This window comes from Cognatishimia sp., assembly GCF_049116455.1.
GTDB lineage: Bacteria > Pseudomonadota > Alphaproteobacteria > Rhodobacterales > Rhodobacteraceae > Cognatishimia.
Genome location: NZ_JAGDYW010000003.1, coordinates 1 through 225090, shown reverse-complemented (window position 1 = coordinate 225090; position 225090 = coordinate 1). Strand labels below are relative to the sequence as shown.

General features: G+C 52.6%; 238 protein-coding genes, 8 tRNA genes and 1 other RNA gene (1 of these 247 only partly in view). 120 read left to right on the top strand and 127 right to left on the bottom strand.

The genetic code is table 11. The features are described from left to right. The 8 genes from JXQ85_RS05965 to JXQ85_RS05930 all read right to left on the bottom strand — a co-directional run. Positions 1–238, bottom strand: the 5' portion of a protein-coding gene (locus JXQ85_RS05965; RefSeq protein WP_421747969.1) for a hypothetical protein. Its footprint begins 137 nt before the window's first position; only the first 238 of its 375 coding nucleotides appear in the window; its start codon is at positions 236–238; its stop codon lies off the left edge, out of view. Positions 239–259: 21 nt separating this feature from the next. Continuing rightward, the gene (locus tag JXQ85_RS05960) at positions 260–1240 is read right to left on the bottom strand and encodes a hypothetical protein (protein WP_421747968.1); all 981 of its coding nucleotides are present in this window, start codon (positions 1238–1240) and stop codon (positions 260–262) included. After that, on the bottom strand, positions 1240–2745 hold the full coding sequence (locus JXQ85_RS05955; protein WP_421747967.1) for a replicative DNA helicase: 1506 nt from the start codon (positions 2743–2745) through the stop codon (positions 1240–1242). Before JXQ85_RS05955 ends, JXQ85_RS05960 begins: the two co-directional genes overlap by 1 nt. Positions 2746–3022: 277 nt before the next feature. Beyond that, positions 3023–3703, bottom strand: coding sequence for an orotate phosphoribosyltransferase (locus JXQ85_RS05950; protein ID WP_421747966.1), 681 nt, complete (start codon positions 3701–3703; stop codon positions 3023–3025). Positions 3704–3773: 70 nt separating this feature from the next. Beyond that, the gene (gene pyrC / locus JXQ85_RS05945) at positions 3774–4814 is read right to left on the bottom strand and encodes a dihydroorotase (RefSeq protein ID WP_421747965.1); all 1041 of its coding nucleotides are present in this window, start codon (positions 4812–4814) and stop codon (positions 3774–3776) included. Positions 4815–4921: 107 nt separating this feature from the next. Further along, the gene (locus JXQ85_RS05940; protein ID WP_421747964.1) at positions 4922–5302 is read right to left on the bottom strand and encodes a DUF1761 family protein; all 381 of its coding nucleotides are present in this window, start codon (positions 5300–5302) and stop codon (positions 4922–4924) included. 21 nt (positions 5303–5323) lie between these two features. Then, positions 5324–5767, bottom strand: coding sequence for an SRPBCC family protein (locus tag JXQ85_RS05935; protein WP_421747963.1), 444 nt, complete (start codon positions 5765–5767; stop codon positions 5324–5326). Next, positions 5754–6092, bottom strand: a complete 339-nt coding sequence (locus tag JXQ85_RS05930) for an ArsR/SmtB family transcription factor (RefSeq protein WP_421747962.1) — start codon at positions 6090–6092, stop codon at positions 5754–5756. Before JXQ85_RS05930 ends, JXQ85_RS05935 begins: the two co-directional genes overlap by 14 nt. A gap of 146 nt (positions 6093–6238) precedes the next feature. Between JXQ85_RS05930 and JXQ85_RS05925 the strand changes: the two genes are divergently transcribed. Next, on the top strand, positions 6239–6622 hold the full coding sequence (locus tag JXQ85_RS05925; RefSeq protein WP_421747961.1) for a GFA family protein: 384 nt from the start codon (positions 6239–6241) through the stop codon (positions 6620–6622). Positions 6623–6989: 367 nt separating this feature from the next. Next, entirely contained in the window at positions 6990–8096 is a 1107-nt protein-coding gene (locus JXQ85_RS05920; protein ID WP_421747960.1) for a dimethylsulfoniopropionate demethylase, read from the top strand. An 82-nt stretch (positions 8097–8178) separates the two neighbouring features. Here the strand turns inward: JXQ85_RS05920 and infC are convergent, their stop codons facing one another. After that, positions 8179–8724: a translation initiation factor IF-3 gene (gene infC / locus JXQ85_RS05915; protein ID WP_421749034.1), complete on the bottom strand. Its 546-nt coding sequence runs from the start codon at positions 8722–8724 to the stop codon at positions 8179–8181. Positions 8725–8922: 198 nt separating this feature from the next. Between infC and JXQ85_RS05910 the strand changes: the two genes are divergently transcribed. Then, positions 8923–9789, top strand: a complete 867-nt coding sequence (locus JXQ85_RS05910; RefSeq protein WP_421747959.1) for a translation initiation factor 3 — start codon at positions 8923–8925, stop codon at positions 9787–9789. Positions 9790–9973: 184 nt separating this feature from the next. Then, the gene (locus tag JXQ85_RS05905) at positions 9974–11068 is read left to right on the top strand and encodes a Hint domain-containing protein (RefSeq protein ID WP_421747958.1); all 1095 of its coding nucleotides are present in this window, start codon (positions 9974–9976) and stop codon (positions 11066–11068) included. A gap of 83 nt (positions 11069–11151) precedes the next feature. On the opposite strand, the gene JXQ85_RS05900 is transcribed toward JXQ85_RS05905, so the two are convergent. The 6 genes from JXQ85_RS05900 to cysG form a co-directional block, all read right to left on the bottom strand. Then, positions 11152–12009: a ferredoxin--NADP reductase gene (locus JXQ85_RS05900; protein ID WP_421747957.1), complete on the bottom strand. Its 858-nt coding sequence runs from the start codon at positions 12007–12009 to the stop codon at positions 11152–11154. 118 nt (positions 12010–12127) lie between these two features. After that, positions 12128–12556 carry a DUF934 domain-containing protein gene (locus JXQ85_RS05895; protein ID WP_421747956.1) on the bottom strand — a complete coding sequence of 143 codons (429 nt, stop codon included), beginning with the start codon at positions 12554–12556 and terminating at the stop codon, positions 12128–12130. Next, positions 12553–13347: a phosphoadenylyl-sulfate reductase gene (locus JXQ85_RS05890; RefSeq protein ID WP_421747955.1), complete on the bottom strand. Its 795-nt coding sequence runs from the start codon at positions 13345–13347 to the stop codon at positions 12553–12555. Before JXQ85_RS05890 ends, JXQ85_RS05895 begins: the two co-directional genes overlap by 4 nt. Next, positions 13337–15007 (bottom strand): nitrite/sulfite reductase, encoded by a 1671-nt coding sequence (locus JXQ85_RS05885; RefSeq protein WP_421747954.1) that lies wholly within the window; start codon positions 15005–15007, stop codon positions 13337–13339. Before JXQ85_RS05885 ends, JXQ85_RS05890 begins: the two co-directional genes overlap by 11 nt. A gap of 2 nt (positions 15008–15009) precedes the next feature. After that, the gene (locus tag JXQ85_RS05880) at positions 15010–15312 is read right to left on the bottom strand and encodes a DUF2849 domain-containing protein (protein ID WP_421747953.1); all 303 of its coding nucleotides are present in this window, start codon (positions 15310–15312) and stop codon (positions 15010–15012) included. A 1-nt stretch (position 15313) separates the two neighbouring features. Further along, entirely contained in the window at positions 15314–16708 is a 1395-nt protein-coding gene (gene cysG, locus JXQ85_RS05875) for a siroheme synthase CysG (RefSeq protein WP_421747952.1), read from the bottom strand. Positions 16709–16851: 143 nt separating this feature from the next. Here cysG and JXQ85_RS05870 point away from each other — a divergent pair, with 143 nt between their 5' ends. Continuing rightward, the gene (locus tag JXQ85_RS05870; RefSeq protein WP_421747951.1) at positions 16852–17313 is read left to right on the top strand and encodes an Lrp/AsnC family transcriptional regulator; all 462 of its coding nucleotides are present in this window, start codon (positions 16852–16854) and stop codon (positions 17311–17313) included. Positions 17314–17327: 14 nt separating this feature from the next. Here JXQ85_RS05870 and JXQ85_RS05865 read toward each other — a convergent pair whose 3' ends face one another. Next, on the bottom strand, positions 17328–18509 hold the full coding sequence (locus JXQ85_RS05865; protein ID WP_421747950.1) for a cytochrome P450: 1182 nt from the start codon (positions 18507–18509) through the stop codon (positions 17328–17330). Between the two features lie 129 nt (positions 18510–18638). Between JXQ85_RS05865 and JXQ85_RS05860 the strand changes: the two genes are divergently transcribed. Continuing rightward, positions 18639–20522: an SLC13 family permease gene (locus tag JXQ85_RS05860; RefSeq protein ID WP_421747949.1), complete on the top strand. Its 1884-nt coding sequence runs from the start codon at positions 18639–18641 to the stop codon at positions 20520–20522. 70 nt (positions 20523–20592) lie between these two features. On the opposite strand, the gene JXQ85_RS05855 is transcribed toward JXQ85_RS05860, so the two are convergent. The 3 genes from JXQ85_RS05855 to JXQ85_RS05845 all read right to left on the bottom strand — a co-directional run bounded on the left by JXQ85_RS05855 (position 20593) and on the right by JXQ85_RS05845 (position 22450). Continuing rightward, entirely contained in the window at positions 20593–20925 is a 333-nt protein-coding gene (locus tag JXQ85_RS05855; RefSeq protein WP_421747948.1) for a putative quinol monooxygenase, read from the bottom strand. Positions 20926–20956: 31 nt separating this feature from the next. After that, positions 20957–21700 (bottom strand): triose-phosphate isomerase, encoded by a 744-nt coding sequence (gene tpiA, locus JXQ85_RS05850; protein WP_421747947.1) that lies wholly within the window; start codon positions 21698–21700, stop codon positions 20957–20959. A 93-nt stretch (positions 21701–21793) separates the two neighbouring features. Then, positions 21794–22450, bottom strand: coding sequence for a helix-turn-helix domain-containing protein (locus JXQ85_RS05845; RefSeq protein ID WP_421747946.1), 657 nt, complete (start codon positions 22448–22450; stop codon positions 21794–21796). Positions 22451–22618: 168 nt separating this feature from the next. Here JXQ85_RS05845 and JXQ85_RS05840 point away from each other — a divergent pair, with 168 nt between their 5' ends. Next, a complete protein-coding gene (locus tag JXQ85_RS05840) occupies positions 22619–23140 on the top strand; it encodes a fasciclin domain-containing protein (protein WP_421747945.1) in 522 nt (173 codons plus the stop codon). A gap of 64 nt (positions 23141–23204) precedes the next feature. Here JXQ85_RS05840 and JXQ85_RS05835 read toward each other — a convergent pair whose 3' ends face one another. From JXQ85_RS05835 to JXQ85_RS05805, 7 genes are all read right to left on the bottom strand, one after another. After that, a complete protein-coding gene (locus JXQ85_RS05835) occupies positions 23205–23555 on the bottom strand; it encodes a HesB/IscA family protein (RefSeq protein WP_421747944.1) in 351 nt (116 codons plus the stop codon). A gap of 22 nt (positions 23556–23577) precedes the next feature. After that, a complete protein-coding gene (locus JXQ85_RS05830) occupies positions 23578–24309 on the bottom strand; it encodes a DUF3307 domain-containing protein (protein ID WP_421747943.1) in 732 nt (243 codons plus the stop codon). Then, positions 24302–24943 carry a hypothetical protein gene (locus tag JXQ85_RS05825; RefSeq protein WP_421747942.1) on the bottom strand — a complete coding sequence of 214 codons (642 nt, stop codon included), beginning with the start codon at positions 24941–24943 and terminating at the stop codon, positions 24302–24304. The genes JXQ85_RS05830 and JXQ85_RS05825 overlap by 8 nt, the downstream gene beginning before the upstream one ends. Positions 24944–25126: 183 nt before the next feature. Beyond that, complete coding sequence (locus tag JXQ85_RS05820) at positions 25127–26332, bottom strand: glycerophosphodiester phosphodiesterase family protein (RefSeq protein WP_421747941.1); 1206 nt, start codon at positions 26330–26332, stop codon at positions 25127–25129. 97 nt (positions 26333–26429) lie between these two features. Next, entirely contained in the window at positions 26430–26792 is a 363-nt protein-coding gene (locus JXQ85_RS05815) for an SUF system Fe-S cluster assembly protein (protein WP_421747940.1), read from the bottom strand. 163 nt (positions 26793–26955) lie between these two features. Next, positions 26956–27231, bottom strand: a complete 276-nt coding sequence (locus JXQ85_RS05810; protein ID WP_421747939.1) for an NfeD family protein — start codon at positions 27229–27231, stop codon at positions 26956–26958. Next, a complete protein-coding gene (locus tag JXQ85_RS05805) occupies positions 27231–28109 on the bottom strand; it encodes an SPFH domain-containing protein (protein WP_421747938.1) in 879 nt (292 codons plus the stop codon). The genes JXQ85_RS05810 and JXQ85_RS05805 overlap by 1 nt, the downstream gene beginning before the upstream one ends. A gap of 107 nt (positions 28110–28216) precedes the next feature. On the opposite strand from JXQ85_RS05805, the gene tgt reads away from it, so the two are divergent. Further along, on the top strand, positions 28217–29347 hold the full coding sequence (gene tgt / locus JXQ85_RS05800; RefSeq protein ID WP_421747937.1) for a tRNA guanosine(34) transglycosylase Tgt: 1131 nt from the start codon (positions 28217–28219) through the stop codon (positions 29345–29347). 51 nt (positions 29348–29398) lie between these two features. On the opposite strand, the gene JXQ85_RS05795 is transcribed toward tgt, so the two are convergent. Then, complete coding sequence (locus JXQ85_RS05795; RefSeq protein WP_421747936.1) at positions 29399–30025, bottom strand: outer membrane protein; 627 nt, start codon at positions 30023–30025, stop codon at positions 29399–29401. A gap of 363 nt (positions 30026–30388) precedes the next feature. On the opposite strand from JXQ85_RS05795, the gene lon reads away from it, so the two are divergent. Next, positions 30389–32791, top strand: a complete 2403-nt coding sequence (gene lon / locus JXQ85_RS05790) for an endopeptidase La (RefSeq protein WP_421747935.1) — start codon at positions 30389–30391, stop codon at positions 32789–32791. Between the two features lie 91 nt (positions 32792–32882). On the opposite strand, the gene JXQ85_RS05785 is transcribed toward lon, so the two are convergent. Further along, positions 32883–33065, bottom strand: a complete 183-nt coding sequence (locus JXQ85_RS05785; RefSeq protein ID WP_421747934.1) for a hypothetical protein — start codon at positions 33063–33065, stop codon at positions 32883–32885. 172 nt (positions 33066–33237) lie between these two features. Here JXQ85_RS05785 and JXQ85_RS05780 point away from each other — a divergent pair, with 172 nt between their 5' ends. The 4 genes from JXQ85_RS05780 to JXQ85_RS05765 all read left to right on the top strand — a co-directional run bounded on the left by JXQ85_RS05780 (position 33238) and on the right by JXQ85_RS05765 (position 38111). Next, a complete protein-coding gene (locus JXQ85_RS05780) occupies positions 33238–36045 on the top strand; it encodes a glutamine-synthetase adenylyltransferase (RefSeq protein ID WP_421747933.1) in 2808 nt (935 codons plus the stop codon). Then, a complete protein-coding gene (locus JXQ85_RS05775) occupies positions 36038–36310 on the top strand; it encodes a hypothetical protein (protein WP_421747932.1) in 273 nt (90 codons plus the stop codon). The genes JXQ85_RS05780 and JXQ85_RS05775 overlap by 8 nt, the downstream gene beginning before the upstream one ends. A gap of 71 nt (positions 36311–36381) precedes the next feature. Next, positions 36382–37572, top strand: coding sequence for an RSP_2647 family RNA methyltransferase (locus JXQ85_RS05770; protein WP_421747931.1), 1191 nt, complete (start codon positions 36382–36384; stop codon positions 37570–37572). Beyond that, complete coding sequence (locus JXQ85_RS05765; protein WP_421747930.1) at positions 37569–38111, top strand: RSP_2648 family PIN domain-containing protein; 543 nt, start codon at positions 37569–37571, stop codon at positions 38109–38111. Before JXQ85_RS05770 ends, JXQ85_RS05765 begins: the two co-directional genes overlap by 4 nt. 35 nt (positions 38112–38146) lie before the next feature. Here JXQ85_RS05765 and JXQ85_RS05760 read toward each other — a convergent pair whose 3' ends face one another. The 7 genes from JXQ85_RS05760 to JXQ85_RS05730 are packed head-to-tail and all read right to left on the bottom strand — an operon-like array spanning position 38147 to position 43415. Further along, positions 38147–38833, bottom strand: coding sequence for a M48 family metallopeptidase (locus JXQ85_RS05760; RefSeq protein WP_421747929.1), 687 nt, complete (start codon positions 38831–38833; stop codon positions 38147–38149). 32 nt (positions 38834–38865) lie between these two features. Beyond that, positions 38866–39474 (bottom strand): DedA family protein, encoded by a 609-nt coding sequence (locus JXQ85_RS05755; protein WP_421747928.1) that lies wholly within the window; start codon positions 39472–39474, stop codon positions 38866–38868. Next, a complete protein-coding gene (locus JXQ85_RS05750; RefSeq protein ID WP_421747927.1) occupies positions 39471–39800 on the bottom strand; it encodes a hypothetical protein in 330 nt (109 codons plus the stop codon). Before JXQ85_RS05750 ends, JXQ85_RS05755 begins: the two co-directional genes overlap by 4 nt. A 28-nt stretch (positions 39801–39828) precedes the next feature. Beyond that, on the bottom strand, positions 39829–41013 hold the full coding sequence (locus JXQ85_RS05745; protein WP_421747926.1) for a vWA domain-containing protein: 1185 nt from the start codon (positions 41011–41013) through the stop codon (positions 39829–39831). 4 nt (positions 41014–41017) lie between these two features. Next, complete coding sequence (locus tag JXQ85_RS05740; RefSeq protein WP_421747925.1) at positions 41018–41182, bottom strand: hypothetical protein; 165 nt, start codon at positions 41180–41182, stop codon at positions 41018–41020. Positions 41183–41202: 20 nt separating this feature from the next. Further along, the gene (locus JXQ85_RS05735; protein WP_421747924.1) at positions 41203–42579 is read right to left on the bottom strand and encodes a DUF2927 domain-containing protein; all 1377 of its coding nucleotides are present in this window, start codon (positions 42577–42579) and stop codon (positions 41203–41205) included. Then, complete coding sequence (locus tag JXQ85_RS05730; RefSeq protein ID WP_421747923.1) at positions 42576–43415, bottom strand: AAA family ATPase; 840 nt, start codon at positions 43413–43415, stop codon at positions 42576–42578. The genes JXQ85_RS05735 and JXQ85_RS05730 overlap by 4 nt, the downstream gene beginning before the upstream one ends. A gap of 193 nt (positions 43416–43608) precedes the next feature. Between JXQ85_RS05730 and dksA the strand changes: the two genes are divergently transcribed. Both dksA and JXQ85_RS05720 read left to right on the top strand, forming a co-directional pair. Further along, a complete protein-coding gene (gene dksA / locus JXQ85_RS05725; RefSeq protein WP_421747922.1) occupies positions 43609–44031 on the top strand; it encodes an RNA polymerase-binding protein DksA in 423 nt (140 codons plus the stop codon). A gap of 97 nt (positions 44032–44128) precedes the next feature. After that, the gene (locus tag JXQ85_RS05720; protein ID WP_421747921.1) at positions 44129–45322 is read left to right on the top strand and encodes an FAD-dependent monooxygenase; all 1194 of its coding nucleotides are present in this window, start codon (positions 44129–44131) and stop codon (positions 45320–45322) included. A 392-nt stretch (positions 45323–45714) separates the two neighbouring features. Here JXQ85_RS05720 and xth read toward each other — a convergent pair whose 3' ends face one another. Then, positions 45715–46494: an exodeoxyribonuclease III gene (gene xth, locus JXQ85_RS05715; protein ID WP_421747920.1), complete on the bottom strand. Its 780-nt coding sequence runs from the start codon at positions 46492–46494 to the stop codon at positions 45715–45717. A gap of 54 nt (positions 46495–46548) precedes the next feature. Between xth and JXQ85_RS05710 the strand changes: the two genes are divergently transcribed. Beyond that, a complete protein-coding gene (locus tag JXQ85_RS05710; RefSeq protein WP_421747919.1) occupies positions 46549–46980 on the top strand; it encodes an SRPBCC family protein in 432 nt (143 codons plus the stop codon). A gap of 20 nt (positions 46981–47000) precedes the next feature. Here the strand turns inward: JXQ85_RS05710 and JXQ85_RS05705 are convergent, their stop codons facing one another. Then, positions 47001–47324, bottom strand: coding sequence for a HesB/IscA family protein (locus JXQ85_RS05705; RefSeq protein WP_421747918.1), 324 nt, complete (start codon positions 47322–47324; stop codon positions 47001–47003). A gap of 100 nt (positions 47325–47424) precedes the next feature. Between JXQ85_RS05705 and JXQ85_RS05700 the strand changes: the two genes are divergently transcribed. The 8 genes from JXQ85_RS05700 to JXQ85_RS05665 all read left to right on the top strand — a co-directional run bounded on the left by JXQ85_RS05700 (position 47425) and on the right by JXQ85_RS05665 (position 54811). After that, positions 47425–48576, top strand: a complete 1152-nt coding sequence (locus tag JXQ85_RS05700) for a deoxyguanosinetriphosphate triphosphohydrolase (RefSeq protein ID WP_421747917.1) — start codon at positions 47425–47427, stop codon at positions 48574–48576. Positions 48577–48645: 69 nt separating this feature from the next. Further along, positions 48646–49248 (top strand): hypothetical protein, encoded by a 603-nt coding sequence (locus JXQ85_RS05695; RefSeq protein ID WP_421747916.1) that lies wholly within the window; start codon positions 48646–48648, stop codon positions 49246–49248. Between the two features lie 50 nt (positions 49249–49298). Beyond that, positions 49299–51044 carry an arginine--tRNA ligase gene (gene argS / locus JXQ85_RS05690; RefSeq protein WP_421747915.1) on the top strand — a complete coding sequence of 582 codons (1746 nt, stop codon included), beginning with the start codon at positions 49299–49301 and terminating at the stop codon, positions 51042–51044. A 119-nt stretch (positions 51045–51163) separates the two neighbouring features. Beyond that, complete coding sequence (locus tag JXQ85_RS05685) at positions 51164–52081, top strand: SPOR domain-containing protein (RefSeq protein ID WP_421747914.1); 918 nt, start codon at positions 51164–51166, stop codon at positions 52079–52081. A 7-nt stretch (positions 52082–52088) separates the two neighbouring features. Next, complete coding sequence (locus JXQ85_RS05680; RefSeq protein ID WP_421747913.1) at positions 52089–53081, top strand: glycoside hydrolase family 3 N-terminal domain-containing protein; 993 nt, start codon at positions 52089–52091, stop codon at positions 53079–53081. A 3-nt stretch (positions 53082–53084) separates the two neighbouring features. Then, a complete protein-coding gene (locus JXQ85_RS05675) occupies positions 53085–53882 on the top strand; it encodes a segregation and condensation protein A (RefSeq protein ID WP_421747912.1) in 798 nt (265 codons plus the stop codon). Next, complete coding sequence (gene scpB, locus JXQ85_RS05670; RefSeq protein WP_421747911.1) at positions 53875–54543, top strand: SMC-Scp complex subunit ScpB; 669 nt, start codon at positions 53875–53877, stop codon at positions 54541–54543. Before JXQ85_RS05675 ends, scpB begins: the two co-directional genes overlap by 8 nt. 85 nt (positions 54544–54628) lie before the next feature. Further along, complete coding sequence (locus JXQ85_RS05665; protein WP_421747910.1) at positions 54629–54811, top strand: hypothetical protein; 183 nt, start codon at positions 54629–54631, stop codon at positions 54809–54811. Here the strand turns inward: JXQ85_RS05665 and JXQ85_RS05660 are convergent. Further along, positions 54808–55953, bottom strand: coding sequence for an MFS transporter (locus JXQ85_RS05660; RefSeq protein ID WP_421747909.1), 1146 nt, complete (start codon positions 55951–55953; stop codon positions 54808–54810). The two genes, JXQ85_RS05665 and JXQ85_RS05660, sit on opposite strands and share 4 nt — an antisense overlap. An 82-nt stretch (positions 55954–56035) precedes the next feature. On the opposite strand from JXQ85_RS05660, the gene JXQ85_RS05655 reads away from it, so the two are divergent. After that, complete coding sequence (locus JXQ85_RS05655) at positions 56036–56560, top strand: Lrp/AsnC family transcriptional regulator (protein ID WP_421747908.1); 525 nt, start codon at positions 56036–56038, stop codon at positions 56558–56560. Here JXQ85_RS05655 and JXQ85_RS05650 read toward each other — a convergent pair whose 3' ends face one another. The 8 genes from JXQ85_RS05650 to JXQ85_RS05615 form a co-directional block, all read right to left on the bottom strand. Further along, the gene (locus JXQ85_RS05650) at positions 56561–57640 is read right to left on the bottom strand and encodes a 2'-deoxycytidine 5'-triphosphate deaminase (protein ID WP_421747907.1); all 1080 of its coding nucleotides are present in this window, start codon (positions 57638–57640) and stop codon (positions 56561–56563) included. Positions 57641–57716: 76 nt separating this feature from the next. Further along, positions 57717–57793 (bottom strand) — tRNA-Pro (locus tag JXQ85_RS05645). 62 nt (positions 57794–57855) lie between these two features. Continuing rightward, on the bottom strand, positions 57856–58551 hold the full coding sequence (locus JXQ85_RS05640; protein WP_421747906.1) for a MerR family transcriptional regulator: 696 nt from the start codon (positions 58549–58551) through the stop codon (positions 57856–57858). Positions 58552–58560: 9 nt separating this feature from the next. Continuing rightward, positions 58561–58863: an integration host factor subunit alpha gene (ihfA, locus tag JXQ85_RS05635; protein ID WP_421747905.1), complete on the bottom strand. Its 303-nt coding sequence runs from the start codon at positions 58861–58863 to the stop codon at positions 58561–58563. A 113-nt stretch (positions 58864–58976) separates the two neighbouring features. After that, on the bottom strand, positions 58977–59951 hold the full coding sequence (locus tag JXQ85_RS05630; protein WP_421747904.1) for a beta-ketoacyl-ACP synthase III: 975 nt from the start codon (positions 59949–59951) through the stop codon (positions 58977–58979). After that, positions 59948–61054 carry a phosphate acyltransferase PlsX gene (gene plsX / locus JXQ85_RS05625; protein WP_421747903.1) on the bottom strand — a complete coding sequence of 369 codons (1107 nt, stop codon included), beginning with the start codon at positions 61052–61054 and terminating at the stop codon, positions 59948–59950. Before plsX ends, JXQ85_RS05630 begins: the two co-directional genes overlap by 4 nt. 21 nt (positions 61055–61075) lie before the next feature. Then, entirely contained in the window at positions 61076–61282 is a 207-nt protein-coding gene (rpmF, locus tag JXQ85_RS05620) for a 50S ribosomal protein L32 (RefSeq protein WP_421747902.1), read from the bottom strand. A 139-nt stretch (positions 61283–61421) separates the two neighbouring features. Further along, positions 61422–61976, bottom strand: a complete 555-nt coding sequence (locus tag JXQ85_RS05615; protein WP_421747901.1) for a YceD family protein — start codon at positions 61974–61976, stop codon at positions 61422–61424. Between the two features lie 122 nt (positions 61977–62098). On the opposite strand from JXQ85_RS05615, the gene JXQ85_RS05610 reads away from it, so the two are divergent. The 3 genes from JXQ85_RS05610 to JXQ85_RS05600 all read left to right on the top strand — a co-directional run bounded on the left by JXQ85_RS05610 (position 62099) and on the right by JXQ85_RS05600 (position 65221). Further along, positions 62099–62551 (top strand): outer membrane protein assembly factor BamE, encoded by a 453-nt coding sequence (locus JXQ85_RS05610; RefSeq protein WP_421747900.1) that lies wholly within the window; start codon positions 62099–62101, stop codon positions 62549–62551. A gap of 67 nt (positions 62552–62618) precedes the next feature. Then, positions 62619–63350 carry a GNAT family N-acetyltransferase gene (locus JXQ85_RS05605; protein ID WP_421747899.1) on the top strand — a complete coding sequence of 244 codons (732 nt, stop codon included), beginning with the start codon at positions 62619–62621 and terminating at the stop codon, positions 63348–63350. 47 nt (positions 63351–63397) lie between these two features. After that, positions 63398–65221, top strand: a complete 1824-nt coding sequence (locus JXQ85_RS05600) for an ABC-F family ATP-binding cassette domain-containing protein (protein ID WP_421747898.1) — start codon at positions 63398–63400, stop codon at positions 65219–65221. A 21-nt stretch (positions 65222–65242) separates the two neighbouring features. Here the strand turns inward: JXQ85_RS05600 and JXQ85_RS05595 are convergent, their stop codons facing one another. Continuing rightward, positions 65243–65998, bottom strand: coding sequence for an SDR family NAD(P)-dependent oxidoreductase (locus JXQ85_RS05595; RefSeq protein ID WP_421747897.1), 756 nt, complete (start codon positions 65996–65998; stop codon positions 65243–65245). 149 nt (positions 65999–66147) lie between these two features. Further along, positions 66148–67398 carry a tyrosine--tRNA ligase gene (tyrS, locus tag JXQ85_RS05590; protein WP_421747896.1) on the bottom strand — a complete coding sequence of 417 codons (1251 nt, stop codon included), beginning with the start codon at positions 67396–67398 and terminating at the stop codon, positions 66148–66150. Between the two features lie 61 nt (positions 67399–67459). On the opposite strand from tyrS, the gene JXQ85_RS05585 reads away from it, so the two are divergent. Continuing rightward, positions 67460–68569 carry an anhydro-N-acetylmuramic acid kinase gene (locus JXQ85_RS05585; RefSeq protein WP_421747895.1) on the top strand — a complete coding sequence of 370 codons (1110 nt, stop codon included), beginning with the start codon at positions 67460–67462 and terminating at the stop codon, positions 68567–68569. Positions 68570–68635: 66 nt separating this feature from the next. Here JXQ85_RS05585 and JXQ85_RS05580 read toward each other — a convergent pair whose 3' ends face one another. The 3 genes from JXQ85_RS05580 to eno all read right to left on the bottom strand — a co-directional run bounded on the left by JXQ85_RS05580 (position 68636) and on the right by eno (position 70850). After that, positions 68636–69058: a cupin domain-containing protein gene (locus JXQ85_RS05580; RefSeq protein WP_421747894.1), complete on the bottom strand. Its 423-nt coding sequence runs from the start codon at positions 69056–69058 to the stop codon at positions 68636–68638. Next, on the bottom strand, positions 69055–69507 hold the full coding sequence (locus JXQ85_RS05575) for an MEKHLA domain-containing protein (RefSeq protein WP_421747893.1): 453 nt from the start codon (positions 69505–69507) through the stop codon (positions 69055–69057). Before JXQ85_RS05575 ends, JXQ85_RS05580 begins: the two co-directional genes overlap by 4 nt. 65 nt (positions 69508–69572) lie before the next feature. After that, the gene (eno, locus tag JXQ85_RS05570) at positions 69573–70850 is read right to left on the bottom strand and encodes a phosphopyruvate hydratase (RefSeq protein ID WP_421747892.1); all 1278 of its coding nucleotides are present in this window, start codon (positions 70848–70850) and stop codon (positions 69573–69575) included. Between the two features lie 305 nt (positions 70851–71155). On the opposite strand from eno, the gene JXQ85_RS05565 reads away from it, so the two are divergent. Beyond that, positions 71156–72271, top strand: coding sequence for a PAS domain-containing sensor histidine kinase (locus tag JXQ85_RS05565; protein ID WP_421747891.1), 1116 nt, complete (start codon positions 71156–71158; stop codon positions 72269–72271). On the opposite strand, the gene JXQ85_RS05560 is transcribed toward JXQ85_RS05565, so the two are convergent. Together JXQ85_RS05560 and JXQ85_RS05555 are read right to left on the bottom strand one after the other, a co-directional pair. After that, entirely contained in the window at positions 72246–73121 is an 876-nt protein-coding gene (locus JXQ85_RS05560) for a DMT family transporter (RefSeq protein WP_421747890.1), read from the bottom strand. The two genes, JXQ85_RS05565 and JXQ85_RS05560, sit on opposite strands and share 26 nt — an antisense overlap. Beyond that, a complete protein-coding gene (locus JXQ85_RS05555; protein ID WP_421747889.1) occupies positions 73121–73540 on the bottom strand; it encodes a Fur family transcriptional regulator in 420 nt (139 codons plus the stop codon). Before JXQ85_RS05555 ends, JXQ85_RS05560 begins: the two co-directional genes overlap by 1 nt. Before the next feature lie 200 nt (positions 73541–73740). On the opposite strand from JXQ85_RS05555, the gene JXQ85_RS05550 reads away from it, so the two are divergent. Beyond that, on the top strand, positions 73741–75189 hold the full coding sequence (locus JXQ85_RS05550) for a DEAD/DEAH box helicase (protein ID WP_421747888.1): 1449 nt from the start codon (positions 73741–73743) through the stop codon (positions 75187–75189). A 21-nt stretch (positions 75190–75210) separates the two neighbouring features. Here JXQ85_RS05550 and JXQ85_RS05545 read toward each other — a convergent pair whose 3' ends face one another. The 10 genes from JXQ85_RS05545 to JXQ85_RS05500 form a co-directional block, all read right to left on the bottom strand. After that, positions 75211–76053 carry a PhzF family phenazine biosynthesis protein gene (locus JXQ85_RS05545; RefSeq protein WP_421747887.1) on the bottom strand — a complete coding sequence of 281 codons (843 nt, stop codon included), beginning with the start codon at positions 76051–76053 and terminating at the stop codon, positions 75211–75213. A gap of 9 nt (positions 76054–76062) precedes the next feature. Further along, positions 76063–77310: a cation:proton antiporter gene (locus JXQ85_RS05540; protein ID WP_421747886.1), complete on the bottom strand. Its 1248-nt coding sequence runs from the start codon at positions 77308–77310 to the stop codon at positions 76063–76065. 43 nt (positions 77311–77353) lie between these two features. Then, positions 77354–78772, bottom strand: a complete 1419-nt coding sequence (locus tag JXQ85_RS05535; protein ID WP_421747885.1) for a protein adenylyltransferase SelO — start codon at positions 78770–78772, stop codon at positions 77354–77356. 16 nt (positions 78773–78788) lie between these two features. Then, positions 78789–79238, bottom strand: coding sequence for a GNAT family N-acetyltransferase (locus JXQ85_RS05530; protein ID WP_421747884.1), 450 nt, complete (start codon positions 79236–79238; stop codon positions 78789–78791). Beyond that, a complete protein-coding gene (locus JXQ85_RS05525) occupies positions 79235–80182 on the bottom strand; it encodes a nucleoside hydrolase (RefSeq protein WP_421747883.1) in 948 nt (315 codons plus the stop codon). Before JXQ85_RS05525 ends, JXQ85_RS05530 begins: the two co-directional genes overlap by 4 nt. Positions 80183–80356: 174 nt before the next feature. Then, positions 80357–81370: a Fe(3+) ABC transporter substrate-binding protein gene (locus JXQ85_RS05520; RefSeq protein WP_421747882.1), complete on the bottom strand. Its 1014-nt coding sequence runs from the start codon at positions 81368–81370 to the stop codon at positions 80357–80359. 89 nt (positions 81371–81459) lie between these two features. Continuing rightward, positions 81460–82251, bottom strand: a complete 792-nt coding sequence (gene mazG, locus JXQ85_RS05515) for a nucleoside triphosphate pyrophosphohydrolase (protein WP_421749033.1) — start codon at positions 82249–82251, stop codon at positions 81460–81462. A 136-nt stretch (positions 82252–82387) separates the two neighbouring features. Continuing rightward, positions 82388–83017, bottom strand: coding sequence for an outer membrane protein (locus JXQ85_RS05510; protein ID WP_421747881.1), 630 nt, complete (start codon positions 83015–83017; stop codon positions 82388–82390). A 294-nt stretch (positions 83018–83311) separates the two neighbouring features. Then, positions 83312–83899 carry an outer membrane protein gene (locus JXQ85_RS05505; RefSeq protein ID WP_421747880.1) on the bottom strand — a complete coding sequence of 196 codons (588 nt, stop codon included), beginning with the start codon at positions 83897–83899 and terminating at the stop codon, positions 83312–83314. A 182-nt stretch (positions 83900–84081) separates the two neighbouring features. After that, positions 84082–84369 (bottom strand): hypothetical protein, encoded by a 288-nt coding sequence (locus JXQ85_RS05500; protein ID WP_421747879.1) that lies wholly within the window; start codon positions 84367–84369, stop codon positions 84082–84084. Between the two features lie 61 nt (positions 84370–84430). On the opposite strand from JXQ85_RS05500, the gene prfA reads away from it, so the two are divergent. The 3 genes from prfA to JXQ85_RS05485 all read left to right on the top strand — a co-directional run bounded on the left by prfA (position 84431) and on the right by JXQ85_RS05485 (position 87191). After that, positions 84431–85486 carry a peptide chain release factor 1 gene (gene prfA, locus JXQ85_RS05495; protein ID WP_421747878.1) on the top strand — a complete coding sequence of 352 codons (1056 nt, stop codon included), beginning with the start codon at positions 84431–84433 and terminating at the stop codon, positions 85484–85486. Further along, positions 85483–86322 (top strand): peptide chain release factor N(5)-glutamine methyltransferase, encoded by an 840-nt coding sequence (gene prmC / locus JXQ85_RS05490; RefSeq protein ID WP_421747877.1) that lies wholly within the window; start codon positions 85483–85485, stop codon positions 86320–86322. Before prfA ends, prmC begins: the two co-directional genes overlap by 4 nt. Before the next feature lie 218 nt (positions 86323–86540). Continuing rightward, positions 86541–87191, top strand: a complete 651-nt coding sequence (locus JXQ85_RS05485) for a DUF4167 domain-containing protein (RefSeq protein WP_421747876.1) — start codon at positions 86541–86543, stop codon at positions 87189–87191. 32 nt (positions 87192–87223) lie between these two features. Here JXQ85_RS05485 and rsmA read toward each other — a convergent pair whose 3' ends face one another. The 6 genes from rsmA to lptF are packed head-to-tail and all read right to left on the bottom strand — an operon-like array spanning position 87224 to position 94693. Beyond that, positions 87224–88066: a 16S rRNA (adenine(1518)-N(6)/adenine(1519)-N(6))-dimethyltransferase RsmA gene (gene rsmA, locus JXQ85_RS05480; protein ID WP_421747875.1), complete on the bottom strand. Its 843-nt coding sequence runs from the start codon at positions 88064–88066 to the stop codon at positions 87224–87226. A 23-nt stretch (positions 88067–88089) separates the two neighbouring features. Then, entirely contained in the window at positions 88090–89076 is a 987-nt protein-coding gene (gene pdxA, locus JXQ85_RS05475) for a 4-hydroxythreonine-4-phosphate dehydrogenase PdxA (RefSeq protein WP_421747874.1), read from the bottom strand. Next, entirely contained in the window at positions 89073–90290 is a 1218-nt protein-coding gene (locus tag JXQ85_RS05470; RefSeq protein ID WP_421747873.1) for a peptidylprolyl isomerase, read from the bottom strand. Before JXQ85_RS05470 ends, pdxA begins: the two co-directional genes overlap by 4 nt. A gap of 7 nt (positions 90291–90297) precedes the next feature. Next, on the bottom strand, positions 90298–92484 hold the full coding sequence (locus JXQ85_RS05465) for an LPS-assembly protein LptD (RefSeq protein WP_421747872.1): 2187 nt from the start codon (positions 92482–92484) through the stop codon (positions 90298–90300). Further along, positions 92481–93578, bottom strand: a complete 1098-nt coding sequence (gene lptG, locus JXQ85_RS05460) for an LPS export ABC transporter permease LptG (RefSeq protein WP_421747871.1) — start codon at positions 93576–93578, stop codon at positions 92481–92483. Before lptG ends, JXQ85_RS05465 begins: the two co-directional genes overlap by 4 nt. Continuing rightward, a complete protein-coding gene (gene lptF, locus JXQ85_RS05455; RefSeq protein ID WP_421747870.1) occupies positions 93575–94693 on the bottom strand; it encodes an LPS export ABC transporter permease LptF in 1119 nt (372 codons plus the stop codon). The genes lptG and lptF overlap by 4 nt, the downstream gene beginning before the upstream one ends. Positions 94694–94822: 129 nt before the next feature. Here lptF and JXQ85_RS05450 point away from each other — a divergent pair, with 129 nt between their 5' ends. Both JXQ85_RS05450 and JXQ85_RS05445 read left to right on the top strand, forming a co-directional pair. Then, positions 94823–96292, top strand: a complete 1470-nt coding sequence (locus JXQ85_RS05450; protein ID WP_421747869.1) for a leucyl aminopeptidase — start codon at positions 94823–94825, stop codon at positions 96290–96292. A 3-nt stretch (positions 96293–96295) separates the two neighbouring features. Continuing rightward, a complete protein-coding gene (locus tag JXQ85_RS05445) occupies positions 96296–96763 on the top strand; it encodes a DNA polymerase III subunit chi (protein ID WP_421747868.1) in 468 nt (155 codons plus the stop codon). Positions 96764–96789: 26 nt separating this feature from the next. Here the strand turns inward: JXQ85_RS05445 and JXQ85_RS05440 are convergent, their stop codons facing one another. The 4 genes from JXQ85_RS05440 to JXQ85_RS05425 are packed head-to-tail and all read right to left on the bottom strand — an operon-like array spanning position 96790 to position 100244. Next, positions 96790–97377 carry a retropepsin-like aspartic protease family protein gene (locus tag JXQ85_RS05440; RefSeq protein WP_421747867.1) on the bottom strand — a complete coding sequence of 196 codons (588 nt, stop codon included), beginning with the start codon at positions 97375–97377 and terminating at the stop codon, positions 96790–96792. A gap of 50 nt (positions 97378–97427) precedes the next feature. Next, positions 97428–98057 (bottom strand): MarC family protein, encoded by a 630-nt coding sequence (locus JXQ85_RS05435; protein ID WP_421747866.1) that lies wholly within the window; start codon positions 98055–98057, stop codon positions 97428–97430. Between the two features lie 11 nt (positions 98058–98068). Further along, positions 98069–99916, bottom strand: coding sequence for an ABC-F family ATP-binding cassette domain-containing protein (locus JXQ85_RS05430; protein WP_421747865.1), 1848 nt, complete (start codon positions 99914–99916; stop codon positions 98069–98071). Positions 99917–99959: 43 nt separating this feature from the next. Next, positions 99960–100244: a hypothetical protein gene (locus tag JXQ85_RS05425; RefSeq protein WP_421747864.1), complete on the bottom strand. Its 285-nt coding sequence runs from the start codon at positions 100242–100244 to the stop codon at positions 99960–99962. A gap of 199 nt (positions 100245–100443) precedes the next feature. Here JXQ85_RS05425 and ndk point away from each other — a divergent pair, with 199 nt between their 5' ends. Together ndk and rpiB are read left to right on the top strand one after the other, a co-directional pair. Beyond that, positions 100444–100866 carry a nucleoside-diphosphate kinase gene (gene ndk, locus JXQ85_RS05420; protein WP_421747863.1) on the top strand — a complete coding sequence of 141 codons (423 nt, stop codon included), beginning with the start codon at positions 100444–100446 and terminating at the stop codon, positions 100864–100866. A 78-nt stretch (positions 100867–100944) separates the two neighbouring features. Next, on the top strand, positions 100945–101385 hold the full coding sequence (gene rpiB / locus JXQ85_RS05415) for a ribose 5-phosphate isomerase B (protein ID WP_421747862.1): 441 nt from the start codon (positions 100945–100947) through the stop codon (positions 101383–101385). 3 nt (positions 101386–101388) lie between these two features. Here rpiB and JXQ85_RS05410 read toward each other — a convergent pair whose 3' ends face one another. After that, positions 101389–101724, bottom strand: coding sequence for a TfoX/Sxy family protein (locus JXQ85_RS05410; protein ID WP_421747861.1), 336 nt, complete (start codon positions 101722–101724; stop codon positions 101389–101391). A gap of 70 nt (positions 101725–101794) precedes the next feature. Further along, positions 101795–101923, bottom strand: a complete 129-nt coding sequence (locus JXQ85_RS05405; RefSeq protein WP_421747860.1) for a hypothetical protein — start codon at positions 101921–101923, stop codon at positions 101795–101797. Positions 101924–102169: 246 nt separating this feature from the next. On the opposite strand from JXQ85_RS05405, the gene JXQ85_RS05400 reads away from it, so the two are divergent. Then, positions 102170–103264 (top strand): PQQ-dependent sugar dehydrogenase, encoded by a 1095-nt coding sequence (locus tag JXQ85_RS05400; protein ID WP_421747859.1) that lies wholly within the window; start codon positions 102170–102172, stop codon positions 103262–103264. Here the strand turns inward: JXQ85_RS05400 and JXQ85_RS05395 are convergent. Beyond that, entirely contained in the window at positions 103261–104265 is a 1005-nt protein-coding gene (locus JXQ85_RS05395; RefSeq protein ID WP_421747858.1) for a GlxA family transcriptional regulator, read from the bottom strand. The genes JXQ85_RS05400 and JXQ85_RS05395 overlap by 4 nt on opposite strands. A gap of 145 nt (positions 104266–104410) precedes the next feature. Between JXQ85_RS05395 and JXQ85_RS05390 the strand changes: the two genes are divergently transcribed. Beyond that, complete coding sequence (locus JXQ85_RS05390; protein ID WP_421747857.1) at positions 104411–105781, top strand: class II 3-deoxy-7-phosphoheptulonate synthase; 1371 nt, start codon at positions 104411–104413, stop codon at positions 105779–105781. An 88-nt stretch (positions 105782–105869) separates the two neighbouring features. Here JXQ85_RS05390 and JXQ85_RS05385 read toward each other — a convergent pair whose 3' ends face one another. Next, complete coding sequence (locus JXQ85_RS05385; RefSeq protein ID WP_421747856.1) at positions 105870–106580, bottom strand: PAS domain-containing protein; 711 nt, start codon at positions 106578–106580, stop codon at positions 105870–105872. Between the two features lie 265 nt (positions 106581–106845). On the opposite strand from JXQ85_RS05385, the gene JXQ85_RS05380 reads away from it, so the two are divergent. The 11 genes from JXQ85_RS05380 (at position 106846) to JXQ85_RS05330 (ending at position 116825) form a co-directional block, all read left to right on the top strand. Beyond that, positions 106846–107736 carry a YicC/YloC family endoribonuclease gene (locus tag JXQ85_RS05380; protein WP_421747855.1) on the top strand — a complete coding sequence of 297 codons (891 nt, stop codon included), beginning with the start codon at positions 106846–106848 and terminating at the stop codon, positions 107734–107736. A gap of 2 nt (positions 107737–107738) precedes the next feature. After that, positions 107739–108392, top strand: coding sequence for a guanylate kinase (gene gmk, locus JXQ85_RS05375; protein ID WP_421747854.1), 654 nt, complete (start codon positions 107739–107741; stop codon positions 108390–108392). After that, entirely contained in the window at positions 108389–108913 is a 525-nt protein-coding gene (locus tag JXQ85_RS05370) for a gamma carbonic anhydrase family protein (protein WP_421747853.1), read from the top strand. Before gmk ends, JXQ85_RS05370 begins: the two co-directional genes overlap by 4 nt. Before the next feature lie 74 nt (positions 108914–108987). Next, the gene (locus tag JXQ85_RS05365) at positions 108988–110016 is read left to right on the top strand and encodes a sensor histidine kinase (protein ID WP_421747852.1); all 1029 of its coding nucleotides are present in this window, start codon (positions 108988–108990) and stop codon (positions 110014–110016) included. Positions 110017–110146: 130 nt separating this feature from the next. After that, positions 110147–111199 carry a substrate-binding domain-containing protein gene (locus tag JXQ85_RS05360; RefSeq protein WP_421747851.1) on the top strand — a complete coding sequence of 351 codons (1053 nt, stop codon included), beginning with the start codon at positions 110147–110149 and terminating at the stop codon, positions 111197–111199. Between the two features lie 86 nt (positions 111200–111285). Further along, positions 111286–112758 carry a phosphate ABC transporter permease subunit PstC gene (gene pstC, locus JXQ85_RS05355; RefSeq protein ID WP_421747850.1) on the top strand — a complete coding sequence of 491 codons (1473 nt, stop codon included), beginning with the start codon at positions 111286–111288 and terminating at the stop codon, positions 112756–112758. Then, a complete protein-coding gene (pstA, locus tag JXQ85_RS05350; RefSeq protein WP_421747849.1) occupies positions 112755–114107 on the top strand; it encodes a phosphate ABC transporter permease PstA in 1353 nt (450 codons plus the stop codon). Before pstC ends, pstA begins: the two co-directional genes overlap by 4 nt. Before the next feature lie 22 nt (positions 114108–114129). Beyond that, complete coding sequence (gene pstB / locus JXQ85_RS05345) at positions 114130–114927, top strand: phosphate ABC transporter ATP-binding protein PstB (RefSeq protein WP_421747848.1); 798 nt, start codon at positions 114130–114132, stop codon at positions 114925–114927. Positions 114928–114938: 11 nt separating this feature from the next. After that, positions 114939–115661, top strand: coding sequence for a phosphate signaling complex protein PhoU (phoU, locus tag JXQ85_RS05340; RefSeq protein WP_421747847.1), 723 nt, complete (start codon positions 114939–114941; stop codon positions 115659–115661). A 12-nt stretch (positions 115662–115673) separates the two neighbouring features. Then, the gene (gene phoB, locus JXQ85_RS05335) at positions 115674–116360 is read left to right on the top strand and encodes a phosphate regulon transcriptional regulator PhoB (protein ID WP_421747846.1); all 687 of its coding nucleotides are present in this window, start codon (positions 115674–115676) and stop codon (positions 116358–116360) included. A gap of 207 nt (positions 116361–116567) precedes the next feature. Beyond that, on the top strand, positions 116568–116825 hold the full coding sequence (locus JXQ85_RS05330) for a hypothetical protein (RefSeq protein WP_421747845.1): 258 nt from the start codon (positions 116568–116570) through the stop codon (positions 116823–116825). A 59-nt stretch (positions 116826–116884) separates the two neighbouring features. On the opposite strand, the gene JXQ85_RS05325 is transcribed toward JXQ85_RS05330, so the two are convergent. From JXQ85_RS05325 to JXQ85_RS05315, 3 genes are all read right to left on the bottom strand, one after another. Continuing rightward, a tRNA-Gly gene (locus tag JXQ85_RS05325) sits at positions 116885–116958 on the bottom strand. Positions 116959–116993: 35 nt separating this feature from the next. Next, on the bottom strand, positions 116994–117410 hold the full coding sequence (locus tag JXQ85_RS05320) for a hypothetical protein (protein WP_421747844.1): 417 nt from the start codon (positions 117408–117410) through the stop codon (positions 116994–116996). 112 nt (positions 117411–117522) lie between these two features. Next, positions 117523–119559 (bottom strand): ASKHA domain-containing protein, encoded by a 2037-nt coding sequence (locus JXQ85_RS05315; protein WP_421747843.1) that lies wholly within the window; start codon positions 119557–119559, stop codon positions 117523–117525. Between the two features lie 180 nt (positions 119560–119739). Between JXQ85_RS05315 and guaB the strand changes: the two genes are divergently transcribed. The 3 genes from guaB (at position 119740) to JXQ85_RS05300 (ending at position 124730) form a co-directional block, all read left to right on the top strand. Then, positions 119740–121188 carry an IMP dehydrogenase gene (gene guaB, locus JXQ85_RS05310; protein WP_421747842.1) on the top strand — a complete coding sequence of 483 codons (1449 nt, stop codon included), beginning with the start codon at positions 119740–119742 and terminating at the stop codon, positions 121186–121188. Next, positions 121188–122342 carry an RsmB/NOP family class I SAM-dependent RNA methyltransferase gene (locus JXQ85_RS05305; protein ID WP_421747841.1) on the top strand — a complete coding sequence of 385 codons (1155 nt, stop codon included), beginning with the start codon at positions 121188–121190 and terminating at the stop codon, positions 122340–122342. Before guaB ends, JXQ85_RS05305 begins: the two co-directional genes overlap by 1 nt. A gap of 108 nt (positions 122343–122450) precedes the next feature. Then, the gene (locus tag JXQ85_RS05300; protein ID WP_421749032.1) at positions 122451–124730 is read left to right on the top strand and encodes an ATP-binding protein; all 2280 of its coding nucleotides are present in this window, start codon (positions 122451–122453) and stop codon (positions 124728–124730) included. Here the strand turns inward: JXQ85_RS05300 and JXQ85_RS05295 are convergent. After that, the gene (locus JXQ85_RS05295) at positions 124727–125161 is read right to left on the bottom strand and encodes a gamma-glutamyl kinase (RefSeq protein ID WP_421747840.1); all 435 of its coding nucleotides are present in this window, start codon (positions 125159–125161) and stop codon (positions 124727–124729) included. The two genes, JXQ85_RS05300 and JXQ85_RS05295, sit on opposite strands and share 4 nt — an antisense overlap. A 365-nt stretch (positions 125162–125526) precedes the next feature. On the opposite strand from JXQ85_RS05295, the gene recA reads away from it, so the two are divergent. From recA to JXQ85_RS05270, 5 genes are all read left to right on the top strand, one after another. Further along, positions 125527–126606: a recombinase RecA gene (recA, locus tag JXQ85_RS05290; RefSeq protein ID WP_421747839.1), complete on the top strand. Its 1080-nt coding sequence runs from the start codon at positions 125527–125529 to the stop codon at positions 126604–126606. 132 nt (positions 126607–126738) lie between these two features. Next, complete coding sequence (alaS, locus tag JXQ85_RS05285; RefSeq protein WP_421747838.1) at positions 126739–129390, top strand: alanine--tRNA ligase; 2652 nt, start codon at positions 126739–126741, stop codon at positions 129388–129390. Positions 129391–129399: 9 nt separating this feature from the next. Next, on the top strand, positions 129400–129684 hold the full coding sequence (locus JXQ85_RS05280) for a DUF1330 domain-containing protein (protein WP_421747837.1): 285 nt from the start codon (positions 129400–129402) through the stop codon (positions 129682–129684). Beyond that, positions 129684–129971, top strand: coding sequence for a DUF1330 domain-containing protein (locus JXQ85_RS05275; protein WP_421747836.1), 288 nt, complete (start codon positions 129684–129686; stop codon positions 129969–129971). The genes JXQ85_RS05280 and JXQ85_RS05275 overlap by 1 nt, the downstream gene beginning before the upstream one ends. A gap of 59 nt (positions 129972–130030) precedes the next feature. Next, complete coding sequence (locus JXQ85_RS05270; protein WP_421747835.1) at positions 130031–130414, top strand: VOC family protein; 384 nt, start codon at positions 130031–130033, stop codon at positions 130412–130414. Between the two features lie 67 nt (positions 130415–130481). Here JXQ85_RS05270 and typA read toward each other — a convergent pair whose 3' ends face one another. Beyond that, positions 130482–132305 carry a translational GTPase TypA gene (gene typA / locus JXQ85_RS05265; RefSeq protein WP_421747834.1) on the bottom strand — a complete coding sequence of 608 codons (1824 nt, stop codon included), beginning with the start codon at positions 132303–132305 and terminating at the stop codon, positions 130482–130484. A 179-nt stretch (positions 132306–132484) separates the two neighbouring features. Between typA and JXQ85_RS05260 the strand changes: the two genes are divergently transcribed. Next, a complete protein-coding gene (locus JXQ85_RS05260) occupies positions 132485–133261 on the top strand; it encodes a class II glutamine amidotransferase (RefSeq protein ID WP_421747833.1) in 777 nt (258 codons plus the stop codon). Here the strand turns inward: JXQ85_RS05260 and JXQ85_RS05255 are convergent. From JXQ85_RS05255 to JXQ85_RS05245, 3 genes are read right to left on the bottom strand one after another with little or no spacing between them, the layout of a single operon-like run. Further along, the gene (locus JXQ85_RS05255; protein ID WP_421747832.1) at positions 133258–134430 is read right to left on the bottom strand and encodes an HD domain-containing protein; all 1173 of its coding nucleotides are present in this window, start codon (positions 134428–134430) and stop codon (positions 133258–133260) included. The two genes, JXQ85_RS05260 and JXQ85_RS05255, sit on opposite strands and share 4 nt — an antisense overlap. Beyond that, the gene (locus JXQ85_RS05250) at positions 134423–134665 is read right to left on the bottom strand and encodes a hypothetical protein (protein ID WP_421747831.1); all 243 of its coding nucleotides are present in this window, start codon (positions 134663–134665) and stop codon (positions 134423–134425) included. Before JXQ85_RS05250 ends, JXQ85_RS05255 begins: the two co-directional genes overlap by 8 nt. 4 nt (positions 134666–134669) lie before the next feature. After that, a complete protein-coding gene (locus tag JXQ85_RS05245; RefSeq protein WP_421747830.1) occupies positions 134670–135323 on the bottom strand; it encodes an alpha/beta hydrolase in 654 nt (217 codons plus the stop codon). Positions 135324–135492: 169 nt separating this feature from the next. Between JXQ85_RS05245 and JXQ85_RS05240 the strand changes: the two genes are divergently transcribed. From JXQ85_RS05240 to JXQ85_RS05110, 27 genes are all read left to right on the top strand, one after another. Continuing rightward, positions 135493–135957 carry an Rrf2 family transcriptional regulator gene (locus JXQ85_RS05240; RefSeq protein ID WP_421747829.1) on the top strand — a complete coding sequence of 155 codons (465 nt, stop codon included), beginning with the start codon at positions 135493–135495 and terminating at the stop codon, positions 135955–135957. Continuing rightward, positions 135954–136994, top strand: coding sequence for a cysteine desulfurase family protein (locus JXQ85_RS05235; protein ID WP_421747828.1), 1041 nt, complete (start codon positions 135954–135956; stop codon positions 136992–136994). The genes JXQ85_RS05240 and JXQ85_RS05235 overlap by 4 nt, the downstream gene beginning before the upstream one ends. Before the next feature lie 16 nt (positions 136995–137010). Further along, a complete protein-coding gene (gene sufB / locus JXQ85_RS05230) occupies positions 137011–138522 on the top strand; it encodes a Fe-S cluster assembly protein SufB (protein ID WP_421747827.1) in 1512 nt (503 codons plus the stop codon). Between the two features lie 20 nt (positions 138523–138542). Next, positions 138543–138773 carry a hypothetical protein gene (locus JXQ85_RS05225; protein ID WP_421747826.1) on the top strand — a complete coding sequence of 77 codons (231 nt, stop codon included), beginning with the start codon at positions 138543–138545 and terminating at the stop codon, positions 138771–138773. 1 nt (position 138774) lies between these two features. Further along, the gene (locus JXQ85_RS05220; protein WP_421747825.1) at positions 138775–139089 is read left to right on the top strand and encodes a heavy metal-binding domain-containing protein; all 315 of its coding nucleotides are present in this window, start codon (positions 138775–138777) and stop codon (positions 139087–139089) included. Positions 139090–139290: 201 nt separating this feature from the next. Beyond that, positions 139291–140046, top strand: a complete 756-nt coding sequence (gene sufC, locus JXQ85_RS05215; RefSeq protein WP_265020662.1) for a Fe-S cluster assembly ATPase SufC — start codon at positions 139291–139293, stop codon at positions 140044–140046. After that, complete coding sequence (locus tag JXQ85_RS05210; protein WP_421747824.1) at positions 140046–141332, top strand: SufB/SufD family protein; 1287 nt, start codon at positions 140046–140048, stop codon at positions 141330–141332. The genes sufC and JXQ85_RS05210 overlap by 1 nt, the downstream gene beginning before the upstream one ends. Beyond that, complete coding sequence (locus tag JXQ85_RS05205; RefSeq protein ID WP_421747823.1) at positions 141332–141814, top strand: YIP1 family protein; 483 nt, start codon at positions 141332–141334, stop codon at positions 141812–141814. Before JXQ85_RS05210 ends, JXQ85_RS05205 begins: the two co-directional genes overlap by 1 nt. 3 nt (positions 141815–141817) lie before the next feature. After that, the gene (locus JXQ85_RS05200; protein ID WP_421747822.1) at positions 141818–142387 is read left to right on the top strand and encodes a YIP1 family protein; all 570 of its coding nucleotides are present in this window, start codon (positions 141818–141820) and stop codon (positions 142385–142387) included. Then, the gene (locus tag JXQ85_RS05195) at positions 142387–143607 is read left to right on the top strand and encodes a cysteine desulfurase (RefSeq protein WP_421747821.1); all 1221 of its coding nucleotides are present in this window, start codon (positions 142387–142389) and stop codon (positions 143605–143607) included. The genes JXQ85_RS05200 and JXQ85_RS05195 overlap by 1 nt, the downstream gene beginning before the upstream one ends. A gap of 200 nt (positions 143608–143807) precedes the next feature. Next, positions 143808–143884, top strand: a tRNA-Arg gene (locus JXQ85_RS05190). Positions 143885–144104: 220 nt separating this feature from the next. Next, positions 144105–144299 carry a hypothetical protein gene (locus JXQ85_RS05185; RefSeq protein WP_421747820.1) on the top strand — a complete coding sequence of 65 codons (195 nt, stop codon included), beginning with the start codon at positions 144105–144107 and terminating at the stop codon, positions 144297–144299. A 40-nt stretch (positions 144300–144339) separates the two neighbouring features. Continuing rightward, a complete protein-coding gene (locus tag JXQ85_RS05180) occupies positions 144340–144945 on the top strand; it encodes a recombinase family protein (protein WP_421747819.1) in 606 nt (201 codons plus the stop codon). Between the two features lie 3 nt (positions 144946–144948). Then, entirely contained in the window at positions 144949–145473 is a 525-nt protein-coding gene (locus tag JXQ85_RS05175) for a hypothetical protein (protein WP_421747818.1), read from the top strand. Between the two features lie 11 nt (positions 145474–145484). Further along, positions 145485–145610, top strand: coding sequence for a hypothetical protein (locus JXQ85_RS05170; RefSeq protein ID WP_421747817.1), 126 nt, complete (start codon positions 145485–145487; stop codon positions 145608–145610). Between the two features lie 11 nt (positions 145611–145621). Beyond that, positions 145622–145837, top strand: a complete 216-nt coding sequence (locus JXQ85_RS05165; protein ID WP_421747816.1) for a hypothetical protein — start codon at positions 145622–145624, stop codon at positions 145835–145837. A gap of 515 nt (positions 145838–146352) precedes the next feature. Further along, positions 146353–146553, top strand: coding sequence for a hypothetical protein (locus JXQ85_RS05160; protein ID WP_421747815.1), 201 nt, complete (start codon positions 146353–146355; stop codon positions 146551–146553). Between the two features lie 487 nt (positions 146554–147040). Next, entirely contained in the window at positions 147041–147241 is a 201-nt protein-coding gene (locus JXQ85_RS05155; RefSeq protein WP_421747814.1) for a hypothetical protein, read from the top strand. 161 nt (positions 147242–147402) lie between these two features. Then, complete coding sequence (locus JXQ85_RS05150) at positions 147403–147822, top strand: hypothetical protein (RefSeq protein WP_421747813.1); 420 nt, start codon at positions 147403–147405, stop codon at positions 147820–147822. Positions 147823–147834: 12 nt separating this feature from the next. Further along, on the top strand, positions 147835–148389 hold the full coding sequence (locus tag JXQ85_RS05145; protein ID WP_421747812.1) for a hypothetical protein: 555 nt from the start codon (positions 147835–147837) through the stop codon (positions 148387–148389). A 69-nt stretch (positions 148390–148458) separates the two neighbouring features. Then, positions 148459–148671: a hypothetical protein gene (locus JXQ85_RS05140; protein ID WP_421747811.1), complete on the top strand. Its 213-nt coding sequence runs from the start codon at positions 148459–148461 to the stop codon at positions 148669–148671. 21 nt (positions 148672–148692) lie between these two features. Continuing rightward, entirely contained in the window at positions 148693–148890 is a 198-nt protein-coding gene (locus JXQ85_RS05135) for a hypothetical protein (RefSeq protein ID WP_421747810.1), read from the top strand. Between the two features lie 20 nt (positions 148891–148910). After that, positions 148911–149156, top strand: a complete 246-nt coding sequence (locus JXQ85_RS05130; protein ID WP_421747809.1) for a hypothetical protein — start codon at positions 148911–148913, stop codon at positions 149154–149156. Between the two features lie 13 nt (positions 149157–149169). Beyond that, a complete protein-coding gene (locus JXQ85_RS05125) occupies positions 149170–149718 on the top strand; it encodes a hypothetical protein (protein WP_421747808.1) in 549 nt (182 codons plus the stop codon). Between the two features lie 247 nt (positions 149719–149965). Beyond that, entirely contained in the window at positions 149966–150247 is a 282-nt protein-coding gene (locus JXQ85_RS05120; RefSeq protein WP_421747807.1) for a hypothetical protein, read from the top strand. Between the two features lie 18 nt (positions 150248–150265). After that, complete coding sequence (locus JXQ85_RS05115; protein WP_421747806.1) at positions 150266–150664, top strand: thermonuclease family protein; 399 nt, start codon at positions 150266–150268, stop codon at positions 150662–150664. A 21-nt stretch (positions 150665–150685) separates the two neighbouring features. Further along, positions 150686–151291 carry a hypothetical protein gene (locus JXQ85_RS05110; protein ID WP_421747805.1) on the top strand — a complete coding sequence of 202 codons (606 nt, stop codon included), beginning with the start codon at positions 150686–150688 and terminating at the stop codon, positions 151289–151291. Positions 151292–151895: 604 nt separating this feature from the next. On the opposite strand, the gene JXQ85_RS05105 is transcribed toward JXQ85_RS05110, so the two are convergent. Then, positions 151896–152465 carry a YcbK family protein gene (locus tag JXQ85_RS05105; RefSeq protein WP_421747804.1) on the bottom strand — a complete coding sequence of 190 codons (570 nt, stop codon included), beginning with the start codon at positions 152463–152465 and terminating at the stop codon, positions 151896–151898. 314 nt (positions 152466–152779) lie between these two features. Between JXQ85_RS05105 and JXQ85_RS05100 the strand changes: the two genes are divergently transcribed. Genes JXQ85_RS05100 through JXQ85_RS05085 form a run of 4 tightly spaced genes read left to right on the top strand, consistent with a single transcriptional unit; the run spans position 152780 to position 157039 of the window. Continuing rightward, positions 152780–154390 carry a L,D-transpeptidase family protein gene (locus JXQ85_RS05100; RefSeq protein WP_421747803.1) on the top strand — a complete coding sequence of 537 codons (1611 nt, stop codon included), beginning with the start codon at positions 152780–152782 and terminating at the stop codon, positions 154388–154390. 25 nt (positions 154391–154415) lie between these two features. After that, positions 154416–155507: a UDP-3-O-(3-hydroxymyristoyl)glucosamine N-acyltransferase gene (locus JXQ85_RS05095; RefSeq protein WP_421747802.1), complete on the top strand. Its 1092-nt coding sequence runs from the start codon at positions 154416–154418 to the stop codon at positions 155505–155507. Positions 155508–155539: 32 nt separating this feature from the next. After that, positions 155540–155797 (top strand): acyl carrier protein, encoded by a 258-nt coding sequence (locus JXQ85_RS05090; protein ID WP_421747801.1) that lies wholly within the window; start codon positions 155540–155542, stop codon positions 155795–155797. 33 nt (positions 155798–155830) lie between these two features. Further along, entirely contained in the window at positions 155831–157039 is a 1209-nt protein-coding gene (locus tag JXQ85_RS05085; RefSeq protein WP_421747800.1) for a beta-ketoacyl-[acyl-carrier-protein] synthase family protein, read from the top strand. A gap of 91 nt (positions 157040–157130) precedes the next feature. Here the strand turns inward: JXQ85_RS05085 and JXQ85_RS05080 are convergent, their stop codons facing one another. Then, positions 157131–157694 (bottom strand): invasion associated locus B family protein, encoded by a 564-nt coding sequence (locus JXQ85_RS05080; protein ID WP_421747799.1) that lies wholly within the window; start codon positions 157692–157694, stop codon positions 157131–157133. 437 nt (positions 157695–158131) lie between these two features. On the opposite strand from JXQ85_RS05080, the gene JXQ85_RS05075 reads away from it, so the two are divergent. Continuing rightward, a complete protein-coding gene (locus JXQ85_RS05075; RefSeq protein WP_421747798.1) occupies positions 158132–159691 on the top strand; it encodes a helicase HerA-like domain-containing protein in 1560 nt (519 codons plus the stop codon). Positions 159692–159778: 87 nt separating this feature from the next. Here JXQ85_RS05075 and JXQ85_RS05070 read toward each other — a convergent pair. From JXQ85_RS05070 to JXQ85_RS05060, 3 genes are all read right to left on the bottom strand, one after another. Continuing rightward, positions 159779–159853, bottom strand: a tRNA-Asn gene (locus tag JXQ85_RS05070). Between the two features lie 22 nt (positions 159854–159875). Next, positions 159876–159950, bottom strand: a tRNA-Asn gene (locus tag JXQ85_RS05065). Positions 159951–160030: 80 nt separating this feature from the next. Beyond that, entirely contained in the window at positions 160031–160945 is a 915-nt protein-coding gene (locus JXQ85_RS05060; protein WP_421747797.1) for an MBL fold metallo-hydrolase, read from the bottom strand. Positions 160946–160985: 40 nt separating this feature from the next. Here JXQ85_RS05060 and JXQ85_RS05055 point away from each other — a divergent pair, with 40 nt between their 5' ends. After that, on the top strand, positions 160986–162299 hold the full coding sequence (locus tag JXQ85_RS05055; RefSeq protein ID WP_421747796.1) for an ATP-binding protein: 1314 nt from the start codon (positions 160986–160988) through the stop codon (positions 162297–162299). 51 nt (positions 162300–162350) lie between these two features. Here the strand turns inward: JXQ85_RS05055 and JXQ85_RS05050 are convergent. Next, positions 162351–162427 (bottom strand) — tRNA-Ile (locus JXQ85_RS05050). Positions 162428–162565: 138 nt separating this feature from the next. Between JXQ85_RS05050 and purM the strand changes: the two genes are divergently transcribed. From purM to rnd, 3 genes are all read left to right on the top strand, one after another. Then, positions 162566–163624 (top strand): phosphoribosylformylglycinamidine cyclo-ligase, encoded by a 1059-nt coding sequence (gene purM, locus JXQ85_RS05045; RefSeq protein WP_421747795.1) that lies wholly within the window; start codon positions 162566–162568, stop codon positions 163622–163624. Next, entirely contained in the window at positions 163621–164214 is a 594-nt protein-coding gene (purN, locus tag JXQ85_RS05040) for a phosphoribosylglycinamide formyltransferase (RefSeq protein ID WP_421747794.1), read from the top strand. The genes purM and purN overlap by 4 nt, the downstream gene beginning before the upstream one ends. A 94-nt stretch (positions 164215–164308) precedes the next feature. After that, complete coding sequence (rnd, locus tag JXQ85_RS05035) at positions 164309–165469, top strand: ribonuclease D (RefSeq protein WP_421747793.1); 1161 nt, start codon at positions 164309–164311, stop codon at positions 165467–165469. A 20-nt stretch (positions 165470–165489) separates the two neighbouring features. Here the strand turns inward: rnd and JXQ85_RS05030 are convergent, their stop codons facing one another. Continuing rightward, a complete protein-coding gene (locus tag JXQ85_RS05030) occupies positions 165490–166002 on the bottom strand; it encodes a hypothetical protein (RefSeq protein WP_421747792.1) in 513 nt (170 codons plus the stop codon). A 126-nt stretch (positions 166003–166128) separates the two neighbouring features. Between JXQ85_RS05030 and JXQ85_RS05025 the strand changes: the two genes are divergently transcribed. Continuing rightward, a complete protein-coding gene (locus JXQ85_RS05025; RefSeq protein ID WP_421747791.1) occupies positions 166129–166536 on the top strand; it encodes a SufE family protein in 408 nt (135 codons plus the stop codon). A gap of 51 nt (positions 166537–166587) precedes the next feature. Here JXQ85_RS05025 and JXQ85_RS05020 read toward each other — a convergent pair whose 3' ends face one another. Genes JXQ85_RS05020 through fumC form a run of 3 tightly spaced genes read right to left on the bottom strand, consistent with a single transcriptional unit; the run spans position 166588 to position 168376 of the window. Further along, positions 166588–166806, bottom strand: coding sequence for a ribbon-helix-helix domain-containing protein (locus JXQ85_RS05020; RefSeq protein WP_421747790.1), 219 nt, complete (start codon positions 166804–166806; stop codon positions 166588–166590). Beyond that, positions 166803–166982: a DUF4169 family protein gene (locus tag JXQ85_RS05015; protein ID WP_421747789.1), complete on the bottom strand. Its 180-nt coding sequence runs from the start codon at positions 166980–166982 to the stop codon at positions 166803–166805. The genes JXQ85_RS05020 and JXQ85_RS05015 overlap by 4 nt, the downstream gene beginning before the upstream one ends. Beyond that, complete coding sequence (gene fumC / locus JXQ85_RS05010; protein ID WP_421747788.1) at positions 166982–168376, bottom strand: class II fumarate hydratase; 1395 nt, start codon at positions 168374–168376, stop codon at positions 166982–166984. Before fumC ends, JXQ85_RS05015 begins: the two co-directional genes overlap by 1 nt. Positions 168377–168597: 221 nt before the next feature. Here fumC and JXQ85_RS05005 point away from each other — a divergent pair, with 221 nt between their 5' ends. Continuing rightward, positions 168598–169785 (top strand): glycosyltransferase family 4 protein, encoded by a 1188-nt coding sequence (locus tag JXQ85_RS05005; RefSeq protein ID WP_421747787.1) that lies wholly within the window; start codon positions 168598–168600, stop codon positions 169783–169785. Positions 169786–169796: 11 nt separating this feature from the next. Here JXQ85_RS05005 and JXQ85_RS05000 read toward each other — a convergent pair whose 3' ends face one another. The 6 genes from JXQ85_RS05000 to ssrA all read right to left on the bottom strand — a co-directional run bounded on the left by JXQ85_RS05000 (position 169797) and on the right by ssrA (position 174129). After that, entirely contained in the window at positions 169797–170354 is a 558-nt protein-coding gene (locus tag JXQ85_RS05000) for a class I SAM-dependent methyltransferase (RefSeq protein ID WP_421747786.1), read from the bottom strand. Between the two features lie 129 nt (positions 170355–170483). Further along, entirely contained in the window at positions 170484–170963 is a 480-nt protein-coding gene (locus JXQ85_RS04995; RefSeq protein ID WP_421747785.1) for an SspB family protein, read from the bottom strand. Positions 170964–171040: 77 nt separating this feature from the next. After that, entirely contained in the window at positions 171041–172282 is a 1242-nt protein-coding gene (gene chrA, locus JXQ85_RS04990) for a chromate efflux transporter (RefSeq protein ID WP_421747784.1), read from the bottom strand. Then, positions 172279–173094 (bottom strand): chromate resistance protein ChrB domain-containing protein, encoded by an 816-nt coding sequence (locus tag JXQ85_RS04985; protein ID WP_421747783.1) that lies wholly within the window; start codon positions 173092–173094, stop codon positions 172279–172281. Before JXQ85_RS04985 ends, chrA begins: the two co-directional genes overlap by 4 nt. A 145-nt stretch (positions 173095–173239) precedes the next feature. Then, complete coding sequence (locus JXQ85_RS04980) at positions 173240–173668, bottom strand: ester cyclase (protein ID WP_421747782.1); 429 nt, start codon at positions 173666–173668, stop codon at positions 173240–173242. A gap of 90 nt (positions 173669–173758) precedes the next feature. Next, positions 173759–174129: a transfer-messenger RNA gene (gene ssrA / locus JXQ85_RS04975) on the bottom strand. A gap of 137 nt (positions 174130–174266) precedes the next feature. On the opposite strand from ssrA, the gene JXQ85_RS04970 reads away from it, so the two are divergent. The 7 genes from JXQ85_RS04970 to JXQ85_RS04940 all read left to right on the top strand — a co-directional run bounded on the left by JXQ85_RS04970 (position 174267) and on the right by JXQ85_RS04940 (position 181737). Beyond that, positions 174267–174680: an HIT family protein gene (locus JXQ85_RS04970; RefSeq protein ID WP_421747781.1), complete on the top strand. Its 414-nt coding sequence runs from the start codon at positions 174267–174269 to the stop codon at positions 174678–174680. Positions 174681–174720: 40 nt separating this feature from the next. Further along, a complete protein-coding gene (locus JXQ85_RS04965; protein WP_421747780.1) occupies positions 174721–175941 on the top strand; it encodes an aminotransferase class V-fold PLP-dependent enzyme in 1221 nt (406 codons plus the stop codon). Between the two features lie 87 nt (positions 175942–176028). Continuing rightward, positions 176029–176469, top strand: coding sequence for a TrgA family protein (locus JXQ85_RS04960; protein ID WP_421747779.1), 441 nt, complete (start codon positions 176029–176031; stop codon positions 176467–176469). A 2-nt stretch (positions 176470–176471) separates the two neighbouring features. Further along, positions 176472–177596 carry an NUDIX domain-containing protein gene (locus JXQ85_RS04955; RefSeq protein ID WP_421747778.1) on the top strand — a complete coding sequence of 375 codons (1125 nt, stop codon included), beginning with the start codon at positions 176472–176474 and terminating at the stop codon, positions 177594–177596. A gap of 66 nt (positions 177597–177662) precedes the next feature. Further along, complete coding sequence (locus JXQ85_RS04950; RefSeq protein WP_421747777.1) at positions 177663–178697, top strand: cysteine synthase A; 1035 nt, start codon at positions 177663–177665, stop codon at positions 178695–178697. 8 nt (positions 178698–178705) lie between these two features. Beyond that, positions 178706–181021 (top strand): DUF3772 domain-containing protein, encoded by a 2316-nt coding sequence (locus JXQ85_RS04945; protein WP_421747776.1) that lies wholly within the window; start codon positions 178706–178708, stop codon positions 181019–181021. After that, the gene (locus tag JXQ85_RS04940) at positions 181018–181737 is read left to right on the top strand and encodes an alanyl-tRNA editing protein (RefSeq protein WP_421747775.1); all 720 of its coding nucleotides are present in this window, start codon (positions 181018–181020) and stop codon (positions 181735–181737) included. The genes JXQ85_RS04945 and JXQ85_RS04940 overlap by 4 nt, the downstream gene beginning before the upstream one ends. Positions 181738–181777: 40 nt before the next feature. Here JXQ85_RS04940 and JXQ85_RS04935 read toward each other — a convergent pair whose 3' ends face one another. From JXQ85_RS04935 to JXQ85_RS04925, 3 genes are all read right to left on the bottom strand, one after another. After that, on the bottom strand, positions 181778–182086 hold the full coding sequence (locus JXQ85_RS04935) for a diacylglycerol kinase (protein ID WP_421747774.1): 309 nt from the start codon (positions 182084–182086) through the stop codon (positions 181778–181780). Between the two features lie 185 nt (positions 182087–182271). Next, positions 182272–182361, bottom strand: a tRNA-Ser gene (locus JXQ85_RS04930). Between the two features lie 164 nt (positions 182362–182525). Then, a complete protein-coding gene (locus tag JXQ85_RS04925) occupies positions 182526–183914 on the bottom strand; it encodes a M20/M25/M40 family metallo-hydrolase (protein WP_421747773.1) in 1389 nt (462 codons plus the stop codon). Positions 183915–184141: 227 nt separating this feature from the next. Here JXQ85_RS04925 and hemA point away from each other — a divergent pair, with 227 nt between their 5' ends. Next, positions 184142–185365, top strand: a complete 1224-nt coding sequence (hemA, locus tag JXQ85_RS04920) for a 5-aminolevulinate synthase (RefSeq protein WP_421747772.1) — start codon at positions 184142–184144, stop codon at positions 185363–185365. Between the two features lie 109 nt (positions 185366–185474). After that, the gene (locus JXQ85_RS04915) at positions 185475–186659 is read left to right on the top strand and encodes a helix-turn-helix domain-containing protein (RefSeq protein ID WP_421747771.1); all 1185 of its coding nucleotides are present in this window, start codon (positions 185475–185477) and stop codon (positions 186657–186659) included. 92 nt (positions 186660–186751) lie between these two features. On the opposite strand, the gene JXQ85_RS04910 is transcribed toward JXQ85_RS04915, so the two are convergent. Both JXQ85_RS04910 and JXQ85_RS04905 read right to left on the bottom strand, forming a co-directional pair. Then, positions 186752–187492, bottom strand: coding sequence for a DsbA family protein (locus JXQ85_RS04910; RefSeq protein WP_421747770.1), 741 nt, complete (start codon positions 187490–187492; stop codon positions 186752–186754). Positions 187493–187506: 14 nt separating this feature from the next. After that, complete coding sequence (locus JXQ85_RS04905; protein WP_421747769.1) at positions 187507–188862, bottom strand: M48 family metalloprotease; 1356 nt, start codon at positions 188860–188862, stop codon at positions 187507–187509. A gap of 164 nt (positions 188863–189026) precedes the next feature. Here JXQ85_RS04905 and JXQ85_RS04900 point away from each other — a divergent pair, with 164 nt between their 5' ends. The 4 genes from JXQ85_RS04900 to JXQ85_RS04885 all read left to right on the top strand — a co-directional run bounded on the left by JXQ85_RS04900 (position 189027) and on the right by JXQ85_RS04885 (position 195098). Further along, complete coding sequence (locus tag JXQ85_RS04900) at positions 189027–190292, top strand: N-acetylmuramoyl-L-alanine amidase (protein WP_421747768.1); 1266 nt, start codon at positions 189027–189029, stop codon at positions 190290–190292. A 118-nt stretch (positions 190293–190410) separates the two neighbouring features. After that, positions 190411–192957 (top strand): penicillin-binding protein 1A, encoded by a 2547-nt coding sequence (locus JXQ85_RS04895; protein WP_421747767.1) that lies wholly within the window; start codon positions 190411–190413, stop codon positions 192955–192957. A gap of 108 nt (positions 192958–193065) precedes the next feature. Continuing rightward, positions 193066–194190 (top strand): peptide chain release factor 2, encoded by a 1125-nt coding sequence (gene prfB, locus JXQ85_RS04890; RefSeq protein WP_421747766.1) that lies wholly within the window; start codon positions 193066–193068, stop codon positions 194188–194190. Positions 194191–194300: 110 nt separating this feature from the next. After that, positions 194301–195098, top strand: a complete 798-nt coding sequence (locus JXQ85_RS04885; RefSeq protein ID WP_421747765.1) for a DUF2189 domain-containing protein — start codon at positions 194301–194303, stop codon at positions 195096–195098. Positions 195099–195143: 45 nt separating this feature from the next. Here the strand turns inward: JXQ85_RS04885 and ilvN are convergent, their stop codons facing one another. The 4 genes from ilvN to JXQ85_RS04865 form a co-directional block, all read right to left on the bottom strand. Next, positions 195144–195707 (bottom strand): acetolactate synthase small subunit, encoded by a 564-nt coding sequence (gene ilvN / locus JXQ85_RS04880; protein WP_421747764.1) that lies wholly within the window; start codon positions 195705–195707, stop codon positions 195144–195146. A gap of 11 nt (positions 195708–195718) precedes the next feature. Next, on the bottom strand, positions 195719–197473 hold the full coding sequence (locus tag JXQ85_RS04875; protein WP_421747763.1) for an acetolactate synthase 3 large subunit: 1755 nt from the start codon (positions 197471–197473) through the stop codon (positions 195719–195721). A 292-nt stretch (positions 197474–197765) separates the two neighbouring features. Next, positions 197766–198410, bottom strand: a complete 645-nt coding sequence (locus JXQ85_RS04870; RefSeq protein ID WP_421747762.1) for a response regulator — start codon at positions 198408–198410, stop codon at positions 197766–197768. Next, on the bottom strand, positions 198407–199834 hold the full coding sequence (locus JXQ85_RS04865) for a cache domain-containing protein (protein ID WP_421747761.1): 1428 nt from the start codon (positions 199832–199834) through the stop codon (positions 198407–198409). Before JXQ85_RS04865 ends, JXQ85_RS04870 begins: the two co-directional genes overlap by 4 nt. 255 nt (positions 199835–200089) lie before the next feature. Between JXQ85_RS04865 and JXQ85_RS04860 the strand changes: the two genes are divergently transcribed. The 4 genes from JXQ85_RS04860 to JXQ85_RS04845 all read left to right on the top strand — a co-directional run bounded on the left by JXQ85_RS04860 (position 200090) and on the right by JXQ85_RS04845 (position 205206). Further along, positions 200090–201169 carry a TRAP transporter substrate-binding protein gene (locus JXQ85_RS04860; protein WP_421747760.1) on the top strand — a complete coding sequence of 360 codons (1080 nt, stop codon included), beginning with the start codon at positions 200090–200092 and terminating at the stop codon, positions 201167–201169. Between the two features lie 143 nt (positions 201170–201312). Beyond that, the gene (locus tag JXQ85_RS04855; protein ID WP_421749031.1) at positions 201313–202212 is read left to right on the top strand and encodes a TRAP transporter small permease subunit; all 900 of its coding nucleotides are present in this window, start codon (positions 201313–201315) and stop codon (positions 202210–202212) included. A gap of 17 nt (positions 202213–202229) precedes the next feature. Continuing rightward, positions 202230–204584 (top strand): TRAP transporter large permease, encoded by a 2355-nt coding sequence (locus JXQ85_RS04850; RefSeq protein WP_421747759.1) that lies wholly within the window; start codon positions 202230–202232, stop codon positions 204582–204584. A gap of 166 nt (positions 204585–204750) precedes the next feature. Beyond that, positions 204751–205206, top strand: a complete 456-nt coding sequence (locus JXQ85_RS04845; protein WP_421747758.1) for a YHS domain-containing (seleno)protein — start codon at positions 204751–204753, stop codon at positions 205204–205206. A 24-nt stretch (positions 205207–205230) separates the two neighbouring features. On the opposite strand, the gene JXQ85_RS04840 is transcribed toward JXQ85_RS04845, so the two are convergent. The 3 genes from JXQ85_RS04840 to JXQ85_RS04830 form a co-directional block, all read right to left on the bottom strand. Continuing rightward, complete coding sequence (locus tag JXQ85_RS04840; RefSeq protein WP_421747757.1) at positions 205231–206049, bottom strand: arginyltransferase; 819 nt, start codon at positions 206047–206049, stop codon at positions 205231–205233. A gap of 88 nt (positions 206050–206137) precedes the next feature. Further along, entirely contained in the window at positions 206138–206587 is a 450-nt protein-coding gene (locus JXQ85_RS04835; protein WP_421747756.1) for an RDD family protein, read from the bottom strand. 95 nt (positions 206588–206682) lie between these two features. Continuing rightward, a complete protein-coding gene (locus tag JXQ85_RS04830) occupies positions 206683–207111 on the bottom strand; it encodes a DUF2852 domain-containing protein (protein ID WP_421747755.1) in 429 nt (142 codons plus the stop codon). A gap of 583 nt (positions 207112–207694) precedes the next feature. Here JXQ85_RS04830 and JXQ85_RS04825 point away from each other — a divergent pair. After that, positions 207695–210130, top strand: coding sequence for a GcvT family protein (locus JXQ85_RS04825; protein WP_421747754.1), 2436 nt, complete (start codon positions 207695–207697; stop codon positions 210128–210130). 156 nt (positions 210131–210286) lie between these two features. On the opposite strand, the gene JXQ85_RS04820 is transcribed toward JXQ85_RS04825, so the two are convergent. Beyond that, a complete protein-coding gene (locus JXQ85_RS04820) occupies positions 210287–210928 on the bottom strand; it encodes a queuosine precursor transporter (RefSeq protein WP_421747753.1) in 642 nt (213 codons plus the stop codon). Positions 210929–211173: 245 nt separating this feature from the next. On the opposite strand from JXQ85_RS04820, the gene aroQ reads away from it, so the two are divergent. Continuing rightward, the gene (aroQ, locus tag JXQ85_RS04815; protein WP_421747752.1) at positions 211174–211608 is read left to right on the top strand and encodes a type II 3-dehydroquinate dehydratase; all 435 of its coding nucleotides are present in this window, start codon (positions 211174–211176) and stop codon (positions 211606–211608) included. Positions 211609–211632: 24 nt separating this feature from the next. Here the strand turns inward: aroQ and JXQ85_RS04810 are convergent, their stop codons facing one another. The 6 genes from JXQ85_RS04810 to JXQ85_RS04785 all read right to left on the bottom strand — a co-directional run bounded on the left by JXQ85_RS04810 (position 211633) and on the right by JXQ85_RS04785 (position 216327). Next, positions 211633–212259: a LysE family translocator gene (locus JXQ85_RS04810; protein WP_421747751.1), complete on the bottom strand. Its 627-nt coding sequence runs from the start codon at positions 212257–212259 to the stop codon at positions 211633–211635. A 162-nt stretch (positions 212260–212421) separates the two neighbouring features. Then, complete coding sequence (gene tsf, locus JXQ85_RS04805) at positions 212422–213297, bottom strand: translation elongation factor Ts (protein ID WP_421747750.1); 876 nt, start codon at positions 213295–213297, stop codon at positions 212422–212424. Between the two features lie 80 nt (positions 213298–213377). Next, the gene (gene rpsB, locus JXQ85_RS04800; protein WP_421747749.1) at positions 213378–214163 is read right to left on the bottom strand and encodes a 30S ribosomal protein S2; all 786 of its coding nucleotides are present in this window, start codon (positions 214161–214163) and stop codon (positions 213378–213380) included. A gap of 230 nt (positions 214164–214393) precedes the next feature. Beyond that, complete coding sequence (locus tag JXQ85_RS04795) at positions 214394–215233, bottom strand: lysophospholipid acyltransferase family protein (RefSeq protein ID WP_421747748.1); 840 nt, start codon at positions 215231–215233, stop codon at positions 214394–214396. Position 215234: 1 nt separating this feature from the next. Further along, positions 215235–216008, bottom strand: a complete 774-nt coding sequence (locus tag JXQ85_RS04790; protein WP_421747747.1) for a GNAT family N-acetyltransferase — start codon at positions 216006–216008, stop codon at positions 215235–215237. A 136-nt stretch (positions 216009–216144) separates the two neighbouring features. Then, positions 216145–216327, bottom strand: a complete 183-nt coding sequence (locus JXQ85_RS04785; protein WP_421747746.1) for a DUF3553 domain-containing protein — start codon at positions 216325–216327, stop codon at positions 216145–216147. A 27-nt stretch (positions 216328–216354) separates the two neighbouring features. Here JXQ85_RS04785 and JXQ85_RS04780 point away from each other — a divergent pair, with 27 nt between their 5' ends. Beyond that, the gene (locus tag JXQ85_RS04780) at positions 216355–216939 is read left to right on the top strand and encodes a histidine phosphotransferase family protein (RefSeq protein WP_421747745.1); all 585 of its coding nucleotides are present in this window, start codon (positions 216355–216357) and stop codon (positions 216937–216939) included. On the opposite strand, the gene JXQ85_RS04775 is transcribed toward JXQ85_RS04780, so the two are convergent. From JXQ85_RS04775 to JXQ85_RS04745, 7 genes are all read right to left on the bottom strand, one after another. Continuing rightward, on the bottom strand, positions 216940–218205 hold the full coding sequence (locus JXQ85_RS04775; protein WP_421747744.1) for a glutamate-5-semialdehyde dehydrogenase: 1266 nt from the start codon (positions 218203–218205) through the stop codon (positions 216940–216942). A gap of 72 nt (positions 218206–218277) precedes the next feature. Next, positions 218278–219384 carry a glutamate 5-kinase gene (gene proB, locus JXQ85_RS04770; protein ID WP_421747743.1) on the bottom strand — a complete coding sequence of 369 codons (1107 nt, stop codon included), beginning with the start codon at positions 219382–219384 and terminating at the stop codon, positions 218278–218280. After that, on the bottom strand, positions 219372–220418 hold the full coding sequence (gene obgE / locus JXQ85_RS04765) for a GTPase ObgE (RefSeq protein ID WP_421747742.1): 1047 nt from the start codon (positions 220416–220418) through the stop codon (positions 219372–219374). The genes proB and obgE overlap by 13 nt, the downstream gene beginning before the upstream one ends. Before the next feature lie 58 nt (positions 220419–220476). Then, the gene (locus tag JXQ85_RS04760; RefSeq protein ID WP_421747741.1) at positions 220477–221016 is read right to left on the bottom strand and encodes a GNAT family N-acetyltransferase; all 540 of its coding nucleotides are present in this window, start codon (positions 221014–221016) and stop codon (positions 220477–220479) included. A 339-nt stretch (positions 221017–221355) separates the two neighbouring features. After that, positions 221356–221625 (bottom strand): 50S ribosomal protein L27, encoded by a 270-nt coding sequence (gene rpmA / locus JXQ85_RS04755; protein WP_421747740.1) that lies wholly within the window; start codon positions 221623–221625, stop codon positions 221356–221358. Between the two features lie 23 nt (positions 221626–221648). After that, positions 221649–222293 carry a 50S ribosomal protein L21 gene (locus tag JXQ85_RS04750; RefSeq protein WP_421747739.1) on the bottom strand — a complete coding sequence of 215 codons (645 nt, stop codon included), beginning with the start codon at positions 222291–222293 and terminating at the stop codon, positions 221649–221651. Positions 222294–222529: 236 nt separating this feature from the next. Further along, entirely contained in the window at positions 222530–223348 is an 819-nt protein-coding gene (locus JXQ85_RS04745) for a DUF2059 domain-containing protein (protein ID WP_421747738.1), read from the bottom strand. Between the two features lie 143 nt (positions 223349–223491). Between JXQ85_RS04745 and JXQ85_RS04740 the strand changes: the two genes are divergently transcribed. Together JXQ85_RS04740 and JXQ85_RS04735 are read left to right on the top strand one after the other, a co-directional pair. Next, positions 223492–223581 (top strand) — tRNA-Ser (locus JXQ85_RS04740). A 112-nt stretch (positions 223582–223693) separates the two neighbouring features. Beyond that, positions 223694–224713 carry an NAD-dependent epimerase/dehydratase family protein gene (locus JXQ85_RS04735; protein WP_421747737.1) on the top strand — a complete coding sequence of 340 codons (1020 nt, stop codon included), beginning with the start codon at positions 223694–223696 and terminating at the stop codon, positions 224711–224713. Positions 224714–225090 lie beyond the last annotated feature (377 nt).

The following is a 225090-nucleotide window of genomic DNA, read 5'->3' as shown; positions in this document are numbered from 1 at the left end:
TCGCGTGTGAGATACTTCGCCGCAATTCAGATGGGGCGGCTTTGCGAATGCTCCAGCTGAGAACAACGTAGCCAAGAAAAAGGCCTGCGGCGCGTTTGGCCATGAGATCGGTTGCGTCATTCGTCGTAAGTCCGAACAGCCAGTAGATCACGGATGGGGCAAAAACCAATAGTGTCGCAAGGCAAAGAGCGAGGGCGGCCGTGAATGTCGAAAGCTGTTGGAACGTAATCTTTGACATGTCGGGAAATCCTGACCGTGGTTAGTCTGCGTTTAACTCTGCAATCGCGAGATCGATGGCCGCTCGAGCCTGCGCCTGATGTAGGGCCAAAACTGACGGGTTCAATTCCGGATAAGAGGCATCGTCATCTAGATCATCGGTGTCAAAAAGACGGTCCAGTTCTGGGCAGTAGGTTGCACGGATGTCTTCGTTGATTTCGGCGAACCCGGCCATAACATCTCGGCGGGTTTCAAGATCGTAGCAATCCCCACTTCGGATCGCGCCTTCAGGCTTAAGGCGGCTTAGGATGCGGATCAATTGACGTGTGTTGATGCCTGACTTGTCACGGTTGAGCTGCCCAAGCCCTTCGGAGACCTCTTTGCTCAGGGTCGCATTCGAAGATGGCAGATCATAGGCTTTGGCGAGTTCAACCGGCACGTGACAATGTTGAGCAAAGTCCAGTAGCACATCGCCGTCGGGGAAATGTGGGCGTTCAAAAGGGCGCACGATCAGGTTTTCACGACCAAAGACATCGGCGTAGTAATTCAGTGTAGGCAGATAGTTCAGGTTTTTGTTTTGCGACAGGTAATCCATCGGGGTTCCAGTGTAACGCCCGTTCTTAACCCGTTGTTTCCACATGGCTTCTGCGAATTTGTCTTGCCGGCGCAGATAGACCACGACCTTGGAATGGGCGCGCAGGTCCTGCGGGAAATACTTGGCAAAATAGTCTGCCATATCCGGGCGAAAGAACATTTCGGATGAGATCACGCAGGTTTTGCCACGATTGCGGCCCATCTCTTTGATCATCCGCTTGGCCATACCGGGGCCGCGCCCGTTGCGGATCATTTTGATCATAATATTATGGGCGATATTGGTGCGGCCGGTGTTGAGATAATGCACACCGGCCTCTGACAAAGACTCGGTCGAGTTCTTTAGGAAACCCTGAATGGTCGTGGTGCCCGTTTTCTGGGAGCCCACGTGGATGATTAATTTTGGTCGTTCGGAGCTTTCCGTCGAAACCATTAGAATTCTGGTTCCTGCTGCCATGGTTTGGCGAGGTTGCCAAAGCGCGTAAATCTGCTTTCAAACGACAGATCTACGGTGCCAATCGGGCCGTGACGCTGTTTGCCGATGATGACTTCGGCGCGGGCGTGCAGGCGTTCCATCTCCTCTTGCCAGGCTGCCATACGTTCCAGATCGTGCTCGCCGGGTTTTTCACGTTCTTTGTAGTATTCCTCGCGGAACACGAACATGACCACGTCGGCATCCTGTTCGATCGAACCCGATTCCCGCAGGTCAGACAGCTGTGGGCGTTTATCGTCACGGCTTTCAACCCCACGAGACAACTGGGAGAGGGCGATCACCGGGATGTTCAGCTCCTTGGCGATGGCTTTCATACCCATGGAAATTTCGCCGATTTCCTGCACCCGGTTTTCAGCGGTACCGCGGCAGAGCTGCAGGTAGTCGATGATCAAAAGATCCAGACCATGTGTTCGTTTCAGACGACGCGCACGCGCGGCAAGCTGTGCAATCGGCAGGGCCGGGGTGTCATCAATAAAGAGTGGGCAGGCTTCCAAAGACTTCGCAGCATCCACAAAGCGGCGGAACTCTTCTTCGGTCATGTCGCCAGAGCGGATCTGCTGTGACGGTACTTGAGCAGCCTCAGAGAGAATACGCGCGGCAAGCTGCTCAGAGCTCATTTCAAGTGAGTAAAACCCAACAACGCCACCTTCGACTGTGCCTTCAGTGCCATCAGGACGAATGCCCTTTTTATAGGCTTTGGCCACGTTAAAGGCGATGTTGGTCGCAAGCGAGGTTTTCCCCATCGACGGACGACCCGCAAGGATCAACAAGTCAGACGGGTGCAAACCACCAAGCTTTTTGTCCATATCAATGAGGCCGGTCGAGACACCGGCAAGACCACCGTCGCGTTGATAGGCGGCGTTCGCGGTGTTCACCGCTTCGGTAACCGCCTTAAGGAAGGATACAAAACCGCTGTCGGTCTTGCCTTGTTCCGAGAGCTTATAAAGCGCTTGTTCGGCCTGAACGATCTGTTCGCGAGGCTCTTCGGCCACATCCATGGTTTGGGCGCGGCTTGAGATTTCATTGCCAAGGCCAATCAGCTCGCGCCGGATCGCCATGTCATAGATCATCTGCGCATAGTCTTTGGCCGCATAGGCCGAGATCGCAGAGGCGGCCAGACGGGCCAGATAGGCTGGCCCGCCAAGCTCCTTGAGCCCCTCGTCATCCTCAAGGAAGGCTTTCAGCGTCACAGGGGACGCCAGGTTGTTCTTCGCAATGCGCGCATGGGCGACTTCGTAGATGCGGGCATGAACCGGATCATAGAAGTGCGAGGAATTGATCACCGATGCGACGCGATCAAAGATATCGTTATTGGTCAGAATCGCGCCCAGAAGCTGTTGTTCAGCTTCAATGGAATGCGGCATCGGATCACCGTCCTGCGCAGATGCGGCCTGTGTATTAAGCGCCTCGGGGACACCGGAGTTTATTGTCGTTAGCTCGTTCATACTGCTCCCCGGATTTTATAGCGCGGGTCTTGTTTTATCCGCGTGCCCCCACTTTGGTGGTGTGAGGTTTTGATAGCGGAATTTTGGCTGTCCTCAAATCTGGAAAGGTCCGAGGATAACCTTGGGAATTTGATGTGGATAAATCCGCGCCTTAGTGGCGCGAATTTTGCTGTCACCTAGATATAGTGGCACAGGCGGGGCCATATGCCAAATCTATCGTGAAATGAGACTTCGAATCGGCGAACCTGCGCATTTTGTGCACAGGCTTTCCACAGGCTTAATCTTGTTTATTTGCATCCTGCCAGGCGCGCGGGTCCTTTAGGAAGCTTTCAACCTCATTCAGGGTTTCGGCGTCAAAGGCCTCTTGCGCGCGCGCTTCAGCCAAGACGTCCCACCATGTGCAAAGGTAATGCAACTCGACACCGTGATCGCCCAGTGTTTTGGTCGTTTCAGGGAAGATATCGTAGTAGAAAATCACGGCTGTGTGGCCGCAGGTCGCGCCGGTCTCGCGGATCGCGTCCACGAAGGACAGCTTAGAGCCGCCATCGGTTGTCAGGTCTTCAACAAGAAGAACGCGCTGACCTTCGCTCATGTCGCCTTCAATACGCGCGTTACGGCCGTATCCCTTTGGCTTCTTGCGCACATAGGTCATGGGCAGCGCCATACGTTCCGCCACCAGCGCTGAGAACGGAATACCAGCCGTTTCGCCGCCAGCAATATTGTCAAAGGCCTCAAAGCCGGCGTTGCGCATGACTGTGACGGTCATGAAATCCATCAATGTGCTGCGGATGCGCGGGTAAGAGATCAGCTTGCGACAATCAATATAGCTTGGGCTCGGCAGACCAGAGGCCAGAATGAACGGCTCTTTGGTGTTGAAGTTAACGGCTTTGATCTCAAGCAGCATGCGCGCGGTGAGGCGGGCCATTTCTTCGGCGGTTGGGAAGCTGGTTGGGATCATAGTGTGTTCCTTTGGCGGTGTGGGCGTGGCAGCGTTGGTGAATTGAGTATTTTGAGAAAGGTGAATGGACTTAGGTCACATTCCAATAGACTGGGTAGCCGGGGTCAAAGACAGTGACCGGGCCGTCGTCGCATTCGATTTTTTCAGGAAAGACCGTTGCTGTGTCGGATTTGGTCAGTGTGATCGTGTCGCTGTTGATGGGCAGGCCATAGAAGGCAGGACCGTTTTGCGAAGCAAAGCCTTCGAGCTTATCAAGCGCACCTTCTTCTTCGAAGACATGGGCGAGCAGAGGCATGGTGTTGGTCGCGGTGAAACAACCGGCGCAGCCACAGGGCAGGAATTTGTTTTCATCCGTGTGTGGCGCTGAATCCGTGCCAAGGAAGAAGGTTTTGTCGCCAGAGGTTGCCGCTTCGCGCAGGGCGAGGCGATGGTTTTCGCGTTTCGCGACCGGTAGGCAATAATAATGCGGTTTGATGCCACCTGCGAGGATATGGTTGCGGTTGATGATCAGGTGGTGCGTGGTGATGGTGGCACCAAGGTTGTCACCGCCGGACTTGGCATAATCGACGCCATCTTTGGTGGTGATATGCTCCATGATGACGCGCAGATCTGGTGTGGCCTTGCGGATTGGATCCAGCACGCGATCAATAAAGACTGCCTCGCGATCAAAGATATCAACGTCGTGGTTGGTGACTTCACCATGCACACACAGCGGCAGGCCGATCTCAGCCATTTTTTCCAGAACCGGACGGACGTTGTCAAAGTTCTGAACACCGGAGGCTGAGTTGGTTGTCGCGCCTGCGGGGTACAGCTTCACAGCTTTCACGAGACCGGATGCATGTGCCGCGGCAACATCTTCTGGATCTGTGTCCTCAGTTAGGTAAAGAACCATCAGCGGATCAAAAGTCATCCCATCAGGTAGCGCCGCCATAATGCGCTCTTTATAAGCCGCAGCCATGGCGCCTGTGGTAACGGGTGGGACCAAGTTTGGCATGATGATCGCACGGGCGAAATGGCGGGCGGTCTCTGGCAGAACGGCTTTCAGCATTGCGCCATCGCGCAGGTGAAGGTGCCAATCGTCGGGGCGGGCAATCGTCAGGCTTTGGGTCATAACAGCCGATTACACCGGTTGGCGCATCGGTGCTAGAGGCTTTGCAGCGTCTTTTAAAGAAAAAGCCCGCCGAGTTGGGCGGGCTTTGTATGGATTTGATTGGGTGGTCAAAAAACGCCCTGACAGACAATCATGATCACACCGGCGAGCACGACAAATATTCCGTCAATGACGATGGCTGCCGTCGATTTCTGAGAAAAGGTATCCTGTGCCATGACCATGACAGCGGTGGCCAGAATGGCGGCGATGGCGGTGAAAAGCGCGTTGGTTTTCGCCGTCATGACTATGACCAATGCCAAGAGGAATAGCCCAGCAACTTGCAAGCCCATCGCCATCATCGGCATTTTTTCCGGTGGCTCACTGCTGATCCGCGAGCCTTCGGCCCATGTGATGCGGATTGGCTTCACGCTGTAGTAAATCCAGCCTGCAATGAAGGCCACGACAGTGCCGACCAATACTGCTGTTAGGTTGAGTGCTTCACTTTCCATGATTGTCCTTCCGGTTTCAGATTAAGCCGTTAAAGCGCTGTCCAAGGTCGCTAGGATCTGTGTCCATCCGCCCTGGTGATTGTCGCGCGTTTCTTCATCGTAGAACGTGACATGGGTGAGGCGGATATGACTGCCTTCGCCTTCGGGGCGGATGTCGAGTGTGACTTCGCTTTCTGCAGGGGAAAAGGCGCTTTCCCAGGTAAAGATGATCTGGCTGTGCGGGGCGATCTTTTTATAGGTGCCCTTGTGAGGGATCTCCTGATCACCGGCTTTCATGATGATTTCATAGGTGCCGCCTTCTTGGGCATCAGTGGTGCAGCGGGCTTCATCCATGTCAGGCCCCGGGCGCATGAACTTTCCAAGCAGCGCAGGGTTCAGCCAGGCATTGAACACCTTCTCAGGTGTCGCCGCGATTACGCGATCGACTGATAGGCTTAGGTCGGTTCTGATGTCAGTTGTCGTCATTGGCAGTCTCCATTGTCAAAATATCGTCCAGCGCCTCAAGGCGCATGGCCCAGATCGAACGCAACTCAGCAAACCACATGTCGATGAGGCGCAGGGGCTCCATCTGCACTTCGATGATGTGCTCGCGCCATTCGGTGCGGCGCACCACAAGCCCAGCCTTCTCCAGCACTTTGATGTGTTTGGAGACAGAGTTGAGGCTCATGTCAAAATGCGTGGCCAGGGCAGTCACACGGCTGGGTCCGTGCTGAGCGAGCAGCGTCAGCAGGGCGCGGCGCGTGGGATCGCTTGCGGCCTTCATGATCTCTGTGAGTTGGGTTTGATCCATTCGTTCAACCATATGGGTGAATAACATGATGACTTAAGTCAGTCAACCTTTTGGGTGAATGATATGTCTCATCACATTAATTGACTTGAGTGGTGCGAAGAATGCGCAGAAGGTCAGAGGGGTCGTAACGAAGGAGATGACAGCCAATGCACACAGGCGGATGTGAATGCGGGTCGGTTCGATTTGAAGTGAAAAACCTAAGGGATACGGTGACGGGCTGCCATTGTGGCCAATGCCGACGGGTTAGCGGCCATTTTTGGGCCTCCACCATGGCAAACAAAGAAGATTACCGGTTCCTTAAAGACGACGGGCTAACCTGGTTTAAGTCGTCAGACTGGGCGGAACGCGGGTTCTGTGCCAATTGCGGCTCAAGTCTGTTTTACCGCATGTTTGACGAAAACCACATGTCCGTTGGGGCAGGGTGTCTTGATGATGCCAGTGGATTTACGATGGGCCGGCATATCTTTGTGAAAGACAAAGGAGATTATTATGACATTGCCGATGATGCGCCGCAGATTCAGAAATACTGAATTGCGGTAATTCTTAAGCCATTCTTTTTTGAATTTAACTGGGGCAAGTCGTGCTCCGAAGCGTTTGTTCGCGCCTGGTAGCATCGAGGTCATTCTTCAAGCTTATTGGTGGAAAATTGGGCGCGGCGGGCAGGCATACCTATGCAGTCGGTTCAAAACCCGTTTGGACACCATCGATTGTTACGCAGCGTAAAAATTTCCGACAAGATTAAATTGCTTGCCGCATAAAAAGAACGCCGCAAAGGTAATCTTTGTTAAGCAGAATTTACAGCATCGACTGTCGCCAGTTCTGCCAAACTTTAGATGACCACCGGTACATTCCTGACGCTGTAGCAAAAGGATCACCCCATAATTAGGTAGTTAGAACATGAGCTTGCTGTCGAAATCTCGTCGTCTACGGGAAACGCCATTTACGCCAGGAGTGAAGCGCAATGGTGTGAAAGCGTATACTGTCTACAACCGGATGTTGCTGCCAACGGTTTTTGAAAGTGTAGAAGCCGATTACCACCATCTGAAAAATCATGTGCAGGTCTGGGATGTTTCCTGTGAGCGGCAGGTGGAATTGTGGGGACCGGATGCCTCAAAGTTAATGAAGCGTTTGACGCCTCGAAACTTGGATAAAATGCAGGATGACCAGTGCTATTATGTTCCGGTCGTCGATGAAAACGGCGGGATGTTGAATGATCCCGTGGCCATTAAACATAGTGACGATCGTTGGTGGATTTCGATTGCGGATAGTGATCTTCTGTTCTGGGTCAAAGGATTGGCCATTGGCGCAGGTTTGAATGTTCGCGTGATTGAGCCTGATGTTTACCCGCTTGCGGTTCAGGGTCCAAAAGCTGACGATCTTATGGCGCGTGTTTTCGGTGATGAAGTTCGAAGCATTGGATTTTTCAGATATAAATGGATGCGATTTAAGGACACCAAATTCATTGTCGCCCGATCAGGTTATTCCAAGCAAGGTGGCTATGAAATTTACGTGGAGAATGAAATTTACGCGATGCCGCTTTGGGATGCATTGTTTGATGCCGGCGCTGATCTGAACGTAAGGGCAGGCTGCCCAAATCTGATCGAACGCGTAGAGGGTGGATTGTTAAGCTACGGAAACGACATGACCATGGCAAATACACCGCTGGAATGTGACCTGGGTCGCTTTTGTAAACCTGCTGAAAACAATGATTTCATTGGGCGCGAAATCTTAGAACAAGAGATCGCTAACGGCCCTTCACGTGAAGTTCGACCGATTACCATTAGTGGAGACGCCGTGACGCCACCGACAGCCCCATGGCCGCTGTTTAAAGAGGGCAAGCAAGTCGGCTCTGTAACATCCGCGGCTTGGTCGCCAGATTTTCAGGAAAACATTGCGATTGGAATGGTGGAAACGGGCAGTTGGGATGCTGGAACCATTCTTGACATCGATACATCAAATGGCCCCCGACAGGCAGAGGTAAAAGCTGAATTTTGGAGCAAGTGAGGTAAAGCACTGTCCTTATTCAAATTGAGAAAACAAAAAACCCGGCGCTGAGGCCGGGTTTTTCAAATTTAATACCGTTGGCTTACTTCGGCAGCGGACCGATCAACATGATCATCTGACGGCCTTCCATTTTTGGCCAGTTTTCGACCTTGCCGAGCTCTTTGGTGTCTTCTGCGACACGCTCAAGCAGCTCGCGACCCAAGTTCTGGTGGGCCATTTCGCGGCCACGGAAACGAAGCGTCACTTTGACCTTGTCGCCTTTTTCCAGGAACTTCACCACGTTGCGCATTTTTACGCCGTAGTCGTGGGTGTCGGTGTTTGGGCGGAACTTAACTTCTTTCACCTGAATGGTGGTTTGTTTTTTCCGTGCCTCGGATTCGCGTTTCTGCTGTTCGTATTTGAACTTACCATAGTCCATGATTTTGCAGACAGGCGGGTTGGCGTTTGGCGAGATTTCAACCAGATCCAATTCAGCATCACGCGCCATTTGCATGGCTTTCGCGGGATGGATAACGCCGACATTTTCACCCTCAGCGCCAATCAGGCGGATTTCAGGTGCGCGAATGCGGTCGTTGATACGTGGGCCAGTGTCGCGCTGTGGGGGCGCATTGTGCGGTCTGCGGGCTATGGTTTTCTTCCTTCAATAATTAGCAGATTTGGTCATGCAAACTATATGCGAGACCTTGCCGATACAAGCGGTTAATCAGCGGTTTTGCGCTAAAAGGCAAGTCTTTCCCCCTTGTTGTCCCGCGCTGCGCGGTTCATTTGATGCGTGTAGAAATTAGGCCACCCGAGTCGGTGGCGATAAGGATATGGGAGAACGTCCATGAAAAATTTGATTTGGATCGTTATTGCAGCAGGTCTTGCTGTCGCGGGTTACGTCTTCTTCGGAAAAGGCGATCAAAAAGACGCGATGGAAGAGGCCGCACCAGCTGCTGCCATCGAAGCGCCTGCTGAAGTTGCAGAAGAAGCTGCTGAAGAAACAGCCGACACCGTGACTGGTGCGTTGGAAGGCCTGGCTGAAAAAGCTGAGGACGCTGTTGAAGGCGCAATGGAAGAGGCCAAAGAAAAGGCCGAAGATGCTGTTGAAGCCGTTAAAGAAGAAGCAGCGGAAGCTGTGACCGAAGCGGTTGAAGGTGCCACAGAGGCCGTTGAAGGCGCTGGCGAAATGGCAAAAGACGTAGCTGAAGGCGCAACAGAAATGGCGGATGATGCCGTAGATGCTGCAACTGAAACTGCTTCAGACGCCACTGAGGCCGCTACTGAAATGGCGAGCGATGCTGCTGACGCAACGACTGAGGCTGCAGGCGAAGCGACCGAAGCAGCGACTGAAATGGCCACCGATACAGCTGAAACTGCAGCAGAGGCCACAAGTGACGCTGTTGAAGCAACAACCGAAGCTGTGACCGAGACAGTGACTGAAACCGCTGAAACCACAACTGAGGTCGCAACTGAAGCAGCAACAGAAACAGCCGTGGAAGCAACAGAAGCCGCCGTTGATGCAGGCATGTCCGCAACTGATCTGCTGAACCCAGCAAACTTCAGCATGGACAAAGTGGCTGAGCTGATCGATGGATCTGATCTGGATGGTCTGCAGAAAGTGGCCCTGACCAAAGCCGTAGAAGCCGCTCAGGACAATCCTGAATTGCTGGCAGCTGCGCTGGAAAAAGTGAAGGCAGCGATGGGGCTTTAAGCCTCACTGCCAAAACATCAAAGACCGCGGTTTCCAACAGAGGCCGCGGTTTTTTTATGCCAAATTCGCTGCATTCATTGGCTAAATGCAACATTTCCTCCTGTTTGACGCCTAAATTCTGCCTGAAATGTCGGCTATTTGAAGCGTTGAATGAGGGCCAACAATCAGTTGGAAGGTGTAGATCATGCCCGTTGAAACCGTTTATGCGCTTGGTGAAAGCAACATCACTGTATCTGGTGGCGAACAGCTGTCTGGGATTTCTCAAGGTGATGGTTCACACCTCATGGGCCATACGATCACCATGAATAGCAATGATTGGGAAGCTATCGATATCAATGATTCTGAAGCCTTTTTTCAAGATTCAGATAACTCTCAGAGCCTGGCTGGGGATCAGGCGTTTGATGGTGAGGCCTATACGGGAGGTCGTCGTGTCGAAGCTGAATATCGCCTCGTTTTGCAAGATCCAGATGGCAACACTTATGAGGTGTTGGGATTCAACATCAATGAACCCGGCGTGACCAGCTATTCCACTGTCGAAGGCTTGGCTTTCGTAGGGGGTGTTGGAGGCTTTCCGCCCATTGGTGTGCCTCTGACTGTAATCTCAACGCATGAAGGCCCATCAGAACGTTATGATGATCTGGCAACACCACCATGTTTTACCACAGGCTGCATGATCGATACGCCGGATGGTCCGCGCGCGATTGAAACACTAAAGGCTGGCGATTTGATTGTGACACGTGATCATGGGGCGCAGCCGATCAAATGGATCGGCGTGACCCATCTGCCAAAGGCCGCGCTGGAAAAGAACCCGAAACTGCGCCCAGTACGCATTGTGTCAGGTGCTTTGGGGCAGGGACTGCCTAGCCGCGATTTAACCGTGTCACGTCAACACCGCTTTATGGTGGCATCCCCAATTGTCGAGCGCATGTTTGAACGCGACGCTGTTTTGACGGCTGCGCATAGCCTCTGTGTTTTGCCGGGGATCGATGAGGTCGAAGATGTGACCTCTGTCACCTATTACCACATGCTGTTTGAACATCATGAAATCGTCTTTGCTGAAGGGGCGCCGACAGAAAGCCTCTATGTGGGGCCAGAAACCGTACGCTCTATTCCGAAAGCCGCATTGGAAGAGATTTACACGCTTTTCCCGAAGCTTAAATCGCCCGAGCATGCAGCAACGTCAGCCTTGCTGATGTTGGACGGAAAGAAAACCAAACCTTTGATGGCCCGGCATATGAAAAATGGAAAGCCGGTTTTGGAAAGTTACACAACGCATTGATATTGAGTTGAAATATTGTCTATCAACTGAAAAAGCCGCCCAGAGAACTGAGCGGCTTTTCTTATTCTGAGTTTCCTCGAACCTTAATCCAAGAAGGCTTTCTCAACCACGTAGTGCGCAGGCTTAGAGTTTGCGCCTTCTTCCAGACCATATTCGTTTTCAAAGAGGTCTTTTAGTTCCAGGTTAAACGCCAGGTTGCCGCAGATCATCGCGCGGTCTGTGTCTGGGTTCAGAGGTTCAACACCCAAGTCTTTGAACGCTTCGCCAGAGCGCATCAGGTCAGTGATACGGCCCATCTTTGGGCTCTCTTCGCGTGTGGTGGTTGGGTAGTATTTGATCTTCTTCCAGAAGCCTTCGCCGATCACTTCGTTCAGTAGCTCGTCGTGCTTCAGGCTTTCAATCAGCTCAGCACCGTACACCAGTTCTCCGGCTTCGCGGCAGGTGTGCGTGATGACGATCTCGTCGAATTTTTCGTAGGTTTCTGGCTCACGCAGCAGGGATGCGAAAGGTGCAAAACCTGTACCAGTTGCAAAGAACCAGATGCGTTTGCCCGGAACCAATGCATCATGCACCAAAGTCCCAACAGGTTTTGGACGCAAGATGATCTCATCACCTTTTTTGATATGCTGAAGCTTAGATGTCAGCGGGCCGTCCTGCACTTTGATAGAGTAGAACTCCATTTCTTCGTCCCAAGATGGGGAGGCGATAGAATAGGCGCGCAGCAGAGGTTTCTGCTTGCCGGTCTCTGGATGCGGATCCCCCATCAGGCCGATCATGACGAATTCGCCAGAGCGGAAACGCAGGGACGCTGGACGTGTGCATTTGAAAGAGAACAGGCGATCTGTCCAATGTTTCACTACGGTCACGGTCTGCGCGTCAGGCAGGACGGGTTTTTTTGCTTCTACAGCGGTTGATTCAGTCACTTTGGTCAGCTCGTTCATCGTGCAAATGGGCGGAATAATCCGCCCTCCATCTATCAGTTTCTATGGGGTTTGACAGGTCCAATCTGGGTATAGCTGACATGTCCAGTTTGCACATGTCGGCCTCAGACTGGGCGTGTCAGCTTGTTACTTTGGCGCGCAGACGGTTTTGATAGTCATGCGCTTTCCAGTCCGCGCGGAACTGCCATTGGTCTTCTGGCTGGCGTGCTGCTAGCTCGTCGGAAATTTCGATTTCGTCAAAGCCAGAGCGGCGGGCCATGGCGTATTGGTCAGCCAGAACGTGGCCCTTAGCACGAAGGCGGCCTTTGAAACCCATCAAACGCAGCTGGCGTGCAATCGTGAAACCACGGCCATCCGCCGCACCTGGGAAGTCAATGCGAATGAAATCCACATTGGTAATCACATTGCCAAGGGTTTCTGGAAATACATCAGATGCAAGGTCCAATGCTTTGATATCATTCGCAGCTTCGTTGTCAGTAGAAAGCGCTACGAAGCCTTCGGTCCAGTCATCGGCAGCAAAGCCGTTATCGGTGATGATCACAGTCATGCGTTTACTCCTTTGCGCACCATTTTACCGTTTTCAAAATGGATGCCGCATTCGGTTTTATCTTGTCCGCGCCAACGGCCGGAGCGTGGGTCTTCACCCGGTTTCACAGGGCTGGTGCAAGGCGCACAGCCAATCGATGGGTAGCCTTTGGCCACCAGTGGGTGACGTGGCAGGTTGTTTTCTTCCATGTAGGACTTCACGTCCTCAGGAGCCCAATGGGCCAGCGGGTTCACTTTGATGCGGCCTGTGAAGTCTTCGACTTCAAAGAACTCAAGTGCTGCGCGTGTGCCCGCTTGAAAGCGTTTGCGACCGGTGATCCAGCCATCGTATCCGCGCAGGGCTTTTTGCAAAGGACGCGTCTTGCGCAAAGAACAGCAAGCATCAGTGTCGCGCTGGTGCAGAGTGCCATCTGGGTCTTCGACCTCAAGTGAAACCTGACTTGCGCGAATGATCTGCAGGTTTTGCAGGTTCAGACGTTCCGCCACTTCGATCTGATATTCCAGCGTTTCGGTGAACAACATTTCTGTGTCCACAAACAGCACTGGAATGGTGCGATCTACCATGGCCGCAAGGTGCAAAAGCGCAACGCTTTCCGCCCCAAAGGAGCTAACCATGGTGAGCTTGCCCACGTCTTCGTCTTTCAACGCGCGTTCCAGCACGGCTGTCGCCGAGTGGTGCTTGTAACGTGCATTCAGCTGCGCCACCTTTTCCTTTAGCGGGTCAGCCGAAGCGTCCCCACCAAAGGATAAAGGCGAGACCGCCGATTGGTTTATGTCCTGATCATGCGGCATTGGCTTGTTTCTCAGGGTAAATATAGCCTTTGAACGCTTCTAGGCCGACACGACGGTAGGTCTCGATGAAGGTTTCCTCAGAGCTGTCACGCAGTTCCAAATAGCCTTCGATGATGCGTTCAATCGCTGGAACGATCTCGTCATAGGCAAAGCCCGGACCAACACGTTGACCAACAGCGGCTGTCGCAGTTGCATCACCTCCCAGAGTGATCTGGTAGTTTTCAACGCCTGCACGGTCGAGACCCAGAATGCCGATGTGACCCACGTGGTGGTGACCACATGCGTTGATGCAGCCAGAGATCTTGATCTGAACGTGACCGATGTCATGCTCGATTTTCAGCTCGTCAAAACGAGACGCGATTTGCTCTGCCACTGGGATAGAGCGCGCGGTTGCCAGCGCACAGTAGTCCATGCCCGGGCATGCGATGATGTCAGAGATCAGACCAATGTTTGCGGTGTGCAGCTCTGCTTCTTTCAGCGCGGCGTAGATATCTGGCAGGTCCGCTTTGTGAACATGCGGCAGGATCACGTTTTGCTCGTGGCTGATGCGCAGTTCATTGTGCGCATAGTTGCGTGCAATATCCGCCATCACACGCATCTGCGCAGCAGAAGCGTCACCCGGTGTCGCGCCGTGTTTCTTCAGCGAGATGGTGACAATCGCGTAATCGTCCTGCTTGTGTGCGGCGAGGTTGGTATCAACCCAGCTGCGGAACAGTGGGTCCGCGTTGTACGCTGCTTCATAAGCATCTGTCGGTGCGCTGCGGAACTGAGGCGCAGCAAAATGCGCCTCGATTTCTTTCAGCAGCTCAACGTCAAAGCCTTCAAACGTCGGGCGGATCAGCGCAAAACGCTCTTCCACGCGGCGTTGTATTTCTTCGATACCGTGCTCGTGCACAGTAATCTTGATACGCGCTTTGTATTTGTTGTCGCGGCGACCCAGCAGGTTCCAGACAGAGACTGTCGCTTCAAGGTAGGAGAGCAGGTCTTCCTGTTTTACGAAGTCTTTCAGAATCTTACCGATCATCGGTGTCCGGCCAAGGCCGCCACCCACAACGATCTGATAGCCGATCTCACCCGCATCGTTCTTTACGATGTAGAGGCCAATGTCGTGTGCTTTGATCACCGCACGGTCGTTTTCAATCGCGCCGGAGACAGCGATTTTGAATTTACGTGGCAGCGCCTGGAATTCCGGATGATCTGTGGACCACTGGCGGATCAATTCAGCCACTGGACGTGGGTCAGCCACTTCATCCGCAGCCGCACCAGAGAAATGGTCAGCAGTCACGTTCCGGATGGTGTTCCCGGATGTCTGGATGGCGTGCATATTCACCTTCGCCAGCTCGTCCAGCATATCAGGCACATCGTTCAGTTTTGGCCAGTTGTATTGGATGTTCTGACGTGTGGTGAAGTGGCCATAGCCCTTGTCCCACTTTTCAGCCAGCACAGCCAATGTGTCCATCTGATCAGAGGACAGGGTTCCGTAGGGAATGGCGACGCGCAGCATGTATGCGTGCAGCTGCAGGTAAAGGCCGTTCATCAGGCGCAGTGGACGGAATTCGTCTTCTGTCAGGGAGCCGTCGATGCGGCGTTCTACCTGTGCGCGGAACTGGCGGTTGCGTTCTGCGAGAAAGGCGCTGTCAAAGTCGTTGTACTGATACATGATTATGCCTCTGCCTGTTTGCCGTGGAAGTAGTTGCTTGGGCCGGTGCGGCGGAACTCTTCGCGGAAGTGGGTTGGAGCGGGACGACCATCGTCGCCCTCAGCCGCGTCAGCAAGATAGGCGCCAACGGTGACTGCGGTTTGCTGTTGTGCTGTGATCAGACGTTCGTCTGCCACGGCTTCGTCGGTCAGAAGCTCTGCGTCCGCGAGGGTGCGGGTCCATTCGCCAGAGTCTGTCATATAGATCACGTCACCTTCCAGAAGGTGGTTTGCGGTGACGACTTTAGGTGTGAAAGCGCGGGCCATATCAGGCGAGCTCCTGTTGTTGAAACTTTGTCAGGGTGGCAGTTGCACGACGCGGGGAGAGGCCAACAAATGTCAGCGCTGGTCCGGTCAGGTCGGCCTTGGCCAAGTCCAGTGGAAGAGTTGAAAGTGTGGAGGCAATCACGCGCTGATCTGCGCGGGATGCGTTTTCCACGATGGTGATAGGGGTGGCTGGATCAGCGCCATGCATGATCAAGCGACCCTGAATGAAACGAGCGGCTTTTTTGCCCATATAGATGGCGGCAACTGCACCCGGTTGTGCCAGTTCGCGCCAGTCATGATCCGCGAAACCATCGATGGCATGGCCAGTCAGAAAACGTACGCTGGTATTGCGGCCACGTTTGGTCAGGCTTTGACCCACTGAGGCCACAGCTGCAGAGGCGGCCGTGATGCCGGGCACAACAGTGTAAGCCACGCGAGCATCATCGCAGGCGTCGAGTTCTTCATCCAGACGACCAAAGACAGTAGGGTCGCCAGATTTTAGGCGCACCACCAAATGGCCGCGCAGAGCGTGATCGACGATCAAGCCGTTGATGTGTTTTTGCGGTGTGTGCTGACCGTAAGGCGTTTTGCCCGCATCGATCAGTTTCGCTTCGCGACGGGCCAGTTCCAGAATTTCTGGGGCGACCAAACGATCGTAAATCACGACGTCTGCCGCATCCAAGGCTTTGCGCGCTTTCAGGGTCAGCAGTTCTGGATCACCCGGACCTGCGCCTACAAAAGCCACGTGGCCTTGTTGCTTGTCTGCATAGAGATGTTGGAACAGCAGCTCATCAAGTTCCTGCTGTGCCGCGGCCTCGCCTTGGGTTTCCACCCGTGGGCCGGCTTTGAAATAGTAATCCGCCCAGAAATCACGGCGCGGACGGCCAAAGGGCAGGGCGTCGACCGCTTTGCGGAAAGACTTCCCAACACGCGCCAGCATGCCAAGGTTTGGCGACAGGCGTTCTTCGAGGTCAGCTTTGATTGCGCGGGCCAACACGGGTGCTGCGCCTTCGGTGCCGATGGCGACGGTGACCGGATCGCGATCCACAATCGCTGGGGTGATGAATTGGCTGTCTTCCAGATTGTCGACGATATTCACCAGAACGCCAGCATCACGGGCAATGGATGAGGTGCGGGCGTCCTCGTCTTCATCCTCATCTGCTGCATAGAAGAGAACTTCATCAGACAAGTCACCCGCCTCAAGAGCGCGCGCAACCAGGGAGAGTTTGCCTTGCGCGGCCCAGTTTTGAATTTCCGCAACCGCATCCGCCGCGTAAACGGTGATCTCAGCCTCGGTTTTCAACAGAAGACGCAGCTTGGCCACAGCCGCCTCATCACCGCCGGAAAGGGCGATGCGCTGTCCTTGAACGGACAAAAAGACGGGGTAGTGTTTCATTCGGTCTTCTCGTGATCTTGTGTTTTCGAGTGCAATATAGGAAATTATTCCGGTTCTACGCTAGATGTCTGGTAAAATAGAAACGTTTGTTCTATGTGTCTGCGCGGATCGGCAGAATGTTCCTGAAAAGCGAGGAAATTGGAATGGCGTTGCGAATAGATGATATGGATCGGAAAATCCTCAATGAGTTGCAGCAGGATGCGGCGCTGTCATTGGATGAAATTGCCAAACGTGTCGGGTCCTCAAAGACCCCGGTTTGGAACCGGATTCGCAAGCTGCGCGAAGGTGGCGTGATCAAAAATCAAACTGCGGTTTTAGACGCCGAAGCCCTTGGATTTGAGGCCTGTTTCTTTGTACTTATCCGAACCAGTGAACATGAGGCGGATTGGCAGGCTAAGTTTCTGAAAGCATTGCATGATCGCCCTGAAGTGCAAGAGGCACACCGGTTGGCTGGCGACATTGATTACATCCTGAAAGTCCGTGTCGAAAACGCCCGCGCTTACGATGTGTTTTATCAGGCGCTGATTTCCGAAGTGCGTGTCTACAATGTGACCGCACTGTTATCGATGGAAGAGTTGAAATCTTCCACCTTGCTGCCGCTATAAATTTGAGTGATCCGCTAGACGCGGATCATCAGTTTTTCGAGGCCATGGAAATGATAGCTATTTGCGTAGCTTGGCTTTTCTGCCAGTTTCATTTGTGGACAACGGGCAAATAGGATTGGCAACGCGATGCGCAATTCCAACCGAGCGAGCGGGGCACCAACGCAGAAATGACGTCCTGCACCAAAGGCCATGTTGGTTTTGATCGGACGCAGCGCATTAAAGCGCTCTGCATCTTCCCAAACGCCCGGGTCACGGTTTGCCGCCGCCAGCATCAGCGCCACTTGATCCCCACGTTTTAAAGTTACACTGCCAACTTCGACATCTTCGTAGGCATAACGTGTGAACATATGCAGAGGTGGATCGATGCGGATCAATTCTTCGATGGTACGATCCACGTTCTCCTCGGCAAACCACGCAGGATCAAACCCTTTCTCAAGCAAGGTTTTTACTGCGTTTCCAATGGTATGGACAGTGGCTTCGTGCCCCGCATTCAACAACAAAATACAGGTCGTGATCAGCTCATCAGTCGAAAGTTTCTCGCCATCTTCTTCCGCTGCGATCAATTCCGTCAACAAATCATCGCCCGGGGTGTCGCGTTTTTCATCCACATAGCTGCGAATGAAATCAGCAAATTCTTTGGCGGATTGGGCGGCCCGAACTTCGGTCTCATGGGTGCGCGCGGCCATATACATCGCCACCATATCATTGGACCATTTCAGCAATTTATCTGACATGGCTTCCGGGACCCCAAGCAGGCGCGCGATGATGATCACCGGAATATGGGTGGCAAAGGCGGGCAATAGATCAAAATCTTGGTCAGGAAAGCCATCGATCAACTGATGCGTCAGCTCTGTGATGTCTTTGTCCAGCGTCTGAATGCGCCGTGACGTGAAGGCGCGCATCACCAGTCCACGCAAACGCGTGTGACGTGGTGGTTCTAATTCCAGCATGGAATGAGCCTCAACGTCATAAAAGGCCTTGGTGTGCAGGGCCGGGGTCTTTGCCAGCTCTGGCGGCACTTCGCGGCCCAAACGGCGATCTTTGAACAGCATCGAAACTGTCGCATGTGAGAAGGCGGCATACATGCCGTAGTCTTCCCAGAAATGCATACTGCCGTCTTTGCGTGTTTCTTCGTAAAACCGATAGGGGTTTTGGACGAAGACCGGATCCGTTGGGGATTGTGTCAGATTCTTCATTTGCTCAGATTTCCGGACTTTACCGTAAAGGCAACCGGTTTTTTTGTTACTCCGCGTCAATTTACCCCGACTGACCCGTTGCTCGATGTTGCGCGGGCTTGTAATAAAATTGCTAGGAGGACGTGCACTTTGGAATCTATTACCCTCACGTTGGAAATGTCTGTTGTCCTTGGATTGTTGGCATTTACCGTATTTTTATTTGTATCTGAAATCGTTCGGATCGACCTGGCCGCGATCTTGGTCATGGTGCTTTTGGGGCTGATCTCTCAGATCCCCGCAACGTCGAATGTTGCAAATGTGTCTAATCTGTTTGATGGCTTTGCTTCAAACGCGGTGATCTCGATTATCGCGGTGATGATTATTGGCGCAGGTCTGGATAAGACTGGGATCATGAGTAAAGTGGCCGCTATCATCTTGAAAAGAGGTGGTAAAACCGAAGGTCGTATCATCCCGATTATCTCAGGTACAGTGGGTGTTATCTCCTCCTTTATGCAGAACGTTGGGGCAGCGGCGCTGTTTTTGCCAGTGGTCAGCCGGATCTCTGTGCGAACCGAAATTCCAATGTCACGTCTTTTAATGCCTATGGGTTTCTGCGCCATTTTGGGTGGTACGATGACCATGGTGGGCTCGTCCCCATTGATCTTGCTGAACGATTTGATCCTGACTTCCAATGCCAGCCTGCCTGAAGGGCAGAAGATGGAGTTGTTCGATCTTTTCGCGGTGACACCGATTGGGATCTGTTTGGTTCTGACCGGGATTATCTATTTTGTGGTTTTTGGTCGCTGGGTTTTACCGAAGGGCGCTAAAACCGGAGACGGGACAAGTGCACAGTCTTTGAAAGAATTCCTTAAGAATATCTACGGCTTACGTACTGATATTCACGAAATCTCCATCCCAGCGGGCCATCCTTGTGAAGGCAAAACCTTTGATGAGTTGATGCAGCAGTATCATGTCTACATCATTGGTTCGGCCTTGCATGGTAAGCGCTGGTTTGCGCCGGTAATTTCAACACCAATTGAAACGCCTTGCCGTTTGGCGATCCTAGGTGCGCGCAAAGAAGTGCGTGAAATGGTGCTGAACGAAGGCTTCACGATGCACACCGAGCTGGATGTGTTTGCCGAAGATTATGCTGCAACTAAATCGGGTGTGGCTGAATTGGTGATCCCTCCGGGTTCTGGCCTGATCGGCAAATGTGCGCATGATCTAATGTTTCGTAAAACCTACGGCGCGTCTTTGCTGGCGATTCACCGCGATGAAAACACGCTTAGCTACATGCAGACCGAGGATCACGAACCAACAGCAGTGGGTGAAGAACCCTTCCATGCGGGTGATACGCTGGTGATCCACTCCACTTGGGAGTCCCTGACGCGCTTGACCCGTGATCGTGACTTTGTGGTTGTGACACAGGATTTCCCACGTGAAGAGCTGCGTCCTCGTAAGCTGGGCTTTGCGGTTCTGTTCTTTGCGATCGCACTTAGCATGATCCTTTTTACCGACATTCGTCTGTCGCTCTGTCTGCTGACCGGTGCTGTAGGTATGATCCTAACGGGGGTTCTGGATATTGACGAAGCCTATGAGGCCGTCAGTTGGACCACCGTCTTCCTCTTAGCCAGCCTCATTCCATTAGGTATGGCTGTGCAAAGTACGGGCACGGCTGAGTGGATTGCCCATCAGATTCTATCCTTATTGGATGGCTGGCCGATCTGGTCACTGCAGGTTGGTGTGGCTGTCTTGGCAACGATCTTCACTTTGGTGATGTCCAACGTGGGTGCAACGGTTCTGCTGGTGCCTTTGGCGGTCTCTATCGCTATCGCGGCGGGTGGCGATCCTGCGATCTTTGCACTGACCGTTGCGATCTCAACCTCTAACAGTTTCTTGATCCCGACCCACCAGGTGAACGCACTGATTATGGGGCCTGCGGGTTATAAGGTGATCGACTTTGTGAAGTCCGGTGGCATCATGACGATCCTGTTCTTGATTGTCTCGATGACAATGATGAACGTTGTGTTCTGATCTAAGATCGAATTGAATTGAAAAAGGCGCGTCCTGCCGGGCGCGCCTTTTTTGTATCTGTTTTCAAACTTTAGAGTTTGGCTCCACCTGAGAAGCTCTCAAAGCCATTAGTCGTTTCCGTTACTTCGGCCTCGTAGTGCGCGATCATCGACATGGCCTTTGGTTCAATCTTTTTGTGCCAGACAGGTCCATCGTAGAATTCATTCTTGATCCGATCACGATCTTCGAGTGTTGAAAATGCTCTGATCCAGTGAACTTTGTTTGGATCTTCCAAATCTCGAAGAGGACCGAACACCAACATGCCGGCATCACGTAAAGCCTGACGGTTTTCACGTTCAAAAAACTCAATGAAGTTTTCCCGATGACCAGGCTTAAGTGTGTAGTGTCTGATTTCTAGGATCATTGCATGGTCCTGTGACTCGACAACTGAGGGATTAGGCCTCGTCGAGCGCCGTAATAATGGCGTTGAAATCACTGGCCTTCAGGCTTGCACCGCCCACCAGAGCGCCGTCAACGTTAGAAACCGCGAAGATCTCATTTGCATTGGAAGGCTTCACAGAGCCGCCGTACAGAAGGCGGAAGGCATTGCCGTCTTCACCAAAACGTTCGACAAGCTGGCTGCGCATAAAATCATGAACTTCGGCGATTTGCTCCAGAGTTGGAACTTTGCCAGTGCCAATTGCCCAAACAGGTTCATAAGCGATTACAGTATTGGCCCCGGTCGCTGCAGCAGGGGTTGAGCCCGCAAGCTGTGTGCCAATGACATCCAATGTCTGACCGGCTTCGCGTTCTTCTAAGCTTTCGCCGATGCAGATCACTGCGGTCAGATCATTGGCATAACCAGCTTCGGATTTTGCAGCGACGATGGCGTCGGTTTCGCCGTGATCCACACGCCGTTCTGAGTGGCCAGTGATCACGTGGCTTGCCCCTGCATCCGCCAGCATAGACGCTGAAATATCGCCAGTATGTGCGCCGGACGCATTGGTGTGACAGTCTTGGCCGCCAATGGCGATTGCATCGCCTGCGGTCGCTACAGCGCGGCTGATAAGCGTTGCGGGGGTGCCGATTAATACATCCGTCTGTTTTGTTGCTGCGGCCGCTTTCATGGCCTCTAATTCTGCCAAATCGGCAGCGGTGCCATTCATTTTCCAGTTTCCGGCAGCAAGTTTACGGCGCATGAAATTTCCCATCTTAGCAACGATTGTTTCACACGTTGTGCGAAGAATGCCGCGCAGGGTCAAGGTCGTATGATGGCTTCGCGCGCGTCAATGCTAAGTATTTGCGGCGATCGGTGCCCGATAGGGAGCAGAAGCGTCCTGCATTGTCTTGGGATCAACGGGCCAGATCCGATTTTCAACGGCCACAACGATGGCCTTTGCTCTGTCCTGACCTGCACATTTGTAGGAATGCGGATACTGCGCTTCGAAATACATCGAGTCGCTTGGGCCAAGCGCGTGGGTCTGCCCATGGATCGTAATGTCGACGTGGCCAGATAAGACGTAGATCAGTTCGAAGCCTGCGTGTTCATGCGGATCGCTTGCTGGGGTTCGAGGCAGAAATTCCGCCAAATAGGCGTTGGTAGGGCGGTCGTTCACAGCAAAATCGAGGCTTTCAAAAAAGAAACTGGGCATTGCGTCTGTGGTGTTTGGCAGACGAATTCGGTTTTTGGCACGGATGACTTCAAGTATCGGCGCGTCATTTTCTTTAAAGAAGTGTTCTAAGCCGACCCCGAAAACCATCGCGATTTTAAGTAAAGTCGGCAAAGTGGGGACAACTTGGCCCCTTTCAATCTTGGATAACATACCTGCTGATAGGCCAGTGTGATCGCCCAACTGCGCCAATCCCAGTGATTTTGACGTGCGCAAAGACCGAATCTTTGGGCCGATTTGATAGATTTCCAATCCTTCAGACAGTGCGTCGCTAATCATTTGGTCTCGCCTTTTTCCTGTGCTTCAATTTTTGAACGTATCATTTCATCAAATGAAAATATCTTTCATATTATGCAAATTTGCATTGTGTGAATTTTTTTTTCACTACATGACATTCATATCGCAGCACATCCGCTGCATGCAACAGTTATGAGAAGGAACTTCGAAATGCGTAAAGGATCATTCATCAAAGCAACACTGGCAGCCGCTACGTTGTCGTTGGTTGGAACCACTGTATCTGCAAAAAATATCGTTGAGATTGCCGTTGGCGACGACCGTTTTTCAACTCTCGTAGCGGCGGTGACTGCGGCAGGTTTGGCTGAAACGCTATCGGGCGAAGGCCCCTTTACAGTCTATGCGCCGGTTAACGACGCCTTTGCAGCTCTTCCAGAAGGCACCGTCGACACATTGCTTAAGCCAGAAAATAAAGGTCAGTTGACCAATGTTCTTCTGTATCATGTCGATGATCGCAACTTGCCTGCTGCAGGCATTCCTGCAGGATCCAACTACTTTAAGCCGGTTCTGGCGGATGCACGTCTGTGCATTTCAAAATCATCAGCCGGTGTCACAATTGCGGATGGATCTGGTCAGATGGCAAATGTGATCATCGCCGACATTCAAGCCGACAATGGTGTGATCCACGTGATTGATAAAGTCCTGCTGCCAGGCACACGCCCAGACTGCCACTAAAACCGAGCGGTCAAAGCAAGCGCTGCTTTGCACGCCCTCGAGAACAATCTCGGGGGCGTTTTACTTATTGCTCGGCAAACTTAATGCTTTCACCGCAGCCACAGGCCTCGGTGACATTCGGGTTTTTGAACTTAAAGCTCGCTTCCAGCAGAGAGACTTCATAGTCGATCTCGGTGCCAAAAAGGAACATCTGCGCCATAGGAGCGATCATCACGCGCGCGCCATCTTGTTCGACGGTCTCATCCATAGGATTGACGTCATCAACGTATTCCATGGTGTATTCCATGCCCGCACAGCCGCCTTTTTTGACGCCAATGCGCAGCCCCTGATGGCCTTCACGTTCCATCAGTTTCACGATTTGCTTTGTTGCCGCCGGGGTCAGAGTGACCGCCTGTTTGCCTGGAATGCCGAACATAAGATGCTCCTTTGATGCTTATTTAGGGCTTGGGCAGTGCAATGCCAAGGTCTGGCAGTTGGGCAAAGAGTAACAAAATCACGAGGCTGACCAAAATTGCCCAGCCAAAAGACGCCAGCGTGCCGATAATAATATATTCGGATCGCTTTCGGTTTTCGGCGATGTCACCGTCTTTTGCAGTTTCAAAGCGCAGTACAGATTTTGCCGCGACGAGAAAGCCGATGCCAATGGGCAGGCCTGCCAGAACAAGCACGTAGATCAAGCCGCGCTCGAGCATGCCGATGGTCTTCCCACCATTTTTCAGGCTGTCTTTGGAAAACTCGGGGCCGTAGGGAGCCATGAGGATGCCCACGGCAAAGCCGCCGGCACGGGTTGCAAAGACGGCGCCTGAGGCCAGTAGAAGCATATAAGGTACAAAGTCAGGCGCATGGGTCCACACGCCTGTGTGCCAAAGCTCGGGGGCATAGGTCGCGATGGCGGTGAGGGCCACAAGGTGCACGGCCTGATCTGCCAGATGGGCGCCAATACCGTCTTTTGTTTGTGCTTTGATCCAGTCGGTCAGGATATGAAACAGAGTTAAGGCAACAATGGGCGCCCCCATGGTGCCAGTGAGCAGAACCGCTGTGCCAAAGACGACCGCGCCATGGTAGATCAGATAGAGCGGTTCTTTCTTACGCTGCACCATTTTGTTGGATTGAAACACATAATCGGCCAGTACATGGGCTGTGAAAAGGGCGATGAGGGTTTCAATCATTGTTTTGTTCCAAATGACGTAGGGCGAGGAAAATGCTTTGAAATCCGGCTGCGTTCAGGGTCTTTGTCACAGTCTGCCGCGATTTGTTTAAGATTTTCGCTAAATCTGTGTAGCTAAGATCTTGGTCCGGATGAAGCATATGTGACACCGCTTCTGACTGTGCTGGCGTCCAGTCCGAACAGATGTGATCTGCAAGGGTAATTGCCCCAGACACTGGTCCTGTTTTTGCACAGGCCAATTTTGGTGCAAAGCTGGTCATTGTTTTCAGTGTTTCTAAGGCGCGTCCGGATTCGACAAAAACCGGATCGCTCTGGTTGTTGAGGTCTGTGTCTTTCTCAATCACTGCAGTACCTGTTGCGATGCCGATATAGCTGTCAAACTGGATGCCCAGCGCTTTTAATGTCGTACGAAACAGCAGTGCGGCGCGCAGTGCATATCGCGGCTGCGATAAGATGACTTGCCAACCATCTCCACGGTGACGCGTAAAATTGAGCGGTGTGCCTTGCCAGGTTGCAATACGCTGTGCGCATGTCTCGAGTGTATCAATTGCGGTTGAAAGCTCGGCCTTTGACAGTTGTGTCGACTTCACGAGGTCACCGGTGATAACGGTGATGGATGATGGTTTTGCACTCATGCACCCAATTTAGGCTGCAAAGTGCAATATGCAACCTAAAAGGGTTGCGAAATACAGTATGCACCCAAAAAAGGATGCGTTTTGCGATGTGCCCCTAAATAGGTTGCGTTTATGTAACAGTCCCTAAATGAAAAAATGGCCCCAAAGAGGGACCATCTCTCGATTATCTTTAGGCCATTTGCCTTAAGAGTTTTGGTTTCCCATGCAGTTTGCATAGTAGGTTGTGGTCGCTGGCCAGTCAGAGAAAACACCTTCGACACCAACTTCTTGTGCCAGAACATCCAGCACCTCGAAGTACATGGCGTCGTTGTTGGTTGCCTCGGTGATGGACTTGAAATACCAGCCGCCGCCGTTTGCCAATGGGCCAGAGCGTTCCAACGTCCAAGTGATCAGCTTCAGGCCAGCCGATTTTGCTTCTTTGGCATAGGCAGATGGTACGATTTCACCGTCTTCCATAGTGACCAACATCCACATAGGTGGAGCAATGTAGTTCACACCTTGCTCTTTCAGAGACGCCATGGTGCGGCGGAAGGTGGTTGGATCGTTGTGATCAAAGCCTTCTCCGTTATAGCTGTCGTCTAGGAACACAGCCTGTTTGCCAAACTCTGGCTCGGCTTTGATCCAGTAAAGCACGTCGTCGAGGTTGAACGACTGTGCAAAGACGTCTGAGGCTGGAACGCCCGCCGCTTTGTATTCGTCGATCATAGCCTGAGCGTAGTCTTCTTGCGTGTAGCCATCAAAAGGCATTTCAACAGACGGGGATTTCAGTTCAGGTGTGAACTTTGCGCCCAGGTCTTTGAACAACGCGATGGACTCAGCGTGGGTCATCACGGTGCCTTTGGTCGCATAGAGGTCCGTGCGCCAGCCTGCTGTACCGTCCAGATATTCTTCAACAGTAGACGCTTGAGCGTTGGCAGCATCCATCTTGGCGTTCAGAGTTTTATACTCTGATAGGGTGATTTCAGAGGTCCGGCATTCGGCAACGGCTTTTTCGCCGTCTTTTGCAGGCGTGAAGCCTTTAACGCAGGTGTTTGCCAGCTCGGAGGCCAGGATATTGGTTGTGGTGTGCAGATCGTTTTGCGCGTGACGGCAGACCAGTTGCTTGTCTTTGGTGAAGGTCACGTCGCATTCCAGAATGCCTGCGCCCATACGCGCAGCGGCGCGGTTGGATTCAACAGTGTGTTCTGGGAACATCATCGGCGCACCACGGTGACCGATGGAAAAGTCAGACGGTTTCATCGCCATATCTTGGCAAGACTGAAGTTTGCTCTTCAGCGGGCCGTCAGCCATCTGATCAATCAGATAAAACGGGCGAGGGCCCAATTCAACTTCGGCCGCTGTTGCAGCCAGAGGAAGGAAAAGGGCCGCGCCCAAAGCAGTGCGAAACATCGCTGGTCTCCTGAAAATTAAGGTGACCGGTGTCTCGCAACTCAGTGCGACAGAGAGTTGATGGTTTTATATCAATACAACTGCGAAATGATGAAGCTTACATGAACCCAAGTTCAAGACGCGCTTCGTCGCTCATCATTTCCATGCCCCATGGCGGTTCCCACACAAGGGCAACATCAACGGTCTTGATGCCCGCAACGCCCGAGATGGCCTCTTGCACCCAACCTGGCATCTCTCCGGCCACTGGGCAGCCCGGTGCGGTAAGGGTCATGACCACGTTCACCTCGTTCTCACCATTGATCTCGATGGTGTAGATCAGGCCAAGGTCATAGATGTTCACAGGGATCTCAGGGTCATAGACACTGCGCACAGCCTCAACTGTGGCATCAAACAGCGGATGTTCAATGCTGGAGGGGGCGATCAGAGGGGTGCCCTCGATTGGGTCGTTTTCCTGAGTCATTTGCTTACCTGTTTATTCCTGAGCGCTGATATAGGGAATAAGGGGAGGGGCGTCCAGAGGTGGGCATGCAAAAGGCGTTCACGATCTGGCAAAACAGGGATGCCTTCGGCGAGGATATTTGAGCCAAAAAGAAAATAGGAAGGGCGCCTAATTCGCCCTAACTTTAATCGTTGATGTCGTGATCAAAAGTTTTGACCTGACCTTTGGGAAGCGCGAAATGTCTGCGCAGACCGAGCCATGCCACCAATGATATTACCGCAAAGATCAAAAGGATCGCTGGTACCGACATCAGGCTGAGCGGGCCGAGTAGGGCGACGCCCACCACTGCCGCACCGATGGCAAACCCCAGAAAAATAAATCCAGGGATCAGCATTTCAACGATGCCCAGCACCAGCGCGGCCGCAAGCCAGACCCACCAAGTTGTCAGCAGCGTTTCCATTATGAACCGCCTTTCAGCAATTTAAACGCATCGCCAAAAGCTTCGAGTGCAGCAGCCGGTAGCACGATGGTCTGTTTCCCATCACCATTGCCCAGCGCATTCAATGCCTCGACCTGTTTCAGCGCCACTTGGTATTGCGCTGCTTCAATGCCGTTTTCTTTGATGGCTTTGGCCACAACTTCGGTTGCATAGGCTTCTGCTTCGGCCGAAATGCGGCGCGCTTTGGCCTTTTGCTCGGCCTCGTAGAGTTCCGCATCCGCCTGAAGTTCGACGGAACGCTTTTGACCTTCGGCCTCTGTCACCTGCGCGCGGCGCGCGCGTTCAGCGTTTAACTGCTGCAACATCGCTTGGCGGGTTTGCTGATCAAGGTTCACATCAAGGATCTCTGCCCGTGTGACTTCGATACCCCAATCATCCACCGCGTCTTCGACAGACAATTTGATGGTTTCAATCAGGTGCGCACGATTGGCCTGAACCTCGTCGAGGTCCATTTTACCGATATGCGCACGTACAATACCGGCCACTGTGGTTTTGATCGCGCCATCGACGTCGCGGATACGGTACACGGTCTTTTCCGGCTCTGTGATGCGGTAAAAGACAGAGGTGTCCACCTGAACCAAAACGTTGTCTTTTGTGATCGCATCTTGGCTGGCTGTGGGCAGCTGACGTTCCAGAATCGAGATTTTGTGGCGCACGACATCTAGGAAAGGCACAACAAAGTTGATCCCAGGCCCAAGCACGGAATGCAGCCGGCCAAAGCGTTCAACTACGTGTTTCTCGGATTGAGATACAATCCTAACACCCTTGAAAATAACGATAATAACAAACGCTGCCGCAACGAGCAGCACGAGATTTTCCGACAAGAGTTCTTCGATCATAAATGTCCCTTTTAACGCTAAACGCGTCATTTACATGGTCGTGAGCGAGTTATTTTACAACCTTGATAAGTCAGCGTAAGGAGTGCGCAAAGCTAAAAAGGTGACCTATGACCAGTCGTTTCTCGTTTGAACTGAAAGCCACGGATGGCAAGGCCCGCACGGGGGTGATCTCCACACCGCGTGGAGAGATCCGTACGCCTGCTTTCATGCCGGTCGGAACGGCTGCAACCGTTAAAGCGATGATGCCGGAAAGCGTGCGCGCGACGGGGGCGGATATTCTGCTGGGCAATACCTATCACCTGATGCTGCGTCCGACGGCAGAACGGATCAACAATCTGGGGGGCCTGCATAAGTTCATGAACTGGGAACGCCCGATCCTGACGGACTCTGGCGGCTTTCAGGTGATGTCCCTCGCAGGCCTGCGAAAGCTAACCGAGAAAGGCGTGACTTTTCAAAGTCATATTGATGGATCCAAACATGAGTTAACGCCCGAACGGTCCATGGAAATCCAAAAGCTGCTCGGTTCTGATATAGTCATGTGCTTTGACGAATGCCCGGCGCTGCCTGCCGATCGCGATCGCATTGTGGAATCGATGCGCATGTCCATGCGGTGGGCTCAGCGTTCAAAAGATGCCTTTGGGGATCGTCCGGGCCACGCTTTGTTTGGCATCCAGCAGGGCGGTCTAGAGAAGGATTTTCGAGAAGAAAGTGCTGAGGCGCTAAAAGAAATCGGATTTGACGGTTACGCGGTTGGCGGTCTCGCTGTGGGAGAGGGGCAAGAGGCCATGTTCTCTACGCTCAATTTCGCGCCGGATCAGTTGCCTGTTGATAAACCGCGTTACCTGATGGGCGTTGGCAAGCCTGACGATATCGTGGGCGCTGTGAAACGCGGTATTGATATGATGGATTGCGTTTTGCCGTCCCGCTCTGGCCGCACTGGGCAGGTCTTTACCCGCCATGGCGTGGTGAACATCAAAAATGCGCGCCATTCGGATGATCCGCGGCCGCTTGATGAAAAATGTGGCTGCCCGGCCTGCCAGAACTATTCACGCGCCTATTTGCATCATGTGTTCCGTTCAAACGAGATGATTTCAGGAATGCTGCTGACCTGGCACAACCTGCATTACTTCCAGGATATCATGCAGGGCATGCGCGACGCCATTGCGGCAGGTGCCTTTGACGCTTGGGAAAAAGACTTCCACGAGGGACGTGCGCAAGGCGATATTGAGCCGCTGTAAGAAAAATGCGAACAAAATGCACGCCTTTGCGCTATCAACTATTTGCCTAGCCTAGAACTTCATACCAAAGCCGATCCGGGCTTCGGTTCGGCTAAATTCAATGTCAGCAGGGCAACCAAGACCACAAAAAACGGACCGCTCGGACCGCAGTTTGGTTTGACCTATTTCTGCGCGCATGAAAGCGTTTCTCCAGATCTTTACGTCGACACCGGCTCCGTAGGTGATGCCAGTATGTGTTTGGGCTTGCGTTGAGAAACCAACGGCTTCTACTTCAGCTTTACCCGTCGCAGCTCCAAGGAAGAAGTATGGTAAAACCGATCCCGATGAATATCCAATGCGCCCTCGCACACTTGAGATCCGATTTAATTGTGCATTGACGTCACCGGGACCTGGGACACCTGTAAATGCCTCGGTTCCATTCAGGGTAAGCGTATCTATTTCAACACCATATATGAGGTCATTTCGTTGGATGTTATATCCTGCAAAAGCACCGATTCCGGTGTTGCTGAAATCTCCAGAGAAAGCTCCGAGGCTTGGTGCGCCTCCTTCAACCCAGTCAAAGGTCGTCGATCCTGAGCTTCCAAGCGCTCCGGCGTAAAATCCATTCCAGTCTTGGCCTGATGCTGTGGACCCCAACACACAAATAGCTGCTGAAGCCATTTTTAAAAAGTGTTTCATACGATTAACTCCATCCCATTTGGCTGCATAATATAAAAATTATGTGAAATTACAAAGGGGTTCTTCGCGTGACGCAACTATAATTCGCTGAGTTTCGCGTGGTTGGATTTTACGGGTTGCACTGGAGCAGAGGCTAGATCAGTGCTCCTCCGCTGAGGCGATTAACATAGCGTAAATTCCATCGATTCTACTCTTGTGATCCTGCGTCCCAAAAGGCATGCTGGCGGTAACAACAGAGGTGATGGGAAGATAGCCGCCTTGAAACCCATGCAGAGCCGTACCAGATAGAAAACTCGAAAGAGGAGACAGCAAGCGTTGCCGCGAAGCGGGGCCAGCCTGTCTTGCCAAGAATAAGGACCGAGTATGCTAGAGCCACTCAATTCATCCTATCCCGTCCTGCCGCTGCGCGACATTGTGGTCTTCCCACATATGATTGTGCCGCTGTTTGTGGGCCGTGAGAAATCCGTTCGTGCCCTCGAAGAGGTGATGCAAGACGACAAACAAATCCTTCTGGCAAGCCAGATCGATCCAGCAGAGGACGATCCAGAAGCAGAAGGTATCTACCGCACAGGTGTAATCGCCAATGTTCTGCAGCTTCTAAAGCTGCCAGATGGCACTGTGAAAGTATTGGTTGAAGGTCAGGCCCGTGTGCAGATCAATGACTTCCTAGAAAACGATGTTTTCTTTGAAGCCACAGCAGAATATCTGACAGAAATGCCAGGTGATGCGACCACCATCGAAGCGCTGTTGCGTTCGGTTGGTGACGAATTTGAACGCTACGCCAAGATCAAGAAAAACATTCCAGAAGAAGCGCTTAGCGCGGTTTCTGAAACCGAAGAGCCTGCGCGCTTGGCCGATCTTGTATCTGGCCATCTGGGGGTCGAAGTGGACCAGAAGCAAGAGCTTTTGGAAACGCTGTCTGTTTCTGAACGTCTGGAAAAGGTCTATGGCCTGATGCAGGGCGAAATGTCTGTGCTGCAGGTCGAGAAAAAGATCAAAACCCGCGTAAAATCACAGATGGAGAAAACCCAGCGCGAGTACTATCTGAATGAGCAGATGAAGGCCATTCAGAAGGAGCTGGGTGACGGCGAGGATGGTTCTGGTGAAATCCAAGAGCTGGAAGACAAGATCGCTGCGACAAAGCTTTCTAATGAGGCCAAGGAAAAGGCTGACGCTGAGCTGAAAAAGCTTAAGAACATGTCGCCAATGTCCGCGGAAGCCACAGTTGTGCGCAACTATCTGGATTGGATGCTGTCTATTCCGTGGGGCACAAAATCCCGCGTGAAAAAAGACCTGAACAAAGCGCAGGAAACGCTTGATGCGGATCACTTTGGTCTTGAAAAGGTCAAAGAACGCATTGTGGAATATCTTGCGGTTCAGCAGCGCTCCAAAAAGCTTAAAGGCCCGATCATGTGTCTTGTAGGGCCTCCGGGTGTTGGTAAAACCTCTTTGGGTAAATCTGTTGCCCGGGCGACAGGGCGTGAATTCATCCGCATCTCCCTTGGTGGTGTGCGGGATGAATCTGAAATCCGCGGTCACCGCCGGACTTACATTGGCTCCATGCCGGGTAAGATCATTCAGGCGTTGAAAAAAGCAAAAACCACGAACCCACTGATCTTGCTCGATGAAATTGATAAGATGGGTCAGGACTTCCGTGGCGATCCGGCGTCTGCGATGCTTGAGGTACTGGACCCAGAACAGAATGCGACCTTCGTAGATCACTACCTTGAGGTGGAATATGATCTCTCGAACGTCATGTTCCTGACCACATCCAACAGCTACAATATGCCGGGACCTTTGCTGGACCGGATGGAGATCATCCCTCTGGCGGGCTACACCGAGGACGAAAAGGCTGAGATCGCGCATCGTCACCTCATTCCTAAGCAGGTGAAGAACCATGGTCTGAAAGCGAAAGAGTTCTCGTTGGAGCCAGAAGCGCTGCAGGAAATCGTGCGGACGTACACACGTGAAGCTGGTGTGCGGAACCTTGAGCGTGAGATTGGTAAAATCGCCCGTAAGGCCGTGACCAAGATTGTGCGTAAAGAGGCTGAAAGCGTTGTTGTCACAGATGAAAATCTGGACGAGTTCCTTGGCGTGAAAAAATACCGCTATGGTCTGGCTGAAAGCAAAGATCAGATCGGTGTTGTTACTGGGTTGGCTTATACCAGCGTGGGTGGCGATCTGCTTCATATCGAGGCGCTAAAGCTGCCGGGTAAAGGTCGCATGAAGACCACAGGTAAGCTGGGCGATGTGATGAAAGAATCCATCGATGCGGCAAGCTCTTATGTGCGTTCGATTGCACCGCAAATCGGGGTGAAGCCTACCAAGTTCGACAAGATTGATATCCACGTGCACGTTCCAGATGGGGCGACACCAAAGGATGGTCCATCTGCGGGCCTTGCGATGGTGACATCGATTGTCTCTGTGCTGACCGGTATTCCGATCCACAAGGACATTGCCATGACAGGCGAGGTGTCTTTGCGTGGTAATGCGATGCCAATTGGTGGCTTGAAAGAAAAGCTGCTGGCAGCGCTGCGGGGCGGAATCAAAACCGTGCTGATCCCGGAAGAGAATGAAAAGGATCTCGCTGAGATCCCGGACAATGTGAAAGAAGGGCTGGAAATCATTCCAGTGTCTCACGTGTCCGAAGTTCTTGAACGTGCTTTGATCAGCAAACCTGAGCCGATCGAATGGGATGAAGCCGCTGAAGAAGCCGCTGCTGCGGCGTTGAAATCTTCTGAAAATCCAGGAGCTGTTGCGCACTGATTGGTGACATAGCTCAAATAAAAAGGCGCTCTAAATTGAGCGCCTTTTTAATGCCTGGCTTTGACCAGATCTGCTTCAAAGACTGATTTAATCAGTCCAAAGCAGCCCAAAGAATAGCGATTGTCATGATGGCCATAACGGTCGCGGCTTCATTTGCGCTGGATGCAGCATCTGCAGCAATAACAGGTGCCTCAACAACTGGATCTTCCATGCCGCCGGCAAAGGCTGGTGCCGTTGCTGCCCAAAATGCAGCAGCGATTGCGAATTTTTTCATTTGTGTCCCCCACAGGATTGATAAATTCAATGCCAAGGTTTTTGTGCCGTCACCCAAGCTGGGTCAAGTTGCGCGATAATCCCTGTGAAATGTTGATTTGTTTTGTTGCGAAAAAAACGCGAAATCCCGTTCTGTTATTGACGATCCCGCCTGCTGCGCCCATCCTGATGCCATGAATTTCTCTAAGCAGATCAAGCGCCTACCACGCGCATTTGACGCTGAAATAGCGTCTGACTTGATGTCCTCCGTTTCCTTCGCCAGTGGGGAGGTTCAAAAGCTCTTATTGGGTGTTGGGGCCAGCAGCCCATACCTGCGCGGCTTAATGTTGAAAGAACACGCTTGGTTACCGACAGCGCTTGAGGATCCAAGCCAAGCTTTGTCTCTGGTTTATGAACAGCTTGGCAATGACGCAGCTGAAACTCTGGGACCATCCTTGCGGCAAGCCAAACGCCGCGTTGCCTTGATGACGGCACTGGCTGACGTTGCCGGTGTTTGGTCGCTGGAAGAGGTGACTGGAGAGCTTACCAAATTCGCTGACTTAGCAACGCAATTGGCCTTGCAGGCCATGGTCGGTAAAGAAATCAGTCGCGGAAAGCTCCCCGGAGCCACCGAAGCGGACATTACCACTGCCGGGGGGCTTGTCGCCCTTGCCATGGGGAAAATGGGCGCGTTTGAGCTCAATTATTCTAGCGATATCGATTTGATCTGTGTCTTTGATGAAACGCGGTACGAGCGCACAGATTTTCAGGACGCCCGGGCGTCTTTGGTGCGCGCAACCCGCCGTGCGATGGGGTTGATCAGCGATATTACCGGCGAAGGCTATGTGTTCCGCACGGACCTTCGCCTGCGACCTGACCCCGCGGTCACTCCGGTCTGCTTAGCGATGGAAGCGGCAGAGCGGTATTACGAAAGCCTTGGTCGCACTTGGGAGCGCGCAGCCTATATCAAAGCGCGCCCTGCCGCTGGTGATATTGCAGCCGGAGGGCGTTTCTTGGAAACCCTTCGGCCTTTTGTCTGGCGCAAGCACCTTGATTTTGCGGCCATTCACGAAGCCCATGATATGCGGTTGCGGATCAGGGAACATAAGGGGCTGGGGCGCAAAAGGGATCTTGCCGGTCACAATATGAAATTGGGCCGTGGTGGCATTCGCGAAATTGAGTTTTTCACACAAACCAGACAGTTGATCGCCGGCGGTCGTGATCCTGATCTACGGGTAAATGGCACGGTACCTGCTTTGGCCAAATTGGCTGAAAAAGGCTGGGTTGAGCCAGACATTGCACAAAAGTTGACCGATCATTACCGCGCCCATCGCGAAGTCGAACATCGCATCCAAATGGTGAACGATGCCCAGACCCACGATCTGCCAAAAACGGAAGAAGGTCTGGAGCGCATTGCTTGTCTGATGGGGCAGGACTTAGAGGCTTTGAAAGCTGAATGGCGCGACCGGATTGAAGAGGTCCACGCACTCACAGAAGATTTCTTTGCTCCGGATATGATTGCAGCAGAACCGGTCAAACAATCTTATAAGTTCGATGAGGACATCATCGATCGATGGAAAACCTATCCGGCGCTCAGGTCATCGCGCGCGATCGAGATTTTTGATCGTCTGAAACCCGAGCTTTTGCATCGTTTATCAGAAGCCGCCAAACCCAGCGAAGCCTTGATTGCATTGGACGGTTTTTTGTCTGGACTGCCATCCGGTGTGCAGGTCTTTTCTTTATTCGAAGCCAACTTGCAACTTGTTGATTTGCTTGTTGATATTTTGGGAACTTCGCCAGTCTTGGCGCGCTATCTCTCTCGCAACTCATCGGTGTTGGACGGGGTGTTGGGCGGCGCATTTTTTGCCGATTGGCCGGATCTGCAAATCCTGAGAACAGAATTGAAGTCGCGGCTATTTGCTGATGATGATTATGAACGACGACTGGATGCAGCCAGGCGTTGGATGAAAGAATATCATTTCCGGATTGGGGTTCATCACCTGAGAGGATTAATCAGTGCCACTCAAGCAGGGCGGCAATATGCGGATCTGGCTGAGGTGCTATTGGTTGAGCTTTGGCCAGTGGTTGAACAGCAGTTTGCGTTAAAACACGGGCCTATGCCGGGTCGAGGCGCGATGGTGTTGGGTATGGGATCGCTTGGGGCACAGCGATTGAATGCCACCTCTGATCTGGATCTGATTGTGATATATGACGCTGATGGTGTCGATTTTTCAGATGGGCGGCGCCCTTTGGCGTCGCGCGCCTACTATGCGCGGCTCACGCAGGCTCTGGTGACGGCGATGACAGCGCCAATGGCCGAAGGGCGGCTTTATGAGGTGGATATGCGTTTGCGGCCTTCAGGCACGCAAGGGCCAGTTGCGACCTCCATTACATCGTTCAAAGACTATCAGAAAAATCAGGCTTGGACCTGGGAACATCTTGCTTTGACACGCGCGCGGCCGGTGGCTGGAACTCCAGATTTGATGGATGACATTGAAATCTTCCGACAAGAGCTGATCGCGCGCCCTTCTGCCGAAGATAAGCTGCGTCAGGATGTGGCTGAGATGCGGATTAAAATTGCAGACTCCAAATCACCAGAAGGTGTTTGGGATGCTAAAATCGGTGCGGGACGGTTGCAGGATATCGAGCTAACGGCTCAGGCAGCGGTGCTATTAGCGGGAGGGAAAACCCGAGATGTCGCTGAAAGTTTGAAAAAGGGCGTTTCCCTAGGCTGGATATCTGAAGCTGAATGTAAAACCTTGACGCAAACCTACGATCTGCACCGCACCCTTCAAGTCGCAACCCGTTTGCTTGGGGAAAAAGCGCTTGATCCGGATACTATTGGCGCAGGCGGCGTGGCTTTTATGCTCAGAGAGACGGAAGCGGCATCGTTTGAAGCGCTGGAAGCGCGCTTGAATGAGGCAGCGCTGCAGGCTGGGGCCATAATTGAAACGGTGCTGTCGCGCCCAGTTAAGACCATCAAAGGAGAGGCCCATGGCTGATCTCAAAACACTCGATCCGCGGGAATTGATCAAAGAATCCTATAATATCGAGGGCATCACCCTAAGTCAGTGCCGCACGATCTTTATGGATTGGGCCTTGGGAGGTGATCTTTCGACCGCGACAGATCACATAGGTCAGTTGTTGGCGCATTATGGGCCACTGCATCCCGATCATCCAATGACGGCTGTTCTGCGTGAAGGCGTCGATGGAACGCAAGGTAAAGCTGATGGCAAACGGCGCACGGGTCGCCGCCCACGCAGCTAAGCGCGCGGTTAAGCTTGATTGGGACGCCAATTGGTCTTTTCACGGCCCATCAGAGCGCGTAGGAGGGCGTTATGACTGATCTTCCTATTGTCCGCCTCAAACCCAAAGCCAATGCCCGCGCTGTGCGCCATGGATTCCCTTGGGTTTATGAAAATGAACTTGTCACTGACCGCCGCACGAAAAATATCGAGCCTGGGGCCTTGGCCGTGCTTGAAGATTCCGAGCGCCGTCCAATGGGATTGGTGACTGTCAATCCAAACAGCAAAATCATTTGCCGGATGCTGGATCGCAATCCTGAGGCGGTGATTGATCAGGCATGGTTTGAAACGCGCTTTGCCAAGGCGCTCGATATGCGTGCGCGACTTTATGATCAGCCGTTCTATCGTCTTGTGCATGCAGAATCTGATGGCTTGCCGGGTGTTGTGATTGATCGGTTTGGCGATACCTGCGTGATTCAGCCCAATGCGGTCTGGGCAGATCAATTGATTGCGCCACTGACAGCGGCTTTGGCCAAGGTCACAGGCGTTGCGAATATTCTGAAAAATGCCTCTGGTCGCGCGCGCGTGCTTGAAGGGTTGGATGCTGAAAATACGGTCCTTCTAGGGGATGCGCCAAGCGCACCAGTGCCAGTCACAATGAACGACGCAACCTATATGGCTGATTTGACCGGCGGTCAGAAAACCGGTCTGTTTTTTGACCAGCGCGCCAATCATGCTTTCGGAGCGCGACTGAGTTCCGGGGCACGTGTTCTGGATGTGTTTTCGCATGTTGGTGGTTTTTCATTGGCGGCTTTGGCGAATGGTGCTTCTTCAGCGATTGCCGTGGATGGCTCTGCTGCCGCTTTGGAATTGGCAGCACAGGGTGCTGATGCAGCTGGATTTTCGGATCGGTTTGAAACCCGCAAGGGGGATGCCTTTGCGGTGCTTGAGGCATTGGCAGAAGAGGGTGCTCAGTTTGACGTGGTAATCTGTGATCCACCCGCATTTGCCCCCAATAAGCCTGCTTTGGAAAAAGGTCTGCGCGCCTATGAACGTGTCGCGCGCATGGCGGCTCCTCTGGTGGCTGAAGGCGGTTATCTGGGGCTATGTTCCTGTTCTCATGCGGCAGAGCTTTCGTTGTTTAGAAATGCATCAGCGCGTGGCATAGGCCGGGCAGGGCGCCGGGGTCAATTGATCCACACGGGCTTTGCTGGTCCAGACCATCCTTTGATGCCGCAATTGGCGGAAAGCGGATATCTAAAGGCCTTGTTCTTCCGCCTATGAAGCTATTGCTCGACACCTGCGTGATCTATCCAACGGTGATGCGTGAAATGCTGTTGGGTGTCGCGAAAGAAGGTGCGTTTGAACCGCTGTGGTCCGAACGCATCTTAGAGGAATGGGCGCGTGCGGCACGTAAGATTGGCCCAACCGGTGAAGTACAGGCACGAGGCGAAATTGCCCTTGTGCGTGCGGCTTGGCCAAGAGCCGAGGTTTCTTATCGCCCCAGCACAGAGGCTCGGCTTTATTTGCCGGATGAGGCAGATATTCACGTTTTGGCCGCCGCGATTGACGGGCATGCGGACGCGATTGTCACGAAGAATTCTAAGGACTTTCCAAAGCACTTTCTGGCCGAAGAAGACCTGCAGCGGTTTGAACCTGATGGATTTCTGCGGAACTTATGGGGCGAAGCGCCAGAGATGGTATCAGCTGTTGCCGAAAACGTACGGCAAGAGGCCTGTCGGTTGTCTGGAAAAGACTGGGATATGCGCGGGTTGTTGAAAAAGGCCCGCTTACCAAGACTCGCAAAGGCCTTGAGCCATTAAATGTATGCCGGACTTTAGCCTGGCCGGCGGATGCCTCACGCAATGCCCCATTTATTTTCAAGTTTTTCAATGGCTTTGATACGCTCATCGGTTTTTGGATGGCTCATTAGCCAGGCAGGCATCACACCCGCACGCCCACTGGTCAGCGCTTCTAATTTGGTAAAGAGCGTTTTTTGAGGCGCCGTGCCAATACCAGCTTTGGTCAACAATGCTGCGGCGTATTCATCCGCTTCATATTCATCCCCTCGGGACAGACGCGCAGCCAACAGCGTGGTCAAAGTGTTGGCAATCCAAACGCCAATTCCCGGTAAAAACCGAGACAGCACCATGGCTAGGGCCGTGCGTAGCGCATTTTGGCCAGAGAAATCGATCATACGACGGCGCGAATGCCCCAGTGCGACATGCCCCAATTCATGGGCAATGACGCTGGCGAGCTCTTCTTTGCTGACCTCTCCATTGGCATATTTGCGATAAAAGCCACGGGTGATGAAGATGCGCCCATCGGAGGCGGCCAAGCCATTCACCGGGTCAATTTCATAGATGTGCACACGAATGCGCGGCAGCTCTAAAGCCCCGGCCATTTGATCGATGAGTTTTTTCAACTCTGGATCTGCCAGTTCAGTGGATTGCTCATCCAAAGTACGCGCGGTCCGCCATGCGGAAAAGCGATACATGACAAGGCCATAGACAATCGCAAGCAAGATTGGTGCAAACTTTAACATGCCCTATGATATGGGGCCGCATGTTGATTTGATCAACCTCTTACGAGGGCGGATTGCTTGCGGTGATTGTGAAAAAGCCAAGCGCCAGTTCCGATCATCACGACGATGCCCGCCAGAATGCCGAGCACATCGCTGGCGAGATTTGCGGCGATCGTAAGATTGTCAGCAAAGGCATATCCAAGGCCGACATAGATGCTGACCCAAGTGGCTTCTCCTAAAGCACCGGCAATGGCAAACGGGGCCCAGCGCATTGCGGTCGTGCCAGCTGCAAAATTGACATAGGGGCCAAGTGGCGAAAACAGCCAGCGGCTGAGATATACCCCGATCGCGCCGCGGTTCTGCAGGGTGCTTTCCGCATTGTTCAGAAGCTTCTCGCGCTTGGACTGTACTTTCATAAAGCGATAGATTTTTGCTCTGGAATGGGTGCCAAGTAAATACCCGATGTTGTCGCCCAGAATGGCACCCGAAAAAGCTGCGCCCACCACCTGTATCGCCTGCATGTCACCTGTCGCCACAAAGGCGCCTGCGGTCAGCATCAGCAAAGATGAGGGCACGGGCACCGCCAGACAGCTAAAGAGCGTAACAAAAAACAAAAGGGCGGCCCCGTAGTCAGCCAAATATTGGATCAGGGTTTCCGTCATTTCTGGCTTTCCAGAAAGAGGGTGAGTTCCGCGATCAATTGCTCAAGAGGGATGCCCTGATATTGCGCGATACGTTTTAGGGTGGGACGTCCTTTGATCTCGTCCTTTTGCAGATCCAGATGCGCCCGCAGATCGCGCGGATTGATGTTCCATGAATGGGCAACATAGGCGGGGGTCATCCAAGGCGCCGGCGTTTGATCACGATGTGCTGGGTCAGCCCAATAGATCGCATCCAGCACCAGCCGCACCAGAAAAAACAAGGTCACTGCGCAGGCCAAGACAAACCCTGTGCCAGCGATCGGATGACGTTTGAAAAGCGCGCGCATAATTGTCCTTACGAGTGCGAATATAGCTTTAACGTAGCAGTAGCCGCATTCCGTCGTCCAAACCAGATAAAGTCATTGGCACCATGCGGTCTTCAAAGATCTCGCGGATCATGCCGATGGAATGGGTGTATTCCCAGTGGGCATCGGGCACTGGATTGATCCAAAGGTGATCGGGCCATTGTTCGCGTGCCCGCTCAAGCCAGGTCTGGCCGGGTTCTTGGTTCCAATGCTCATTCGCCCCGCCAGCATAGGCAATTTCGTAAGGCGACATCGATGCATCACCAACAAAGATGCATTTGTAGTCAGACCCATAGGTGCGCAGCACATCCCAAGTCGGTGTTTGATCATTCCATCGCCTTGCATTGTCGCGCCAAACACCCTCGTAAAGGCAGTTGTGGAAGTAGAAGTATTCCAGATGTTTGAACTCAGCACGGGCTGCTGAAAACAGCTCTTCAACCACCTGAATATGTGGATCCATGGAGCCGCCGACATCCAGAAACAGCAAGACTTTGACGGCATTGCGCCGCTCAGGGCGGGTTTTTACATCCAGATAGCCATGTTCAGCCGTTGAACGAATGGTGCCATCCAGATCCAATTCATCAGCGGCCCCGTCGCGGGCCCAACGGCGCAGGCGTTTTAGAGCGACTTTGATATTGCGGGTGCCCAGTTCGACATTGTCGTCCAGATTGCGAAATTCGCGCTTGTCCCAGACTTTGACAGCCCGCTGATGTCGGCTTTCTTTCTGACCGATGCGCACGCCTTCTGGATTATAGCCATAGGCACCAAAGGGGCTGGTGCCAGCGGTGCCAATCCATTTATTGCCGCCTTGATGGCGACCTTCCTGTTCTTTCAGACGCTCTTTGAGGGTTTCCATCAGCTTGTCAAAACCACCCAGAGACTCAATCTCGGCCATTTCTTCAGCGCTGAGGTGTTTTTCGGCCATCTTGCGCAGCCACTCTTCGGGGATATCAACAGCGTTCAGCACATCTTGCGAGCTGATCGTATCGAGTCCTTCGAAAGTCGCCGCAAAGGCGCGGTCAAATTTATCCAGATTGCGTTCGTCTTTCACCATCGCTGTACGCGCAAGGTAGTAAAACGCTTCTGAATCATAGGTCGCAAGCCCGGTTTTCAAAGCCGCCAGAAAACTAAGGTATTCGCGCAGCGACACCGGGACACCTGCAGATCTAAGGTTTTCAAAAAGCGGCTGAAACATGGGACTAGAGGAAGTTCTTTTCGATGATCAGCGTGATGATAAACCCAGCAATGGCAAAGGCGATGCCATAGGCCGCTGCATAGTGCAGAATGTCGATTGTTTTGCCGTTACGACGTTTCGCATTGTATGCGCCAAACAAGATGCCGATGAGGCCAGTGATCAGATACATGGGGTTAGGGTGTCCTGTTCCTAGGATTTCGGATCGGGATTAAGGAGCGCCACTTCGCGCAGTTTAGCACGAACGATCCATTCCGGGCCAAACCCGTAACGTGCCCATCCAAGGCTGTCCAGATGTGCTGACTGCGCTGCGCTGGTTTGACCAAGGGCGTTATGGGCTTCGGCTTTGATCATCAAAAGGCTGGAAAGATGTACCGCGTTTTGAAACCGCTGCGCGTCCGGCAGGTGGCGATCGATGATCCGCAGGGCCGTTTGGGGGTCGCCACTGGCCAAGGCATAGGCGGCGCGTGGGGCCGCCACAGAAGCCCGGTGTGGACCTTCAGGAACTGAAGCCTGATAGAATTGATCCGCCAGCTGATAGTGCCGATTGGCCTGATGTGGATTGCGGAATTGCAGCACGCGCGCGTAAGCAAAGTGGCTAAAGGCGCGTCTGTGGTCGCCCCAGCCTTGTGACGTCGCAATATCAAGGGCTGCTTGCGCAGCACTCACGCGTCGGCCAGATGTACCTGTTGGACCCAAAGCTTCTTGAATGGCATTGATCCAAGCGCGCGGTGTTGTGTTGCGCGGCGCAAACCGGCTGTGGTTTCCACGCGGATTGATGCGGTTGAAAATGCCGGGCAGACGCTCTGCGACTTGCCTTTGGGTCATCCCATTGTGCAGCGCCGGGTCATAATAGGCCCTCAGGATCAGCATATCGAAACCGGTCAGCGTGGCATGGACATTGTCGTCATTAAAGACGCTGTCATCCAGTCGATAGAGATCGTTCAGCGGGCCAATGGCTTGAGCCAGCTCTTCGTGCAAACAATCGCGCATATCTTGCGGGCTGGTGTCGTAGGGCAAAAAAATCGCTAATTGCTGGCGGCTTTGCAATCCCACCCAATCGGTGCGCGCACGGCCTCGCGCACGGCGGTATTCATTCAAATCCGAGACATTAGGCACGACAAAACAGGCCGCATGAGGCAGGGCACGTTTGATTTCGCTTTTGCCGACCGCTTGGATGATCACATTTGCGCGTTCATCACGGACCTCGCGAATATCGATGCCTGCTTCTGTTCTGAGCCTGTTGATTAAGACGGATAGATCACTGCGCAATGTCGATGGCGTGCGCCCAACAAGCTTGACGGTGATAGGGCCTTCAAATCGCGTAAAGGCCGGCAACGCGCGTCCGCTTTCCAACGAAAAACTGAGATCGAGAAAATCCCGAGCGATATCTGCGTTAGAACGGCTTGGGCGCGTGACAGTCTGCGCGCGAAACTGTTTGATCGGCGGCAGGCTGGATTCCGCGAGTTTCGCCCGCGTTGGATGCGCGGGCTGCGGTGAGGTCTCAGCGCAGGCCGTTATGATCGTAAAAGCCGCAAGCAGCAGCCACGTGGAATAGGATTTGATCACCGACCCGACCGTGCCATAAAGGCAAGACGTTCAAACAAATGCACATCTTGTTCGTTTTTGAGCAGTGCCCCGTGAAGTTTCGGTAGCGCATTAGCGCCTTCACGCTTCAAATCTTCAGGTGAAAGGTCTTCGGCAAGCAAGAGCTTGAGCCAATCAATAACCTCAGAAGTGGACGGCTTTTTCTTGAGCCCTCGGGTTTCGCGGATTTCATAAAACTGCGTCAAAGCCTCGGTCAAAAGCTGATCTTTGATTCCCGGATGATGCACTTTGACAATGGCCTTCATGGTCTGAGCATCTGGGAAATTAATATAATGAAAGAAACAGCGGCGCAAAAACGCATCCGGCAGTTCTTTTTCATTATTTGAGGTGATGATGATAATCGGGCGGTTCTTGGCCTTGATGGTCTCGCCGGTTTCATAGACGTGAAAGGCCATCTTATCGAGCTCTTGCAACAAGTCGTTCGGAAACTCGATATCTGCCTTGTCGATTTCATCAATCAGTAGGACAACTTTCTCATCCGTTTCAAAGGCTTCCCAAAGTTTGCCTTTGCGAATGTAATTCGCCACATCATGCACGCGCTCCTCACCAAGCTGGCTATCGCGAAGCCGGCTGACCGCATCATATTCATAAAGGCCTTGCTGGGCTTTGGTGGTGGATTTCACGTTCCATTCAATCATGCGCAAACCCAAAGACGTGGCCACTTGTTTGGCCAATTCGGTTTTGCCCGTGCCAGGCTCGCCTTTCACCAACAAAGGGCGTTCCAGCGTCACTGCAGCATTCACAGCCATCGTCAGATCGGCCGTTGCCACATAATCCTGTGTGCCTTCAAATTTCATTTATTCGCGCCTCATTCATGGTTTTGCCAGCTGCTCAACACCGATTAAACTAGCTGCAAGATGAAATCACTTCAATGCGATCACTTGGGGTAGTGACATTCTGCTATCACTGCGATACATCCAGCGCAGTTTAGGGGGTTTTGGGTCTGCTGAGTATAGGACCGCAGGCTTGACCCGCGATGAGGGAGCGGAAATGAAAGCTGAAGTTTTCCTGCCGGAAGATTACCGTCCTGCAGATGACGAACCGTTTATGAACGACCGTCAAATTGAGTATTTTCGACGCAAGCTGACTGATTGGAAAGAAGAACTTCTTGCCGGAAGTCGCGATACAATCGAAGGTTTGCAAGATAACACTCGCAATATTCCTGATGTGGCAGACCGTGCCAGCGAAGAGACCGATCGTGCCTTGGAACTGCGCACGCGGGATCGCCAGCGCAAATTGGTGAATAAAATCGATGCGGCGCTACGCCGGATCGAAGAGGGTGAATACGGCTACTGTGAAAAAACCGGTGACCCGATTTCCCTAAAGCGTCTGGATGCGCGTCCGATTGCGACCATGTCTTTGGAAGCACAGGAACGTCACGAGCGTCGCGAAAAAGTTCACCGTGACGATTAATTTGGACGGCGATTTGAACGATTGATCGTTCAGATAAGATAAATAGAGTAAAACCGCCGGGCGTCTGCTTCGGCGGTTTTCCTTTGGGACGGCAAAGATGACTCTTTTGGGCATGAATATTGGTGTTTTGGGTGGCGGCATTGGCGGGCTGACAGCAGCTTTGGCGCTGGCGCAGCGCGGCGCGCAGGTCACTGTTCTGGAGCAAGCCGAACAACTACGTGAAGTTGGCGCTGGCATTCAAATCAGCCCAAATGGCTTCTGTGTCTTGCGTGCCTTGGGGTTGGACAAGGCCATCCGTGCGTGTGCCGTAAAGGGCGAAGCGGTTGAGCTGCGCGATTACAAGGCAGCGCGACTCGTCACGCGATTGGACCTTGGGTTGTTGGATGAGGATCAAGAGTATTTTCTCCTACATCGCGCTGATCTGATTGATGTTTTGGCAAAGGCCTGCCGTGAATCGGGTGTGGCGATCCGGTTGTTGCAAGAGGCAGAAACCGTTGTCCTAGGGCCCAAGCCACGCGTTGAAATGGTCAATGGGGATCACTTTACGGCCGATTTGATCATAGGGGCAGATGGCCTACATTCCGTGGCACGCAAAGCCCTAAATGGCACTAGCGCTCCGTTTTTCACGCGGCAAACCGCTTGGCGCGCGGTTGTACCAAACACTCTGTCACACCCCAATGTGACGCGGCTTTATATGGGGCCCAAGCGCCATTTGGTCAGCTATCCGCTGCGAGGGGGCGAGTTTGTGAATATCGTTGCCGTGCAGGAGCGCATGGATTGGGTCGACGAGGGCTGGAGCCATAAGGATGATCCCGACAACCTGCGCGCGGCATTTGCGGATTTTGGCGGCGAGGTGCCTGCATTGCTGGCGCAAGTGACCGATGTAAACCTATGGGGCTTGTTCCGTCATCCAGTTGCTCAGAAGTGGTTCGGAGAAGGCGTGGCTATTCTAGGCGATGCGGCGCATCCAACTTTGCCTTTCATGGCGCAGGGGGCTGTGATGGCGATTGAGGATGCTTGGGTATTGGCGGATTGCTTGGCAACGTCAGAAGTTACCAGTGTTGGCTTGGCGATGTACCAGTCCAAACGTCAAGAGCGCTGCACGAAGATCGTCGCGCAAGCATCTGGTAGTGCAAGGAAATACCATATTTCGTTTCCACCGATTAGATGGGCTGCTCATACCGGATTGGGGATGTTTGGGGCAATGTCACCTAAGAAAATGCTTGGTCAGTTTGATTGGATTTATCGGTTTGATGTCACGTCAAATGTCGACGGAAGCATCAAGTCTTAAGGTTGCGTCGGTGTTGTAGATAGAAAGCAAGCACGACTAAAAAGGGGAAAACCAAATAAAGGTAGATGAGGTTTACAGTGTTTGACATCAATAAGCCTTGTGCAAGCGCCGATACAAGGTCGTATTCCGTGCTGGAACCACAATCGAAACTGGTTCCGCCGGTGTTAGTGCATCCATACTCTTCTAGGATTCCCACCGCCCGTCTGCGTGACATCAAAACGGTGATTGCTGCGAGGATGCTGAGGGGCAGTAATTTCGCGATCAACGAGTTTCTTAAGAAGAAATAGCAATAGGCGCCCAATGCGAGCATTGAGAGTGGCCAGAAAAATACAAAAAACATGACGATCATATAAATCAGACTAGAGACGTATCTGGGAGTTCACAAGACGGGTTTAATCCTCCAATTCCACCCAAACCGGGACGTGGTCTGAAGGTTTCTCGCGTCCGCGTACTTCTTTGTCGATTTGACAATCTACCAGCAGGTCCGCGCATTGCGGGGACAGCAGGAAGTGGTCGATCCGAATGCCGTCATCACGGTTCCACGCCCCAGCCTGGTAGTCCCAGAAGGAATAATGTTCTGGTCCAAAGGTCCGGGCGCGGAAGGCTTCGGTGAAACCCAAATTCAGCAACCGACGATAGGCGGCGCGGCTTTCTGGGCGCGCCAATGCATCTTCTTGCCAAGCCTCCGGGCGACGTGCGTCTTCGTCTTGTGGGATGATATTGTAATCCCCCGCCATCAGAAACGGCTCTTCAGCCTCAAGAAGCTTTTCCGCATGGGCCTGCATGCGTTCCATCCAGGCGAGTTTATAGTCGTATTTCGGCCCCGGCACCGGGTTGCCGTTTGGCAGGTACAAGCCACAGACCCGCACAGGGGTTTCACCCATCACTGTCGCTTCGATCCAACGCGCTTGTTCGTCACTGTCATCACCGGGCAACCCGCGTGTGACGTCTTCCAAAGGCAATTTCGAAAGGATCGCCACGCCATTAAAACTTTTTTGCCCGTGGGTTTCGACGCGGTAGCCGCGATCTTCGATGATTTCCCGCGGGAAAGCTTCGTCTACAGACTTGATTTCCTGCAATAAAACCACATCGGGCTGTGCTTCATCTAGCCACTCGGGCAGGGCGTTGATCCGGGCTTTGATGCCGTTGATATTGAAAGTCGCGATTTTCATGCGGCAACTATGCCGTTATCAAGGGTGGCGCTCAACCCGAATTCAGGTGCCCAGATGAAATACTTTGCCGAACAGAAATTGAACCTACACCGCGATCAGGTTGTCCAGATCCTGACCGACCATGCGCAGCGGCGCCATTGGCAGCCAGGGTTTCAAAGCATGGAGCCTTTGGACGGCGAACCGGGCACTGTCGGCGCGACCAGTCTTCTAAATTTCAAGATCGGTGATCGTCCGTTTGAGATGATAGAAACCATCCTCAACAAGGACCTGCCTTATAGCTACACGGTGTCATATGTGTCAGATCAATCGGCCAGTATTTCCAAGAATACCTTCCATGAGGACCCAGATGGTGGAACCCTGTGGCAGGTTGAGCTGGAAATGAAACTGAAGGGACTGGCCGGTGTTTTTGCGATGCTGCGCCCTGCGGCTTTCAAAGCACAGACACAGGCGTTAATGCAGGAGTTTGCTAAATACGCAGACCGCTAAAAGGACTGCGTATCAGATGCTTACATTGAAAAGCTCGTGCCGCAACCGCAGGAGCTTGAAGCATTGGGGTTTTCAATCACAAAGCGCGCGCCGATCAGTTCTTCGCTGAAATCGATCACGGCATCGGTTAGAAACGGCAGCGAAACACTGTCAACCACAACTTTTTCGCCTTGGCCTTCCAGCACCAGATCATCCTCGGCTGGAGCATCAAGTTTGATTTCATATTGAAAACCTGAACAACCGCCGCCTTCAACCGCTATGCGCAAAGCCTGTCCCTGATCGCTTGCACCGATTTCGGCAAGGCGTTCAAAGGCGCGGGTTGTCACTTTAGGTGGCATTTGCATTTTGTCACTCCAGACAGGCATTTAGGCGGTTGCATGGGGCGAATATCCCACGCAGAGTGCAATATAAGTTGCCAAACAGCAGGCCACAAGGACAAGCGTCATGATTGCCGAATTTGCATCAGATCCAAAGGCTGCGCGTGGGCGTCGCGTGACGGAAGAAGAAAGTGTCTTTCGGTCGTGTTTTCAGCGTGATCGAGATCGTATCATTCACTCCAGCGCCTTTCGCCGGCTGAAGCATAAAACACAGGTTTTTGTCGAACATGAGGGCGATTACTTTCGTACGCGTCTGACCCATTCCATTGAAGTTGCGCAGGTCGCGCGTACGATTGCTGGCTCGCTTGGGCTTAATCAGGAACTCACCGAAGCCGTCGCATTGGCACATGATTTGGGCCATACGCCTTTTGGACATACCGGCGAGGACGCGCTGCATGAATTGATGACGCCTTACGGTGGCTTTGATCACAATGCCCAAGCGGTGAAAATCGTGACCTCGTTGGAACGTCACTATGCCGAGTTTGATGGGCTCAATCTGACGTGGGAATGCCTAGAGGGGATCGCCAAACATAATGGCCCGGTCGAAGGCGAGGTGCCCTACGCTTTGGCTGAATACAATACGCTTCATGATTTAGAACTGCACACCCACGCGAGTGCCGAGGCGCAAGTCGCGGCTTTGGCGGATGATATTGCCTATAACAATCACGATCTACAGGACGGATTGCGGGCAGGGCTGTTCACTGAGGCCGACATTGAAGCCTTGCCAATGATTGGACCTGCCTTTGCAGAGGTTGATCAAAAATACCCAAGCCTGAGCCAAAACCGGCGCAAACACGAAGCGCTGAGGCGAGTGTTTGGCGTCATGGTGGCGGATGTGATTGACACGTCGCAGGCGTTGTTAACCCAAAGTGGTGCAAAATCCGTTGTTGATATTCGAGGGTATGGCGCACCGGTCATCGCCTTTTCGGATGGTTTCCTGGAAGACTTGAATGTGATCCGCGAGTTCCTCTTTACCCGCATGTATCGTGCGCCTTCGGTGATGGAAAAGCGCGCTCAGGTCACAAAGGTTGTGAAACAGCTTTTCCCAATGTTCATGGAGCGCACGGATCTATTGCCGTTGGCCTGGCAGGATGATGTCAGTCAATTGCCTGATGAAACCGCGATTGCGCGCAAGGTTTCTGATTATATAGCCGGGATGACAGACCGCTATGCTTTGCTGGAATATGAACGACTTATGGGCGAGAAGCTGCCATTGTAAGCCTTATAACTAAGGTGTTTACGCAATTATCACTGTTCCTTTCAGCCCGCATCGGCTATGGGCGCCAGCATGAGTGTCTTTGAAGATAAAACCATTTTCGTCGCAGGGGCCGCATCAGACGTGGTCTGGCGTTTGTTGCCGGCGTTTGAAAGCGCAAAGGCGCGCGTGGTTTTGATGGATGAAGACGCTGATGAGCTGATGTCAATGGCACGCAAATCGCCTGCGCGATTTGATCCGCTACCAGTCACCCGATTGAATGCCAAAACCTGTGCAGCCATCGGTGGCGTTTGGCAGGATGAGCCGATTGATATCTTTTTGGATTTTCTAGCATTGACCGATGTTGGGCAAAACGAACGCATGTTGGCCGCAAGCCGCGCTTGTGTGCGGGCCTTTGAACCTGCGCTTATGGCGGCGGATGGCTGTGTTGTGTCGGCCATTCCAGCTCCGGCTCGTGAAGATGACCTCGCGGCCAAAATTATCGAGGCCGGACATTTGCAGCTCGCGCGGTCCATGAGTGATCGTTGGGCGCGTTGGCAGGTCTGTTATAACGTGTTGCGACCAGCGGCCGGAGCCTCTGCCAGTGCAATTGCACAGGCTGTAGATATCGCTGTTCAGGCTGGATGGCGCAATTTTACTGGCGTTCACGTCCCAATCCGCTCTGCTGCGCATTGACGGGGGCGCTGGCGGTGGTAAACCGCCTGCAAAGCATAAGGACGTAATCGATGAACCTGTTTTCCGAAATTCGTGGTCTGGTGATTGAGCAATTGACCGCACTGCAGGGCGAAGGCGCGCTGCCGGAAGGTCTGGATTTCACCAATGTCGCTGTGGAGCCCCCACGTGATGCGGCCCATGGCGATATGGCCACCAACGCTGCAATGGTGTTGGCGAAGCCTGCCAAAATGAAACCGCGTGACATCGCAGATGCGCTGGCGGCCAAACTAGCGGCGGATGTACGCGTTGAAACTGCCGAAGTGGCGGGCCCAGGTTTCTTGAACCTGCGTTTGGCACCAGTGCTTTGGCGCGATCTCGTGAAGGCGGTTCTGGAAACAGGCAGTGGCTTTGGTCGCTCTGACATGGGGCAGGGTAAGAAGGTGAACGTAGAATATGTTTCTGCGAACCCAACTGGTCCTTTGCATGTCGGTCACACGCGTGGTGCGGTTTTTGGCGATGCGCTGGCCTCGCTGCTGGACTTCGCAGGCTACGACGTCACCCGTGAATATTACATCAACGATGGCGGCGCCCAGGTCGATGTGCTCGCTCGGTCTGTCTATCTGCGGTACCTCGAAGCGCACGGCCAAGAAGTTGCGTTTGAGGATGGCACCTATCCGGGTGATTATCTGATCCCAGTCGGCGAAGCGCTGAAGGCCAAAGTGGGCGACTCATATGTTGGGCAAGACGAAAGTGTCTGGCTGGCAGAGGTGCGCGAATACGCAACCGAGCAGATGATGGATCTGATCCGGGCGGACCTGAAGCAACTCAACATTGAGATGGATGTCTTCTATTCAGAAAAGTCGCTTTACGGTACTGGCCGGATTGAGGCTGCGCTGAAGTCTTTGGAAGACAAAGGCCTGATCTATGAAGGCGTGCTTGAGCCGCCAAAAGGCAAAAAGCCTGAGGATTGGGAGCCACGCGAGCAAACGCTGTTCCGCTCGACCGATCACGGTGATGATGTTGATCGCCCAGTGAAGAAATCCGACGGCTCCTGGACTTATTTCGCGCCCGATATCGCCTATCACTACGACAAGGTGCAGCGCGACTTTGATCTGCTGATCGACATCTTTGGTGCCGATCACGGTGGTTATGTCAAACGTATGAAGGCAGCTGTGTCTGCTTTGTCTGACGGTCAGACTGCGATCGACATCAAGCTGACTCAGCTGGTGAAGCTCTTTAAGAACGGCGAACCATTCAAGATGTCCAAACGGGCAGGCACCTTTGTGACTCTGCGCGATGTGGTCGACCAAGTAGGCTCTGACGTCACGCGTTTTGTGATGCTGACCCGTAAGAACGATGCGCCACTGGATTTTGATTTCGACAAGGTTCTGGAGCAATCCAAGGACAACCCGGTGTTCTACGTGCAATACGCCCATGCACGGGTGTGTTCAGCCATTCGCAAGGCAGCGGATGCTGGTGTTGATGTATCTGATGCGACCATTGCAGCGGCTGATCTGAACCAACTCTCAGATCCAGCAGAGCTGGCCGTCGCCAAGAAAGTGGCCGAATGGCCTCGCTTGGTCGAGATCGCAGGCCGCACAAATGAGCCACACCGCGTGGCCTTCTACCTCTATGAACTCGCTAGCGAGCTGCACAGCCTTTACCACACCGGGAAAGACAAGCCAGAGCTTCGGTTTGTACAGGAAGATAACGCCGAGACGACACAGGCGAAAATCGCGCTAGCGCGTGCCGTCGCCATTGTTATTTCCGCAGGACTTGGTATCTTGGGGGTAACTCCGGCACAAGAGATGCGCTAAAGCACAAGACGTCGGGGTTGAGGCAATGGCAACAAACCCCGACGATTTCATGCGTCGGACCCGGGTTTTGGTTCTGAGTTTCTTGCGAAGCCAGACCTAAGATCAAGAACGAGGCGAGCATGGCACAAATCCCGATGAACGGCGCTGGTCCAGACGTGGGCTCTCCGCAAATTTCAGGCAATCTGACCAACTGGGCCGGAGCAATAGTTTCGCTTGGCCTGCTGATTGGAGCCGGTGTTTGGGGCTATAAGCTGCTGGTGCGCGATGTGACAGGCGTACCTGTTGTGCGCGCCATTGAGGGCCCGATGCGAGAACAACCGGTGGATCCGGGTGGGCAGCAAGCCGCACACCAGGGCCTATCCGTAAATAGTGTTGCCGCTGAAGGCACAGCTGCCGCACCTGCGGATCGTTTGGTTCTTGCGCCGCCACCCATTGATTTGACCGTGAATGATGAACCGGCAGCAAATGCCGAGATCGCGCCTGTGGTCCCGTCAGTCGAAGAAGAAACAGCAAACACACCTGCAACGATCACCGCACCTGCACCGATTAAGCCCGGTGATGTTGAAAGCCTAGTAGAGCGGCTCGTTGCGACCGCTGCGCCTTTGGCACCGCTTGATCCAGTCGTTGAAGCCGTCAAACCAGAAGTAGATGCAACACCTGTTGTGGCCATAGAAGGTCTTGGCACCTCCTTGCGTCCAAAACTACGCCCTGCAAAACGCGCGCAGCCAATTGCTGCAGCAGCGCCAGAGACAAAACCTTTGGATGTCGCTGCCGACAGCTTGCCTGCAGGTACGCGTTTGGTTCAGCTTGGTGCTTACGCAAGCCCAGAAATTGCGCGGGCGGAATGGGACAAGCTGCAAAGCAAGTTTGGCGACTATCTTGGAGACAAACAGCGGGTTGTGCAAAAGGCGACCAGCGGGGGGCGCACCTTCTATCGCCTGCGTGCGATGGGATTTGCTGACCTGAGCGATGCACGTCGTCTGTGTTCGTCACTGAAGGCTGAAAACGCTGACTGCATCCCAGTCGTCACGCGCTGATCAGACCATGAGCCATTTCGGAGCCACAATACTTGGATGTGAAGGGCTTACGCTATCTGCAGTTGAAAAGGCATTTTTTGCCGAGGCACGTCCATTCGCCTTCATACTATTCAGTCGCAATATCGAAGCAGCGGACCAAATCCGTGCGCTATGCGCGGATTTGCGTGATGCAGTTGGGTATGACTCTCCAATCCTGATCGATCAAGAAGGCGGCCGGGTTCAGCGCCTGCGCCCGCCGCTCGCACAGGAGTGGTTGCCGCCGTTGGAACAGATTGAACGGGCCGGCGAAAATGCGACGCGTTCGATGTATATTCGGTCTCGGATTCAGGCCCACGAATTGCGCGGGCTGGGTATTGATACCAACTGCGCTCCGCTTGTGGATGTAGCGGTTGCAGAGACCCATCCATTCTTGAAGAACCGCTGCTATGGGTTTGATGCAAAACAAGTTTCTGACATCGGTCGCGCCGTTACGGACGGGTTGATGGACGGTGGCGTTCTACCTGTTTTGAAACATATTCCGGGCCATGGGCGTTCTGTTGTGGATAGCCACTTGGCCTTGCCGACCGTGACCGCTGATGTCGATGCGCTGGTGCAGGATTTTGCGCCGTTCAAAACGCTCAATGATCTGCCGCTCGGGATGACGGCGCATTTGGTCTATCAGGCGATTGATCCGCAGCCTGCGACGATTTCCACTAAAATGATGTCCATCATACGTGAAGATATAGGCTTTGACGGTTTGATCATGACCGACGACATTTCAATGGAAGCGTTGGATGGCGATATGACCAAGCGCAGTGCGGCCTCAATCGCGGCAGGCTGTGATGTTGTTTTGCATTGCAACGGGGATCTGGCTGAAATGCGTGACGTGGTTGCGGCCAGCGGCGTTATGACGGATCGCGCTCAACAACGCGCGGAAGCGGCCTTAGAGGCGCGTCAGGCGCCCAAGTCTGTTGACATTGAGGCGCTCAACGCCGAGCTTAAAAGTTACTTAAGCGGGTAGGGTATGACAGACGATTTCATCGAAAAGGCAAAGCGGGACGCCGTCGCAGATCGACTGGCCGCCGAAGCGCTGATCGTTGATGTCGATGGCTTTGAGGGACCGCTAGACCTTTTGCTGACGCTTTCGCGTACTCAGAAGGTTGATCTGCGTAAGATTTCAATCCTGCAATTGGCCCGCCAATACCTGGCCTTTGTTGAAAAAGCCAAAGCGCTGCGTATCGAGCTGGCCGCAGATTATTTGGTGATGGCGGCTTGGCTGGCCTTCCTGAAATCCCGCCTCCTGTTGCCACCTGATCCCGAAGAAGAAGGGCCATCGGGTGAAGAACTTGCCGCGCATCTGGCGTTCCAACTGGAGCGTCTGCAAGCGATGCGCAACTCTGCGGCAAAGTTGATGGCGCGCGACCAGCTGGGCCGTGATTTCTTTGCGCGTGGTATTCCCGAAGATGTCACCAAGACCAAGATCGTGACCTATACGGCCACGCTGCTTGATCTGATGCAGGGCTATGCACGGCTGAAAACCAAGGATGAATTTCGCCCCTTCGTGATGGATCGCGATTCCGTCTACACATTGGAAGAAGCCTTGGACCGCATGCGCGGACTGATTGGTTATGCTGGCAAATGGACCGATATTCTTAGCTATCTGCCAGATGGATGGGAAAAGGATCCTAAGAAGCGTCGCTCTGCGACCGCAGCTACTTTTGCAGCTTCATTGCAATTGGCCAAAGAGGGCAAAGTTAATCTGCGCCAAGACGGGATGTTTGGCCGGATAGAAGTAAGACAAAGAGAGAGCGACCATGGCTGAAGCGTCTGATCAGGTTCAGGAACAGGAAGAAAGCCTGTTTGAAGCCCCGCCAATGGGCGAACAGGAACGCATGGTCGAAGCCATCCTATTTGCTTCTGCCGAGCCTGTGACGGTCAAGGAACTCAATGCGCGTATGCCGCATGGATCTGATGCCGCAGAAGCGTTGGTGTATCTGCGCAAACGGTATGAAGGCCGTGGGGTGCGTGTTGTGAAGGTCGGGGATGCTTACGCTATTCGGACAGCGCCTGATCTGGGCTTTTTAATGCAAAAAGAACAGGTTGAGACACGAAAGCTATCTCGCGCTGCTATCGAAACACTGGCTATTATTGCCTATCACCAGCCAGTCACGCGCGCCGAGATCGAAGAAATCCGTGGCGTGTCGGTGAGCCGCGGCACTGTGGATCAGTTGCTTGATATGGAGTGGATTCGCTTTGGGCGTCGTAAGATGACTCCGGGTCGGCCAGTGACCTTTGTGGTCACTCAGCAATTCCTAGATCAATTCGGGCTTGAAAGCGCGCGTGATCTACCGGGTCTGAAAGAACTGCGGGCCGCAGGGTTGCTCGACAATCGTTTGCCACCTGGCACATTGCCAACATCGGTGGAAGACGAAGATTTAGCCGAGGAAACCAATGAAGGCCAATCCGAATTATTTGAAGATTAATCGGTGTTAACCGGTTTTTAACTCGCCATTAAATCGCCCCAATTTGCAGATAAAATTCGCTGAAATGCAGGAAAAGAGCGGTTAAATGAACCAAATCATCAATATGATCATTCGTCGTGTCATTCGCCAGGTTGTCAATCGTGGTGTGAATGCCGGCATCGATGCCGTCGCAGGCAAAGCGAAAAAAGGTGAGGGGCAAGCGCCTCAGCCAAACGCAAAACACGCCAAACAAGCTATGCGTATGGCGCGCCGTGCGTCCAAGTTTTAAGCCGTAACGCCTGCTGCCTTCGCAGCTTGGCGTGACAGCAACGCTTCGATCAACCCAAAGATCGCCATTCCTGCGGACACAAGAATGCAGGCCTGAAGACCCCATTGTTCAAACAATGGACGGTACCCCACGGTTGCCACAAAGATACACAGATACATCACTGCTGAATTCAGCCCCATGATGGCCCCGCGCTGGCTGTGGTCCAATTTGTTGAGCCGGTTTACAGTCATGTTCAGGCCTAGATGATTAATCATACCCCAGAAGAACATCAGGATCGCAAAAGGCGTGAAAGCGTGGCTGATATAGTAAGCTATCGCAAATAGCCCGAATAGGATCGCGAAGATACCCGCCAAAGCTCGGCGCGGCGCCAGTCTGTCGAGATAGCGGTCAAAAATCATAGCCAGACCAAATCCCAGACCATAGAGCAGCGTAAACTGCCCACCATCTGAAACACTGCGTCCCAGAACTTCGGTGATATGCGTGCCTAAGTAGTTGTATACACCATAAAAACCCGCGCCAAACATGGCGACGCTGAACAGGGCACCAGTGATGCCTGGCACCTTCATCGCGCTGATCGGAGACGTGACCTTGTCACTGCGCGGCGCACTTGGGATGTGCACGAGATACATGAAGACTAGGACTGAAAAGACTGCAATCGACAGGATCGAGAACACTGCACGCCAGCCAAGGAATTCGGCGATATAGGCACTGAAAGTCACGCCGCCGACCATAGCGAGGGTCCATCCTGTTAACACTTTGCCGATGGTCTGCGCTTCCTGACCGGGTTTGGAAATCACTGCGGCCATGGTGTAAATCGCGGGCAGGGCCATGCCCACACCAACGCCAGCCAACATCTGGCCAGCGGTCAGAAAAGCCATATCTGGCGCCGCTGCGGATATGGCCAAGGCGGCGGCCACGAGGATCAGCGCGTGTTTCAACGCGATGTCGGCCCCGATCCGATCCGCAAGTGGTGCCATGACGAGCGCTGATATTGATACTCCAGCGCCGTAAGCCGCTGCCGCCGACATCACATCCGCAGGATTGGCAACACCGAGGCCCAAAGCAACTTCGGAGGCAATCGGAGACAATATCAAAGAGTTCGCGCCAATCAGACCGACGGCGATCATCAGAAGGATAACCATGAGAATTTCACATATTCAGAAGAAAGTATTGATGATATATAGATATGCTGAATGATATTCGGCAATGAGAAAGGATTTCTTTGTGAAAGAAACAGATGATATTCAGCCAAACCCGATCAAACCCAGGGTCTTGGACAAGCTTGACCGAAAAATATTAGGTGCATTGGCAGCAGATGCGACGCGCAGCTATGCAGATTTGGCCAAAGAAGTCGGTTTATCAGCCCCAGCGGTGCATGAACGCGTCAAACGGTTGCGCGCGTCAGGCGCGATCAAATGGACCGTGGCTGAACTCGATGGTCCCAGTGTGGGTAAAAACTTTCTGGCCTTTATTCACGTAGAGGCGTCAGGCTGGGGCAAGACCAAGGATTTGGTGAAACTCGCTGAATATCCGGAAGTCGAAGAGATTCACACGGTGACCGGTGATTCAGGTATGATCCTGAAAGTGCGTGTCGAAAGCGCTGAAGCCATGGAGGGTTTTCTGTGGCAGCTTTATAATTCTACAGGCGTGCGCAGCACGCGTACATATGTTGTACTGTCCACACATCTAGAGCGTGGACCACAGGCGGAAATCACAGCAGAACTATCGCAAGGGGATCATCTAAGGTGATCAGGGCATCTTGAAGTGTTTGGAAAGCTTCAGACCTTGCCCTTGATAGTTCGACGCAATGCCAGACCCATATAGTTGCTCAGGCAGCGACGACATCCGTTCGTATACCAAGCGCCCAACGACTTGGCCGTGCTCCAGAACGAAGGGTGCCTCATGGCAGCGTACTTCCAGAACACCGCGTGATCCTGCGCCACCGGCTTGGTCCCAGCCAAATCCTGGATCGAAAAAGCCCGCATAGTGCACACGGAATTCACCCACCATCGCAAGATAAGGGGCCATTTCGGCGGCGCATTCTGGCGGGATGCAGATCGCTTCACGACTCATCAGAATATAGAAGGCACCGGGGTCTAGAATAATCCTACCCTCTGTCGTGCGAACCTCTTCCCAGTAGTCAGCTGGATTGTAATGTCCGATATTGTTCAGATTGATGACGCCGGTATGACGTTTGGCACGATAGCCGACAAGGTCACCGGTTTCTGGGCGCAGATCAACGCTGAAACCCAAGCCTTCGGAAATCACCGGATCGCCTGAGACGATGGGCGTTTCGGCATGTACGGCTCGAAGTTCGTCGTCGCTGAGGAAGGTACGACCTTGGCGGAAAATGATTTGGTTCAGAAGTTGCCCGGACTGGACTACGACAGAAAAGCTTTGCGGACAGAGTTCCGCGAAGAGGGGGCCATCATAGCCTTCTGGCACGCGGTCAAATTCGATGCCCTGATCGGTGATCACGCGGGTCATCAGATCAAGCCGACCCGTGGAGCTCTTGGCACTGGCAGCAGCTGACATGCCCTCTGGCAGTGAAAGCGCCTCCATCAGGGGCACGACATAGACACAGCCTTTTTCAAGAACGGCGCCATCTGTCAGCGACATCTCGTGCATTTTGAGCGTGTCGAGCATGTCTGAAACGCTGCGGTTCAGACCAGGAAGAAACGAAGCGCGGACCCGGTAAGCCGTTGAACCCAAGCGTAGATCTAGGGAAGCAGGTTGAATTTGACCATTCAGGATTGGGGAGGCTGCCCGAATCTGCCCGGCAGAAATCATCGCTTCGATCTGATGGTCGGCAAGAACGCCAGTCTTCATCTTTGGCTCCTTTGTGCGGCTTTGACCCGCGGATACAAAAACGCCCGCCGCGCAGATGCGCGCGCGGGCTGTTTTTTGGTCGGGCTAGCAGGACTTGAACCTGCGACCTTCCGTCCCCCAGACGGACGCGCTACCAGGCTGCGCTATAGCCCGACGATGAAAATCTTCATAAAGGTTTAGAGTGTAAGGGCAAGTCCTTAAATCCAATTTCTGGCTCAAGGATTTGCAGCCTTTTGGCGGGCTGCCTGAAGCTCTGCAAGAGCCGCAACAGCCGTCGAAATTTCAGCCTTCTTGGACGGTTGTAACGCTGTAATTTCAGTCAAACGTGCGATGATCTTACGGCGTACTTCCCAAGCTGCTGAATCACCCGCGAGTGGGTTTTTAGGCTTGGTATTCTTCGGTTTAACTGGTGCATCTGTTTCCGAAGGGGAAGCAGCTGTCGGCGCAGCATCAATTGGCGCTGTTTCCACAGTCTCAGCCAATGGTGTGTCAACAGCAGGTTCAGGCACTACATCAGCTTGGACTTCAACTTCAGCCGTCTCAGGGGCCTCAGAGGTCGGTAAGTCTCCGATTAGATCAGCCTCGGTGACCGGCGCTGGATCCGCGATATGCTCCACTGCCTTGCTATCTTCATCATCAATTGGGGCGGATAAGGCGCTGATTTCTTTCACACCCTTTTCACGCAGAATCTTTTGCACACCTTTGATGGTCATGCCGTCATCATGCAACAAACGCTTGATCCCACCGATCAGCTGCATATCAGCCGGGCGATAGTAGCGCCGTCCGCCCGCCCGTTTTACCGGGCGCACTTGCGAGAATTTGCTTTCCCAAAACCGCAACACATGAGGCTGAACCTCGAGCCAATCAGCCACTTCACTGATCGTGCGAAACGCATCTTTGGATTTGGGCATGGGGTGGCCTTACTTTTTGTTGCCAGCCGCTACGCGGTCTTTCATCAGATGCGATGGGCGGAAGGTCAGCACGCGGCGCGGATTGATTGGCACTTCTTGACCAGTCTTTGGGTTACGGCCAACTCGAGCCGCCTTATCGCGCACGCTGAAAGTACCGAAGGACGAAATCTTAACCTGTTCACCTTGCACAAGGGAATCCGACATATGCTCTAGAACGCTTTCGACCAGTTGTGCAGAGTCATTGCGAGACAGACCTACCTCGCGAAATACCGCTTCGCTTAGGTCCATTCTTGTCAAAGTCTTTCCGGTCATAGCGTCCCCCTGTGAACATGTTTTGACAAACATAGGGGGTTGGAAAATTGTCTGTCAATATCAATGGTATAAAATCAATGGTTTAACCCGCTTTGGGTCCTATTTATCTGCACTTACCAGCGCAAAACCACCGATCCCCAAGCCAAACCGCCGCCAATGGCCTCGGTGACAAGCAGATCACCCTGTTTGATTTGACCACGTTCGACACCCGTGGACAGTGCCAATGGGATCGACGCCGCAGAGGTATTGCCGTGATCTTGAAGAGTCACAACCACACGATCCATGGACACGCCCAGCTTTTTGGCGGTGCCTTGGATGATGCGAATATTGGCCTGATGCGGCACAATCCAATCGACGTCTTCATGGCCAAGACCAGCCTTATCCAAAGCAGCATCAGCCGTCGATGTCAGCTTTTCGACAGCCTGACGGAAGAGGGCATTGCCCTGCATGCGCAGCTTGCCGCTTGTACCTGTTGTGGATACGCCGCCGTCGACATAAAGCATATCCTTGTAGCTGCCGTCGCTGTTCAGATCCGCAGAAAGCACGCCGCGATCTGCGTTCGTACCACTTGCTTCTTCCGCTTCAAGGATCAGCGCACCAGCGCCGTCGCCGAAAAGCACACAGGTTGCGCGATCTTCCCAGTCCATGATGCGGCTGAAGGTTTCAGCGCCGATGACCAGAACTCGTTTTGCCATGCCGCTCATGATTTGAGAATTGGCATTGGACAGCGCATATACGAAGCCTGCGCAAACGGCCTGCACATCAAACCCAAAGCCACGAGTCATACCCAGCTTGTTTTGCACCATGGTGGCCACGGATGGGAATGTCAGATCAGGAGTTGATGTTGCAATGATCACCGCGTCGATGTCGTTTGCGTCTAGTCCAGCAGAGGCGAGGGCGTTTTTGGCGGCCTCAACGGCGAGATCAGAGGTAAACTGACCCTCTGCCGCAAAATGACGTCGTTCAATACCAGAGCGGGAACGAATCCACTCGTCTGATGTATCTAGCGTTTTTTCGAATTCGGAATTGGGAACGATGCGTTCTGGCAGATAATGCCCGACGCCTTTGACGACCGCGCGAATAGTCATGTGTTTGGTCCGTTATTGTCCCCGGAAGTCTCGGTATCCTGCTGCACTTGCACAGCGGATGCAACCCGAGCTGCTAGTTTTTCTGAGAAGCCCGATTGTGCCAGTTTAAACGCCAGTTTCACAGCGGCTGAAACACCTGTTGCATCAGAGCTGCCATGGGATTTCACCACTGTGCCATTGAGGCCCAGAAAAATGCCGCCATTGACGCGACGTGGATCTATACGTTTGCTGAGACGCCGCAACGATGTGTAAGCCAGTAGGGCGGCCAGACGCGAAAGCGGTGTGAATTTAAAGGCTTCGCGCAGAAGCTGGCCAATCAGGCTCGCTGTGCCTTCGCCTGTCTTCAAAGCAACGTTGCCGGTGAAACCGTCCGTGACAATGACATCGGCAACTTCACCAGGAATATCGCCACCTTCAACAAAGCCAACAAATTCGAAGTTCGAGTTGTCGGCGTTTTTAGCCATCATTTCATGCGCGGCTTTTAGCTCAGCGCGGCCTTTGTGTTCTTCGGTCCCGACATTCAGCAGGCCAATACGTGGGCGTTCAATGCCCATGCCGTTGCGGGCATAGGATGCACCCATCAAAGCGTATTGCAGCAGATCATGTTCGTCAGCGCGAATATCAGCCCCAACGTCGAGCATAATGTTAAAGCCTTGCGGATTGCGGCTTGGCCATAGGATCGCAATGGCGGGCCGGTTTACGCCAGGCAATTTGCGCAGGCGAACAACCGACAACATCATCAATGCGCCGGTATTGCCGCAAGAGACGCAAACATCGGCTTCTTTATTGCGCACAGATTCTATCGCTGACCACATAGAGGTCGACTTGCCGGTGCGCATCACCTGACTGGGTTTGTCATCCATGCTGACGACACCTTCAGCGTTGCGAATCTCACAACGGCCCACAAGGTATTTCTTGCGGGCGACAAGGCGTTCTAGTTCTTCACGGGGGCCATGCAGAATGAACCCGATGTCCGGGTTGACTTTGGCCGAACGCGAAATGCCGGCAACAACAGCTGCCGGCCCACGATCGCCACCCATGGCGTCAACGGAAATAATGGTGCGCCCGGCACTCACGTTGTCATTATTGCTTACAACGGACATTCGGGCGCAATCCGATCCGTCTTATGCTGCGTCTTCGTCCAGATCGACTTCGTCAGCCATCGCAATGACTTCACGGTCATCGTAGTGGCCGCAGGACGCGCACACGTGGTGTGGACGTTTCAGTTCGCCGCAGTTTGGGCATTCATTAGGGTTGCCTGCAACCAGTGCGTCATGCGCGCGACGGTTGTTGCGGCGCGATTTGGATACTTTGTTCTGCTGGACAGCCATGTCGCAACCTTCAATATTTATGGGGCCAAATGCCCGATTTACAGAGCGTTCCGAGGCTTTACGCGGTCTACGCGGCCAAGTCCAACGCTAAATTCCGATGAGCGCGCGAAAATAGTCAGAAAATCCTATTTCGCAAGCCCTATTTTTCACCTTTTCCCGCAAGCTTGTTGCGCAGGCTTTCAAGCCCGGCAAAAGGACGCGCATCTTGATCTGTCATAGCCTTTTTCCCCGGTTCGGTGAAGTTGATTTCCGACAGCGAGGCATCCTCTTTTCGCGGGTAAAGTGGAAGGGCCAATGCCAAAGACTCCTTCATAACCTCTTCGAAATTGATCTCGGCCCCGAGCGCTTCGGTGTTTTCATCATCCGTAAGCTCGAATTCTTCGTCGTCTGGGCTTTCGTAACCGGCAACAAATTGCCGCTCAACAGATGTATCAACTCGGGTTGTGACAGGCTCTAGTGTGACCACGCAGGGCTGTGTGACAGTAAAGCCAAGATCAGCATGCAGGATCCAGTCGCGTTTCCCAAGCGCGGACAGGCGACCCTCAAAGCGCAGCTTCTTTAGGGCAGAAACCTTTAGTTCATCAGCCAATGCCTTCAGTTCATCCGCTTCTGGGATCAGCAAAATGTCGGTAAGTTGATTCTGCGAAAGGTCAGCAACACGGAATATGCGTTTGCTTGTGTTCTTGTCTGCCATTGTTGTTTTCCTTCCATTCGAGCGCTTCATTCTTATTGCGAAGAGCGAACCCTTTCTTGAATAAGCGCCATTCCTTCTGTAAGCCGTTAAAAGCCAAAAGATGCGAAGGCAAGAGGGCAGGGATGGAACTAAGACTGAAACCGCTGAAAACAAGTGCTTTGGCGTTATGCCTGTTGGCCGCGGCCTGTTCCGCGCAATATCGCAACCATGGTTACATGCCGCCACAGGAAGATGTGGAGGTGGTTATCGTGGGCGTCGACACCCGTGACAGTGTGATTGAAACCCTCGGGTCTCCGACTGCAGGCGGAGTATTAAACGAAGGTGGCCTTTATTATGTGCGCAGCCAATTCAAAACAGTTGGACCGTTTCGCCCACAGGAAATGTCTCGTGAGCTGCTTGCCGTATCCTTTAATGGGAACGGAACTGTCGCCAATGTGGAACGCTTTGGTCTAGAAGACGGGCAAGTCGTCAGCCTGTCGCGTCGCGTAACGGACAACGGGCTGAACGATATTTCATTCATCCGCCAACTGCTTGGAAACCTGGGGAATTTCAATCCAAGTGGGCTGCTTCAATAGATCTGTCACTGAAATGTCATGCATGCTGCACTATATCGAGTGCAGCAACAGCAGGGCGAGGTGAGATATGGTCGGCTTGAAAAAAGGGCGATACGTCGCCCGCGTGGCACAATCAGACGCAGACATCCGCGCCGCTCAGGCGCTCCGGTATTTGGCCTTTCATGGTGCTGACGGTTTGGACACGGATGAATATGACGTCATCTGTAATCACATTCTGGTTGAAGAGCGCAAATCCGGGGCCCTGGTTTGCTGTTTTCGCATGTTGCCACTTGCGACAGGCAATGAAATCTCACGCAGCTATTCCGCACAGTTCTATGAGCTAAGTGCTTTGGAGGCCTTTGAAGGCTCCATGGTGGAGATGGGGCGGTTTTGCATCCATCCTGATTGGAACGATCCTGATATTCTACGTGTCGCATGGGCTGCCATGACAGGCTATGTCGATGATAATAATGTGGAAATGCTGTTTGGCTGCTCGTCTTTCAAAGGCACCAGCACCGATCCATATCTAGACAGTTTTGCGGTTTTGCGTGACAAACACCTTGCCCCGAAACGCTGGGTGCCCCGCATCAAAGCGCCGAAGGTATTCCAATACGCGGCACGTCTGCGCCGTAAGCCCGACATGAAAAAAGCGCAGACCAAAATGCCGCCCTTGCTTCGCACCTATTTGATGATGGGGGGCTGGGTCTCTGACCATGCGGTTGTGGATCACGATATGAACACACTGCATGTCTTTACCGGCCTCGAAATCAAGGCAATCCCACCTGCGCGCAAGCGGTTGCTGCGCGCCATGTCATCTTAAGCCAATCACGGCTTGACGCTATCGGCGCATACAAGTAGCCCAAGCCCATGGCACGTGTACCTTTATTGCAGATGAACGACATCTCGCTGACCTTTGGCGGCGACCCTGTCTTTGATAACCTTGATCTTGTGGTCCAACCCGGCGACCGCGTGGCTTTGGTGGGGCGCAACGGCTCTGGCAAATCCACGCTGATGAAGGTCATGGCGGGGCTGGTTGAAGCGGATAAAGGCGATATTGTTGTCCCACCCGGCATTTCCGTTGGCTACATGGAGCAGGACCCCACAATGGAGGGCTTTGCAACATTAGGTGACTTCGCCTCTTCAGGGCTTGATGCCGGTGAGTTATATAAAGTTGAGCGTGCTGGTGAGGGCCTGAAATTTGATCCTGCGCGTACAGTTGAAACTGCTTCAGGTGGTGAACGTCGCCGTGCGGCTTTGGCGAAACTCATGGCCGAAGCGCCAGAACTAATGTTGTTGGATGAGCCGACCAACCACCTAGATATCGAAGCCATCGCATGGCTTGAGAACGAGCTAAAACAGACCCGCGCTGGCTATGTTTTGATCAGCCACGACCGCGCATTTTTGCGCGAACTAACGCGTGCAACCCTTTGGATTGACAGAGGAATGGTGCGTCGTCAGGAGAAAGGGTTTGAAGCCTTTGAAGTCTGGCGTGATAAAATCTGGGAAGAAGAAGACACGGCACGGCACAAGCTCGACCGTAAAATTAAATCCGAAGCCCGTTGGGCTGTAGAGGGTATTTCAGCACGCCGGAAACGGAACCAAGGCCGCGTGCGCGCGCTTGGGGAATTGCGCAAAGAGCGGTCCTCGCAGATCAGACGCCAAGGCGCTGCTGCAATGGATTTTCAGGCCGGACCAAAGTCTGGCAGAAAGGTCGTCGAGGTCAAAGATCTAGCCAAAGCCTACGGTGATAAAATCATTGTCCGCCAACTTGATATTCTGGTGCAGCGCGGCGACCGGATTGCCTTTGTTGGCCCGAACGGCGTTGGTAAAACCACGTTGATCAAAATGCTGATGGGGCAGGAGTCTCCTGATTCTGGTACGGTCACCCTAGGTACAAATCTAATCCCTGCGATCTTTGATCAAACGCGTTCACAACTTGATCCTGAAATGTCACTTTGGGACAGCCTGACAGGCGATCCGGAAATGCGCGTGTCTGGCAAAGCCGATCAGGTCATGGTGCGCGGCAATCCGAAACATGTTGTCGGTTACCTTAAAGAATTCCTGTTTGACGAACGCCAAGTGCGCGCACCTGTGCGCAGCCTATCTGGCGGTGAAAAGGCGCGTTTGTTGCTGGCCAAACTGATGGCTCGTGAAAGCAACCTGTTGGTCTTGGACGAACCGACCAACGATCTGGACGTCGAAACGCTGGACCTACTGCAGGAACTACTGGACGATTATGACGGCACGGTTTTGCTGGTAAGCCACGACAGGGATTTTCTAGACCGCGTTGCGACCACCACAATCGCAATGGAAGGTGACGGAGAAGCGATCGTCTATGCTGGTGGTTGGAGCGATTATCGCGCGCAACGTCAGCCAGATGAGGCAGAGGCCGCCGCCCAAAAATCCAAGTCTAAGAAAAACAAATCACAGGCCGAGACTAAGACCGCGAAGACAGCGCAAGCTGGTCTGACATTCGCAGAACAAAAGCGTTTGGAAGCTCTGCCCGCACTGATGGAGCGCCTACAGGCTGAGATCGCGAAATTGGAAGACTTCATGTCTGACCCAGATCTCTTCACCAAAGAACCTCTTAAGTTCCAAAAGGCGACAGAGGCTCTGGTTGAGCGCAACAACGCACTTGGTGACGCCGAAGAGGAATGGCTGATGCTGGAGGAAAAGGCGGAAACCGCCTGATCCCTTATTCAAAAGCATAGGTTATTGCATACGCAACGCACCGTCCAAGCGGATCACTTCGCCGTTCAGATAGCCGCATTCCACAATGAACTGTGCCAAACGAGCGTATTCGTTTGGATTACCAAGGCGTGGTGGGCAGGTGACGTCTTTCGCCAGAGCATCCATGATTTCATCACCCATAGCGATCAACATCGGTGTTTTGAAAATCCCTGGTGCAATCGCCATAACGCGAATGCCAGTACGCCCTAAGTCGCGTGCCATTGGTAAAGACAACCCGACAATACCGCCTTTTGAGGCCGCATATGCTGCTTGCCCTTTTTGACCATCCATGGCTGCGATTGAGGCTGTATTGATGATCACGCCACGCGCGCCATCTTCATCCGCTTCATTGCCCGACATCGCTTCCGCTGCCAGACGAGCGACATTGAAAGAGCCTACCAGATTGATATCAATCGTTTTTTGAAAAAGCCCCAGCGGGTGCGCGCCATCACGGCCTACGGTTTTGGATGCCGGTGCAATGCCTGCGCAATTCACGGCCGCGGTGATCTTACCCATGGATGATTTCGCAGTTTCGATTGCCGCTTTCACTGAGTCTTCGCTCGTTACATCAGTTTCCACAAAAGTCCCGCCGATTTCTGCGGCGACGGCCTGACCTTTTTCAATGTCGCGATCCAGGATTGTCACCTTTGCCCCTTGGCTCGCAAAATGGCGTGCGGTGGCTTCGCCAAGTCCAGATGCGGCTCCGGTGATGACGGCAGCGGTTTCAGAGATTTTCATGGGCAGGTCTCCATTCTGTATTGGAGTTAATGAACGTGTGTTCAAATAGTGAATACAATCCACCTCTGTCCACTATGACGGCGCGTCCCAAATGAAAAAGAGCGCCCGTTCAGGACGCTCCTTTAAAGTCTTAACAATTTGATAAGCGCTTAATCCGCCAATTGAACCAGGGCGTGGCGTTTCTTGCCCGCGCTCAATTTGATCGGAGAGGCGAGGGCCGCCGCATCAAAGATTTTCACTTCGGTTAAAGGCGCATCATCCAGTTTTGCACCGTTTTCAGCAATCAAACGCTTGGCATCTTTGCCTGACTTGGCGAGACCAGAGCGCACAATCAACTGAACAACCGAAATCCCATCACCAATGTCTTCTTTCGTTAGTGTCAACGTAGGCAAATCTGCACCTACGCCGCCTTTTTCAAAGACTTCGCGCGCGGTTGCTTCAGCCGTTGCGGCTGCATCAGCACCGTGACACAGGGTTGTCACTTCGTTGGCTAGAATGATCTTTGCATCATTGATCTCTTGACCCGCCAATGCACCCAGGCGTTCGCATTCTTCTACCGGAAGCTCTGTGTAAAGCTTCAGGAAGCGGCCAACATCGGCATCAGTCGTGTTGCGCCAGAATTGCCAGAACTCGTAAGGGCTGCGCATGTCAGCATTCAGCCAAACAGCGCCATCCGCTGATTTGCCCATTTTCTTACCATCAGATGTGGTCAGCAGAGGTGACGTCAGGCCAAAGATTTGATTGTCGATCACGCGACGCGTCAAATCGATCCCGTTGACGATATTGCCCCATTGGTCAGAACCGCCGAACTGCACCAGACAGCCATAGCGACGGTTTAGTTCGAGGAAATCGTAGGCCTGCAGGATCATGTAGTTGAACTCAAGGAAGCTCAACGATTGTTCGCGATCCAAGCGAGATTTCACGCTTTCAAAAGACAGCATGCGGTTCACAGAGAAATGACGGCCAATGTCGCGCAGGAACTCAAGGTAGTTCAAACCGTCAAGCCATTCTGCGTTGTTCAGCATCAGCGCGTCGGTGTCGCCGTCACCATAGTCGATATATTTCGCGAAAACCTGTTTGATGCCGCTGATATTGTCGTTGATCTGATCTTCGGTCAGTAGCGGGCGTTCGTCTGCACGGAAGGATGGATCGCCCACCTTTGTCGTGCCGCCGCCCATCAGGGTGATCGGTTTGTGACCGGTTTTCTGCATCCAGCGCAGCATCATGATTTGAATGAGCGAGCCCACGTGCAAAGACTTTGCTGTGGCATCAAAACCGATATAGCCCGGAACCACGCCTGCGATCAAAGCGTCATCAAGTGCCTGATAATCGGTGCAGTCCGCTAGGAAGCCGCGTTCGATCATCACCTGCATAAACTCAGATTTGGGGTGGTAGGTCATAGTATCCGTCTCATATGATGTTGAAAGCTGTATAAGCAGGCAAAGCACAAAGGAAAAGGCCATGTTGAAGGCCAAATTGAGCAAGGGCCCAATTCGGATCGCAGGAACCATGTCTGGCACGTCAATGGATGGTGTCGATGTGGCGGTTTTGGAAACCGATGGAGAACAGATCTTTGAGTTCGGTGAGACTGCGTATCGACCCTATAGCGAAGCCGAACAGCGTGTAATTTCTCGCGCTATGGGGCAGTGGAGTGGACCAGATGTGGACCGCGCTGCCGTGACGGTTCAGGTGGCTCATCAGCAAGTCTTAAAAGGCCTTGAGAATCTTGAGCTGATTGGCTTTCACGGTCAAACCCTATCACATGATCCACGTGGCGGACGGACGTTGCAAGTTGGCGACGGTGCGGGTCTTGCGCAGGATCTAAAAACACCCGTTGCTTGGGATTTCCGCGGTGCCGATGTGCAAATGGGCGGTGAGGGGGCTCCGCTGGCGCCATTCTTTCACTTTGCTTGTGCCAAATGGATGAAGGCTGATGCACCGGTTGCGTTTCTCAATCTAGGTGGTGTGGGGAATCTGACATGGGTTGATCCGCGTAAATCTGGACCGGAACAGGAAGGGGCGTTGCTGGCCTTCGATACTGGTCCCGCAAATGCGCCAATTGATGATCTGATGCGCGAACGGTTTGGCAAAGGGTATGATGAGAACGGGTCCTTGGCCATGAAGGGCGTCGTCGAGACCGGTGCATTGGAACTGTTCTTGGCAGAGACATTTTTCTCAAGAATGCCTCCTAAGTCACTTGATAGAAACGATTTTGCCGAGATGATCACTCTGGTGCGTGAGCTTTCAGATGCAGATGCTGCGGCGACATTGACGGGCATGGCAGCTGCCGCAGTCGCACAGGGGATGGAGCATTGCCCATCGCTACCGGAAACCCTTTTGGTGACCGGTGGCGGACGTAAAAACCCGGTTCTGATGGAAATGCTGCGTGTGTCGCTGGATTGCGATGTAGAGCCGGTAGAGGCGGTTGGGCTTGATGGTGATATGCTTGAAGCCCAGGCCTTTGCGTTCCTGGCCGCGCGTGTGGCGCGTGGATTGCCGACCTCAGGGCCTAGCACCACTGGCGTGAAGGCTTTGGTTGGCGGCGGAGTATTAAGTTACCCGGCCGCCTAAAATTCAGAGCTTTGCCCCTATTGCCGACAGCGAATTCCCTCGGAGTATTTTTGTGAGAATTGAAAGCTAGGCCTTTGGGATGTCAAAGCCATCTGGGGCGAGGGTGAAACCTTCAAACTGGAAACCCGGTGATACTGTACAGCCCACAAGAGTGAATTCTCCGGTAGTGCGGGCAGCTTGCCAATGATCTGTTGGTACAATGATCTGAGGGGATTGCTTATCAAAAAGGTCTGGCCCTAGAATGTGATCCCTTGCGGGGCCAGATTCTGTTTCAGACATCGATAAAACAAGAGGGGCTCCGGCGTAGTAGTGCCATATCTCCACGGCGTCCACTTTGTGCCAATGGCTTTGCTCACCAGATTTGAGAAGAAAATATATGGCGGTGCCAACTGGACGGCCGTCGTTATCTGCAACCCAAGTTTCCCGGAAATGGCCGCCTTCAGGATGCGGTTTCAGTGCGAGTTTTTCGATCAGTTGATCAGCGGTCATAGCAATGTGTACTCTTTGAAAGTGGCAGCTTCACCGACCTTTTTGCCGGTCTGATCGGTTAAAGTCCAAATCGTGGCGTTGCGAATTCGAAATCTTTGGCCAGATTTTGCGATCCGCACGCCTTCGTAATTCCTGATCGCGCCGGTTTCACGCATTTCTTCGAACATAGCGGCACGTTGATCACGATGGCCAGGTTCGGCGGTGAGGCGCGACGGCATCTGAGTGAGTTCTTCCCAAGAGATATTCCACAACCGCTGACTGGCCAGATTGCCATAGGTTAAGATTGGGTCTGTAGAGGTATCATGTGAAAGGATCGCAAATGGCGCTTCGTAGACCCCTTTGGGGTCATCTGAAGCGATAAGAGGCTCGCCAATGCGTTCTTCATAGCAGCGCAACAGAAGAGCAGTGTGGTCGGCATGATAGGCGTTTTTGTCCGAAGGTCTGTCCATGTAACCTTCCTAAAACGAAAAAAGCCCCGCAGGAAGCGGGGCCTTTCCAATACTTTGACCTGAAATTACTTTTTCAGGATGGATGTACCTGCGTATTCCGCAGTTTCGCCCAGCATTTCCTCGATGCGGATCAACTGGTTGTATTTCGCAAGACGGTCAGAGCGCGACAGGGAACCGGTTTTGATCTGACCACAGTTGGTTGCAACTGCGAGGTCCGCGATGGTGCTGTCTTCAGTTTCACCAGAACGGTGAGACATCACATTGGTGAAGCCCGCGCGGTGCGCCATGTCGACAGCTTTCAGTGTCTCAGACAGGGAACCGATCTGGTTCACTTTCACCAGCATGGAGTTCGCAGAACCTTTTTCGATGCCAGATGCCAGACGGGCTGGGTTGGTCACGAAGAGGTCGTCGCCAACCAACTGAACTTTGTCACCGATAGTATCTGTCAGCAGTTTCCAGCCATCCCAGTCGTCCTCGTCACAGCCATCTTCGATGGAGATGATTGGGTAGTCTTCAACCAGTTTCGCCAAGTATGCGACGTTTTCTTCAGATGTCAGGGAAATGCCTTCGCCCTTCATCTCGTATTTGCCGTCTTTGTAATACTCGGTGGAAGCACAATCGAGCGCAAGGTAGATGTCTTCGCCCGGCTTGTAGCCAGCCTTCTCGACGGCAGCCATTACGAAGTCCAGCGCAACGCGAGTGCTTTCGAGGTTTGGTGCGAAACCACCTTCGTCACCGATGCCAGTGTTGTGGCCTGCGGCAGACAATTCTTTTTTCAGCGTGTGGAAGACTTCCGCCCCCATGCGGATCGCTTCTTTTACGTTAGACGCTGACACCGGCATGATCATGAATTCTTGGATGTCGATTGGGTTGTCTGCGTGCTCGCCGCCGTTGATGATGTTCATCATTGGAACTGGCAGGACGCGTGCCTGTGTGCCGCCGATATAGCGGTACAGAGGCTGTGCCGTGAAATCGGCAGCTGCTTTCGCAACAGCCAAAGACACACCCAAGATTGCGTTGGCGCCCAGACGGCCTTTGTTGTCGGTGCCGTCAAGTTCGATCATCGCGGCGTCGATGGCTTCTTGTTCTGTTGCGTCAAAGCCAACCAAGTTTTCAGCAATCTCACCGTTCACGGCTGCAACTGCTTCCAGAACGCCTTTGCCAAGGTAGCGAGCTTTATCACCGTCGCGTTTTTCGACGGCTTCATAGGCGCCTGTGGATGCACCGGATGGAACTGCGGCGCGGCCCATTGTGCCGTCTTCTAGAATCACGTCGACTTCAACGGTCGGGTTGCCCCGGCTGTCCAGAATTTCGCGTGCGTGAATATCGATGATGGTGCTCATAAGACTGTCCTTAAGACTGCGTTCGATTTACGCGCTTAATACCAAGTCAATGTAAAAAGTAAACACGATATGCTAGCGCTAACACGAACTATTCGTCACAGTTAGGGCAAACAATTTAATTTTCCTGAAACCTCACCCTGAGACTAGATGCAACCTTAGGTGTTTTCTGGTTGCGAAAAGACCCCAATTGGCTCTGAATTTTGACAAAATTCACAGTTAGCAGCAACAATACGCGCCTTTTACTGGCGTTGTTTCGCAGTTTTGTACTAATAAATGTAACGAGCATAATGGCGATAAGAGCAACAATGGAGGACAGCGTGACTCAGGCGCAGCAGCTGGCCACACCCCCACTTCCCGAGCTGGATCTGGCTGATATCATCGGTGCAGCAGATATTGGTGCCTTTGACCTGAATCTCGTTTCCGGACAATCTTCGGTGTCTTGCGGTTGGAAGCGCATGATCGGCCTTGCCGATGATGCTGAAATTTCGGCACAGCAAGAATGGCTGGATCGAGTTCATGTAGACGACCTGAGCAAGGTTCAAGCTGCGGATGAGGCGATGATGACCGGCGCGACTGCGCGCAGCAAATCGACTTTTCGTTTCCGCCATGAAGATGGGCATTACATCTGGGTGCAATCCAATGCAGGCGTTGCTGAACGTGATAGCAACGGCTTGCCTGTTCGTATCACTGGTGTGCACATCAATGTCTCTGACGAGATGGAGCGCGAACGCGCTAAAGATGAATTTGTGGCCATGATCAGCCATGAGCTGCGCACACCGCTGACTTCGGTTCTTGGAGCCTTGAAGATGGCCAATAGCGGCTCGCTTGGTGATCTGTCAGCGCCAATAAGCAATCTATTGCAACTTGCGCAGCGCAATTCCAATCGCTTGCTGCACCTTGTGAACGAACTTCTAGATTTCAAATCACTGGAAAGCGGGACCTTGACCTATGAAATGGTTAAGTTGGATGCACGAGAAGTGGTTTCTGATGCGACACAATCCATGGAAGGCTATTTGCAGGACGGTCAGAAGATTAAGCTGACAGAACCTGCTGGTGATACCCCGTTACATCTGGAGGCAGATGTGAACCGTCTGCAGCAGATCCTTGCGAACTTGCTTTCAAATGCGGCGAAGTTCTCTCCTGCAGAGACAGAGATTGAACTCGAACTCAGTAAAGACGGGGACATGCTGCAGTTTGCTGTGCGCGATCACGGCGAAGGTGTGCCTGAAGAATTGCAGGGGCGTATGTTCCAACGCTTTACGCAGGCCAAAACTGGCGAGAAGCGTAAATTCAAATCCACCGGCCTTGGTCTGTCGATCTGTAAGCAGATGACAGAAGGAATGGGTGGTCAAATCGGCTACTATAATAATGACGACGGCGGCGCGACCTTCTGGGTCAGACTTCCGGTGAAGTGCGCTTAATCTGCGCTTCGCGGATCATCACAAACAATCCTGACCCAATGATCAACGCGGACCCGAGCAAGGTCGGCGCATCTGGTATTTCAGTGAAAAGAATGTAGCCGACGATGGCCGCAAAAGGCAGGCGGGAGTATCGCAGTGGTGAAACTGCTGACACTTCGCCGAGGCGCATCGCATTGGTCACGCAAAAATACCCCCCTAAGGCAAAGACATTCATCAGCAGAACGGTCCACACCGTTGGCATATCGATGGGGGCAAATCCTTCTGCCAGGAATGATAGCCCCAAACCAGCGGGAATAAGCGCACAGAATGCATAGAAAGACAGTAGGGGGGTGCTGGCTTGTTTTGGTGCGAGCCGTGAAGCGAAATCTCGGACTGACAGAGCAAGCGTGCCAACAAGAGCCAGGATCAGACCAATGTTTAATCCATCGGTATCAGGGCGCACAATTATCAGAACACCAATGAAACCGATGATCACGGCGGTCCACCGTCTCGGCCCAACTTTTTCTTTCAACAGAAATGCGGCTGAAGTTGTGATGACCAGAGGCACGGCCTGAATGATGGCGGCAACCGTGGACAGAGGTAAAAGCGAAAGCGCTGTGAAAATGCTGAGCGCGGCAATCACTTCTGCGATGTTGCGCGCAAGTAATACAGGATGAAAAAAGAGCCTGGTGAAAATCGGAGATTTGACCCGCAAGCACATCATTCCAAAGATGATGGCACCCGCTAGGCCCATGAAGAACATGATCTGACCTTTGGTGATCGACTGCGCGAGCAGTTTTATCATGCCGTCAGCAGTCGCAAAGCACATCATTGCCAGGACCATAAGGCCCATGGCGCGCAGGTTTTCCATCAGTCGCTGTCGCGTTTAAGGGGCACGCCATAAAGTTCCAGCTTATGACCCATCAATCGATAGCCCAGCTTTTCGGCGATTTTTTCCTGCAGCTTTTCAATATCAGGGTCCATGAATTCGATCACTTCGCCAGAGTTGATATCGATCAGGTGATCATGATGATCACGTTCTGCGTCTTCATACCGCGCACGCCCGTCGCCAAATTCCAACTTGTCCAGAATACCGGCTTCTTCGAACAGTTTCACTGTCCGGTAAACCGTTGCCAAAGAGATCGCAGAATCCTTTGCACTGGCACGGGCATAAAGTTCTTCTACATCCGGGTGGTCTTTGCTGTCTTCAAGCACAGCCGCAATGATCCGACGTTGACCGGTCATGCGCAGACCTTTGGCTTCACAGCGGGCGATGATGGTGTCGGACATGGGGCGTTCTGCTCTCTCGGTATGCTCTCTGGCCATCTTTAGTAGCGGTGGTTTGCGTGAATTTCTAGCACCTTGAGAAAGTTATCCCCGTTTAAATGCGAGCAATTCACGCTTGACCTGTCAGGGAAAAGGGCGCACACGCCGTTGATTGTTGATAACCTGGCCTGAGCTGCGGCCATTAAGCCCCAAAAGGACAGGACATGGCGGAATTTAGTGAACTCGGGTTACCAAAATCTCTGGTCAAACGGCTGAATGATATGGGGCTCAAAGAAGCAACACCCATTCAGAACCGCGCGATTCCGCATGCTTTGAATGGTGAAGACGTCATGGGCTTGGCCCAGACTGGTACCGGCAAGACGCTCGCATTTGGTCTACCGCTGATTTCCCGGCTGCAAAGCTACGGTACGAAACCTGCGGATAAAACGGCTCGTGCGCTGATCCTTGCACCGACACGCGAGCTGGCGAACCAGATCGTTGCGTCTTTGAAAGCCCTCGTGGAAGGCACGCATTTTAAAGTGGGTCTTGTGGTGGGTGGCGTTGCGATCAACCCACAGATCAAACGTGTGTCACGCGGCACGGATATCATCGTGGCGACGCCGGGCCGTTTGCTTGACCTGATGGAGCGCAACGCGCTTGACCTGGAAGCAACCGACTTTCTGGTTCTGGACGAAGCTGACCAAATGCTGGATCTGGGCTTTATTCATGCGCTGCGCCAGATTTCATCTGTTTTGCCAGAAGAACGCCAAACCATGCTGTTCTCTGCAACGATGCCAAAACAAATGGCTGAGATTGCGCAAACCTATCTGACCAACCCAGTTCGCATTCAGGTGAACCCTCCGGGCAAGGCTGCTGACAAGATCACGCAGTCGATCCATTTCATCGCGAAAGCAGAAAAACCAAACCTGTTGATCGAGCTTTTGGATGCACACCGTGACGAAGCGGCGATCGTTTTTGTACGCACCAAACATGGTGCGGATCGTTTGATGAAGTCGCTGCAAAAGGCGGGTTATGCCGCTGATGCGGTACATGGCAACAAAAGCCAAGGGCAACGGGAACGCGCTATTGCGGCCTTCCGTGCCGAAGAAACACGCGTTCTGGTCGCAACCGATGTGGCTGCACGTGGACTTGATATTCCGATCGTCCGCCATGTTTACAACTTTGATCTACCAAACGTGCCAGACAACTATGTCCACCGTATCGGCCGGACTGCACGTGCGGGCATGGACGGCGCAGCCGTTGCCTTCTGTGCACCAGACGAAGTGGATGAATTGAAGGCCATCCAGAAAACGATGAAATTCACCATTCCAGTGGCCTCTGGTCGCCCATGGGAAGGTGCTGAAATCGAAAAACGTAAACCCAGTGGCGGCGGTGGCCGTCGTCGCGGTGGCGGTGGTGGTGGCGGACGACGCTTTGGCGGCGGTGGCCGTCCGGGGGGCAAATCCTCTGAAGGCCAATCCGCAGGTGGACGTTCTGGCGAAGGCAACTCCGGTGGCGGTAAGCCAGGTTGCGGTCGCCCAGGAGGCAAGCCTGGTGGGTTTAAATCCCGCGGAGGCAAGCCAGGTGGTGGCAAACCGGGCGGCGGCGGATCCCGTCGTGGCGGTCCATCACGTGGACGTCGCAGTGGTGGTTCTGGAGGCGGAGGCAACTAAGCCTCTGCTGATTGCAGACATTTAGTAGACCAAGTGGCCTTCCATCGTGCGCTTTGCGGTGCCCGAAATTGTGACTTTGGCCTGATCTGTGCTGACACCGATCAGGCTTAACCTGCCCATATCCTCACCTTGATGTATGGTGAACGACTGATTTTCACCGGTGATCTGTGTTAGGAGTGCGCCCAATGTGGCGCTGGCTGAACCGGTTGCGGGATCTTCAGGGATATTATCAAGCGGCGCAAACATGCGCGCATGAGCGGTGTCGCCATCCCGCCAATATGCAAATTGGGCAAAATCCAACGAAGTAGGGTAGTCGCTTGCGCCTTGGCGCATGGACGCAACATCAATCACGATCTCAGATAGGGCCTTGCGCCTTGTCAGTTCGGTCAAAGTGAATGGCAATCCCAAAGTCGCCATTGTGGGGACGTGCGTTTGAGTGGCGATGTCAGACCGCTGTAAGCCAATCGTATTGGCAACCATGTCGATGTCAGGCTTAGCCATGATCTCCAATGGAACTTCGGTTGCGAACTGCGCCTGACCATCTTTAACCTGACAAGGTAACGGGCCAACGCCAAGCTCAAGCGTAAATGACTCTGGCGCGCCAAGATCGGCCATCGCTACTGCGGTTCCAATCACCGGATGGCCAGCAAAAGGCACTTCCATCATCGGCGTGAAAATACGGACCTTGGCGTGATGGGCCGGGTCTTCAGGCGGATAGACAAATGTCGTTTCCGAAAAATTGAATTCCCGCGCGATCTTTTGCAAATCGGCCTCAGGCAAATTTTGGGCATCCGGAATGACCGCCAATTGGTTGCCGCCAAAGGGTTTTTCCGAAAAGACGTCATACACAAAAAAGGCGGTCATATCGGTCTCCTAGACCAGATCAGGTTCGCGACCCACCTTGTTGGCCAGCGGCGCGACGGTCAAGCCTTGAACGATGATTGAGAAAATCACAACGACATAGGTCGCAGTCAGTATCAATGGCTTCCATTCGCTGTCGGGTAAGGACAGAGCCAAGGCGACCGAGATACCGCCTTTAAGACCGCCCCAAGTCATGATCGGGATCACGCCTTTGGAAAACTCGCGGAAAGGTTTCAAAAGCATAACCGGCACGGCAACAGCGGTGAGGCGCGCTAAAAGCGCCAATGCGATAGAGGCAACGCCTGCGATCAAGAAGTCCGCTTCAAAAGCGATGGCGAAGACTTCAAAGCCGATCATTAAGAAAAGGACAGCGTTCAGGATTTCATCGATCAGCTTCCAGAAGGCATCGACATATTTACGGGTCTCTTCTGTCATGCCGTGTTTCGCGCCGATGTCACCAATTAGAAGACCCGCGCAGACCGCCATGATCGGCGCTGAGAAATGAAGATAGACCGCCAATGAATAGCCGCCAAAGGCCAAGCCAAGCGTTAGAAGAACCTCAAGGCTGTAATCGTCAATCTGGCGCATCACGCGGAAGGTCAACCAGCCAAGGACAATGCCTAAGATCGCACCGCCAAAGGCCTCTTGCACAAAGAGCAAGACAGCATCCATAGCACCCGCGCCATGGTGGTCATCACCCGGAAAGGCCAATCCAACAAGTACAAGGAAGACGACGTAGCCGACACCGTCATTAAACAGGGACTCTCCGGCGATTTTGGTTTCCATGGATTTCTTTAGGTTGGCTTCGCGCAGAACGCCAAGCACGGCCACAGGATCGGTTGGAGTAATCAAAGAGCCAAACACCAGTGCGATCATGATCGGCATACCCGTGATCCAGCTAAAGCCAACACCTACAATTGCAGTCGATAGGCCAACGCCCAGCGTGGCCATCAGGAAAACCAGGCGCCACTGCGCCTTAAGATCCGAGAGTTTAACGTGCAAAGCACCGGCAAATAGCAACAGCCCCAACATGCCTTCCAACAGGGCATCGGAGAATTGCAGACCATTTACAATACCGCGCGCAGTGGGTGCGATTTCCAATGCGGGCCACATCAGATCGATCCCCAAAACACCAAAGCTTGCCAACAACGCGACCACAAGAATGCCGATGGCTGATGGCAGTTTCAGATAAAGATGGTTGATCGCACCAAAGGCCCCAGCGAGGACAATAAGAATGGAGGTGATTTGGAGAAAGGTCATTTTATCAAAGCCTTATGGGGTGTTGTTTACTTTAAAATTCGAATTACGTGCCACAGAAAGTGGCTTCCACACGTTCGGCGTCTTGCGGCGGATGCGTGAGATAGAGCGCTTCTGATGAGGCGGCGAACGGCGTCGCAAGCAGTGCATTCAAGCGATGGAACGGATCATAGTCACCTTGGACGGCCGCTTGGATCATGGCCTCAATCTGATGATTGCGCGGGATGATATAGGGATTGGCAGCGCGCATCTTAGCGATAGGATCCTCCTCACGCTCAATACGCGTCCGCCAACGTTGCGTCCAACTTTGGAAAGCATCGGACTTGTCGAGTTTCGGGTTAGCCGTTCCATCAGTTAGGGCACGGAACGTATTGGTGAAATCCGCTTTTTCGTCAGCCATCAACTGGAGTAGTTCTTGGATGAGGCGGTCGTCCTCTTGGGAGGGTGACGTCATTCCTAGTTTTGCGCCAAAGGCATTGCGCCAGTTTTCATGTAGCAGTTTGGGCATGGCGTGCACGGCGGCAGTGAAGTCTTTCACAGCTTGATCCGCATCAGGCATCAACGGTACCAGAGAGGTCGCAAGCTGCGCCATGTTCCACACGATGATGTCAGGCTGATTGCCATAGGCATAACGCCCATGACGGTCGATGGAGGAAAAGACCTGCATCGGGTGAAACTCATCCATGAAAGCGCAGGGGCCATAGTCGATGGTTTCACCAGAAACGGTGCAATTGTCGGTATTCATGACACCATGAATGAAGCCAATCGACATCCATTTTGCCACCAGTTTGGCTTGGGCATGGATGACGGCCTGCAGAAACTCCAGAGGGTTGTTGCAGTCAGGGTAATGCCGTTCTACTGCATGCTCATTGAGTGCCTGAAGGCCATCCAGATCACGGCGCGCGACGAGGATTTGAAAGGTGCCCACTCGGATATGGCTTGCGGCCACGCGCGTGATGACAGCGCCGGGCAGGGCGGTTTCGCGGAAGACCTGTTCGCCGGTTGCAACTGCTGCTAAGGCGCGCGTTGTTGGAATGCCAAGCGCATGCATAGCTTCTGACATAACGTATTCTCGAAGCACTGGACCAAGCCACGCCCGCCCATCGCCATTGCGAGAATAGGGCGTAGGGCCAGAGCCTTTGAGCTGGATGTCAAAACGGCCCGCGGTGGTTTCCACATCCCCAAGCATCAATGCGCGGCCATCACCAAGCTGTGGGTTCCACTGGCCAAATTGATGGGCCGCATAAAGTTGGGCGAGGGGATCTGCGCCCTGCGGCACTTCATTACCCCCAAATACACGTGATAGTTCTGCGATGTCTTGGGTGTTTTCTATGCCCAATTCCGCGGCCAGATCATGATTGAACGCAATCAATGAGGGATCAGCCACGGCTGTGGGTTTCATCCGAGTGAAAAGCTGTGCGGGCAGCGTGCCATAGGTGTTGGCAAAGGGGATCGAGAGGCTCATGAAGCCTATATAAACCTCAGAGCATTAAAGTCATGAGGGAATAGCGCTCGCGCAGTTCAAATCGCGCGCGCCGGTAGAGTTTTTGAGCGGTTTCGTCTTCGCGATCCACTTCAAGATGCAGCGCCATAACGCCTGCTGCACTCATGGTCTTGCGCAGGCTGTGCAAGGTTTCAAGCGCGATACCACGTCCACGCACGGCTGGGCGCAGGTAGATTTCATCAATAAAACCATCCATGCCGCCCAATTCGAGGGACCAGCTGAAGGTTAGCACCACATAGCCCATGGGCGCGCGCGCAGGCCCCATCAGATATATCGCCCCATAGGGTGAGCCTTCCAGCAAGGGGATTAAGGCGCGTTCCAATGTGGTTTCCTCGGTTCCCAGGTCCATTTCGGCATGAAACCCCATGACGAGGGGCATCAGTTTTTCAAGGTCTTGTTGCTTGGCAAGGTGGATTGCAGCACTCATAGGCGGGCAACTCTTTCTGTGAGGAGGGCAAAGAAACCGTCTGCGTCCACATCCTGCATGAACATTGCGTTGGGCGCGAAATCTGTCACGCCCCAATAGTCAGCAACAGTCATGCCCAGCGTTAGCTGGGATGTGGTTTCTATTTGAACGTTCACGTGACGGCCTTTGAATAAGTCAGGTCTAAGCAGGTAAGCGATCACGCAGGGATCATGCAATGGGCCACCTTCAGAACCGTATTTTTCGACGTCAAACCGCTCAAAGAAATCAAGCATGTCAGCCAGGGCGATGCCAGCGTCAGTCTTTAGGTCACGAAAGGCTTTAACGCGAGTCTTCGTGGTGAGCGCTTTATGGGTGACATCAAGTGGCATCACCGTGATCGGTCGGCCTGATTTGAAAATAATATCAGCAGCTTCTGGATCGACATAGATGTTAAACTCGGCGGCGGGTGTGATGTTGCCCACCTCAAAATAAGCGCCACCCATCATGACGATTTCCTGTACACGGTCGATAATGTCAGGCGCTTTTCTAAAGGCCGTGCCTATGTTGGTCAGTGGGCCAAGTGTGCAGAGAGTTACAGTACCATCAGGTTCCGCGCGAAGTGTGTCGATGATGAAATCGACGGCGTCTTGCTCTTGCAAAGACATCGCGGGTGTGGGCAATGGATCAGGGCCATCAAGGCCGGTTTTGCCGTGAACATGTTCAGCCGTGACAAGTTTGCGCTTCATCGGAGCCTTACAGCCCGCGAAAACCTTTGTGTCGGGTTTGCCGGACCATTCACAAACAATGCGCGCATTTTTCTGCGTCAGAGAAAGCGGGACATTTCCGGCAACACAGGTGATGCCTAGGACGTGGATCTCTTCTGGGCTGCCAAGCGCCAGCATGATGGCAGCAGCGTCGTCTTGGCCGGGGTCTGTGTCGATGATGATTTTGCGAGGCGCGGTCATGAATATCTCGATGTATTTTTCAACACATTGAGAGCTGGCGCTTGGGATGTCTAGGGCATTAGGGCCTTGCCCTTCGGGCTGCGGCCTCACCCAAGGGTATTTTTGCAAAGATGAAATAGCAAAGGGCGCTCTGGATGACTGGAGCGCCCTAACAAGATTTGTTTGGATATTGGTTTATCCGTCGAAATCAACTGTTTCGATTAGTTTCAAGGCTGCATCGCGGTTGCCCGCAAGGGTCATCAGGTTCACAGCATCGGCATCAAATGTGCCCCAGCCTTGTACCAATGCATCAGCGGATGTGCCGGCTGCAATCGGGTATTCGTAGTTGGCTTTTGCATAGATTTCCTGCGCTTTTGGCGAGGTCAGGAATTCCATCATTTTCAGCGCTGCGTCTTTGTTTGGCGCAGATTTGGTCATCGCTACACCAGACACGTTCACGTGTGTGCCGCCGTTTTCAAACGTAGGGAAGATGATGCGCACGCTTTCTGCCCAGGCCTTCTGCTCTTCGTCAGACAGCATTTTGCCCATGTAATAGGTGTTGCCGACAGAGATGTCGCATTCGCCGGCCCAGATTGCTTTGACCTGTGCGCGATCGTTACCCTGTGGCTTACGTGCGAGGTTGGATTTCAGACCTTCCAGCCAAGCCTCTGTTCCTTCTTCACCGTGGTGGTGCAGGACGGCAGATGTCAAAGCCACGTTATAGGCGTTGGTGCCGGAACGGGTGCAAATGCGGCCTTCCCATTTTGGGTCTGCCAGATCTTCGTATGTTGTCACTTCGCCGTCAGCGACGCGATCTTTAGAAGCATAAACAATGCGTGCGCGGGTGGTCAGGCCAAACCAGTGATTTTCAGGATCACGGTAATCCGCTGGTACGTTTGCTGTCAGAGCATCGCTGACCACTGGCTGCGTCAGACCTGCGTTTACAACACCTGCAAGACGGGAAATATCAACAGTTAGGATCACGTCCGCCGGGGAACGATCACCTTCGGCTTGCAGGCGTTCAATCATGCCTTTTGCCAGATAGGCGACATTCACTTTGATGCCGGTTTCAGCGGTGAATGCATCGGTCAAGGGTTTGATCAGTTCAGGCTGACGGTAGGAATATACGTTCACCTCCTCAGCAGCGACGGGAAGGGCGATCATCGTGGCGACAGCTGCGAAGAGTGTTGATTTGATATTCACGGACATTTTTAGACCATTCGTTGTTGATTACGATGGCTGCGCTTTAATCCGAGTTTTTTGGTCGGGTCAATACCTGAATATTGTTGTCGGGAATATTATTTGCGATTTTTTGCCGCTTTCTCTTCGACTTTCACTTCATCCCAAAGCGCGTCCATTTCAGCGAGGTTTGATTGTTCTGGCCGTTTTCCGCGTTGGGCGAGCTTGGCCTCAACTTTTTCAAAACGCCTTGTGAATTTCGCATTGGTTGCGCGCAGAGCGGCTTCGGGTTCTACATCCATGTGACGCGCTAGGTTGGCCATCACAAATAGCAAGTCGCCAAATTCTTCTTCGACTTCGGTTTGTGTCAATTCATCACGTGCCTCGATAAGCTCATGACTTTCTTCGACAATCTTGGCCAGAACATGTGAGACATCGGGCCAATCAAACCCAACACGGGCTGCGCGTTTCTGTAGTTTCACAGCACGCAACAGGGCAGGTAGGCCTACGGCGACCCCATCCAAAGTACCTTGCTGAGCTTTGCCCGCGCGTTCGGCCGCTTTGATTGTTTCCCAGTCTTTGGTTTGCTGTTCAGCGGATTTATCTCGGCTTTCATCGCTGAATACATGCGGATGCCGTGCCACCATTTTGTCTGACATCGTGTCCGCGACATCATTGAAATCAAATAGACCCTTTTCCGTCGCCATCTGCGCATGAAAAACAGATTGGAACAGCAAATCTCCAAGCTCGCCTTTTAACTCGTCCCATTCTTCGCGCTCGATTGCGTCGGCAACCTCATAGGCTTCTTCGATGGTGTAGGGGGCGATGGTGCTGAAATCTTGCTCGATGTCCCAAGGGCAACCGGATTCCGGATCCCGCAAGCGCCGCATGATTTCCAGCAGACGCGGCATGCCGCCTTTTGGATTGTGAATGAGATCAGAGAGATCGGAATGTGACACGTGTTTTGTCCCGTTGTGACTTGTGTCTATTCTTATCAAAGCCCCTTTGGAATGAAAGTGGGCGCTTTGTCAGCGCCCACATTAATGTTTAGAATTTCACACCGATGCGAATTTGAACCACCGTATGTTTGGCCGTCACCACATTGGCAAGCCGTTCGCCTTCAAGGGTGTATTGATCCACCGCAAAACCGACAAAGGTGTTTTTTCCAAACTTGTGCTCAAGCCCAAGGCCGACAACGTGTCCGTTCATATCGATCGTGGTGCCCGCATCATCAAACGTGCTTTGCGCAAGACCGATGGAGCCATAAAACAGTGTTTTGCCTTTGGCATATCCAATCCGGGCGCGTGCAGAATGCAGGTCTTTGTGGATGCGCGTTGCAAACCCCTGAACCGCGTTGCTACGCGACTGGGACTGAAGCTCTAAGCCATAAACCATATTGCCGCGCTGAAGGTCATACCCCAGAAATCCTCCAAAATCATCGGATCCAACGTTACTTGCGTCAATAAAAGGAAAGCCTTCTGAGGTGGCATATGTATTGCTGCCAATTTCGGTGCCGTAGGTCAGGCCAAACCGGAAACCCTGCCAGTCGCCTTGTTCCACAATCGACGCCACTGGTGCTTCGACAATTGGATCGCCCAATGCGCCTGCAGAAGCGGGACCTGTGAGAGCCACAATACAGACTGCTGCCTTTGCTGATGCGCTTAGTTTACTTGTCATGATTTGCCTTAGACGTCTTGTTTAATCATTTGATTACGCTGCATTAGCGCGAATAAAGGCGATGCGCACCAATTTTATGTTCAGGCGTTCGTAAACTGCCAAATTAATTTATGGTAACACAGGGGATTCTTTACGAAAGCAACATTGAATTGGAATTCATTGCCATAAGTAGAGGCGGAAAAGAGCGTTTTTATACATTACGCTGGAATGAAAAAATCCCGCAACGTAGTCGTTGCGGGACCTAAGCCAGCTATAAAGCTGAGAAATCGCAGCGTGGCCGCAGATTTTTTAAGGTTAGAATTTCATCCCAGCGCGTATTTGAAACAGGGTATGGTCGCCTTCGATCTTTGCCGCACCGTTGGAGCCTGATAGTTTATAGTGATCGATACCGAGGCCTACGAAGGTTCTTGGAGTCATCATGACTTCAGCGCCAATCCCTACAACAATACCGTCTTGTGAGAAGTTCGTTCCGGTGTCGTTGAAATTTGAAGATGCAAAACCAAGACTTCCAAGCAGAAGTACATTGTTGTTGGCGTAACCGACCCGGCCACGGACAGAACGAATGTTTTCGAAGACCGAATTTGGGAAGCCGACAATCGCGTTGTCACGTTTGAGGGCCTGAAGCTCAACCCCATAAACCATATTTCCGCGCTGAGTGTCATAGCCGATAAACGCGCCAGCTCCTTGATCGCCCATTGTATCGGCTTGGTTAGTTAGTAGTCCGCCATTATAGGCGCGGGCTTCTCCTGACATTTCGGAGTTTCCGGTCAGACCAACCCTGAAGCCTTGCCAAGATCCAGCTGCGGATTGTGCCGCAGACTGAGACGCAAGACCAAATAGCAAAAGAGCGCTGAATGCTGCAGTTTGAATAAACTTGTACATGAGTGAACTCCTGAAAAATTGATGCTCGCAAGTTTATGTTAATTTTATTTACGTTTGAAGTGTTCACATGCGATTTCAAAGCAACGGAACTGAGTGAAGAGATTTAATCACGAATATCCAATTTACGGTGTAGATAGATAACGGCACTACGCCTTATAGGTGTTTGATTGCTTTTATTTTAACTAGCCAGCGTTGATCTCAGGACTCACGGACATAGGTAATTTTTGGTTTTCCGAACTCAAACAGCCCGGTGATATCTCGCGCCACATGGGAACATTCAATGACATCTGGCATTGGGCGGTAAACATCCGGCCATCCACGTTGATGCAGGTGTATTCTCCTAGTTCAATCCGGCTGCCGGTGCGGTCCGTACAATAACAATCAATCACCTTGCCTTTGGGCGAGATGACATCCGCCAGCGTTGGTCCCGCCAGCCCTAAACCTATGAAAATGGTCAAAAGTCGTCGCATAAGCCAAATCTATCACAGGATGGGCTCTTGACCAAACCGTGTGGATCAGGAAGGTAGCGCCATGGTTCCTTTTGAGCGTTTAGAGCAGATTGCCCAACGGTTCGAGTTTCTCGAAGCGCAGATGGCAGACGGGACAGCGGGTGCGGATATCGCAACGCTGGCCAAAGAATATTCTGAATTAAAACCCGTTGTAGAGCAGATCACGGCTTACAAGCAGCTTTTGGCTGATTTGGAAGAAGCCGAGCTGATGATGGACGATCCCGACATGCGCGAGCTGGCCGAAGAAGAACTGCCAGCGCTCAAGGCGCGCTTGCCTGAGGCCGAACAAGAATTGCAGATTGCGCTTTTGCCCAAAGACGCAGCAGATGCACGGCCTGCTATGATTGAAATCCGTCCGGGGACGGGGGGCGATGAGGCGGCTTTGTTTGCCGGTGATTTGCTGCGCATGTATCAACGCTACAGTGAAGCGCGCGGTTGGACCTTTGAAATCATTGAGGAAAGCGCCACAGAACTCGGCGGAATCAAAGAAGTTGTTGGCCATATCAAAGGCGAAAACGTATTTGCACGGCTGAAATATGAAAGCGGCGTGCATCGTGTGCAACGTGTGCCGACCACTGAAAGTGGCGGGCGTATTCATACCTCTGCAGCCACGGTCGCCGTGCTGCCCGAAGCCGACGATGTAGATATCGAAATCAACCCCGGTGACATTCGCATCGATACCATGCGCAGTTCTGGGGCAGGTGGCCAGCACGTGAACACCACCGACTCTGCGGTGCGGATCACCCACTTGCCATCGGGCATTGTGGTGACGTCCTCTGAGAAATCCCAACACCGTAACCGTGAAATCGCTATGCAGGTGCTTAAGACAAGGCTTTATGATGCAGAGCGTCAGCGGATCGATAATGAACGCTCGGCAGATCGTAAATCGCAAGTTGGTTCCGGCGATCGTTCCGAGCGCATTCGGACGTATAATTTTCCGCAAGGTCGCATGACAGATCACCGCATCAACCTGACGCTTTATAAGCTGGATCAGATTATGGGCGGCGACTTGGATGAAATCGTTGATGCGCTGACAGCGGATGATCAGGCCGCAATGCTAGCCGAGATGCAGTCATGATCCTGCGCGATGCTTTGTTGGAGGGCACTCGTGCGCTTCGCGAGGCGGGAGTTCCGGGGCCAGAACGTGATGCGCGACTTTTGCTGGCCGAAGTGCTGTCGATGTCCGTCGGGCGATTGACGTTGGAACCTGATTGGGACGTCAGTCCAGATCAAATTAAACAATTCCACGGCTTTTTAGCGCGGCGATCCGCGCGCGAACCGGTGTCTCGGATTCTAGGGCGACGGAATTTCTGGGGCCGAGATTTTGAAGTCACTCCCGACGTTCTGGATCCTCGGCCAGAAACAGAAACTTTAATTGATGCCGCCCTGAAGGGGGCTCCGCCAAAGTCCTTGATCGACCTTGGTTGTGGTAGCGGCATAATCGGTGTCACGCTTTTGGCTGAGTGGCAGATGGCGTCAGGAATTTGCAGTGACGTCTCGCAACCGTGTTTGGCCGTTACGACGCGAAATGCGACAACGCACGGGGTGCGGAGTCGTCTAGAGTTGGTGCAATCAAGTTGGTTTGAACAGATTGACGGCAGTTTCGATCTGATCGTGTCAAACCCACCTTATATTACCGACGATGAAATGGCATTGCTTGATCCTGATGTTGCCTTGCACGATCCGCATTTGGCCCTGACGCCGGGCGGCGATGGGTTATCGCCATATCGTATCCTGGCGACCGGAACGCAGACGCATCTGGCACCCAAAGGGCGCATTTTGGTAGAGGTCGGTTGGAAACAAGGACCTGATGTGGCTCAGATTTTCAGCGACGCTGGCCTCACGCAGGTTCAGATCATTCCGGACATGGATGGGCGTGATCGCGTGGTTTCTGGTCGAAAAGACACGCAATAGGCGGAAAACGGCATCTTACTTACAGATTTTTCACAAAAAACAGCTACTACCCCTTGTAAGGACCTGTGGGGAAGGGTACTCAATAGATGTTCATACGGTGGATGCCCCTAGGCGGTCCCGTTGAACACCAAGCCGACAATAGGGTGATTTTGGTTTATGTGCATAAGGCACGTGTCGCGTCCCCAACAGCAGTGAATTTTAGGGCTGGACTTCTTACTATGAGATCTCAGAAATCCCGTTCGCGGAATAAAAATAACCGCAACAACAACCGTCCATCCGGCAATATCGTCAATCGCGTTTTTGACAGCAATGGCCCGGAGGGAAAGGTGCGCGGTACGCCGCAGCAAATTATAGACAAATACAATCAGTTGGCGCGCGACGCTCAATTGAGCAACGACCGTGTTGCGACGGAAAACTTCCAACAGCACGCAGAACACTACATGCGTTTGCTAAGCGAAGCACAGCGTGAAATGGATGCCAAACGCGAAGAGCAAGAGCGCCAGAACCGTGAACGCCAAGCGGAACGCGATCGGGAACGGGCTGCACGTGCAGAACGTCAAGAACGCGAAAGCAACACAGCAGCCCCGGCTGCAGATGTGGCCACAGACGAACAGCCTTCCGACGCTGGTTTGGATGTGATTGGCAGTGACAACGACAGCGGTCTGGTTGAAACGCCAGAAGCCGCCGAAAAGCCAAAGCGTCAACGCCGTCCACGTAAGCAGGATGCGGAAGCGTCTGGAAATGGCGAAGATAAGCCTGCTCCGAAACAGCGCCGCCCGCGCAAGCCAAAGGCAGAGGCGTCAGATGATGCCGGTGCCCCGGCTGCTGAAGCTGGATCAGGCCCTGAAGAAACAAAAGCTGCTGAATAAACAATAAACCCGGGCGCTGACCCGGGTTTTTCTTATCCTTTGGCCACTTCACGGGCGAGAGCACAGAAGGCCTCAAGCGAGACCACTTCGGCGCGGTCGGTGGGTTTGATCCCTGCCGCTACCAAGCGATCTTCGATATCGGGGCTCACCGATTTTAAAGATGACCGCAGCATTTTGCGTCGTTGATTAAAGGCTGTGGCCACGACCCGCGACAGAGTGCCTGCGTCTGCTTCAAAACGTGGCTCTGTCAGGGCATCAAGGTGCACAACGGCGCTATGCACTTTGGGCGGCGGTGAAAAGGCCTCTGGCGGCAGGTGTAGTACAATCCGCGCATCCGCGCGCCATTGTGACAGGATCGCCAAACGCCCATACGCCTTGCTGCCAGGTTTCGCGACAATGCGTTCCGCGACTTCACGTTGAAACATCAAGGTCAGGCTTTCCCAGAAGGGTGGCCATTCTTTGGGTGTCAGCCAACGCACCAGCAATTCAGTGCCCACGTTATAGGGCAGGTTGGCGGCCACACGGATTGGCTTGCTGAGGTGACCCAGAGGGTTCACTTCCAAAGCGTCGCCATTGATCACCTCAAGTTGCCCAGGATAGGCCTCTGAGATTTCGGCAAGCGCTGGCATGCAGCGTTCGTCTTTTTCAATGGCCAGAACGCGCCGCGCCCCTTCGGCCAAAAGACCGCGCGTTAGACCACCGGGGCCAGGGCCAACTTCGAGAACATCACAGGCGCTGAGATCGCCGGCCTGACGCGCAATTTTTGCAGTCAGGTTCAGGTCTAACAGAAAGTTCTGCCCCAAGGATTTCTTTGCCAAAAGCCCATGGGTGTCGATGACCTCACGCAGAGGTGGGAGTGTATCAATTGCTGCCATAGGGTCTTTTGGGCCGAAAGGGGTTAGTCTACAACTGCTTTCTCGCGCGCATCCGCCATTTTTGCAGCCAGTCGCAGCGCCTCGATGGTGCTGGTTGGATTGGCAATGCCTTGACCTGCGATGTCAAAAGCGGTGCCGTGATCTGGCGAGGTTCGGATGAATGGCAGCCCCAGTGTCACATTCACTCCGCGATCAAAGTCGAGCGTCTTGATCGGAATAAGTGCTTGGTCGTGATACATGCAGATCGCAGCATCATACCCCTGTCGCGCATGGGCGTGAAACATTGTATCCGCAGACAGGGGCCCACGTAGATCAAGGCCAGTGGCGCGCAATTTTTCCAGAACCGGCGTGATAATCAGCTGTTCTTCGTGGCCCATTGTCCCACCTTCGCCTGCATGCGGATTAAGACCCGCGATGGCCAGCCGTGGCTGCGAAATGCCGAAATACTTCCGTAAATCCGCAACGGTGATTTCAATCGTGCGCTGAAGTAAATCAGGTGTAAGAGCCGCAGGAACGTCTTCAAGTGCGATATGGATTGTGGTTGGCACCACCGATAGCTCTGGGCTGGCCAGCATCATGACGACCTGATCCACACCTGCCAAATGGGCGAGGTATTCCGTGTGACCGGGCCATGGGAAATCTGTTCCGTCTTTCAGAGCTTTTTTGTGTATCGGGGATGTACAAACCGCACTTGCCTCGCCGGATAATGCCAAATCAACAGCTTTTGCAATGACGTCGATCACACCTTGCGCATTTGCCGGGGTGGCTTTGCCTGGGTTGCGATTGTTTGGAAAGGAATGCGAAAGAACCGGCAAAGCCGTTGCAATAACGTCCTCGACCTCATTGGGCGACTGAATGACCTTATGAGGGACATCACCAGGCAAATGCGCCGGATCTGCAATCACAAAGAATGCGAGCTCGTCTTTCAGAGCTCCCCAAGACTTCTCAGCCAACTCTGGCCCAACACCTGCGGGTTCGCCGCAAGTTAACGCGATTGGCGCACGTGTCATTTTATCTCAATTTGTGCATCAGCACGCAGCTGTTCGAGATAGCCGTCAGCATAGGAATTCAGACGGCGGTTGCGCAGAGCATTCAGAACATCTTCGCGGCTGGCTTCTTCATTCACAGCTGCTGTGCGTCCGCACATCATGATGAACAGTAGGTTGCTGCCATCTTGCGATGTCAACGCAGTTGAAACTTCGTGACGGTCCAGTTTTGCAAGTTCTAGTGCAATGGATTGCGGAATTTCACTTGGGCTGCGCGCTTCGATGGTCAGGGCTTCGTCAGGGCCACCAAAGTTCACGCCATATAGATCATCGCAGGTGTCGATGTTGCCACGGATGTCCTGCGCACGCGCTAGGGCTTCTGGGCTGCGTCCACCAGGGATATTCAAAACACCATATTCGATAGCCGCAATGGCAGAGCGTTTCACAGGTAATTCTTCAATACCGCGCATTTTGAAAATGGCGATGGCTTCGCCAAGTTCGATTGGTGCTGTCACTTCACCTGGTTTCAATTCCAAAATCACAGGCTGCAAAGGAGCTGGCAATTGCGTCAAAGGCAGCCATTCCAAACGCCCATCTTTTTCACGAGAACCTGCGGCAGAAAAACGACGTGCAGCATCTGCGAAGTCCTTGGAGGATTTGAGTTCGCTGATTTGGTTGGCAACTTCACGCACCTGATCTTCGGTTTGTGGTGTCAAAGGGATGATCACTTCAGACAGCAAAACACGCAGACCGGCTTGGCCGGAACCGCCAAGGGCTGCATCTATTTCCGCTTCAGAAATTTGTACACGCCCTTGGAAGCGAGCACGTACAACACCGCGCCACAAAAGGCCTGCACGTACAAAATCGCGGAAAGTGTGTTCTTCAACGCCTTCACTTCTAATGGCTTTGATGAATTCAGGCGTTTTCAAGTTGGCGCGATTTGCGAATTCCGCCATACCAGCCTGGAGCTGAGCCGCATCCACGGAAATGCCCAGTGCGTTTGCAGCCTGCATTTTCAACCGGTCTTCAACCAGATCCTCAAGTGCGATCCGTTCCAGATTACCCAATCGGCGGATGACTTTGTAGAGTTGCGCGCGCTGTGCCACTTCGTAATTTGTGACAACCATTTCATCGATGGTCGCAGCTGGCCCGAAAAGAGACTGCGCAGAGGCCACAGGGGCCTGTAGTACCACTGTTCCCATCGCCACAGCGCCGAAAATCAAAGCTTTCAAGTTCATCTTTGCCTCATCCTGCCGTATGTGCGCACGTCCGTGCATAGCTTTTATCAATTGTTTTGGTCGAAAAGCCCAGAATTTCAACCGTAAAGCTGTAGTCCGTGGCCGGTTGTATCGAAGTTGATGACGTAAATCGACGTGAAACTTCGAATTTCGCCTTCAGACATTCGTTTTGGTACTCTAAACCGAACCCAGCTTCGGCTGTTGTCCGTGCCGCGACATCATAGCGCCAGTTGGCCAAGCCGGTCCAATGTCTGTGCATGCGATAGGAACCGTCCAAATTCCATTCAGACAAGTCATTTAGCCGATCTTCAGCGGGGTCAGCATCAAGCCAAATATAAGTCGCGTCCAATCCCAGTTTTTCATTGTTCCAGCCGCCGCGCACCTCAGCTTTGTTCAAACCGTCAATGCCATCAATCAAAGAGCGTGCCTGAAATTCCAGCCCCGAAGCGTTTTTGAATTTTGCGGCCACCAGGAAATCAGAGCCAAGATTGCTGAGTCCTGAACTGGTCGTGAAGTCAGGATGGGTCTCTTCGCGTACGACCTGACCAAGGGTGAGATGTGCGGACCAATCATCCGCTAAACGAGACCAGTTTACCCCCCAGGCTGACGCAAAACCGCGTTCACGCCGGTCATCAGAGGCAAAGCGAGACAATGCCAGCAAGTTGCCTTCGTCAAATTCTGGGCGTGTGCTTTCCTCATTGGCGATTTGGTCTTGCGTGCCAGCGCGCAACGTTCCGCCGCTCCAGCCAATTTGCGCAATTGGTTCTAATAGGGTGGTGACACCGTTTGATCCACGTTTGATTAGCGGATATCGGAATGAAAGTGCTGCTGATGGTGTTAGCTCTGCATAGCTTGTTTGCGCGATTGTGCTGTCTTGACGGGTTTGGACAGCATCAAAATTCAATGCCGTCTGTGCACCGATTTCTAATCCACTAAGGAACCAATTGCGTCGCCATTCAAGCGCGGCGTTTACACGGCTGATATCTCGGCCATCCACCATGCCGTCTCCATTGGCGTCTGTGTTGACCTTTGACTGGCGAAATAGACTGTAAGCCTCAAGTTCCCAAAGCGCTTCGCCGCCGAAATACCGCGGGCTAAACCGCATTTGCTTGCGTGCAGACAGGGCCCATTTCGGGATCGTCTCGTTGTCTTCACCCGCACGCAAGGTTTCAAAATTCGTCAATGACAGTTGGGTGTTTTCATTCCGGTTGACTCGGGACAGGGTGACTGAACTGCTAAGACGGTCAAGGCTGGAATAGGCGTAGTCGGCCAGATAGCTTTCGTCAGATACTGCCTGTACCTGAAACGTCAATTCATAGTCGCGCGGCAGATCAAACTCGCCTGTACCAAACACATATGCCCTTGTGCCACGTCCACTAAAGTCATCATCAGAAACCGCGCCTTCAAAGGTCAATTCGCCGGTGCGAAAGGCCTGTCGATAGCGCGCTTCAAGCGTGCGTGTGTTGCTAGCGATGTAGGGCGTGAGTGTGAGGTCTTTGTGATCCCCAAGTGCGATAAAGTAGGGGATTTTTATCCCTGTACCCAACTGTGATCGCGCACGGATATTTGGGATCAAGAACCCGGTTGAGCGTTGCACGGTTGGATCGGGCAACCGGAGGCGCGGCAGATAGAAAACCGGAATATCCATGACCCGCAACTGTGCATTATCAAAATAAAGTTGCTGATCGTCTTGGTCATGTGTGACGCGGCTGGCGCGAATTTGCCATAGCGGAGCCTGGCCATCTTCGCAGGTTTTGCATGAGGTCGCGCGCACATCATCCAAAACAGAACGCCGTCCGTTTTCACGCCTGAGCTGGGCTGCCTTAATTTCAACCTGTTGATCCAGAACCAAGCGAGCACTTTTGATCAACCCATTTTGAAGATCAGCATCCAGTTCTGCGAAGTTGGCAAAAATCTCAACACCTTCACCATCCGAAATTGTGATAGGGCCTTCGATTGTGATTTGGTCACTGTTTCCGTCGTAGATGATCTTAGATGCGGTCAATGTGGTGTTGCCATAAAGGGCTTCGACATTGCCGACCGCAGTCAGCATGGAATTACCCGACAGGAAAACCGAATTCGCAACAAGTACGACAGTCTCAGCTCGGATATCTTGAGCCACTGAAGCGGTACTGCTCAAGCCAAGGCAAAGTGCGACGGCGAGCCCGTAAGAAGTTGATCTAAAACGCGTCATCCGTCTTCCATATGTAACAAAAGCCCAAGCGCAAGCAAGACACTGGCAATCGGCGGTGTCCAGGCGGCGAGTTCAATGGGGATTTGACCGTTTTCCCCCAGAATTTGAGCGAAATTTCGAATGTAATAAAAACCAAAGCCTGACATCGTCGCCAGTAAGGCTGCCAAACCAGTGCGGCCCATACGCGTGTGGCGCATCGTGAAAGCTGCAGAGATCAAAACCATGGCCACCAGAAAGATCGGCTGTGCAAGTTCCATATGCAGCCACATCGTATGACGACGTGATGAAAACCCAGCACTTTCAAGTTGTCCAATCAACCGCGGGAGTTCCCAAACTGAAACCGTGCGTAATTTACCAAGACCATCTCGGATTTGCTCGGGGGTCAAACTGGTCGGGATTTCAAAAGTCTCGACCTCCTGAGAAGCAGCTTCAGCATTCTGACCCGCAGACAAGGGCCAAATTTTTGCATTTGTAAGTTGCCATTGCCCATTACTAAGCCGCGCTTGTTGGGCTTCGATCCGTCGAACGGGGCCAACGCCTTCACCATATGATACAAAAACCACATCGCTTAAGTTTGTTGCATCATGGTTGGTACCTGCAGCAAAGATTACCGTTGGTCCTTCTGTGCCTCCCTGACGGAGCCAAATACCATCCCGCGAAAAGGTGAGGATATTGTCGCTGCCGCTACGAATTTCCGTGACTTTGTCGTCATACCGTTTGGTGGTGGCTGCCACGATTGGGTTTAACGTTGAAAGACCAAAGAGGCCAATCAGAAAGGCAACTGTGACAGGTGATAACAAAGACACCAAAGCAGATCGACCACTGGCCCGCGTGACGACCAACTCGCTGCTACGAGCAAGACTTAAGAACAAGGTCAGCGAACTTAGGATCATGATCAATGGCATGATCTGGTAAATCTCTTTCGGCATATTCAACAACATCAGCTGGAAAATTTGCAGAAAGCCTACGACGGCCACATCAAAACGACGCAGGTGTTCGATCAGATCAAACAGCAGCAAAAGAGCGACAAACACCGCCGTCAGAGCGGCGAAGAACAATAGAAATTTGCGCGCGAAATAGAAATACAACGTCATGGGTTCACCACCCGTGGTTTGCGGAAACGCCGGGATTTGGCAAATAGCATTGCCGCAACAGTGGTAAACCCAATCAAAGCGGGCAGATACATCAAAGGCCAAGCCGTCGGATCACGTCGCACGGGATCCGTCATTCCGGTTTTCAATCCCTCAAGCAGAATGAGGATAATGAAGGCATAGACAATATTTTGCCAAACCCCAACTCGGCTAAATCCACCCAATAATAGAGTTGAGAAACCTACCAATGAAGCGACAACGCACATTAGGATATGTGTGATCCGACCATGGAATTCAGCTGTGATCCAGCCTCTAGGCACATCCAGCGAAGTCGCGATCTGATCTCCGCTTGTGATCAAATCCATTGTCGAGGCTTGCTGCAACGACTTTCGGCTATTGGTTCCGCGGGTCAAAAGCGCGCTGATGTCGTAGCTGAAATCCGCAAAATTGGTGGTGAACAGCCGATCATCTTGCCGTGTTAGAATCTGTGCGAGACCGTCAACCATAATAAGTTTCGGACCTGTGTCTGCCTTGATCAGATAGGCTTCAGAGGCTGTATAGGTCATGGATTGGTCGGGATCAGAATGATCCGCCAAAAAAACATCCCGCAGCACACCATCAGAATCGATGTCACGGATGTAAAAGACGATGCCTTTTGCGGGTTCTAAAAACGTACCTTCCGTTAACAATCGCGCCGTGGCCGTTTCGGCAATTTCTTTTTCGCGCTGCTCAAGTTGGGTTGAGCTTAGGGGCACCAAAACCAAAGATAGGGCGGCCATCATGGCGCCGATCAACAAGCCAAAACTTAGAAAGGGCCGCGCCAAACGCCAGGGGCTAAACCCCGTGGCCTGCATGACCACAAGTTCGCTTTCGCTTGAAAGACGATGGGTGGCATAGGTGCCTGCCGCAAAACAGGCGATTGGTAGGATCAGTTTGATGATCGCAGGCAGGCTTAGAATTGTGAACTCAAAGAACGTCGCAATGGATTGCCCATCGGCAATTAGGCGATCAAACAGCAAAACGGCCCGATTGACCCAATACACCGACACCAAGACCAGGGCAAAGAAGCCAAACAGCATCATCAGCTGTGACAGCAAATAGCGGTCAAATCTGCTCACTCTTTGCCCCCCAAGGCATGTCGTTCGTTTCGGATGACTTTAGTGCAAAATTAAAATGGGTAAAACTGCTATCTGGCTATCATTTCAGCGATTGGTTAGGTGTAGCGTCAAAGGTTAAGGAGCATCATTTTGGTTAAGCCAGTCACATTCACATTCCAAGACGTCAATATCGACGAAATCTCAACATTTGCGGGCCGTGTCGCAGTTCTGGTGACGTCTGATGGGCGTATGGACAATGCCGCGCGTCGTGTGAACCGGCTGACAAAAGGTGCGATTGCGCGGATGATCGAAGACGGTTTGAAAGCCGGTGATGCGCGCGTTCTTGCTTATCCGGTGGGAATGGCGGCAGAAGCCGTGGATGTGATCTGCCTTGAAAAACGAGCGACTCAGGACGAAGCACGTGCCGCTGGCGTTGCTCTAGCGAAGACCCGTGGAGCCGCAAATATCTTGGCTTGCCTTGGCAATCACAGCAAAGCTGATCAGGTTATTCTTGGGCTCGCGCTGCGCGACTACGGGTTTGATGCGCATAAGACTGCAACACCTGATGAAGACGCGCGGGCGATCACCGTGATGGCTACCAAGCCTGATCTGATCCGAGAAAAATCGGAGCCCTATCTGGCCATGGCGGAAGGCGCGTTTTTCACGCGCGATTTGGTGAATGAACCGGCCAACGTGCTGACAACCGAGAGCTTTGCTGATCGTTTGGTTGCCATGGCAGATATCGGCCTTGAGGTCGAAGTGCTTGAAGAAGACAAGCTTGCTGAATTGGGCATGGGGGCATTGCTGTCCGTTGGTCAGGGCAGCGATAGCCCGTCTAAGGTTGTTGTGATGAAATGGCTGGGCGGCAACGCAGGTGAAGCTCCTTTGGCATTGGTCGGCAAAGGTGTGGTATTTGACACTGGTGGTATTTCTTTAAAACCCGCAGCAGGCATGGAAGACATGACCATGGACATGGGTGGCGCAGGTGTTGTCGCTGGCACCATGCGGGCTCTGGCGCTGCGGAAAGCCAAGGCCAACGTCATTGGTCTGGTTGGTTTGGTTGAAAACATGCCATCAGGCAATGCGACCCGTCCAGGCGACGTTGTGACATCGATGAAGGGTGACACAATCGAAGTCATCAATACTGACGCCGAAGGCCGTTTGGTGCTGTGTGATGTGATGCATTACGCGCAAGAAACTTTCCAACCTGCAGCGATGATCGATCTGGCCACATTGACCGGCGCGATTATCATTGGCTTGGGTCATGAAAATGCAGGTGTCTTCTCGAATGATGACGGATTTGCGAAATCCTTCCTGAAAGCCGCTGAGGCCGAAGGCGAGGGCGCATGGCAGATGCCAATCGGCAAGGCCTATGCGGATCAGTTGAAATCACGCATAGCGGATGTGAAAAACGTCGGCGGCCGTGCGGCGGGTTCGATCACTGCGGCTGAATTCCTGCACCGTTTTGTGCAAGATGGCACGCCTTGGATTCACATTGATATTGCCGGCGTGGCAAGCACCAAAACCGATACCAAATATGCACCAAAAGGCGCGTCAGGCTGGGGCGTTCTAGCACTAAATCGTCTTGTGGCGGATCAATTTGAGGTCACCGAGGAATAATCTATGGGCGCAGCATTTTTCTACCACCTCACTCAAAGCCCTCTAGAACAAGCGCTACCGATGCTTTTGGGAAAAGCACGCGGTGCGGGCTGGCGGATTGTGGTGCGCGGAACGGATGCGGCGCGTTTGGATTGGCTCGATCAAAAACTTTGGCAGGGGCGGGACATTGATTTTCTGCCCCACGGCCAAGCCGACGGAGAACATGATGCGTTGCAACCAATTTTGCTGACCATAGCGAAAGACATTCCAAATCAGGCGAGCTGCGTGATGAGTGTGGATGGTGCAGAGATAGATGCAGATGAAGTGAAAGCCTCCGACAGAACCTGTATACTTTTTGACGGGTTTAATGAGGATGCCGTGGCCCATGCACGGGTCCAATGGAAAGCGCTTACGGATGCAGGGTGTTCTGCGCAATATTGGTCCGAAGAGAGTGGGCGTTGGGAGAAAAAGGCTGAAAAGACAGCTGACTAATCGTCTTTTCTCAACCATCGCCCGATCTATCTGGTCAGGGTCATTTTACCTCCAGAAATGGTGATTTGACCATAGTTGGACAGATAGCTCATCCCGAGTAAAGAGATATCCAAAGAGCCTTGATTGACCTCGGCCAAGACGTTCTGATCACGGAACGGGCCAACCGCAAAGTCATCAACAATCACTGACGCTGTAGCCACGACGCCATTTGCGGTGCGCGCACGACCGGTAAATTTCAGGTCGTCAGGATCAAAGCCAACCCGTTTGGCATCTTCCTGACTAAGAACGATGCTTGTAGCACCCGTATCGACCACAAAATCAACCGGCGCCCCATTCAACGAAGCCTTCAGATAATAATGGCCATCAATTTGCTGCGTGATTTCAATTGCAGTACGATCAGTGAAGACAATTTGCTGGGGCTCCCCAAATAAAGCACTCTCTATGTTATCCCAGATCGAGATGACACCAATCGTTCCGAGGATGATCAAACCCCAAGCCACAGCGTGTTGCAGGCTTTTGCCAAGCGACTGTTTGGCATCAGAAAAGAACCAAAACACCACCATAGCCGTCAGGACTAATAGATAGATGAGATGCCCGATTGAGAGGTCGTCCATTTGGTCTCCTGCTTAACCTTCAGCTTTTGATATAGCTCGCACAGGTGAAATTACGAGGCAAAGCCAAAGGCCTTAAGGCCATCAAGGATAAACTGGATCGACAGCGCTGCGAGCAACATGCCAAGTAGGCGCGTGACCACGTTAATGCCGACTTTCCCCAAGGCGCGTTCCAAAATACCACCAGCCAGAAACAGCAAGATCGCCGAGATAATCACCGCCAAAGCCACGCCCAGCACCAAGAATGTGCCTTGAATGCCCGGGGTCTGGCCACTTAGCAGAATAACCGTTGCAATAGAACCTGGGCCCGCAATCAACGGAATTCCCATGGGGAAGACCGAAGGATCATTTGAGCTGTCATATTCTTCGCTCTCATGTGCCTGATCCTCGCGGCGCTTGGTGCGGCGTTCAAACAGCATGTCCAGCGCGGTCAGAAACAACAGCGCACCACCGGCGATGCGAAAGGCTGGCATTGAGATGCCGATGAATCCCAGAACCGCCTCGCCAAAGAAGGCAAAGAGCGCCAAAACTCCAAAACCAACCGCGCAGGCACGGATAGCAACCGAACGTCTTTGTGCGGCCGGCATGCCCGGCGTCAGGGCGATGAAAATCGGCAGCAGACCGATTGGGTCGATAATGACAAAAAGCGTCGCGAACGACGTGATTAAAAATGCAGTATCCATAAACCCCTCGTTTAAGCTTCTGCTTTTTCAAGTTTTTCCAAGGCCGACATCCACAGCTCTTCAGCCCGATCCTGCGCGTCCCTGACTTCACCATATTTCTTTTGCCAGACTTCCATTTCGTTCAAACGGCCATCTTCATACAGCGATTGATCGGCAAGCTTTTTGGAGAGTTTCTCGCTCATCTCATTCAGCTTCTCGATCCGTGCTTCACATTTGCGCACCTCAGAGCGCAAAGCAAGAATGGCGTCGCGGGATGGTTTTTTAACCGCCGGTTTATCCTGTTTTTTCTTCGCTGGTTTATCCGGTGTCAAAAGCAGGTTCCGATAGGCGGCAAGGTCTTCTTCGTAAGGGGTAACCGTGCCGTCTTTGACCAGCCACAGTCGATCTGCCACCAACGATAGAAGGTGCATGTCGTGGCTCACTAGAATCACGGCGCCTTTATAGGCGGTCAGTGCCTCAACCAAAGCCTCGCGGCTTTCGATGTCGAGGTGGTTGGTCGGCTCGTCGAGGATCAGAAGCTGCGGCGCATCTAAAGTGGCCAGCAACAGCGACAAACGCGCTTTTTGTCCACCAGATAGGCGTCCGACTTCGGTTTCGGCCTGTGCAGCCCCTAGGCCAAACCCGGCCAGACGCGCGCGAATACGCGCTTGGCCTTCGTGGCCGCGTTCTCGCATCAAGTGCTGGATCGGCGTTTCATCAACATAAAGCTCATCCACCTGATGCTGCGCAAAGAATCCGATCTTGAGCTTGCTGGACTTGGTGTATTTGCCACCCATTTTCTCAAGTCGGCCAGACAGCAGCTTAGCCAGTGTTGATTTACCCTGACCGTTCTTACCCAAAAGTGCGATGCGATCATCCTGATCGATGCGCAGATCTAGATTCTTAAGAACAACTTTTTCGTCATAGCCAACCGATGCACCCTCGGTAGCGATGATTGGCGGAGACAGCTCGTCTGGCTGTGGAAAGGTGAAAACCACGCGCGCCGCATCTTCCGGTGCGGTAATAGGCGTCATTTTTTCCAGCATTTTCACGCGGCTTTGGGCCTGTTTCGCTTTGCTGGCCTTGGCCTTGAAGCGGTCCACAAAGGCCTGCAGGTGCGCGCGTTGTGCGTCTTGTTTCTTGGCAGCTGCAGCTTGTACAGCACGCTGCGCATTACGCTGTTCGACAAATTGATCGTAGATGCCAGTGTAGTAGGTCAGACGACGCTCATCCAAATGCAGGATGGCATTCACAGAGCGGTTCAACAGCTCGCGGTCATGCGAAATGATCAAGACGGTGTGGGGATATTTGACAAGATAGTTTTCCAGCCAAAGCGCGCCCTCAAGGTCAAGATAGTTGGTCGGTTCGTCCAGTAGCAGATAGTCAGGTTCTGAAAACAGAACAGCCGCCAGTGCGACGCGCATACGCCAACCGCCCGAATAGTCCGAACATGGACGCAGCTGATCTGCATCATCAAAGCCAAGACCCTTAAGGATCGAACTCGCGCGGGCTTCAGCGCTCCAAGCGTCAATGTCAGAAAGGCGGGTTTGCACTTCGGCAATCCGAGTAGGATCCGTAGCGGTCTCAGCTTCGGCAAGCAAAGCCGCGCGTTCTGTATCAGCTGCAAGAACCGTGTTGATCAGCGAGACTTCATTGCTGGGCACTTCCTGCGATACACCACCGATTTTGGCGCGGTCAGGCAGGGTGATTGTCCCACCTTCCAGTGACAGCTCGCCACGGATAAGGCGGAATAGCGTGGTTTTACCGGCGCCGTTTCGACCAATCAGACCAACTTTATGGCCTGTGGGAATCGTGGCAGAGGCGTCCTCAAACAGGGAGCGGCCTTCGACTTTGTAGGTGATATCATTGATACGTAACATGGCTGCGAGCAGTCTACGACGCGGCGTGGCTTGTCAATCGCGATTACTCGCTTAGCAGGCTGCCGATGCCTTCAGCGGAAAATGTTTTAAAACCAACTAATGGGCTGTCGCCGTCATAAGAAAACGCAAAGACATGTAGTTCTTCATGATGCAGGGTCGCGCGGCAGAAGACATTCTCTGCAGCCAGGGTTTCTGGGCAGTTTTCCAAATCCATATGCGGCACTGATACCTCAAAGATATCGTAGGTAAGAGCCTGCGTGGATGGTGCGGCTAGGGCCGGGAAGGCAGATGCACAAAAGATCGGAGCGATCAAAGCTAGGTATTTCATATTTTTTCCTTTTCAATGCGCTGAACAGTCAACGCAAGCGCATACCTGACAAATTTAATCGGATTCGAAAAGGGGGAAATATCAACGCATTTGCAACTGGAATGGACAGGAAGGGATTCCAAAGCCTGAAAACACTTTGCAAAGGACACACGTCATGTTACTGCGCGGCCAAATTCAACTTTAATCCGAGGGTATTTCCATGACTCTGGAACGCACGTTCTCCATCATCAAACCAGACGCAACTCGCCGCAACCTGACTGGCGCGATCAACGCGAAATTCGAAGAAGCAGGCCTGCGCGTTGTTGCACAGAAACGCATCCACCTGACAAAAGCACAAGCGGGCGAGTTCTACGCTGTTCACGCAGAACGTCCTTTCTACGACGAGCTGTGCGAATTCATGGCATCTGCGCCGATCGTTGCACAGGTTCTGGAAGGTGAAGGCGCAATCGCGAAAAACCGCGAAGTTATGGGCGCAACAAACCCAGCAGACGCAGCACCTGGCACAATCCGTGCAGAGTTCGCTGAGTCCGTAGGTGAAAACTCCGTACACGGTTCCGACGCGCCAGAAACAGCGGCTGTTGAAATCGCATACTTCTTCTCTGGTCTGGAGCTGGTTGGTTAAGCCACGCTTTGTTCTGAGAAATCAGATAGCCGCTTCGTTACCGCGAAGCGGCTTTTCTTTTGCCTAATGGAAATGACTATGACCGACACTAAACGCATCGTCCTGTCGAGCGATCACGCCGATATCGAACTGCGCAAAACCATCGCCAAACACGTTGCTGATCAAGGCTATGAGGCGATCGATATTGGTCCGATGACCTCTGAAAGCACACACTATCCTATGCACGGTCAAGCGGCTGCGCAGAAGATTATCGATGGCGAAGCTGATCTAGGGATCATCCTGTGTGGTACAGGGCAAGGCATCATGATGTCTGCCAACAAAGTGCCCGGTATCCGTTGCGGGGTTTGCAGCGATACGTTTTCTGCAAAGATGATCCGCGCGCATAACAACGCACAAATGCTGTCACTTGGGGCGCGGGTGATCGGCGAAAGCCTGGCGATTGAGATCGTGGATGCGTTTCTCAGCACAGAGTTCGAAGGTGGTCGTCACGCCACACGTGTCGATATGATCGAACAATAAAACTTAATGTGAGGGGCGCTCAATCACGCCGATCTGGTTCAATACCGTTTCGAGCTCGGATCGCCCCTTATCAAAGGTATTGGCCTTAAGCGCATCAAATCGTTTGCGCAGATCTTCTTTTTCTTTGCCTTTGCAATCGTTCCATGGTCGGCCTTGTAGAGCCATGACCAGAACGTAATATCCTATAAAATGAGGGCGTTGTCCGGTTTTCAGAATGCGGCCATAGGCGGCGTCTGCTCCGATCTCGCGCAATTCTTCGGCGGAATGTATACCCGCACGGGCACAGGCTTCTTCATACGCGGGCCCAAGGTTTTTGATCGATGATATCGGTGTTGCCATACGCTTCACCTAACATGGATCAGGGGCGTGTCACATTGTGAAACACCCCTTAATGACAAAGTTTGTCAGCTTAAATAGAGGCCCAATCTGTAAAGATTGGCTTCTTACCTTCAGGCTTTTGCTGTGTTGCTTTCACCGGCGGTGTAGGGCGGTTAGAACCGGCGGACTGCTTTGGGTCGTTTTGCATAGTAATTGGCATATCACTGCTCCTCAAACTGGTTACTGGACATGTTTTTATGCTGTTCTTTTTTGTCCAATCTCACAAAGGGGCGGGCGTATAAGCCCATGTCCCTTCGGATAGGGTGCAGGATGATTCGGGCAACAATATGCCGGTAGATCGGTAAACTGTTGCCGGAATGGATCTATTGGCGGTGATCACAATTTAAGAAAGCACCTTTTAACTTACCCGCATGAGGCCGATATTTTCCTCAAACAGGAGGATGCGATGCGATATCTATTGGCACTTTGCTTGGTGATTTGTTCAAGTTTCGCCAGTTCTGCGCAAACCATGGACAGCTCTCAAGGCAGTCTTACGCTCACGCGCATGGCGTCTGGGTTCAAAACTCCTTGGGCGCTTGGGTTTCTGCCGGATGGGGCGTTTCTGGTGACGGAACGGCGTGGGCGGCTTTACCTTGTTGATGAGGATGGCACCAAAACGCGGCTTTCTGGCGTGCCAAGAGTCCTCGCCGATGGACAAGGCGGCCTTTTGGATGTCCTGGTGCCGCGTGATTTCGAACAATCCCAAGAGATTTTTTTAACCTTTGCCAAGGCGCAACCTCGCGGCAGTGGGACTGCCGTGGCGAGGGCGCGTCTTGATCGACAGTCGTCGACCTTACGTGATGTGAAAACCATCTTTGAAATCGCGCTAGGATCAAGCGGTGGTCGGCATTTCGGAAGTCGCCTGGCCGAGGGACCTGAAGGTGCGCTTTATGTCACTGTGGGCGATCGTGGGGATCGTCCTTCTGCGCAGAATCTTGGCTTGTACAATGGCAGCATCCTAAAAATCAATCGTGATGGCACGCCCGCTGCGGGCAATCCGTTTTTGAACGATACAGAGGCTTTACCAGAGATCTGGAGCTCTGGTCACCGCAATCCACAAGGCATGAGTTTTGACGCCAAAGGGCGCCTTTGGGCAGTGGAACATGGCGCGCGTGGTGGTGATGAGGTGAACTTGATCCGCAAAGGGCGCAACTACGGTTGGCCGGTGATTGCCTATGGCCGGCACTATTCCGGCGGCAGCATTGGCGAAGGCACCACAAAACCGGGCCTTGAGCAGCCCGAGCATTTCTGGGATCCCTCCATCGCCCCATCAGGCCTAATGGCCTACAGCGGAAACATGTTTGAAAACTGGCAGGGTGATATATTTGTCGGAAGCTTAAAATTTGACTATATTTCAAGGCTTTCCGGCGCAAACCTCACAGAATTAGAAGCGCTTAAATCCTCCGAAACCAAACGCGTGCGCGACATCCGGCAAGCACCGGATGGCAGCATTTGGTTCATTTCTGAAGACCGCGGCGCGATCTACCGTATGTCGCGCTAACCTTCGGGTTTGCTTTGACTGCCACGTTCTCTGTAAGGCGTGACCCCATAATGTGCGCGGTAGCATTTGGAAAAATGACTGGGCGATGTAAAACCACAGGCAACCGCGATATCGATGGTGCTCATGCTGGTTTGCATCAACAGGTTGCGCGCCCGCGCCAACCGCAGCTCCATATAATATTGCTTGGGAGAGCGGTCTAAATAGCGACGGAACAACCGCTCCAGCTGACGCGTAGACATATTCACGCTTTCCGCCAAAGCGCTGGGGCTTAGAGGTTCTTCGATACTGTCTTCCATCATATCAATAACGGTGCTGAGGCGCGGATGCCGCACGCCCATGCGTGTTGGCGTCGACAGACGTTGGAAATCCTGATCGGTGCGGATCGCAGAATAAATGAGCTGATCAGCAACAGCATTGGACAGTTCAGTCCCATGATCATCGGCAATGATACGCAGCATCAAATCAATCGCAGCTGTGCCGCCTGCTGCAGTAAATCGGTTGCGATCAATTGCAAAGACCGACCGGGTCAGATTGATTTCCGGAAAGTCTTCTACAAACCCATCCTGGTTTTCCCAATGAATGGTTGCGCGGTGCCCGTCCAACAATCCCGCTTTCGCTAAGGTATGTGCTCCGGCGCAAAACGATCCAATTTTTACACCCTTTCGCGACTCTTTTCGTAGGAAGTTCATAGCTTTTTGAGTTGAGTTGGTCTGGATGTTCATCCCACCGCACACAATCAAAATGTCATCGCGTGTCACATCGTCAAAGCCAATATCGACTGGAAAGGCGACGCCCGACGAACTTAGAACCGGCTCATTCGTTTCACTGGTCGCGGCCCAACGATACAATTGTTTTCCTGCCATTCGATTGGCCACTCGAAGGCACTCCGAAGCCGTCGCGACAGCAAATAGAGTAAACTCGTTCAATAGAACGAATACAAATCGACGAGGAATATGGTCAGAAGTTTCAACTTCAACTGGGAATTCGTAGTCTTGTGTCACGCTGGCTGGGTCTCACCTAACAAAAGTTGCGCAGATAAAGCAGTTGAGGCATTTGCGGGGTTTCCGTCAAGAACGATATTTGGCATAGGTGGCCAGTCCGCACTGTTAGCGGGCAAACTAGCTTATTCAATTCGGAGTAAAGACAATGGCAGAATGGCAAAAATCTGACTGGCGCAACAAGCCACGGGTTCAGATGCCGGACTATACGGATCAGGACGCGCTTAACGCTGTAGAAGCGAAGCTCGCAAGCTATCCGCCCTTGGTCTTTGCTGGCGAAGCGCGGAGCCTGAAGGCAAAACTGGCAGCCGCGTCTCGCGGCGAGGCCTTTTTGTTGCAGGGTGGGGATTGCGCCGAGGCGTTTAATCAATTCAGCGCAGACCACATTCGCGATACGTTCAAAGTGATGTTGCAGATGGCGATGGTGCTGACCTTTGGTGCCAAGGTTCCTGTGATCAAAGTTGGCCGTATGGCTGGCCAGTTCGCGAAACCGCGCTCTGCACCGACAGAAACGGTGAACGGCGTGGAATTGCCAAGCTACCGTGGTGACATCATCAACGAGCTGGATTTCACGTCCAAAAGCCGCATCCCGGATCCATCCAAGATGCTACAGGCCTACACTCAGGCGGCGGCAACGCTGAACCTGCTGCGTGCATTCAGCACCGGTGGTTATGCGGATGTACGTGAAATTCACGGCTGGACGCTTGGTTTCACTGAAACCGGTAAGGCCGCAAAGTTCCGCGATATGGCGAACCGTATCTCTGATGCGTTGGACTTCATGGAAGCTGCGGGCATTGATAGCGAGCACGAACACAGCCTACACACAGTCGATTTCTACACCAGCCACGAAGGCCTGCTGTTGGAATATGAAGAGGCGCTGACACGTCTTGATTCCACATCCGGCAATTGGCTTGCTGGTTCTGGCCACATGCTGTGGATCGGCGACCGTACACGTCAGCCAGACGGCGCACATGTGGAATTCCTGCAAGGTGTACAGAACCCGATCGGTCTGAAGTGTGGTCCAACAACCTCAGCAGACGATCTGAAAGTTCTGATGCAAAAGCTAAACCCAGAAAACGAAGCGGGTCGTCTGACACTGATCGCGCGCTTTGGTGCGGGCTCTGTGGGTGATCACCTGCCGCGTCTGGTGAAAGCGGTTCAGGAAGAAGGTGCAAATGTGGTTTGGTCTTGTGACCCAATGCACGGCAACACCATCAAATCTTCAACTGGCTACAAAACGCGTCCGTTCGAAAGCGTGCTGCGTGAAGTTCAGGAATTCTTTGCAATCCACAAAGCCGAAGGCACGATCCCTGGTGGTGTGCATTTCGAGATGACCGGGCAAGACGTTACTGAATGCACCGGTGGTGTACGTGAAGTGACCGATGAAGACCTGTCAGATCGCTACCACACAGCCTGTGACCCACGTCTGAACGCAAGCCAATCTTTGGAACTGGCGTTCTTGGTGGCCGAAGAGCTTTCAAGCCTACGCACAGATGCGGCGGCTGCAAAGGCAAGCTGAATTCTGCATTGATAACAATTGGAAAGGGCGCGTGTTTCACGCGCCTTTTCTAATGCAAGCACGGCTTCAACCCCAGATTAGAGCCTTCTTAGCTGACCACCAAAGTCAGTTTTGGCTTCGATCGACTAAAAGATTCCGCAGTTGGTTTTAGCTGAATTTCATCATGTGCCAATTCAGATACAAGCTGCAGTCTTTTGTCTTTCATGCGCCGAATAATTTGATGTTTTCGTTCGCTTTGAGGACGAACTATTGTCCCGACCGGTTCTAAAACACATCGAGAGTTTTGCGCAGGCAGGGACGTAAAATCAAGACAGCCCAACACCTGGCTGGCCTGTCCATTTGCATCCGTCATGGGAAGCAAGATCATCTGAGCAATAATAGGCGTGCCATTTGGATCAGTGATCTCCAAATCCACCTGCGCCTTTGCGGGCATCTGACAAATTTCAACGATGAGTTCGGTTATCATTTCGCGCTTCGCTGGCGATATCAGGTCTGTCACAGCCACGCCACGGAGATCCCCTTGATAGATATCCGCAATTTTGGATCCAGCAATGCGAAACCGTGCGCCCCGTCCATCTACGTTTAAGACAAAAGCCTGTGTCAAAGCATTGCGCATGCCGCGCGGATCAAGATCGTTACGTTTTGGTAGCGCGTCATCTTGTTTCAATGCCTGCCAATAGGCCTCAACTTCCTGATTGATGGGATAGCGATAAATATCATCGGTATCTGCCGACTTGCTTAGACTTTGACCCCCGACAAGGGGCGCGTCATGCGGCTTTCCGAACAACCCTTTGAACATTGCATCACTCCCCAACACATGTCTTTTAATTTTTCACAGCGCCAAAGCCCAGAATGGGTCTCGTATGACAATCTGCAATCCGAGCCGGCAAGCACATCCCCATGCTTACCATTTGATTAATATGTCATATTTGAATGAAATTTGGTGCGACTTCTTATTAAATGGTTAATTCCAAATGGATTTGATGAGAGCGGTAGGGGCGGCGTTTTAACGTGGCCAAACTGGCGCAGTAAATGGTAAGACTTTGCAAAACAGGAGTTCGAGCATGTTGCAATCCATGACCGGTTTCGCCGGTGGCAAAGGGGAAGCTGAAGGATACAGCTGGGCGTGGGAGCTGCGCAGTGTGAACTCCAAGGGTCTGGATTTGCGCTTTCGCGTACCAGATTGGATTGAAGGGCTTGAACCGCAGCTGCGCGCCTTGTCCAGTAAGGCCGTCGCGCGTGGATCGATGACGCTGAGCCTGCGAGTTCAACGTGCCGAAGATGTAGCCAACTTGTCATTGAATACGCCAACCCTTGATGCTGTGCTATCCGCCTTGGCCGAAGTCGAGAAGCGCGCCATGGATCAGGGACATACGCTGTCGCCTAGCAAAGCCACTGATGTTTTGGCGGTGCGCGGCGTGTTGGACAGCTCTAGTGGGGACGGGGATTCCGCTGCCCTCGCCAAGGCGCTGGTCAAAGCCTATCCGGCACTGCTGGACAGCTTTGTTGAGATGCGTAAGGCCGAAGGCGCTGCATTGGAAATCGTGTTGCTGGATCAGATTGCTGAGATTGAAACTCTGACCGGGCAAGCCGCTGAGATTGCAGAAGGGCGCAAAGGTGAGGTCGCCGCCAATCTGCGCGCTAACCTCGCACGAGTTTTGGAAAACGCTGATGGCGCAGACCAAGACCGTGTTGCGCAGGAACTTGCCATGCTTGCTGTGAAATCAGATGTCACTGAAGAGATCGATCGCCTTAAAGCCCATGTCGATGCGGCGCGGGATTTGATCAAACAGGGAAGCCCAATTGGCCGCAAACTCGATTTCCTGATGCAAGAATTCAACCGCGAGGCCAATACGCTTTGTTCCAAAGCGCAGAACGTCGAATTGACCCGCGTTGGCCTTGACCTAAAAGCCGTCATCGATCAGATGCGCGAACAAGTTCAGAACGTGGAATGACTATGCAAAATCGTATTGAAAATAGGCGGGGGCTTTTAATTATCCTGTCCTCACCATCAGGTGCAGGAAAATCAACTCTGTCAAAGCGCCTGCGCCTTTGGGATCCGACTATTGAATTTTCAGTCTCCGCGACCACGCGTTCTCCGCGTCCAGGTGAGGTGGATGGTGAAGATTATCACTTCATGGCCGAAGATGATTTCAAACGCTCCGTTGCCGAAGATGGCATGCTGGAACACGCCCATGTTTTCGGCAATTTCTATGGCTCGCCACGTGCGCCGGTACAGCAGGCCATCGACTCTGGTCGTGATGTTCTTTTCGATATCGACTGGCAAGGTGCGCAGCAGATCAGGAACTCGGTGCTTGGTCAGCACACCCTGTCGATTTTCATTTTACCCCCATCTATCAAAGAGTTACGACGTCGTCTTGAGGCGCGGAATCAAGACAGCGCTGAGACGATCTCAAAGCGTATGCAGAAAAGTTGGGACGAAATCAGCCATTGGGGCAGTTATGATCACGTGTTGATCAATGATGATCTGGATCAGACAGAAGACGAGCTGAAAAAGATCGTCGATGCGACGCGCCTGAAACGCATTCAACAGCCAAACCTAGTGGACCATGTGCGCCTGCTGCAGCAAGAGTTTGAGGAAGGCCAATGACGCTTTATGCTCTGGATGGCGTTTCGCCGAAAATCGCAGAAGACAGCTGGATCGCACCAGATGCCAATGTAATTGGCAAAATTGTTGTGGAAGACGGTGCTTCTATTTGGTTCGGTGCCACCCTGCGCGGTGACAATGAAGTGATCCACCTTGGGACTGGCTCTAACATTCAGGAAAACTCGATCCTGCACACGGATATGGGCTTTCCGCTGACCATCGGGGCCGGATGTACAATTGGCCACAAAGCGATGCTGCATGGCTGCACAATTGGTGAAAACAGCCTGATTGGCATGGGGGCCACGGTGCTGAACGGGGCAAAGATCGGCAAAAACTGCTTGATTGGCGCCAATGCTTTGATCACCGAAGGCAAAGAAATCCCTGACGGCTCCCTGGTGATGGGCGCGCCGGGTAAAGTGATCCGACCTTTGGATGACGCAGCCATTGAAGGGCTGCGCAAAAGTGCCTTGAATTACCAAGCAAACATGCGCCGCTTTCGGGACGGCCTCAGCAAAATCAGCTGAAAGTAAGATCGGGGTTTACTTTCAAAGCCCGTTCTACAAGTCTGCGAGCGACTATCCCGGACAAAGGTCTCGTCATGATTGCAGCCCTTCTTGAAGCGATCCCGCTGCCTGCTATTTTCATCAGTCAGAATGCCCGTGTCCGCGGTGCCAATACCCGTGCGGTGTCTTTGCAACCCAATGCCGCCGAAGATCGCGCCTTGGTTTTGGTTTTTCGCCAACCCGGGCTGATATCAGCGATTGAGAATTGTCTACGCACAAGCGATCCGCAGAAGGCAATCTATCTGCATAATAAAGACGGGCAGGAAACGCGCTATGAGGTGACGTGCAGCTTTGTCACAATGGGTGAGGAAAGGGGGGCATTGGCCTGCTTTCAAGACATCACCCATGTCGAACAGGCTGGTGAAATTCGCCGCGAGTTTGTCGCGAACGTCAGCCACGAGCTGAAAACACCTCTGACGGCACTCTTGGGCTTTATCGAAACGCTGCGTGGTCCTGCGAAAGATGACGCCAAAGCACGTGAGCGGTTTCTTGGGATCATGGCCAATGAGGCTAGCCGCATGAACCGACTGGTTGGGGACCTGCTTTCCCTCAGTCGCGTCGAAGAAGATGCGCGCATGCGGCCACGCGATCCCCAAGACATCGGTGATATTCTTGGAACTGTGGTGCAGAACCTTGAGGAAGTTGCCCAAATGCGGGGTCATCGAATTCAATTTGAAAAGCCTGCATTGCCTCTGACCGTGCCATCAGATCGGGATCAGCTTATTCAGGTCTTCACCAATCTGATTGAAAATGGCATCAAATACGGCGACGAAAATGGTCAGGTCGAGATACGGATCGAAAACGTTGAGCGTGATGTCAAACTGCGGAAACCAGCGGTGAGTATTTCTGTGATCGACAATGGTCCGGGCATTGATCCAGTCCACCTTCCGCGTCTTACCGAGAGATTCTACCGCATCGATTCTCATCGCTCACGCGAAATGGGCGGCACCGGACTGGGTCTTGCCATTGTAAAACACATCGTTGCCCGTCACAGAGGGCGTATGAAAGTGGATAGTACCTTAGGTGAAGGTAGTACTTTCACGGTTGTTTTGCCAAAAAATTAACGATTTTCTGCATGTCTCGCCGCTTGTCATAAAAGCGTTACATACGTGTCACAAAAGCTTTGTCAGAAACACCTACTTCCAGCCCCGAAGCCGCGAAACACAGCGGCTCGGACACTCAGGAGTTAATTACATGTCTGTCAAACTGACTGCTTCCGCACTGGCGATCGCTGCCGTTGCTGCCACCTCTGCTGCTGCACGCGACCAAGTGCAAGTTGCCGGTTCTTCCACTGTTCTGCCATACGCTTCTATCGTTGCTGAAGCATTCGGCGAGAACTTTGACTTCCCAACACCAGTTGTTGAATCTGGTGGTTCCTCTGCAGGTCTGAAGCGCTTCTGCGAAGGTGTTGGCGAAAACACCATCGACGTTGCAAACGCTTCCCGCAAAATCAAAGATAAAGAGATCAAAGCTTGCGCGGAAAACGGCGTAACTGACATCATCGAAGTTCGCATCGGTTATGACGGCATCGTTTTTGCATCTGACATCAACGGCAACGGTTTTGAATTCACACCAACCGATTGGTTCAACGCTCTGTCTGACCAGGTTCTGGTTGACGGCGCACTGGTTGCAAACCCAAACAAAACTTGGGCTGACGTGAACCCAGCATTCCCAGCACAGGCTCTGGCAGCTTACATCCCTGGCACTAAGCACGGCACACGTGAAGTGTTCGAAGACAAAGTGATCCTAGCGGGCTGTGAAGCAACTGGCGCATTTGACGTACTGCTGGCAGGCGCAGAAGGCGACACAGACAAAGCCAAGCACAAAGCAGCTGAAAAAGCATGTATCGCTCTGCGCACAGACGGCGTTTCTGTAGACATCGACGGTGACTACACAGAAACTCTGGCCTCCATCGAATCCAACAAAGACGGCATCGGCGTCTTCGGACTGGCATTCTTCGAGAACAACACCGACAAGCTGCAAGTTGCAACTATGTCCGGCATCGTTCCTTCCACCGAGTCCATCGCGACTGGCGAGTACCCAGTATCCCGCCCACTGTTCTTCTACGTGAAGAAAGCACACATCGGCGCGATCCCAGGTCTGAAAGAATATGCTGAGTTCTTCGTAGCAGACGAAATCGCTGGCGCAGACGGCCCTCTGGCAGAATACGGTCTGGTATCTGACCCAGAGCTAGAAATGACACAAGAAGCGGTTTCTGAAGAAGCTGTTCTTGGCGCAAACATGTAAGCCAAGGCTTACTTTGGGGATGGCGTGATTGCGCGCCATCCCTTATTCGTTTGGCAAGTCCAAACTAACCAGAATCCGGAGTTCCCATGCCTGTGTTGTGGCTCGTGCTGATCGTGATTGCTTTTGCAACGGTCGGCTTTTTTCTTGGAAGACAGCGGGCGCTGTCCTCAGGGGACGGCGATAGCCGGAACCTACATTCGCTGCCCATCTATTATGGGATGAATGTCGCGCTTTCCATATTGGTGCCTTCGGCGCTGGTATTGGCGATCTGGTCCTTGGCACAGCCAATGATCATTGAAAACTCCGTTTCCGAAATGATTTCGGTCGAGACACTGGATAAAGGCACACCGCTTGATTTGGTGATGTCTGACGTGCGCCGCATTGCGGATGGTTTGGACGCCGCCGTTTCGCAGGACGCCATCACTGCAGATCAAGCAAATAACATGCGTGCTGATCTGACAGATGTGCGCAGCCGCTTAGGTGAAATCGGTGTCGCACTTGGCTCTGAAGTTAAACCAGAGGTCATGGAAGCGGCGCAGGCTTATCGCTCGCAGAATTCAAGTGGCACACTTATGATGACGCTTGTGGTACTGGCTTTGGCCATAGCGGGCTTTGGGTATTCTTACCTGCGTAGCAACAAAGATTTCCGGGCGCGTAACGTCGTTGAAAACGGCGTATTGGTTCTGTTGATCGCCGCGGCCTCCATTGCGATCCTGACCACCATTGGCATCGTCCTGTCGATGGTTTTTGAAACCAAGAACTTCTTTGGCCTACACAGCTGGACAGATTTCTTCTTTGGCTCCACCTGGGCACCAAACTTTCGTGGCGACTCTGAATTGTCGATCCTGCCGCTGCTATGGGGCACCATCTATATCTCGATTGTTGCCTTGTTGGTTGCGGTGCCAGTTGGATTGTTTGCAGCGATTTATCTGGCTGAATATGCCTCTAAGACGGTGCGTGGCTTTGCCAAGCCTTTGCTTGAGATCCTCGCCGGTATCCCGACCATCGTTTACGGCCTCTTTGCGCTTGTGACCTTTGGTCCGTTCCTACTGGATATTTTCGGCGACGGCGGTGTCTTGGGTGTGGATTGGATGACCGATGCGCGTTCTGTAGCCACAGCAGGGATCGTGATGGGCGTCATGCTGATCCCATTTGTGTCCTCACTGTCTGACGACATCATCAACTCGGTGCCGCAATCCATGCGCGATGGCTCCTATGGCCTGGGCGCGACGAAATCTGAAACCATCAAACAAGTGGTTCTGCCAGCGGCATTGCCCGGCATCGTGGGCGCGATCCTACTGGCCGCGTCACGTGCGATTGGTGAAACCATGATCGTGGTCATGGGGGCAGGGGCGATTGCACGCTTTGCCGGCAACCCATTGGAAGCCCTGACCACCATCACCACACGTATCGTTAGCCAGCTAACAGGGGACGGGGATTTCTCCTCTCCTGAAACGCTGGTGGCATTTGCGCTGGGTCTCTCACTCTTTGTGCTGACCCTCGGCCTGAACATTCTTGCGCTTTACATCGTGCGCAAATACCGGGAGCAGTACGAATGAGCGATACATCTATCCCTCAGTCCGCACCAAAAGCTGTGAAGACGTCGATCCACAAGTTGGACGCACGTACCAAAAAGCGCAACGCTGCGGAAAGCCGTTTCAAACTCTATGGGATCACTGCGATCGCGACTGGTTTGATCATCTTGGCCGTCTTGCTGACCACCATCATCGGCAATGGCTACAGCGCCTTTCAGCAAACCTTTGTGACGCTGAATGTTGAGCTGCTGGAAAGCAAGCTCGACAAAAAAGGCGAGCGCGACATCGAGAAGATCAAGAAGGTTTCGACCTTCGGGTATGCGCCACTTCTGAAAGGGGCTTTTGAAGCCAAGGTTGAAGAGCTGGGCATTGAAACAGATCTGAAATCCAAAGCCATGGCTGGTCTGCTGTCGAAATCTGCGGCCAAAGACCTGCGGAACCTGGTTTTGGAAGACATCGATCAGATCGGTTCAACAGTCGAGATGACTTTCTTGGCCAACAGCCGCGTGGATGGCTACCTAAAGGGCCGCGTAAGCCGCGAGAGCATTGCGAACGATAAAAACATCTCTGCTGAGCAGCTTGATTTTGTAGATCAACTGGTTGAGGCCGGGGTGATCAAGAAGAAATTCAACCTTGATTTCATCCTTGGTGCAGACGCTTCTGACCAACGTCCTGAGGCTGCCGGGATCGGTGTCGCAATGGCCGGATCGTTCTTCATGATGATGGTTGTTCTGGCGCTGGCGCTGCCTATCGGTGTTGCAGCTTCGATCTATCTGGAAGAATTCGCACCGAAGAACTGGCTGACCGATATCATTGAAGTAAATATCTCGAACCTCGCAGCTGTGCCGTCCATCGTGTTTGGTATTCTGGGTCTGGCGGTCTTCATAAACTACATGCACCTGCCGCAATCTGCGCCGCTTGTTGGTGGCTTGGTTCTGACGCTGATGACGCTACCGACGATCATCATCTCAACCCGCGCGTCTTTGAAGGCGGTTCCGCCGTCCATCCGCGACGCGGCTCTGGGTCTAGGCGCGTCCAAGATGCAATCCGTGTTCCACCACGTGCTGCCTTTGGCTGCACCGGGCATCTTGACCGGCACCATCATTGGTCTAGCGCAGGCGCTAGGTGAAACGGCTCCGCTCTTGTTGATCGGGATGATCGGTTTCATCGCGTCAAACGCACCAACAGGTATTGCTGAGGGCCTTCTGTCGCCAAACTCCGCCATGCCTGCACAAATCTACGAATGGGCGAAACGTGCCGACCCTGCGTTCTATGAACGCGCCTGGGGTGGCATCATCATCCTGCTCGTTTTCCTTGTCACCATGAATACAATCGCAGTCATCCTGCGCCGCCGCTTCGAACGCCGCTGGTAATCTGTTAGAAGGTATAAACCCCATGTACGACGCACCAAATCTGGAGACCGCCGTGGAGCAACAAGACATCAAGATCGCCGCGGACAAGGTCCAAGTATATTACGGCGACAACCACGCTATCAAAGACGTCTCTGTCGAGATCGAAGACAAAACCGTCACCGCCTTCATCGGCCCATCAGGCTGCGGTAAATCCACCTTCCTGCGTACTCTGAACCGCATGAACGACACCATCGACATCTGCCGAGTCGAAGGCAAAATCGCGCTGGATGGCGAAGACATTTATGACGCCAAAGTTGACCCGGTTCAGCTGCGCGCCAAGGTGGGCATGGTATTCCAAAAGCCAAACCCATTCCCAAAGTCGATCTATGACAATATCGCTTACGGCCCGCGCATTCACGGCTTGGCGAACTCAAAAGCAGACCTTGATGTGATCGTCGAGAAATCTCTGCGCCGCGGCGCGATCTGGGATGAGGTCAAAGACCGTCTGCACGCTCCTGGTACTGGCCTTTCCGGTGGTCAACAGCAACGTCTGTGCATCGCACGCGCCGTTGCAACAGAGCCAGAGGTTCTTCTGATGGACGAGCCTTGTTCTGCGCTCGACCCAATCGCAACCGCACAGGTCGAAGAGCTTATCGACGAGTTGCGTAGCAATTATTCCGTTGTCATCGTGACCCACTCTATGCAGCAGGCGGCGCGTGTCTCTCAGAAGACGGCCTTTTTCCACCTCGGCAATTTGGTCGAATACGACGACACGTCTAAGATTTTCACCAACCCAAAAGATGAGCGCACCGAAAGCTACATCACCGGCCGGATCGGGTAAGGATATTTCCAATGAACGATACACATATTGTTTCAGGCTTTGACCGCGACCTAGAAAGCGTTCAGGCCCATATCATGAAGATGGGTGGTCTGGTTGAACAGAACATTCTTGAGGCCGCTAAATCGCTTCGCGAACGTGACGAAGAATTGTCCGAACGCGTGCTCAAAAGCGACAAGGCGATTGATGCCCTCGAAGAGGTGATCAACGAAGAAGCTTCCCGCATCATCGCGCTACGTGCCCCTGCGGCGGTTGACCTACGCGTGATCCTGTCTGTGATGAAAATTGCGGGCAACCTTGAGCGCATCGGCGACTACGCCAAAAACATGGCCAAGCGGAACTCTGTTCTGGTGCACATGACACCCGTTGACGGCGCTCGGTCTGCATTGGGTCGTATGGCTCGCGAAGTTCAATTGATGCTGAAAGACGCGCTGGATGCCTATATCCAACGCGATGTGGAGCTGGCCTATGAAATTCTGGATCGGGATCGCGAGATCGACCAGATGTACAACGCGCTGTTCCGTGAGTTCCTGACCTTTATGATGGAAGATCCACGCTACATCACACCCTGCATGCACCTGCATTTCATCGCCAAAAACACCGAACGTATGGGCGACCATGTGACGGCGATTGCCGAACAGGTGATCTATCTGGTGACCGGCAGCATGCCGGATGAAAGCCGCATCAAAGAAGACAACACCTCCCGCGACCCCGAAGCCTCGGTTCCCAATTCCTAAGACGAGAAGACCATGTCTGATCACCCAAAAGTCCTGCTGGTCGAAGACGAGCCTGCGCAGCGCGAAGTTTTGTCTTATAACCTGCAATCCGAAGGTTTCGATGTTGTAACAGCCGCTGATGGCGATGAAGCCATGTTGCTGGTGGAAGAAGAAGCGCCGGACATCATCGTGCTGGATTGGATGCTTCCGGGCATTTCCGGCATCGAAATCTGCCGGCGAATTAAATCCAAATCCCAAACCCGTGGTATTCCTGTGCTGATGTTGTCAGCGCGCTCTGAAGAGGTTGACCGCGTACGGGGACTTGAAACCGGGGCTGACGACTATGTGGTCAAACCCTATTCAGTGCTCGAACTGATGGCGCGGGTGCGTAACCAACTGCGCCGTGTACGTCCTGCCTCGGTCGGCCAAAGACTGGAATTCGAAGACATTATCCTGGACAGCGAAACCCATCGGGTGACGCGCTCAGATAATGCCTTGAAACTCGGACCAACAGAATTTCGTTTGCTTTCCACTTTCATGGAAAAGCCGGGCCGTGTCTGGAGCCGTGAACAGCTTCTGGATCGCGTATGGGGCCGGGATATCTATGTCGACAGCCGCACGGTTGATGTCCATGTTGGGCGCTTGCGTAAGGCGCTCTGTGTACACGGCGGAGAAGACCCAGTCCGTACGGTGCGTGGGGCAGGGTACGCCTTAGGCTAACCGCTTGAACGTCTGAAATTGAAGGCTCTGATCTATAATGATCAGAGCCTTTTTCATTTGCGGCATGCATCAGCTTTTAAGAATTTCCCCTTAATTTGCCCCCATAAAGACGCGTAGCCTTTTAAAACGCAGGACTTTCTGCGCGCGATTGCACAGTCGAGCCGGCGTAATTGCCTTGTTTTTATGGCTCTTTTGAGGGGACGGACAATGGAAACACTTATCGCACAAATCGTGGCAGGCGCTGTTGGTGGTAACGCAGCAGGCGCAGCATCTAGCCAGATGAACATGGGTAAAATCTTGAACACAGTTGTTGGCCTGATCGGCGGCGTGGGCGGCGGTACTGCACTTGCAGGCATGATGGGCGCAGATGGTGCGTCTTTGATTGGCTCTTTGGCAGGTGGCGCTGGTGGCGGCGCGATCCTGACTGCTGTCGTTGGCATGATCAAAAACAAAATGATGGGCTAAATTTAGTTTGCCACAGGGGTGGTACAAGAAAGGCCGGTCATCAAGACCGGCCTTTACTTTGGAGCGGGTAACGGGAATTGAACCCGTAACTAAAGCTTGGGAAGCTGCCGTGATACCTTTTCACCATACCCGCATTCCGACGCAGCATATACGTCGATGATTTTCCAATCACAAGGGCGGGAAATCGCCGCGTTCATGAACATAGACAGGTGCCGCGGTTTTTTCGTAGAAATCTGACCCGCATCCTTGTGTGCGACCCGCTTTCATAATTGCGTCGTAATGGCCCTTGGCAACGGCCAGACGTGCGTGTTGGTCACGTGTGAACGGCAACCCAAGCAATGCAGGCCAAGCGATAAACGTGCCGGTGATCACGAGGGACGTATCCCAGCTGGCCGTATTGCTTTGTTGTCGAGTGACTTCTTCGACATGGCTTGCCAATCGAGCTCTTTCAGTCGTCAATTCGGAACAGCTTGCGCCTTTGTAAATGATGCTTGGGATATAAGCGGCATCAATCTGATTTGGATATTCAGCACAGGCGGACAGTGTAGTCGACACTGCTGCCGCAACAAAAAATAGATGTTTCATAATAACCCTAAACTCGAATTTCTTAACGGCTATCCCATTCGCCCATATCCAGCAATAGGCGAGATAAATTGATAAGCTCTAAAGGTCTTTTGAAGTAGAGAGCGCCCAGATTTTAGCTACGACGACGTCGACGCCGGCCTCCGCTGCCTTCAGCACCGGCGTTAAAGGAAACATCCGGCAAAGACACAAGTGATTTCAATACTGGGAAAGGGTCGACCGCATTCGGCATCGCAGAAGCATTTACAAAATGCTCTTGGAAGCGTGGCTCCACAGCGGTTTCAATCTTTTCAATCTCGCCAACTGTTTTTTCGATGTCTTTGCGGGCATCAATGTTCAGCAAGGCGATCCGCGCACCTGTGCCAGCGGCATTACCTGCGCTGGTGACTTTATCCAACGGGCAGTCTGGGATCATGCCCAGAACCATTGCGTGTTTCGCGGATATATGCGCCCCAAATGCGCCGGCCAAAACGATGCGATCCACGGTTTCAACATTGAGCTTATCCATAAGAAGACGCGCACCGGAATAAAGCGCGGCTTTGGCCATTTGGATCGCACGAATATCAGGGTTGGTGACAGTGATTACCGGACCACCATCCGCAGAGCCATCCCAAAGCAAATAGGCATGGGTGCGGCCATCTGAAATTGAACGAGCTGAGCCCGTCTGTTCGGCGCTGCCAATCAGACCAGAAGCATCCAGCAGCCCGGCCATGCGCATCTCGGCGATGACCTCGATGATGCCAGAACCACAAATGCCGGTGATGCCGGTGGTTGCAATGGCTCGATCAAAGCCGTCTTCATCTGACCAGATATCAGACCCAATCACACGAAAGCGGGGTTCTTTGGTAACAGGGTCAATTTCGACACGTTCGATGGCACCGGGTGCCGCACGTTGGCCAGAGCTGATTTGCGCGCCCTCAAAGGCCGGGCCAGTCGGAGACGAGCAAGCCATGACACGATCTTTGTTGCCCAGAATGATTTCTGCATTGGTGCCAACATCAACCAGCAGAACAAGGTCTTCTGATGTGTTTGGGGATTCAGATAGGGCAACTGCAGCCGCATCCGCGCCAACATGGCCCGCAATACAAGGCAACATATAGACCCGCGCACCTTGATGAAGTCCAAGCTCTAAGTCACTGGTTTTTAACGAAAGTGACTCGTTCATTGCCAAAGCAAAAGGGGCCTGACCAAGCTCGTAAGGATCAATGCCAAGAAACAGATGGTGCATAACCGGATTACAGACAAAGGTCGCATCCAGAATAAGGTCTTTGTCGATCTCACCTTCGGAAGCGATCTGGTCAAACAAAGCGCTCATGCCGTCGCGTACGGCTTTGGTCATCTCTTTGTCGCCGCCGGCATTCATCATGGAATAGCTGACACGGCTCATCAGGTCTTCGCCAAACCGGATTTGGGGGTTCATAATGCCAGACGAGGCAACAACCTCGCCCGATTTCAGATCACACAGGTGCGCTGCGATGGTGGTCGAGCCAAGGTCGACGGCCAGACCGTAGATGGAACCGTCGTAATATCCCGGCCAAATGCGCGTAATCTCCGCGTGCTCGCTGTTATGTACCTTATGTACAGCAACCGTAACCTTCCAATCGCCTTTGCGCAGCAGCGGTTGCAGGGTGGGCAACAAAGTTGGATCGATCTGCACCTGTTCAAGCGACCATTGGTCTTTTAAGGCCGTCTTCAGCCGTTCCAGATCCCCAGAAGGTTTATGCATGTCAGGCTGTTCAACCTCGACATAATAGAGGCGTACAGCTGTGTTGAGGACAATTTCCCTTGCCTCAGCCCGTTTGCGCACCACTTGGCGGTGTACTTGGCTTTCTGGCGGCACATCGATCACGACATCGCTTTGCACGGTTGCTTGGCAACCCAAACGACGACCATCAATCAAGCCACGTTTGTCTTTGTAGCGTTGCTCAACGGCATTCCAGTCTGACAGGGCATCTTCAGAAACCGTCACCCCATGTTTTGGAAACTCACCCACTGACGGCGTCACCTGACATTTGGAGCAAATCCCGCGTCCGCCGCAGACCGAATCCAGATCAACACCCAGCTGACGTGCTGCGGTCAAAACAGGCGTTCCTGCTGGAAAACGGCCACGTTTCCCCGAAGGGGTAAAGATCACAAGAGGGTCCTGGCTCATGCTAACACCTGTTCGTTCAGCGCATATTTTTCGCGACAATAGGCCATTTCCCCGAAAGCGAAAGCCATCAAGCGATCATTTCCTGCTCAATGCCGACTTGATCGTCCAAATAGGTCTTTCCCAAAGGGGCGGAACATGTAATAGGGAGGCGTCAAACGACCCCACTCAAGGAGATGTGTGATGGAGATTCGTGAGGCACTTACTTTCGATGATGTTTTGCTTGTACCCGGTGCATCCGAGGTTCTGCCGAGTACGGCGGATACGCGCACACGTGTAACGAAAACCATCTCGTTGAATATCCCACTGTTGAGTTCCGCAATGGACACCGTGACCGAAGCCCGTATGGCCATTGCCATGGCACAGGCCGGAGGCATTGGGGTTATTCACAAGAACCTTGATCCTGAAGAACAAGCCCAACAAGTACGACGCGTGAAGCGCTTTGAAAGTGGCATTGTTTATAACCCGATTACCTTGACGGCAAACCAGACCCTTGCAGATGCAAAGGTGCTGATGGAGCGTTACCGGATCACGGGCTTTCCAGTTGTCGACAACGAGGGCCGCGTTCTTGGTATTGTGACAAATCGCGATATGCGCTTTGCCGAAAGCGATGACACACCAGTTTCTGTCATGATGACCTCAGACAATCTTGCCATGTTGCAAGAACCTGCGGATCTGGAGGAGGCCAAAAGCCTCATGAGATCTCGCCGGATTGAGAAACTGCTGGTCGTCGATGGCGACGGTAAATTGACAGGTCTTTTGACATTAAAAGATACAGAACAGGCCGTGTTAAATCCAACGGCTTGCAAAGACGACCTTGGACGCCTGCGGGTTGCCGCTGCCAGCTCTGTCGGCGACAGTGGTTTTGCACGTTCAGAGCTTCTGATTGATGCGGGTGTTGATATCGTTGTTGTGGACACAGCCCACGGCCACTCTGCAGGCGTTCTTGAAGCGGTCTCCCGCGTTAAGAAACTATCCAGCGGCGTGCAAGTGATTGCAGGCAACGTTGCAACGGCTGAAGCTACAAAAGCTTTGATCGACGCGGGTGCCGATGCCGTCAAAGTTGGCATTGGTCCAGGATCTATCTGTACAACTCGTATGGTGGCGGGCGTTGGTGTTCCACAGCTGACAGCCATCATGGATTGCGCAAAAGCAGCCGGCGATATTCCGGTGATTGCGGACGGCGGCATCAAGTTCTCTGGCGACTTTGCCAAAGCCATCGCAGCGGGCGCATCTTGTGCCATGGTTGGCTCGATGATTGCAGGCACTGATGAAAGCCCAGGCGAAGTGATCCTGTACAATGGTCGCTCTTATAAATCCTACCGCGGTATGGGCTCTTTGGGTGCCATGGCGCGCGGTTCTGCAGATCGTTATTTCCAGAAAGATGCTGCCTCTGACAAATTGGTGCCTGAAGGCATCGAAGGCCAAGTGCCATATAAAGGGTCTGCAGGCACTGTGATCCACCAATTGGTTGGCGGTTTGCGCGCAGCAATGGGGTATACCGGCAGCGCGACAGTCGCTGACATGCACAGCAAGGCCAATTTCGTGAAGATCACAGGCGCTGGCTTGAAAGAAAGCCATGTGCATGACGTTCAGATCACCCGCGAAGCGCCTAATTATCGGGTAGGCTGATGACACCTGCGGCGCGCGTCCAAACGGCGATTGAACTCTTAGATCCCATTCTGGATGGCGCGCCCGCAGAACGCACCCTGACACAATGGGCACGAAAATCACGGTTTGCCGGGTCCAAAGACCGCGCCGCAATTCGCGACCATATTTACGATGTGCTGCGTCGCAAAAACACATTCTCTCAAAGCGGTGGCGGTCAAAGCCCACGTCATTTGATAATTGGGCTACTACGTCATCAAGGTGTTGACCTAGAAGATATCTTTTCCGGTACTGGCTACGGACCAGATGCCTTGACACCGGAGGAAAATGTCGCGGTCGAGACGCAGGATGTAGCGGATCTTCCTGATTGGATTATCCCAGATTTCCAAGCGTCTTTAGGGACGGACTTTGAGGCGATCGAAGCTGCACTAAAAGAGCGCGCACCGGTTATTTTACGCGTGAACCTAAGCAAAGAAACACCAACTGAGGCGATTGATCAGTTGGCGGCTGAAGGCATTGAAACTCGCGTTCATGCGTCCGCAGATACTGCATTGATTGTGACAGAGGGCGCACGCAAGATCCGGAATAGCCAAGCCTATCAAACGGGTGTTGTGGAATTGCAGGATGCCGCAAGTCAGGCCGCGATTGCTTTGTTACCGTTTGACGAAATCAAAAGTACCCTGGATTATTGTGCAGGCGGTGGTGGCAAGCTTTTAGCGATGGCCGCACGCGGAAAGGGTCAGTTTTTCGCCCATGACGTGCTCGAAGGCCGACTATGTGATCTACCAGAGCGTGCAAAGCGTGCTGGTATCAAAGCACAAATTCTGAAGACCTCTGAAATTCCACATGAAGCGCCTTTTGATTTGGTATTTTGTGATGTGCCCTGTTCGGGCACTGGCACCTGGCGTCGAGATCCTGATGCCAAGTGGAAGCTTACAAGAGAAACTCTATCTAATACGCTGAGTATTCAACAAGAAATCCTTACCTCTGCATCGAAGTATGTTGGCGAAACGGGCTTCTTGGGCTACGCGACATGTTCACTTTTACAGTCTGAAAACCAAGATCAGATTTCTGCGTTCTTAAAAGAAAATCCAGACTGGGCGTTGGTTTATGAACGCGTGTGGACCCCGTTGGATGGATGTGACGGGTTTTACACCGCACTTCTGAAAAGAAAGTAAATTCTTGCCACACAACCTTAGCGGGTTTTATGTTTGTTTATGAAATATTGACTAATTTCAACTTAGATTTCCCATCATCTGGGTCTAGGAAACAAGCAATTGGCGTCAGTGGAAGAAGCATTAAGGCATAAGGTATTGTACGGGCGTCAGCACCGTATCAAGGTGCTGACCTTGCTTCTCCTTTTGCTTTCGGCCTCCGTTTGGATGCTGGCGTCTGACTTTGAACAGTTTTATCCAGCCGGTCTCTATTTTGCATTTGCAGCGGTTCTCGGGATCGCGGTTTACAAGCTGGTTAATTACGTCAAAACGGTCCAATCGCAAAAACGTCTGCAATCTTTGTCGAACCTCATTGAAAATGATCAATCTGCCCGCCTTATCATCGATGGCGACACAAAAATCTGGCTGAGAAATGGTGCAGCCCGGGATCTTGGCGTAATAGAAGACAGCCTCTCTAAACACTTGAAACTTCGGTTTTTAGACGGTGATGAATCCGTAAATAGGCTGATAGAAGTGGCTTCTTTTGAGGGCAGTGCGTCCGAGCAATTTGTGACGCGCACTGCCAATGTCCAGTTTTACGTGCACAGAATTGACAAGCACCTATTCAGCTGTGAAATGCGCAGCCAACCGCATTTTGACGAAAACGCTGATGGTGGTTTGTCGCTTCCTATGCTGACTGCTGCGGCGAATGGAACTGTTCTGTTTATGAACCAATCAGCCAGGGATTTTCTGGGCGTTCGAAAAACCAGTCTGTCAGAAATCTTTGAAGATGACACTTCAATGTCTGACATCAACTGCGTCAAAACTGAAAACGGATTGCGCCGGTGCTTTTTGATGGAAAACACACTTTCGGGCGGACGCCGAGAGATTTTTTTAATTCCAGCTTTGGGGGAGAAAACCGGCAGAGCTGAACTGTCTTATGAATCCATGCCCGTTGCCGTGATGAAGATTGATGAAACTGGCAACATCCTGTCATCCAATCGCACGGCACGGGATATGATCGGGCCTGATGCCAAAGATCATATGAACCTGAGCGATGTTATGGAGGGCCTTGGACGCCCCCTGTTAGATTGGTTGGCTGAAGCCGCTGATGGGCGCGCACAGAATCTAAACGAATTTTTGCGCATTAAACGCAATGACCGTGAAAGGTTTGTTCAAGTCACTTTGGGCCGCACTTTTGAAAACGGCAAAACCGCGCTTTACGCTGTTTTCCATGACGCAACAGAGCTGAAAAAGCTCGAAGCACAATTTGTTCAAAGCCAGAAAATGCAGGCTATTGGTCAGCTAGCTGGTGGTATAGCGCATGATTTCAACAACTTACTCACGGCGATCTCTGGGCATTGCGATCTGTTGTTACTGAAACATGAGCAGGATGATCCGGTCTATTCTGACCTGATGCAAATCCATCAAAACGCCAATAGGGCTGCCTCATTGGTAGGTCAGCTGCTTGCCTTTTCCAGAAAGCAAACACTGCAACCTGACACCATTGATCTACGCGAGGTGCTGTCGGATCTTACGCATCTTCTCAGTCGGCTGGTCAGTGATGACGTTGATCTGTCGGTCAACATCTCTGATGAACTATCGTCGGTTTACCTAGACCCTCAGCAATTTGAACAGGTCATCATGAACCTTGTGGTCAACGCACGGGACGCGATGCCTCACGGAGGGGCGGTGACCCTTCAGGCTCAAAACCTATCGCTTGCAGAACCAGAAGTGCGCGAGCGCGCCACCATCCCCCCAGGCGACTATGTGCAGGTGCTTGTGATTGATGAGGGAACAGGGATTTCTGCCGAAACAAAAGAAAAAGTATTTGAACCATTCTACACCACCAAACAAACAGGTGAGGGTACTGGCCTTGGCCTTTCGACCGCATATGGCATTGTCAAACAATCAGGCGGGTTCATTTTCTTAGACAGTTCAGTGGGCGAGGGCACGACTTTTACGCTTTTGTTTCCAACGGCCGAACATAAGGCGCCTGTATTTGTAAGAAACCCCATAAAAGACGGGCAATCAGAGCGGATTGAAGGCACAGTTCTTTTGGTCGAAGACGAGGCTCCCGTACGTGCCTTTGCAGCGCGCGCGCTACGTCTCAAGGGGCTTTCTGTGCTTGAGGCGTCATGCGGAGAGGAGGCTTTGGAAATTCTGGAGGATACCGCATTAACGGTTGATCTTTTCTTATCGGACGTTGCGATGCCGGGTCTCGATGGTCCTGCTTGGGTCAAAAAAGCCCTAGAAACACGACCCAATCCGCGGATTGTCTTTATGTCTGGCTATGCAGAAGAAAAGTTTGCGTCTGATGCAAATGCGCTTCAAAACGCGGTCTTTCTACCCAAGCCATTTTCCCTGGATGAGCTTGCAGCAACAGTTCAGCAACAAATTGTAAACGCTTAAGCAATGCTTTCATAAAGTTCAAATTCTTGAGGATGCGTCTTTTTTAAAAGCACCAATACATCGTCAGACAGCTCCAGATCCATCTTCGGTGATACATTTGAAATCGGTAGATCAATTTTCAGATCCAAACGGGCCTCCAAAAAGTCGATCGCCTTGGCTTGATCTTCATATTTGAACAAATGGTTTACCTTTGTACCATTTGGGCGAGGCTCCAAAAATTTTGCCTGACTGCCAACATTGGCAAACCCACGTCGGTCTTCCTTGCAATATTCTAAAACAAATTCATCAAACGACACATCATGGGTGGAATTTGCACGGCCTTTAGCAAAGTCGCGCCGTCGATACCTATACCAGCTTCCAAGCCAGCTTACCGGTTCACGCATCACAGCAATCAGCTCCAGATCCGTCACACCGCAGGCTTTTTCAAACATTGGGCGGAAAAACCTATTATATCGGAACACGGCGGCATGCTTGAGATCTGGCGGATCAGATATAGCGATATCTGCATGCGGTCTAAGGGCTGTTGACATCGCGGTTGTTCCGGTCTTCGGGACCGCAAGAATAACGAGTTTTTCCTTCCAAAAAACAAGCATTTAGACGCCTCAATTCTGTATTTTCTGAATTTTGTTTAAGCGTAAACTATCGCTTAATGCTTTTGGTCAAAAGTATTTTAGACAGCAGATCAGAAAATTTTTTATTGCTTTGTTCTTGTTTTGATCTCATAACAAAAAGAACAAGGCAAGAACAAAGCCAATCATTGCCGCCTAAGCGCGGGTGTGGAATAAGGAAGCAACCAATGGCAACGGCAGATCTTTTGAATATGAGCAGCAAGAAATCATCCGACAAACAAAAGGCGCTTGATAGCGCACTGGCACAGATTGAACGCCAGTTCGGCAAGGGTTCAATCATGAAACTGGGTGATGGCAATGCCATCCAGGAAATCGAAGCAACATCCACAGGCTCCTTGGGTCTGGATATTGCCCTAGGTATCGGTGGATTACCTAAGGGGCGGATCGTTGAAATCTACGGACCTGAAAGCTCTGGTAAGACGACGCTGACGCTGCACTGCATCGCAGAAGAGCAAAAAAAGGGCGGTGTTTGCGCCTTTGTTGATGCCGAGCATGCATTGGATCCTCAATACGCCAAAAAGCTGGGCGTCGATCTGGATGAGCTGCTGATTTCTCAGCCAGACACTGGTGAGCAATCCTTGGAAATCGTGGACACTCTGGTGCGGTCTGGTGCGGTCAATATGGTTGTGGTCGACTCGGTTGCAGCCTTGACACCAAAGTCTGAACTTGAAGGCGACATGGGCGACAGCAGTGTTGGCGTTCAGGCGCGCTTGATGAGCCAAGCAATGCGCAAGCTGACCGGGTCAATCAGCCGCTCAAACTGCATGGTGATCTTCATCAACCAAATTCGGATGAAAATCGGCGTTATGTTTGGTTCTCCTGAAACCACGACCGGTGGTAACGCGCTGAAATTCTACAGTTCTGTACGTCTGGACATCCGTCGCATCGGCGCACTGAAAGACCGCGACGAAGTGGTCGGCAACGCAACCCGCGTGAAAGTGGTTAAGAACAAAGTTGCACCTCCCTTCAAACAGGTGGAATTCGACATCATGTATGGCGAAGGCATCTCGAAGATGGGTGAACTGCTTGATCTGGGTGTGAAGGCCGGGATCGTTGCGAAATCCGGTAGCTGGTTCAGCTATGGTGATGAGCGCATCGGGCAGGGGCGTGAAAATGCCAAGACCTTCCTCAAGGAAAATTCCCGCGTCGCGCTTGAGATCGAAGATAAGATCCGCGCCGCCCACGGGCTCGACTTTGAAATGCCGCCCGGCGTGGAAGACAATGACTCTTTGGTTGAAGACAACTAAAGCGCATAAAGACACCTTAAAGGCCGCGCACAGCGCGGCCTTTTTGCTTTCTAGACGTCGGGCTGTGGACACCTACGACAGCTAGGGCTAAACCATTCTGGAACGATTGAAACACGCCAGAAAGCCTGACGCATGCCAAGCCTAAACGACATCCGGTCAACCTTCCTGAATTACTTTGAAAAACAGGGACACGAAGTTGTTCCATCCAGCCCTCTGGTTCCACGCAATGATCCAACATTGATGTTTGTAAACTCGGGTATGGTGCAGTTCAAAAACCTGTTCACCGGGGTCGAAACCCGCGACTATCAGCGCGCCACATCTTCGCAAAAATGTGTGCGTGCCGGCGGGAAACACAATGACCTAGACAACGTTGGCTATACCGCGCGTCACCATACTTTCTTTGAAATGCTCGGCAACTTTAGCTTTGGCAATTATTTCAAAGAGCAGGCCATCCCCTTTGCCTGGGAATTGATCACCAAGGAATTCGGAATTCCAAAGGAAAAGCTTTACGTCACGGTTTATCACACAGACGACGAAGCCTTTAATATCTGGAAGAAAATCGGCGTTCCCGAGGAACGCATCATCCGGATCGCTACCAGCGACAACTTCTGGCAGATGGGGCCAACTGGCCCATGTGGTCCATGCACCGAGATCTTTTATGATCACGGCGAGCACATCTGGGGTGGCCCTCCGGGCTCGCCTGAAGAAGATGGTGATCGGTTTATCGAAATCTGGAACGTCGTTTTCATGCAAAACGAACAGTTCGAAGACGGTTCGATGAAAGCGTTGGACATGCAGTCCATTGATACAGGTATGGGGCTGGAACGCATTGGCGCGTTGCTGCAAGGCAGCCACGACAACTATGACACCGATGTGATGAAAGCCCTGATCGAAGCCTCTGCACATGCGACCTCGGTTGATCCATATGGCGATAAAAACGTGCATCACCGTGTGATTGCGGACCACCTGCGGTCGACGTCCTTCCTGATTGCGGATGGTGTAATGCCATCCAACGACGGTCGCGGCTATGTTTTGCGACGCATTATGCGTCGCGCCATGCGCCACGCACACCTATTGGGGGCAAAAGATCCGGTCATGCACCAGTTGGTTCCATCATTGGTGGGCCAGATGGGGGCGGCATACCCTGAATTGGGTCAGGCGCAGTCTTTGATCGAAGAAACTTTGAAGCTTGAAGAAACGCGCTTCAAACAGACATTGGACCGTGGTCTAAAACTGCTGGATGACGAACTGTCTGGCCTTGATGACGGTGCGCAACTGCCAGGTGCCGCAGCCTTCAAGCTATATGACACCTACGGCTTCCCGCTTGATCTCACGCAAGATGCGCTGCGTGAAAAGGGCCGCGAAGTGGACACTGACGGCTTTGATGCCGCTATGGCAGAACAGAAAGCCAAGGCACGTGCTGCTTGGGTAGGCTCTGGTGAAGCTGCAGACAGCACGATTTGGTTCGACATTGCTGAAGAAAATGGCACCACAGATTTCCTTGGTTATGACACCGAAGTCGCTGAAGGTCAGATCGCAGCCTTGGTAGCAGATGGCGCACAGGTCGATAAAACAGATGGCAAGGTTCAGATCATCCTAAACCAAACACCGTTTTATGCGGAGTCCGGTGGTCAGGTTGGCGACACTGGTGTGATCAGAACCGAGTCCGGCAGCGCGAAGGTGACAGACACAAAGAAAGCAGCCGGTGTTTTTATTCACATCGCTGAAGTGATCGAAGGCAGCATCGAAGTCGGGCAGGGCGCTCAACTAGATGTCGATCACACACGTCGCTCTGCGATCCGTGCGAACCACTCTGCAACACACCTCCTTCACGAGGCGTTGCGCAATGCGCTTGGGGATCACGTCGCACAGCGCGGCTCGTTGAACGCAGAGGATCGCCTGCGGTTTGACTTTAGCCACACCAAGGCGCTGACCGCAGAAGAACTGGCGCAGGTGAGCCAAGAGGTAAACACCTACATTCGCCAGAACACAGCTGTTGAAACCCGTATCATGACACCTGATGATGCGCGCGAGATCGGTGCGCAGGCGCTCTTTGGCGAAAAGTACGGCGATGAGGTCCGTGTTGTTTCGATGGGTCGGGCGGACACCGGCAAAGGACTTGATGGCGAGACTTACTCTTTGGAGCTTTGCGGGGGTACTCATGTTAAACAGACCGGCGATATCGGTGCGTTTGTTCTGCTTGGTGACAGTGCCTCCTCTGCAGGCGTACGCCGTATCGAAGCACTGACAGGCCCTGCAGCGGATGCACATTCCGCATCTGACGCCGCGCGCTTGAACGATGTTCTTGCGGTTCTGAAAGCGCAGCCAAGCGATGTGGTTGACCGCGTCAAAGGTCTTCTGGATGAACGCAAGTCATTGCAAAACGAAGTCGCCCAACTGCGCCGTGAACTTGCTATGGCAGGTGGTGCCGGCCAAGGCGGCGGATCAGAAGTTAAAGAAATCAATGGCATCAAGTTCGTAGCTCAAGTGCTTTCTGGTGTGTCTGGTCGTGATTTGCCTGCGTTGATTGATGAACATAAGGCCCGCATCGAAAGTGGTGCGGTCCTGTTGATCGCAGATGCCGATGGCAAAGCCGCCGTGGCCGCAGGTGTGACTAAGGACCTAACTGACAGCGTGAAAGCACCTGATCTGGTGCGGGCCGCCGTAGTTGAGCTTGGTGGCAAGGGCGGTGGTGGTCGTCCTGACATGGCACAGGGCGGCGCAAAGTCTACGGAAAATGCGGAGGCTGCAATTGCTGCGGCTGAAGCTGTCATCGCAGGGTAAGGAGTTACTATGCCAGCCTACATCATCGCAGGAATCAATGTCACTGACCCAGACGACTACATTAACTATGCCGGTCAGACGGTGAAATCTGCAGAGAAGGCTGGCGGTAGGTTTCTCGTTAAAGGCGGGGAACAGTACCTCTTGGAAGGTAACGTGCCCAATCGTCATGCTGTGATCGAATTTCCCAGCAAACAGGCTGCTTTGGACTGGTATAATTCAGATGAATACCAAGCCATTCTGCCCATCGCACTTCGCGCATCAGACCGCTATCTTATGATTGTTGAGGGCGTCTAATGCCAGCGCTCTGGATCAGCCACGTGACGGTCTCTGATCCAGAGGCCTATGCGGAATACGCCAAACGCGCGGTTCCCGTGATCGAAGCCATGGGCGGTGAATTCATCGCCCGCGGCGCAGAATTCAAGCAACTTGAAGGCCAAGGCGCTGAACGCCACACCATTGTGCGCTTCCCCGATTTGGCCAGTGCTGAGGCCTGTTACGAAAGCCCCGCTTATCAAAAGACCGTTGCTTTTGCTGATGGTGCGTCCGAGCGATCTTTGACCATCATCGAAGTCAGCGCATAAACCTCTCGGTAAAAACCTAAACTCATGGCATCCTAGATCGTGTGATTTAGGAGGTTCTCATGGCACTTGGTGCATTTTCAGTCAGTCTTTCCGTCAAAGATCTTAAAGCATCTATCGAATTTTATCAGACGCTTGGATTTGAACAGTTTCACGACATGTCAGAACACGGCTTTGCCATTTTGAAGAACGGCACAGCTGTGATTGGCCTGTTTCAAGGCATGTTTGAAGGCAATATCCTAACAATGAACCCGGGATGGGATCAAAGTGCGCAGGCGGTCGATGACTTTGAAGATGTAAGGGACATTCAGGCGCGCTTGCAAGCAGCAGGGCTTACCCTGGACAGCACAACCGACGTGAACAGCACGGGACCTGCCAGCATCACGCTCAGGGATCCTGATGGAAACGCCATCCTCTTTGATCAACACGTAGACCGTCCAAAATAAAAAGGGCCCGAAAGCCCTTTCATTTTTCTATAACTACTTTGGAAGTTTGGGGGCTAGCCCCCAATCCTTAACCGATTTTCTTAGACATCCGCTTACGCTCATGCGGGTCCAAATAGCGCTTACGAAGACGCACAGTGTTTGGTGTCACTTCAACCAGTTCGTCGTCATTGATGTAAGCAATCGCTTCTTCCAATGACAATGTCATCGGCGTGGTCAGGCGAACCGCTTCATCCGTCCCAGAAGCACGAACGTTGGTCAGTTTTTTACCTTTCAACGGATTCACTTCCAGATCATTTTCACGGCTGTGCTCGCCAATGATCATGCCAGTGTAAACATCCGCCTGCGCGCCGATCATCATCTTGCCGCGGTCTTCCAGGTTCCACAAAGCGAAGGCTACGGATTGACCGTTCTCCATGGAAATCAGAACACCTGCGCGACGACCAGGAATGGCGCCTTTGTAAGGGGACCAGCCGTGGAAAACACGGTTTAGAACGCCTGTACCACGCGTGTCGGTCAAGAATTCACCGTGATAGCCGATCAGGCCACGAGAAGGCACATGTGCGATGATGCGTGTCTTGCCAGCACCGGCAGGGCGCATCTCAACCAATTCACCTTTACGGGAACCGGTCAGCTTTTCGATCACGGCACCAGAGTATTCGTCATCCACATCGATAGTGGCTTCTTCAACCGGCTCGATCTTCTGACCATTTTCATCGTCGCGCATGATCACTTGCGGACGAGAAATAGACAGCTCAAAGCCTTCGCGACGCATGTTCTCAATCAGAACACCCATCTGAAGTTCGCCACGTCCAGAGACTTCGAACGCTTCGCCACCAGGGGTTTCAGCGATTTTGATCGCAACGTTGGATTCTGCTTCTTTCAGCAAGCGATCCCGGATCACACGAGACTGAACTTTTTTACCGTCACGACCCGCCAGAGGGGAGTCGTTGATGCCAAAGGTTACAGTGATGGTTGGCGGATCGATTGGCTGTGCATCCAGCGGCTCATCAACAGCCAGTGCACAAATCGTGTCAGCCACAGTGGCTTTCGCCATACCTGCTATAGAAACGATATCGCCCGCTTGCGCTTCTTCGATGTCTTGTTGTGCAAGGCCACGGAACGCTTGGATTTTGGTGACCCGGAAGCCTTCGATTTTTTGACCAACGCGAGACAACGCTTGAACGGTTGCGCCCACTTTCAGCGTACCGGATTCAACGCGGCCGGTCAGGATGCGACCCACAAACGGGTCAGATCCTAGGGTGGTTGCCAGCATACGGAAGTCTTCGCCTTGGCGCTTGATCTGCTTTGGCTCTGGCACATGGTTCACAATCAGGTTGAACAGGGCAGAGAGGTCAGAGCGTGGGCCGTCCAGCTCATGATCAGCCCAGCCAGAACGGCCAGATGCGTACATGTGTGGGAAGTCCAACTGATCTTCGGTTGCATCCAAGGACGCAAACAGATCGAAGCATTCATCCAGCGCACGGTCAGGCTCGGCGTCTGGTTTGTCGACTTTGTTCAGAACCACAATCGGGCGCAGCCCCAAAGCCAGCGCTTTGGAGGTCACGAATTTGGTCTGTGGCATCGGGCCTTCAGCCGCGTCCACCAGCAGAACCACACCGTCAACCATGCTCAGGATACGCTCAACTTCGCCGCCGAAGTCCGCGTGGCCCGGAGTATCCACGATGTTGATACGAGTGTTGTTCCACTCAACGCTGGTAGGTTTTGCGAAAATGGTGATGCCACGCTCGCGCTCTAGCGCGTCGGAGTCCATGGCGCGCTCGGCCACTTCCTGGTTCGCCCGGAAGGCTCCAGATTGTTTCAGTAGCTCGTCCACAAGCGTAGTCTTGCCGTGGTCAACGTGTGCGATGATCGCAATATTGCGAAGGTCCATGAGCCTGCCTCTTAAATGTTCTCGCGCGCCCTAACGCGAAGTGCCGCGAAAAGCCAGCCCAAAAGCATAGAAAGCCATTATGCTGTGCAAATCCGCCCTCGAAGATGTGCATCTGCTGCACTCGACAGGTAATTGTCTTGCCCAGTATCAAAGTCCGGACAATCAACCGGAGTTTAACTATGTGTCGTTGGGCCGCGTATATTGGTGCGCCGATCTTCCTTGAAGACATCATAACTTTGCCGCAACATTCATTGATTGCACAAAGCAAAGAAGCAACCGAGTGTAAAACAACCACCAACGGGGATGGTTTTGGAATTTCCTGGTACGGCTCACGTGAAGAACCCGGACTATACAGAGATGTTTTTCCAGCGTGGTCTGATCTAAATCTCAAAGCAATTGCCCATCAGGTTCAATCAGGTTTGTTTCTATCGCATGTGCGCGCTTCGACCGGCTCCTGCATTACACGGAACAACTGCCACCCCTTTGCAGCTAAGAATTGGACGTTCATGCACAATGGCCAAGTCGGTGGGTTTGAACACTTTCGCAAGGCCGCGGATATGGCGATTTCAGATGAGCATTACACCTTCCGAAAAGGCAGCACGGATTCAGAGGTTCTATTTCTGGTGGCCTTAGGCTTCGGACTGGATCGCGATTTCAAAACAGCGATGGAACAAGCTGTTGGAAAGCTAGAAACCATGAGCCGCGAAACCGGTGTCACGCCGCATATGCGATTATCAGCGGCCTATAGTGATGGTCATTCTCTATATGCTGCACGCTACAGCAGCGATCACATCGCGCCTTCGGTCTATTATCGCTACAGCGAAACACGTAATGGTTGGGCTGTCGTCTCTGAACCATTGGAAACAGACGAAAATGGTTGGACAGAACTTAAGCCAGGGAAGCTGTTGAAAATAGACAGCTCTGGTGCAGCCGAATTTGATTTTACCCCGAGTTAGTGAAGCTGATTTTCCAGAAACCACTCACGAATGCGGGTCTGAAGGTGCTCCCAAAGGGCAGGGGCACCTTTGGCGACCTTCCAACCTACTCGATCCTCAACCTGTTGATAAGATACCTTATATTCAACCCAAGAGGCGCCGCCGACTTCGAGGTTAGAAATACATGGCTGCACGCGATCAATAGATTTTGCAAAAACCGCATCATCGGTCTCTGCAGCCTCAAATTCATCCCAAAGTGCGCGCAGTTTTTGTCCCTGATCATCGGGCAATATCGAAAATAGACGATCAGCAGCGGCTTGTTCTTCAGCTTCAACATCCGCTTGGTTGTGATCGCCGTGGATGGGATTATCGCCGACATCGATTTCAACCAGATCATGGATCAGCAGCATTTGAAGCACGCGATCAATGTTGATCGGGCGGTGCGCATGTTCTGCCAAGATCATGGCGTACATGGCGATATGCCAGGAATGCTCGCCCGAGTTTTCGCGACGTGTGCCATCGCACAGCGTCGTGGCACGATAAACGGATTTTAACCGGTCGACTTCATTCAAGAAGGCGAGGCGCTGCTGGAAAGGCTGGGATCCTCGATCCTGTTGCCAGCCCAGCAGATGACTGGCCTCCGCAAAGGCGTCGGGAAAACCATCTTTCAAATGTGTTGCACGGCCAGATGTTAGATTGGCCTTCACCACATCAAGATGGTCGGCAACGGGCAGTTGATCGAGCTTGGCATTGAAGAGCGTCTGAAAAATCGGCTGGCAGCGATCCAGCATATTGGCGAAATATGCCGCCGGGGAAATGCCAGCATCAAACTCTAAGCGATCATTATGCAGCGTCTTGGCCTGCGTATCTGGCAGCAGTCCAAATATGCGCTCTGCGGCCTGAGTTTCTTTTTCCGCGACGACCTTCCAATCGGTTGCAAGATGGATCGGGTGATCTCCGGCATCGATTTCAACGATGTCATGCAGCAACAGCATGCGAATGGCCGCGGCCAGATCCGCATCCTCATGGGCAAAATCCCAGAAAATCAGCGCGTAAAGCGCGAGGTGCCAACTGTGCTCTGCAGAGTTTTCGACCCGCGACCCATCAAGGATCATATTCGCGCGGTCTACTGATTTCAGCTTGTCGATTTCGGTAAGGAAGGCGATCTGCCTTGCCAGCCGGTCAGTCATTAAGGTCAACTCCGGCGGCCTTGGCGGCTTTTGCTATTTTTTGATCCAACAGTTTGCGTGCCAGCGTTTCTGACGTGTGAACGCGCACCGCGGTCATGAAGGCCTCATGCATTTTGGAAGATGAGGCCTCCAACACGTTTCCGATTTCCTGCACCAAATTGATGTCGTCGGTTTCCTTCTGCACCAGCAGAACGTCCCGGGCGAGCTTTTCAGCGAGGGAATCGATGTAACTCATGTGTTTACCGTGTGTTTTCTGTCAGGCGACGTTTGACGTATTCCGTTGTGTTGCCAATCATCGTGTCCATATGTGGCTCTTCAAAGAAGTGGCCGGCACCTTCGATTTCTTGGTGCGTGATGGTGATGCCTTTTTGCTCGTGCAGCTTGTTCACGAGCGCCGTTGTGTCTGACGGAGGAGCAACACGATCATTCGTACCGTTGATGATCAAGCCAGAAGACGGGCAGGGCGCCAGGAAACTAAAGTCATACATATTGGCTGGTGGAGACACGGAGATAAAGCCAGTGATCTCTGGGCGGCGCATCAAAAGCTGCATTCCAATCCAAGCGCCAAAGCTAAAGCCGGCAACCCAGCAATGCTTCGAATTGCTGTTCATGGACTGTAGGTAATCCAGTGCGCTTGCCGCATCAGACAGCTCGCCGACACCTTGGTCATATTCACCTTGCGAACGACCAACGCCGCGGAAGTTAAACCGCAGAACTGTAAAGCCCATGTTGTAGAAGGCGTAGTGCAGGTTGTAGACAACCTTGTTGTTCATTGTGCCGCCAAATTGCGGGTGCGGATGCAGCACGATCGCAATCGGTGCGTCACGGTCTTTTTGTGGGTGGTAACGGCCTTCAAGACGACCTTCTGGTCCTGGAAAAATGACCTCGGGCATAGGTTTTCCCTGCTCCTGTTATTAGGGCGGTTGCATATCTTGACGGATTTGCTCAGCCACTTTAGAACGGTTCTAATTAATGTGTTTGGACGTGTGGTCCAACAGCGCTCATTGCGGTGTACGCTTTGTAGTGTTTCAGGTCAATCAATTCGCTCGGGGCAAGAGGGTTATGAAACTTTCGACCAAAGGCCGGTACGCTGTCGTTGCTCTTGCAGATATTGCCCTGCAACCCTCTGAAAAATTGGTGACATTGTCCGAAATCTCTGCGCGTCAGGATATTTCCCTCGCTTATTTGGAACAGCTTTTCGTAAAACTGCGCCGCGCTGAATTGGTGGAATCTGTACGCGGGCCGGGCGGCGGTTATCGATTGGCTAAACCTACATCTGAGATTCGTATTGTAGATGTTCTGTCAGCGGTCGATGAAACCGTTTCAGCATTGCATACCGGTGCTGGCGCATCTGGCGCGCAGTCCGGCTCTCGGGCGCAGTCGATGGCCAACCGTCTGTGGGAAGGTCTGTCGGCGCATGTTTACGTGTTTTTGCACCAAACACGCCTGTCTGATGTAATTGAAAACGGTCTTGCGCCATGTCCAGCCGTGCCAACTCTATTTCCTGTTGTGGATGATTGTGAATGAGAGCCTATCTCGACCATAACGCCACAACACCGCTACGCCCTGAGGCGCGAGAGGCGATGATCGCGGCGATGGACGTCGTCGGCAATCCGTCTTCCGTGCATGCGGAAGGTCGTAAAGCGAAATCACTGCTTGAAAATGCCCGCGCAGATGTCGCAAGCGCCTTTGGGGCGGATGGAGCGGATGTGATCTTCACGTCCAGTGCCACAGAAGCTGCTGCTTTGGCCATGGAAGGGCGCGACTTTGCTGGTTCATCAGTTGAGCATGATGCCGTAAGAGCTTGGATTGAAAGCGAATTAGCCGCTGATGCGAATGGCGTCGTCGAAATTGACGAGCCTTCCAAAGCTGTCTTGCAACTGGCGAATTCAGAAACCGGGATTATCCAGAAACTGCCTCAGGGCCTTGCGCTCTGCGATGCAACGCAGGCCTTTGGAAAGCTGCCAATCGCTTTCAATTGGCTGGGGTGCAAGATGGCGATTGTTTCCGCGCACAAGCTTGGTGGACCGAAAGGCATCGGTGCCTTGGTTGTGAAACGCGGCACGGACATCCAAACGCGCCTGAAGGGCGGCGGACAGGAAATGGGCCGACGCGCGGGCACCGAAAATGTCATTGGCGCTGCTGGATTTGCGGCCGCTGCCAAAGCCGCTGTACATGATTTGGAAAACGGGGTCTGGGACGAGGTGAAGCGCCTGCGCGATTTGCTGGAAACCACTCTTGCCAATGCTGCGCCAGACACCATCTTTATTGGACAGAATTCAGACCGTCTGCCCAATACTTCTTGCCTTGCAGTTCCCGGCTGGAAGGGCGAAACGCAGGTGATGCAAATGGATCTGGCGGGCTATGCCATTTCCGCAGGATCGGCCTGTTCGTCAGGCAAGGTCAAAGCAAGCGCCGTTTTAACGGCCATGGGATATGACGCCTCTGTGGCGTCCGGCGCAATCAGGGTCAGTCTTGGCCCGGATACGCGCGAAGAACAGGTATTGGGTTTTGCCGCCAAGTGGCTGGCCCAGTTGGAAAAACATCGCGCCAAGGCGGCGTGAGACTAGGAGGCGCGAGATGGCCACAATGGAACATACAGACGTCAAAGAGGGCGTAGATCAGGAAACTGTCGACGCCGTCCGCGAAGTCGGTGGCAAATATAAATACGGTTGGGAAACCGAGATCGAGATGGAGTACGCTCCGAAAGGTCTGAATGAGGACATCGTGCGTCTGATTTCTGAAAAGAATGAAGAGCCTGAGTGGATGACCGAATGGCGTCTGGAGGCCTTCAAACGCTGGCAGACCAAAGAAGAGCCGAAATGGGCCATGGTCAACTACCCTGAGATCGATTTTCAGGACCAGTATTACTATGCGCGCCCGAAATCCATGGAGACAAAACCAAAGTCTCTGGATGAGGTCGATCCTAAGCTTCTGGAAACCTACAAAAAGCTAGGTATCCCATTGAAAGAGCAGGCCCTTTTGGCCGGCGTTGAAGCCCCAGAAGAAGAGCGCAAAGTTGCCGTGGATGCTGTGTTTGACTCTGTTTCTGTTGGCACGACGTTCCAAGAAGAGCTGAAAAAAGCCGGCGTGATCTTCTGTTCCATCTCTGAGGCCATCAAAGAGCATCCAGAGTTGGTGAAAAAATACCTCGGCTCCGTGGTTCCAGTGTCTGACAACTTCTATGCCACGCTGAACTCAGCGGTCTTCTCTGATGGGTCTTTCGTCTACATCCCGCCAAACACGCGCTGCCCAATGGAGCTGTCTACCTATTTCCGCATCAACGCGGAAAACACTGGCCAGTTCGAACGCACGCTGATCATCGCAGACAAGGGCTCTTACGTGTCCTATCTGGAAGGCTGTACAGCACCACAGCGCGACACAGCCCAGCTGCACGCAGCCGTGGTTGAGATCATCATCGAAGAAGATGCCGAAGTGAAATACTCCACCGTTCAGAACTGGTTCCCCGGTGATGAAGAAGGCAAAGGTGGGATCTATAACTTCGTGACCAAACGCGCCGATTGCCGTGGCGACCGGGCGAAAGTGATGTGGACACAGGTTGAAACCGGTTCTGCCGTGACCTGGAAATACCCATCCTGCATCCTGCGCGGCGACGACAGCCAGGGCGAGTTCTACTCGATCGCGATTGCCAACAACCACCAGCAGGCCGATACCGGCACAAAGATGATCCACTTGGGCAAAAACACCAAGTCGCGCATCGTGTCGAAAGGGATTTCTGCCGGTGTGGCGCAGAACACCTACCGTGGTCTGGTGTCTATGCACCCGAAAGCCAAGAATTCTCGCAACTACACGCAATGTGACAGCTTGCTGATCGGCGACAAATGCGGGGCGCACACCGTTCCGTATATCGAGGTCAAAAACAACAGCTCTCGCGTTGAGCATGAGGCGACGACATCCAAAGTGGATGATGAGCAAATGTTCTACTGCCGCCAGCGTGGCATGGACGAAGAAGAGGCCGTCGCATTGATCGTGAACGGTTTCGCCAAGGAAGTGCTGCAAGCACTGCCGATGGAATTCGCCATGGAAGCGCAGCAGCTGGTTGCTATTAGCTTGGAAGGGTCTGTGGGTTAACCCCTATTGCGGAGCGAACGATGGTTAAGACGTCAAATAGATACGAATATTTCAGTGCATTTGCGACAACTGTGTTCACTGGAGTAGCGCATCCGTTTGTGATGACATTTATGGACTACGACACATTTTCCATGGCCCATGTTTTAGAAGTTGCTAAATCAGATACGCCGTTCTTTGTCGCCATCTTCGCTGCCATAAATTTTGGAATGGCTTGGTTTACGAATTGGCGCGCATCCAAGAAGGAAACGTAAAATGATCATTACCACCACAAATTCCGTCGAAGGACGTAGCATCACAGATTACTGCGGCATTGTCGTAGGCGAGGCGATCATGGGCGCGAATGTTGTGCGCGATGTGTTTGCCTCGATCACCGACATCGTGGGTGGCCGGTCTGGCGCATATGAAAGCAAGTTGCAGGATGCGCGCGACACAGCGCTGCGCGAGTTGGAAGAGCGTGCACATGCAAAAGGCGCAAATGCGGTTGTGGGCGTGGATCTCGACTACGAAGTGGTTGGCCAATCCATGCTGATGGTCTCGGCTTCTGGCACTGCGGTGGTACTCAGCTAATGCTGCGGGCGATGATCATGGGGGCCTGCACGACCGGTCTGTTTTGTGCCGGTTTTGCCTTCGTGATCAGCCAAGTCGCTCCGATGCTCACAAATACACAAGTGCTGACGACAAGTTTTGTCAGCGGATTTTTAGGGTCGGTTGTGGCCCAGGTACTAATCAAGAGATGACCGCCGTAGCGCGGCGGATGAGGAAAAGAACATGTTGGAAATCAAAGGCCTGAAGGTCAAACTTGAAGACGAAGACAAACAAATCCTAAAAGGCGTCGACCTGAAAGTCGAAGCTGGCAAGGTGCACGCGATCATGGGTCCGAACGGCTCTGGTAAATCCACATTGTCTTACGTTCTGTCTGGCCGTGATGGCTATGAAGTGACCGAAGGCGAAGCATCCTTGGGTGGCGAAGATCTGCTGGAACTCGAAGCAGAAGAGCGCGCGGCGCTGGGTCTGTTCCTTGCCTTCCAATATCCGGTTGAAATTCCAGGTGTGGGCAACATGACCTTCCTGCGCACAGCAGTAAATGCACAGCGCAAGGCACGTGGCGAAGAAGAACTCTCTGCGGCTGACTTCCTCAAGGAAATCCGCGCCAAGGCGAAAACGCTGAAAATCGACGCGGACATGCTGAAGCGTCCAGTGAACGTTGGCTTCTCTGGTGGTGAGAAGAAGCGGAACGAAATCCTGCAGATGGCGATGCTGGAACCAAAGATGTGCATCCTAGACGAAACAGACTCTGGTCTGGACGTGGATGCGATGAAACTCGTTTCCGAAGGTGTGAACGCCCTGCGTGACGAAGGCCGTGGATTCCTTGTAATCACCCACTACCAGCGTCTGCTGGATCACATCAAACCAGACGTTGTGCATATCATGGCAGACGGTCGCATTGTGAAAACCGGCGGCCCAGAGCTGGCGCTTGAAGTTGAAAACAACGGTTACGCCGACATTCTGGCGGAGATTGCGTAATGGGTTTTCTGGAACAGAAACAGGAAGCGACGGCGGCGCTGTTGGACGGCGTTTCCGTGCCAACCGGGGCAGGGTGGATCACCGAGATCCGCGATGCAGCCATGGCGCGCGTTGTCGACAATGGCCTGCCTGATCGTCGCGACGAATATTGGAAATACACCCGTCCAGACACTTTGACCGTGCAAGATGCCCCAGTGGCCGCGCCGTTTGAACACGGCGAAGCACCAATGTTTGACGAAATCGACCGCCTCAAGGTTGTTTTCGTAGATGGCATCTTTGATGCAGGCCTGTCTGATAATCTGGAAGGCGAAGGCTTTACCATCGAATGCCTGTCTGACATCGTATCCAAAGACATTCACTGGGCCAAAGACCTTTACGGTCAACTGGAAGCCAATGGCCAGACACCCGTGCAACGTCCGCTTGCCGCGCTGAACACAGCCTTGGCAGAGGACGGCATCGTGATCCGAGTGACTGGCAAAGTCACCCGTCCGGTTAGTTTTATCTACAATCACGAAGATGAAGCCTCTGACGCGATCCTGCACCATGTGATCAAGCTTGAAGAAGGCGCATCCTTAACCGTGCTTGAAAACGGCCCAGCAGCGGCGCGTATCAACAAAGTCATGGAAGTCGACGTGGCTGACAAAGCCGAGTTCCACCATGTGCGTGCACAGGGGCGGGACCACGAGCGCCGGGCAGTGACCCATATCTTTGCGCGCACCGGTACAGAGTCCGTGTTCAAATCCTTCACTCTGACGGTGAATGGCGTTCTGACCCGCAACGAATGCGTACTTGAAATTCTTGGTGATGACGCTTTAGTGCATGTGGCCGGTGCCTGTGTTGGCGATGGCGATTTCCACCACGACGACACTGTGTTCATCACCCACGACGCACAGAACTGCGAAAGCCGTCAGGTGTTTAAAAAGGTGTTGCGCAACGGGGCGACCGGCGTTTTCCAAGGCAAAATCCTTGTGAAGCCGGATGCGCAGAAAACCGATGGCTATCAGATGAGCCAATCGCTGCTTTTAGATGAAGACAGCCAGTTCCTCGCCAAGCCCGAGCTGGAAATCTATGCCGATGACGTGGCCTGTTCACACGGTTCTACATCTGGCGCGATTGACGAAGAGGGCATGTTCTATCTGCGCGCCCGTGGCGTGCCTAAAGACATCGCGACTGACCTTATGACACTGGCCTTCCTTGCAGAAGCCGTGGAAGAGATCGAGAACGACGCTTTGTCAGAATGCATTCTGACCCGCCTTGAAGGCTGGCTCGAGCGTCGTCGCGGCTGATGTCTGTCACACGCGACATCCTAGCGACCTATCGCAAACCAAAGTCTGTCGCCCTTCGGCGGCAGGCGGATGGCCCGCGCGAAGATCGCGCTTTGGCAGTCTTGATGTCCGCCTGCATCGTGATTTTCGTGGCGCAATGGCCGCGTTTGTCTCGCGAGGCGCATCTTGCTGAAACCGACATTATGCCTTTGATCGGCGGCGCGTTGATGGGCTGGGTCTTTATGGCTCCGTTGTTCTTTTATGCGCTGGCTTTCGTAAGCCAGATCATCCTGAAAGCCCTTGGCGGCACGACAGGCTACAAAGCGCGTATGGCGCTGTTCTGGGCATTGTTGGCCGGAAGTCCACTTGCGTTGTTCAATGGGCTCGTTGCTGGGTTCATCGGACAAGGCTTGCTGAACAATGTCTTTGGGTTCCTATGGCTTGCAGCCATGTTGAGCTTTTGGTTTGCAGGGCTTTCAGCAGCACGTGAAGAGGCAGCTTAAACGATGTGGAAGCAACTGTTCATCGATACGATCAAAGCCCCAAAACAAGCGGCACGTCAGGTTCTGGCGCTCGAGCTTGATGGGCCTACGATCTGGCAAGGTCTGGCGCTTGCGACAATCCTAAACGCAGTCGTTTTTGTGGTGACCATTCTGGCCTTTCCACCGGCAGCTCCGCCAATGGTATTGACGATCTCACCAGTCACATTGGCAGTGATGTTTTTCACAAGCATGTCCATTGGGACGATCAGCCTCTTTTGGGGCGGTCGAATAGTAGGCGGCATCGCCAGCTTTAACGATCTTCTAGCGTTAGTGACATGGCTTCAATACATGCGCCTCGCCGTGCAACTGGGTGGGTTTGTCTTGATGATCGCCGCACCAAGCGTTGCGCTTTTGCTCACATCTCTGGCTTTGCTTTACGGCGTGTGGATCTTGCTGAACTTCATCTACGAAGCGCAAGGTTTTGATTCCTTTGGAAAAGCCATGGCAAACCTGTTGCTTGGCTTTGTGGGTCTTGTCTTTATCTTCTCTATTCTCATCTCTTTCCTTGGCTTTGGACCGACTGGAACACCCTGATGTACGACGTGCAAAAAGTCCGCGCGGATTTCCCTATCCTGTCGCGTGAGGTTAATGGCAAACCGCTGGTCTATCTGGACAACGGTGCCTCCGCGCAAAAGCCGCAAGTTGTGATTGATGCAATTACCAATGCCTATGCGCAGGAATACGCAAATGTACATCGCGGGTTGCATTACCTCAGCAATCTCGCGACCGAGAAATATGAATCCGTGCGCGGCACCATTGCACGATTTTTGGGCGCCGCTGACGAAGACGAGATCGTTCTGAATTCCGGCACCACCGAAGGCATCAATATGGTCGCCTATGGCTGGGCTATGCCACAGTTGCAGGCGGGTGATGAAATCCTGCTAAGCGTCATGGAACACCACGCCAATATCGTGCCGTGGCATTTCCTGCGCGAGCGTCAGGGCGTGGTTCTGAAATGGGTCGATGTGGCAGCCGACGGCAGCCTTGATCCGCAGGCGGTCATTGACGCCATGGGTCCAAAAACCAAACTTGTGGCCATCACGCAATGTTCCAACGTTTTGGGCACAATGGTTGATGTAAAAACCATCACCACCGAAGCGCATGAGCGCGGCATTCCGGTGCTGGTCGACGGCTCGCAGGGTTCTGTTCATGCGCCTGTGAATGTGCAAGACATCGGTTGTGATTTCTATGCAATTACTGGCCACAAGCTTTATGGCCCTTCCGGCTCTGGCGCGATCTACGTCAAGAAAGAGCGTATGGCCGAAATGCGCCCCTTCATTGGCGGCGGCGATATGATCAAAGAGGTCAGCAAAGACGCGGTGATCTACAACGATCCGCCGATGAAATTCGAAGCAGGCACTCCGGGTATCGTGCAGACCATCGGGTTTGGTGTTGCTCTGGAATACCTGATGGACATCGGTATGGACAACATTGCTGCCCATGAAAACGCTCTGCGTGACTATGCGGCTGATAAGTTCAAAGGTCTGAACTGGCTCAACATTCAAGGTCACGCGCCAAACAAAGCGGCGATCTTTAGCATGACCTTGCAGGGCGCGGCCCATGCGCATGACATCTCAACCATTCTGGACAAACGCGGCGTGGCCGTCAGGGCAGGGCATCACTGTGCCGGTCCACTGATGGATCACCTCGGCGTCAGTGCCACCTGCCGCGCGTCCTTTGGCATGTACAACACCACAGATGAGATCGACACTTTGGTGGATGCGCTTGAACTCGCACACGAGCTACTGGCCTAGTAAGCATATTCCGCCGCAGGCCTTTTTCCGGCTTGCGGCGAAAATTCCTCAGGCTATAACGAGCCTTAGGCACCTGTAGCTCAGCTGGATAGAGCGCTGCCCTCCGAAGGTCATGTTCTATCCATATTAAGCTATTGGTTTTAAAAGATAAAATATTGGAAAATGTGCTCTATTTCTGGGGCACTGCTCCATAAAAGAGCGGTCCCGTAGCTCAGCTGGATAGAGTGCTCGCCTCCGAAGCGAGAGGTCACAGGTTCGAATCCTGTCGGGACCGCCATATTTCTAGAAATATCGCATAGAACGTTTTTTCTTTTGGGCAGCGGTCCATCGCACATGGTATTATCCTGTAATGTGGCGGTTTCTGTATTAAGTTTATGTTGTAATAAATATTACAATAACTATGGTAATAAATATTGCAACAAAAATTGTTGTAATTTTTATTGCAACAGAAAGTTTGAGCGGGATAGATGGTGGAGAACGCGGAATCAGAGGCGCAAATGGGTCGACCACCTAAGAAAGACAGTCAAAAACGCAGGAACCGCATGGTTTTACTGTTCACTGACGGTGAGCTTGACCTGATCAAAGATCACATTGAAGCCTATGGGTACGACGGCCAGAACGACTTTGGCCGGAAAGCAATTCTCGAAAAGGTTGTGTCCATAAAGCGTTCCATCAATACTCAGGAGGATTGATTTAGGATGTAGTAAAAGCATAACCGATTCCCGGCCCAAAGTGGGATATGCCCGCGTTTCGACTTCTGAGCAGAACTTGGAAAACCAAATTGAAGCGCTAGAGCATTACGGGGTCTCTCGTGACATGATCTACACCGACAAGATGACCGGCGGGACTATGAAGCGCCCCGGTTTGCAAAAAGCACTCAGGATGGCCTTGATGCTCAAAGCTGACTTCTGTGTGTGGAAGCTCGATAGGTTAGGGCGCACCACAATGGGCATTCTTAGCACTGTCCAGCTTTTCGAAGATAACGAAGTGACATTGATCAGTGTGACTGAGCCTCTGGACCTTTCAACGCCAACCGGAAAACTCTTGGTTACTCAGCTTGCCAGTTTCGCAGAGCTTGAACGCAACTTGATCCAAGAGCGCACAATGCGCGGTTTAGAGCAGGCTCGGGCAGAAGGGCGGATACCTGGGCGACCTGAAAGCATGACTGAGGAGCGCAAGGCGCGGGCCATTGAAATGCTAGGCGCGGGCGCAACCATCAAGGCCATATTGGCCGAATTGAAGACGATGCCGGGGCCAACGATTGGCCGAACAAAGGTTTATAACTGGGTGAAGGATTACAGAATGTTGCATCCCGAAGACCCGACAGACGATAGGTAGGATATGATCCCGATCAATCGACTTGGGGCTGCGCCCGATGAATTCAAATTATCTCTAGGCGAAGTGTGTATCCGCTGGAGCGAAGTGGAGCACATGATTGTCCTTTTGTTCTGTGGGGTAATGCGAATTCACTATGCCGCAGGCAAGCATGCACTTCATAACGCCACAAATATTAACATGCGTCTTAATATGGTTCGAAATGCCATCGAAGAATTTCCTCCACACAAAGATGGGTTCCTTGAGGACTTTGATAAGCAAGGTACAGAGCTAAGAAAACTGGCATCGAGGCGCGCTAAGTTTGTGCATGGCCGCTGGGTTACAATGGCGAATGGTGAAGTGCGCTTGTTGCGCCCATCGGGGAAGCAGGGGGATGCCAAAGCTGATCGTGTCGTCAGGATTTCTGAATTGGCCCATTTGTCGGCTTCAATTGATCGTCTCTATCGAGAATTCGCAGCGTTGACAAATGAAGTTAGGCCGATCCCTGAGTTGCCCGATGAGCTAAAGTCGCGGCAATCAATTAGTTCATAAAAGGAGCAGCTATGCGCAAGATGATCGAGAAAGCCCGCATTCACATCGGCAGCGCCTTGATCGGTTTGGGTGTCCTGATCGCTCCCGATAGCTATTTCAAAGCGCTGCTGAAAACCATCAAAGAAGAATCCATTTAAGGAGTTTGTAATTGGTTATTTTACTGCGCATTTTTGGTTGGTTTTGGCTGTCAGTGACAGTTGCAAACGCCGCGTTGAAGGTCTTCGGGACAGTAGAGACAATCCAGCGTTACGCCGGCGGAAGCCGGAACTTAGACCTTAACCTGCTGACGATTGCTATTTGTCTGGTGTTTCTTGCCTTGGCGTCGATACTCTCGGAAGTGCGGGCGCTAAAAGAGTCCAACTAAGGAGAACTTATGCTTAGGAGCATTTCAATTGGGTTCGCATCCTTACTTTTGGCTGGATCGGCAAGTGCTGAAATTTGGCTGAGCTGCGAAACGCAAAACAGCCATCTCTTTCCATCATCGGCTGAAAAGCCACCCTACTTGGAAATAACTGGCTCTCATAGGAACATTTCGGAGGGAATAATTAGATCCGGGCGTGAAGTGCGGAATCTAAACTGCAGTCGAAATGTGCATGAAGATCCGGGAATTGTCACTTGTATAGGGATTCGGGTGACTGGCCCTGTCTTGCTCACGGAAACTGTAGTTGTCGCAACTGATCAGGAAAATCCGTTGGCAGTTGTCACGAGCGCCTTAATCGGGGAAGGGGCGCTACTTGCACCTGCGACGACATCTAGGGTGGCTTTGAATTGTTCAGTTAATGCTTTTCAAGAGATATTGGGGTCAAAGGTAAAGCCACGTAGTAAGAACGATGATCTAATCATAGAGGCAAAATAAGAAGTCCATAAAAGGAGCAAAGCATGTTTGAAGGTATTATGGCGACAATATTCTTCGCCATTTTTATTCTGCTAGTTTGGGCTCTGTTTTCTCACATTGGTGACATGGCGCGTCGTCGAGATCATAATCCTTGGGGGTGGTGGTTCCTGTCTGTTGCATGGTCACCATTTGGCTCGATCTTCATCCTCTGGGCGTTTTTCCCTATTAAGAATGAATCCATTTAAGGAGCAACTTGGCTGGTGAAGTCTTACCTATTCTGAGGAGCGCCCGTCATATCTAATTCGAATTCCTGTGAACGCGCCGCATTCTTTGAACCGATAGCTTTCGCGGAGTGTTCCTCCCAAAAGAAATGCATATGGTCTAGCGTAGTGTAGCCTATACACCCAATTCTGATTGCCCTGTTCGGTCTCTCTTAAAAGGCACGTTTTGAAGTTATAAATCCCGAATTCCGACCCAAATCGATAGTATGAGTGCATATCGTAACCCGGCCCAAGCTCAGCTTCACCAACGTGGCTCTCAAGGTAAAATTCGGCATTTTCAATTCGATTGTGAGCGAGGCCCGCAAGGAGAAAATCAGCGATTATCAGAGGAACCAGTAAGAACTTGCAGAAGAAAAACAGCTTTGATTTCATATGAGTATTGGTAACGCTGTAGTGAAGAATTTAAAAACACTTTTGAAACAGTCATAGTCCGACAAAGGAGTTGATTTAAATGGTTATGTTGATGCGTGGTATCGGCTGGTTTGGTGTCTTTATTGGCGGTTTAAATGCCGGGATTAAGCTGTTTGGCAGTGATGAGGCGCTTCAAGCAATGGCGGGCAACAGCCGAGACCTTGACCTCAACATCACAATTCTTGCGTTTAGCATCATATTCTTGGCGCTCGCTGCGATTTTAGAAGCGGTGCGGGATTAAGGGTTTCCAAGCGCACCCCTCGGTGCGCAAGGATGGGTCGAGCGCGTGCATCCTTAGTGTTCGTCCCAAATATTCCCGGCGTGGCTTTCCTGAGCGCGTCGGGTAGGGATGGGTTTTTCGAGGGGATGACCCGCCCCGCAATCCAAGTAAGGAGTTGCAATTTGAGTGCGGAAGAACTTAAGAAGAAGCACGAGCGCGCCAAGTTTTATGCGAACACAACGCTTCAAATGGCGGCGCTTTTCGGAGTTGCAGCCGTAATCTTCACTGCGGCTTACGATTACTTTGTTTGTTGGCAGGGGACTTGGAGAGTAATCGTAGCGCTTCCTGTTGCGCTCTTGGCTTTCGGCGTTTTTAGGTGCGCACTGTATTTGTATGAAACGGCCTTGGACACAATCTTTGATGGACCGAGTGAAAGGCCTTCCGGCTTTGTATGGCGTATTTGGTTTTTAGCTGCCCCAATCGTGGTGGGGGTGTTGCAGTTTTCTATTATCGACGTAGTTTTTCATTCGTTTCGGGCTTCGTATGATGCGCCGGTCTGTGAGGCAAATCTCCCAACATCTGAATTAGTAGAATCCAACTAAGGAGCGGCCTGTATGGGTTTTGTTTGGAGAGCACCTTTTGTGATCTTCGCTGCGTTCGGGTTTTTGTCGCTGTCTACTGGCGGTGGCGTAATGCAGGTAGATAGCAATGTTGAGGCTTGGATTAAAATCTGGAACTCAATTACAATACCATTCTGGCGTTTTGTTTTGTGGCCAATCGAAAATCTTGTAAGCGAAGGTATCCCTGAGCTAATTCTGAACTGGCTCAGCATTGGTGTAATAGTTTACGGTATGGCATTGCGTTACCACAAATCGGTAATGGACTACTCCGAGCGAGCAGAGGCCGTTAGCAAGTCGCCAATTAGTTTGCGTGCCATATTCATCTTCCTTGGTTTTCTTTTTCTTTTTTTGATAATCTGGCCCGCCTACCTTTTCATGATGTCAATGTTCTCGGTTTTGCTTTTGCTTTTGCCAAATCCGGATGGGGAACCTGTAGTTGACGAAGCAAGAAGGTCATTTGCCATTTTCTGGGAAACCGCTGTCTGGTTTTTTCTGATTGTCGCCATTAATTATGCTCTCTTGTTTCGTGCAGGGGAGCTAAGGTGGTAGGGCAATGAGGCTATCAAGTGGATGAGCGCTTGCGTCAGTCGGGGCCTAAATCCAATAAAGGAGCAAGGCGTGTTTGTTGAGCTGCATCCAATCAAAGATCACGGCGTTGATTTGCCAGCGGTTTGCGGCTGCGCGTGCTTTGGTCTGATGCTTCCCCGCAAGATTTTGTCGATGTCGATCGAGGGATTCGAAGCCATGCCGGATGACCATTTTTACGGTTGGCTAGGCGATAATGACGATGAGGCTCCGTTTGCTTGGCGCGACCGGCGACCAACTTATTGAGTCCGTAAAAGGAGAGAGTGTATGTCTGGTGAATATGATTTCTTGAATGAAATTCAGGATAAACTCGATGAGCACATTAACGAATACATGATGGCCGACACTCCCCCTGATCGCCTGCACTGGATAGAGGTGAGGCTTGCCGCAGTTGCTCGTGCATTAGATACCTCAGCGATTGATTTGAAAGAGGCGCGACTGCGAGCTTTAGGCTTGCGCAAATAGTCCAATAAAGGAGCAAACAGTTGTCAGTAGCACTCAGTACCATTGGTCTGTCGATGGACATACTTGGTTTCGTTTGCCTCTATTTTTTTGGCCTCCCTTCCAGTGCGCCCGACCAAGGGGAGGGGTATGTCGAGGATGGCTCGCTTACTGAACAGCAGAACGCGGAGAGAGCAAAGTTCGAAATTCTTTCATTTTTGGCCCTGGTGTTGATCGTGTTGGGATTTGTCCTTCAAATTGCGGCAAACTTTGCTGGTCATGTCCATTAAGGGAGCGGCGCGATTGAGCACGCCAGAAGCTTTTGTAAAAAAACACGAAAAGCAGTTGCACAGGCTAGAAGGCCTGGTGCGTATGCATCTAAATTACCAACAAGTCATGTTCGCTTTTTCGCGCCTCGATTCAATGGACCCACAAGACGATCCTTCAAGAATTGTCCCGTTTGTCGCCGAGGTCGACTGTTGGACCAGCGTGGTAGCCGTCGGCTACGGTCGAGTGTTTACCGAAGCAGAAGGGGCCTTCAAGATGAGTCGATCTAAAGTTCCTGCGCAATATCGGAATACCCATGATGACGTCATGTCGCTCAGACATGAGATTTATGCCCACACGGGTAATCATGATGAATACCGAACGCGATTGGTATTGGAGGTCACTCCTCATAGTGTTCAAATTGAGCCTCAGTACCAACGTGACATTGTGCTCGGTGCCCGTGCCGGTTGGAAACAATTACTGGAATGGCTCGACGGCGCTATACAGGATCAAATCACAAAGCAACTAATGCATCTAAATACGACCACTGATCGAGAATGGTCGATTAAATCTGAGTCCAACTAAGGAGCAAGACCGAGTTTGTTCAAGAAATTCATTGAACAGAAGGGGCGCGAAACGCTCTTCATGATCTTAATGATCCCTTTCTGGTTTCTCATGCGGTATCCCTTCTACGACGAGGCGGTTTGGGGTAGGTGGGGCGCGAAATTGACTCTTGCCATTCTCGTGGGGGTCCCTGTGTGGGTTGTTTACACGGTCACAAAGTTCATCCGTGATAACCGCAATTAACTAGTGTCCATCAAAGGAGCGGGTTGTGAGCAACGAAGACAAATTTGAGCTTCTGGCAACGATCAAAAAGCTGGAACGACAACGTGCGTTGTTAATGTTCGCGTATTTGGCGGCAGTCGTCGGGGTGGTTGTTCTCTGGCCATCGGATCTAGAGCGCAGCGGTCGAATTGTTAGTTCCGTGCTGTTGGTCGTGGGTGGCTGCATTCATCGTGAGGTAGTCGAGGCAAGGCTTGATGCGGTGCGATCGAGCTTGAGAAATGTATTGATTGCTCGTGACCGGTCTGTCTTGGATGACCCGGATTACTAGTCCAACAAAGGAGGCCGAATGATCCGAGGCACAATCATAGCCCTGTGTAGCGCTCTTGCGTTCCCCGTGACCGCTCAAAGCCTTCACGTTCGTGACGCTGACACAATCGTTGTCTCTGGCACTCCCGTTCGCCTAAACGGCGTTGATGCTCCTGAGCTAGGCACTCGCGCCGGACAGGATGCAAAGCGCTGGATGGTCAACTATCTGCGTGGCAAAGAGATTAATTGTGATCTAAACGGTGAGCGTACCCACGATCGATGGGTGGGCATTTGCTATGCGGATGGCAAAGACATCGGCGCAGCGGTCATAAGGGCAGGGCACGCGCTCGACTGCCGGCGTTATTCTGGTGGTCGGTATCGGAAGTTTGAGACAGCAGCAGCAAAGTCTCGGATCCGGCGTGCAAAATATTGTAGGTAGATTTTTTTGAGGTGATAAATTTTGACGGAAAAACTTTCAAGCAAAACCGGTAACGTCAAACAACCTGTAACTGAAGGCAAAACAAACAAAACCCGAAAGCGGTCTCGCCTAGAAGACATTGCGTTGATAATTGCGTTGTTTTTTTCAGGACTGGGGTTTTTCCTTGCGTTATGGGACCGAATTGACGGGAGAAAGCACGACAGACTTAGCGTTGCGCCTCATGTTTTCACATCACGTTCAAACGAGCAGTTCCCTGGCAGATATCTGCTTGAAATATCAAATACGGGTTTGGGCCCTGCAATCCTTTCGGATTTTCAAATCAGCATTGCCGGTTTTAAGGACGGACTCAATGTACCGCAAGAATGCAACAAATTGGTAATGCCTTGGTCGCTCGCTGGAGCGGGTACAATCGACATTCAATGCAGAACCTTTTCACTAAAAGATGGCGTGTACGTTTTACCCGCCGGTGAAAGTATAGAAATACTAAAGCTAAGGCGATTTGACATAAACGGCGAAGTCTTGCCTGGGCAAGTACTCCCAGAAGATATTGCAAAAACGATCAGCTTTTCGGCAAAGTATTGTAGTATTTACAAAGAATGTAATCGTCTTGGGTATGTACCTGATTAGAAGCGCAGTAGCGTCTCTAAAATTCACTTTGTGCATTCCAAATATTGCCGGAGATCCTTGACCGACCCAGATGATGTTCTATTTCTGTTCCAAATGACAGAGGGAACGAAATTGGCCCGAGGATACATCAATATAGATGAGGTATTGGCCCAACTTAAGGTCGGTAGGGCCGGGGCTGTACAAGTTTGCAGACAGGCAAAAATCAACAGTCCTGAATATAAAGCTGCCAGGGGCGCTATTGATCAGATCGACGTCTTGGCGGAAGCGCTCACCGGTGATTCAAGGTATTTCCATTTGAAGGCTGCAGAGGCTTCCCAACAGCCAAAATAAGATTTGGCCCACGTTTCGCCCATGATACCGGCGTATTTCGCGGGCAAAAAGGGGGCTTCTTAGGGGAAAAGCCCTTATTTTATTGAGGAAAGGCGCAACTGTTCTGCCCTCCGAAGGCAGAGGCCAGAGGTTCGAATCCTCTCAGGTGCGCCATTTTTCTATTCTTCGAGAACATCCACGACCTACCCGTTCACAAGCGCGGTCATGCGGTTTCTGTTAAAACTACGCATAAAAAAAGCGCCCGAAGGCGCTTGTTTTAACGATTTGGTAGGTCTTACCGGCCCCAAGTCCGAACCGGACCGCAATCCATGTGCACAAAGTTTGAGCCGGAGTAGCGTCCAACACCACCCGCGCGGCAGGCGGCGGCGGCTTTAGCGATCTGTCCAACGGAACGATCTCCAAGGCGCAGATCCACGGCCTGACCCTTCATATGCAATGAGTTCTTTGCGACGCCACGAGAGCGGCTGCGAAGCATATTGTTGGTCTGTGGGCTGCGGTAGCCGGACAACATCATATATGGCTTACCTGCATCCAACAGATTGTGAGATGCGGCCATAATATCGATGGTGCGTGTGTCGATTGTTTTCACCCCATCCGTGCGCCAGTCACGCATGAAGTAGTTGATTTCTTTAACGGCTTCTTTGATGTATTTGCCTTCGATCCAGTAAATCGTGTCGATGCTTTCACCGGTTCGGCCAGAATACATGCGCAGGCGGCGAATATCGCCACCCCCGCGCAAAAAGCCCGCTGCATTGGAGAATGTAGGTGCGGCTGTGATGGCCGTAGCTGCAAATGCACCTAGTAGGCCACGCCGCGAAATGCTCGAAGAGCCCTCGGTCGTCATAGTAATTGCGCCTGTCCCGTCGCTTACCTGTCCCACGACATTGCGTGAGTATGTTATCCCCAGATGTGGGCTCGTTATGTCACAAGTTGATTCGTGGACCAAGCAAAAGATTGGTAAGAGGTTCTAATCCAACGAATTTGCGCGAAATTTTGCGCATATTCGAATTTTAGGTAAAGCCCGGGTTAATTCGAGGCCTCTTTGCATCAGACATAAAATGATCCGTGTTTTCAGGAAAATGTGAATGGACTTTTCCCCTTTGACGCGTGAATAAAACCTGTAATCACAAAATTCGTAAGCGAATTGGGGAAATCGACATGCGTGTGTATCGAGGGCTGCCAAAAGCACTGGCTGTTCTATCATTTGTTGTATTTACGAGTGTTAGCGCAACTCCAAGCGTGGCTGAGGTCACTGCTTTTAAACAATCCGTCGCTGAATCCACTGCCAAGGATTCGGACGTTGCTGCATTTTATCGTGACACGGGGTATGCCCCGATCTGGACCGGGAAGGGCAACAAGCCGCGCGATCGTCGCAAGGCACTGTTCGCCGCACTTGAAAATGCGTCTTATCACGGCCTCAGTACAAAACGGTATGACATCGATGGTTTGAAAGCACAGCTAAAAGCCGCCAAAACCAACCGCGACCTGGGTAAGGTCGAAGTTGCCCTGTCTAAAACCTTCGTAAAATACGCCCGCGATATTCAAACCGGCATGCTGGTTCCAAAACGTGTGGACGCCAATATCGTGCGCAAGGTGCCTTACCGTGATCGTAAAGCTTATCTGGCCAACTTCGCCAAAAGCTCTCCGCGCAATTACATCAAGTCTTTGACCCCAAAGTCACCGGAATACACGCGCTTGATGAAAGAAAAGTTGAAGCTTGAAAAGCTGCTTGGCAAAGGTGGCTACGGTGAAGTTGTTAAGGCGTCGAAGCTAGAACCTGGCGCAACGGGCCCAGCGGTTATTCAGCTACGCAATCGCCTGATCAAGATGGGCTTTATGAAGCGCAGCTCGACAAAGACCTTTGACAGCACCATTCAGAAAGCCGTTCAGCAGTTCCAATTGGCCAACGGTTTGAACCCGGATGGCGTTGCGGGCAAAGGCACGTTGGAAGAGATCAACACGCCAGTTCAAGAACGGCTACAATCCGTTCTGGTGGCGTTGGAACGCGAGCGCTGGACCAACCGTCCAGAAGGCCGCGGCAAACGCCACGTCTTGGTAAACCTGACTGATTTCTCTGCTGTCATCATGGACAATGGCAAGGAAACCTTCCGCACGCGCACCGTGATTGGCGCGAAGAAAAGCGACCGGGTGAGCCCTGAGTTTTCTGACACGATGGAACACATGGTGATCAACCCAACTTGGAACGTACCGCGTTCGATCGCCACAAAAGAGTATCTGCCGATGCTCAAGAAAAACCCAAATGCCGTAAGCCATTTGAAACTGGTGGATGCACGGGGACGCACGGTGAGCCGCGCAAATGTGGACTTCTCTCAGTACACAAAGGCGAGCTTCCCATTTAACATCAAGCAGCCGCCAAGCCGTTCAAACGCGCTTGGTCTGGTGAAGTTCATGTTCCCGAACAAGTACAACATTTACCTGCATGACACACCGGCCAAGAACCTGTTTTCGCGTGAAACCCGCGCCTATAGCCATGGCTGCATTCGTCTGCACAAACCGTTTGAATTTGCCTACGCACTGCTGGCCAAACAAAGCAGCAATCCAAAAGGTGAATTCCATGGTCATCTAGATACGGGTCGTGAAACCACGGTGCCGTTGAAATCTCAGGTGCCTGTGCACATCATTTACCGCACAGCATTTACTAAGGCGAAAGGCCACATGCAGTATCGCCGCGACGTCTATGGTCGTGATGCGAAAATCTGGAAAGCCCTCTCTAACGAAGGGGTGGCCTTGCGCGCGGTTCGCGGGTAAAACCTCCCCAAGTTTTGGGGGTTTAATGGCTTATACCATTTCAGACATTGCAGAGGCTCTGGGGGCACGCGCCCTTGGAGCCTCTGATATTTTGGTCCAGCGTGTCGCAGAGCCTGCAGAGGCGACTGCAGATGATCTGGCACTGGCATTAAATCCTAAGTTTGCAGATGGCATCAAAGAAGGCAAAGCCCGTGCGGCCGTGCTGTGGGACGGGGCTGATTGGCAGGCCATGGGGCTTGAAGCCGCCATCACAGTGCCACGGGCACGCTTTGCCATGTCAGGCTTGACACGCAAGTTCGATTTAGGCCACGGCCAAAAACCAGGCATTCATCCAAGCGCTGTGATCGATCCGGATGCCACATTGGGTGTGAATGTCAGCGTGGGTCCAATGACCGTGATCGAAGCTGGCGCCATGATTGGTGACAACGCTCAGATCGGCGCGCAGTGCTATGTTGGTATCGATGTATCGCTGGGGGCGGGCGCTGTATTGCGCGACAATATCAGCCTGCTGGCGCGTGTGCGGATTGGCGAAAACTTCTGGTGCCATTCTGGTGCGCGCATTGGGGGCGACGGGTTTTCTTTTGTGACCCCCGAAAAAAGCCATGTGGAGACTGCACGGGAAACTCTTGGGCAGGAAGTCACAGCGGACAGACAAAGCTGGGTGCGGATCCACAGCCTTGGCGCGGTTCAGATCGGTGACAATGTCGAAGTGGGCGCCAACACTACAATCGATCGCGGCACCATTCGCGATACCAAGATTGGAGATGGCAGCAAGATCGATAATCTCGTTCAGATCGGCCACAACGTCGTCATTGGCAGCAATACCTTGCTCTGCGGTCAGGTCGGTGTCGCAGGATCTACACAAATCGGAAATAATACCGTGCTTGGCGGACAGACCGGCGTCGGCGACAATTTGAAGATTGGCGACAATGTCATTACCGGGGCTGGCACGATGGTGCTGTCAAATGTGCCTTCGGGTCGGGCCATGCTGGGCTATCCCGCCACGAAAATGGAAACCCATATTGAGGCCTATAAGGGCTTGCGCCGCCTTCCGAGGCTCGCGAAAGACGTAGCTGACTTGAAGAAAGCTATTTTAAATCGCGGCTCGAAAGACTAAATCACTCTGCAAGTCGGGCGAAAGGAAAAACGATGAGCGTCAAAGACAAGATCATTGAGATCATTGCCGAGCAGGCCGTACTGGAGCCTTCTGACGTGACAATGGAAAGCACTCTGGAAGATCTGGGCATCGACAGCCTCGGTCTGGTCGAGAGCATTTTTGCCATTGAAGAAGCCTTTGATATTACCGTGCCGTTTAATGCCAACGAGCCAACTGAAAGCGATTTTGATATCTCTTCAGTGGCGACAATTGTGGCAGGCATCGAAAAGCTGGTCGAAGACCAAGCTTAAGCGCCGCACCGGATCATCTGAAAGAAGACTGTCATGAAACGTGTCGTAATCACCGGGGCAGGGACGATCAACGCCCTTGGTCACAATGTCCAAGACACATGGTCTGCCATGAAAGAGGGCAAATGCGGCATTGGTCCTCTAGAGATGCGCGACGTTGATCGTTTGGCGATCAAGATCGGCGGGCAGGTCACAGGTTTTGAGCCAGACAGTCTGTTTAACCGTCAGCAATTGGCTCTTTATGATCGCTTCACACAGTTTGCTTTGCTGGCAGCGCGCGAGGCGGTGGCGCAATCAGGTCTCGAATTCTCTGGCGAGATGGCAGCGAAGTCTGGCGTTGTGCTTGGTACCTCTGGCGGGGGTATGCAGACTCTGGATGAAAACTACCGCACTGTTTATGAGGATGGTAAAAACCGGGTTCACCCGTTTGTTGTGCCTAAACTTATGAACAACGCCGCCGCCAGCCATATCTCGATGGAATTTAACCTGAAGGGACCGTCCTTCACCGTTGCGACAGCCTGTGCAAGCTCCAACCACGCTATGAGCCAAGCGTTCCAGATGGTGCGCTCTGGAATGGCACCTGCGATGGTCACGGGTGGTTCTGAAAGCATGCTGTGCTTTGGTGGCGTCAAGGCCTGGGAAGGTCTGCGCGTGATGTCCAAAGATGGCTGTCGTCCGTTTTCGGCCAACCGCAATGGCATGGTCCAAGGCGAAGGTGCGGGCGTCTTTGTGTTTGAAGAATACGAACACGCCAAAGCTCGTGGTGCTGAGATTCTAGCCGAAGTCGCTGGCTTTGCCATGAGTTCAGATGCCAGCGATATCGTCATGCCCTCCAAACAGGGCGCAGCGCGGGCCATTTCAGGCGCATTGAAGGATGCACAACTTAATCCAGAAGACGTGGGATATGTGAACGCACATGGCACGGGAACAGCTGCCAACGATAAAACCGAATGCGCAGCGGTTGCTGATGTCTTTGGCAAACATGCAGACAGCTTGATGATCAGCTCGACGAAATCCATGCATGGCCATTTGATCGGCGGCACTGGCGCGGTCGAACTTCTGGCCTGCATCATGGCCCTTAAGGAGGGCGTCATCGCGCCGACTGTTGGCTATGAAGAAGCAGACCCTGAATGTGCGCTAGATGTGGTTCCAAATGAGGCACGTGAGGCCAAAGTGGAGGCGGTTCTATCCAACGCCTTCGCATTTGGTGGTCTGAACGCAGTACTGGCACTGCGCGCGATTTAACAGCATCTGCGTACTTCACTGGAATTGATAAAGGGCTTCCAACCGGAAGCCCTTTATCGTTTCTTCTGCCGCGTTCAATTTCACGCAGAGGTTATTGAGACATCCGTTCAAAAGCTTTGGTAAAGCCACTCAGAGACATTTTAATGTTGATTGGTTGGCCCGGCGCACTCATGTGTGCCAGCGTTACTTCTGCTTCGGCACCTTTCTTGAGGCCAGTCACATCTTCTTTGGTCAGACCAACACGAGACACGCAGCCGTCAGGCAAACAGAACGCAAATGGGTAGGCTTTGCCCAAAGCGCCATCAATGCTGATCGTCAGTTGTGCCGGCAACAACGTACCAAGAGGCGCTATAATCGTACCACCGGCAAAGACCTGCGACTGACCGGTAACGGGAAACAGGTTTACTTCAACAGCTGGTGTTTCCTGACTATTCAACAAGAGTTGCTGCATTTGGCACCGCTCACCTTCAGGCAACTGCTGACAATTCACTGTCCAATCGCCGAAGGTCTCGCTGACGACTTCTGGCGCAACAGGTTGACCTGTTGCAAGATCAGAAGGTGCCTCTGTCGTGTCGGTCGCCGTGTCCTGAGCGAACGCAACAGTTGGCACTGTGAATACAGCGGCTAGCGCAAGTTTCTTAATAGGTCCGAGCATACTGCCCCCAATTGATGAATTCTTTAACGTGGAGTTATCACGTAGAAATCAAAGTGTCAGTTTTCAATTGGATGTAAAACCTTGAGCCCGCGCACATTTCGCGAAAATTCGCCGAAAGCAAAGTACAGGCTAGGTCGTTTCAAAAAAAGAGAAAGCCCAAAAAAGTTACAGGGGCCAGAGGCCCCTATAACGTATTTTTCTCCCCGTCGGACTGGCCGACTTATTTTATGTTTCGGACGCTAAGATGAATTGAGCTCTCGGTCAACGGTGTAGAGTGCATTTTTCTTCACAATTGCGATCAACTTTGTACTGAATCGTAAAAAATTCAAAGAAACAGCGATTTACATTGAATTTGCGGCCTAATTTTGCAGTCTCTTAGTCAACAAGAATGCCAGTTTGGGACAGGTTTGCGCCCAACATGATACGAAGGGCTAAACATGGAAAATTCAATTTTTCTTGGAGGGGGTGGCGAAGACTATGCCACCAAACAATTTCTGAACCTCAAATATGCAAATCGCCACGGTCTGGTCGCCGGCGCAACCGGGACCGGTAAAACCGTAACCCTGCAGATCATGGCCGAAGGGTTTTCCAATTCTGGCGTTCCGGTGTTCATGGCCGATGTGAAAGGCGATCTTTCAGGTCTCGCGGCTGCTGGCAGTACCGATTTCAAACTGCATGATGCGTTCACAAGTCGCGCCCAAAAAATCGGGTTCACGGATTATTCCTACGAAGACTTCCCAGTCACGTTCTGGGATCTCTTTGGCGACCAGGGCCATCCGATCCGCACTACAATTTCCGAAATGGGTCCCTTGCTAATTGCACGCCTGTTGGAACTATCGGAGGCCCAAGAGGGCATCTTGAATATCGCCTTCCGATTGGCTGACGAAGAAGGCCTGCCACTGTTGGATTTGAAGGATCTTCAAGCGCTGCTGGTCTGGCTTGGTGAAAGCCGCAAAGATCTGTCTCTGCGCTACGGCAATATTTCAGTGCAATCAATTGGTGCAATTCAACGCCGTTTGATGGTGCTTGAAAACCAAGGGGCCGCTGGGTTCTTTGGCGAACCTGCGCTTGCGCTCAGTGACCTCATGCGCACGGATGAAAATGGGCGAGGACAGGTGAACATTCTGGCGGCTGACAAGCTGATGGCCTCACCACGGCTCTATGCGACCTTCCTTTTATGGCTACTCAGCGAGCTCTTTGAAGAGCTTCCAGAGGTCGGCGACCCAGATAAACCAAAACTCGTTTTCTTCTTTGACGAAGCCCATCTGTTGTTTGAAGACGCCCCAAAGGCACTAGTCGACAAAGTCGAACAGGTCGCGCGCCTGATCCGATCAAAAGGGGTTGGCGTTTACTTCATCACTCAAAGCCCGGCTGATGTACCTGAAGATATTCTGGGCCAGCTTGGCAACCGGATCCAGCATGCTCTACGTGCCTTCACAGCAAGAGATCGTAAAAACCTGCGCATGGCCGCAGAAACCTATCGCGACAATCCGCGCTTTTCGACCGAAGAGGCAATCAGAGAAGTCGGTGTGGGTGAGGCGGTGACCTCGACTCTTCTGAAGAAGGGCGTGCCTGGGATCGTCGAGCGAACATTAATCCGCCCGCCATCTTCTCAACTGGGGCCCATCACAAAGTCAAAGCGTAAAGAAATCATCAATTCCAGTGACTTGAATGAGAAATATAAAGCAAAGGTTGATCGCAAATCTGCCTTTGAAATCCTGAAGATTCGCGCTGAGGAAGCCGCAAAAGAGGCTGAGCGTTTGGAAGCGGAAGAAGAGGAAATGTCAGTCGCAGCGCGTGAATATTCCTCTGCACGTCGGTACAGTGGATCCCGCGTTGGTCGCTCTTCAAGTCGCACCTCAACCCGTCGCGCTAGTCGATCTTCCCAGAAAAGTTTCGGGGAACAGATGACCAAAATGGTTGTCAAAGAGCTGACTGGCACCACCGGACGTAAAATCGTACGCGGTATCCTTGGTGGCCTTTTCAAAGGCCGCTGAAGGCAACTCAAATAGCAAAATGCATGGCGTTTCAGGAGCTGTTATAAGCGCCTGACGTCATGACATTTTTCGGAAATTACCCACATTTGGCTCCGGCGGTAGGGATCGAACCTACGACCAATTGATTAACAGTCAACTGCTCTACCGCTGAGCTACGCCGGAACAAATGCGTAGGTATTTATGTTGGCTCCGGCGGTAGGGATCGAACCTACGACCAATTGATTAACAGTCAACTGCTCTACCGCTGAGCTACGCCGGAACAACGAGGGACCGTATAGCTAACGAATATTTCGCCGTCCAGAGGCACTGTTACATTTTTTTCGTTTTCGCGTTAATTTTTTACATCAACTCGAATGTTGCATTTATTTCAAAGGCTTGCTGTTGTTTCACAATCCCACGTCCGAAAAGGTCAACCAAGTGTGCTAAAACATTCCGCTCTGCAGCGGGCAAAAGTTTTGGGTTCACATCCTGATAAATCAACGCCGCAAGAGATCCGGCAGTGGCCGGGCCTTTCTTAAGAGCGGCCAAGATATCCGCCTCGCGCCCACGCCTATGCGTGATTAACCAATTCAGACGCTCATTTGGATTTAAAATCGGTGCCCCATGCCCCGCATAAAAGACCCTCCAAGATCTCTGCGCAAGGCGCTCACAAGAAGCCATGAAATCGGTTAAGTCACCATCGGGAGGCGAGACCAATGAGCTCGCCCAGCCCATGATATGATCCCCTGTGAAACAGGCGTCCCTCCAAGCTAAAGAAATGTGATTGCCCATATGACCAGGCGTGTGAATCACTTGCAGGTCTCGTCCTTCGACAGCCAAATGATCCCCGTCTGCAACGACGCGGTCAGGATTGAAATCGATGTCGACACCTTCGCCACCACCCAATTCACTTGTTTGCAACAAAGCTGACATCGCTGTACTGCGCCCAGCATCCGATCGACCAAAGGCTATGATCTCTGCGCCCGTTTTTGTTTTCAAAGGAGTTGCCAATGGAGAATGATCTTTGTGGCTGTGGGTCACAATAATCTGAACAATTGATTGTTCAGGTGTTAGAGCACCCAAAATGGCCTCTAGATGCGCCTCGTCCATCGGGCCCGGATCAATTACTGTAATTTCTTTGTGGCCCAAGAGGTAGGTGTTTGTCCCCCAATAGGTCATCGGCGATGGGTTGGGCGCTAAGAGCACTCTGACGTCTGGTTCCAATTGCAGAACTTCACCGGCGGTCGGCGGGTTTTCGTCGATCACATCAGACATCCTGTTTCCTTCTTGGCCCATTCCCAGCTAGGTTTACCCCATGAACTTTGCTTGGCTCAAACGTTACGTGCCGCGCGGTCTTTATGGCCGGGCCGCCTTGATCCTGATTTTACCGGTTGTGACATTACAACTGGTTGTTTCTGTTGTCTTTATTCAACGACACTTTGAAGGGGTGACAGCGCAGATGACGCAGTCGCTTTCAAACGAATTGCGCCTGATCTTACGTCAGATCGACGAAGCACCGTCACAAATCGCGGCGATGGAGCAGATTAAAACCGCTTTGGTGGAACTGGATTTGGAAGTGCGGTTCGTGGAAGACGGACATTATGACCCACAACGTCGTTGGTTTGATTTTTCAGGGACCGTGGTGACGCGCGTCTTACGTGACGAACTTCCAAGCGTAGTCTCTGTTCAGTTGCCAGATGACGAACTGACTCGTGCCGTAACCCAAACCCGATTTGGCATGGCCTTTATTGATATTGATCGTCGACGGGTATCTGCCACCAATCCACATCAGCTGCTGGTGAATATGGTGTTCTTTGGCGGGCTGATGACTTTGATAGCTTTTGTATATCTGCGCAATCAACTGCGGCCCATCACGCGTCTTGCCAATGCAGCCGAGGCCTTTGGACGGGGACGTCATGTCCCGTATTCGCCAGCGGGTGCATTAGAGGTACGCGCCGCTGGTGGGGCCTTTTTAGACATGCGTGCGCGGATTGAACGTCAGATTGAACAACGCACCTTGCTCTTATCAGGCGTCAGCCATGATCTGCGCACGCCCTTGACGCGCATGCGGTTGGGGTTGTCATTCCTTGACGATGAAGACCGTATTCCGCTTGAGCGTGACGTAGACGATATGCAGCGCATGTTGGATGAGTTCCTCAGCTTTGCGCGCGGTGCCAGCGAAGTCACACCCGAAGAGGTCGCATTTTGTCCTTTCTTTGCCGATATCGCCAAAGGGCTTTCGACGCCTGACCAAACCGTTCATGTGACTGAGTGTTCGGTACCGGGATCATTGATGATCAAAAAGATGGTTTTGAAGCGGGCGGTGCAGAATCTCGTGAACAACGCACTTCGCTACGGCGATACGGTGCAGATCAGCGCGATTCAGATGAAAAAGTCAGTGATCATTCGCGTTGAAGACAACGGCCCGGGCATATCTGATGACAAACGCGAAGAGGCTTTGAAACCTTTCACCCGTTTGGAACCAGCCCGCAATCAAGACAAAGGCAGTGGCGTAGGCCTTGGACTTTCGATTGCAGCTGACGCGGCGCGCGCGCATGGCGGCGTGTTAAGATTGGATAAAAGCGAAACACTTGGTGGCCTTCAAGCGGATATTGTGATCGCTATTTAACACAATCTTTCAATATCTTATTTCGATCTGTTCGGTGGGTAACGATGGATTTGGTAGGCCCGGCAGGACTTGAACCCGCAACCAAAGCGTTATGAGCGCTCTGCTCTAACCAATTGAGCTACAGGCCCACCGTGTCGCCTTTGCTAGCACAACCGCGGGGCGGGTCAAGCGGATTTGGCATCGAAAAATGCGCCTTTTTTGTGCCAGCCGTTGCCCTTTAACGCCCCATGGTTTAGGGGCATCGCAACAGCGATTAGGAGACCCCGATGACCGCCCCCACAAACGACGGTAAGAACGGCATTACCTATGCCGACGCAGGTGTTGATATTGATGCAGGCAACGCATTGGTTGAGCGCATCAAACCAGCTGCAAAACGGACCACACGGTCAGGTGTGATGGCGGGTCTGGGCGGTTTTGGCGCTTTGTTTGACCTAAAAGACGCAGGCTACAAAGACCCAATTCTTGTCGCGGCAACCGACGGCGTTGGCACCAAGCTGCGCATCGCAATCGACACAGGCAATGTTGATGGTGTTGGCATCGATCTCGTCGCCATGTGTGTGAACGATCTGGTCTGTCAGGGCGCTGAGCCACTCTTTTTCCTCGACTATTTTGCAACCGGAAAGCTGGAAACAGAAACGGCTGCACGCATCATCGAGGGCATCGCGGAAGGTTGTTACCAGTCTGGCTGCGCATTGATCGGTGGTGAAACCGCTGAAATGCCGGGCATGTATGAAGCGGGCGATTTTGATCTTGCGGGGTTCTCTGTCGGTGCAATGGAACGCGGCGCGGATCTGCCCGCTGGTGTTGCTGAGGGCGACGTGTTGATTGGCCTTGCGTCAAACGGCATTCATTCCAACGGCTACTCGCTGGTGCGCAAACTGGTCGAGGTCTCTGGCCTGAAGTGGGAAGACGATTGCCCTTGGGACGAAGGCACGTTGGGCGCGTCATTGCTGACGCCAACACGTCTATATGTGAAACAAGCGCTAGAAGCCGTGCGGGCAGGGGGCGTGCATGCGCTGGCCCATATCACCGGCGGTGGCCTGACGGAAAACCTACCACGCGTTCTGCCAGATAACCTGGGCGCTGACATCGATCTGAACGCTTGGCAGCTGCCAGCAGTTTTCCAATGGCTATGCAAGACCGGTGGCATGGATCAAGCCGAAGCATTGAAAACCTTCAACTGTGGTGTTGGCATGATCCTGTCCGTGGAAGCTGATCGCGCAGAGGCTTTGACTGAACTTCTGCAAAACGCAGGCGAAACTGTTTACCAGCTAGGCACTGTGACCCAAGGCGAGGGCGTGCGTTACACAGGGTCTTTGCTGTGAAAAAACGCGTCGCGATCTTCATTTCCGGCGGCGGATCAAACATGGTCCGCCTCGTAGAAGATATGCAAGCCGGCGGTCACGATGCAGAACCTGTCTTGGTTCTGGCCAATAGTGCTGATGCGGGCGGGCTAAAAAAAGCGGCGGATCTCGGTGTTCCGACGGCTTATGTGGATCACCGCCCTTTTAAAGGCGATCGCGAAGCCTTTGAGGCGGCGCTTCAGGAAAAAGTCATCGCTGCAAAGCCAGACATTCTGTGTCTTGCAGGGTTTATGCGCGTTCTGACAGAGGGTTTTGTCGCCCCATGGGAAGGCCGCATGCTGAACATTCACCCGTCGATCCTGCCAAAATACAAAGGCCTGCACACCCATGCGCGTGCTTTGGAGGCAGGTGATACAGAACACGGCTGCACCGTGCATCTGGTTACGCCGAAACTGGACGATGGCCCCATTCTGGGACAATCTAAGGTTCCAGTGCTTAAAGGCGATACACCAGACTCACTTGCAGCGCGCGTCCTTGTTCAAGAGCACCTACTTTACCCAGCTGTCCTTCGGAATTTTGCCGCTGGGAACACAGATATGATCACGCTCTGATCTCGCGCGGGGCTGTTTTATTGCATTTGTGTCAATTTGCACGTAAGCCTTGAGATAGGGCACCTAACAATTAAAAAACGAAGACAGCCGCTTTATGAAAACACTGACAACGACGGAAGAATTAGCGCAGTTCTGTAAAGACGCGCGTCAACATCCCTATGTCACGATCGACACCGAATTCCTGCGTGAACGGACCTATTATTCCAAGCTCTGTCTCGTGCAACTGGCATTTCCGGGTGAAGGCGATGAAAACGCAGTCCTTCTAGATCCGCTGGTAGATGGTCTGTCGTTAGAGCCGCTGTATGATCTCTTTCGCGACACCAACGTTGTCAAAGTCTTCCACGCCGCGCGCCAGGATCTAGAAATCTTTTTCGTCGAAGCAGGCGTCTTTCCCGATCCGCTCTTTGATACCCAGGTCGCGGCCATGGTTTGCGGCTTTGGCGAGCAGGTTGGATATGAAACTTTGGTGCGTAAAATCGCGCGCCAAGGCCTTGATAAATCAAGTCGTTTCACCGATTGGTCCCGCCGTCCATTAACCGATGCTCAAAAGAAATATGCGCTTGGGGATGTGACCCATCTGCGCAAAATCTATGAGTTCTTGGCAGAAAAGCTCGAAGAAACCGGCCGGGCACGCTGGGTAAAAGAAGAGCTTACCGTTCTCACCTCGCCAGAAACCTACACAATCAAGCCAGAAGACGCATGGAAACGTGTGAAGACGCGCACGACCACGCCGAAGTTTCTGGCGATTGTGCGCGAACTAGCAAAGTTCCGCGAGGCGCACGCGCAAGGTAAAAACATCCCGCGTAATCGTGTCTTCAAAGACGATGCAATGATCGAATTGGCGTCCACAAAACCGCAAAACCTTCAAGATTTGGGACGCTCGCGCCTGTTGCTACGCGAAGCGCGCAAAGGTGATATCGCCGACGGTATTTTGAACGCGATCAAAGCCGGCATCAATTGCCCACCAGCGGATATGCCAAAGGTCAACAAGGCCAAAGACAATCAACAGGTGAACCCAGCGCTTGCAGATCTTTTGCGCGTGTTGCTGAAGTCTAAGACCGAACGGTCTGGCGTGGCGAGCAAGCTGATTGCGACGGCATCTGAACTCGATGCCATTGCCTCAGGCGAGCGTGATCTGCCATCTTTGAAAGGATGGCGTCGTGAGGTTTTTGGTGAAGATGCACTGCGTCTGTGTGATGGCGAAATCGCGCTATCCGCAAAAGGCAGCGCGATTAAGATCGTCAAACTTCAGTAATTCATTGCAGCGTCACTAGATCAGCGACGACGCACCTGCATTGCATTGTTCTGACCCACAATGCGAATGGTGCGCACACCATTCAAATCTTGAGTGGTGCGGAAACGCGCAATGTTGATTTCCCGTGACCGTTCAGGCCCTTGACGGAATCCTGTAGGCTGGATCGCTTCAAGGCGGTACGTCAGAACACCATCAACTGGCAGTTCTTCGTCATTCTCAGGGGTCAGACGTGTTTCAAAAGCACCCTGTGTCTGTGCCGTTCCTAAAACGCGTATGATGGCCCCGCCAGATACGCGTTCGATTTTGACATCGTTGATGGTTAGAACAACAGTGCCAGGATATTCGTCGGCGCCTCGGCGTTCAAAGATGCTTTGGCGCTTTTGAGGGATCAGTGGATTAACCTTTTCTTGAGGTACGTCGACTTTCTCAGCACGGCCAAACCAATTGAACGGATTTAGTCGCGACTCGGCTACGCGACCGCAGCTGGTCAATGCGATGGATGACACCAAAAGGATCCCAAGAGTTCTGCGCATTGTTTGCCTCAAAATTGCTTTGACTATGAGTTAACGCATCGCTCGCGTTTTGAAAAGCCGCAAGGCAGCTCTGGACCTTTTGTGCTTTGCAAATTAGGTCAGGGACAACATCACGAGGACAGAGCCATGGCCACCGCAGCCTTTGAAGAGATCGTAGAAGATTTTGAATTTCTAGACGACTGGGAAGATCGCTATCGTTATGTGATTGAGCAGGGCAAGGCGATGGCACCTTTGGATGATGCGCTGAAAGTGGCCAGCACAAAAGTTGACGGCTGCGCCAGTCAGGTCTGGCTGCACCCTAAGATCGAGAATGGCGTTCTAAGCTTTGACGGCGATAGCGATGCGATCATTGTGCGTGGGCTGATTGCCGTTTTGCGCAAGCTTTATAACGGGCTCGCATTGGCCGATGTCTTGGCAGTTGATGCTCATCAGGAACTTGCACGACTGGGGCTGAATGAACACCTATCGTCGCAACGCTCAAACGGCGTGCGCGCGATGATTGAACGGGTGCGTTTGGTGGCAGCCGAAGGCTGATTAGCTCTGCGCCTAGCCTGCGGCGCGAGAATGTTTACAACGAAGAAGACACTAGCTGGTGCTTCGATAATGTCGGAGCACAAAAAGGCGGATCGCACTAGCGAGCCCTGTGTCCAGATCACGATCTGCATCAATTTGAGCGGCCAAGACATTGATTGGCAATTTCTTTTTCGCCGCGATCTCTTTGAAAGCAAACCAGAAATCGTCCTCTAAAGAAACGCTTGTGCGATGGCCTTTGAGGGTGAGTGAACGTTTGACAGGACGGCTCATGGTTCGTCCCGCTTTGCACCATCAAGGCGGCGCTTTTCAATTTCTGAGAGCTTTTTCTCTGCGTCCTTCTGAGCTTTGGTGCGCCCATGGGATACAGCGTTTTTATCGGCGCGGGCTTTTTTTTCAGCCCGCGCTTTTTCTTTTCGAAACCGGTTCAGGTTGACCGGTTGCGCCATTAGTCTTTTGGACCAATCATCTGCTCTGGACGCACAACCGCATCAAAGGTGGCTTCGTCCACAAACCCAAGCGCCACAGCTTCTTCTTTCAGAGTGGTGCCGTTCTTATGGGCTGTCTTCGCAACTTTGGTCGCATTGTCATAACCAATGGTTGGCGCCAGCGCTGTTACCAGCATCAGGCTTTCTTTCATCAGTTTGTCGATGCGTGGCTCATTTGCTTTGATGCCGTTCAGCATACGCTCAGTAAAGCTGTCTGCCACATCGCCCAAGAGCTGCATGGATTGCAGCAGGTTGTAAGACATCATTGGGTTATAGACGTTAAGTTCAAAGTGACCCTGAGAGCCCGCGAAAGTCATCGCAGCGTTGTTGCCCATCACATGAGCTGCAACCTGTGTCATCGCTTCCGCCTGAGTTGGGTTCACCTTGCCCGGCATAATGGAAGAGCCTGGCTCATTTTCAGGCAGGATCAGCTCGCCGAGACCGGAGCGTGGACCTGAACCCAAGAAACGGATGTCGTTGGCGATTTTGTACATGGAGCCGGCAACAGTTGCCAAAGCGCCAGACATAAAGACCATGGCGTCATGGGCTGCCAGCGCTTCGAATTTGTTTGGTGCGGTCACAAATGGCAGGCCAGTGATTTCTGCCATATTGGCGGCAACTTTTTCGCCCCAGCCATGCTTGGTGTTCAGACCGGTACCAACCGCTGTACCACCTTGCGCGAGCTCATAGATGCCGGGCAGAGCAGCCTCAACGCGCGCAATGCCCTGACGGATTTGATGCGCGTAGCCACCAAATTCCTGACCCAGAGTCAGTGGCGTTGCATCCTGTGTATGCGTGCGACCGATCTTGATGATGTCTTTGAATTCTTCAGATTTGGCTTCCAGACCTTCCGCCAATTTGGTCAGACCCGGCAGCAGCACATCACGCACGGTCATGGCCGCACCGATATGCATTGCGGTTGGGAAAGTGTCGTTAGATGACTGACCCATATTGCAATGATCGTTCGGGTGTACTGGATCTTTGGAACCAATCACGCCGCCAAGGATTTCGATCGCGCGGTTCGCGATGACCTCGTTGGAGTTCATGTTGGACTGTGTGCCAGACCCGGTCTGCCAAACCACCAGTGGGAAGTTGTCGTCAAACTTGCCTTCAAAGACTTCGCCCGCCGCCTGAATGATCGCATCACCGATCTTGGCGTCCAGCGCGCCGCTTTCTTTGTTGGCCATAGCGCAGGCCTGTTTGATCACACCCAATGCGCGCACGATCGCTACCGGCTGCTTTTCCCAACCGATTGGGAAGTTCATAATAGAGCGTTGCGTCTGCGCGCCCCAGTATTTATCGGTAGGAACTTCGAGCGGGCCAAAGCTGTCGGTTTCGGTACGGGTGTCAGTCATCGTGATCTCCGGAAACTTAATTTAGGCAATGTTCTAACGTTGATACCGTAAGATGCAATACTGTATACCGTTGAATACTGTAAGATTGCGTTAACATTCGTCCTTTCCAAGCAATCCTTACAAAAATCTTTGCAGAGCAGGGGATTCCGGTGGGTTTTGCGGATGGTTTGCGGCATTATCAGCGCAAAATTTACAATCACAAACGAGCCCACCAGCTTTTCATGACCGAGCAAACGCCCCTCAAAATCGCCTATCTCTGTGATATGGACCCGCATCTGTCGTGGACCTATTCCGGGGGCAACCAACGGATCTTTAAAGCGCTGCAAGACCATGTGGGCGAGGTCACTTATTTAGATCCGAGTTGGGGCATGGCCGAACCAGTTCGTAAATTGATCCATAAACTGCCAGAGTCTTTGAATTTGCGCCTACGTTGGCGGGCGCATTATCTGTTTTCAGGGCTGATTGCCAAAAATGTTAAACGGCAGCTGCGTAACGGTAACTATGATGCGGTTTTCGGGGTCTATAGCCTAAACGCGATGGCTAGTTTGCGGGTGCCAGATATGATGGTGCGGGCCTTCACCAGCGACGCGACGCAATCAAGCTACCGCGCGTCTGAAATTGGTGCGGGGTTTGGATCTTTCTTTAAGCCAGCGCGCCTGCTGGATCGCTGGGTAAAGGCGCATGAGACACGCTGCTTGCAGGCCAATGACCTGAATTTTTGGCCATCAGATTGGCAAAAAAAGCAAGCCGATCAGACCTATGCGCTTAGGGATGCGACATCGCAAGTGGTGCCTTGGGGCGCGAATATCAGCACTCCTGAACGCGATACGCTCAATTTAGACCTGCCCATGCAATCAGAGGTTAGGCTGCTGTTGGTGGGCCGGGACTGGTTCGCAAAAGGCGGCCCATTTGTACTTGAGGTATTGCAGCGACTGCTGGACCTCGGTGTGAATGCGCGACTTAGCGTCATTGGCACGATGCCACCGCCACATGATTTAGGGGATCATGTTGACGTTTATCCGAATCTGGACAAATCCAAGCCGGAAGATCTGGCCACTTTTGAGGGTCTTTTCAAAACTTCGCACCTGATGGTTCAGCCATCGTTGGAATCTTTCGGTTTTGCGTTTTGTGAGGCCTCTGCATTTGCGCTGCCGTCACTGTGTCTGAACCGGGGTGGCATACCGGTGTGGGACGGCATCAATGGCCATGCCTTACCGGTTGGATCAACACCGCAAGAATTCGCAGAGCTGATCCAGACCTACCTTAAAGCCCCAGAAGAATACCAATCTCTTCGACACAGCGCCCGTCGCTGCTTTGAGGATAAGCTGAATTGGCAAGCCTGGGGTAGGGAAGTGAAACGCCAACTGCTTGTGGCCCGCGCAGAAAAGCACGGCGCATCAACAATTTAAATTACCTCCGGTTAATGAGCGCGCTTTTTGAATTGAAAAACACGTGCGGGCGGTAAGTTAGCCCAGACCGTGCCCAGTTTTTTCGAGTGCACCCCAAGTTCCTGCTGCATCTCAGTCGAAATGGGAGAGTGCGGACTATAAGTGATTTGATTAAAAAAACCGTTTGGGGCCATCACCTCTAAGGCGCGCCCCACGACCTCGCGCTGAATGGTTGGTCGCGACAACACGGGCACCCCTGAAATCACCGCTTCGATATCGGTCAGCCCAATATCTTGGATATCTTGTGCTTTGCGGTTCAAAACTCGCACGCCCGGAAATTTTTCTGCCAGGATCTCACAAAACCTTGGGTTCATCTCCAGCAACGTCAGCCGTTCTGGGGCAACACCGCTTGCGACGATTGCCTTGGTGAAACTGCCGGTCCCCGGACCAATTTCCACAATCGGGCCGCGGGTATGAATGAGGCCCCTGATCATCAACCGTGCAGTGGCGGCACTCGATGGGGCAATGGCGACAACTTGCGTAGGGCGGCGCATCATCTCTCCGAAAAAGAGAGCAAAATCACTGGCCATGTGGGAAGGTCCTTACTTGAAATCCTTAAAGCTTACGTGCCCCTGGACAAAGCACGAAAGGATTTCAAATAAATGACGATTTTAAAACTTCACCGAACCTTCACATTCAGGAATCGGTGATTAATTCGATCAGGTCTTACGGAAGCTATCAAGACTGACGACATCAGCCTCTTTCTTTTCAGGTTCCGCAATCTCGGCGATTTCAGCGATGTCTTCCACAACCTGCGGCGCATCATCCTCTTCGTCGTCCTCAGATTCTTGTGTTTCAAAGCGCAGACCGAACTCGACCGACGGATCCACAAAGGTCTTGATCGCGTCATAAGGAATATAAAGTGGCTCAGGCGCGTCACCAAAATTCAGTGTGATGGCAAAGCCTTCGTCCGTTACAGTCAGATTGTCGAACCAATGCTGCATGACAACTGTCATCTCACCTGGATAACGATCTGACAACCAATCGGCGATCTCAACATCTGGATGTTGTGTATCAAAAGTAATGAAAAAATGGTGTTCGCCGGGCAAACCCGTATCACGCACATCTTCCAACACTTTCTGGATCAAACCGCGCATCGCTTGATGCATCAAGTTGCCATAGTCAATCGTTGCGGTCATGCCGAACCCTACTTCCTCGCTTCACACCCAGCATAAAAGATTCGTTGGGAAACGAAAGCAGATGTGCTGTGAATTGATCACAGAACCGAAAGAATTACCCCTGCAGTGGCGCAGATCAGCAGAACCAAAGGCAGATTCATCTTTCGCCACAAAAGCAAAACACCTGCGAGACCTAAGAGGGCAACAGCCGTCACATCTACCGTTCCCAAAACCGGAGCCAGCCCAAAGGCAGTCACTGAAGTGTCTGAAAACAGAACATGAATTGCAAACCAAAGCGATAGGTTCAGAATAACCCCGACAACGGCTGCGGTGATCGCATCCAAGGCACCCTTTAGACGCGGCTGTGAGAGCAGCCATTCGACATAAGGGGCGGCCGCGAATATCCAAAGGAAACACGGGATAAAGGTACACCAAAGCGTCAATGCACCCGCTGCAAGCATCAGGCCAACGCCCGCTTCTTTGTAGCCTGCCAGCAAGCCCACAAATTCAGTTACCAAAATCAGCGGACCCGGTGTGGTTTCTGCTAAGCCCAAGGCATCGATCATCTCTCCCGGGGTGATCCAGCCAAATTCAAAGCTGACTGTTTGGGTCATATAAGTCAGCACAGCATAAGCACCACCAAAGGTTACCACTGCGAGCTTGCTGAAAAACAGGGCTATATCTGTCAGAAAGGCGTGGTCGATGGCCAACACCAAAGCCACTGGAGCCGCCCAAAGGCCACCCCAAAGCAGAACCGTTCGCGCCGTTCCCTGTCGAGGTTCGAGCTTGGTTGACGCATCTTCATTGGACTGTTTCGCGAGTAACGCCCCTAAGAGGGCCGCACATGCGACAATGAGCGGGAAAGGCACCTGCAATGCATAAATGGCAACAAAAGCCGCACCTGCCAAAAGCCATCCTAGACTCGATGTAAGCGCCTTCTTTGACACTTTCATAAGCGCCTGCAAAACCACCACCACAACAGCAGCCTTCACACCAATAAATGCAGCCTGAACAATAGGTAACGTTCCGTAGCTTATGTAAAGCATTGAAAGTGCAAGGATTACAAATGCACCTGGCAACACAAAAAGACTGCCTGCCAGAATGCCACCCCAAATCCCTTTAAGGCGCCATCCGGCGTAGGTGGACAGCTGCATGGCCTCAGGGCCGGGCAGCAACATGCAAAAGGACAATGCTCCGAGGAATTGTTTCTCTGTCAACCAAGGCCGGTCATCGACCAGCTCTTTATGCATTAAGGCAATCTGCGCAGCCGGACCACCAAAGGACAAAAGTCCGATCCGCCCAAAGACGCGCCAGAGGTCTTGAAATGTAGGAGACATCATTGATCTTTGGCCCCTTGAGGGTTGTTGTTTTCACTATGGCCCTCGTCGTGGGCGTCTCTGGCCCATCGATACAGCGCATCGTAGATCAAAAAGCCGGCCTCCATCTGCGCCACATCATCTTTGATCATGCGCGAGAGCCCGGCTGAAACCGCTAGCAACCCAGCGGCCTGAGGCGCCAAATCATGGCGATCGGTATCCGCGGCACGCACCACAAGTGCCAAACGCTCAAGGGCAGGGTGACGCAGTCCAAAGCGCTCAATCATTGTATCAAAGGTGCAGGTCTCACCGACATGTCCCCATTTATGATCCGGCATATCAAAGTCGGTGGCGTTAAATTTTTCCGCAACATCAAGCACATCTGCAGGAGGCACAAAGAAAAATTGGGCCTTTGGATCCACAAATCGGCGGATTAGCCAAGGGCAGGCGACTCGATCAATTTTCGGCCGATGGCGCGTAACCCATCGCGAGGAGATCGTGCTGAAGACCTCAAGAGGCACCGCTGGCAAACCCGCTGTGTCCCATGCAACAGCGCCGCCTTCCAAAACCTGCGCGCGTAATCCAAGCGTGCGCAAATAGGCCGCTGTCCCCGCGCTGAGTTTCTTACCTTTGTGGCAGATCACCACCACCGAGTCTTTTGTCAGCCGCGCCGCCAGACTACTTAGTTCGGTATGTGGATGGGATAGCGACGTTGGAACGCGAAAAGGAAGCTCTGCGACATCTTCTGAAATACGCACATCGACAATATCAGGACAGTCCGTCGTCCCGATCAAACGCATCAGATTTTTTGGTGAAATTTCATTAAAGCCAGACATTCTGCACCCATATTCTAAGGCGCATGATACCGCGCCTCTGTGACAAGGATGCGATCATTCAGCCTTGGCCTCACGGGGAAATCGCGCTCCCCATAGACCTAGAGGTGCCATAGTCCCTTCAAGTCGTCAAGCCAGACGAGATTGGCTAGCTTAACGTGCCTCCGGTCAAACATATTCCCAAAGATTGTTCTGGCAATTGGCCGATTTGTTCAAACAAGCCCATGAAATCAAAGCAATTGTAAGCTTCGGTGAATTTCCCATCGATCACCCGCACACTCACTTGACCCAAAACCAATACCGGAGCTGAGTTCGCAATAGATCGCGCTGTGACCTTGTAAAGCGACTGAATCCATTCGTCGTTTTCGGTGCTGTTCACGAGTTCAATTTTCACATCTTCGATCAAGGCCAATACAAGCGGTACAAATTCACGGAAGTCCTGTGGACCAAGACGCATTTCCGGCATCAAGCCTTTGGCCTTAGCATCCTCAGAAAAGATTTCATCAATCGCGTCTAAATCAGCTTCAATCCAAACCCGCTGAAACCACTCTTCCAACAATTCAACTTTTTCTGACATTTTCGCATCCCGCTACAATGAACCCGTAACAGAACTGCCATAAATATCTGGCTAATCCGTTAACGGTCACAGCACTAAGAAGGGGATGAAAGTGTAGGTTTCTGTTGCCAGGTACCTACGAACCCCGCCAAGGGCAGCTAGCCCAAGGACTTAAGTTTCAGTATCTCAGGTCGCTTACGCGGCCATTGCTACTGGAGCACGATTGTCATTTGCAATTGTACAGTTTTCGCCGGTAACGGTGGCAGACAGCCGAAACAAAGCTAACCCCTTTAGACGTTCGTCGATCCTATTTCGTCCCCGCTATCCTGATGAACAACCCCAAATGAAGGAAGCCGCCAGAGTGATTGGTGGAGACGCCGGGTACCGCCCCCGGGTCCGATCCGCTTATTACGAGCGCGTTTATGTCCATAGTCCCGAAGGACACCGTTGATTTAAGCCGCACTGAACTGATTTGCAAGTGGGATGGGTTGAATTCCCAGATAAAACCCGCAGCATTCACAAGCGCTTGCATATTGCACCAATTCCGCTTTTCTATGGTCAAAAGCGCTTCGCAATTATGAGGCTGATGCGCGAAACATCCGATTTAAGGGCCCTGACAATGGCATATGACTCAGACAATATTTTCGCAAAAATCCTGCGTGGGGAGATCCCAAGCGAAAAGCTTTATGAGGATGAAAATACCTATGTGTTTATGGACATCATGCCGCGCGCGAATGGCCACTGCCTTGTGATCCCAAAAGCACCTGCACGTAACATGCTGGATGCAACACCTGATCAGCTGGCAGCCTGCCTAGCGACCGTTCAGAAAATGGGACATGCGGTGATGAAAGCCTTTGGGGCAGATGGTGTCACCGTGCAGCAATTCAACGAAGCCGCTGGCGGGCAGGAGGTCTTTCATTTGCACTACCATGTGCTGCCACGTCACGAAGGCAAAGCACTGCGTGCGCCGGGGCAGATGGCAGACTTTGATGTGCTGAAATCGCAGGCGGATCAAATCCGGGCAGCGCTTTAAACCCCACCTAAAGCGGGCTTTATAAACCAAGGAGAAAGATATGAGCTTGGATTTAGACTTTGTACGCAGCCAGTTCCCAGCTTTTGAGCAAGCGGAACTCGATGGCCAGTCTTTCTTTGAAAATGCCGGTGGGTCTTACACGGCGCGTCCGGTGATCGAGCGCCTGATGCGCTATTATACGCAGCGAAAAGTGCAGCCCTATGCACCCTATGAGGCCAGTCGTTTGGCAGGCGAAGAGATGGATGAGGCACGTGCGCGTCTGGCCGCTTGGATGGGATTGGAAAGCGACGAAGTCAGCTTTGGGCCGTCCACAACTCAAAACACCTATGTTCTGGCGCAGGCCTTTCGCAAATGGCTTTCGCCCGGTGACGCCATCATTGTCACCAATCAAGACCATGAGGCCAATACTGGGCCTTGGCGACGGCTTGCAGATGAAGGCATTGAAGTGCGCGAGTGGCAAATTGATCCAGAAACGGGTCATTTGAATCCGGATGATCTGAGCGACTTGCTGGATGACGATGTTCGGCTTGTGTGTCTTCCGCATTGCTCAAATGTAGTCGGCGAGATCAATCCCGTGGTCGAAATCACTGCCTTAGCACATGCAGCAGGGGCTTTTGTCTGCGTGGATGGGGTCAGCTATGCGTCGCATGGCATTCCGAACGTCGGCGCACTTGGGGCCGATATTTATTTGTTCTCGGCCTATAAGGTCTATGGCCCGCATCAAGGCATCATGGCTGTACGGCGCAATCTTGGTTCGCTCTTGCCTAACCAAGGGCATTATTTCAACGCGGATTCACTTTATAAGCGCTATACACCAGCGGGGCCGGATCATGCACAGATTGCGGCAAGCGCTGGGATGATCGACTATTTCGAAGCTCTTGCGTCAGAACATGGGATCACAGGGCCAATGATTGAGCAATCAACAGGCGTTCATGATTTGATGCGGGCCCATGAAACCGAACTGCTGCAGCCTCTAATTGATTTCTTGGGGACAAAAAACAGCATTCGCCTATTAGGCCCAACCAAAGCGGAAGATCGTACACCAACGGTTGCCATGGCCACACAGGCCGATCCAAATGCCCTGGCTGAAAAACTTGCCGAACGCGGCATAATGACCGCTGGTGGCAGTTTTTATGCCGATCGCGCACTGCAGGCGCAAAACATCACAGCCTTTCCCGGCGTGTTGCGGTTAAGTTTTGTGCATTACACCGATCAGAAAGATATGGATAAGTTGATGAATTCACTGGATGACTTGCTTTAGGCGCGAGTAGAGCCCAGATCACAACCCTTGCAAATTGCGCTGCCGCGACGTTAGATAAATCCAGAGAATAATCACTCAGGTAAAGCGATGCCCACAGCCGCCAAGTTGATGTCTGCCATTGCCCTCGCGCTTGTGGCTTTCATTGCCTCAGAACAGTTCAAACCACTGCTGCCCGAGGGCACAGATTTTGGTTACTTTTCCTTTGTGAATGCGGCTTTCGGTCTTTATTTCGGCTGGCGCATCATTGGCAAAGGGGCAGGGCGCGGCATCGCCAAAGGCATCAACAATGGGCTAACTGGAATGCTGGCAATGGTTCTTGTAGTGCTCTTTGCGCATGCATTCTGGATCATGCAGCAAAACTCTCGCAACCTACGCTATGACAGCACAGCCGAAGCCATACAGTCCATTTTTGCCATGATGACTGAAAACGCTTTGCTGATGCTACAGTTCAATATCATTACAACCCTCGTGGGCGGCGCAGTCTTTTGCGGATTGCTGGCCGAGGCCACCTCCCGACGCTGGAGATAAATTTGTCGACATTGTTTTTCTACGGAACCCTCCGGCACATCCCCTTGCTGGAGATTGTTCTCGGGCGGTCATTGGCGCGCGAAGACATGCAAGAAGGCCGGGCCGAGGGGTATTCAGTATGTGCCGTGAAGAACGCGGATTTCCCGGTGATTGTTTTTGGCGGCAGAGGCGCTGAAGGCATTATTGTACGCGGGCTATCTGAGGTCGAAGTCAAACGGTTGAATTTCTATGAAGGCGGCTTTGACTATGCGCTGACACCGATTGAAATCACGACTGATACCGGTTCGGAAACCGCACAGGTCTATTTCCCGGTGCCCGGCAAGTTGGTCACAAACGGGCAGTGGTTTTTTGAATCTTGGCAGCAAAAATGGGGTTCTCTGGTCTGTTTGACCGCCACTGAAGCCATGAGTTTCTTTGGGATCAAAAGCCATGAAGAACTCGATTTCATGTTCCCAATGATGCGAGCAAGGGCCGCTGCGAAGCTTGCGGCGCAGTCTGAAAACCATGGGCAAAGCCCAAGCGGTTTTACCCGTGCGGATGCCCAAACCCATAATATCACCAAACGCCACACCGGTTTCTTTGCGCTCGAAGAGCACGAAATCACACACAAGACATATGGCGGCGGTGAAATCAGCGGCATTCAGCGTGAAGTCTTTTTGGGCACAGATGCAACGATCCTGCTGCCCTATGATCCTGCCTTAGACCGTGTGTTATTAGTAGAACAGTTCCGCGCTGGTCCTTGGGTGCGCAATGACAATGCACCTTGGATGTTGGAACCGGTTGCAGGGCGTATCGATGCGGGTGAAACAGCCGAAGAGGCGGCTCACCGCGAAGCCAAGGAAGAGGCGAACCTGACCCTTCGCAAATTGCACTCGGTTGCAAAGGTCTATGCCTCTCCGGGATGCACCACTGATTTCTTTCACATCTTCGTGGGCGAAACCGACCTGCCAGACGACATCGTTGGGGTGGCTGGTTTGGATACGGAATCCGAAGATATTCGCTCTTACCTTTATAGCTTTGATGCCTTGATGGAGATGGTCGACAACTTCGGTGCGGTCAATGCACCTTTGGTTTTAGCCGCGTTATGGTTGGCGCGACGTCGCGACTCCTTGCGCGCGGCGACTTGAGTTCCCACCTTCGCCCAACTAGACATGCAGTAACCGCAAGAACTTCCGACTCGAAAGGTGCTTTATATGGCCACCCCTCGTAACCTCGCCGACGCGATTGGCAACACGCCCCTCATCCGCCTGAATAAGGCCAGCGAAGAGACCGGCTGCGAGATCTGGGGCAAGGCGGAGTTCATGAACCCCGGTCAGTCCGTAAAAGACCGCGCAGCCCTTTACATCATCAAAGACGCCATCGCGCGTGGCGACCTGCGCCCGGGTGGCACAATCGTCGAAGGCACAGCCGGCAACACCGGTATCGGCCTTGCGCTTGTTGGTGCCTCGATGGGGTTCAAAACCGTGATCGTCATTCCTGAAACGCAAAGTCAGGAAAAGAAAGACATGATCCGTCTGGCAGGGGCAGAACTGGTTCAGGTTCCAGCCGCGCCATACAAGAACCCTAACAACTATGTGCGCTATTCCGGTCGTCTGGCCGAAGAAATGGCGCGCAATTCAAACGAAGGCGTCATCTGGGCCAACCAGTTTGACAACGTGGCCAACCGCCAAGCGCATATCGAAACCACAGGTCCTGAAATCTGGGAGCAAACCGGCGGCAAGGTCGATGGTTTTGTGTGCGCAGTTGGGTCTGGCGGCACGTTGGCTGGTGTTGGCGCAGCTTTGCAGCCCAAAGGCGTGAAAGTCGCTTTGGCAGACCCAATGGGTTCTGGCATGTTCACCATCTTCCGCGATGGCGCGCCAAATGCCGAAGGCAGCTCGATCACCGAAGGCATCGGGCAGGGGCGCATCACCGCAAACCTTGAAGGTTTCACCCCTGACATGATGTATCAGGTGACTGACCACGAGGCGCTGCCGGTGGTGTTTGACCTACTGCAAGACGAAGGCCTGTGCCTGGGCGGTTCATCCGGCATCAACGTCGCAGGTGCGATCAAGATGGCCAAGGAAATGGGACCGGGGCATACCATCGTCACCGTCCTGTGCGACTATGGCACCCGCTATCAATCCAAGCTCTTCAATCCGGAATTCCTGACGGAAAAGGGTCTTCCTGTGCCAAGCTGGCTCAGTGAAGGTCCGCGCAGTATTCCGGGCGTATTTCAAGACGTTTGAGGCCTAAGATGTTCCACGCGATCCGCGTATTTATGGCAACCGTGCTGCTTATCTGCAGCACGGTTTTTCTTTGGGCACAATCCAATGGCGCCCCAGATTATGCGGCCTGGCAAAAGGTTTCAGAACGGTCAACCGAAGCTGTGGATGCAGGACGGGCATCCGATACGGCGCTGGAAGAACTACGTGGTCAGCTGGTCGACTGGCGCGATCAATTTGATCAGGCCCGTGAAACCAACGCCAAGGCGATCGAAATCGTTCAGGCGCAGCTATCGGCCTTGGGTGCGGAACCCGAGGGCGGCGAACCAGTTGAAATTTCTCTGCAACGTCAATCTCTAAACGCCAGCCTCTCCGTGCTGCGTGCACCGGTTCAGACAGCAGAAGTGGCCTATACCGAAGCCGATGGATTAATTGGCGGCATCGATCAAATACTTCGCGATCGCCAGTCTGATGCGCTCTTGGAAAGGGGGCCTATTCCCCTAAACCCTATCTATTGGCCAGTGGCGGCTGAGGAATCTCTTGGGTCTTTGCGCAGCATCTGGAGCGAAATATCATCGGCTTGGGTCAATCCAATCCAACAGGCTGAACTCCGCAAAAATGCGCCAGAGGTCATTTTTCTTCTGACCCTTGCTGGGCTGCTGCTTGCGCGTGGGCGTCATTGGTTTGTGCGCTTGACCCAAAACATTCAGGTGAAATCGGCCACTCTGGGTAGGTGGCTTGCGGCCTCTGCGGTTTCTCTGGGGCAGATCATTTTGCCGCTTGCAGGCCTTCAGGCCTTGATTGCCGCCGCTTACGCGAGCGGTCTACCGGGGCTGCGCGGAGAGCTGATCTTATCAAACCTTCTTGAAGCAGGGCTTTATTTCCTCGGTTCCATCTGGCTTGGCGCACAAGTCTTTCCGAGGTCTGAACATATCGATCCGCTTGTACGCCTTCCAAATGCTCAGCGTACCGCTGGGCGACTTTATGCAAGCCTCTTGGGGGCCATAGTCGGGATTGAGCTGCTACTGTCTAAAATCGCAGCCTATGACACCTGGCCAGCTTCAACGACAGCGGTGATCTATTTCCCACTCTTTGCAGTGGCAGGCGTGATTTTCTGGCGCCTTGCGCATCTATTGGCGCTGCATGACCCGGATGATGAAACCGTAAGCTATGGTGACCGTCTGATCACCTTGTTGGGACGGATCCTTTTCGCCATTGCGCTGTTTGGCGTGATCATGGCGGCGATCGGCTATTTCACCGGCAGTGTGAAACTGATGATCCCAACGATCATTACGCTTCAGGTGCTGGCGGTTGTGCTTGTCTTGCAACGTGTGGTGATGGCGGTGTTCTCGCTCGCTACTGGCAGCTCGGAAGGTGCAAAAGACAGTCTGATCCCGGTGCTCATCGGCGTCGCTTTGGTGGCCGTCGCTATGCCGGTTCTGGCCATCGTCTGGGGCGCGCGCGGTTCGGACCTTGCGGAACTATGGGTGCGGCTCAGAAACGGTATCGAGATCGGCGAAACCCGGTTTTCACCTGCAGATTTCTTTTCCTTTGTCCTGATCTTCTTTGCCGGTTTTACCCTGACACGCTTGCTGCAAGGCGCAATGAAAAACACCATCCTGCCTAAAACCAAGATGGATATTGGCGGACAGAACGCTGTGGTGTCAGGCCTTGGCTACATCGGTATTTTTCTTGCGGCTTTGATCGCCATCAACGCAACGGGGCTTGATCTGAGCTCGATTGCGCTGGTTGCCGGTGCTCTGTCGGTCGGGATCGGTTTTGGTCTGCAAAACGTGGTATCGAACTTTGTCAGCGGCATCATCCTGTTGATCGAACGCCCTGTATCGGAAGGCGACTGGATCGAGGTCGGCGGCAATATGGGCTATGTGCGCAATATCTCGGTGCGCTCTACCCGGATCGAAACCTTTGATCGCACAGACGTCATTGTGCCAAATGCTGATCTGGTCAGCGGCACCGTCACCAACTACACGCGGGGCAACACCGTTGGCCGTGTGATCGTTCCCGTCGGCGTGGCATATGGCACCGATCCGCGCCGCATCGAAGAGATCCTGCTTGAGATTGCAAAAGCCCACCCAATGGTACTGCCACATCCAGCGCCTGCGGTGATTTTCCAAGGTTTTGGTGCCAGCTCACTGGATTTTGAAATCCGCGCCATCCTGCGGGATGTAAATTGGGTGCTGAGTGTAAAGTCAGACATGAACTATGCGATTGCCGAACGGTTCACCGCAGAAGGCATCGAAATCCCATTTGCCCAAACCGATATCTGGCTGCGCAACCCGGAAGCGCTGCAAAGCTCTAAGACAGAGAACAAGGACGACACCGAATGACCGACGCGCTTTTTCGCGACGACGCCTATGTGCGCGAGACCACAGGTTACGTTCAGGCCCACACGCCAGAAGGCGGGATTATTCTGGACGCGTCGATCTTTTATCCAACCGGCGGCGGTCAGCCTGGAGACAGCGGTAATCTGATCTGGGACACAGGCACATTAAGCATAGCAACAGCCGTGAAAGCTGAAGGTGGTCACGTCGCCTTAGTACCAGCAGAGCCCGCAGCATTGCCGGCTGTGGGCACAAAGGTCATTCAGCAGCTTGATTGGGAACGCCGTCACCGGCATATGCGTGTACATACAGCGCTGCATCTGTTGTCTGTTGTCATTCCCTTGCCTGTCACTGGTGGCTCCATCAGTGCGGAAAAAGGGCGGCTGGATTTTGACATGCCCGAAGCGCCCGAGGATAAAAACTATATCCAAGCGCAGCTCAACACCTTGATTGCGCAAAACCTTCCGGTGACTGATGACTGGATCACCGACGCAGAACTCGACGCCAACCCGGCCTTGGTGAAAACCATGTCCGTGCAGCCCCCGCGTGGCTCAGGCCGCGTACGTCTTGTGCGGATCGGGCAGGGCTCAGAGCAGATCGATTTGCAACCCTGTGGTGGGACTCATGTTGCGCGGACAGGTGAGATTGGGTCTGTTCGGATTGGTAAGATCGAGAAAAAGGGGCGTCAAAACCGGCGGGTGAACTTGTTTATTGAGGACTAATGACCAGTCCAATCGGATCGACTTTCAGATGCTGTTGGCCTTAGCCTGAAACAAAGGCCGCAATCCAAAGTACCCCGGCAATACCGCAGGAAATCAGAACCGCCAGCGAACCCAAGTCCTTAGCGATCCGAGAAAGCTCGTGCTGTTCAGGACCAATACGGTCTATGGCTGCTTCGATTGCGGTATTTAGGACCTCTGTCAGCAACACAATCAACAGCGAGGCAATCAGTATTGCCGAATAAAACAGGTTGTCTGTAACACAAAAGGCCAATGGCAAACCAATAGCAAACACATAACATTCCTGACGGAATGCTTCTTCGCCATGCCAGATGGATTTTAGACCAGCCATTGAGTTTGCCCACGCTGCGATCAGCCTTCTAGGGCCGGTCTTTGTCTGATTTTCCATGCCTTCGCCCCAATGTTGCTGCACATGTACAGACACGTTGGTGACCACAAGACACGCTCTGCACACAATCAAAGCAAACAGCTGTTCTAGGATTTGTCTAGGACTAACAGATGATCTGAGGGGGGTAATGGCGGACAGACAGGGATTCGAACCCTGGAGACGGTCTCCCGCCTACACACTTTCCAGGCGTGCGCCTTCGACCACTCGGCCACCTGTCCTTGAGGCGGTGTTTAGCCAAAAGCAGCGGTAGGGTGCAAGAGGCAAATGTCATATTCTTGAAAAGAATTTTTCATCTGACCCAGTTTTCCGATTCCAAACATGAAATCAAAGAGATGCACGCCCAACTTGGTGAGCTGGGCGCGCTTGTTATTTATCAACCAAATCAGCCGCGAGACATCGCTTCCAAGATGCGGGCCCAGCTGCGGATGCCTTTGTGGAAGCTTTCCACGTCGTATTTCTCGTTTGGCGAGTGGATTTGATCGTCGTCTTTGGCAAAGCCAATCAACATCGAGTTGGTGCCAACAATCTGTTTGAAGTGACCAGAAATTGGAATGGAACCACCACAGCCAGCAAAAGCCGCTGCTTCAGGCCATTCGTCAGACAGGGCCAAACGGGCCTGTTCAAACGCCGGATGGTCCGTGGACATATTGGATCCGCCTGCTGCGCCGTAGCCTGTGAATTCAACAGTGCAATCCACTGGCAGGCAGCTTTCAATATAAGCGCGGAAGGCCTCGCGGATTTTCAATGGGTCCTGATCGCCAACAAGACGGAACGACACCTTTGCAGAGGCTTCTGCAGGCAAGACGGTTTTGAACCCTTCGCCAGTATATCCGCCAAGAATACCATTCACTTCGCAAGTTGGACGCGACCAGATCATTTCAAGCGGCGTATAGCCTTGCTCACCCGCGGGTTCAGACAGATCAACGTCACCCAAAAAGGCTTTGTGATCAAAGTTCAGCGCTTTCCATTGCGCTGCAAGCTCTGCTGGCAACTCATGTACGCCATCATAGAACCCTGGCAAGGTCACGCGGCCTGTCTCATCATGCAAACCGGCCAGCGCTTTGGACAGCACACGGATCGGGTTCATGGATACACCGCCAAACATGCCAGAGTGAAGGTCCTTGTTGGCCGCCTTAACGGTCAGCTCTTCGCCCAAAAGCCCGCGCAGCGAGGTAATGATCGCCGGTGTTTTGGACTGAAAGAGGCCGGTGTCACAGATCAACGCAATGTCAGAGGTCAGCTCTGCAGCGTTTTCCTTCATAAAGGGCACCAATGACGGTGAGCCGCATTCTTCTTCGCCTTCGAAAAAGAAAGTGATCTTGCAGGGCAGGGCGCCATGTTCGGCCTTCCAGGCACGGCAGGCTTCAACAAAGGTCATAAGTTGACCTTTGTCATCAGAAGACCCGCGCCCACGGATCACTGGACCGTTTGCTGTCTCTTCGATGGCTGGCGCAAAAGGGTCGTTGTCCCATAGTTCCAGCGGATCCACCGGTTGCACGTCGTAATGGCCATAAAACAGCACATGCGGCGCGTCTGCGCCTTCTGGCCCGTCAACGTGGCCGACCACCATTGGGTGGCCCGGTGTTGAACGTTTTTCAGCAGCAATGCCAAAGGAATTCAAATCCGCAACCAGCCAATCTGCGGCCTTGTCACACTCGGCCTTGAAGGCCGGATCGGTCGAGATCGACTTGATGCGCAAAAGCTCAAGCAGACGGTCCGTGGCCGCAGGCATCTCGGCGTCAATCCGAGCGAGTACATTGTCCAGAGTCATTTATGTTTCTTTCAGGAGATATGTGTTAGTTTTTGGAAACCTATCAGCCTGATCGTCACTGTCCAGAACCCTTGATCTGGATCAAAGTGTCGCGAGGGGCAAAATGTATTCTGGTCACAAAGGAAAACGCGCATTATATCCAGCATCTAACTAAACCTCGTCACCGATACGAATCTGTCGGATGATCACGGGTCGCAAGCTGCGCGCCAGCAAACCGGAGGATCGGAATGGACTATTCCGCCAAGCTCGATGTTGCATTGAACAGCCTTCACGAAGAAGGCCGGTACCGCACGTTCATTGATATTGAACGTAAAAAGGGTCAGTTCCCGCATGCAACCTGGAACAAACCAGATGGCACGCAACAGCCGATCACTGTGTGGTGTGGCAATGACTACCTTGGCATGGGGCAGCACCCGGTTGTGCTGGACGCGATGCATGAAGCGCTTGATGCAACAGGCGCAGGATCCGGCGGAACGCGCAATATCTCTGGCACAACGGTTTATCACAAACGTTTGGAAGCTGAGCTTGCGGATCTGCACCAAAAAGAATCTGCATTGCTGTTCACCAGCGCCTACATCGCGAATGATGCAACGCTGTCCACTTTGCCAAAGTTGTTTCCGGGGCTGATCATCTATTCAGATGAGCTGAACCACGCGTCCATGATCGAAGGCATTCGCCGGCACGGTGGCGAAAAACGCGTCTTCCGTCACAATGATCTTGATCACCTGCGCGCCCTGTTGGAAGCAGACGATCCGGCTGCGCCTAAAATGATCGCCTTTGAATCAGTCTATTCCATGGATGGCGACATTGGTCCGATTGCAGAAATATGTGACCTCGCCGATGAATTTGGCGCGCTGACTTATTTGGATGAGGTACACGCGGTTGGCATGTATGGCCCACGTGGTGGCGGTGTTTCCGAACGCGACGGGCTGACAGATCGACTGGACATCATCAACGGCACACTAGGTAAGGCTTTTGGCGTACACGGTGGCTATATCGCAGCCAGCGAAAAAATGTGTGATGCCATTCGTTCATATGCGCCGGGCTTTATCTTTACGACATCTTTGCCACCTTCCGTAGCTGCAGGGGCAGCCGCGTCGATCGCTCATCTGAAGCAAGATCAGACGATCCGTGACCAGCACCAATTGCAGGCGAAAATCCTCAAGATGCGTCTAAAAGGTTTGGGTCTGCCGATCATCGATCACGGCACACACATTGTTCCTGTGATTGTTGGCAACCCTGTGCACACCAAAAAGCTAAGCGATATGCTGCTGGAAGAGCATGGCATTTACGTGCAACCGATCAACTTCCCGACCGTTCCACGCGGCACTGAACGCCTGCGTTTCACACCGTCTCCGGTGCACGGTCCGAAAGAGATTGATGCGTTGGTGAAGGCAATGGATGAACTTTGGTCCCATTGTGCGCTGAATCGCGCCGAACTTGCGGGTTAACTCCCTGTAAGGTGCAAATTAACTTGCCCTGTGTTAATATAGTCTCAATAGAGTGGGGACAGCTCGAATCGGGGACATAACTCGAGCTGATTTACAGTGAGGCTAACGTATGATCAGGCGCAAGTGGCGCAAATCCGAGGCTACCGAAGAAGGGCCCAAAGGATTTGACGACTTTGATTTTCGACTAGGGGATGAAATGCGTGGCGAGCGTGCCACGTTGGGCAAGTCCCTGTTGGATATTCAGCGCGATCTACGGATCAAAGCCTCCTATATTGCAGCCATCGAAAACTGTGATCCTACTGCCTTTGAAACTCAGGGTTTCATCGCCGGATATGTGCGGTCTTATGCGCGCTATTTGAACATGGATCCGGATGAAACCTTTGCGAAATTCTGCCGAGAAAGTGGTTTTCAAACCGCTCACGGCATGTCCGCAGAGGCTTCAGATACCCGCAAACCCGAAGTTGCCGCAATCGCTGGTGCAAATCGCGATCCGTTTGCGACACCTGCGACTCCTTTCATTCCAGCACAGGAATCCATTCTTGCGCGCATTGAACCGCGCGCTATTGGGTCATCTCTTGTCTTACTGGGCCTGATCGTTGGCATTGGCTATGGCGGTTGGAGCGTGCTTAACGAAGTGCAGCGTGTCAGCCTCGCGCCTGTAGAGCAAACGCCTGTCGTGTTGTCCGATCTTGATCCACTTGCAGAGGCTGCACGCCAACCAGAACAGGTTGCGGATGGCAGCGGTGTGTTCACACCACCTGAAACGCAGCTGGATCGATTGTATCGCCCACAAGCTTTGAACGTACCAGTTCTGACAGCACGCGATGCACCGATCTCCACGCTCAATCCACATTCCGTAGGCACCTTCGTGTCTGAAACTCCGGCGTTGGCCATTGCAGAATCCACTGTCACTGCAGCACCTGTGGTGCCTCAAGTTCTGGAAGAGGCAGATCCAGAGGTTGTCATGTTCGCGGTGCGCCCAGCCTGGGTTCGGGTGCGCGCTGCTGATGGATCGATCCTGTTTGAAAACACAATGAATGCCGGCGACGAGTTCATCGTGCCAAAGACCGAACTAACTCCAACGCTGCAAGCGGGCATGTCTGGATCGATCTATTTCAAACTCAAAGGTGAAATTCGCGGTCCAGCAGGAGCAGGGACGTCTGTTGTACGCAACCTGCCGATTGGTATCGAAGAGGTCGAAGGGGCGTTCCCAGTGGCAGACTTGTCTGGAGATCAGGCCTTAGCGGATTTTGTGGCCGTCGCAGCGGCGCAGTCGGTTTCATCCGGAAACTGAACACTCCTTAAAGAGCTTATTTAACGCATTAAGTAAAAATGAAAAACGGCGGATCTCTCCGCCGTTTTCTGTTTAATAGTTAAGCGTTAAGCTCAGCCGCGTTTCTGCGCAACAAGCTGGCGCATATCAGCCAGCGGCAGGTAGCCCCGTAGCATATCGTCTTGCACCACAAAAGTCGGCGTGCCGGTGATTTGCAATCGCTGCGCAAGGGCGCGGGTCTGCGCAATCTCTTTGCTCACTTCATCGGAATTCATATGGGCAATAATGGCATCGCCATCCAAACCCAAAGATTTTGCCAAACGTTTCAGGGTCTTTTCATTGGCATCAGAACGCATAGAAATCAGCGCATCACCCGCTGCTGCATAGGCTTCCCCACCTACCAGTTGTTTCACCGCAATAGCAAAACGAGAGCTTTGGTCAGAGGCTTCCCCAAGGATCGGAAATTCCTTCACGATCATGCGAATATTGCCATCACTGGCCAGCAGCTCTTTCACTTCATCATGGGCGCGGCGGCAATAGCCACAGCGGTAATCGACAAATTCAACAAGCGTGATATCGCCATCCGGGTTGCCACCGACGTAGCTGTACCCATCGTTGAAAATGTCTTCAGCATTCACTGCCACCAACTGAATATCCTCTGCAGCTTGTCCGGCCGCTTGGCGCTGCTCCAGAACAGCGACAGCCTCCATAATGACTTCGGGGTTATCAAGTAAGTAAGCTCGGACTTCTTCACGGAAAATGGCCCGCTCTTCGGCGGTCATTTGATCTAAATCCAATGCATGAGCGGGCAGGGTCAACGCTGCAAAAGCGGCCGCTAATAGAGGGGTTTTCATGTCAGTTGCTCCTGTTATTTCTTTTTCTCGGCGCGTTTCGCTGCTAAAATTATGTCTTGTGCTCGGCGCCAGCCGCTCGATCCTTCGGGCAGCAATCCAGCGCCCCGTTTGGCCTGAATACCTGCATCTTTCATCCGCCCCTGCAAGGCGTATCTTTCGGCAGAGGCCACAGCCGCCATGCCACCATTTCCTGATTTCGCATAGGCTGAAGCCAAATCCCGCAAGATCCGGCCGTCCCGAAAATCAATGCTTCGGGCCCGCTCCAAAGCGCGCAATGCAGTTTTCGTTTGGCCCGCTGCCAACAAGGCGCGTCCATAGCTTCCCAGACACAAGGCATTATTGGGGGCAATATCTACACAGCGTTTGTAAGAAGCAGCCGCCGCCTTGGCCTGCCGACTTTCAATCAGGAACTGCCCGCGCAGCTCATGAAAAAACGGATCTTTAGGACGCATTGCGATGGCTTTATCAAGCGTAGCAATCGCCTTTTTAGAATTGGATTGACGATGGAAAACGATCGCCTGCCGCATCAGGCGCACATCTTCGCTAGGGCTATTTTTTAAAGTGCGCTTTGTCCACTTTGGATTGCGCAGAAAGGCCGAAAGCTTGCCCTGTGCACGGCCAAACCAATAGATCGCAGCCGCATCTTTTTTCGCCTTACCCGCATGGGCCTGTGCTGTTGACTTTGCGGTACGCAACCGATCACGCGACAAGGGATGTGAGCGCACATATGGATCTTGACGACCCGGCGTTAAAAGTTCCTGGCCTCGGAAGATTTCAAACACATCAACCGCGCCCTGCGTATCCGCGCCGGAACGCACCATATAATTCAGACCCGAACTATCAGCAGAGGCTTCTTCGGCGCGGGTGTGGGAAAGAAACACTCGACGACTGGAACTCGAAATACCAAGAGCCGCGCCAGCGGCGGCCTCTGCATTGCCTGAAACAGCGCCCGCCAAAGCGGAAAGCGCAATGCCTAGGCCAGCAACGGTTTTTGCAGTCCCGACGTTCTGTTGCCGCCGCGCCAAATGCCCATTGGCGATATGAGCAGCCTCATGCGCAATGACGGCGCGCAACATATCGGGCGAATTCATCCGCATGACCAGGCCAGAATGGATAAAGATGTGTTTGTGGTCGATGACAAAGGCATTCAAAGAGCTGTCGTTAACCACAAGAATTTTCACAGAATTCCCTAGGCCCGCCGCATTTAAGATCGGCAAAGCAATTTGCTGCAATGCATATTCAATATCTGGGTCACGCAAGAGGGTCACAGCTTTGGCCACATTGGCCTGAACCAATAAAAACACCGCAAGCAACGGAACCACGATAAAACGTTGCCGAGCTGAAAATAGGTTTTGAACAAAAGACGTCATGGGCACACTAGGACGGAAATCAGCGCCGAACTCAAGCGCGATTGACGCTGTTCGCTGCTTTGTGAAGCACTTCTTCGCCGATCTGACAAAGAAGGCGGTTTCTTGAGATATCACGACAGGTTAGAGTGGTAAAAAACAGCCAACATAACAAAAGCCGAGCAGAAATGAGCAAAAGATTTCAAACCTTTCTGGTGACCTGTTCAAAGATTTACAGTCTGTGCTGCGTTCTGCTTTTTGCCTGTGTGTCGGCCTCGCTCGCGCAATCCCAATCGTTTAGCGCTCTTGCGCGGATCGATCTAGAGAGCAGCGAAATTATCGATCAAGGGCGCAGAGCGGTGCAAATCGATCTGGCTTTATCCCAAGGGGTGCCGTGGCGCATCTTTACTTTAGATGACCCACGCCGTTTGGTGATTGATTTTCGAGAAATCGATTGGACCGGTGTGACGGGCAATGACTTGCTAAACAGCAATAAGATCGCAAGCGTGCGTGTTGGCGGTTTTCGTCCGGGCTGGAGCCGATTGGTTGCGGATCTGAACTCACCGATGGCGATTGAGACTGCCGCGATGAAAATCGACCCGACGACCAGTAAAGCACATTTGACGGTCAAAATGTTTGCAACCGATGCGGATATCTACCGTGAAAAATCCGGTGCGCCTTATGATCCACGTTGGGACCTTCCATCGCCTTCGGTTGAGGTTGTCGCCAAAGAACCAAAGCCCGATTGGGCGCCAACCGTGGTTGTTCTTGATCCGGGCCATGGTGGCATCGACCCGGGCGCAGAGCGCGGCGGTGTTCAGGAAAAGGCATTGATGCTGACTTTCGCGCGTGAGCTGCGCGATATCCTGCGCCGTGCAGGGGGCTTTGAAGTGGTGATGACCCGCAACGAAGATGTCTTTGTGTCGCTTGAGGCGCGTGTTGCCAAGGCGCATGAAGTGGGTGCGGATATATTCATCTCGTTGCATGCTGACACCGTACAGCAGGGCAACGCGCAAGGGGCCACGGTTTACACTCTTTCTGAGGAAGCAAGTGATGCGGCCTCTCAATATCTGGCAGAACGTCATGATCGTGCCGATGTCTTGGCAGGCCTTGATTTGACAGGCACGGATGATTTGATTGCCAATGTTTTGTTGGACCTCGTGCGCCAAGAAACGGAGCCTCGAACCGAGCGGCTCGCGCAGGCCATGGTTTTAGGGATGCAAGGCACTGTTGGTGAATTGAATAAGAAGCCCTACCGCCAGGCGGGGTTTTCAGTGCTCAAAGCAGCTGATATCCCATCGGTCTTAATTGAAGCGGGCTTTATGTCTTCTGAGCGGGATCTTCAAAATCTGCTTGATTCTCAATGGCGTAGCAGATTGGCGGAAGGCATTCGGGATGGGCTACAAGCCTGGGTCATCGCTGATAAAGCCGCCCGTGATCTGATCCGCCAGTAAGATGCGATTGCTGATAGGGGGAAAAGGCAGCGAATTTTCGCCCGAATTTCACCACCAAGTGTTTTGACCCACCATGGGTGACACAGTATAGAGTTTACGACACGACGCGGGGGCCCCGGTGATACGCTTTATCTTGTCCTTTTTTGGTAGCCTTTTCACGCTCATAACTATGGGCATTGCTTTGGTAGCCATTTCAATTGGCGCAGTTTTCTATGTCTACGGGCAGGATCTGCCAAGCCATGAGGCTTTGGCGCAGTACCGACCGCCTACGATCAGCCGTATTTATTCCGGTGAAGGTAAAATCATCGACGAATTCGCGCGCGAACGCCGTTTGTTTGTGCCCGCAGAAGAAATTCCAGACTTGGTTAAACGGGCGTTTATTTCTGCCGAAGATAAGAACTTTTATCAACACAAGGGCTATGATGCCCGCGGCATGGTCGCGGCAGCTATTGAAGCCGCGCAAGGCGGGCGTTTGCGCGGGGCCTCAACCATTACGCAGCAGGTGATGAAGAACTTCCTGTTGTCTGGCGATCGGTCCGCTGAACGCAAAATCAAGGAATTGATCCTGTCCAACCGTGTTGAAGGGGTTTTGGACAAAGAGAAGATCCTCGAACTGTACCTGAACGAGATTTTCTTGGGTCAGAACTCTTATGGGGTTGCTGCGGCAGCGCAGACCTATTTCAATAAGACGCTCGCAGAGTTGCAACCGCATGAGGCGGCCTACCTGGCAACGCTGCCTAAAAAGCCATCAAACCTACATCCGGTACGCCACCGCGAGACTGCAATCAACCGTCGCAACTTCGTTTTACGTGAAATGAAGGAAAATGGGTATCTAACTGATATCTCATATGAAACAGCGATAGCTCAACCTTTGCTTTCAGTCCAAGCAGGGGATTATGAAAGCTTTAAATCTGCTTTACCTTCAAGGGATTACTTCACGGATGAAATCCGCCGCCAACTGAGCCGCGATTTCGGCGAAGAAGAATTCTTTACCGGTGGTATGGCTGTACGCGCCACTTTTGATCCAGAACTTCAAGATGTTGCAGCCGTTGCGCTACAACATGCGCTAGAGCGTTATGACCGTTCGCAAGGCGTATGGCGTGGGACAGGGAAGACGCTGCCTGCCGAAGTTCTTGGGGATGAAGCCGCATGGCGCGATGCCCTACGGAACGTTAGTGTCTCGCGCGATGTCAAAGCTGATGGTCAATGGTACCCCGCAGTTGTCTTAACCGTTGGCACAAATGATGCGCGCATTGGCATTGAAACCGTCGCAGATGACGAAGATGGGCATTTCATCACCGCAAAAGACGTCACTTGGGCGCGCAAACGGCTTGAGGACGGCAATCTGGGCCGCAAAGCACGCGTTGCAGGTGACTTGCTGACTGAAGGTGATGTCGTGCTTGTCCGTGCAATGACCAAAGACAGCGATGGCAGTTTTATCCGCTGGACGCTACGGCAGGTGCCAGAAGTGCAGGGTGGCTTTATGGCGATGGACGTGAACAACGGCCGTGTCATTGCCATGCAGGGTGGGTTTTCCTACCAGCATTCCGTCTTTAACCGCGCGACCCAAGCGCAGCGCCAGCCAGGCTCTAGCTTTAAACCCTTTGTGTACGCATCAGCGCTGGATAGCGGCTATTCACCCGCAACCATCGTTATTGACGCACCGATTGAGATCAACACGCCGCAGGGACTGTGGCGCCCTCGGAACTCCTCTAATAAGTTCTATGGTCCAACCCCGCTGCGCACCGGGATCGAGCAATCTCGGAACCTTATGACCATTCGATTGGCGCAGGAAGTTGGCATGGAAGTTGTTGGCGACTACGCCCGCCGCTTTGGTGTCTACGATGACATGGGGTTGTATCTGGCGAACTCTTTGGGCTCAGAAGAAACCACTCTGTTTAACATGGTTTCAGCCTACGCAATGTTTGCCAACGGGGGCGAACGCGTTGAGCCAACGCTCGTGGACCGCGTTCAAGACCGTTTCGGCAAGACCATTTATCGCCATGATCAGCGTGACTGTGTGGAATGCGCAGAACCGGGCATTTCCATTGATAAGGCCCCTAAGATCACATCAAACCGCGAACGGGTTATGGATGCGATCACAGCCTATCAGCTGACGTCCATGATGCGTGGCGTTGTCGATCGCGGAACCGCGGCAAGCGCAATCAACTTGCCTGTTCCGGTGGCCGGCAAGACAGGGACAACCAACGAAGCGCGCGATGTTTGGTTTGTGGGTTTCACCAACACAATGGTCGCAGGCTGCTACATCGGCCATGACCAACCGCGCCCTCTGGGTCGTGGTACATTTGGTGGCAATACCTGCGGGCCTGTGTTTCAGGAATTCATGAGTGCCGCGATCAAGAAATATGGCGCTGGTAAATTCCGCGTGCCGCCCGGTGGTCAATTCATCAAAATTGATCGTTTCACAGGTTCGCGCCTGCCAAGTGAGGCCAGCGGCGACAGCGTTGTGGCTGAATACTTCCGCTTGGGTGAAGAACCGATCTTTGGTGTCAGCTTTGATGGTGGTTTTGCCATGGGCTCCAACCTACCGCTTTATGAAAGCGCCAATTCAGGTGGCCAAGCGGTGACAACATCGACCGGTGAAACCACAATTGTTGGACCAGATGCTTCCTTTGGCACATTAAGCTCTGGCGGGCTTTACTGACAATTCAGCTTTATTTTCAGGCGCGCGTAGGGTGAGCCTGCCTGTGCCTCTTGCTCGTCTTTGATGGGTGGTCTATCACCCTAATTCATAACAATACCGGGGCCTCCGATGCGCGCAGAAGTTCAAAACACAGTGACCGAGATCGAGAAGTCCATCGACCTCTTGAAGCAACGTCTGAACTGGGAAACCGCTGAATTCCGTCTGGAAGAATTTAATGCGCGTGTGGAAGATCCAAACCTTTGGGATGATGCAGAGGCTGCACAAAAACTGATGCGTGATCGTCAGTTGCTGGTGGATGCTATCGACGGCGTCAAAGCCTTGGCGACAGACCTTTCTGACAACATCGAGATGATTGAACTCGGTGAGATGGAAGAAGACGACGAAGTCGTGAAAGACGCGGAACAGGCGATTTTTGCGCTGAAGGAAACGGCTGCTGAGAAAGAGCTTGAAGCGCTACTGGATGGTGAGGCTGACAGCAACGATACCTTCCTTGAAATCAACTCTGGTGCTGGTGGTACGGAAAGCTGCGACTGGGCGTCGATGCTGGCGCGTATGTATGTTCGTTGGGCTGAGAAACGCGGCTATACGGTTGAATTGCAATCGCAAACCGCAGGCGAAGAAGCAGGCATTAAGTCTGCGGCTTATAAAATTTCAGGGCACAATGCCTATGGCTGGTTGAAGTCTGAAAGCGGTGTGCACCGTTTGGTACGCATCTCGCCTTACGACAGTGCTGCAAAGCGCCATACGTCGTTTAGTTCTGTTTGGGTTTACCCAGTGGTCGATGACAATATCGAAATCGAAGTGAACCCTTCAGACATTCGCATCGATACATACCGTTCATCAGGGGCTGGCGGTCAGCACGTGAACACCACCGACTCGGCAGTTCGGATCACGCACATCCCAACAGGGATCGTTGTGACCTCTTCTGAAAAGTCTCAGCACCAGAACCGCGACATTGCGATGAAAGCGTTGAAGTCACGCCTTTATCAACAGGAGTTGGATCGCCGGAACGCTGCGATTAACGAAGCGCACGAAAACAAAGGTGATGCAGGCTGGGGCAACCAAATCCGGTCATATGTTTTGCAGCCCTACCAGATGGTGAAAGACCTGCGGACCAACCACGAAACCTCGGACACCAAGGGTGTCTTGGACGGGGATTTGGATGGTTTGATGGCCGCGACCTTGGCAATGAATGTTGCAGGCAAAAGCCGGGCGGATGCCCAAGGCGAATGACTTCATAGGTTCATACGCTCTAATACAATGAAATAAAGACGCGCCTCGCTTGCAATGCGGGGCGCTTTTGCGTTTGATAGGGCTGCGCGAACATACACTGGAGGAGTTGTATGAACGAGGCACCTGGGACGCCATCCGTATCAGAAGGTGGCAAACCGATGGGGGTGCCCGAGTTGGGCGCCGTGGAGTTTTCCACCCTAAAAGACGCGCTGAAACTGGGGCTGCAGGATTTTCGAGCCCTGCCGATCTATGGGCTGAGTTTTGCGTTGGTCTATTTTATCGGTGGATGGTTCATCACTTGGATCACATGGGAGACAGGGCAAAGCTATTGGTTGGTTTTCGCAGCGATCGGGTTTCCATTGCTCGGGCCATTTGCCGCCACGGGGTTGTATGAAGCGTCCCATCAACGGCAATTGGGCCGTTTACCATCGCCACGCCGGATATTTGGTGTGGTGCTGGATCAGGGGCGGCGACAACTGCCCTCACTGTGCGCTGTGATCATCATCGTTTTTCTCTTTTGGTTCTTTTTGGCCCATATGATTTTTGCCCTATTTCTGGGCCTATCGACCATGACCAATATTTCAACAAGCTTTGCAGTCTATTTCACCACCAATGGATTAATGATGCTGGCGTTTGGCACGGCCGTCGGGGCAGCTTTTGCCTTACTACTGTACATGCTGGTCGTGATTTCGATCCCGCTGTTACTGGATCGAGAGGTAGATTTTGTCACGGCCATGATCACAAGCTTTCAAACCGTCAGCGCCAATATCTTTCCAATGGTGATTTGGGGGCTATTGATAGCAATCTTGTTATTTCTGGCGATGCTGCCCGGATTTTTAGGGCTCTTTATTGTTTTGCCAGTCTTAGGACATGCAAGCTGGCACATATACGCCTTGATCAAAACATGAAAAAGGGGGCCTAAGCCCCCTTAATCAAACACGATTATGTCGATTTTAAAGTGCGCCACGCGATAGGGCTGCAACGCCGGTGCGGGCCACTTCCTGCAAGCCCAATGGGCGCATCAGATCCGCAAATGCATCGATCTTTTCAGGTGTCCCTGTGATTTCAAACACAAAACTGTTCAGCGTTGAATCCACAACGTTGGCGCGGAAGATGTCTGCAAGACGCATGGCCTCGACACGTTTGTCGCCTTCACCCGCAACCTTGAACAGGCCCAGCTCGCGTTCGACAGAAGGCCCTTCAACCGTAAGATCGTGCACTTCATGAACAGGCACGATGCGGCCCAGTTGCGCCTTGATCTGTTCAATCACCTGCGGTGTCCCGGTGGTCACAATGGTGATGCGAGACTGGTGACCGTTGTGATCCACTTCGGCCACTGTCAGGCTTTCAATGTTATAGCCTCGACCCGAGAAGAGGCCAACGACGCGTGCAAGCACACCAGGTTCGTTGTCCACAACCACAGCCAGCGTGTGGCTTTCAATCACATCCGAAAAATCCGGGCGCAGGTTGTAAGCGGAATGACTCGTGGAGCCTTTTTTGATTTTCAAAGCAGCCATGATTTCTCTCCTTACACCAGAACCGCGCCGCCGGATTCGATCGCACCCTCAGTGGAGGCGTCGCCCAGAAGCATTTCGTTATGCGGCTTGCCTGATGGGATCATCGGGAAGCAGTTTTCGTGTTTTTCCACCAGACAGTCGAAAATCACCGGACCGTCGTGGTTGATCATTTCCATGATCGCATCGTCCAGATCATCAGGATCAGAACACAGAATGCCTTTGGCGCCAAAGGCCTCAGCGAGCTTCACAAAGTCGGGCAGGGCCTCGGACCAAGAGTGGCTATAGCGTTCACCGTGCAGCAATTCCTGCCACTGGCGCACCATGCCCAGACGTTCGTTGTTCAGGATGAACTGCTTTACTGGCAGACGGAATTGTACCGCGGTGCCCATTTCCTGCATGTTCATCAACCATGACGCTTCACCGGCCACGTTGATGACAAGGCTGTCTGGATGCGCCATTTGCACACCAATCGAAGCCGGAAAACCATAGCCCATGGTGCCCAGACCACCTGAGGTCATCCAACGGTTTGGATCCTCAAAGCCCAAATACTGAGCAGCCCACATCTGGTGCTGACCAACTTCAGTTGTGACATAGCGATCCATGTCTTTGGTCAAAGCCTCAAGGCGCGACAGTGCATATTGTGGCTTGATGGTTTTGCCTTCTTGCTTGAAGTCCAGGCACCGCACCGCTTTCCACTGTGCGATCTGCGCGTGCCATTTCTGCAAACCTTCTTTGTTGGTCTTGCGACCACGGGCTTTCCAGACTTTCAGCAAGTCTTCCAGAACATGTGCAATGTCACCAACAATTGGCACATCCACGCGGATCACTTTGTTGATCGAGCTTGGATCAATGTCGATATGCGCTTTTTTGGAGTTCGGCGAGAAGGCCGAAATCAGACCGGTAATCCGGTCATCAAAGCGCGCACCAACGTTGATCATCAAATCGCAGTCATGCATTGCCATATTGGCTTCATACAGACCGTGCATGCCAAGCATACCCAGCCAGTTTTCACCGGACGCAGGGTAGGCGCCAAGGCCCATCAATGTGGACGTAATCGGGAAATTTGTGGTCTGCACCAGCTCGCGCAGCAACTGCGTCGCCGCATCGCCAGAGTTGATCACGCCGCCACCGGTATAGAAAACCGGACGTTCAGCTTGTTCCATCAATTCAACGAGTTCGGTGATCTCGGTGATGTCACCTTTCAGTTGTGGCTGATAGTGGTCAACCTTTGCCGCACGCATCTCGGTATACTCACCGCTGGCGAACTGCGTATCTTTTGGAATGTCGATCAGCACCGGACCCGGACGACCAGAACGTGCCACATGGAACGCCTGATGCAGGGTCTCAGACAGTTTGTCCGTGTCTTTGGCCAGCCAGTTGTGTTTCGTACAAGGACGGGTGATGCCAACAGTATCCGCTTCTTGGAACGCGTCAGAGCCGATCATAAAGGTCGGAACCTGCCCAGAGATGACCACGATTGGGATCGAGTCCAGCAGCGCATCAGTCAGGCCAGTCACAGCATTTGTGGCACCCGGACCTGATGTCACCAGAGCAACGCCCACTTTACCGGTGGAGCGAGCATAGCCTTCTGCGGCGTGCACCGCGCCTTGCTCGTGACGCACCAGAATGTGGCGAATGTCATTTTGCTGAAAAATTTCGTCGTAAATCGGAAGCACCGCGCCGCCGGGATAGCCAAAGACCGTGTCCACACCCTGATCCTTCAGAGCCTGAACTACCATTTTCGCGCCGGTCATGTTGCGTGTCATCTTTTTCTCCACTTGCAACGTTATGCCTACAAAAAAGCCCTCGAGAATTTCGAGGGCGCATGGGATCAATTCTGGATTACCGTTACCGGCCCATGCGCCTAAATTCTAGAATGACGACGAGTTCTAACATGCGTCAGGTCCTTCTTGCGTTGCGGGGGACATTATGAGGCCAGACAAAGGGCGTCAACAGGCAAAAAGTGAATTTAATGACCTGTGATGGCAAAAAATCTTTCCGAATATTGCGCAAACCGCCGGCAGATGGGTTTCTTTTGCAAAAATCACCCTATTTAAGTCAGCTTTGCAGACCTGTCTGATGCAACACGCCGTGCTCCATGGCATAACGAGTCAGCCCAGCTGTTGATGTTATGCCAAGTTTGCGTTTGATATTCTTGCGATGGGTCTCCACCGTGCGCACCGAGATGTTGAGCTCGATTGCGACTTCTTTGTTGGATTTGCCCTGCGCGAGCTGCAGCAAAACAGTCTGCTCTCGACTGGTCAGAATTTCACGTTCACCTTCTTCGATCGGCTCAAGCGAGCCTTTCGCCCCGGTGCAAAGGTAACGATCGCCCCGCATCACCGTATCAATCGCAGTTTTGATTTCTTCGGTCGGCACATCCTTGAGAACGTATCCACGCGCGCCATGGCTGAGAGCAGTAGAGATATATTCAGGGCTGTCGTGCATTGAGAGGATCAAAATGCGCATATGCGGCTTACATTCCAAAATCATCTCGGTCGCTGCCAACCCGCCAATATCAGGCATATTCAAATCCATGAGCACAACATCAACAGAGTGGGTCTTTAGATAAGCCACTGCTTCCGCGCCAGAGGTCAGCGTTTCGCGCACCTCGATATCGTCATAGCTTTCGAGGATTGATAGCACGCCTTCGGCGACCATCGGGTGGTCGTCCACAATGACCACAGAGATTTTGTCACTCATGCATTGGTCTCCTTCCGTTTGCCGCCGTCTTGTTCGGCAGGCAGAATATTACTCAGCGGCACCTCAGCTACGATCACTGTACCAGATTTGCTGGAAAAGATCCGCAGGTTGCCGTTCAGTTGTTCCACGCGTTCTTGCATATTGCGCAGGCCAAGCCCGCCTACAGGTTCTTTGATTGACCGGTTCTGGGCAAAGCCCTTGCCATTGTCGCTGATCCGCATCGTTGCGCCACGTTTGTGACCGCGCAGATCGATCGAAACCTTTGTGGCCCCGGAATGACGCTCGATATTAGTCAGAGCTTCTTGGGCGATCCGGTACAACGAAAACTTCGCATCCGGGTTCAACCGGTTTCGAAACACGACGGTTTCAAATTCAGTTTCGATATTTGTACGCTCGCTGAAATCTTCTGTTAGGGCGCGGAGGGCAGGGCCGAGGCCCAGATCATCCAGCACACCCGGTCGTAAGTCTCTGGAAATGCGGCGGACTTCGTGAATGGCCGTGTTGAGATGGTCCATCCCGCGCTCCAAGGTGTCCTCCGCGCGATTATCTCCAACCTTCACACGTCGGCGCGCGCTATCGAGTGCATATCTAACCCCAACCAAGATCTGCGAAATGCCATCATGAAGCTCTCTCGCCACGCGGCCGCGTTCTTCTTCTTGGGCGTCAAATACCCGTTGAGTCAGTTTTTTCAGTTTTGCATCTGCAAGACGGCGTTCACGAATATTGATCACCATGCCAGAGGCGAACACCAACAGCACTGCGGCAAGTGTGATGCCGCCGATATAAACAAAGGTGCGCTGCACCCGCGCTTCCACTTGGGCACGAGCGGCGGCAACAGAGGCCAGAATATCGTCGATAAATACGCCCGTACCGATCACCCATTCCCAATCCTGAAGCCCATTCACATAGGCAATCATGCGGGCAGGTTCATTGGTACTGGGTTTGGGCCAGTCATAAGTATGATAGCCACCGCCAGAACGCGCAATTCGGATCAGCTCATCAGTGATGGGCACTTCATTTTGATCCTGCAGGCCAGTCCAGTTTTTATTAATCAAAAAGGTCTGACGCGGGCTGACCAAATTGGTGCCATCATAGTCAAAGACAAAAAAGTATCCTTCATTGCCATAAAGCATGGAGGCCAAAATCTGACTCACCAGCACCTGTGCTTCAGCGTCATCCGGCCCTGCGCGTCCGTAGATATTGATGAAGGCATTTCGCGCCAGCGTAAGGTAGTTTTTCAGCTCGTCTTTTTTGGCTTCAATCAACTGACTTTCGAGCTGCCGGATCTCGCGGTCTGCCAAAGCGCGCGATTGATTGGCCACAATGATCGAGATCGCAGCCACGGCCAGGATCAATGGGAGCGTCGCAAGCAGAAACAGTTTCTGCCCGTAGGATAAGCGCAAATTTTGAACAAAAGCTCCCATATTTGATTCGAATAGGACGTCTGCTGCCCGATTCATAGCCAGAAAATAGAGAATTACGTCAATAAAGGTCGAAATTGGACAAATAATATATCCAATACCAACATTTGCGTTTTTAAAATTTCGGTTTTCCAGCTTTGCTACGTAGTTGTCGGTATTTCAACGAAAGCAGTGCAAAGCTAGGGTTTGAACACTCGAAACGATCCGCACATCTGTTCGAAAGGGGATGGATGGGCATTCATAATTGGGAGGAACCTTATGGATCGTCGTTCTTTTTTGAAAACCTCTGCTTTGGCCGGTACCGGTGCTGCAACTCTGGCGGCACCTGCTTATGCACAGGGTAAACGCACACTGACCATGGTGACCTCATGGGGTCGCGGTCTGGCGGGCGTTTTTGATGCTGCACAGCAAAGTGCTGATCTGATCAGCGCACTGACAGATGGTCAGCTGACAGTTGATATCAAAGCGGCTGGCGAATTGGTTGGCGCGTTTGAAGTGTTTGACGCGGTATCTTCCGGTCAAGCCGATATGTACCACGCTGCGGAATACTACTTCCTGAACCAGCACCCAGCCTATGCATACTTCACTGGTGTCCCATTTGGTCTGACATCCACTGAAACCAACATCTGGTATACTCATGGTGGCGGTAAAGAGCTGCACGACGAGTTGGGTCAGATCTTTGGTCTGAAAACTTTCCTTGCAGGTAACACTGGTACGCAAGCGGGCGGCTGGTATCGCAAAGAAATTAACTCTGAAGCAGACTTCCAAGGTCTGAAACTGCGTATGCCGGGCCTAGGCGGTCAGGCAATGGGTAAGTTGGGCGCATCCGTTCAAGCGATCCCTGGTGGCGAAGTGTACCAAGCGCTGGCTTCCGGTGCGCTGGACGCGACAGAGTGGATCGGCCCATGGGCTGATGAAAAAGCTGGCTTCCAAGAAATCACAAAGTTCTACTACGCTTCTGGTTTCCACGAGCCGGGCGTTGCTTTGGCGCTGGCCACAAACCGTGACGTCTTTGAAGACCTGTCTCCGGCACATCAGACTGCAATCGAAACTGCAGCTTCTGTGACCAACTCTGACAACCTGTCACTGTTCATCTCGAACCACGGTCCAGCGCTGCAGCGTCTGAAGTCTGCTGGCGTTAAGGTTCTGCAGTTCAACGACGGTATCTGGGACGCCTTCGGTCGTGCCTCCACCGAAGTCATGGACAGCTACATGGATGATGAACTCTTCGCGAAAATCCGTAACTCTGCGGAAGCGTCACGTGGTTCTACATCCGGTTGGATCAGCCAATCCGAAGCCGTGTTCGTCGCACAGCGCGACCGCGTCTTGGGCGGCTAACCAAACATCGTTCTTAAATGGTCCCGCAATGCGGGGCCATTTTTCGATCCGGTAGACAGTGAACCCAACAAGGGGGATCGGATCGACTAAGGTTTCAGGGGGAAATCATGCAAGACACTGGCACGGCCAGCTTTGGGCAGATTATGTCTGCCATCGGGGAAGGTGTATTCTGGACTCTCCAGAATATAGCTTTGGCTTTCTACAACATCGGCTACGCAATCACCCATCCATCCCTATGGCTCGACTGGGGCAACAAAGAAGCAATTATGCGGTTCATCTACTACGGTGGATCTGTTGAGCTTTTCTTTGCCATCTTCAGCCTGCTTTTGGTGATCACCATTGTTGGTATCTGGAAACGACAACTCCTTTGGGGCGTAGTGCGCGTCCTAGAAGGTATCGCCAATACCGTTGGGCGCTTTGTGGCCTGGGCAGGTCTATTGATGGTTCTGCAACAGATCATCATTGTCTTTATGCAGCGTATTTTCACCCGGCCAGATCTGGTGTTTGGCTTTGGCATTCCGGTCCAATTTGACATCAGCTGGTGGTCAGAAGAACTGAAGCTCTACAACGCCATGATTGTCGCTCTTTGTGCGACCTATACCTTTGTTCAAGGCAGCCATGTACGTGTTGATTTGATCTATGGCGGCGTGTCACGCAAGGCCAAGAAGATCATCGATATGCTGGGCTCACTATTGTTCATGATGCCTGTGGCTGTTTTGACCTGGATGTACGGCTGGTTCTTCCTGTGGCGCCATTTGATCGTGCCTAAGCCATCTGCCTCTGATCAATTGGAGCGGCTGCTCTTAAAATCCCGCGCACTGCGTTGGAACGTGGAAACCATCGGCTTTTCCCCCAACGGCTTTAGCGCTTACTTCCTATTCAAAATCCTGCTGATCGCCTTTGCTGGCATGATCTTTTTGCAGGCCGTGGCCTTTTTCTACCGCTCCTACCTTGAGCTGGTTGAAGGCCCAGAAAGCGAAGGCAAATACCTTGACCGAGACACGCTCGGCGAAGGTGAAGAAGCCTACGAAGGCACACACTGAGGTAAGGGACAGAAACCATGTTATTCGGACTTGATGGGGTCGAAATCGGCCTGATTATCGTCTTCCTGTGCCTCTTTGGGGGTATTCTATCAGGATTTCCGGTGGCTTTTGCCATCGGTGGTGCGGGCATCATTGCCTTTGGCATCATTGCGGCGCTCGACAGCGCAGGCCTACTAATTCACCAAGCGATCGATACTGGATCGAACGCTTATAACGCTCTGATTTCAGACGGCGTGAATGCCGATAAGATCTCGATATTCAGATATCCTGATCTGCCGACAATTGCCGAACCGGTCTTTGTATCAGGCTGGGAAACAGCACTAGATCGCAACCTTTCCTTTGTTGTGAACCGGATCAACGAACGCGTTCTGGCAGGACAATCGATCGAAACACTGCTGGCGGTTCTGATGTTTGTTCTGATGGGCATCACGCTTGAACGGTCTAAGATTGCAAACGACCTGCTGACAACAATGGCGCGGGTCTTTGGCCCGTTGCCGGGTGGTTTGGCTGTATCGGTTGTTGTGGTTGGTGCTTTCTTGGCAGCCTCCACAGGTATCGTCGGCGCAACAGTGGTGACCATGGGCCTGCTGTCGTTGCCAACCATGCTGCGCAATAACTATTCGCCTGAACTGGCGACTGGTGTGATTGCAGCCTCGGGGACGTTGGGTCAGATCATTCCTCCGTCGATTGTGATTGTTCTGCTAGGCACTTTGGCAGGGGATCTCTATTCCACTGCGCAAGAAAGCCGCGCACAACTGGCGGGCTGTACCGATGCATTGACCTATCTGGGCAAGCCTGCGGTTGTTTCTGTCGGCACGTTGTTCCAAGCGGCGCTGTTGCCGGGGATCATGTTGGCGGTACTCTATGCACTTTACGCCTTTGGCTATGCGCTGCTGAACCCGTCTAAAGCACCAGCAGTTTCCTTTGAAAGCAAAGGCGACGACGTTGTCACACGTAACGAGCGTCTGGTCTGGTTCGCAGCAGCACCTGTTGTGCTGATTGGTGGCCTGATCCTGCTGTCTTCGGCCAATGTGGTTGGATCACAAAAGATCATTGTCGATAGCTTTACGGATGCGGGTCAGGTTGCAAGCCTACGCACAGGCGTCAGTGAGCAATGTCAGGCGTCAATGATTGATCTGCACGGCCAAGAGGCTTGGGATGCGGCCATCGCGCAGCAAGCTCAAATCGATGCCGATGGTGGCGTTGCTGAAAGCCGCGAACTGACCGAAGAAGAGCGTGCATCTGTTTTTGCAGAGATGGTTGACGCGGCAGCGCCAATCGGTTCTGGTCTGGCGATTGCCATGGTCATGCTAGCTCTGTTGATGACAACAGCGCGCGGTGTTGCACCAACAGCCGACACGCGACCATTGCTGATTGGTGGTCTGGGTGTCCTGTTGACCCTGCTTGTGAATGCAATCTGGGTTACGCCAACCAGCACACCGGGTACAGCATTGGTTCTGATGGCCTTGCCAATGGTAGCAGCGCTTTATGGCGCGAAATATGCCGCGACCCTTTTGGGACGTAATGATCTACTGCGGGTGGTTTTCCCACCTTTGGTTCTGATCGTCGCGGTTCTGGGTTCGATCCTGGGTGGCATTACAAACCCAACCCCAGCGGCTGCGCTTGGGGCCGGGGGCGCGATCCTCTTGGCGGCATACCGGAAACTGCGTGAGGACGACCAATCCGGTAAGATCATCCTTCAGGCCGCTTTTGCGATCGTTGTGATGCTGCTTGTGGGTGTGAACTTCGATCTGCGCTACAGCCACGAAAGCGCAGGGGTGGAAACATGGCTGGCCTTCCTTGTGGCCTATGGTGCCTATCTATTTGCGATGTTTGGCATTCTCTACAGCTGCTGGGTTCTGTACCAAAAATCGGTGCTATCTCCTGTCGTGCGAGAAACAGCGAAAGTGACCTCGATGGTTTTCACCATCCTGATCGGTTCGCAGATCTTGAACCTGGTGGTGATCTCCTTTGGGGGTGAGCATTACATCCAGCAATTCCTGCGCTCGTTTGACAACGAATTCACAGTCTTCTTGATCGTGATGCTGGTGCTGTTTGTGCTGGGCTTTGTGCTCGACTTCCTCGAGATCATCTACATTGTGATCCCAATCGTTGGACCAATCATCTATGGCGGCACCTTTGATCCGAAATGGGTCACGATAATGATCGCAGTGAACCTGCAGACTTCGTTCCTAACACCGCCCTTTGGCTTTGCGCTGTTCTATCTGCGCGGTGTTGCTCCGGCGAGTGTCACAACGCGACATATCTACAAAGGCGTGACGCCATTTGTTTTGATCCAAGTGTTTGGATTGGCGCTCTTGTGGTTCTTCCCGTCAATTGTGACGATCCTGCCGAACCTGATGGCGAACTAACGTCACCTACAAAAACACAGAAGGGCCCTCAGGGGCCCTTTTTCATTGCTCTATGCTTGGCAAAAATTGCGTCAAGATCATACAGTCTTCACGATCCGTTTAGCCCAGCTGCAAGGCTGACGTTTTGGGGCTAATATTCGTTGAACTCAATATCGGAGATCTCGACATGCTGACACGCCGACAAACACTTGCCCTTTTGGCCACGACACCTGTGGCGCTGCCATTGTTTCCGAACGCAGCAATGGCACAAGAACCCATAGTCTTTCAAAACCCCATCGCGATCAATGCCATCGATCCGGTGGCTTATTTTGAAGATGCAATACCCGTGCCAGGATCAGCAGATCACAAACTGGACTGGAACGGTGCCGAATGGCAATTCGCAAGCCGCCGCAATGCGACGAAGTTCAAGGCTGATCCAGAGGCATTTGCGCCGGTCTTTGGCGGCTATTGTGCTTTTGCTGCATCCCGCGGGTATCTTGCGCCGACGATCCCAGAGGCTTGGACTATCCATGACGGGAGGCTCTATCTAAACGCCAACCTGCGTGCACAGGAGCTTTGGAGGCAAGACATTCCCGGAAACATCGCGGCTGGATTGAAAAATTGGCCCGGAATTTTGGGCTGAACAGAGACCAGAGCTAAGTTCGCGTTAGGACCGGAAACCCGCGTCAGGCACTTCGATATTAGCTACTTGATCCGATATCTTTTCGCGTGGCTGCGTCATCGCCTCGACATCAAAATTGTCAGGATCCGTCACCTTTTGCCAAGCATTCTGAGCAAAGACCTCAAGGCCCGAGAATTTAGCTTTGTAGCCCATTTTTTCGCTGCCCGGCACCCAATAGCCCAGATAGACGTAGGGCAGGTTGGCTTCGATCGCGATGCGGATGTGATCCAAGATCAGGAAAGTACCCAAGGAATTGCGTTGCTGATCGGGGTTAAAGAAGCTGTAGACCATGCTCAGACCATCATGCAGCACATCGGTCAGGCTGACCGCGGCCAGATTTTTGGTGCGTGTGTCGGTGTATTCCACCACGCGTGAGCGGATCGGGGTTTCTTCAATCATCGCCGCAAATTCAAACACATCCATATCCGCCATGCCGCCATCGGCGTGGCGCGCATCCAGATAGGTGCGGAAGAGATCGTATTGTTCTTCAGTGGCCCAAGGAGAGGTCGCTTTGCGATCAATATGGGCGTTGCGCTTTAGAATACGCCGTTGGCTTCGGGTGATGTTGAAATCGGCAACGTTGATGCGCGCAGACAAACAGGCACCACATTCCGCGCATGTCGGTCGATACAAAACGTTCTGAGAGCGGCGAAAACCCTGATGCGACAGCGCATCATTGAGTTCTTGCGCATTGTCGCCTTGCAGAGCGGTGAACAGTTTGCGTTCCATCCGGCCCGGCAGATACGGGCATGGCTGTGGGGCCGTGACGTAAAACTGTGGCGCAAGAGGTAGAGAGTGACGCATTCGGGACCGCAGGGTTGCTACATTTATAGAAACTGTATCAACCGATTGCGATCCCGCCAAGTGAGGATTGGAATGTCCTTAAAAAGGCTTAGTAACGCGCCGCTCGGTTAATGGCGACAGAGCCCATTACATGGTCGGTCAAGCCCTTCGAACGCGAAGTTGTTAGCATCAGCACAACAGAGATCAATTGCAGCACCCCAAAGGACAAAGAGATACTATAGCCGAGCGTGTGCAAGAAAGCATGGCCAAGCTCAAAGCGTTCCCCTTGCTGGGTGCGCAGCTCAATCCCGACAAAGCGCATACCCAATGTGGCCGACCCGTTGGCGATGGTTACAACGCGGTAGATGAAGCTCATGACGATAAAAATCAGGCCAAAAAAGAAGATGCCCGTAAACAGCGTCAGCGGCAGCACCAGTGCGCTAAGAATACCGATCAAGACCATATCAATGATCCAGGCAAACAGGCGTTTCACTGGGACGTCTGCGTAAAACTCAGGCTGAGTTTCAGGATCGGGAAGGGCGTAGGCGCGAGTTGTCATGTCTCTCTCTGTGGTTTTATGTTTGGGAAGTGCAAGGTTGGGTCGTAAATCAGGCCCCCGCGTACGGGAGCCGTCGTAGTCTAGAATTCGCGTGTTTAGGCTTCTTCAGTCTGAGCTTCACGCTCTTTCGCAGCTTTCTTTTCACGCTCGTCCATAAACTGGTCAAACTCGGATTTGTCTTTTGCTTCACGCAGACGCTCTAGGAAGCTTTCAAAATTAGCCTGCTCATTTTCCAGACGCGAAATTGTTTCATCGCGGTAAGCGTCAAACGCAGAGTTCCCGGAAGATGCCATCACATGCATGCGGCGGTGAGATTTGCATTTGCGAGAGGATTTACCGAACATACCTTTTTTGCTCCAGATCATATAAAAGAGAAGGGCCAGACCAACTGGCCAGAAGAAGACGAAACCAAGGACCATGGCAGCAATCCAGGCACCTTTGCCTTTACTGTCCAACCAGGCCTCGCTCCGAGAAAACCAGCCCATATGAGTGGTGTTTGGGGTGGCTGTGGCAACAGGTGTCATTTTGGTCTCCGTGTTAAGAATGTTAATGTGAATGTCTTTCACATCAAACAATATGGGATGACATTTGCGTGAAACAAGGCGTGATGTGAATGTTTTTTACATTTTTCAACTAAATCACCCAAAACACCTTATTTTTATGGAATTTGTAGCGAAAACTCGACCTAACTGCGCGCTGAACGGAAAAAAACTTGCGAATTCCTGGGCCCGATTAACAAGACAATCAATCAAAATCGGGCAGGAGCCAATGATGTGGAAAACAGATACCATACCTATAAGGATGCGTGCGCGTTTGCCCGGTGACGGCTGCCATGGATGGTTTTGAATATATTGACGGGGCAGGAGGCAGATGGTCGATATCCCCCCCCAGCGCAAACCGGTCTGACGTCGATGGCAGATATTTCCGCCCAGTGCCTGCATCACGCGGCAATAAAACGTAAAGCCCGTGCCAAATCGTAGTTTTCAAATCATGAAACTGCAGTTTCACCTTCGATGAATTCCAAATTTAACGGGATTACTTTTTCAATCGCTGACGTAGCTTGCGGCGAAAAACATGCATGTCGACAAGGTGTCGAGGAGGGCTGCGATGAAATCTCGGACAAAGGTTGCTGTTATCGGCGGAGGGATCGCTGGATGCTCCACATTGTATCATCTGGTGCAGGAAGGCTGGACGGATGTGGTCCTGATTGAGCGGGATGAGCTTACGTCGGGCACCACATGGCACTCTGCCGCGCAGGTCACCAATTTTGGGATGAACCAAACAATGGTGGGGCTGAAATCCCATTCCATCGCGCTATACAAAAAACTGAGAGATGATCCTGACTATCCTGTCGGCTATCACCACGGCGACGGCGGTATTCGGTTGGCAAATACCGAAGCGCAAATGCAGGGCTATCGACATTTCACCTCGATGGCCCGCGGCATGGGTGTAGAATACGAGATTTTAGATGCTGAAGAATGTGCGCGTCGGCACCCTTTGATCTCTACCGAAAACCTACTTGGCGGATTGTGGGATGGAGAAGACGGCGACATTGATCCAGCTCAGCTTTGTCAGGCATTGGCTTTTCATGCGCGCAGGGCAGGAGCGGAGGTCTATCGACATACAGCAGTCACAGCGCTCACGCAGAAGGGTGATGACACTTGGACCATTGAAACCACCAAGGGCACGATAGACGCCGATATAGTGGTGAATGCCTGTGGTTATCGAGTAAACGAAGTGGCTGAAATGATGGGCGTGCATCATCCTGTCGCTTCGATGGAACACCAGTATTTTATAACCGAAGACATACCGGCAATCCAAGAAGCAGGGCATCGCATGCCACTGCTGCGCTGTCCGATCTCTGATTATTATTCCCGTCAGGAAAAGGGTGGCTTGCTGGTCGGTTTTTATGAACAAGACTGCAAAACATGGGGGATGGATGGTATTAGCCCCGGCTTTGCCAATGATCTTTGCCCGGACGATTTGGATCGCGTGATGGAGGTGCTGGAGGGTGCGTTTGAACGTATGCCGGTGCTGGCTGACGTCGGTATCAAACGCATTGTAAATGGGCCGATCACTTATACGATTGATGGTGCACCTTTGGTGGGTCCAATCCCAGGAAAGACAAACGCATTTTGTATCATAGGCTTACGTGCTGGACTGGGCGAGGGCGGCGGTCATGGTTGGCTCTTGGCGCAACAGATTGTGCATGGAGAGGCCTGTTATGACACCTGGTGTATCGATCCGCGACGTTTTACGGGACATGACAATGTCGAATTGACCGCTTTGAAAGCCATAGAAGACTATCAAAACGAATTCCGGTTCCATTTCCCGCATGAACATCGTCCAGCAGGCCGACCTGCAAAGACCACACCTTTGACGCCGATATTTGCGGCCGAAGGCGCTGAATTTACAGTGGTGAATGGGTGGGAACGCGTTGAATACATAAAACCGTCAAACGATTTCCACCCAACTTTGAGCTTTGAGTTTGACGAGACTTTTGATCTTGTCGCGGCCGAGGTGCGCAATGTGCAAACCAATGTCGGGCTGTGCGAAGTCAACGGTTTTAATCGCTTGGAAATCACCGGTTCGGATCGCCACAAATTCCTAGACCGCATGATCTGCGGCAATGTCCCAAAACGAGCAGGGCGCGTGGGTCTTGGTTATCTTCTGACCCATCATGGCATGATCAAATGCGAGGCAACGATTGCCAATATTCCCGCGTCTGACCGTGGCCCAGAGCGCGTTTGGTATGGATCGGCGGCGGCCAGCGAAACGCATGATATGGACTGGCTTCAGGCCCATGTGCAGCCTGACGAAGATGTGACGATCCAAAGCCTGACCAATGATATGACCATCCTTGTTCTTGCCGGTCCCAAAGCGCGTCAGGTGCTTTCAGACTGCGCACGTGGGGATTGGAGTAAGGCTGCGTTTCCGTGGCTTTCTCTCCGAGAATGCTTTGTAGGTATTGCGCCAGCAACGGTCATGGCCGTCAGTTTCTCTGGTGAGTGGGCCTATGAAATCCACGTGCCAAATGCCTCACTTTACGCGGCATATCTTGCGTTGAAAGCTGCTGGAGAGCGTCATGGGTTGCAGCTTTTCGGCGCGCGCGCTGTGGATTCCATGCGGATGGAGAAGGGGTTCTTGCACTGGAAGGCCGATTTGCTAACCGAGTTTGATCCGTTTGAAACCGGTCTTTCGAAGTTTGTGAAAATGGAGAAACCAGCGTTCATCGGCAAAGTGGCTTTAGAGAAACGCCAATCTGACGGTCCACAGCGCAAGCTGGTCACATTAAAGCTGGAAAGCACATCACACCCAGCGCATAGCGGCGCATCGCTTATGCTCGATGACGTGGTCGTGGGTACGGTCACTTCAGGCGATTGGGGTCATAGAACCGGTTTGAATTTAGCTTATGCCTTTGTGGAACCGGCTTTCGCCGCGCAAGGACAAAAGCTGTCGATCGACATCTGTGGCGCGTTGGTTAATGCCGAGATTATAGCACCGGTTCAATACGACCCAGATTTCGCGTTGTTACGGAAATAGCCGCACGGAATTAATCAATGGGGCGCTTTTGATCACTTGCCAAATCGCACCATTGCCATATCGCATAATGGTAATTATGTTAAATAATCAATATGGAGTTAAACGCACATCCAGAAGGAAATATGCGTTTAACTCCAACAAACTAAAGCGCTCTGCTTAAGCATTGCCTTTACGAGCTAAGATCTGCGTAACGATCATTCTGAATGGCACAAGCGCCAACAACGCGAGGCTTAGCTTAACCGCCCAATCCGCAATCGCCAGTGAAACCCACAGCGGCGCAATTGGACCTGCGCCAAGCAATGGTAGCGCCTCATTGGCCCATGAGACATCGTTCGCAGGTTCGATCGCTGTCAGACCCGCTGAAAACGCGATGGTGAAAAACAGCGCTGTGTCCACGGTCGATCCAATCAGTGTAGACGCCAGTGGCGCGCGCCACCATGCGCCATTACGCAGACGATCAAAGATCGCGACATCCAGCATTTGCGCTGTCAGAAACGCCAGACCAGACCCTAGCGCAATGCGCAGTGTCACAGCAGGATATTCAAAGCCATCGCCTTGGATCATCACTTGCGTGCCAATCACCGAACAGATCACGCCCACAATGAAACCCACAAACACGACTTTTCGTGCCGCTGGTGCACCATAGATGCGGTTCATCAGATCGGTCACAAGGAACGCAAGCGGATACGTAAACGCGCCCCAAGTCAGCCAATTGCCAAATAGAAACTGCACAAGAATGTTGGATGCGACCACAATGGTCGCCATGGCAAGAATGCCCGGGATATGAATACGTGTCATTGTGTGAACCGTTTTATCAAGGTTGCGGAAACTTGGCCCACATTATGCGGACAGGCGCTTTTAGGGAATAAAACCTAAAAATACAAGGGTTTTTCGGGCAGGGCGCCCCTACCCTCACATGTCATTCTGGCCAATAGATCACGGAAGTCGAACTTCGGCGTCCGCCTGTAGACATGACTTCAAACTTCGCGCTAAACAGTTATAAACACAGCTAAATGCTGAAAAATAACGCTGAGGACACCGCCATGGCTTCCATTCTTGTTCTGAACGGACCTAATTTGAACCTGCTTGGAACACGCCAGCCAGAGGTCTATGGCAGCACAACTTTGCAGGACATCGAAGATCTATGTGAGGCGCAAGGCAAAGCTCTTGGTGTAGGGATTGTGTGTAAACAGTCCAATCACGAAGGCGAGCTGATCGATGCAATTCATGACGCCAAAGGTGATCATGACGGCATTGTTTTAAATGCCGGCGCTTACACCCATACGTCCATTGCATTGATGGATGCGATCTCTTCGGTCTCCCTGCCTGTTATTGAGCTGCATTTGTCCAATATTCATGCCCGCGAAGAATTCCGCCATAAGTCCTTCATCGCACCAGTTGCGATTGGACAAATCTGCGGTTTTGGTGCTGCGGGCTATCGCATGGCGATCGAAGCGATGGTTGATCACGTTCGGTAAATTACGGCGCGCTGCAGTCTAATCTCAGTTGGATGGCAGCGCTTTGTAACCTTTAAAAATCAACAGCGCACCCACACCAAATAGTCCCAAAGCGCTGAGCTTTTCGATGCTGAAGACGCCAGACAGAGTGCGTTTGAAGGCAAACATCGCCAAAAGCGCGTATCCGAAGATAAAGACCGCATCCAAAGTAACAAAGATGGTCCCGTAGATCAGGGATTGCGTTACAACGCTGTGTTCAGCCGATATGAACCCCGGGAAAAGCGCCACAAAGAAAACGATGGCTTTGGGGTTTGTGAGGCAGGAAAAGAAGCCTGAAAAGAAGGTCGCCTTTGGCACGGATTTCGCAGCCTCGGCAAGCGGATCATGTGGCGCACTACGCCATGAAAGCCACGCAAGATAGAGTATGAACGCACCGCCAGCCATTTGCAGATACGGCAAGATCACTTCGGACATTTCAATCAAGGTCTGAAGGCTCGCAACCGCGATTAAAATATGCACGACGGATCCCAAGGCATCACCAGCAATGGTCACCGCAGCGGCGCGTGGTCCGTATCGAATGGCTTGTGATGAGGCCAGCGCGACTGCAGGTCCTGGGGTGACAACAATCAAAAAGGTTGCCGCCAAAAAACCAATGAAAAGAACCATATCCATGACATCACCCTTCTAAGACCAAAATCAAAGCTAGGGTGTTTCAGGATATAGGTCGAGGCAAAATTTTAAGTCCTAGAGGTAGGAAACCCCTGCCCCAAAAGAAAACACCGCCCAAATGGACGGTGTTTCCTAGAATGATATCCGAAAGATATCGAAGAAGGCTTAGCCTTGAGCCGCTTTTGCAACTTCTGCAGCGAAATCTTCTTCTTTTTTCTCGATGCCTTCGCCAACCTGCATACGCACGAAACCAACGATTTCAGCGCCTGCTTCTTTTGCAGCTGCTTCAACAGTCAGGTCTGGGTTGATCACGAAGTCTTGGCCCAGCAGGGTGACTTCGGCCATGAATTTCTTCATGCGGCCAACGATCATTTTCTCGATCACTTGCTCTGGCTTACCAGATTCACGCGCGATCTCGATCTGAACGTTTTTCTCTTTTTCAACAACCGCTGCGTCCAGGTCCGCTTCGGACAGGGACTGTGGGTTTGCCGCTGCGATGTGCATTGCAACCTGCTTACCGAATGCTTCGTCGCCGCCTTTCAGCGCAACAAGAACACCGATGTTGCCCATGCCGTCAGTCGCTGGGTTGTGGACGTAAGACGTGACAACGTCGCCTTCCACAGATGCCATGCGGCGCAGAGACATGTTTTCACCGATTGTCGCGATTGCGTCAGTGATCACTTCGGAAACTGGTTTGCCGTTCAAGTCAGCATTTGCCAGCTCTTCAACAGAAGCAACGTTAACCGCTACGCCTGCGATGCCGGACACCATGTTCTGGAAGTCAGCGTTTTTACCAACAAAGTCTGTTTCAGAGTTAACTTCAACAGCAACACCTTTGCCGCCTTCAACTTTAACAGCAACCAGACCTTCAGCAGCCGTACGGCCGGATTTCTTAGCCGCTTTCGCCAGACCTTTGGTGCGCAGCCAATCGATTGCCGCTTCTTGATCACCATCAGTTTCAGTCAGTGCTTTTTTAGCGTCCATCATGCCTGCGCCGGTCATCTCGCGCAGTTCTTTCACCATTGCGGCTGTAATCGCCATCGTGGTTCTCCTGAGAATTTGAGAAGTCTTAATGAGGGCGGGCTTACCCTGCCCTCATGTCGATATTGTAACGCTAAAGCTTACGCTTCTGCTGGAGCCTCGGCTGCTGCTTCTTCAGCTACAGCTTCTTCTACTGGAGCTTCTTCGAATGCGCCAAGATCAACGCCAGCGGCGCCCAGCTGTGCGGACATGCCTTCCAGAGCAGCGCGGGCTGCCAGGTCACAGTACAAAGAGATCGCGCGGGACGCGTCGTCGTTGCCTGGGATGATGTAGTCTACGCCATCAGGAGAGCAGTTGGTGTCAACGATAGCTACAACTGGGATGCCCAGTTTGTTTGCTTCTGCGATGGCCAGTGCTTCTTTTTTCACGTCGATGACGAAGAGCAGATCAGGAACACCGCCCATTTCACGGATGCCGCCGAGGGATGCTTGCAGTTTGCCCTGGTCGCGTTCCATGTTCAGGCGTTCTTTTTTGGTGAGGCCTTCGCCGCCGCCTGCGATCTTTTCGTCAATCTCGTTCAGGCGTTTGATGGACTGAGAAACTGTTTTCCAGTTTGTCAGCGTGCCGCCGAGCCAACGGTGGTTCATGAAGTACTGAGCAGATTTCTCAGCAGCTTCTGCAACCGGAGCAGATGCCTGGCGCTTTGTGCCAACGAACAGAACGCGGCCGCCTTTTGCAACTGTGTCGCTGATCGCTTTCAGAGCCGCGTCCAACATTGGAACGGTCTGTGTCAGGTCCATGATGTGGATGCCGTTACGTGCGCCGTAAATAAACGGACCCATGCGCGGGTTCCAGCGCTGTGTCTGGTGACCAAAGTGTACGCCTGCTTCAAGCAGCTGGCGCATGGAGAACTCAACGTGAGCCATGCTATTCTTCCTTTTTCCGGTTTACGCCTGAGTGGGGGAAAGTGAGAGCGGATGCTCCAACCGGCGGACCTTTGAGGATTTCTCCCTCAAATGGACCAACCCCCACCTGCGGGATTGAATGGCCGCGCTTTACATTGGAAATCAGGGGCTGACAAGAGCTGAAGGTGCTTCTTTTTACGAAAAACCGCGTTTTATGGATATTTTGGCCAAGAAGACGCTTAGACCTTGTTTTATTGAGAGTTCAGCGTGCGGAAATGCCCGGATCTAACGCTGGCTTCGGTGTCTGCAGCAAGGGCTTTGCGGTTGGCAAAATCGGCGACGGAAACCGGCTCATGATAGATCACTTCCACATGTCCATGGCGCGCGGCAGCCAGCATCTGGAGCATATGCGCGCCAAATTCCATATCGCCCCACCAGCCGTAAAACCGAGAATCCACACCTTCGGGTGCGTGATAGTTCACGGTCACCGGTTGAATGTTCATGTGCTCTCTAAGTCCGTCAGCAAAAAAGGCTGCAAATAGCGTTGATTTGAACGGCAGAACACGCAGCGCATCGGTGGATGTGCCTTCTGGAAAAAAGAGGAGTTTCTGACCTGCAGACAGACAGTCTTCAAAGACGGTTTTCTGTGCGGCGGCTTCTTTTCGGTCGCGCGCGATAAACACGGTGCCTGCAATTTTGGCAATAAAGCCAATGCCAGGCCAGCGGGCCACTTCAGCTTTAGACACAAAGAACACCGGGTTCTTAGCGTTGAGTGTGAAAATATCGAGCCAAGAGGAATGATTGGCCACCACAGCACCACCAGTGCGCATCGGTGTACCTTTTGTTTGAAAGCGAATGCCCATCACCCGCAGGCTTAAGCGCGAGACAATCGCCGGAATATAGCCGCCAAGCGGACGCCGCAGTCCAAAAATCGGTTTTTCAATCAGCCGGATCAACGCAAGCGTGACAATCCCCAAGATCATGATCACGACGAGGACCAGACCACGCAAAGCAACCCGCATCCAGCCAAACAGCGTGATCGGAGCGCCAGCTGGATAGTCGTCATTGCCAGTCCAGGTCGGAGAGCTCATGTCAGGCCCCTCGCGTATAAATGCTGCGTTGGGTTGCGTTAAGTTTTTCAGTATCCATCACCAGGCAGACGTCCGTGGTGTTGAAATCACGATCCACAAAAGCGCCATCACCAATATAGCCCCCAAGCCGCAAATAACCTTTTATCAAGGCTGGCACTTCGCGCATTGCCTTGACGCGATTTATGTCAGCTTCGGCGCATAAACTCATGTTTTGATAGTGATTTTTCACAGCTCGCACCCGCAGATTTTCTGGTGCCAGATGGCGGTGGTGCAGCATCGAAAGCGACTCTTTCAAAGCGCCTATGTCGGTGCCGTGAAAGCTCGCAGTCCCAAAGAGGATTTCGACACCATGTTCGTGCACGTAATCCGCCAGCCCATTCCAAAGCAGATACATGGCTGCGCCACCGCGATAATCGGTATGCAGGCAGGAACGTCCGAGTTCCATCAACTTGCGGCCACTGTTTTTCAGCACCGTGAGGTCGTATTCACCTTCGGTATAATATCGACCGATCTTTGGCATCATATCGTCGCGCAGTAAACGATAAACGCCCACCACCTGATCCCGAACCGTGTCGCCGCGTGTGCTGTCGAGCAACATCAAGTGATCAAAATGTGGATCGTAAACATCCCGTTCTAGCTGCGCGTCATGATCCACCAGATCACCCTGCCCGCCCAATTCCTGCACGAACACCTGATAGCGCAAATGCTGTGCAGCACGGATATCTTCATCCGAACTGGCGAGTTTCAATGTAAAATGATCAGTGGCTGCGCGCATGGTCTCAACGGGCTCTTTTTTAAGCGGTTTTATGCTGCGTGCGCCGTATTAGCAACCGGCTGGCTTTTTTAGGATTCAAATGGTATCAACCTGAAATTGAATTTCGAATTAGTTTTTATTTAATAAATTTATAGCGTCATTCATTCATGACCGGCATCAACGCAACGCGGCTACTGTCCAGCACTACTTTTCCAGATTCCTGGAAATTGACTGTGATTTTGCCTGCAATATTGGACTGTACCTGTCCCAAGCCCCAATCAGGTTGGTTGGGGTGGCGCACAATCATACCGGGTTCAAGAAATGCGTTTAAATCTTCCATACCGCTGTTTTAGCGAGAAACACGACAATGCTTAAGCCCAATATTCACGAACTTGTTGCCTCGCGTATCTGTCATGATCTGATCAGCCCCATTGGAGCCTGCGCAAATGGCACGGAATTGCTAGGCATGGGAGGCGGTGAAGAAGAAATCAACTTGATTGCGCAAAGTGCTGCAAACGCCAGTGGACGCGTGCGATTTTTTCGCATTGCATTTGGTCATTGCGAAGACAAACAAACGGTTTCTGCCTCGGAAATCCAATCGATCTTGAAAACGGTGGGTTCCGATCGTTTGACCTTTGATGTGCGGATCAAAGGCGATGTGAGGCGGAATGAAGCGCAAGCGTTATTCTTGGCCATTCTATGTGTTGAACGGGCCCTACCGCGCGGCGGTGACGTTTGTTTAAAAAGGCTGGATGACGCCTGGAGCATCTCGGTCGATGCCGAAACCATGTTGATCACTGAAGCGCTGTGGAACCCGCTGTCAAACCGGCGGGCACCAGACGAGGTGATCCCTGCCACGGTGTCTTTTGCTTTGTTGCCAAAAGCTTTGGCATCACTGGGCCGCAACATCGGTATCCGCATGACAGACACACGGATACTGATGCAGTTTTGATTAGGCGCGGGTGGTTCCGTTGCCTTCGACCAGATATTTAAAGCTTGTAAGCTGCGCTGCACCCACCGGACCACGCGCATGCATTTTACCTGTCGCGATGCCAATTTCAGCACCCATGCCAAATTCACCACCATCAGCAAATTGCGTAGATGCGTTACGCATCAAAATCGCACTATCCAGACGTTGGAAGAACCGATCAGCCGCCTCGTCGTTTTCAGTGATGATGCAATCGGTGTGATTGGACCCAAACTGGCGGATATGCGCAATCGCGTCATCCACCGACCCGACTGATTTCGCGGCGATCACCATATCAAGGTATTCTTTACCCCAATCTTCATCCGTGGCGGCATCCGTGCCATCGATCACTTGCAAAGAAGCATCCGCACGCACGCTCACACCTGCATCTGACAGCATTTTCAAAACGTCTTTGCCGAGTCCATCAATCAGATCTTCGTGGATCAGCAGACATTCCGCTGCGCCACAAATCCCAGTGCGGCGGGTTTTGGCGTTCAAAACCACATCCATCGCCTTTTGCGGATCAGCGTCTTTGTCGAGATAGATGTGCACGATGCCTTCAAGGTGCGCAAACACCGGTACACGGGCTTCGCGTTGCACGAGGCCAACAAGGCCTTTGCCGCCACGAGGCACAATCACATCAACGGTATCAACCATGGTCAAGAGTTCCTGAACGGCCGCGCGATCACGGGTTGGAACCAGCTGAACCGCGTCCTCAGGCAAGCCTGCAGATTTAAGGCCATCAACAAGACAAGCATGGATTGCACCGGAGGAATGAAAGCTTTCAGACCCGCCGCGCAAGATCACTGCATTGCCTGACTTCAGGCACAGCGCACCGGCGTCAGCGGTGACATTTGGGCGGCTTTCGTAAATCACACCGATCACGCCAAGCGGCGTGCGGACACGTTTGATGTTCAGGCCAGTTGGGCGATCCCATTCCTCGAGAACTTCGCCAACAGGGTCTGCTTGGCCAGCAACCGCACGCAGACCGTCGCAAATCCCTTGGATGCGGTCTTCATCCAACATCAGGCGGTCCATCATCGCCGGGCTCAGACCTTTGTCGCGGCCATAATCCAGATCTTTGACGTTGGCGGCGATGATCTCATCGCGGCGCGCCCAAACGGCGTCTGCTGCTGCGTTCAGCGCCTGTTCTTTTTGTTCCGGCGGGGCAAAGGCCAGCTCTGCGCTGGCGGCTTTGGCGCGTTGGCCAATGTCACTCATCAGGGCGGCGATATCTGTGATGTCTTTCATCAGATCTATCCTTTGCTTTGTGTTCATGCCGAAGAGATGCCTCCGGCGGGGGTATTTATGCCAAAAAGAAAACTAGAGCGCCATGTCGTCTCTGTGAATGAGCGCGGTGCGGCCTTGGTATCCTAAGATGCTTTCAATCTTAGAGGACTTTTGCCCTTTGATTTGAGCGGCTTCATCGGCGGAATAGGTGCAGAGGCCCTGCCCCAATTTGCGCCCGTCAGTGGCGAGAATTTCAACTGGATCGCCGCGTTCAAAACTGCCCGTAACTTTGGTCACACCGGCAGGAAGTAGGCTTTTGCCTTTACCCAAAGCGCCTTCGGCACCCGCGTCCACCGTCAAAGCACCTTGCGGTTTCATAGAGCTGATCCAGCGTTTGCGCGCTAATTGCGGTGTGACTTGCGCCGTAAACCAAGTGGCATTCGCACCGTTTTCCAAAGCGGTTAGCGGACGCATGGCCGAGCCTTCAGTGATAGCCATAGCACAGCCACCGCCCGTTGCGGTTTTTGCAGCCAGGAGTTTGGTGATCATACCGCCTTTGGAAAGCCCAGAGAGGCCGTCGCCAGCCATGGCTTCGATCTCTGGCGTGATCTCATCAACAACTTCAAAGCGGACCGCATCTGGATTGCTTTGCGGGTTGTCAGAATAGAACCCATCGACGTCAGAAAGCAGAATGAGTTGATCTGCCCCAGTAGTCAGCGCAATTTGTGCCGCCAGTCGATCATTGTCGCCATAGCGAATTTCATCGGTCGCGACGGTGTCGTTTTCGTTTACAATCGGCACTACCCCCATCTTCAAGAGATGGTTAAGCGTGGCGCGAGAATTCAAATATCTCCGCCGGTTAGCGCTGTCTTCTAAGGTGACCAACACCTGCGCTGTCATAATGCCATGCGGTGCAAGGGCTTCCTCATAGGCCCGTGCGAGCCGGATTTGCCCAACGGCTGCCGCCGCTTGAGACTGATCCAAAGGCAGATCTTGGGAGGCAAGCCCCAAGGCCCCGCGGCCTAAAGCAATCGATCCTGATGAGACCAGCACAACATCAGTGCCCCGGCTTTTCAACCAAGCGACGTCTTCGGCCAAAGCCAGCAGCCAGTCCTTGCGCAATGCCCCATCGCTCCGGTCCACCAGCAAAGCAGACCCGATTTTAATGACCAGACGTTTCGCACTGGTTAGGGTTGCCAAGGTGCCTCTTCCTCATCCTCGATCTCGGCCCGCTTCATGCGCAGCCGATTGTCGTCAATCTGGCTTCGAAGCGCGCGTAGCACTTCGGTTACGTTTTCTTGGCTGGCCCCGGACATCAACATCACAGGCCCACCGATGGCCGTCTCGAGCTCTTCCTTCAGGAAGGCGCGTTCTTCGTCGTCCATTGTGTCGATCTTATTCAGCACAGTGATGCGCGGCGTTTCGGCCAAAACGCCACTATAGGCCTCAAGTTCGCCAATAATCGTCTCGTAGTCCTTCGCAGGATCGCCAGAGGTGCCATCCACGAGATGCAATAGAACGGCGCAGCGTTCAACGTGGCCTAGGAAAAGATCACCAAGGCCCCTGCCCTCGGATGCGCCTTCAATAAGACCCGGGATGTCAGCAACTACAAATTCAACGCCATCAACGCCCACAACACCGAGGTTCGGGTAAAGCGTTGTAAATGGGTAATCCGCGATCTTTGGGCGTGCGTTTGATGTCGCGGCCAGGAAAGTGGATTTACCAGCATTAGGCAGACCCAAAAGGCCCACATCTGCAATCAGTTTCAAGCGCAGCCAGATGGTGCGCTCAATACCCGGCTGACCGGGGTTCGCACGCCGCGGCGCTTGGTTGGTTGAGGATTTAAAGTGCAGGTTGCCCCAGCCGCCATTGCCACCCTTGGCAATCAGAAAACGTTGACCGACCTCAGTGAGGTCGGCAATCACTGTTTCTTGGTCTTCGTCCATGATCTCGGTGCCCACAGGCACACGCAGCACAATGTCGTCGCCCCGTGCGCCGGTACGGCCATTGCCCATACCGGATTGACCGGTCTTAGCAAAGAAGTGCTGCTGATAGCGGAAATCGATCAGCGTGTTCAGACCGTCAACTGCCTCTGCCCAGACAGAGCCACCGTTGCCGCCGTCACCGCCATCAGGCCCACCGTATTCGATGAACTTTTCACGGCGGAAAGACACACAGCCACCACCACCGCCACCCGAGCGGATATAGACCTTAGTCAGATCAAGAAATTTCATTGTGGTGGTCCTTTCAGGCGGGGTGTCCCCGCCTGTTACAGCATAGACGGGGGCAAGCTCAATCGAGTTTTAGGCTATATGTCCATGTTGGCACCGAGGCATTGCGTGCAACCGAGAAGTTTTCGGCATCGCCAAGGTATTGAAAGCCAGAATTGGTCAAAACACGGGCTGAAGCCGGGTTGTCCTGAAAGACGCTGGCAAAGAGAGTCTTTGACCCAAGCGGGTTAGCCGCAATCAAAGTGCGCACAGCTTCAGAAGCCACGCCGGTGTTCCAATAAGGCGGTGCAACCCAATAGCCGACTTCAGCCTGATCTTCAGACACGCGGTCCAGTGAAATCACACCCATCACTTCGGAATTTCCTTCCGCGGTGCCATCAATTGCCCAGATGTCTTCACTGCGATCCTCTTCGTGAGAGCGAGCAATAAAGGCTTCGGTCGCGCCCGGTGGCAGCGGGTGCGGAATTGACGTGGTCATGCGGGCAAGATCGCGCTCGCCCGCGTAATGTTCAATCATCCCCTGGTCAGAACGACGCAGAGGGCGCAGAACGAAACGTTCTGCCTCTATAACCGGTTGGTTCACAATTTTATCGTGCATCATCTGCACATCCTCCAAACATACCCAATCAGATCACAAATAGGTTTCGCAATCTGGCTCCTAATCCGGGTCTCAGGCTGGTAGGTTCTTCTGCGGGTTAAGCTGGAAATCGGTCCTCCCAAACCAAAATCTGGCCCCACTTCTGATCCGGCAGCATGTGCATCTTAGGTGGATGCAGCCCGGTTGCGTTACAAGGTTAGCATGACGCTAACGTGAAAATCTGGCCGAATTTCGACATCACATCTTCAGGAGAATTTTGAAAAGCTCAAAACCCATCTTAAAACGCAAAGGGGACCGGCCCTAAAGCCGATCCCCTAATTTTTTCAAAACCTTAAGGTCGGCTTACTCAGCGGCCTCCGCCACTGGGAGAACCGAAATAAAGGTGCGGCCTTTGAGGCCTTTGTGGAACTTTACGTTGCCTTCGGTGGTTGCAAAGATGGTGTGATCTTTGCCCATGCCTACGTTCTCGCCTGGCCACATCTTTGTGCCACGCTGACGCATGATGATGTTGCCTGCGACAACAGCTTCGCCACCGTATTTTTTGACGCCCAGACGACGACCCGCGGAGTCGCGACCGTTACGGGAACTACCACCAGCTTTTTTATGTGCCATATCGTTAGTCTCCTATACTTCGCTTACTTCGCCAGATCTTTGGCTTGTGCAACCCAGCCTTCGCGCTCGATGCGGCCTTTGAAAGACAGCTTCTCGTCGAATTCTGCGATTTCTGCTTCACCCCATGCCGCGATTTGCGCGAATGTGGTAACGCCAGCTTCCAGCAGTTTCTTTTCCAGAGCTGGACCAACGCCGGACAGTTTCTTCAGATCGTCTGCGCCTTCAGCAGCAGGTGCTGCTTTTTTAGGAGCGGCTTTCTTAGGAGCTGCCTTTTTCGCTGGTGCCGCTGCTTCCACAGCTGCGCCGGAAACGGAACCAGAACCGATCGCGGCTTTAACACCAGATTTGTCGGCACCTGATGCCAGGATGTCTGTTACGCGAACCAGCGTCAGTTTCTGACGGTGGCCAACAGTACGCTTAGAGCTGTGCTTACGACGACGTTTCACGAACTTGATCAGCTTTTCGCCTTTGATCTGGTCGATTACGTCCGCTTGAACAGCAGCGCCATCAACGAGAGGTGCGCCCACAACGGTTTTGTCACCGCCGAGCATCAGGATCTCGTTGAATTGAATTTTCTCACCCGCGTCAGCAGCCAGTTTTTCGACACGCAGAACATCGCCTGCCTGTACTTTATACTGTTTGCCACCGGTTTTCAGGACTGCGAACATGTCCCTTTTCCTTCATATGACCGCGTTCTGTGGCCCCTATTTCTAGGAGTTTTGGCCCTTCCTTGCAGAAGCACCGCCTCGAACTGCGCGTCCCTCACGGGACGTTGTTACAATAAGTTACGGCGCAAGGAATCCTTACGCCGATGCGCGCTTATGTTCCCATGTGGATAACAAGTCAAGCAGTCAACTTAGAAATGCTGTGTATTTCCGTTGAAAACTTGGGGGATCACGTGTGTTTACAACTCTTCGCTCGGCATCAGCTTATCCAGATGCAGCGCCAAAGCATCCATCCGGTCGCTCATCACCTGATAATGCACCGCATTCATGATCTGATAGACTTGCTGCATACGCTCATCTTCAAGCGCCAAAGTATAGGCCTCAAGCTCTTCGGCCGAAAACCCTTGATAGGTGTATGCACCCCCAGCAATGGATCCTTCCAAAATGGCGCGTCGTGTGGCTGGTTCATTTTCTTCGATCATCGCCCACAGCATGTCTTCGTCAAAGTCCTGCTCGATCACCCCGGCTTGGGATGCGGCCAACAAGAAGCGTACTTGAATGACCTGTACAGCTTTTAAACCCAATCCATCTGGATCAATTGCAACATGCATGCGCTGGAAATAGCCAATCTTTGGATCCCCGTCTTTGACCATACCGGCCACAATCTGGCGCCCTGCGATTTGCTTAAGCTCATCGTCATCCATGTGGGATAGATTTTCAGCCTGTACCAAACGTTGCCCCAGATCTGAGCCATAGAAATCAGACGCATGTTCTAAAAGGTCTTGATCCAGCTGCTCTTCCAGCAGATCCAGCGCGTATTCGACCATGTCCGCTGGTACAAAGGTCTTTTCGGTCTGATCCGCCCAAGCCTTGCCAAAGTCATTGCCTTCCAGCCCCAACATCGTGGGCGCACCGCCTGCCCCCACTGCAATCGATTCAATGGCGACATCAAATCCAGTGGTTTCTAAGAAATCTCTGACGTCCTCACGGTTCGCGGCAAAGACGCTGCTGGCGGTCAGAAAGGTCGCTGCAACGATGGAAAAAGCGGTTTTCAGCAAAAGGATCCCTCCGGAGTTATTCCTTAGTATCAACTTAGTACGGAACTTGGCTAAAACAATGTAAATCCCAGCTTGCACCGTTCAATTATCCGCTATAAACCGCCGAAACTTGGACCAACCAGACTGAAGTGTCTGACCTCAGCGGAGAGGTGCCGGAGTGGTCGAACGGGGCGGTCTCGAAAACCGTTGTCCCTTCACGGGGACCCAGGGTTCGAATCCCTGTCTCTCCGCCATACTCTCTTACGCAAAAGATATCTTAGAAACGGGCACCGTTTCAGGCCTAATATACCGATTGCGCCCAAAACCGTATCACCCTACGATTCAATTATTGTTTTGGAGATTTTATTGCGCTGTCTTGTTGTAGGTGGAACTGGTTTTTTGGGTGGCGCGATCACCGATGGGCTTTTGGCAGCAGGACATGATGTTTCTATCCTCTCTCGTGGTGAAACACGCCGGAGCATTCCGGGAGAGGCCATAACCATCCAGGCCGACCGATATGGTGTTCTCGATCATTTGCGGCAGCATAGGTTTGAATGGGTCTTTGACACCTGCGCTTACACACCTAAAGCCGTTGAAAACCTACTGCTGGCTCTTGGGGATCAAGTTCAACGCTATGTGATGATTTCTTCGATTTCGGCCTACGGCGCGTTTGCGAAAGCCAGATTGGATGAAACGGAGAATGTACCGACTGCAACAGAGGATGATCTTGCATTTGCAAGGGCGCTTCCCGCAAAAGACCGCGCCTCGGCCGCGGCCTATGGCGTAGCCTACGGTCGCCTGAAGCGCTCGTGCGAAATTACGGCTCAAGACATCCTAGGTACAGGCGCAACGTCACTTCGCGTGGGCCTCTTGATCGGCGCAGGCGATTATTCAGACCGGCTGACAGCTTGGGTTCGACGCATAGACTTGGCGCAAGGTGAACTATGCCAAATCCCCGCACCACGCCCTGAAAACGCGCGGGTTCAGTTGATCGATGTCCGAGATGTGGCTGACTTTGCTCTACTTTGTTGCAAAGGCGAGCTTCACGGAGTTTGGAATGTTACAAGCGAGGCAACATCCATGGCTGAAGTTCTCAGCACGATCCATCAGGTTACGCGATCTGACGCACATTTCGTATGGGTTGACCCGCAGACGATCACCAAAACAGGCCTTAGACCATGGGTTGATGTCCCACTTATGATCCCTGACGCCTCCGAATTCACGCATTTCATGAATGTAAGCACAGACAAGGCCCGTGCTGCGGGCCTTAAGAATCGCCCGTTGACAAAAACACTGACCCCCCTCCTGAAATGGGACCGTGGGCGCCGAAATATTGCATTGAAGGCTGGCATAACACCAGCACAAGAAAACATGCTGCTGTCCTGATCTACCCTCTTAAAACTGCACGGGTGTAAGCTTATCAGCGCCATAACCCCAAGCTCGCTTTGTAACGCTTCAGGATTTTCGCGCATTACTTCGCTCAATAACGCGCATTCGGATTGATCCAATTCATCAACTTGAACCATCCGATCTGTCGATGGCAGCGGTTCAATTTTCAGGCCGCGCAGCAGAGATTTCAAATCCAGAAATCCAAAAAAACGGGAATAAAGATGTCGTCACAACGCCCTCCAATCTAAGTTGAAACCAGATTACAAAGCACTTTTTCAGGACTGAAACTTTACAGGTGCAGGCGCCCAAAACGCAAAAAGCACCCCGTGGGGTGCTTTGCTTAAATCGAAAGTGGCGCGGTTGACGGGGCTCGA

Bases quoted from the DNA above. Each gene is read 5' to 3' on its own strand.
- JXQ85_RS05775 (WP_421747932.1), top strand. From the start codon at position 36,038: ATGGCTGATCTCAAAACACTCGATCCGCGGGAATTGATCAAAGAATCC.
- JXQ85_RS05710 (WP_421747919.1), top strand. From the start codon at position 46,549: ATGAAATACTTTGCCGAACAGAAATTGAACCTACACCGCGATCAGGTT.
- JXQ85_RS04790 (WP_421747747.1), bottom strand. From the start codon at position 216,008: ATGCGCGCAGCCACTGATCATTTTACATTGAAACTCGCCAGTTCGGAT.
- JXQ85_RS05380 (WP_421747855.1), top strand. From the start codon at position 106,846: ATGTTGCAATCCATGACCGGTTTCGCCGGTGGCAAAGGGGAAGCTGAA.
- JXQ85_RS05760 (WP_421747929.1), bottom strand. From the start codon at position 38,833: ATGTTAAAGTTTGCACCAATCTTGCTTGCGATTGTCTATGGCCTTGTC.
- JXQ85_RS05115 (WP_421747806.1), top strand. From the start codon at position 150,266: ATGATCCGAGGCACAATCATAGCCCTGTGTAGCGCTCTTGCGTTCCCC.
- JXQ85_RS05255 (WP_421747832.1), bottom strand. From the start codon at position 134,430: ATGACTGACCGGCTGGCAAGGCAGATCGCCTTCCTTACCGAAATCGAC.
- chrA (WP_421747784.1), bottom strand. From the start codon at position 172,282: ATGATGTCTCCTACATTTCAAGACCTCTGGCGCGTCTTTGGGCGGATC.
- JXQ85_RS05390 (WP_421747857.1), top strand. From the start codon at position 104,411: ATGGCAGAATGGCAAAAATCTGACTGGCGCAACAAGCCACGGGTTCAG.
- pstA (WP_421747849.1), top strand. From the start codon at position 112,755: ATGAGCGATACATCTATCCCTCAGTCCGCACCAAAAGCTGTGAAGACG.
- JXQ85_RS05240 (WP_421747829.1), top strand. From the start codon at position 135,493: ATGAAACTTTCGACCAAAGGCCGGTACGCTGTCGTTGCTCTTGCAGAT.
- JXQ85_RS05365 (WP_421747852.1), top strand. From the start codon at position 108,988: ATGATTGCAGCCCTTCTTGAAGCGATCCCGCTGCCTGCTATTTTCATC.
- JXQ85_RS04905 (WP_421747769.1), bottom strand. From the start codon at position 188,862: ATGACGTCTTTTGTTCAAAACCTATTTTCAGCTCGGCAACGTTTTATC.
- JXQ85_RS05870 (WP_421747951.1), top strand. From the start codon at position 16,852: ATGGCGTTGCGAATAGATGATATGGATCGGAAAATCCTCAATGAGTTG.
- JXQ85_RS05920 (WP_421747960.1), top strand. From the start codon at position 6,990: ATGAGCTTGCTGTCGAAATCTCGTCGTCTACGGGAAACGCCATTTACG.
- JXQ85_RS05910 (WP_421747959.1), top strand. From the start codon at position 8,923: ATGAAAAATTTGATTTGGATCGTTATTGCAGCAGGTCTTGCTGTCGCG.
- JXQ85_RS05160 (WP_421747815.1), top strand. From the start codon at position 146,353: ATGTTTGAAGGTATTATGGCGACAATATTCTTCGCCATTTTTATTCTG.
- JXQ85_RS05595 (WP_421747897.1), bottom strand. From the start codon at position 65,998: ATGAAAATCTCTGAAACCGCTGCCGTCATCACCGGAGCCGCATCTGGA.
- aroQ (WP_421747752.1), top strand. From the start codon at position 211,174: ATGGCTTCCATTCTTGTTCTGAACGGACCTAATTTGAACCTGCTTGGA.
- JXQ85_RS05505 (WP_421747880.1), bottom strand. From the start codon at position 83,899: ATGTACAAGTTTATTCAAACTGCAGCATTCAGCGCTCTTTTGCTATTT.
- JXQ85_RS05500 (WP_421747879.1), bottom strand. From the start codon at position 84,369: ATGCGACGACTTTTGACCATTTTCATAGGTTTAGGGCTGGCGGGACCA.
- JXQ85_RS05610 (WP_421747900.1), top strand. From the start codon at position 62,099: ATGGAACTAAGACTGAAACCGCTGAAAACAAGTGCTTTGGCGTTATGC.
- JXQ85_RS05865 (WP_421747950.1), bottom strand. From the start codon at position 18,509: ATGAAGAATCTGACACAATCCCCAACGGATCCGGTCTTCGTCCAAAAC.
- JXQ85_RS05370 (WP_421747853.1), top strand. From the start codon at position 108,389: ATGACGCTTTATGCTCTGGATGGCGTTTCGCCGAAAATCGCAGAAGAC.
- JXQ85_RS04945 (WP_421747776.1), top strand. From the start codon at position 178,706: ATGTTCCACGCGATCCGCGTATTTATGGCAACCGTGCTGCTTATCTGC.
- JXQ85_RS05360 (WP_421747851.1), top strand. From the start codon at position 110,147: ATGTCTGTCAAACTGACTGCTTCCGCACTGGCGATCGCTGCCGTTGCT.
- JXQ85_RS05615 (WP_421747901.1), bottom strand. From the start codon at position 61,976: ATGGCAGACAAGAACACAAGCAAACGCATATTCCGTGTTGCTGACCTT.
- JXQ85_RS05155 (WP_421747814.1), top strand. From the start codon at position 147,041: ATGGTTATGTTGATGCGTGGTATCGGCTGGTTTGGTGTCTTTATTGGC.
- JXQ85_RS05425 (WP_421747864.1), bottom strand. From the start codon at position 100,244: ATGAAATACCTAGCTTTGATCGCTCCGATCTTTTGTGCATCTGCCTTC.
- xth (WP_421747920.1), bottom strand. From the start codon at position 46,494: ATGAAAATCGCGACTTTCAATATCAACGGCATCAAAGCCCGGATCAAC.
- JXQ85_RS04910 (WP_421747770.1), bottom strand. From the start codon at position 187,492: ATGAAAACCCCTCTATTAGCGGCCGCTTTTGCAGCGTTGACCCTGCCC.
- JXQ85_RS05075 (WP_421747798.1), top strand. From the start codon at position 158,132: ATGGAAAATTCAATTTTTCTTGGAGGGGGTGGCGAAGACTATGCCACC.
- JXQ85_RS04845 (WP_421747758.1), top strand. From the start codon at position 204,751: ATGCTGACACGCCGACAAACACTTGCCCTTTTGGCCACGACACCTGTG.
- JXQ85_RS05780 (WP_421747933.1), top strand. From the start codon at position 33,238: ATGAATTTCTCTAAGCAGATCAAGCGCCTACCACGCGCATTTGACGCT.
- JXQ85_RS04820 (WP_421747753.1), bottom strand. From the start codon at position 210,928: ATGACACGTATTCATATCCCGGGCATTCTTGCCATGGCGACCATTGTG.
- fumC (WP_421747788.1), bottom strand. From the start codon at position 168,376: ATGACTGACACCCGTACCGAAACCGACAGCTTTGGCCCGCTCGAAGTT.
- purM (WP_421747795.1), top strand. From the start codon at position 162,566: ATGACCGCCCCCACAAACGACGGTAAGAACGGCATTACCTATGCCGAC.
- pdxA (WP_421747874.1), bottom strand. From the start codon at position 89,076: ATGACACGTGCGCCAATCGCGTTAACTTGCGGCGAACCCGCAGGTGTT.
- JXQ85_RS05755 (WP_421747928.1), bottom strand. From the start codon at position 39,474: ATGACGGAAACCCTGATCCAATATTTGGCTGACTACGGGGCCGCCCTT.
- plsX (WP_421747903.1), bottom strand. From the start codon at position 61,054: ATGTCCGTTGTAAGCAATAATGACAACGTGAGTGCCGGGCGCACCATT.
- tgt (WP_421747937.1), top strand. From the start codon at position 28,217: ATGACCAGTCGTTTCTCGTTTGAACTGAAAGCCACGGATGGCAAGGCC.
- JXQ85_RS05795 (WP_421747936.1), bottom strand. From the start codon at position 30,025: ATGAAACACTTTTTAAAAATGGCTTCAGCAGCTATTTGTGTGTTGGGG.
- JXQ85_RS05410 (WP_421747861.1), bottom strand. From the start codon at position 101,724: ATGGCAACACCGATATCATCGATCAAAAACCTTGGGCCCGCGTATGAA.
- JXQ85_RS05900 (WP_421747957.1), bottom strand. From the start codon at position 12,009: ATGAACGAGCTGACCAAAGTGACTGAATCAACCGCTGTAGAAGCAAAA.
- JXQ85_RS05520 (WP_421747882.1), bottom strand. From the start codon at position 81,370: ATGTCCGTGAATATCAAATCAACACTCTTCGCAGCTGTCGCCACGATG.
- JXQ85_RS05435 (WP_421747866.1), bottom strand. From the start codon at position 98,057: ATGGATACTGCATTTTTAATCACGTCGTTCGCGACGCTTTTTGTCATT.
- JXQ85_RS05020 (WP_421747790.1), bottom strand. From the start codon at position 166,806: ATGAGCCGTCCTGTCAAACGTTCACTCACCCTCAAAGGCCATCGCACA.
- JXQ85_RS05745 (WP_421747926.1), bottom strand. From the start codon at position 41,013: ATGTTTCAGCCGCTTTTTGAAAACCTTAGATCTGCAGGTGTCCCGGTG.
- JXQ85_RS04850 (WP_421747759.1), top strand. From the start codon at position 202,230: ATGTTATTCGGACTTGATGGGGTCGAAATCGGCCTGATTATCGTCTTC.
- pstB (WP_421747848.1), top strand. From the start codon at position 114,130: ATGTACGACGCACCAAATCTGGAGACCGCCGTGGAGCAACAAGACATC.
- rsmA (WP_421747875.1), bottom strand. From the start codon at position 88,066: ATGGCAGCAATTGATACACTCCCACCTCTGCGTGAGGTCATCGACACC.
- JXQ85_RS04965 (WP_421747780.1), top strand. From the start codon at position 174,721: ATGAGCTTGGATTTAGACTTTGTACGCAGCCAGTTCCCAGCTTTTGAG.
- JXQ85_RS05600 (WP_421747898.1), top strand. From the start codon at position 63,398: ATGGCACGTGTACCTTTATTGCAGATGAACGACATCTCGCTGACCTTT.
- JXQ85_RS04860 (WP_421747760.1), top strand. From the start codon at position 200,090: ATGGATCGTCGTTCTTTTTTGAAAACCTCTGCTTTGGCCGGTACCGGT.
- JXQ85_RS05225 (WP_421747826.1), top strand. From the start codon at position 138,543: ATGGTTAAGACGTCAAATAGATACGAATATTTCAGTGCATTTGCGACA.
- JXQ85_RS05650 (WP_421747907.1), bottom strand. From the start codon at position 57,640: ATGAAGACTGGCGTTCTTGCCGACCATCAGATCGAAGCGATGATTTCT.
- JXQ85_RS05005 (WP_421747787.1), top strand. From the start codon at position 168,598: ATGACCGAGCAAACGCCCCTCAAAATCGCCTATCTCTGTGATATGGAC.
- guaB (WP_421747842.1), top strand. From the start codon at position 119,740: ATGGAGATTCGTGAGGCACTTACTTTCGATGATGTTTTGCTTGTACCC.
- JXQ85_RS05930 (WP_421747962.1), bottom strand. From the start codon at position 6,092: ATGGATCAAACCCAACTCACAGAGATCATGAAGGCCGCAAGCGATCCC.
- pyrC (WP_421747965.1), bottom strand. From the start codon at position 4,814: ATGACCCAAAGCCTGACGATTGCCCGCCCCGACGATTGGCACCTTCAC.
- JXQ85_RS04925 (WP_421747773.1), bottom strand. From the start codon at position 183,914: ATGACTCTGGACAATGTACTCGCTCGGATTGACGCCGAGATGCCTGCG.
- ndk (WP_421747863.1), top strand. From the start codon at position 100,444: ATGACTCTGGAACGCACGTTCTCCATCATCAAACCAGACGCAACTCGC.
- JXQ85_RS05210 (WP_421747824.1), top strand. From the start codon at position 140,046: ATGGGTTTTCTGGAACAGAAACAGGAAGCGACGGCGGCGCTGTTGGAC.
- JXQ85_RS04810 (WP_421747751.1), bottom strand. From the start codon at position 212,259: ATGGATATGGTTCTTTTCATTGGTTTTTTGGCGGCAACCTTTTTGATT.
- hemA (WP_421747772.1), top strand. From the start codon at position 184,142: ATGGACTATTCCGCCAAGCTCGATGTTGCATTGAACAGCCTTCACGAA.
- JXQ85_RS05815 (WP_421747940.1), bottom strand. From the start codon at position 26,792: ATGACTCAGGAAAACGACCCAATCGAGGGCACCCCTCTGATCGCCCCC.
- JXQ85_RS05030 (WP_421747792.1), bottom strand. From the start codon at position 166,002: ATGCGCAGAACTCTTGGGATCCTTTTGGTGTCATCCATCGCATTGACC.
- JXQ85_RS05640 (WP_421747906.1), bottom strand. From the start codon at position 58,551: ATGCCCAAATCCAAAGATGCGTTTCGCACGATCAGTGAAGTGGCTGAT.
- JXQ85_RS05835 (WP_421747944.1), bottom strand. From the start codon at position 23,555: ATGTTCGGCATTCCAGGCAAACAGGCGGTCACTCTGACCCCGGCGGCA.
- JXQ85_RS05935 (WP_421747963.1), bottom strand. From the start codon at position 5,767: ATGACGACAACTGACATCAGAACCGACCTAAGCCTATCAGTCGATCGC.
- JXQ85_RS05060 (WP_421747797.1), bottom strand. From the start codon at position 160,945: ATGTCTGATGTGATCGACGAAAACCCGCCGACCGCCGGTGAAGTTCTG.
- JXQ85_RS04885 (WP_421747765.1), top strand. From the start codon at position 194,301: ATGAACGAGGCACCTGGGACGCCATCCGTATCAGAAGGTGGCAAACCG.
- JXQ85_RS04760 (WP_421747741.1), bottom strand. From the start codon at position 221,016: ATGATGCACGATAAAATTGTGAACCAACCGGTTATAGAGGCAGAACGT.
- eno (WP_421747892.1), bottom strand. From the start codon at position 70,850: ATGAGCACCATCATCGATATTCACGCACGCGAAATTCTGGACAGCCGG.
- JXQ85_RS05385 (WP_421747856.1), bottom strand. From the start codon at position 106,580: ATGTTCAAAGGGTTGTTCGGAAAGCCGCATGACGCGCCCCTTGTCGGG.
- rpiB (WP_421747862.1), top strand. From the start codon at position 100,945: ATGACCGACACTAAACGCATCGTCCTGTCGAGCGATCACGCCGATATC.
- JXQ85_RS05665 (WP_421747910.1), top strand. From the start codon at position 54,629: ATGAACCAAATCATCAATATGATCATTCGTCGTGTCATTCGCCAGGTT.
- prmC (WP_421747877.1), top strand. From the start codon at position 85,483: ATGATCCTGCGCGATGCTTTGTTGGAGGGCACTCGTGCGCTTCGCGAG.
- JXQ85_RS04970 (WP_421747781.1), top strand. From the start codon at position 174,267: ATGGCATATGACTCAGACAATATTTTCGCAAAAATCCTGCGTGGGGAG.
- gmk (WP_421747854.1), top strand. From the start codon at position 107,739: ATGCAAAATCGTATTGAAAATAGGCGGGGGCTTTTAATTATCCTGTCC.
- prfB (WP_421747766.1), top strand. From the start codon at position 193,066: ATGCGCGCAGAAGTTCAAAACACAGTGACCGAGATCGAGAAGTCCATC.
- JXQ85_RS04785 (WP_421747746.1), bottom strand. From the start codon at position 216,327: ATGGAAGATTTAAACGCATTTCTTGAACCCGGTATGATTGTGCGCCAC.
- JXQ85_RS04935 (WP_421747774.1), bottom strand. From the start codon at position 182,086: ATGGCTGGTCTAAAATCCATCTGGCATGGCGAAGAAGCATTCCGTCAG.
- phoU (WP_421747847.1), top strand. From the start codon at position 114,939: ATGAACGATACACATATTGTTTCAGGCTTTGACCGCGACCTAGAAAGC.
- JXQ85_RS05470 (WP_421747873.1), bottom strand. From the start codon at position 90,290: ATGAACTTGAAAGCTTTGATTTTCGGCGCTGTGGCGATGGGAACAGTG.
- lon (WP_421747935.1), top strand. From the start codon at position 30,389: ATGCTAGAGCCACTCAATTCATCCTATCCCGTCCTGCCGCTGCGCGAC.
- JXQ85_RS05895 (WP_421747956.1), bottom strand. From the start codon at position 12,556: ATGACTGTGATCATCACCGATAACGGCTTTGCTGCCGATGACTGGACC.
- JXQ85_RS05805 (WP_421747938.1), bottom strand. From the start codon at position 28,109: ATGATCGAAGAACTCTTGTCGGAAAATCTCGTGCTGCTCGTTGCGGCA.
- JXQ85_RS05245 (WP_421747830.1), bottom strand. From the start codon at position 135,323: ATGCCCGAGGTCATTTTTCCAGGACCAGAAGGTCGTCTTGAAGGCCGT.
- mazG (WP_421749033.1), bottom strand. From the start codon at position 82,251: ATGCCGCGTCTGCTGGAAATCATGCGGCGCTTGCGGGATCCGGAATCC.
- JXQ85_RS05220 (WP_421747825.1), top strand. From the start codon at position 138,775: ATGATCATTACCACCACAAATTCCGTCGAAGGACGTAGCATCACAGAT.
- JXQ85_RS05675 (WP_421747912.1), top strand. From the start codon at position 53,085: ATGACAGACGATTTCATCGAAAAGGCAAAGCGGGACGCCGTCGCAGAT.
- JXQ85_RS05400 (WP_421747859.1), top strand. From the start codon at position 102,170: ATGCGATATCTATTGGCACTTTGCTTGGTGATTTGTTCAAGTTTCGCC.
- JXQ85_RS05855 (WP_421747948.1), bottom strand. From the start codon at position 20,925: ATGATCCTAGAAATCAGACACTACACACTTAAGCCTGGTCATCGGGAA.
- phoB (WP_421747846.1), top strand. From the start codon at position 115,674: ATGTCTGATCACCCAAAAGTCCTGCTGGTCGAAGACGAGCCTGCGCAG.
- JXQ85_RS05260 (WP_421747833.1), top strand. From the start codon at position 132,485: ATGTGTCGTTGGGCCGCGTATATTGGTGCGCCGATCTTCCTTGAAGAC.
- JXQ85_RS05765 (WP_421747930.1), top strand. From the start codon at position 37,569: ATGAAGCTATTGCTCGACACCTGCGTGATCTATCCAACGGTGATGCGT.
- JXQ85_RS05200 (WP_421747822.1), top strand. From the start codon at position 141,818: ATGTGGAAGCAACTGTTCATCGATACGATCAAAGCCCCAAAACAAGCG.
- rpmF (WP_421747902.1), bottom strand. From the start codon at position 61,282: ATGGCTGTCCAGCAGAACAAAGTATCCAAATCGCGCCGCAACAACCGT.
- JXQ85_RS05680 (WP_421747913.1), top strand. From the start codon at position 52,089: ATGAGCCATTTCGGAGCCACAATACTTGGATGTGAAGGGCTTACGCTA.
- JXQ85_RS04875 (WP_421747763.1), bottom strand. From the start codon at position 197,473: ATGACACGCAACATGACCGGCGCGAAAATGGTAGTTCAGGCTCTGAAG.
- JXQ85_RS05510 (WP_421747881.1), bottom strand. From the start codon at position 83,017: ATGACAAGTAAACTAAGCGCATCAGCAAAGGCAGCAGTCTGTATTGTG.
- JXQ85_RS05170 (WP_421747817.1), top strand. From the start codon at position 145,485: ATGCGCAAGATGATCGAGAAAGCCCGCATTCACATCGGCAGCGCCTTG.
- JXQ85_RS05925 (WP_421747961.1), top strand. From the start codon at position 6,239: ATGCACACAGGCGGATGTGAATGCGGGTCGGTTCGATTTGAAGTGAAA.
- JXQ85_RS04915 (WP_421747771.1), top strand. From the start codon at position 185,475: ATGATCAGGCGCAAGTGGCGCAAATCCGAGGCTACCGAAGAAGGGCCC.
- JXQ85_RS04900 (WP_421747768.1), top strand. From the start codon at position 189,027: ATGAGCAAAAGATTTCAAACCTTTCTGGTGACCTGTTCAAAGATTTAC.
- JXQ85_RS05025 (WP_421747791.1), top strand. From the start codon at position 166,129: ATGGCCACCGCAGCCTTTGAAGAGATCGTAGAAGATTTTGAATTTCTA.
- JXQ85_RS05540 (WP_421747886.1), bottom strand. From the start codon at position 77,310: ATGACCTTTCTCCAAATCACCTCCATTCTTATTGTCCTCGCTGGGGCC.
- JXQ85_RS04960 (WP_421747779.1), top strand. From the start codon at position 176,029: ATGCCCACAGCCGCCAAGTTGATGTCTGCCATTGCCCTCGCGCTTGTG.
- JXQ85_RS05840 (WP_421747945.1), top strand. From the start codon at position 22,619: ATGCGTAAAGGATCATTCATCAAAGCAACACTGGCAGCCGCTACGTTG.
- JXQ85_RS05185 (WP_421747820.1), top strand. From the start codon at position 144,105: ATGGGTCGACCACCTAAGAAAGACAGTCAAAAACGCAGGAACCGCATG.
- JXQ85_RS05585 (WP_421747895.1), top strand. From the start codon at position 67,460: ATGTTGAAGGCCAAATTGAGCAAGGGCCCAATTCGGATCGCAGGAACC.
- JXQ85_RS05090 (WP_421747801.1), top strand. From the start codon at position 155,540: ATGAGCGTCAAAGACAAGATCATTGAGATCATTGCCGAGCAGGCCGTA.
- JXQ85_RS05235 (WP_421747828.1), top strand. From the start codon at position 135,954: ATGAGAGCCTATCTCGACCATAACGCCACAACACCGCTACGCCCTGAG.
- JXQ85_RS05085 (WP_421747800.1), top strand. From the start codon at position 155,831: ATGAAACGTGTCGTAATCACCGGGGCAGGGACGATCAACGCCCTTGGT.
- rpsB (WP_421747749.1), bottom strand. From the start codon at position 214,163: ATGGCTCACGTTGAGTTCTCCATGCGCCAGCTGCTTGAAGCAGGCGTA.
- JXQ85_RS05485 (WP_421747876.1), top strand. From the start codon at position 86,541: ATGAGATCTCAGAAATCCCGTTCGCGGAATAAAAATAACCGCAACAAC.
- JXQ85_RS05270 (WP_421747835.1), top strand. From the start codon at position 130,031: ATGGCACTTGGTGCATTTTCAGTCAGTCTTTCCGTCAAAGATCTTAAA.
- JXQ85_RS05095 (WP_421747802.1), top strand. From the start codon at position 154,416: ATGGCTTATACCATTTCAGACATTGCAGAGGCTCTGGGGGCACGCGCC.
- JXQ85_RS05535 (WP_421747885.1), bottom strand. From the start codon at position 78,772: ATGAGCCTCTCGATCCCCTTTGCCAACACCTATGGCACGCTGCCCGCA.
- JXQ85_RS05905 (WP_421747958.1), top strand. From the start codon at position 9,974: ATGCCCGTTGAAACCGTTTATGCGCTTGGTGAAAGCAACATCACTGTA.
- JXQ85_RS04835 (WP_421747756.1), bottom strand. From the start codon at position 206,587: ATGACAACTCGCGCCTACGCCCTTCCCGATCCTGAAACTCAGCCTGAG.
- JXQ85_RS05750 (WP_421747927.1), bottom strand. From the start codon at position 39,800: ATGCGCGCGCTTTTCAAACGTCATCCGATCGCTGGCACAGGGTTTGTC.
- JXQ85_RS05305 (WP_421747841.1), top strand. From the start codon at position 121,188: ATGACACCTGCGGCGCGCGTCCAAACGGCGATTGAACTCTTAGATCCC.
- recA (WP_421747839.1), top strand. From the start codon at position 125,527: ATGGCAACGGCAGATCTTTTGAATATGAGCAGCAAGAAATCATCCGAC.
- JXQ85_RS05545 (WP_421747887.1), bottom strand. From the start codon at position 76,053: ATGACCGCCTTTTTTGTGTATGACGTCTTTTCGGAAAAACCCTTTGGC.
- JXQ85_RS04750 (WP_421747739.1), bottom strand. From the start codon at position 222,293: ATGTTCGCAGTCCTGAAAACCGGTGGCAAACAGTATAAAGTACAGGCA.
- JXQ85_RS04940 (WP_421747775.1), top strand. From the start codon at position 181,018: ATGACCGACGCGCTTTTTCGCGACGACGCCTATGTGCGCGAGACCACA.
- JXQ85_RS04825 (WP_421747754.1), top strand. From the start codon at position 207,695: ATGAAATCTCGGACAAAGGTTGCTGTTATCGGCGGAGGGATCGCTGGA.
- JXQ85_RS05530 (WP_421747884.1), bottom strand. From the start codon at position 79,238: ATGAGTGCTGCAATCCACCTTGCCAAGCAACAAGACCTTGAAAAACTG.
- JXQ85_RS05565 (WP_421747891.1), top strand. From the start codon at position 71,156: ATGGAGGACAGCGTGACTCAGGCGCAGCAGCTGGCCACACCCCCACTT.
- JXQ85_RS05730 (WP_421747923.1), bottom strand. From the start codon at position 43,415: ATGAAATTTGAAGGCACACAGGATTATGTGGCAACGGCCGATCTGACG.
- JXQ85_RS05695 (WP_421747916.1), top strand. From the start codon at position 48,646: ATGAGTGTCTTTGAAGATAAAACCATTTTCGTCGCAGGGGCCGCATCA.
- JXQ85_RS05525 (WP_421747883.1), bottom strand. From the start codon at position 80,182: ATGACCGCGCCTCGCAAAATCATCATCGACACAGACCCCGGCCAAGAC.
- JXQ85_RS05740 (WP_421747925.1), bottom strand. From the start codon at position 41,182: ATGTATCTGATCACTGGCCTCATCGGCATCTTGTTTGGCGCATACAAT.
- cysG (WP_421747952.1), bottom strand. From the start codon at position 16,708: ATGAAACACTACCCCGTCTTTTTGTCCGTTCAAGGACAGCGCATCGCC.
- JXQ85_RS05685 (WP_421747914.1), top strand. From the start codon at position 51,164: ATGGCACAAATCCCGATGAACGGCGCTGGTCCAGACGTGGGCTCTCCG.
- JXQ85_RS05830 (WP_421747943.1), bottom strand. From the start codon at position 24,309: ATGATTGAAACCCTCATCGCCCTTTTCACAGCCCATGTACTGGCCGAT.
- JXQ85_RS05445 (WP_421747868.1), top strand. From the start codon at position 96,296: ATGGGCGCAGCATTTTTCTACCACCTCACTCAAAGCCCTCTAGAACAA.
- JXQ85_RS04855 (WP_421749031.1), top strand. From the start codon at position 201,313: ATGTCTGCCATCGGGGAAGGTGTATTCTGGACTCTCCAGAATATAGCT.
- JXQ85_RS05955 (WP_421747967.1), bottom strand. From the start codon at position 2,745: ATGAACGAGCTAACGACAATAAACTCCGGTGTCCCCGAGGCGCTTAAT.
- JXQ85_RS05705 (WP_421747918.1), bottom strand. From the start codon at position 47,324: ATGCAAATGCCACCTAAAGTGACAACCCGCGCCTTTGAACGCCTTGCC.
- JXQ85_RS05940 (WP_421747964.1), bottom strand. From the start codon at position 5,302: ATGGAAAGTGAAGCACTCAACCTAACAGCAGTATTGGTCGGCACTGTC.
- JXQ85_RS05145 (WP_421747812.1), top strand. From the start codon at position 147,835: ATGGGTTTTGTTTGGAGAGCACCTTTTGTGATCTTCGCTGCGTTCGGG.
- JXQ85_RS05580 (WP_421747894.1), bottom strand. From the start codon at position 69,058: ATGACCGCTGATCAACTGATCGAAAAACTCGCACTGAAACCGCATCCT.
- rpmA (WP_421747740.1), bottom strand. From the start codon at position 221,625: ATGGCACATAAAAAAGCTGGTGGTAGTTCCCGTAACGGTCGCGACTCC.
- JXQ85_RS04985 (WP_421747783.1), bottom strand. From the start codon at position 173,094: ATGTCTGGCTTTAATGAAATTTCACCAAAAAATCTGATGCGTTTGATC.
- JXQ85_RS05250 (WP_421747831.1), bottom strand. From the start codon at position 134,665: ATGAGTTACATCGATTCCCTCGCTGAAAAGCTCGCCCGGGACGTTCTG.
- JXQ85_RS05320 (WP_421747844.1), bottom strand. From the start codon at position 117,410: ATGAAACATCTATTTTTTGTTGCGGCAGCAGTGTCGACTACACTGTCC.
- pstC (WP_421747850.1), top strand. From the start codon at position 111,286: ATGCCTGTGTTGTGGCTCGTGCTGATCGTGATTGCTTTTGCAACGGTC.
- JXQ85_RS05440 (WP_421747867.1), bottom strand. From the start codon at position 97,377: ATGGACGACCTCTCAATCGGGCATCTCATCTATCTATTAGTCCTGACG.
- JXQ85_RS05330 (WP_421747845.1), top strand. From the start codon at position 116,568: ATGGAAACACTTATCGCACAAATCGTGGCAGGCGCTGTTGGTGGTAAC.
- JXQ85_RS04865 (WP_421747761.1), bottom strand. From the start codon at position 199,834: ATGGGAGCTTTTGTTCAAAATTTGCGCTTATCCTACGGGCAGAAACTG.
- JXQ85_RS05890 (WP_421747955.1), bottom strand. From the start codon at position 13,347: ATGCCGCATGATCAGGACATAAACCAATCGGCGGTCTCGCCTTTATCC.
- JXQ85_RS04795 (WP_421747748.1), bottom strand. From the start codon at position 215,233: ATGAGCTCTCCGACCTGGACTGGCAATGACGACTATCCAGCTGGCGCT.
- JXQ85_RS05175 (WP_421747818.1), top strand. From the start codon at position 144,949: ATGATCCCGATCAATCGACTTGGGGCTGCGCCCGATGAATTCAAATTA.
- tsf (WP_421747750.1), bottom strand. From the start codon at position 213,297: ATGGCGATTACAGCCGCAATGGTGAAAGAACTGCGCGAGATGACCGGC.
- JXQ85_RS05405 (WP_421747860.1), bottom strand. From the start codon at position 101,923: ATGCCAATTACTATGCAAAACGACCCAAAGCAGTCCGCCGGTTCTAAC.
- JXQ85_RS05280 (WP_421747837.1), top strand. From the start codon at position 129,400: ATGCCAGCCTACATCATCGCAGGAATCAATGTCACTGACCCAGACGAC.
- JXQ85_RS04995 (WP_421747785.1), bottom strand. From the start codon at position 170,963: ATGACCGCAACGATTGACTATGGCAACTTGATGCATCAAGCGATGCGC.
- JXQ85_RS04950 (WP_421747777.1), top strand. From the start codon at position 177,663: ATGGCCACCCCTCGTAACCTCGCCGACGCGATTGGCAACACGCCCCTC.
- JXQ85_RS05295 (WP_421747840.1), bottom strand. From the start codon at position 125,161: ATGTTTGAAAAAGCCTGCGGTGTGACGGATCTGGAGCTGATTGCTGTG.
- ihfA (WP_421747905.1), bottom strand. From the start codon at position 58,863: ATGACCGGAAAGACTTTGACAAGAATGGACCTAAGCGAAGCGGTATTT.
- JXQ85_RS05000 (WP_421747786.1), bottom strand. From the start codon at position 170,354: ATGGCCAGTGATTTTGCTCTCTTTTTCGGAGAGATGATGCGCCGCCCT.
- JXQ85_RS05195 (WP_421747821.1), top strand. From the start codon at position 142,387: ATGTACGACGTGCAAAAAGTCCGCGCGGATTTCCCTATCCTGTCGCGT.
- JXQ85_RS05605 (WP_421747899.1), top strand. From the start codon at position 62,619: ATGGTCGGCTTGAAAAAAGGGCGATACGTCGCCCGCGTGGCACAATCA.
- alaS (WP_421747838.1), top strand. From the start codon at position 126,739: ATGCCAAGCCTAAACGACATCCGGTCAACCTTCCTGAATTACTTTGAA.
- JXQ85_RS05960 (WP_421747968.1), bottom strand. From the start codon at position 1,240: ATGGTTTCGACGGAAAGCTCCGAACGACCAAAATTAATCATCCACGTG.
- JXQ85_RS05100 (WP_421747803.1), top strand. From the start codon at position 152,780: ATGCGTGTGTATCGAGGGCTGCCAAAAGCACTGGCTGTTCTATCATTT.
- JXQ85_RS05880 (WP_421747953.1), bottom strand. From the start codon at position 15,312: ATGGCCCGCGCTTTCACACCTAAAGTCGTCACCGCAAACCACCTTCTG.
- obgE (WP_421747742.1), bottom strand. From the start codon at position 220,418: ATGAAATTTCTTGATCTGACTAAGGTCTATATCCGCTCGGGTGGCGGT.
- JXQ85_RS05055 (WP_421747796.1), top strand. From the start codon at position 160,986: ATGAACTTTGCTTGGCTCAAACGTTACGTGCCGCGCGGTCTTTATGGC.
- JXQ85_RS05015 (WP_421747789.1), bottom strand. From the start codon at position 166,982: ATGGCGCAACCGGTCAACCTGAACCGGTTTCGAAAAGAAAAAGCGCGG.
- JXQ85_RS05205 (WP_421747823.1), top strand. From the start codon at position 141,332: ATGTCTGTCACACGCGACATCCTAGCGACCTATCGCAAACCAAAGTCT.
- JXQ85_RS04980 (WP_421747782.1), bottom strand. From the start codon at position 173,668: ATGTCAGAAAAAGTTGAATTGTTGGAAGAGTGGTTTCAGCGGGTTTGG.
- sufB (WP_421747827.1), top strand. From the start codon at position 137,011: ATGGCCACAATGGAACATACAGACGTCAAAGAGGGCGTAGATCAGGAA.
- JXQ85_RS04870 (WP_421747762.1), bottom strand. From the start codon at position 198,410: ATGAGTGACAAAATCTCTGTGGTCATTGTGGACGACCACCCGATGGTC.
- JXQ85_RS05660 (WP_421747909.1), bottom strand. From the start codon at position 55,953: ATGGTTATCCTTCTGATGATCGCCGTCGGTCTGATTGGCGCGAACTCT.
- JXQ85_RS05720 (WP_421747921.1), top strand. From the start codon at position 44,129: ATGACTCTTTTGGGCATGAATATTGGTGTTTTGGGTGGCGGCATTGGC.
- JXQ85_RS04775 (WP_421747744.1), bottom strand. From the start codon at position 218,205: ATGAAAGACATCACAGATATCGCCGCCCTGATGAGTGACATTGGCCAA.
- JXQ85_RS05825 (WP_421747942.1), bottom strand. From the start codon at position 24,943: ATGAGTGCAAAACCATCATCCATCACCGTTATCACCGGTGACCTCGTG.
- JXQ85_RS05465 (WP_421747872.1), bottom strand. From the start codon at position 92,484: ATGACGCGTTTTAGATCAACTTCTTACGGGCTCGCCGTCGCACTTTGC.
- lptG (WP_421747871.1), bottom strand. From the start codon at position 93,578: ATGACGTTGTATTTCTATTTCGCGCGCAAATTTCTATTGTTCTTCGCC.
- JXQ85_RS05550 (WP_421747888.1), top strand. From the start codon at position 73,741: ATGGCGGAATTTAGTGAACTCGGGTTACCAAAATCTCTGGTCAAACGG.
- JXQ85_RS04780 (WP_421747745.1), top strand. From the start codon at position 216,355: ATGCTTAAGCCCAATATTCACGAACTTGTTGCCTCGCGTATCTGTCAT.
- argS (WP_421747915.1), top strand. From the start codon at position 49,299: ATGAACCTGTTTTCCGAAATTCGTGGTCTGGTGATTGAGCAATTGACC.
- JXQ85_RS05820 (WP_421747941.1), bottom strand. From the start codon at position 26,332: ATGTTTCGCACTGCTTTGGGCGCGGCCCTTTTCCTTCCTCTGGCTGCA.
- JXQ85_RS04830 (WP_421747755.1), bottom strand. From the start codon at position 207,111: ATGACACCTGTTGCCACAGCCACCCCAAACACCACTCATATGGGCTGG.
- JXQ85_RS05700 (WP_421747917.1), top strand. From the start codon at position 47,425: ATGATTGCCGAATTTGCATCAGATCCAAAGGCTGCGCGTGGGCGTCGC.
- JXQ85_RS05105 (WP_421747804.1), bottom strand. From the start codon at position 152,465: ATGACGACCGAGGGCTCTTCGAGCATTTCGCGGCGTGGCCTACTAGGT.
- JXQ85_RS05135 (WP_421747810.1), top strand. From the start codon at position 148,693: ATGTCTGGTGAATATGATTTCTTGAATGAAATTCAGGATAAACTCGAT.
- JXQ85_RS05560 (WP_421747890.1), bottom strand. From the start codon at position 73,121: ATGGAAAACCTGCGCGCCATGGGCCTTATGGTCCTGGCAATGATGTGC.
- sufC (WP_265020662.1), top strand. From the start codon at position 139,291: ATGTTGGAAATCAAAGGCCTGAAGGTCAAACTTGAAGACGAAGACAAA.
- prfA (WP_421747878.1), top strand. From the start codon at position 84,431: ATGGTTCCTTTTGAGCGTTTAGAGCAGATTGCCCAACGGTTCGAGTTT.
- scpB (WP_421747911.1), top strand. From the start codon at position 53,875: ATGGCTGAAGCGTCTGATCAGGTTCAGGAACAGGAAGAAAGCCTGTTT.
- JXQ85_RS05785 (WP_421747934.1), bottom strand. From the start codon at position 33,065: ATGAAAAAATTCGCAATCGCTGCTGCATTTTGGGCAGCAACGGCACCA.
- JXQ85_RS05080 (WP_421747799.1), bottom strand. From the start codon at position 157,694: ATGCTCGGACCTATTAAGAAACTTGCGCTAGCCGCTGTATTCACAGTG.
- JXQ85_RS05275 (WP_421747836.1), top strand. From the start codon at position 129,684: ATGCCAGCGCTCTGGATCAGCCACGTGACGGTCTCTGATCCAGAGGCC.
- JXQ85_RS05810 (WP_421747939.1), bottom strand. From the start codon at position 27,231: ATGGAAACGCTGCTGACAACTTGGTGGGTCTGGCTTGCGGCCGCGCTG.
- tpiA (WP_421747947.1), bottom strand. From the start codon at position 21,700: ATGCGCCGTAAACTTGCTGCCGGAAACTGGAAAATGAATGGCACCGCT.
- dksA (WP_421747922.1), top strand. From the start codon at position 43,609: ATGAAAGCTGAAGTTTTCCTGCCGGAAGATTACCGTCCTGCAGATGAC.
- JXQ85_RS05555 (WP_421747889.1), bottom strand. From the start codon at position 73,540: ATGTCCGACACCATCATCGCCCGCTGTGAAGCCAAAGGTCTGCGCATG.
- typA (WP_421747834.1), bottom strand. From the start codon at position 132,305: ATGGACCTTCGCAATATTGCGATCATCGCACACGTTGACCACGGCAAG.
- ilvN (WP_421747764.1), bottom strand. From the start codon at position 195,707: ATGGCTGCTTTGAAAATCAAAAAAGGCTCCACGAGTCATTCCGCTTAC.
- JXQ85_RS04840 (WP_421747757.1), bottom strand. From the start codon at position 206,049: ATGCGTCACTCTCTACCTCTTGCGCCACAGTTTTACGTCACGGCCCCA.
- JXQ85_RS05845 (WP_421747946.1), bottom strand. From the start codon at position 22,450: ATGATTAGCGACGCACTGTCTGAAGGATTGGAAATCTATCAAATCGGC.
- JXQ85_RS05950 (WP_421747966.1), bottom strand. From the start codon at position 3,703: ATGATCCCAACCAGCTTCCCAACCGCCGAAGAAATGGCCCGCCTCACC.
- tyrS (WP_421747896.1), bottom strand. From the start codon at position 67,398: ATGACCTACCACCCCAAATCTGAGTTTATGCAGGTGATGATCGAACGC.
- JXQ85_RS05770 (WP_421747931.1), top strand. From the start codon at position 36,382: ATGACTGATCTTCCTATTGTCCGCCTCAAACCCAAAGCCAATGCCCGC.
- JXQ85_RS05885 (WP_421747954.1), bottom strand. From the start codon at position 15,007: ATGTATCAGTACAACGACTTTGACAGCGCCTTTCTCGCAGAACGCAAC.
- JXQ85_RS05430 (WP_421747865.1), bottom strand. From the start codon at position 99,916: ATGTTACGTATCAATGATATCACCTACAAAGTCGAAGGCCGCTCCCTG.
- JXQ85_RS05315 (WP_421747843.1), bottom strand. From the start codon at position 119,559: ATGAGCCAGGACCCTCTTGTGATCTTTACCCCTTCGGGGAAACGTGGC.
- JXQ85_RS05575 (WP_421747893.1), bottom strand. From the start codon at position 69,507: ATGGACAGACCTTCGGACAAAAACGCCTATCATGCCGACCACACTGCT.
- JXQ85_RS05630 (WP_421747904.1), bottom strand. From the start codon at position 59,951: ATGACTATTCGCGCGGTCGTCAAAGGCGTCGGGCATTATCTGCCAGAA.
- rnd (WP_421747793.1), top strand. From the start codon at position 164,309: ATGAAAACACTGACAACGACGGAAGAATTAGCGCAGTTCTGTAAAGAC.